Origin of the sequence: Amycolatopsis acidiphila, from assembly GCF_021391495.1 — a bacterium.
Lineage (GTDB): Bacteria > Actinomycetota > Actinomycetes > Mycobacteriales > Pseudonocardiaceae > Amycolatopsis_E > Amycolatopsis_E acidiphila.
Genome location: NZ_CP090063.1, coordinates 2371631 through 2602316 on the forward strand (window position 1 = coordinate 2371631; position 230686 = coordinate 2602316).

Below are 230686 nucleotides of genomic sequence, written 5' to 3' on the forward strand. Positions count from 1 at the left end.
CCACCAGCACCACGTCCGACTCCACGGCGATCGACTTCAGTGCGTCCTGCCGGTTCGTGGTGGCGTAACAGATGTCGTCCGAGGCCGGGCCGCGCAGGGCGGGGAACCGGGCGCGCAGCTCGGCGACCACCGCCGCCGTCTCGTCGGCGCTCAGCGTGGTCTGGGTCAGGTAGCTCACCCGTGCCGGATCGGCGACCTCGACCCGTCGCGCCTCCTCGACCGACTGCACCAGCACCGTCCGGTCCGGCGCCTCGCCGAGGGTGCCCTCGACCTCCTCGTGCCCCGCGTGCCCGATCAGCAGCACCGTGTTCTCCTGCGCGGCGAACCGCCGGGCCTCGGTGTGCACCTTGGTCACCAGCGGGCAGCTCGCGTCGATCACCTCGAGCCGCCGTCGTTTCGCCTCCGCGCGGACGGCGGGGGAGACCCCGTGCGCGGAGAACACCGTGACCGAGCCGCGCGGCACCTCGTCCAGCTCCTGGACGAACACCGCGCCCCGCGCTTCGAGCCCGGCGACGACGTGCCGTTGTGCACGATCTCCTTGCGCACGTAGATCGGCCCGCCGCGCTGGGCGAGCAGCCGCTCCACGATCTCGATCGCCCGCTCGACCCCCGCGCAGAACGACCGCGGCGCGGCGAGCAGCACCGTGCGCGCCCGCCCGGTGGCGGCGAGCCACGCCCCGGTCGCGGCACACACCGTCTCGGTCACCTCGGGCGAGGGCCGTCCGGTCACGGCCACGCCGAGCCCGGCCTCGCCGCCGGTCACCGGGAACACCGCACGCAGCGCCGCCGCCCCTCGGTCGGCGGCGCTGACGTGCAGGTGCCCCCTGGTCACGGGAACCCGGCGCCGGCGCAGTCGCCCTCCAGCAGGACCGCCGCCGGGCACCGGACGGCGGGCCTGCTCGGCCACAGCAGGTCGTCGGCGACGAGTACCGCACCGGGTTCGGGGCGGCCGGGATCGTGCGCGGCCAGGATGCTCTGTGCTGCGGTGAAGGACATCGGTTCTCCTAGTGGTCCCGGCGGGTGATCAGCTGGGCGAGCGCTTCGAGCTCGGCTCTCGGCTTCGGCTCCAGTGCTCGTAACTGCGTGCGCGCTCTCGCCAGCAGCTCGTCTGCCGGGGCCCGGCTCCAGGCGCGACCGCCCGCGCGCTCGACCAGCTCGGCCGCGCGGGCCAGCTCCGGTGCCGACAGCGTGCCCGGTTTCCGGTACAGCGCCGCTAGTTCGCGGCCCTCCCCGGTGTCCGACGCGAGCGCGGCGACCACCGGCAGCGACTTCTTGCGGTTGCGCAGATCCGAGTACACCGGCTTGCCCGTCACCGCGGGTTCGCCCCAGATGCCCAGCAGGTCGTCGGCGAACTGGAACGCGAGCCCGACCTCCTTCCCGAACGCGCGCAGCCGCGCGACCTGCGCGGGACTGCCGCCGCCCGCGAGCGCGCCGAGCGCGCACGCGCAGCCCAGCAGCGCCCCGGTCTTGCCGGCGGCCATCGCCCGGCACTCGTCCGCGCCGACGGTCTCCCGTCGCTCGAACGCGAGGTCCGCGCTCTGCCCCTCGATCAGGTCGAGCACCGCGGTCAGCAGTGCGCGCAGCTCGTCCGGCCGCTCGGCGAGCAGCCGGGTGGCGAGTGCGAGCAGCGCGTCACCGGCCAGGATCGCGGTGCTCGTGCCGAACTCCTTCCACACCGTCGCCCGGTGCCGTCTCGTCGCGTCACCGTCCATCACGTCGTCGTGCACCAGCGAGAAGTCGTGCACCAGCTCGACGGCGGCCGCGGCGGGCAGCGCCCGTTCGGCGGGCGCGCCCACCGCCTGCGCGGCGAGCAGGACCAGCGCCGGCCGCATCGCCTTGCCGCTGCCGCCACCGTCGGTCCAGCCGAAGTGGTGTGCCGCGACGGGCCGCATCGACGGCGGCAGCTGCGCGACGGCCGCCCGCAGCCCGGGTTCGACCAGTTCCCGTGCCCACGTCAGGGTTTCCTGTGCCGTCCGGGTACCGGAAATCAGCTCCGCCGTCATCGTCCGAGCTCCACGTTCTCCAGGATGCCGAGCGCATCGGGCACCAGCACCGCGACCGAGTAGTACACACTGACCAAATAGGACAGCATCGCCTTTTCGCTGAGCCCCATGTACCGCACGTTGAGGCTCGGTTCGATCTCGTCGGGCAGCCCGCTCTGCCGCAGCCCGATCACGCCCTGCTTCTGCTCGCCGACCCGCATCGCGAGGATCGACGTCGTGTTCCCCGCCGACACCGGGAACTTCGGCGACGGCAGGATCGGCACACCCCGCCACGACGTCAGTTGTGTCCCGTCCACGCCGACGCTCTGCTGCAGCACGCCGCGGCGGCTGCACTCCCGGCCGAACGCGGCGATCGCGCGGGGATGGGCGAGGAAGAACGCCGTGTTCCGGCGCCGGGACAGCAGCTCGTCCAGGTCGTCGGGGGTCGGTGGCCCGCCCCGGTTCTGGATCCGCTGGCGGTGCTCGGCGTTGTGCAGCAGGCCGAACTCCGGGTTGGTCAGCAGTTCCTGCTCCTGCCGTTCCCGCAGCGCCTCGACCGTGAGGCGCAGCTGCTGCTCGACCTGGTTCATGGGCTTGTTGAACAGGTCCGCGACGCGGGAGTGCACGCGCAGCACGGTCTGCGCGACGCTCAGCTCGTACTCCCGCGGCGCCAGGTCGTAGTCGACGAAGGTGCCCGGCAGCTCCGGCTCCCCGCGGTGCCCCGACGCGAGCGTGATCTCGGCTTCCCCGTGCTTGTTCTGCGGCAGCGCGGCCCGGGCGCGCAGCCGCGTCACGTGCTCGCGCAGGGAGTGCGAGGTCTCCAGCAGCTGCCGGAGATCGTCGCGCCGGAGCACCAGCACCGTCACCGGCGTGAGCGCCCGCGCCGAATGCCGCCAGGACCCGGCTGTCCCGGCGAGCAGCTCCTGCCCGAGGAACTCGCCGTCGGCGAGTACGCCGAGGGAGGTGGTGTCGCCGTACTGCCCGGTGCCGTTCCTGGCGACCTTGCCGTGCGCGATCAGGAACCCTTCCTCGACGGGCTGTCCCGCCTCGGTGACCGGGTCACCGGGCCGGTACTCGCGTTGCACGAGCCGCCCGGCGAGCGCGGCGAGCACCTCCGGCTCGCCGAACCCGCGCAGGATCGGCAGCTCGCCGAGGCTCTGCGGGACCACCCGGACTTCGCCGCCGGTGCTGTAGCACGCCGCCCGCCCCTCGCCGACGGCATGCGTGAGCCGCCGGTTGACCCGGTATGTGCCCGCCGCGGTGTCGACCCAGGGCAGCATGCGCAGCAGCCACCGCGAGCTGATGCCACGCATCTGGGGGACGGACTTGGTCGTGGTGGCCAGCTGCCGCGCCGCCGTGGTGCCCAGCGACAGCCTGGCTTCCGCCTCGAACGTCGTCACGACTAGCGCCCGACTTCGACGTTCTCCAGGATCCCCAGGGCATCGGGGACGAGAACGGCCGCCGAGTAGTACGCCGTGACCAGGTAGGAGATGATCGCCTTCTCGTTGATGCCCATGAACCGCACCGAAAGGCCCGGCTCGAACTCGTCCGGCAGGCCCGTCTGGTGCAGGCCGACCACACCCTGGTTCTTCTCGCCGGCCCGCATCAGGATGATCGAGCTGGTGCGGGTCTCGCTGACGCCGATCTTGTTGCACGGCAGGATCGGCACACCCCGCCACGACGGTACCCTCTGCCCGAGGAAGTCCGCATTGGACGGATAGACGCCACGCGCGGAGCACTCGCGGCCGAACGCCGCGATGGCCCGGGGATGGGCGAGGAACACCGTCGGCTCCTTCCACACCGTCGCCAGCAGCTCGTCCAGGTCGTCCGGCGTGGGCGGCCCGGTGCGGGTGTGGATGCGCTGCTGCACATCGGCGTTGTTGAGCAGTCCGAAGCCGGTGTTGTTGACCAGCTCGTACTCCTGGCGCTCGCGCAGCGCCTCGACGGTGAGCCGCAACTGCTGCTCGACCTGGTTCATCGGCTTGTTGTAGAGGTCCGCGACGCGGGAGTGCACGCGCAGCACGGTCTGCGCGACGCTCAGCTCGTACTCCCGCGGCGAGAGCTCGTAGTCGACGAAGGTGCCGGGCAGGTCGGGCTCGCCGTCGTGGCCCGAAGACAGGTCGATGTTCGCCTCGCCGTGTTCGTTCTGCGAAGCGAGCCGGCCGGCGCGGAACTTCGCGACCTGCTCCTGCAGCGCCTCCGAGGAGTTGTACGCCTCGTCGAACGCGCGCTGGGGGAGCACGAGCACGGTGCACGGCGTGACCGCCTTGACCGTGTACTCCCAGATGTCCTCGGGATCGGCGAGCGTCTTGTCGCCGAAGTGGTCGCCGTTCGCGAGCACGCCGAGGGTCGTCTCCTCGCCGTACTGCCCGGGGCCGATCTTGCTGACCTTGCCGTGCGCGATCAGGAAAGCCTGGTCCGACGTGTGCCCGAACTCGACGATCACGTCGCCCGTTTCGTAGCTGCGCTGCTCGAACCGCTCGGCCAGCGCCGCGAGCACGCCCTGGTCGTCGAAGCCGCGCAGCAGCGGCAGTTCGGCGAGCTCGGCCGGGATCACGCGGACCTCGGTGCCGGTGCTGATGAAGGTGACGCGGCCGTCGCCGACGGTGTAGCTCATGCGGCGGTTGACCCGGTACGTGCCGCCGTCGGCCTGGACCCACGGCAGCACGCGCAGCAGCCACCGTGAGGTGATGGACTGCATCTGGGGGACGGACTTGGTCGTGGTCGCCAGTTGCCGCGCCGCCGCGGGGCTCAGGCTCTGGCGCCCGGCGCCGTCCTCGACGCTCGGCTCGGCGGAATCGGTCACAGTCACGGCAAATACCACCTATCGTCATGCATTGGGGAATCAGTGATTTCGTGTTTCCGCGAGAAATTCAGACTGCCCAATTCAGCGGGCGAAATCGACGTTAGCACCAGCCGCCGGGGTCGTACAGTCACTCGACAGCGTGCCCCTGCCGGAATCGGGCTCCCCGGGCTTCGTGAATTTCGGCATCCGGGTGAGCGGGCCGACCGACAGTAGTTTCCGGATAAAACACTCACCTGGACCGAGCAGCCGTGTCGGGCACGAAGGAGTGAGCCCGGCGGGATCCGCTGCCGCTGTTGGGCCGAACGGTGGTAAACCGGCCGCAGCACGCGGCCAAGTGTCCCCCGTTTCGGCCAATGATCGACTGTTTTTCCCTGCGGTGCAACGACTTTTCGCTGGACATGCCGGGTGTTGGGGGTCTCGTGACAGTTCGTGACCGTGCGGACACGGTTGTACCAATGCGGCCGCCGGTGCGGGTCATCGACGGCGCCGTTGTCCCGGAAAAAAAGTGCTCTCTCCGTTTTCGCCTGCTCCGGTCAAGCGAGTTCGGCACTTGCGCGTGCTGCCGCTCGAATGAAAACAATTGATCGATCTTGCCGGAGCATCCCGGCCGTGATTACGTGAACTCCGGTGAAATTGTCTCCGCTTCGGAACGGGAACCCGCATGAACGTGTACGTGACCGGTCTGCTCTGGGTGGCCGGCTCGATGATCGTCGGCGCCCTGATCGCCTATCTCGTGCGCCGCTACGGTCTCGACGAGGGCCGTCCGGACAACAACGACGCGGCGGGCCAGGCGTTCACGATCGTCGGCGGGCTGCACGCGGTCGTGGTCGCGTTCGTGCTGATCTCGTTGTTCGACGCGGCGAGCACGGTGCGGGACGGGTCGTACCAGGAGACGCAGGCACTGGTGTCCGCGACCTGGGCCGCGGACGCACTGCCCGAGCCGGCGCACACGCAGGTGCCCGAGCTCGCGCGGCAGTACGCCCGGACCGTGGTGCAGCAGGAGTGGCCGCGGCTGCAGAACGGGGGGATGCCGGGGGAGGAGGGCTGGACGCTGGTCAACCGCATGCGCGCGTCGCTCGACGCGACCGACCTGCCCGACGACGACTGGCTGGTCGACCAGAAGACCGATGCGGCGAGTGACCTGACGGACGTCTACGAGCAGCGCCAGGCACGGTTGAACGCGGTGCGGGACAACGGCGTCGGCGTCGTGCTGTGGTTCGTGCTGGTCGTCGGGAGCGTGATCTTCGTGCTGCTGCCGAACCTGTTCGGCGGGACGAGACAGGCCACCCACATCATCATCGTGTCGACACTGGCCGCGACGACGACATTGCTGCTGTACGCGATCTTCCAGATGCAGAACCCGTTCGCGGGCGGGGCGAAGGTCGGTCCCGAAGCGTTCAGCCAGGCGATCGCACGGCTGAGCTGATGCGCTGGTTCGGGGTGCTCGCGGTGGCGGCCCTGATCGCGCTGACGGCCGGTGTCCCGCGGGCCGTGGCGGCGAGTGCGAGCTGCGTCGCGATCCGGGTGCGGGACACCGGCCGGCTGTCCACGGTGTCCCGCACCGAGTACCCGGCGCTGGCGACGACGACGCTGGGCCAGATCCCGTACCGGCTGAACGCGCTCGGGTACCTGCGGTCGCGGGACCTGGCGTACGGGCTGACCGACGGGGGCCGGGTGGTGACACTGGACCGGCGCGGGCGGACGTCGGACCTGGGGTTCCCGGCGGGGAAGCGGCTCGACGACATGACGTCCGGAGCGATCAACGGGAACACCTGGTACGTCAAGGGAAAAGGTTTTCTGTACAAAGTGGACGTCCAATCGGGACTGGTGTCCGTGCGCGGCTCGGTGCTGCTGTACCCGTGGCTGCTGGCAGCGGAGGTCGACGACTTCGCGTTCGACCCGGCGGACGGGCTGCTCTACGGGGTCGCGTCGACCGGTGTCGTGGTGAGCATCGACCCGAGTTCCGGGCTCGCCCAGCCACTGCCCGGCGAGCCCCTGCCGAAGGCGACGGCGTACGGCTCGGTGGTGCTCGCCCCGGACGGCACCCTGTACGTGACGGCCAACGTCGCGGGAGGGCGGAGCCGGGAGTACCGGGTGACCCGGCGCGGCGGGTGGGCCGAGCTGGGCACCGGCCCGGTGGCGTCCGCCACCGACGCGGCGGGCTGTCTCGCGCCGCTGCCTCCCGCGTCGCCGCCGCCCAGTCCTTCGCCGACCCCGACTCCGCCCCCTCCGCCGCCCTCACCGCCGCCCTCACCGGTGCCGCCGCCCCCGGCCGTTCCCGCTCCACCGGCTCCACCGGCGCCGCCGGCCCCGGCCGTGGTCCCGGCCCCGCGCCCGCTGCCGCCACGCCCGACGGTCCGGCCCGCGCCGCGCCGCACGCCCCCGCCGACGAAGAAAGCCCGCGCCGCCCGCTGCGGACCCCTTGGCAGCGACGAAGGTCAAACGCGACTGGGCGCTGACCGCGCTGATCCTCATCCTGGGCGGCAGCATCGTGGCGCGGCGCATCACCCGCTGACGCGGGGCACACCGCCCGCTGACCGTCGACCTCGGCGTGCTCACCCGCCAAGCGCGCCCGCTGGGTTCGAGTCCGGATCGAGGTACGTGTCGTGCCCTTCGACGACCAGCGGCCCCTCGAAGGTCAGCACCTCGTTCACCAAGCCGCCCTTCTGGTTCCGGTAGTGGATCACCACTGTCCGCACCCCGGCGTACACGCCCACCACCTCGAACCGCAGGTCCGGAATCCACCGCAGGCCCTCGGTCCAGTACGCGCGCAGCGCGGCCCTGCCGCGGATCACCCCGTCCGACCCGTCGAGCAGCTGCGCGGCGACCGGCGAGGTGAAGACGACGTCCTCGCCGAAATGCGCCAGCAGCGCGTCCAGGTCGTGCGCGTTCCACGCCTTGACCCAGCCCTCGGCGAACTCCCGCACGAACTCCCTGTCCATCACCGCAACCCCACACAATCCAGATCCCAAAACGGCGCCGAGTACGCCGGCGTCCCCGTCATCCATGGTTCGTACGACGGCAGGACGGCGACCTGGAACGCCGGCTCCGGGACACGCACCGAAGTCGCACGGAAACCGAGCGCGACAGCGCCATCGAACCCGCGCCGACCCTAGTACGCCGGCGCGCCTTCGAGGAACACCAATGGTGCCTGCCCCACGAGCCGGCGTCCAGCTCCGCCGCGAGCGAGACCGACCGCAGCGCGGCGGGCGCGGTCCGTAGTGCCGACGCGAGCACCGGGATGCGCGAGTCGGCGAATGCCCTTTCCTGCAGCAGCAGCACAACCTCGTGGTCTGCGGCGGTTTCCGGCCGGATCTTCACCCCATCGAAGGTAGGCGCCCGACCGCCGTGGCGCGAGCGATTTGCCCGTCGTGCACACTGAAGGCATGATCTTGCATCCGATCGGCTACGTCCGGTCCCCGAGGTCAACGCCGGTCGGCGACGACTGGGACTCCGTGACCTCGCTCGTCGAGCTGGACGGGGCCCGCTTCGGCGCCACCGCGTTGCGCGGGCTCGAGGAGTTCTCGCACGTCGAGATCGTGTACGTGTTCGAACCCCCCGCCGTCCCGCGCACCGCCTCCCAGGTCGGGATCTTCGCCCAGCGCGCGGGAAACCGGCCCAACCGCCTCGGCGTCACCCGCTGCCGGCTGCTCGGCATCGGTGACCTGACGATCAAGGTGCGCGGGCTGGACGCCGTGGACGGCAGCCCCGTTCTCGACATCAAGCCCTGCCTCGCCGACCGGCGCTACGAGCCCGTCCCGAGCGCGAAGACCGTCGTCGTCCGGTAGGTCTGCCCCGGGCGGAGCACGGTGCTCGGGAACGACGGGTGGTTGGGGGAGTCGGGGAAGTGCTGGGTCTCCAGCGCGAACCCGTAGCTCTGCCGGTAGGTCTTGCCGCTCGTGCCGACCAACGTGCCGTCGAGGAAGTTGCCCGAGTAGAACTGCAGGCCCGGCTGGCCGGTCAGCACCGTCAGCTGCCGTCCGCTCGCCGGGTCGGTGGCGTGCGCCGCGACCGACAGCGAACCGGAGTGGTTGAGCACCCAGTTGTGGTCGTAGCCCTGACCGGTGAGCAGCTGCGGGTCGTCGTCGTTCACCCGCGCTCCGATCGCCGTCGCCTTGCGGAAGTCGAACGCCGTACCCTGCACCGACGCGAGCTGCCCGGTCGGGATCTGCGTGCTGTCGGTCGGGGTGTACCGGTCGGCGTCGATCTGCAGCTTCTGGTCATAGACGTCGCCGGACGCCTCGCCCGCGAGGTTCCAGTACGTGTGGTTGGTCAGGTTCACCACCGTCGGCTTGTCGGTGGTCGCCGTGTAGCCGATGCTCAGCCGGTTCTGACTGTCCAAAGTGTACGTCACGGTGGCGTGCAGGGTGCCGGGGTAGCCCTGGTCGCCGTCCGGGCTGGTGACACTCAGCCGCAGGCCGCCGGGGATCTCCGTGACGTCCCAGACCTTCTTGTCGAAGCCGGCGAGCCCGCCGTGCAGGCTGTTGCCGTTGTTGTTCACCGGCACGTGGTAGGTGTGACCGTCCAGGGTGAACGTGCCCTTGGCGATCCGGTTGGCGTAGCGGCCGACCAGGGCGCCGAAGTAGACTCCGCCCCCGGCTTCCGGGCTGTTCTTCGCGACGTAGTCCGCCAGCGTCGGGAAGCCGAGCACGACGTTAGCGGTGTGGCCGTGGCGGTCCGGGGCCTCGACGGTCTGGATGATCCCGCCGTAGCTGAGGATCCGGACCCGCATCCCGCGGCCGCTGTCGAGGGTGTAGCGGTAGACGGACGTGCCGCCCGCCTTGCCGAAGTACTCTTTGGTCACCGAAGGCGGCTTGGCGGCGGCGGCAGCAGCGGGGTTCACACCCGCGAAGCCTACCGCCGCCACGCCCGCCGCACCGGCAGCGAGCGCGGTGCGGCGCGAGAACCTGGTCCCCATTGACCCTCCCAGTGTCTTCAGGTGTTCACCCGGTATTCGGCGTGGACGAGCTCGAGCAGCTCGGCCACGGAGGTCTCCTTCGAAGCCTTGTCGAACGTGATCTCGCCGTGCTGCAACAGGTTCACCCGGTCGCAGACGTCGACCACCTGGCTGTAGTTGTGCGCGATGAGGATGATCGCGATGTCGCCGCGCTGCTTGAGCTGGGCCAGCAGCCGCAGGATCAGCCCGCCCTCCTTGGCGCCCATCGCCGCGAGCGGCTCGTCGAGCAGCAGCAGCTTCGCGTTGTTCGAGTACACCGAGCGGGCCACGGCGATCGCCTGCCGCTGCCCACCCGAGAGCTGGCCGACCTCGGCGGTGACCGACGGGATGTTGATGCCGATCGCGTCGAGCGCCTCCCTGGCGCGCCGCTTCATCTCGCGGCGGCGCAGGAACGGCAGCGGCTTGTGCACCAGCTCCTTGTTCAGGTGCAGGTTCAGGTACACCGGCAGGTCGTTGACCATCGCGAGGTCCTGGAACACCGTCTCGATGCCCAGGCTCCGCGCGTGCGTCACCGACTTGAGCTGCACCGGCTGCCCGTCGAACACCAGCCGGCCACCGTCGGGCTGGTGGTAGCCGGTCAGGATCTTGATCAGCGTGGACTTGCCGGCGCCGTTGTCGCCGATGAGCCCGAGGATCTCGCCCTTGCCGACCGACAGGTTGATGTCGGTCAGCGCCCGTACCGGCCCGAACCCCTTGCTGACGTGCTCGACGCGCATCACCTCGCTCATGACACCCTCCGTGTTCCGCGGGACACCCGCACCCGGTCGGCTGTCATGAGCGGGGCTTCGCCATCGTCGCTCATGACACCCTCCGTGAACCGAGCCGTTTCCGGACGACCGTCACGTAAACGTTCAGCAGTGCCGCGACGAGGATTGCGACGCCGAGCACCACGTAGAACGCGTTCGCGCTGATCCCGGTGAGGTTGAACCCGTCGTAGACCAGGCCGAGCAGCAGCGCGCCCAGGAACGCGCCGATGACCGTGCCGGACCCGCCCAGCAGCGCGGTCCCGCCGATGACCGCGGCGGCCACCGCGTAGAACATCGTGTTGAAGCCGCCGTTGGTCGGGTCGTAGGAGCCGACCCGGGTGCCCTGCAGGATCCCGGCGAACCCGGCGAGCGCGCCGGTGATCGAGAAGCAGATCACCTTGACCCGGTTCGTCCGGATGCCCGACTCGGCCGCGCCGATCGGGTTGCCGCCGGTCGCCTGGGTCGCGATGCCGAACCGGGTGGTGGACAGCACGACCTGCATGATCGCCACGATCACCAGCGCCCACAGGAACTCCGACCAGCCCCAGCCGCCGAAGACCGACACCACCCAGCTGTCCGTCGGCGCGCTCACCGGGGAGCCGCCGGAGATGATCAGCGAGAGCCCCCACAACAGGAACGCCATGCCCAGCGTGGTGATGAACGCGGAGAGGTTGAACAGCGTGTGCACCAGACCGTTGACCATGCCGATGAGCGCGCTCACCACGACCGCCCCGATGAGCGCGAGGAACAGTGGGAAACCATTGTTGTAGAACAACATCAGCACGAACGGCGACAGGGTGAACACGAACCCGGCCGACAGGTCGATCTGCCCGCAGATCAGCACCATCACCTCGCCCGCGCCGACGATCGCCCACGGCGCCACGTACTGGGCGATGGTGTGGTAGTTGTCCGAGGTCGCGAAGCCGGGCCCGCTGGTGAGGCTGAAGTAGATCGCCGCGGCGATCGTCACCAGCAGGATGCTCAGCTCCTTGACCCGGATCAGCCCGAGCAGGAACCCGACCCGCCCGGGCGGTCCACCGGGCTCCGTGCGGCCGGGGCGCTTGTCGGTGAGCGCGTCGGTCATGTAGGCGCTCCTCCTAGTGGGTCGAGGCGGTGGCCGCGGGCAGCGGGATCGACGCGGGCATCGGCACGAGGTCGGCCTTCGGGCCGCCCTCGAACTTGCTGTTGGCGGAGATGTAGGGCGCCACGTTGTCCTTGGTGACGAACGTCAGGCCGGTGTCGGTGACCGGCGGCGAGACGAGCGTGCCCGAGAGCCGGAACATGTACATGTACAGCACCGGCAGGAAGCCCTGCAGGTAGGCGGACTGGTCGATGGTGAAGTCCAGCGCCCCGGACTGCACGCCCTTGAGCGTGTCCGCCAGCGTGTCGTACCCGCCGGCGTGCACCTTGCCCTGGATCCCGCGGTTGCTGATCAGCTGCGCGATGGACGCCGTACTACCCGCGTCGACCGCGTAGACGCCCTTCGCGTCGGCGTGCCCGTCGTAGGCGGCGGTGATGGCGTTGAGCTCGTTCGCCTGCTCCGCGCCGGTGTTGATGGACAACACGGTCACCCCCGGCGCGGCCTGCTTGAGCGCGTCGGTGATGCCGTCCAGGCGGGGCTGGACGTTGTTGCCGCCGGGCTGGGAGATGCCGACCAGGATCGTCCCGGAGGTGACGTCGCGCGCGATCCGCTGTCCCATCAGGAAGCCGGACTGGTAGAGGTCCTGGCCCACGTAGGTGAGCGGGTAGTTGCCGGGCGCGGTCGCGTTGTAGGCGACGACCGGGATGCCCTTGGCCAGCGCGCGCTTGGTGGGCTCGACGAACGCGTTGTTGTCGGTCAGCGCGATCGCGATGCCGGCCACGTTGGCGTTGATCGCGGTGGAGAAGGCGTTCGCCATCTCCGAAACATTTCCCTCGGTGGACCCGGTCCACTGCGGATCCGGCAGGCCCAGCAGCTTGGCCGCGTCGGTCATCCCGGTCTTCGTGGGCACGAAGAAGGAGTTCGTGGTCACGTGGTTGATGAACGCGAACTGCCAGGGCGGGGTGCCGGGGAACGCGCCGGCGCCGCCGGAGGCGGAGTTGCCCTGCACCCCGTTGCAGGCGGTCAGCAGGGCGCTCGCAGCGACCGCGCCACCACCTGCCCCGAGGAACTTCAGTGCGGCTCTGCGCGAGGTCGCGGAGTGCGCATCGCTCATGATCAACCACCCATCCACGTCGGCGGGGAACTCGGGGCTCTGCAAGCGTGCCTGAATCATTGGATGATTCGTCGAATCCGTCAAGGCTCGGCCGGAAGGAAGTCCGGGAGAAGGTAACGATTCGGACAAGCGTGTCGTTTGACTTTATGGATATATGATTTGAGGATTACTCCGTGAGGATGACCAAGGAGGGGCCGCTCGGCAGGCACCGCACGATCCATGGCCGCGTGGTGGAGTGGCTCGGCCGCCGGATCATTTCCGGTGAGCTGCCCGCCGGTAGCAGGCTGCCGAACGAGGCCGAGCTGGCCGCGCAGCTCGACGTGAGTCGCGGCGGGGTGCGCGAAGCCGTGAAGGCGTTGGCCGCCAAGGGTTTGGTGGAGGCGAGGCCGCGGCTGGGCACCCGGGTCCTGCCGCGCGAGCAGTGGAACCTGATGGACCGCGAGGTCATCAACTGGCACGGCAGGCTCGCCAAGGCCGACTTCCTGCAGGACCTGCTCGAACTGCGACTCATGGTCGAGCCCGATGCCGCCCGGTTGGCCGCCGAGCGGGCCTCCGAGGAGCAGGTCGCGATCCTGGAGGACGCGTACGCGCGGATGGAGGCGCACGCGCCGAACCTGCCCGCGGAGGAGGACGCGTTCGTCGAGGCGGACCTCGTCTTCCACCTGACCCTGTTGCGGGCCAGCGGCAACCAGCTCATCGAGCAGCTCGGCCGCCTGCTGGAAACCGGGCTCTACCACGGGCTGGAGGCCAGCTCGCACGCGCCGGGCGGGGTCGCCGCGACGCTTCCGCTGCACCAGACCGTGCTCGTCGCCGTGCGCGCCCGCAGGCCCGTCGCCGCCGCGCGGGCGATGCGTAAGCTGATCGAGACGACGACCGACGCCGTGCGGCAGATGGTGGGGCGGTAGCGATGTCCACAGTGGACCAGGTGAGCGGACCCGTTGCGGCACACGGGGAAGGACCGGTGTGGCACGCGGGGTGGCCCGGGCTGCGCTGGGTGGACATGCTCGCCGGGGACGTGCTCGAGCTCGACGACGGGCAGGTGCGCCGCCACCACGTCGGCGATGTCGCCGCGGCGCTGCGCCCGCGCGCCGACGGGGGAGCCGTGATCGCCGTCGAGCGCGGCTTCGCGCTCGCGGACGCGTCGCTGACGAAGGTCGAGCCGCTGCCCGAGCTGTGGGCGGACCGGCGGGTCCGGATGAACGACGGCGGTTGCGACCCCGACGGCCGGTTCTACTGTGGATCGATGGCCTACGACGAGACGCCGGGCGCGGGCGGCCTCTACCGGCTGGACCCGGACGGCGCCGTCACTACGGTGCTCACCGGCATCACCATCTCCAACGGGCTGGCCTGGAGCCCGGACGGCGGCACCGCCTACTACATCGACACGCCCACGCACCGCGTCGACGCCTTCGACTACGACCCCGGGCGGGGCCTCACCGGCCGCCGCCCGGTGGTCGAGATCCCGCCGGACGCGGGGTCCCCGGACGGCATGACCCTCGACGCCGACGGCAGGCTCTGGGTCGCGTTGTGGGGTGGCGGCGCCCTTCGCTGCTACCGGCCGGACGGCGGCCTCGAGGAGCACGTGCCGCTGCCGGTCACGCAGGTCACGGCCTGCACGTTCGGCGGCCCCGGGCTGGACGAGCTGTACATCACCACCTCGCGCCAGGGCGTGCCGGAGGGTGCGCAGCCGGACGCGGGCGCGCTGTTCCGGTACCGGCCCGGTGTGCGCGGGCTGCCGGTGCTCGCCTACCGAGGCCGGTGACTTCCCGGCCGGCGCCGGATATCCTCGTCCATCTCGTCGAGCCGACCCCGCGGAAATGCTCGGGAATTCTTCCGCAATTTCGCCCGCACGAAGAAAACGATGTGCTCGGGGTGGCCCGCCTTGTGACGGACATTGCCCCCGCCGGGTAAATCGGCGGCGGTCAATGCCCAACTGAGCGCACTGGTAGGGAGTTTCGGTCGCCGGCGCAGTACCCGACCGAAACGGTCGCACCGAAAAAACGGCATACACTTTCGTTGTGTCCGATCCGCCGAGGAATTCCGGGAACCTGCCCGCCGAGCTGACCAGTTTCGTCGGCCGGCGCACCGAGCTGTCCGAGGCGAAGCGGCTGCTCACCGGCTCCCGGCTGGTCACCCTCACCGGAATGGGCGGGGTCGGCAAGACGAGGCTCGCGCTGCGCACGGGTGCGGGGTTGCGGCGCGCGTTTTCCGACGGCGTCTGGTTCGTGCGCCTGGCGGAGCTCACCGATCCGGCGTTGCTGCCCAGCGCGATCGCCGCGGAGCTCGGCCTCCGCGACGGGATACCGGCTCTCGCCCAGTACGTCGAGGACAAACGGCTGCTGCTGATACTGGACAACTGCGAACACCTGGTGGACGCGTGCGCCGTGCTCGTGGACAAGCTGCTCTCGTCGACGCCTGGCGTGCGGATCCTCGTCACCAGCAGGCAGATCCTGCGCGCGGACGGCGAGCAGGTGCTCGTCGTGCCACCGTTGCCGCTGCCGGCCGGCCCGCACGAGCCGAGGCACGGGGAGGCCGTCACGTTGTTCGCCGACCGTGCCGCGGGGGTGTTGCCGGGGTTCGCGATCGACGCGGGCAACCGGGAGCTGGTCACCCACATCTGCCGTCGCCTGGACGGGGTCCCGCTCGCGATCGAGCTGGCCGCCGTCCGGCTGCGGGTGCTGTCGCTGGAACAGATCCTGCACCGCCTCGACGACCGGTTCCGCTTGCTCACCACGGGAAACCGGACCGCCCCGGCACGCCAGCAGACGCTGGAGGCGGCGATCGCGTGGAGCTTCGAGCTGTGCACCCCGCAGGAGAAGGCGGTCTGGGCGGCGACCTCGGTGCTGGCCGGTGGCTTCGACCTGGAGGCGGCGGAGGCCGTCTGCGGCGGGGAGGCGCTCGATCTCGTCGCCGCGCTGGTGGACAAGTCGATCCTCATCCGCCGCGACGGCACGTACGACCGCAGTGCGTGGTACCGGATGCTGGAGACCGTGCGCGAGTACGGCGGCCTCAAGCTCGGCGAGTCCGGGCAGGCCGGGACGGTGCACGCGCGGCACGTCGGCTACGTCGCGGGGCTGGCCCGGCGGTACGAAAAGGAATCCTTCGGCCCGCAGCAGCTGGAGTGGATCGAGCGGCTCCGGCGCGAGCGGGTGAACGTGCGCGTGGCACTGGAACACTGCCTGACCCCGGCCGGAAACGTCGACCAGGCAAGGGAAATCGCGGCGGATCTGCGGGGATTCTGGTACGCGTCCGGGTTCGCGGCCGAGGGGCGCCGCTGGCTTGACGCCGTGCTGGCGCTGGACGGCGAACCCACGCGCGGGCGCGCACGGGCGCTCGAAGCCTGCGCCTACATGGCTTTGCAGAGCGGTGAGCACGTGGTCGCGCACGAGATGCTGATGGAGCTGCGCGCGCTCGCGGAACGGTTCGAGGACGAGCTGCTGCGCGCCGGATACGCGCAGTGCAGCGGGCTGGCCCGGTTCTTCGAGGGTGATCTCGTGGGTGGCCGGGCGAGGCTGGAACGGGCGCTGGAGGGCTACCGCCGGCTCGGGCAGCAGCGCCAGGTGTTCGCCACGCTGATCCTGCTCTCGGCCGTCACGTTCTTCCTCGAGGACCCGGCCGGCGCGCGGCTGGCCGGGGAGGCGCTCGAGATGTGCGAGACGCGGCAGGCGAGCTGGTCGAAGATGTACGCGCTGTGGGCGGTCGCGATCCACGAGTGGCGCCGCGGTGCACACGGCAGGGCGGCCTCGCTGCTGCGCGAGGTCGTCGTGATGCGGCTGGACGACCGCACGCAGCTCGCCTGCGCGGTCGGTGGGCTCGCGTGGTGCGCGGGCGCACTGGGACAGCACGAGCGGGCGGCGGGACTGCTCGGTGCCGCACAGTCGGCGTGGGTCCTCAGCGGCGGGACGGGCGCCGGCCCGTACCGCGCGCTCGACGAGCAGTGCGCCGAACGCGCCCGCCAGGTGATCGGCGCCGAGGCCTTCGCCGCCGCCTTCGACGCGACCGCCCGGGCCGGGCTGGACGAAGTGATCTCGTACGCGCTGGCGGAGAAGGCGAGCAAGCCGGCCCGGCCCGTGCGGCGCCACGCCGGCCCGCCGGGCGGGCTCACCCCGCGCGAGCGCGAGATCGCCGAGCTCATCGCGGAAGGGCTGAGCAACCGGGAAATCGCAGCGCGGTTGGTGATTGCCCAACGAACGGCGGAGACCCACGTGGAGAACATCCTCGCCAAGCTCGGGTTCACGTCGCGGGCGCAGATCGCCGCCTGGCTCGCCGAGCACCGCGCCCCGCAGGGGCAGCCGCGATCTACGTAGCGAACTCGGTAGGACTCCCGGTTCGCCCCGCCGGTCCCCGGCGCATGCTGGTTCCTGCCATCACAGGCCAGCCGGCCGGCGTCCGACCTCCCCCACGGAAGTCGACCGGTCGCGAGCGCGGCGGGTCCGCCCAGCCTGCCCGTGACGGCGTCCCGCCGCGCTCTTCCACGTCGTTGACGTGAAGTTCACAACGGTGCGACGCCGAATTCACAGGAAACTGTCAGAAATACTCTGGATGATGGTGTCACCGGATCAGGTGAACCAGGGGGTGGCCAGAGGTGCGGTGGAGGCCTGTCGCGTACACGGCCGTCGGGCTGGCTTCCGTCCTCGTGCTCGGGGTGAGCGGGTACGCGTGGACGCAGGTCAGCAAGCTCACCGACGGGCTGGCCACGGCCGACGTCATCGAGCCGGCCGCCCAGCTGCCCAGCACCCCCGACGTCCCGGTGCCGGAGCAGAACATCTTGCTCGTCGGCATCGACTCGCGCACCGACGCCCAGGGCGACCCGCTTTCGCAGAACGTCCTCGACCAGCTGCACGCCGGTGACGGCAGCGACGGCGGCGACACCACCGACACCATGATCGTGGTGCACATCCCCGCGGGCGGCGGCGAGGCGACGGCCATCTCCATCCCGCGCGACTCCTACGTCCAGATCGCGGGCGGCTACGGCAAGCACAAGATCAACGCCGCGTACAGCTACGGGAAACAGGCCGCGCGCACCGAGCTCGCCAAGCAGGGCGTCACCGGCGCGGCCAGGGAGCGCCAAGCCGACCAGGCCGGGGCGCGCACCGCGATCCAGACCGTCGAGAGCTTCACGGGCCTGACCATCAACCACTACGCCGCGGTCAACCTGCTGGGCTTCTACACGCTGAGCATGGCCGTCGGCGGCGTGCCGGTGTGCCTGAAGGAGCCGGTGCACGACAGCTACTCGGGGGCGAGCTTCCCGGCCGGGCAGCAGACCCTCTCGGGCGCGCAGGCGCTGGCCTTCGTGCGGCAGCGGCACGGGCTGGCCGACGGCGACCTCGACCGCATCGCCCGCCAGCAGGCGTTCCTCTCGAGCGCGGCCAAGGTGGTGCTCGCCGCCGGCACGCTGGCCAACCCGGTCAAGCTCGGCAACCTGATCGCGGCCGTCCAGCAGTCGGTGCTCATCGACTCCGGGTGGGACATCCTCACGTTCGCCCAGCAGATGCGCGGGCTCAGCTCGGACGGGCTGACGTTCGCGACGATCCCGGTGCAGTCGCTGAGCCTGCAGACCCCGGGCGACGGGGACGCCGTCAAGGTCGACCCGGTCCAGGTGCGCTCGTTCATCCAGGAGCTGCTGGGGAAGACGACGACCTCGTCGTCGCCGGGCGTCGACGCGCAGGCGGCCGAGAGCAGCGCGCCGCCGACCACCGTGACCTCGCTCGTGCCCAGCGCGAACACCACCGAGCTGAGCGGCTGCGTCGACTGACGGTTGGGTGACGGATATTCACCAACCTACTTTCGCGGGGTTTCGGCACCTCCACGATCGGGTGAGACTCGGACGCAGTGGTCGCGCGACCCGGTCCCTGCAGTCGAAGCGAAAGAGCGAGCGAATGAAGCGAACGAGCCTGATGAAGTCGGTGGGGGTGGCAGGCCTGGTGGCGGGCGCCGCGGTGGCGGTGTGCCTCGCGCCGTCCGCCGCCGCCCAGCCCGTGGCCGATGCGATGCAGCGTGACCTCGGGCTGACCGCCGAGCAGGTGCAGACGCGGCTGGCGCAGGAGGCGATGGCGATGAACCTCGCCCCGGCCGCGCAGTCCGCGGCCGGCCAGGCCTTCGGCGGATCCTGGTACGACGCGGCAGCCGGCAGGCTCGTCGTCGGTGTCACCGACACCGCCCGCGCGGACGCGGTGCGGGCGACCGGCGCGGACGCCGTCACCGTCGCGCACACGCAGGCTGCCCTCGACGCCGCGAAGTCCGCGCTCGACGGGTACGCCGGGCAGACCGCACCGAAGGAGGTCACCGGCTGGTACGTCGACGAGCAGGCGAACTCGCTGGTCGTGACGGTCGAGCAGGGGGTGGCGAACCCGGCCGTGCAGCAGTTCCTCGACTTCGCCCGGTCCGCGGGCCCCGTGCGCGTCGACTCGGTGACCCAGGCGCCACACCTGTTCGGCGGCAACGTCGTCGGCGGCGATGCCTACTACATCAACAACGCCGCCCGCTGCTCCGTCGGGTTCTCGGTCAGCGGCGGGTTCGTCTCGGCGGGCCACTGCGGCAGCGCGGGCGACTCGGTGACCGGCCCGGACGGCTCGGCGATGGGCACCTTCCAGGCCTCGTCGTTCCCGGGCAACGACTACTCCTACGTGCGAACCGACTCCAGCTGGACGCCGACATCCACCGTGGACGGTTACGGCAACGGGGACGTGCGGGTCGCGGGCTCGACCGCGGCCGGCGTCGGCTCCTCGGTCTGCCGTTCCGGCTCCACCTCCGGCTGGCACTGCGGCACGATCCAGGCGACCAACCAGACGGTGAACTACTCAGAGGGCACTGTCTCGGGGCTGACCAAGACCAACGCGTGCGCCGAGCCCGGTGACTCGGGCGGTTCGTGGGTCAGCGGCAGCCAGGCGCAGGGCGTCACGTCGGGTGGTTCGGGTGACTGCACCAGCGGGGGCACGACCTACTTCCAGCCGGTGAACGAGATCCTCTCGGCCTACGGCCTGTCGCTGGTCACGGGCTGACCGCGAAAGGCAGGGCGTCTCCGCCGTGGCGGAGGCGCCCTGCCGCTCAGGTCGTGGCGGGGATCCAGGCGCGCTCGCGCGCGGCCAGGCTGGCGTGCCGGCGCAGGCCCGCGAGGCTGTGCTTGGCCGGGACGAGCAGGGCGGTCAGCCAGGTACGGCGGTAGTCCTCCAGGGCGAGCGCGACGGTCCGGTACTCGAGGCAGTGCACGAGCCCCGCCGTACCGAGCCGGTGCCTGCCGGCGTGCTTCCCTGGCATCGTTCCTCCGTGTGGGTGCCCCTTCCGTCGCGGACGGTACGCAACGGAGGTGCCAAAGCGTAATACCTGGTCGGCGTGTCACCCGTATCGGTTCGATCACGGGGCGCGAGGGGTGGGAAATTGCCCACTTGTGTCAGGACGCGCCGGAGGCACCTGATTGAATGCGGCCATGTTGCGCGTGGGGCTCACCGGAGGTATCGGGGCGGGGAAGTCGACGGTCGCGGCGCGGCTCGCCGAGCACGGCGCCGTAGTGATCGACGCGGACAAGATCGCCCGCGAGGTCGTCGAGCCCGGCACCGAGGGGCTCGCGGCGCTGGCCGGGGCCTTCGGCACGGACGTCCTGACCGCCGAGGGAGCGCTCGACCGGCCCGCGCTCGCGGCGAAGGCGTTCGCCGACGAGGCCTCCCGGCAACGGCTCAACGGCATCCTGCACCCGCTGATCGGGGTGCGCACCGTCGAGCTGATGGCGGCCGCGGCGCCTGAGGCGATCGTGGTGCACGACGTCCCGCTGCTGGTCGAGGGCGGGATGAGCGCCAACTACCACCTGGTGCTGGTGGTGGACGCCCCCGTCGAGGTCCGGGTCCGGCGGCTGGTCGAGACACGCGGCATGCCCGAGGCCGACGCGCGGGCCCGCATCGCCGCGCAGGCCACCGAGGAGCAGCGGCGCACGGCGGCCGACGTGTGGCTCGACAACGGGGGCACGCCGGACCTGGTGCAGGCCGAGGTCGACCGGCTGTGGGCGGACCGGCTCGTGCCCTACGAGGCGAACATCCGGCTGCGGCGGCCGCGGGCGCCGATGTCCCCGAAGCTCTCACCCTATGACGAGGAGTGGCCGGCGCAGGCCGAGCGAGTGCTCGCCCGGATCCGTGCCGCGGTGGGGGAGCGGGTGCTGCGGGCCGACCACATCGGCTCGACGTCGGTACCGGGGCTGCCGGCGAAGGACATCGTCGACCTGCAGCTCACGGTGTCCACTTTGGACGAGGCCGACGCGTTCGCGGACACCTTGTCGGACGCGGGTTTCCCGCGCGCGGAGGGCGAGTGGTGGGACGAGCCGCAGGACGGCTCGGCCGGGCACTGGCCGAAGCGCTTCCACTTCGGCGGCGACCCGGGGCGGATGGTCAACCTGCACGTGCGGTCGCGGGAGACCCCGGCGTGGCGCCTGGCGCTGCTGTTCGCCGCGTGGCTGCGGGCGAACCCGGCCGAGCGCGACGCCTACGCCGAGGTGAAGCGCAAGCTCGCCGAGGACCACGCGGCGGACGGCACGGTCGAGGCCTACGCGCAGGAGAAGCAGGACTGGGTCGACGCCGCCTTCCGCCGCGCGGAGGCCTGGGCCGCCGCGACCGGCTGGACGCCCTGAGGCAGCGCCGCCCAGCGCCCGGCGGTCACGGCGTGCAGAGGATCTCGCCGTGCAGGATGGCGAACCAGCCGTCCGGGGCGGCGCCCCATTCGCGCCAGCCGGCGGACATGCGCTCCAGGTCCGCCCGAGTCGCGTACCCGTAGGAGACCGCCTGCCCGGCGATCGCCGACTCCAGGATCCTGTCCGCCCACAGCCCGCTCCACCACGCCCGGTCCTCCGGCGAGGCATAGCACCACACCGAAGCCGACGCGGTGACCTGCGTGAACCCCGCCTCCCGCGCCCACGACAACAGCCGCCGGCCCGCGTCGGGCTCACCGCCGTTGTGACGTGCCGTGCGCCGGTACAGCGACAGCCACTCGTCCAGGGCCGGGACCTGCGGAAACCACGTCATCGCCGCGTAGTCGGAGTCGCGCGCCGCGACCACGCCGTCCGGCCGGCACACCCGGCCCATCTCCCGCAACGCGAGCACCGGGTCGTGCACGTGCTGCAGCACCTGATGGGCGTGCACGACGTCGAAGCTGTCGTCGGCGAACTCCAGCGCGTGCACGTCCGCCGTCCGGAAGCGGATGTTCGCGACGTTCCGCTCCGCCGCCGTCCGCGTGCCCAGCGCGAGCGCCTCCTCCGTCGGCTCGACCGCGGTCACCTCGCCCGGCGCCACCAGACCGGCCAGGTCCGCGGTGATGGTGCCGGGACCGCATCCGACGTCGAGCAGCGAGAGCCCCGCCCGCAACCGGGGCAGCAGGTAGCCGGCGGAGTTCTCCGCGGTGCGCACACTGTGCGAGCGCAGCACCGCCTCGTGGTGTCCGTGCGTGTAGAGCGGCATGTCCGCACGTTACTAGAGCAGCCCCGCCGGAACGCCGTCGCGACCGCGGCGGCGCGGTCCTTCACCCCGAGCTCGCGTAGGCGTGCAGCAGATGTGTCTTCACCGTGGCCTCGCTGATGAACAGCCGCCGCGCGCCTCCTTGTTCGTGCACCCCCGCGCGATCAGGCCGAGCACCTCGAGCTCCCGCCGGCTCGGCTCCTCGCGCGCCGGCGCCCGCATCTGGCCCATGAGCCGGCTCGCGACGGCGGGCGAGAGCACGGCCTCGCCGCGCCCCCGTCCGGCGTGCGCAGTCCCTCGACGCATTCGACCGTGGTGGTCTTCCCGGCGCCGTTCGGCCCCAGGATCCCGAAGATCTCCCCCTGGTCCACCGTGAAGGACACGTCCTCCACGGCGACCTTCTCCCCGTAGCGCTTGTGCAGCTGCGCCACCTCGACGACCGCCATGGCCGTTCCCCTTCCTCGAACCTGTGTGCTTCGAGGATTTCGCGGCGCGAGGCCCGGCGAATCGACTTCGCGGTCAGATCGCGGTCCACCGATCGGTGGATGTCAGTGCCGCCGCCAGGACAACTCGATGTCCAAAGTGGACAGCCAGTCGCGGACCTTGTACCCGTGGGCGGCCAGGCCGGCCACCGTGTCGTAGGCGACCTCGAGCGCCCGGCGGGCGTCGGCGGGGCTGAGCAGCCCGGCGGTGGAGGCGGCGAGCAGCTCGTCGGTGTCGAGCACCTCCAGCCCGCGCCCGTCCCGCACCACGAGGTCGAGGTACCAGTCGGTGGAGCGCCAGACGTCGCCGTCGCGGTCCACGGTCACCACGTCGAGGTAGAAGTCCTGGTCGCGCTCGTGTCCCGCGCTGAACCAGAAGTCGGTCAGCCGCAGGCCGAGCCCGGGCAGGAGCCACGATTCGAGGTAGTGGAACTGCGCGCGACCCGGGGTGGGGCGGGCGACGTAGAGGCCGAACGGCTCGACGCGGTACTCCTCCACCTGCCGCACCGTGCCCTTCGGGTCGGTGTTCGTGCCCGCGGCGACGTCGAAGGTCTCGATCTTCGGCGGGTGGACGGTGCCCGCGTGCTCTGCCATGCGGCCTATCTTGGCGGGTTTACAGCCCGAAAACGAGTGTCACGCCGGTAGGGTGATCGCGTGGTGGACGAGGCGGACGTGAACGAGTTCCTCGCCCGTATCGCGGGCGACCTCAGCAACCAGGTCGGTGAACTGACGACCGACCTGGTGGAGCTCTACGCGCGTGAGCTCCCGCATCTCGTGCACGACGACGAGAGCGTGGTCAGCCTGCTTTCGGCGAGCCTGTTCCAGAACATCGACACCGCGCTGCGGATCTTCGTGCACGGCATCGACCCGACGCGGGTCGAGGCGCCCGCCGCGGCGATGGAGTACGCGCGCCGGCTCGCCCAGCGCGGCACCCCGGTGATCGATCTGATTCGCGCGTACTACCTGGGGCAGACCGCGATCCTCAACCACGCGCTCACCCAGGCGACCCGCCTGGCGGACGACCCGGTGCTGCTCGGCGGGATGATGAGCAAGGCGCTAACCGGCACGTTCGCCTTCATCGACCGGGTCACCAGGCAGGTCGTGTCGGCGTACCAGGAGGAACGCGACCGCTGGTTGCTCAACCGCAGCGCGCTGCGCGCGGCGCGGGTCCGCGAGCTGCTGGAGGGCGACGGGCAGGAGCTGGACGCCGTCGAGACCGCGTTGAGCTACCGGCTGCGCGGGACGCATCTGGCGATGATCGTGTGGCACGCCGTCGAGCCCGCACAGGGCAACGCGCTGGGTTCGCTCGAGTCGGTCACCGCGGCGCTCGGCGAGGGGTTGCCGACCACCGGGCTGCCGCTGCTGGTGCCCGCGGACGAGCGGTGCGCGTGGGTGTGGTTCCCGCTGGAGAAGGCGGTGCTGCCGCAGGAGGAGGACGTGCAGCGCGTGCTGGAGAAGGCGGAGCCGACGGTCCGGCTCGTGCTCGGGGATCCGGGCGAGGGGATCGAGGGGTTCCGGCGCAGCCACCGTCAGGCCGGGCGGGTGCACGCGTTGTCCACGGCGGCGGGGGAGCAGTGCGAGCGTGCCCTGACCTTCCGCGACGTGGGGGCGCTCGCGTTGATGGCCTCGGACGTCGCCGCGACCCGCAGCTGGGTGGGGGACATCCTGGGCGAGCTGGCGACGGACGACGAGCAGCACGAGCGGCTGCGGGAGACGCTGCTGGTGTTCCTCGCGACGGGCGGCAGCTACACCGCGGCGGCGGCGAAGCTGACGATGCACAAGAACTCGGTGCAGTACCGGGTGCGCAAGGCGGAGGAGACGCTGGGGCGGGCGGTCACCGATAATCGCCTGGACGTGGAACTCGCGCTCAAGTTGTGCCAGCGGCTCGGGTCGGCCGTGCTGCTCGCGCCCTGACCGACATCGGTGTTTAGCCGCTTGAATAATCAAAGACCCGATATTTTCGGTCTTTGACACCAGTCCTTCGGGTGATCATTGGGCCGTTGACACGAAGCGTTCGCGATTATTCCGGTTTACGCTCAGCGTATGGGGAACGTCATCCACGCCGAGCCGACCGATCTGATCGCGGTCATCCGCCTGCGGCGCGGCGTGGTCGGCGAGTGCAAACGGGTCAGCCATCTCGTGCCGCTGCCCGCCGACGGCCCCATCCCGGACCGGCTGCTCGCAGTCTGCGGCGAGGTCATCCTCCCCGCCCAGGCCGAGGTGCTGGACGGCATCGCCGGCATGCCGTGCGAAGCCTGCCTGGCGCGGCAGGCCCGGCGCGCCTGCCGCGCCCTGCGCTGAAGCTGGGCGTCGGGCAGTAGGTGTCCTTGGCGGGGCGGTTGTTCGCCGGGTGATTAATTCGCGGTGATTGTTCGCGGGTGATTGAGCGGGTGATTGTTCGGGTGCGGCCACGGGGTTCCGGTTGGTGTGCGCTCGACTGGCGCCCCTGAGACGGCGCTCGGCTGCATCCCGCGCCTGAGTCGGGCCGCTCGCCTTGCCACACGCTCCCTGTCGCCTGCCTCGCGCTCAGGCCGCGGCGGGTCGGGCTGCCTGTTTGGCTGCGCCGTCACCGTCACCGCGCCGGGTTGGGTCGCCGCCGCCTCGCCGCCTGCCTGGCTCCGCCGCCGCCACCGCCGTGCCCGGCCCGCCGCCTGCCTTGCGCCGCGCCGCTACCGCGCCCGCCTGGGCCACCGCCGCCGCGCCGGGTTGGGTCGCCCGTCTGGCTCCGCCGCGCCGCCTGCCTGACCGCGCCGTCACCGCGCCCGGCCACCCGACCCGCTCCCGGGCTCCCCTCCCCTCCGCCGTTCCCCAGACCCCCCAACCGCTTACTTGATGCCCGCCGCGTCCATGCCGCGCAGTTCCTTCTTCAGGTCGGCGATCTCGTCGCGGAGCCGGGCCGCCAGTTCGAACTGCAGGTCGCGGGCGGCTTGCATCATCTGGTCCGTCATCGACTGGATCAGGTCCGCCAGCTCCGCCCGCGGCATGGTCGACACGTCCCTGTCCACCAGCACCCCCGACGACCGGCCGCCGCCGCCCTGGACGGGCTTCTTGCCGCGGGACGCGTTCCGGCCCGAGCCCCCCACCTCGACCTCGCGCTCGGAGTCCTCGGCCTCGGTGTACACCCGGTCGAGGATGTCGGCGATCTTCTTCCGCAGCGGCTGCGGGTCGAGCCCACGCTCCTCGTTGTACGCGATCTGCTTCGCCCGGCGGCGGTTCGTCTCCTCGATCGCGTAGCTCATCGAGTCGGTCACCTTGTCCGCGTACATGTGCACCTCGCCGGAGACGTTCCGCGCCGCGCGCCCGATCGTCTGGATCAGCGAGGTCCCGCTGCGCAGGAAGCCCTCCTTGTCCGCGTCGAGGATCGCCACCAGCGACACCTCCGGCAGGTCGAGACCCTCCCGCAGCAGGTTGATGCCGACCAGCACGTCGAAGTCGCCCGAGCGCAGCTGCCGCAGCAGCTCCACCCGCCGCAGGGTGTCCACCTCCGAGTGCAGGTACCGCACCCGGATGCCCAGCTCCAGCAGGTAGTCGGTGAGGTCCTCGGACATCTTCTTGGTCAGCGTGGTGACCAGCACCCGCTCGTCCTTGTCGGCCCGCTCGCGGATCTCGTGCACCAGGTCGTCGATCTGGCCCTCGGTCGGCTTCACCACGACCTGCGGGTCGACCAGGCCCGTCGGGCGGATGACCTGCTCGACGAACTCGCCGCCGGCCTGGCCCATCTCGTACGGGCCCGGCGTCGCCGACAGGTACACCGTCTGCCCGATCCGCTCGGAGAACTCCTCCCACGTCAGCGGCCGGTTGTCCGTCGCGCTCGGCAGCCGGAAGCCGTACTCCACCAGGTTCCGCTTGCGCGACATGTCGCCCTCGTACATACCGCCGATCTGCGGCACCGTCTGGTGCGACTCGTCGATGACCAGCAGGAAGTCGTCCGGGAAGTAGTCGATCAGGGTGGCGGGCGCGGACCCGGCGGGACGGCCGTCGATGTGCCGCGAGTAGTTCTCGATGCCCGAGCAGAACCCGACCTGGCGCATCATCTCGATGTCGTAGCTGGTGCGCATGCGCAGCCGCTGCGCCTCCAGCAGCTTGCCCTGCTTCTCGAGCCTGGCCAGCTGCTCCTCCAGCTCCGCCTCGATGCCCTTGATGGCCTTCTCCATCCGCTCCGGGCCCGCGACGTAGTGGGTGGCCGGGAAGATCCGGACCTCGTCCACCTCGCGCACGATGTCCCCGGTGAGCGGGTGCAGGTAGTACAGCTTGTCGATCTCGTCGCCGAAGAACTCGACCCGGATCGCCAGCTCCTCGTACGCCGGGATGATCTCCACCGTGTCCCCGCGCACCCGGAAGGTGCCGCGCGCGAACGCGATGTCGTTGCGCGTGTACTGCACGTCGACGAGCGCGCGCAGGAACACGTCCCGGTCGACCTGGCCGCCGACCTCGAGCTTGCTCGAGCGGTCCAGGTAGGACTGCGGCGTGCCGAGGCCGTAGATGCACGACACCGACGCGACCACGATGACGTCCCGCCGCGAGAGCAGGTTCATCGTCGCGGAGTGGCGCAGCCGCTCCACGTCGTCGTTGATCGAGGAGTCCTTCTCGATGTAGGTGTCGGTCTGCGCGATGTACGCCTCGGGCTGGTAGTAGTCGTAGTAGCTGACGAAGTACTCGACCGCGTTGTGCGGGAACAGTTCGCGCAGCTCGTTGGCCAGCTGGGCGGCCAGTGTCTTGTTCGGCGCCATGACCAGTGTCGGACGCTGGACCCGCTCGATCAGCCAGGCCGTGGTGGCCGACTTGCCGGTACCGGTGGCGCCCAGCAGCACGACGTCCTTCTCGCCCGCCCTGATCCGGCGCTCGAGCTCGTCGATGGCCGCCGGCTGGTCGCCGGCGGGCTTGTAGTCGCTGACGACCTCGAACCGGCCACCGCTCCGGGGGATGTCGGAGACCGGGCGGAACTCGGACTGCGCCAGCACGGGGTGTTCGGTTGCGAAAGCCACGGGAACCAGGGTAGGCCCACCCACCGACAGTTTGTGTTCGCCCTGGTCAGCGGCGCCTCGGCCGCCCTCACTCCGCGCTCGGGTCGTTCTCCAGCAGGCCGAAGATGTTGCCCTCGGTGTCCTTGCAGTAGCCGAGCCAGCCCACCCCGGGCACCGCCGTCTTCGGCACGATGACCGCCCCGCCCGCCTGCTGCACGCGCCGCAGCGCGAGGTCGAGCTCCGAGACCTCCATCGTGTTGGGGTAGGCGTTCACCGGGGCGTTGTCCATGGGCGCCGGGCCCTGGCGCGGTACGAGCCCGCCGTCGATGCCGGGACCGTCACCCGTGCTGATCAGCCAGTACGGGTTGCTGCCCCAGCGCTCGAACGACCAGTCGAAGACCGTCGTGTAGAACGTGATCGCGCGCTCCGGGTCCGTCGCGTGGATCTCGAAGTGGACGGGACGAGGCATACGGTGCCTCCTCGCGTGGCGGGAAGGGAGAAGCTGGAGTTTACGCTTCCCCCGCCGTGCGCGGCTTGAGCCAGATGATCGACAGCCGTTCCCGTTCGACGGCGGCGACCAGCTCCTCCGTCGTCGGCACGCGCGGCACGTTGATCCTGATCCCGAGCTGCCGCTGGGCCTGCCGCACGCCCAGCTCCTCGATCCGCCGCGCGTAGGTCTCGGCCACCGTCCGCGCGTACTCCACCAGCACCCCGCGCATCGGCGTCGTCCGGCCCTCGAAGGTGACGTCGACGTCGCGCCCGCCGCGGAAGTTGACCCGCCACGGCGCGCTCGTCAGCACCATCAGGGAGCCCTCGTTCCGGTGCGCGGTGACCGGCACGTCGTAGCGGCGGCCGGTACGGCGCCCGGTGAACCGCAGCACCAGCACCGCCCGGTTCACCGGCTTGCCGAGCGGGGTGCGCAGGGCGGCCAGCAGCACCCGGTTGAGCACCTGTACCACCGCGGCGGGCGGATGGCTGACCTCGACGGCGTTCATGGCCCGGAGTATGTCAGCTCGTGATGTCCTTCGTGGCGAACCGGCGGGCGGCGATCAGCGACAGCACCGTCGCGTAGGCGACCGCCGAGAGCGCGCCCGCGGCCATGTTGGTCCAGTCGATGTCGTTCGCGATCAGGTCCATCCAGGCGTAGGAGTAGTGCGTCGGCAGGTAGTTGCGCAGGCTGCCCAGCGCGGTGATCTGGTCCAGGATCTGGGACAGGATCGCCGCCAGCACCGCGCCGCCGACCGCGCCCAGCGGCGCGTCGGTGGACACGCTCAGCAGCAGCGCGAGCCCCGCGACCCAGGCCAGCTGCACCACGATGTACACCGTGGCCAGTGCGATCACCGCCAGGCTGCGGCCGAACGGGATCGCGTCCCCGGTCGGGCTGATCGCATCGCCGGCGCCGTACCAGATCAGGCCCACCACGAGCGAGACCACCGGCAACAGCACCAGCGCGAGCACCGACAGCAGTCCCGACGCGATCGCCTTCTGCCGCAGCACCCGGTGCCGCGGCACCGGGATCGCGAGCAGGTACTTCAGGCTGGACCACGAAGCCTCGCTCGCGATGGTGTCCCCGAAGAACAGTGCGACGATCGTGGGCAGCAGGAAGCCGCCCGCGACGAACAGCGCCAGCACCACGAAGTTCGGCGCGCTCGCCGTGGCCAGGTCGACGAAGCCGCCGGAGCGCCGGTTCGGGCTGGACTGGCCCACCTCGAACGCGACCACCAGGATGAACGGCAGCAGCACGACGAACCCGAGCACGAGCTGGGTGCGCCGGCGGTGCAGCTGACGGCGCAGCTCCACCCCGAGCCGGAGCGTGCGCCCCGCCCGGTAGCCCGCGACCCCGCCGTCCGCGCCGACCTCGGTCTGCTCGCGCCGGGCCGCCTCGGTCAGCTCGTCGAGCGCGGCGGGGTCGGTGTGGACTCCGTGGTCGAGCTCCGCGTTCGCGGTCTCGTGCTTGCTCATTCCCCGTCACCCACCAATCTCAGGAACGCGTCCTCCAGCCGGCGCCGCGGCCCGGCCTGCTCGACCGCGACCCCGGCGCGCACCAGCGCGGCCACGGCCTCGGCTCGCGGCAGCCCGTCCAGGTCGGCGTGCACGAGGTCGCCCTCGATGTCCACTTCGGACACTCCGCCGACCGAGCGCAGCGCGCTCGCCGCCGCCTCCGGGTCGTCGACGCGGAACGTCGCCTCCCCGCCGGCCGCGGCGATGTCGCCGACCTCGCCCGAGGCGACCAGCGCGCCGCGGTGCATGACCACCACGTGCGTGCAGGTCTGCTCGACCTCGGCCAGCAGGTGGCTCGACACCACCACGGTGCGCCCGGTCGCCGCGTACCGCTGCAGCACCTCACGCATCTGGTGGATCTGGGGCGGGTCGAGCCCGTTGGTCGGTTCGTCGAGCACGAGCAGCTCCGGCAGCCCGAGCATCGCCTGCGCGATCGCCAGCCGCTGCCGCATGCCCTGGCTGTAGGTGCGCACCTTCCGGTGCACCGCGTCGCCGAGGCCCGCGATCTCCAGCGCCTCGGCGAAGTGCGCCCGCTCCGCGGGCCGCCCGGTCGCGTCCCAGTACAGCCGCAGGTTCAGCTCGCCGGACAGGTGTGGCAGGAAGCCCGAACCCTCCACGAAGGACCCGATCCGCGACAGCACGGGCGCGCCCGCGCTCACCTGGTAGCCGAACACCCTGATCTGCCCCGTGGTGGGCGTGATCAGGCCCATCAGCATGCGCAGCGTGGTCGTCTTGCCCGCGCCGTTCGGCCCGAGCAGGCCGAGCACCTGGCCGGGTTCGACCCGGAACGACAGGTCCCGTACCGCGGTGACCCCACCGCGGTAGGCCTTCGTCAGCCCTTCGATCACCAGCGGCACGTCCGCGAGCGCCGGGTCCGCGCGGTGCGAGCGCCGCCGGCGCAGTGCGGCGAGGATCGCGACGACGAGCGCGGCGAGGAGGATGCCCGCGATCCCCAGGAGGCTGCCGACCGGCCAGCCGGAGCCGACCGCGGTCCCGGGGATGACCGGCACGGACACCCCGCCGTCGATCGAGACCTGGTAGGCGGCCGGGGCGATCGGTGTCGTGTACGCCTGGTCGGTCGTGGTGACCACGACCTGCAGCGAGTGCCCGGACTCGATCGGCCGCACGATGCCGGCGAGGGTCACGGTCACCTCGGCCGGGCCGCCGGTGAGCGGGACCCGCACCGGCGCGACGGCGTTCGCCGGCAGGGTGCGGGTGCCGTCAGGGCTGACGTCGTACAGCTTGACGAACAGCACCGCGTCCGGCGTACTTCCGGCGACGCGCAGCCGGATCGTCGGGGACCCGGCGACCAGCAGCTGCGAGTCGACCGGCGCGGTGGTGAACCGGGCGGACTCGCCCGGCGGGTCGATCCCGAACAGGCCGGAGAGCCGGGCGGACCCGGCGAGCCCGTTCAGGCCGGGGATCCCGCTGACCGCGGCCGGCGCGCCGCCCGGCGGGTTGATGATCGTCTGCTGACCGCCGCGCAGCGCCACGGAGCTCCGCTGCGTCGCGTCGCCGGTGATTCCCGGGTAGTCCGGAGCGTTCTGGATCCGCACCGACGGCGCCCCCGATGCCCGCAATGAACCCTGGACGTCGTAGGAGAAGCCGGTGACCGGGTTGGCTCCTTCGCCGGTGAGCTGGAACCACAGCCAGTCCGCGACCTTGGCGCGCAGCTGCGGTCCCGGCTGCCCGCCGTCGTGCCCGCCCGCGTACCAGATCTGCTGGACCTTGCCGCCCGCCGCGGCGATCTGGCGGGCGGTCGCGTCGGACTGGTCGAGCCCGAACAGCGTGTCGGTCTCGCCCTGCACGAGCAGTGTCGGCGCGGTGATCCGGCTCGTCACCGACGCGGGGGACAGGCGGCGCAGCAGGTCGACGGTCGCCGGGGTGGCCCGGCCCGTCGTGGCGAGCTCGGTGTAGGCCTGGCAGATCTGCGCCGTGAACCGGCCGCACACACTGTCCGCCGACGGCAGCTGCGCCGGCGCGCCCGCCGCCGCGCCGCCACCGCTGCCGCTCTGGCTGCTGCTGTCGTCGGTCTCCTGCCCGGGCTCGGGCGCCTCCGTGCCCAGGCCGCCCGAGCCGCCGGCGCTCGACGAGCCCGCGGAGAACAGGATGCCGGCCCAGGACCGCTTGAACACCCCGTCCGGGGCGAACGCGCCGGCCGCCGGAGTGGTGGCCGCCGGGGCGGTGGCGCTCGCGGCGTTGGGCACGAGGCCCTGCGCGAGGTCGTTGTAGGTGATCTCGGGCGAGATCGCGTCGATCCGCTTGTCCTGCCCCGCGAGCAGCAGCGCCAGCGCGCCGCCGTAGGACGCGCCGACGACGCCGATGCGCGGGTCGTCGGGGCCGTCGAGGCGGACCTCGGGCCGCTTCGCGAGGTAGTCGACGAGATGGGACGCGTCGGCCACCTCGAGGTCGGGGTCGTTGAGCCCGATCTGCCCGGTGCTGTGCCCGAAGCCGCGCGCCGACCAGGTGAGCACGACGAACCCGCGCCGCGCCAGCTCCTGCGCCTCGCTCGCGACGCTGGTCTTGTCGGCGCCGAACCCGTGGGGCAGCAGCAGCGCCGGCGCCGGGGTGCGCGCGGGCAGGAAGAGAGTGGTGTCCAGGTGCACCTGCTGGGCCGAGCCGGGGGCCGCGGGCACGTCGAGCACGCCGTCCTGGCTCGCGACCGGCGCGGCGCCACGGCCGGCGCCGGCCCACACGACACCGACGGCGGCGAGGATCACCACGACCACACCGAGCGTCAGCAGACGGGCACGGCGGGTGTGCGGAAGCGGAATTCGGGGCACCCCGAAACCGTATGGGAAGTTTCCTGAGAACGAACGAGAGCGGTCGCCTTCCGCGGTGATAAGGGCAACCTAAGCTGGCATCCTGGCCTCACATCGGACATGATGGACAGGACGTGGAGGGGAGTATTCCTTCGCGGCGGTGTCGTCAGCACGGCGATCCTTCGGGGTCCCCGGCACCGTCGGCCGGTTTCCGAACCGGCGGAAGAGACCTCCGGCTAGCAGCTGTGCGCGCTAACCGGAGGTTTTGCGTAAATGACCGTCCCTGTGTGGCTCTGGCTCGCGACCGTTGCGGGCCTGCTCATCCTGATCGCGATCGATCTGGTGATCGTCGACCACAAGCCCCACGAGGTGACCACCGGTGAAGCGGCCAAATGGGTCGTGTTCTACGTGTCGTGCGCGGTGCTCTTCGGCGCCGGGGTGTGGATCTTCGCGGGGCACGACCCCGGCATCCAGTTCTTCACCGGCTACATCACCGAGTACTCGCTGTCGGTCGACAACCTGTTCATCTTCATGGTGATCATGGCGTCGTTCAAGGTGCCCGCGATCCACCAGCACCGGGTGCTGCTCATCGGCATCCTGCTGGCGCTGGCCATGCGCAGCGTCTTCATCGCGGTCGGCGCGGCGCTGATCGCGCAGTTCGTGTGGGTGTTCTTCCTCTTCGGCGCGGTCCTGCTTTGGACGGCCGCCAGCATGTTGCGCGGCAACGAGGACAAGGACGAGTACCACGAGAACGCGGTGACCCGCTGGGTGCGCAAGATCTACCCGGTCAGTGACTCCTACGACGGGCACCGGATGTTCGTCAAGCGCGAGGGCAGGCGGCTGATGACGCCGATGTTCCTCGTGATCATCGCGATCGGCAGCGCCGACCTGCTCTTCGCCGTCGACTCGATCCCGGCCATCTTCGGCATCACCCAGGAGGCCTTCCTGGTCTTCACCGCCAACGCGTTCGCCCTGATGGGCCTGCGGCAGCTGTTCTTCCTGCTCGGCGGGCTGGTGAACAAGCTCGTGTACCTCTCCTACGGGCTGGCGGTGATCCTCGCGTTCATCGGCGCGAAGCTGGTGCTGCACGCGTTGCACGAGTACCACCTGGCGCCGGACTGGCTCGACATCAACAACTGGATCTCGCTCGGGGTGATCGTCGTCGTGCTGACCATCACGACCGTCGCGAGCCTGGCCAAGAGCAGGCGCAACGCCGCCAGGGAAGCCGCGTCGGCGCAGGCGGGCGACCGGTAGGTTCGACGGTATGCGCCCCTCCGACATCGAACTGCTGTCCACTCCGAGCACGCCGGCCCTGCACGGGGATCTGCTGCTCACCGGAGTCTCCACCCCCGACCCCGAAGGCAACGTCTACCGCGGTGCCCTGTGGCGGGTCGGCCTCGACGGGACCGTCCGGCCGTGGACCCACGGCGAGCGCGACTCCGCGCCCGTCATCTCGCCCGACGGGCGCTGGGCCGCCTTCCTGCGCGCGGCCGAGGCGAAGTCGTCGCCGCAGCTGTACGTCATGCCGTCCGACGGCGGCGACGCGCGGCGGCTGACCGACCTGCCGCTGGGCGCGGGCCACCCCGTGTGGGCGCCGGACTCGCGGCGGATCGCCTTCACCGCACGGGTTCCGGAGCCGGGGCGCTACGGCGTGCCGACGGCGACGGGCGAGAAGCCCGAGCCGGGCGAGGAGGCGCCGAGGCACATCAAGCGGTTCGACTACCGCATCGACAACATCGGTTTCCTGCGCGACCGGCCGGAGCGGTTGTTCGTCGTGGACGCGCTCGAGCCCGCGGACGAGCCGACGCCGCTCACCGATGAGCAGGTGGACGTGTCCGAACCGGTGTGGACCCCCGACGGCCAGACGATCCTCGTCGTCGCGCCCCGCGACTGGGGTGCCGCGCAGACCGAGGAGAGCGACCTCTACGCCGTGCCCCTCGCCGGGGGAGAGCCGCGGCTCGCGGTCCGCAGCGCGGGTGGCGTCGAGAAGGCGACCGTTGGCGAGGACGGCACGGTCTGGTTCATCGGCGCCGAGTTCACCTGGCCCTACGCCGAGGCGCGCAACCCCGGGCTCTGGGCCGCGCGGTTGTCCGGCGAGGCCGCGACCCCGCGGCGGCTGACCGACGCCGAGACGGTGCACTGCTTCGCCGGCGCGGGCGCGCCCGCGGTCTTCGGCGACGAGCTGCTGGTGGCTGTGCTGAACCGGGGCGCGGTCGAGCTGCGGGCGGTGCCGCGCGACGCCGAGGAGGCTCCGCTGGACAAGCTCGCCGTGCTCGCCGGGGAGCGCGCGGCGGTGCGGTCCTTCGCCGTGGACGGCGACCGGATCGCCGCCGTGGTGGCCCGCCCGGACAGCACCGGTGACGTCGTGCTCATCTCCGGCGGCGCCCAGCAGGTGCTCACCGACTGGTCGAAGCCGTTGCGGGACAAGGGGATCCGGCCGCTGGAGGAGCTGACGGCCAGCACGCCCGACGGCTACCCGGTGCACGGCTGGCTCGTCGAGCCCGAGGGCGACGGCCCGCACCCGGTGCTCCTGGTCGTGCACGGCGGCCCGTTCGCCGCCTACGACTGGGGCCTGTTCGACGAGGCGCAGGTGTACGCGTCGGCGGGGTACGCGGTCGTGCTGGCGAACCCGCGGGGTTCGGCGGGCTACGGGCAGAGCCACGGCCGCGCGATCGTGCGCGCCTTCGGCACCGTCGACGTCGACGACCTGCTGGCGCTGCTGGACTCCGCGCTGGAACGGCCCGGGCTCGACGCGTCGCGGGTCGGCGTGATGGGCGGTTCCTACGGCGGGTTCATGACCAGCTGGCTCGCGTCGCACCACGGCGAGCGGTTCCGCGCCGCGTGGAGCGAGCGGGCCGTCAACGCCTGGGACTCGATGGTCGGCAGCTCCGACATCGGCTGGTCCTTCGTCGACGCCTACATCGGCGGCGACCTGGCCACGCAGCTCGACCGCAGCCCGCTGACCTACGCCGACCGCATCGGCATCCCGTTCATGGTGGTGCACTCCGAGCACGACTGGCGCTGCCCGGTCGAGCAGGCGCAGCGGCTGTACGTGGCGCTCAAGCGCAACGGCGCGGACGTGGAGATGCTGCTGTTCCCGGGAGAGGGGCACGAACTGAGCCGCTCGGGCAAGCCACGGCATCGGGTCCAGCGGCTCGAGGCGGTCCTCGAGTGGTGGTCGCGGCACCTGTAGAAACCGGCTGGCGGACTCTGGGACGATCCGGGGTATGGGCTGGACGGTACGGCGCGCGGTCCCGGCGGACGCCGCGCGGATCGCGGAGATCAACATCGACGGCTGGCGCGCCGCCTACCGGGGCCTGATCCCGGACTCCTACCTCGACGCGATGCGTCACGAGACCGTCCGCGAGCGGTGGGCCACCGGGCTGCGCAGCTACGCCGAGCCCGCGGCGATGTTCGTCGCGGCGGGCGCGGACTCCGTGGTCGGGTCCTACGCGTTCGTCCAGGCCGTGCGCGAGGAGACGGACCGGCATCCGGTGCACGCCACGGCCGAGCTGTGCGCGATCTACGCGGACCCGCGCCGGCGTGGCACCGGCGCGGGGCACGCGGTGCACCAGGCCGCCCTCGGGCACCTCGCCGCGTTCGGCTTCCGGCACGCCGTGCTGTGGGTACTGACCGGCAACGCGCCGGCGCGGCGGTTCTACGAGGCACACGGGTGGAAGTGCGACGAGGTCGAGAAGGACCTCGAGATCCACGGTGAGCGGACCCAGGAGATCCGGTACTCGCGCCCGCTTCAGGAGAGCAGGACGTAGTTCAGCTGCTCGCAGACCCGGCCCAGCGGGATGTCGAGGCCGGGATGGTCCAGCGGCAGCAGCACGTCCGGCTCGGCGGGCAGCGCCTCGGCCGCCGGCGGGTCCCACAGGCACACCGCGGGCCCGCCGCCGTCCATCGACGAGCGGTACCAGAGCCCGTCGAGGTCGTCGAACGCCTCGCGGATCGCGCGTGCCCACGCCTGCGTGATCTTCTTGGGGCCGCTGGAGATCTCCTGGGACGCGCCGACCCGGGTCGGCCACAGCCCGGACAGGTCGAGCAGCCGCAGCGTCCGCGTCGGGCGCACCACGACCAGCTGCGGCCCCCGGGTGCGACGGTCCACGATGGACGTCGTCTGGAACACCTCGGCGACGCTCGTGCGCACCGAGAGGCCGAAGTACACGACGCCGTTGTCCGGGTCGTGCACCGGAGCCCCGCGATGTCCCGGCTGCTGCTGGTCGAACCGCCCGTGCGGCAGCGGACCGGTGTGCCGGAAGGAGTTCCAGCGCTGCGGGTGCGAGGAGTGCGCGCTGAAGATGCGGACCAGCCGGGTCGCGGGGTGCACGGCGACGACGTCCTCGTCGTGCAGCTGGGCGACCAGCACCGAACGCCGGGGCGGCAGGGGAAGCCGGGCCATGTCGTGCGGTTACCGCCTAACGTCTGTTTCGGAGTGGTTCGAGTGGCGGCGGGGGTAGCGGAACCTCAGGCGCCCCGTCGCCGTGCGATCGCTCATGAATGCCGGCTCACTACCTCAGCGCTGTCCCGGGTGCTTCGCCGCTGAAGAACCCCAACTCAGAACGCCGTGCCGAGCGTGCCGGCGAGTGCGGCCACGGGGCGCGGGTCGCCGCCGGCGAGCAGCCACTGCCGGGGCGTGACGGCCTCGCCCGCGATCTCCAGGTCGTCCTGCTTCGTGGTCATGAAGGCCGCGACCACGAGCGCGGGCTCGTCCCCGGGCACGGCGGCGAGCACCGCGTCGAGGCTCGGCAGCACGCCGTCCTCGGTGAACTGCCAGGCGGGCAGCCGCCAGCCGCCCTGGTCCTTCCAGCCGGTCAGCCGCCGCGCGGCCAGCCGGTGCCGGACCCGGCTCGGGTCGATGCCGAGCCGGCCCGCCGCGGCCGAGACGGTGAGCGCCGACTCGGCCAGCACGGCCTGCGCGGCGACCGCGCGGGCCCGGTAGTCGGGCTCGTCCTCGTGGTACGGCGAGAGGTCGAGGCCGGCTTCGGCGAGCGCCTGCCGCTGGCCGGGGGCGAAGAAGTGCGCGGGATCGGGGTTCGGCGGGACCAGCCGACGCGCCGCGTCCTCGACCAGGGTCAGGAACTCCGCGGCCGCGATCCGGAGTCCCGCCTTGGCGAGCACGTCCTCCAACGCGATTGTCACAGCACCCAGACTAGCCCAGCTGTGCGCCTTCGTGCGCTTTACAGTGTGAATTCACCGAGAACGAACACGAGCAGCACATAGTCAAACACGACGCGTAGGCGGATCCGGTTCAGTGTCGCAACTGGACGGCCGAGTGTCCACCCCGGAGGCGGCTTGACATGTGTGCTGGGTCACTCTAGCTTCGCCTGGTAATCGATTTCTCGCGAGGCGGCGGAGGTGGGAATGGGCGACGAGGCCGCGCCGCTGGTCGAGCTGATCGGGGTCAGCAAGTCCTTCGGCGGGGTGCACGCCGTCCGCGACGTCGACCTCGCCATCCGCGCGGGCGAGGTGCACGCGCTGCTCGGGGAGAACGGCGCCGGGAAGTCGAGCCTGATGAAGGTGCTCTCCGGCGAGCTCGCCGCCGACCACGGCGAGATCCGGATCGACGGAAGACCGGTGCGCCTGCACGGTCCCGCGGATGCGCAGCGCGCGGGCGTGGCGATGATCCACCAGGAGCTGGACCTGGTGCCCGCGCTGTCGGTCGCGGAGAACGTCTTCCTCGGCCGCGAGCCCAGGACCCGGCTCGGCACCCTCGACCGGCGGCGGATGCTGGCCGACACCGCGCGGCTGCTGGATCGCGCGGGGGTCGCGTTCGACCCGCGGCGGCCGGTCGAGGAGCTGCGCACCGGTGAGCAGCAGCTGGTCGTCATCGTCAAGGCGCTCTCGCTGGACGCCCGGATCCTGATCATGGACGAGCCGACCTCCGCGCTCTCCGCCCGGGAGGTCGAGCGGCTGTTCGAGGTGATCGGCGAGCTGCGGCGCTCGGGCGCCGGGATCGTCTACATCTCGCACCGGATGGAGGAGATCGGCCGGATCGCCGACCGGGCCACCGTGCTGCGCAACGGCGGCGTGGTGGCCGAGTTCGACGCGCGGTCGATGACCGCGGCACAGGCGTCCGAGGCGATGGTCGGACGCCCGGTGCACCTGATGTTCCGCGCCGCCGGGGAAAGCGCGCCGGCACAAGGGGAGGAGCTGCTGCGCGTGGAGGGGCTGGCGGTGCGGGTACGGCGGCCCCGGCCGGGCAGGAGGGAGCCGGCCGGGGTCGCGCTCAGCGTGGCGAAGGGCGAGATCGTCGGGCTGGCCGGGCTGCTCGGCGCCGGCCGCACCGAACTGCTCGAGACCCTGTACGGAGCCGGCCCGAAGGGCGCCTGGATCGGGCGGGTGCTGTTACGGGGCAAGGAGATCAGGCCACGCAGTCCGCGGCACGCGCTGAAGCTGGGCATCGCGTTCGTGCCCGAGGACCGCCGCATCTCGGGGCTCGCACTGGAGCACTCGGTACTCGCGAACACCGTGTTGTCCATTATGGACCGCATCGCGCGGCTGGGCTGGGTGCCGCGAGGCCGTGAACAGGGCGTGGCACGAGCTTCCACACAGGAGCTGGGGGTGAAGCTCGCGTCGCTGCGGCATCCGGTCGGCGCGCTCTCGGGCGGCAACCAGCAGAAGGTCGTGCTCGGGCGCAGCCTGCTCACCGAACCCGCGCTGCTGTTGCTCGACGAGCCGACGCGCGGCGTGGACGTCGGCGCCAAGGCCGAGATCTACCGGCTGCTGGGCGAGGCCGCGAGCCGCGGGGTGGGCGTGCTGCTCGCCTCGTCCGAGCCTGCCGAGCTGGTCGGGGTCTGTCATCGCGTCGTGGTGCTGCGCGGCGGGCGCAGCGTGCGGGAGCTGGACACCGCGGAGGTGTCCGAGGCCGATCTGCTCGCCGCCGCGATGGGGCAGGGCAGCCTGGAGGACCTGGTCGCGGGAGGGGCGCGATGACCGCCGAGCTCACCGAGGCACCACCGAAGCGGCGCGACATCCTCGCGGCCGTGTTCAGGTTCCAGAGCCTGTTCGGGCTCGTGCTGGTGTTCCTGGCGGCCGTCGTGTACTCGCCGAGCAAGAACGGGGAGCTGCTGTTCCTCGACTCGGGGAACCTGTTCAACGTCGTGCGGTCCATCTCCGAGATCGGCATTCTCGCCGTGGGGATGACGCTGGTGATCCTCATCGGCGGGATCGACCTGTCGGTCGGCTCGGTGCTGGGGCTCGCGAGCGTCGGCTCGGCGGTCCTGCTGGTGAACAACGACCTCGGCGTCGTGCCGGTGGTGCTCGCCGTGCTGGCGATCGGGCTCGGCTTCGGCCTGCTGCAGGGCGTCGCGGTCGCCCGGTTCCGCATCCAGGCGTTCATCGTGACCCTGGCCGGGATGCAGATCGCCCGCGGGCTGGCCCGGATCTGGTCCGGCGGGCAGGGCATCACGATCACCTACGGCGACGCGCCCGGCCAGGCGCCCGCGGTGTTCTCGCTGCTGGGCGAGCGCACCTTCGACGGGCTCGTGCCGATCCCGGCGCTGATCTTCATCGTGGTCGCCGCGCTGGCGGTCCTGCTGCTGCGGGTCAGCTCCTTCTCCCGGCACGTCTACGCGATCGGCGGCAACGAGAAGGCCGCGCGCCTGTCGGGTGTGCCGGTGAACCGGGTGAAGGTCCTGGTATTCGGGATCTGCGGCCTGCTCGCGGCACTGGCGGGGATCGTGCACGCCGGGCAGCTCAACTTCGGCGGGCCCAACGACGGCGCGATGTACGAGCTCGACGCGATCGCCGCGGTCGTCATCGGCGGCACAAGCCTGTCCGGCGGGCGCGGGTCGGTCGTCGGCACGGTCGCCGGGGCGCTGCTGGTCGGCGTGCTGCGCAACATCCTGGCGCTCAACAACGTGGACTCGAACGTGCAGCTGTTGATCATCGGCCTGGTCATCGTGCTGGCCGCGGGCCTGCAGCGGCTGCGGCCCGCTTCGGTTTCCTGACAACGAGATGGGGTTGGTATGACAAGGAAGTCGGCCATCGTCCTGGGCGCCTGCGTGCTGCTGGCCGCGTGCGGGACGACGCACGAGAACACCGGTGCCGCCGGGCCCAGCTCGGCGGCGAAATGCGGCGGCCCGTCCGGCTCGTACACGATCGGCATGAGCCAGGCCAACGTCGCCGAACCCTACCGGCAGCGGATGGACGACGACATCCGCGCGGCGGCCGCCGCGGTGCCCCAGTTCAAGGTGAACTTCGCCGACGCCGCGCAGGACAACTCCAAGCAGGTCGAGCAGGTCGACAACTTCCTCACCCAGCAGATCGACCTGCTGATCATCAGCCCGAACGAGGCGACGCCGCTCACCGCGCCGGTCAAACGCGCCTTCGACAAGGGCATCCCGGTGCTGGTGCTCGACCGCAAGGTCGACGGCGACGCCTACACCGAGTTCATCGGCGCGGACAACGTCGACATCGGCAGGCAGGCCGGGCAGTACTTCGCGAACGTGCTGCTGCCCCAGGGCGGGAAGATCGCCGAGATCCGCGGGCTCGCCGGTTCCACGCCCGCGAAGGAGCGCGGCGACGGCTTCGCACAGGGCATCCAGGGGCACAACGTCCAGATCGTCGCCACCCAGGACGGTGACTGGTTGCGCGACAAGGGCCAGCAGCAGGCAGACGCGATCCTGAAGGCGCACCCGGACATCCAGGCGATCTACTCCCAGAACGACCCGATGGCCGAAGGGGCCCGGATCGCGGCGCAGAACGCCGGCCGCGCCGACCTGCCGATCACCGGGATCGACGGGCTGCCCATCGAGGCGGGCGGGATCAAGGCCGTCGAGGCTGGCCGGCTCTCGGCGACGTTCGTCTATCCCACGGGCGGCAAGGAGGCGATCGACGCGGCGAAGAAGATCCTGCTCGACTGCCAGCCGGTGCCCAAGACCCAGACCCTGGGCACGCAGTTGGTCACCAAGGCCAACGCCGCCCAGGTCTACGCAACCCTCAACGAGGGCAAGTAGTCACCCGCGCCGGGTGCTGCCGCGCTCGATGAGGTGGGCGGCCAGGGTGGTGGCGACGGGCGGCGTGGCGGGCTCGCCGATGCGGGCGAGCAGCAGGCGGGCCGCCTCCGCGCCGATCTCGCGCGCCGGCTGCGCGACGACGGTGAGCGGCGGGTCGATCAGGGTCGCCCACGGGACGTCGTCGAACGCGACCACGCCGACGTCCCGGCCCAGCCGCAGGCCCGCCTCACCGAGGGCCTCCAGAACGCCGATCGCCATCGCGCTGTTCGCCACGAGCAACGCGTCCGGCGCGTCCCCGAGCAGGTCCTCGGTCGCCTGCCTGCCGCCGGAGGCGCGGTACTCGGCCCGCCGCTCCAGCCGCGGCCCGCGCCCGGCGGCGTCGAGCGCGTCGCGGTACCCGGCGAGCCGGTCGTCGGCCGTGCGCACCCCGGCGGGGCCGGTGACGCAACCGATCCGGGTGTACCCGGAGGAGATGAGGTGCTCGGTGGCCTCCCGCGCGGCCAGCCTGCTGTCCACGAGGACCTGGTCGCATTCGACCAGCGGCCGGTCGACCGCGACCACGGGGGTGCCGCGTTGACGGAGCCGCTCGACACTGGAGGAGACGTCGGTCGGGGACAGCACCACGCCGGCCACCCGCTCCTGCAGCGCGACGTCGATGTAGCGCTGCTCCTTCTCCGGGTTCTCGTCGGAGTTGCACAGCACGACCGAGTACCCGGCCGTCTGCGCGGTGTCCTCGACGCCGCGCGCGATCGCGGTGAAGAACGGGTTCTCCACGTCGGAGATGATCAGCGCGAGCACCGCGGTCTCCTGGCGGCGCAGGTTCCGGGCGAGGCCGTTGGGGTGGTAGCCCAGCTCGTCGGCCGCCGCCCGCACCCGCGCGACCAGGACGGGGTCCACTGTGGACTTGCCGTTGAGCGCCCTGGACACGGTCGCCGTGGAGACGCCGGCCCGTCTGGCCACGTCGCTGATGGTCGCCACGGCGACCTCCTTCCCGCAGGCGGCCTTGACGCCGCCCCCAGCCGAGAATAGCGTCCCAGGTAATCGATTACCCGCACTAGGAGGCATTGTGGCCCGCATCGGCGTCATCAGCATTTCCGATGGGCGTGACCATGTGCACGCCCGCAACGCCGGGTTCATCCAGTCCAAACAGGACGCGCTGGTCAGGTCACTGCGCGCGGCGGGGCACGAGGTGGTCGCGGGCAGTGACCTCGTCGCCACCAACACCCTGGCCACCTCGGTCGCGCGCGGGGTCGCGGCCGCCGACGTCGATGTCACCGTCTTCTACTACGCGGTGTGGAGCTTCCCGCACTTCACGATGCTGGCCGCCGACGCCACGCGCAGCCCGCTGATCCTCGTGGCCAGCACCGACCCGACCGAGCCCGGGCTGGTCGGCATGCTCGCCGCCGGCGGGGCGCTCGACCAGATCGGCCGCACGCACACGCGGCTGTGGGGCGCGCCCGACGACGCGGAGCTGGCCGCGAACGTCGGCGTGCAGGCGCGTGCGGCCAGCGCGGTCGCGTCGCTGCGTGGCTCGACCTTCGGCCGCTTCGGCGGCCGTCCGATGGGGATGAACACGGCCGTCGCGAACACCGACCAGTGGATGCGTCAGTTCGGCATCGACGTCGAGGAGATCGACCAGTACGAGCTGGTCCTGCGCGCCGAGCGGGCCGACGCCGGCGAGGCGGCGAAGGCCAGGGAGTGGATCGAGGCGAACGCGGCGGGCGTGCACTACGACGGCAAGAAGCTCACCCCGGAGCTGCTGGAGCGCCAGATCCGCTCGTACCTGGCGATCCGCGACATCATCGCCGAGCGCGACCTGGACTTCTCCGGGATCAAAGGTCAGCCGGAGCTGACCGAGCACTTCGCGACCATGGACGTCACCGAGGCCGTCCTCAACGACCCGTACGACTGGAACGGGCCCAAGGACGTGCACGTCACCGCCACCGAGGCGGACATGGACGGCGCGCTCACCATGCAGCTGTTCCACAAGATCACCGGCACCCCGGTGCTGTTCGCCGACGTGCGGCACTACCACGCCGACCGCGACATCTGGGACCTGTGCAACTCCGGGCAGCACGCCACCTGGTTCGCCGCCCGCAGCGACGACCCGGCCGAGAACCTCGCCAAGGTCAACTTCTACCCGGAGGTGTTCTTCTTCCCGGCCGGTGGCGCCTCGGTGCAGCACATCGCCGCGCCCGGGCAGATGACGCTGGGACGGCTGACGCGCCAGGCGGGGGAGTACCGGCTGCAGCTCATGCTGGGCGAGTTCGAAAGCTACGACGACGCCACGAACGACCGGCTGATGCGGCAGTCCACCCCGGAGTGGCCGCACGCGTTCGCCCGGCTGGACGCGCCCGGCGAGGTGTTCCTGTCGAACTTCGGCGCCAACCACATCCACGCCGTGCCGGGCGATGTCCGTGCCGAGATGCGTGCGGCCGCGCAGCTGCTGGGCGTCCGGGTCGATGAGTGGACTCGTGGCTGACCCGGCGGGCCTGCTCGTCGGCATCGACATCGGCACGTCGAGCTCGAAGGGCGTTCTCGTCACCCCGGCCGGCGAGATCGTCGCGCGGGCCTCGCGGGCGCACGAGACGTCGTACCCGCACCCGGGCTGGGTCGAGCACGACGCGGAAAAGGTGTGGTGGCAGGACTTCCTGGCGCTGAGCCGGGAGCTGGCCGACGCCGCCGCCGGGCGGCCGCTGGGCGGCCTGGCGGTCAGCGGCATCGGCCCGGTCCTGCTGCCCGCGGACGCCGCCGGGCGCCCGCTGCGCCCGGCGATCCTCTACGGCGTCGACACCCGCGCCGACCGGGAGATCGTCGAGCTGACCGAAGAACTGGGTGCGGACGCGATCCTGGAACGAGCGGGCACGGCGTTGTCGTCGCAGGCCGTCGGTCCGAAGTGGCGCTGGCTCGCGCGGCACGAGCCGGAGGTGTTCGAGCGGACGAGCCTGTTCCTGATGGCCAGCTCCTACCTCGTGCACCGGCTCACCGGCGAGTACGTGCTGGACCACCACTCGGCCAGCCAGTGCGACCCGATGTACGACCTGCGGGCGGGGGAGTGGGCCGCGGACTGGGCCGCCCGCGTCGCCCCCGGCGTCGAGCTGCCGCGGCTGGTCTGGCCGACCGAGGTCGCGGGCACGATCTCCGCCGCCGCGGCGGCGGAAACCGGTCTGCCGCAAGGGCTTCCGGTCGCCGGCGGCACGGTCGACGCGTGGGCCGAGGCGGCCAGCGTCGGCGTGTCCGAGCCGGGGGACACGATGGTCATGTACGGCACCACGATGTTCCTCATCCAGGTGCTGGCCGACCCGCGCCCGCACACCGGGCTGTGGACGACGTGCGGCGCCTTCCCCGGCACGTACTCGCTCGCCGCGGGCATGGCGACCTCGGGAGCCATCACCGACTGGCTGCGCAAGCTGGTCGGCGGCGACTTCGCGGACCTGGTGCGGCAGGCGGCCGACGTGCCCGCGGGCAGCCGCGGGCTGTTGCTGCTGCCGTACTTCGCCGGGGAGCGCACGCCGCTGTTCGACCCGGACGCGCGCGGGATGATCGCCGGGCTGACCACCGCGCACGGGCTGGGCGAGCTCTACCGCGCGGCGCTGGAAGGAATCGCCTACGGCGTGCGGCACAACCTCGAAGCCATGCACGCCTCCGGCGGCAGGGCGCAGCGGCTCGTCGCCGTGGGCGGCGGCACCCAGGGCGGGCTGTGGACGCAGATCGTCAGCGACGTGACCGGTGCGCAGCAGCAGGTCCCGGCCGAGACGATCGGCGCGGCCTTCGGTGACGCCCTGCTCGCGGCGGTGGCCGTCGGCACGGAGCCCCGGGAATGGAACCCGGTCGCCGGCACGGTCCGCCCCGATCCCGCCCGGGCCGCGGTGTACGAGGAGTTCTACGCGCACTACCGCTCGCTCTACCCGTCCACAGTGGACACGGCGCACTTCCTCGCGGCCCAGCAGCGGGCCGCCGACCGCGCGCGGGCATGATGGGGGCCTTCCGACGCGGAGAGGTGGTTGAGCGATGCCCCACACGCTGGCGTTCAGCATCGGCGAGCCGACCGGCCAGAGTTGGACCCAGATCTGGGAGCTGCTGCTCGCGCTGCTGCTGTGCTCGCTGATCGGGCTGGAGCGCGAGCTCAAGCAGAAGAGCGCCGGGCTGCGCACGCACACCCTGGTCGGCGTGGGCGCCGCGCTGTTCCTGCTGGTCAGCAAGTACGGCTTCACCGATGTGCTGGCCCAGGGCCAGATCGTGCTCGACCCCTCGCGCGTCGCGGCGCAGATCGTGTCCGGCGTCGGCTTCATCGGCGGCGGGCTGATCTTCGTCCGGCGTGACGTGGTGCGCGGCCTCACCACCGCGGCGGTCGTGTGGATGAGCGTCGCGGTGGGCTGCGCGTGCGCGGCCGGGCTACCGCTGCTCGCGGTGGTGGTGACGGCGGCGCACTTCCTCGTGGTCTACGGCTACCCGCCGCTGATCCGCCTCGCGACCCGCACCCGCCCGGCGACATCGGCCGTGCGGGTGACCTATCGCGACGGTGAGGGTGTGTTGCGGACCGTGCTCGAACTGGCCACGCGCTCGGGCTATTCGGTGGAGCACGCGGTCACCGAGCGCCAGCCCCTCGACCGCGAGGAGGAGGACGAGCACGGCCGCACCCTGGTGCAGGCGCGCGGGCTCATCGACCTGCGGCTGCGCCTGGTCGGGCCACGGAACGTGAACGAGCTGCTGACCGCGCTCGCCGACCAGCCGGGAGTCGTCGCGGTCGAGACCGGGGACGTCGACGATCGGACCGAGTGACCGTCGGCGTCCCCCGTCCGAGTGAAATGGATCGCACAGGGCTCATCCTCGTAACGATTCGTGCTCGCCTGCCGAGTAGTAGTTGACGCGCTCGGTGGAAGCGCGGTGAGTCGAGAGAAGACCCTGCCATGGGTGTTGTCCCCGCGGTGAGGCCCGCCGGACGGCGGCTCCGCTCCGGAACGGTCGTGCTGCTGGCCGGCCTGGGCGTGCTGCTGGTCGTCGGGGTGGTTTCGGCGGTCGTCGCCGGGCAGCGTTCGGCCGACCCCTCGCCGGCGACGCTCAACGAGATCAACGTGCCGGCCGCGCCGGTGCCGGTGCCGGTCGTCGTGCACCTGGTGACCTACGAGCTCACCGGCGGCGGCAGCGCGCTCAACATCACCTACGTGGGCCAGGGCGCGGACATCGAGCAGGTCTCCCAGGCGGCCACCCCCTGGTCGGCGACCGTCGACCACACCAGCACCACGGGCGGCAGCGAGTACTTCAGCCTGACCGCGCGCAATGCCGGGCCGGGCAGCCTCGGCTGCCGGATCAGCGTCGACGGCACCACGGTGAGCGAGTCCACCACCGGCCCGCAGGGCGTGGTGCGCTGCTCGAAGTCCCTGAGCTGACGGAGCTGCCCACCGGCCCTGGGATCATCAACCCGTGACGGGTGCGACGATCGTCTTCGGTCCGATGCTCGCGATCGTGCTGGCCGCGCTGGTCGCGCTCGGCGCGGTGGTGCTGTGGCTCGGCGGGCTGGGCAGAGCCCGCGCGGTCGTCACGGCCGCGCTGCGGGCCGTCGCGCAGCTGGCCGCCGTCTCGTTCGTCATCACGGCGATCCTGAGGTCCGGCTGGCTCACAGTGCTGTTCGTGCTGGCGATGTTCGGCGTCGCGGCGGTCACCTCCGCGCGCCGGGTCGGCGTGCCCCGGCAGGTGGCGTTCATCGCCACCGCAATCGGCGCGGGCGTTCTCCCGGTGCTGGTGCTCGTGCTGGGGACCGGTGTCGTGCCGTGGAAGCCGATCGCGGTCGTGCCGGTGGCAGGCATCGTGATCGGCGGCGTCATGTCCGCGACCTCGCAGGCCGCGCGGCGCGCGCTCGACGAGCTCAGGATCCGCCACGGCGAGTACGAGGCGGCGCTCGCCCTGGGGTTCCTGCCCCGGGCCGCGGCGCTGGAGATCTGCCGCCCCTCGGCGTCGCAGGCCCTGATCCCGGCGCTCGACCAGACCCGCACGGTCGGCCTGGTGACGCTGCCCGGCGCGTACGTCGGGGTGCTGCTGGGCGGCGCCGGCCCGCTGCAGGCGGGCATCACCCAGGTGCTCGTGCTCATCGGGCTGCTCGCCGCGGAGGCCGTCGCCGTGCTCGTGGCCGTCCAGTTCGTCGCGGCGGGACGGATCGCGAGGCCCTAAGTTGGGCGTATGAGTGTTGCGGATCTTGTGATCGACGGCTTCGACCGCATTCAGCAGGTCGTGCGAGGCGCCGTCAAGGGACTGAACGAGGACCAGCTGGCCACGCGGCTCGCGGACGAGGCGAACACCGTCGCCTGGCTCGTCTGGCATCTCACCCGCGTGCAGGACGGGCACCTCGCCGACCTCGAGGACGCCCCGCAGGTGTGGACCGAGCAGGGCTGGCACGAGCGGTTCGCGCTGCCGTTCGGCCCGGAAGCCACGGGCTACGGCCAGAGTGCGGACGAGGTCGCCGCGGTGCGGGTGTCGGCGAAGCTGCTGACCGGCTACCACGACGCGGTGCACGACCGGAGCGTCGCCTGGCTCGGCGGGCTGAAGGAGTCCCAGCTCGACAAGGTCGTCGACGACGCGTGGGACCCGCCGGTCACCCTCGGCGTCCGGCTGGTCAGCGTCCTGTCCGACGACCTGCAGCACGCCGGGCAGGCCGCCTACATCAGGGGCATCCTGCTGAAGCGATGAGTTTCCGCGGCCGCGGGGGTCTGTCCTGGCATGGCTGACTACGCGACCGTGAACGGCTTGAAGATGTACTACGAGGTGCATGGCGAGGGCAGACCCGTCGTGCTGTTGCACGGCGGCGTGCTCACCCTCGAGCTGAGCTTCGGGCCGATGCTGCCCCAGCTCGCCACCGGCCGTCAGGTCATCGGTGTGGAGCTGCAGGGGCACGGCCACACGGCTGACATCGACCGCGAGGTCACGCTCGGCGGCCTCGCCGGGGACGTCGTCGCCCTGCTCGACGAGCTGGGCCTGGAGCGGGCCGACCTGTTCGGGTTCAGCCTCGGCGGCCTCGTCGCGCTGGAGCTCGCGACCGCGCACCCGGGACGGGTGGACCGGCTGGTGCTCGCCTCGACCCACTACCGGCCCGACGGATACCACGCCGACATCCACGACCCGGCGTTGCAGGCGGCGTCCACCCGGATGCCCACCGAGGCCGACTTCGCCGAGATGTTCCAGGCGTACCAGCGAGTCGCGCCGGAACCGGAGCGGTTCGACAGCTTCAAGGCGAAGGTGTCCGAGGCGGTCGCGCGGCTCGAGGGCTGGTCCGCCGACCAGTTGCGCGCCGTCACCGCGCCGACCCTGCTGATCGTCGGCGACAACGACTTCGTGCGGCTCGAGCACGCCATCGAGATGGCCGGGCTGATCCCGGACGCGCAGCTGGCGGTCCTGCCCGGGACGACGCATTCGAACGTCCTGCGCCGCACCGGGCTCGTGCTGCCGATGGTCGAGTCGTTCCTGCGCTGAGCCGAACGGGGCAGCTCCGGCCGACCGGGTGAGTTCCGCTGGTCGTACCGGCGTTTCCCCCGGCGTTCGTCGCGGTCCCCGGCGGGGTGCGCGCCGGGGAAGCGGCGCGTGACCTACCGAGCGTGGTCCCGGGTTCATTCGGACAGGTAGGCCATCCCGCCGGAATGGCCCTCGCCGCCGCCGGTGCCCGGCTGGAACTGTCAGGGGCATGCAGGCTTTCACGTTGCCCGACTTCTACCTGCCGTATCCGGCGCGGATCAACCCCAATCTGGAACGCACCCGCGCGCACAGTGACGAGTGGGCGCGGCGGATGGGCATGCTGGACTCGCCGACGCCGGACGGGGGACTGGTCTGGGACGCCGACCGCATGTCGAAAATGGACTACGCGCTGATGTGCGCGTACACCCACCCCGACTGCGACGGGCCGGCGCTCGATCTGGTCACCGACTGGTACGTCTGGGTGTTCTTCTTCGACGACCACTTCCTCGAGCAGTTCAAGTACTCGCGCGACCTCGCAGGCGCCAAGGCCTACCTCGACCGGCTGGAGCTGTTCATGACGGACGAGCCGCCGGAGGTGACCAACCCCGCGGAGGCGGGCCTGAAGGACCTGTGGGAGCGGACGGTGCCCTCGATGTCGGAGGGCTGGCGGCGGCGGTTCGTCACCAGCACGCACAACCTGATGGTCGAGTCCATGTGGGAGCTGGACAACATCGACCGCGGCCGGATCGCCAACCCGATCGAGTACATGCAGATGCGGCGGAAGGTCGGTGGCGCGCCGTGGTCGGCGAACCTCGTCGAGTACGCCGTCGGCGCGGAGGTGCCGGACGGCCTGGCCGCGACGCGCCCGGTCCAGGTGCTGACCGACACCTTCGCCGACGCCGTGCACCTGCGCAACGACCTGTTCTCCTACCAGCGGGAGGTGCAGGAGGAGGGGGAGAACTCGAACGCGGTGCTGGTGTTCGAGCGGTTCCTGGACGTGCCGACGCAGGAGGCGGCGGACCTGGTCAACGAGCTGCTGACCTCGCGACTGCAGCAGTTCGAGAACACCGCGCTGACCGAGATCCCCGCATTGCTGGCCGATCGCGCTGTCCCGCCGCACGAGCAGGCCGGTGTCGGCGCGTACGTGAAGGGACTGCAGGACTGGCAGGCGGGCGGCCACGAATGGCATGCGCGGTCGAGCCGGTACATGAACGAGGGTGCCGCGTCGGGCGGGCTCGCCGGTCCGACGGGGCTGGGCACCTCGGCCGGCCGGTTGTCGTTTTCCCCGGGTGTCAAGGCGAAAGCGCGCCAGCACGCGCACGCGCTGTTCCGGCCGGTCGGCTCGCAGTCCGAGCCGGAGATCGCGATGCCGTTCCCGGTGCGGACGAGTCCGCACATCGACGCCGCCCGCGAGTACTCGGTGGGCTGGGCGCGCGAGATGGGGATGCTGGACGCCGGGGTGTGGGACGAGCGCCGCTACACCGGGCTGGACCTGGCGCACTGCGCGTCGATGATCCACGCCGACGCGAGCCCGGAGCAGCTGAACCTGTCGACGGACTGGCTCACCTGGGGCACCTTCGGCGACGACTACTATCCCATCGCCTTCGGCGCGACGCGCAACCTCGCGGCGGCGAAGCACCTGACCGACCGCCTGCCGCGGTTCATGCCGTTGGACGCGGGCGAGACCCCGCCGCCGACGAACCCGATCGAGGGTGGTCTCGCGGACCTGTGGCAGCGCACGGCGGGCCCGATGACGGAGTCCTCGCGGGCGACGTTCCGCAAGGCGGTGCGGGACATGACCGAGAGCTGGTTGTGGGAGCTGTGGAACCAGGCGCAGCACCGCATCCCGGACCCGATCGACTACGTCGAGATGCGGCGCAGGACCTTCGGGTCGGACATGACGATGAGCCTCGCGCGGCTTGCGCACGCCGACGTCGTGCCCCCGGAGATCTACCGGAACGGGGTGCTGCACGAGCTGGACACGGCGGCGCAGGACTACGCATGCTTCACGAACGACCTGTTCTCGTACCAGAAGGAGATCGAGTTCGAGGGCGAGCTGCACAACATGGTGCTGGTGGTGGAGAACTTCCTCGGTGTGGACGTGGCGGGCGCGCGGGATCTCGTGGCACGCCTGATGAACGCGCGGATGGCACAGTTCGAGCACATCGTCGCGAACGACCTGCCAGCCCTGTTCGAGGACCTGTCCCTCGGCGAGGAGACGCGCACGGCCCTGACCCGCCACGCGGAAGATCTGAAGGAGTGGATGTCGGGAATCCTCGAGTGGCACCGGAAATGCGTCCGGTACACGGAGCCGGAGCTGGAGCGCAACCGCGTGCCTGGTTTGGAATTTTCTTTTCCGCCGACCGGATTGGGAACGGCTTCGCTCCACCTCGCTCCGGCGCCGTGATCGGCTACCGGAGCTTGGGGCGCTCGCCGCCGCTCAGCCTCGGTGCCGCCGTATCCAGTCGACCGTGCAGCAGGCCTGGCACGGTTCGAGGCGGCCGGGCTCGACCTCGGTCCACGCGACCGGCACCTTCTCGCCCGGGTTGCGGCCCCGCCGCGCTGGCCTTTCCGGAGCCGCTTTCGGCGCAACCGATGTCTCAGACCGCAGAGACGGGACTGTGGCCAACTCTTCCGCCCGCGGCGGGGCGAGCTGCTTCTGCCCGACCGGCGAGGACGCGGCCGCCATCGTCGGCAGCGCGACCTGCTCCTGCTCGACCGGCGTCAGCGGGGCGGGACCGCCTGCTCCATCGGTGCGGGCGCCATCGTCGGCAGCGCGAGCTGGTCCTGCTCGACCGGAAGCGGCACCGGGGCGGCCACCGGCGGGCGCGGCATCTTCGCCGCCTCCTTCGCGCCCCGCACCGCCAGCCGGTCGGCGCGTTCGTTGTCCGGGTGCCCGGCGTGCCCCTTGACCCAGTGCCACTCGACCTCGTGCCGGTTCGTCGCCGCCTCCAGCCGGACCCACAGGTCGGCGTTCTTCACCGGCTCCTTGGCGCTCGTCAGCCAGCCGTTGCGCTTCCACTTCGCGATCCAGCTCAGCACGCCGTTCCGCACATAGGCGCTGTCGGTGTACAGCTGCACCGTCGACGGCCGCGTCAGGGTCTCCAGCGCCTGGATCGCGGCCATCAGCTCCATGCGGTTGTTGGTCGTCGGCCCGGGGTCGGGGCCGTACAGGTCCCGCTCGTGGGAGCCGTAGCGCAGCACGACACCCCAGCCGCCCGGCCCGGGATTGGGACTGCAGGCGCCATCGGTGTAGATCTCCACGGCAGCTTCCCCCACACCAGGAACATAACGTAACGACCGGCCACCCGATGACGACATTCCGGAACGGAGTGATCAACACCTGAAGAGAGCCGTGATGACCTACCAACCGCCGCCGCCCCACTGGACGCCGCCGCCCCGCAAGCCGAAGCTCGGTGCGGCACTGTTCCTGGGCATCGTGGGCGCGCTGGCCATCGCCGGCGCGGCGGTGGGCATCACGCTCGCCGTGACCCAGTACGACGACAAGACCCCTGTCGCCGCACGGCCGATCCCGTCGCGCAGTGCTGCTTCCCAGGTGCCGTCGAGCCCCAGGCACATCCCCCGCACCATCGAGACGAAGGTCGGCGAACAGGTCTCCTTCGTCCCACAGGACGGCGCCGGGGCCGAGGTCGTGTTCGCCATAACCAAGATCACCGTCGACGGCAGGTGCACCGCCGAGTACGCACAGAAGTCCGAGAACGGGCACTTCCTGTTCCTGGAGGTTTCGGTCGGCACCTCGCCGACGATGGCGTCGATTTTCTCGGCCGACCTGCTGAACGCGGGGAACCTCGCGATCGTCGGCACGGACGGCGTCACCGAAACCGGGAACACGCTCTCGTCCTCGCCGAGCTACGGCTGCGTGCCCCGGTCCCGGATGCTGCCGCTGACGCTCGGCCCGGGCCAGAAGTACACCGGCACGATCGTCCTCGACTCCAGCAACACCCGCGGCAAGCTCCGGCTCACCCCGGTCGGAAGCCGCTCCGACGGTGACAGCTGGCAGTGGCAGCTCGGAGAAGTCGCGTAGCTTCCCGAACGGGACTCAGCGCTCGCCGGCGCCGACCGCCCCGCCGGGAATGTCCCAGCGCGCCTTGTAGGACGCCGACACGCCAGCGGTGATCTTGGTGGACTTCATCCCGACGTCCCGAAGCCCGCCGACGTGGGCCGTCCTCAGCTCACCAGCCCCGCTCGCGCCACTCGCCCAGCTTCGGCCGCTCCGCACCGAGTGTCGAGTCGTCCCCGTGGCCCGGGTAGAACCACGTCTCGTCCGGCAGGACGTCGAAGACCCGGGCGGAGACGTCGTCGAGCAGGGACCTGAAGTCCTCCGGCGATGTCGTGCGCCCCACTCCGCCGGGGAACAGCGAGTCACCCGTGAACAGGTGCGGCACACCCTCCGGGTCGCGGTACAGCAACGCGATCGATCCCGGCGTATGCCCCTTCAGGTGAATCACCTCGAGGGTGCAGTCACCGACCGTGAGCGTGTCGCCGTGCTCGACGAGGAAGTCCGGCGGCACCGGCAGCGGCCCCGCGTCGAGCGGGTGCGCCGCGGTGTTGGACCCGTTCGCCCCGGCGACGGCGCCCAGCGCCTGCCAGTGGTCCCCGTGCTGGTGCGTCGTCACGATCGTGCGCAGCGCGGGCCGCTCGGGCCCGGACCCGATCAGGTCCGAGATGCGGTCCGGGTCGGCGGCCGCGTCGATGAGCAGGGCCTCGTTCTGTGCCCGGCACACCAGCAGGTACGCGTTGTTGTCCATCGGCCCGACGGACAGCTTGGTGATGGTCAGCGCCCCGAGCGTGCGCCGCGCGGCGTCGCCGCCCGGCTCGACGTGCCCGGTGTAGTCCTCCACGACGTTCACCCGCCACACGGTAGTCGTCCCGCTCCGGGCGGTTCCACCCGTTCAGCTTGGTCTCAGATTCGTAACGTAGCCTCGGTCGCCGTTGTCGTAGTCGATCTCCAGGAAGACCGTGTCCCGCCCCAACTCGCGCAAGATCAGCTGGGATGTCGTCCGCGTGGTCGCCGTGGTCTCGGTGATGCTGGGACACATCACCCACCAGGGCCCGCTCGCGCATCCCGAGCTCGCCGACTACCCGTTCCGGGTCACCGCCCAGTTCGGCGCCGCGGCACTGATGGTGATCTCCGGCTTCTTCGTCTGCCAGACGATCCGCCGCGGCGGCACCGGCCGCTGGCTGTGGCGGAAGATCGCCCGCCTGCTGCCGCCGTACGTCGTCGCCGTCGTGCTCACCTATGTCGTGATGCGCCTGGCGGGTGCGGCGTTCAACGGCCAGAGCTTCGGCAGCGGCTGGTTCGACACGCTCTTCGGCCCCACCACCGACGGCCTCGCCTGGAAGACCACCTGGTACGTCCCGGTGGGCCACGACCTGCTGATCAACCTGTTGATGATGCAGGGCTGGAACCAGTACTTCATCTGGCTCGACGGCTCCTACTGGACGCTGCCGGTACAGCTGCTGGTCTTCACCGGCGCCGCGCTGCTGTGGTCGCGTTCATCGTGGTTCCGCGGCGACCGGCGGATCCAGCTGCTGGCCTGGGCGCTGGTCGTCGTCCCGCTGTTCGTGCGGTTCGTGCTGATCGGCGTGGACAACCCCGCCCCGTGGGCCTACAGCGTGGTCTTCGGCCTCGGCCTGCACCGGATGCACGCGTTCGCCGCAGGGGCGGCGATCTGGCTCTGGTCGCGCGGGCGGATGGGCGGCGGGCACCTCGCGCTGCTGCTCGCCGCGGTCGTCTGCGCGCAGGACCTGCACCTGTACCCCTTCCACGTCGCACTGCCGAGCGACCCGGCACGCCTGCCGTCCGACCTCGGGTTCGCCGTGATGCTCGTCGCCATCTGCGCCGCGGCGAAGGGCCGTGACTGGACCTTCCTGCGGCCACTGGCCCCGGCCTTCAGCTGGCTCGCCGGCATCTCCTACGGGGTGTACCTGCTGCACCAGGAGCTGGGCTACGTGCTGGCCAGGGTGCTGCTCGACGCCGGCCTGCCCGGCTGGGCCCGGCTGCCGATCCTGCTCGCCGCGGCGATCGTCGCCGGCTGGGCGCTCACTACACTGGTGGAGCGGCCGGCGCACAGCCGGCTGACCCGCCCGCGCCGAACGGCCCCACCGCCCCGATCCGCGCCGGACGACCTGCTCCCGGCCCAGGCCGCGGCCGGCGGGAAAGGTCCGGCTCCCGTTTCTGTCGGTGGTCCGTCCTAGCATGGGCGCGGCCGGTCTCACCGGTCGACATTTTCCAGCGAAGGGACCTTGGCGTGGCTGATCGCCTCGTTGTTCGCGGCGCGCGCGAGCACAATCTCCGTGGCGTCGATATCGACCTGCCCAGGGACAGCCTGATCGTCTTCACCGGCCTGTCCGGCTCGGGCAAGTCGAGCCTGGCCTTCGACACGATCTTCGCCGAGGGGCAGCGCCGCTACGTCGAGTCGCTGTCGGCGTACGCCCGGCAGTTCCTGGGGCAGATGGACAAGCCCGACGTCGACTTCATCGAAGGCCTCTCGCCCGCGGTCTCCATCGACCAGAAGTCCACCTCGCGCAACCCGCGGTCCACCGTGGGCACGATCACCGAGGTCTACGACTACCTGCGGCTGCTCTACGCCCGCGCGGGCAAGGCGCACTGCCCGCAGTGCGGTGAGCTGATCAGCAAGCAGACCCCGCAGCAGATCGTCGACCAGGTGCTCGAGATGGAGCCCGGCACCCGGTTCCAGGTGCTCGCGCCGGTGGTGCGCGGCCGCAAGGGGGAGTACCTCGACCTGTTCGCGAACCTGCAGCAGCAGGGCTACTCGCGGGCCCGCGTCGACGGGGAGGTATACCAGCTGACCGACCCCCCGAAGCTCAAGAAGCAGGAGAAGCACCACATCGGCGTCGTGGTGGACCGGCTCTCCGTCAAGTCCTCGTCCAAGCAGCGGCTCACCGACTCGGTCGAGACCGCGCTGCGGCTGGCCGACGGCCTGGTCGAGCTGGAGTTCGTGGACCTGCCGGAGCACGACGCCCACCGCATTCGCGGCTTCTCCGAGAACCTGGCCTGCCCGAACGGCCACCCGCTCGCGATCGAGGATCTCGAGCCCCGCTCGTTCTCGTTCAACTCGCCCTACGGCGCCTGCCCCGAGTGCACCGGCATCGGCATCCGCAAGGAGGTCGACCCGGAGCTGGTGGTGCCGGACGACGAGCTGTCCCTCGGCGAGGGCGCGATCGCGCCGTGGGCGGGCGGGCAGAGCGCCGATTACTTCCTGCGGCTGCTGGAGTCGTTGTCGGAGACCATCGGGTTCCGGATGGACACGCCGTGGCGCAAGCTGCCCGCGAAGGTGCAGAAGGCGGTGCTGCACGGCGTCAACGAGCAGGTGCACGTCCGCTACCGCAACCGGTACGGCCGCCAGCGCTCGTACTACGCGAACTTCGAGGGCGTGATCCCGTTCCTCGAGCGCCGGCTCGACCAGACCGAGTCGGAGTACATGCGCGAGCGCTACGAGGGCTACATGCGCGAGGTGCCGTGCCCTGCGTGCCAGGGCACCCGGCTCAAGCCGGAGATCCTCGCGGTCACCCTCGAGCACGTCGACTACGGCGACCGTTCGATCGCCGAGGTGTGCGCGCTCTCGATCGAGGAGGCTTCGGCGTTCCTCGACGGGCTGAAGCTGGGCCAGCGGCAGAAGATGATCGCGGGCGCGGTCCTCAAGGAGATCCAGGCCCGGCTGCGCTTCCTGCTCGACGTCGGGCTCAACTACCTCTCGCTCGACCGGGCGGCGGGCACGCTGTCCGGTGGCGAGGCACAGCGCATCCGGCTCGCCACGCAGATCGGCTCCGGTCTGGTGGGCGTGCTCTACGTGCTCGACGAGCCGTCGATCGGGCTACACCAGCGTGACAACCACCGCCTGATCGAGACCCTGACCCGGCTGCGGGACCTCGGCAACACGCTCATCGTGGTCGAGCACGACGAGGACACCATCCGGTCGAGTGACTGGGTCGTCGACATCGGCCCCGGCGCGGGCGAGCACGGTGGCGAGGTCGTCCACAGTGGACCGTACAAGAAGCTGTTGCGCAGCAAGGAGTCGCTGACCGGGCAGTACCTGTCCGGGCGGCGGGTCATCCCGGTGCCGGAGATCCGGCGGCCGGTGGACCGCAAACGGCAGCTGACGGTCGTGGGCGCGCGCGAGCACAACCTGCGCGGTGTCGACGTGTCGTTCCCGCTGGGCTGCCTGGTGTCGGTCACGGGCGTGTCCGGCTCGGGCAAGTCGACGCTGGTGAACGACATCCTCGCGACGGTGCTGGCGAACAAGCTCAACGGCGCCCGCCAGGTGCCGGGGCGGCACACCCGGGTGCGCGGGCTGGACCTGGTGGACAAGCTCGTGCGGGTGGACCAGTCCCCGATCGGCCGCACCCCGCGCTCCAACGCGGCGACGTACACCGGGGTGTGGGACCACATCCGCAAGCTGTTCGCGGCCACCACCGAGGCGAAGGTCCGCGGCTACCAGCCCGGCCGGTTCTCGTTCAACGTCAAGGGCGGGCGCTGCGAGGCGTGCGCGGGCGACGGCACGATCAAGATCGAGATGAACTTCCTGCCGGACGTCTACGTCCCGTGCGAGGTGTGCAAGGGCGCCCGGTACAACCGCGAGACGCTCGAGGTGCACTACAAGGGCAAGACGGTGTCGGACGTGCTCGACATGCCGATCGAGGAGGCCGCGGAGTTCTTCGAGCCGATCAAGGCGATCCACCGGCACCTGCAGACGCTGGTGGACGTCGGTCTCGGCTACGTCCGCCTCGGCCAGCCCGCGCCGACACTCTCCGGTGGTGAGGCGCAGCGGGTGAAGCTCGCCAGCGAGCTGCAGAAGCGGTCCACGGGCAAGACGGTGTACGTCCTCGACGAGCCGACGACCGGTCTGCACTTCGAGGACATCAGGAAGCTGCTCGGGGTGATCAACGGCCTGGTCGACAAGGGCAACACGGTGATCGTGATCGAGCACAACCTCGATGTCATCAAGACCTCGGACTGGATCGTCGACATGGGCCCGGAGGGCGGTTCCGGCGGCGGTGTCATCGTGGCCGAAGGCAGCCCGGAGCAGGTGGCCGAGATCGAGGAGAGCCACACGGGCCAGTTCCTCCGGTCGGTCCTGACCCCGGCCTGACAGGCCCGGGCGGGTACCCCGGCTCGCCTACCCCGGCGAGCCGGGGCGGACTCCGGCTCCGCGCCCTTCGCGACCCGGCGCACCGCCACCGACCGACCCCGCTCACTCCGGCCACTCGGGAGCACCCCGAACTCACCTGAACCGGAACCGCCGCACACACGTGGTTCCGGGCGAAGGCAGGAGGTGCCCATGGTCCGCCGTCCGGTCGCGGTGCTGTTCGGGCTGCTCCTCCTGGCCGGTACCGCCTGCGGCACCGGCACGCAACCCGCGCCGCAGCCCGGCGACCTCAACGCGGCGGCCACCCCGAACCTAGGCACCATCGTCACCGACGCCGGCGGGCACACGCTCTACCGCTTCGACGAGGACACCGCCCGTCCGCCGGTCTCGCACTGCTATGACCAGTGCGCCGCCGACTGGTCGCCCGTCCTGGCCACCACCGGCACGATCACCATCCAGGGCCTCGACCAGCACCTCATCGCCACGACCACCCGCGCGGACGGCAGCCAGCAGATCACCCTCGGTGGCTGGCCCCTCTACCACTGCCGCAAGGACACCATCCCGGGTGTGACCGCCGGCCAGGGCGACGGTGGCTCCTGGTTCGCAGTCCGGCCCGACGGTGGCAAGGCCACCACGACCGCACCGTCCTCTTCGGACAGCGGAGGCTACTGACGGCCATGATCACGCATACTGGCCCCGTGCGCCTCAACGACTACCTCTTCCGGGACACCTGGTTCATCCCCGCGCCGGGGCGCGTGGTCTTCGACACCGTCGTCGACCTGGAGAACTACCCGCGCTGGTGGCCGGACGTCCGCTCGGTGCGCAAGATCGACGACGACACCGCCGAGCTCGTCTGTCGCGCGAGCCTGCCCTACCGGCTGATCGTCCGGATGCGGCGCGCGGAGCAGGACGAGTCGAGGGGCCTGCTGAAGGTGTGCCTCGAAGGCGACCTCGAAGGCTCACTCGCCGCCGCCGTCACCCCGCACCAGGCGGGCACCACCCTCGAGATCACCCAGCAGGTCGTTGCCACCAAACCGCTCCTGCGCCGCCTCGCGCCGGTGGCGCGCCCGCTGTTCCTGGTCAACCACGCGCTCATGATGCGCCGTGGCCACACCGGGTTGCGGGCGCGCCTGGCATGAGCCTCAGACGAGCGCCTCGGTCTTGGGGCTCGAAATGTCCGAAGGGGTCTGCTCGTCGTCCAGCAGCGTCGTCTCGTTGAACGGCTCGCGCCCGGACAGCACCTCCGCCGCCCGTCCCCGGTCGAACTCCTTCATCCACGACCCGATCAGGACGGTCGCGACCGCGTTCCCCGCGAAGTTGGTCACCGCACGGGCCTCGGACATGAACCGGTCGATGCCGAGGATGAACCCGACGCCGCCGACCAGGTCCGGCCGGTGCGACTGCAGTCCGCCTGCCAGGGTCGCGATACCGGCGCCGCTGACCCCGGCCGCGCCCTTCGACGCGATGATCATGAACACCAGCAGCGAGATCTGCTCGCCGACCGAGAGCGGGCTGCCCTGCGCCGAGGCGATGAACAGTGTCGCCATGGTCAGGTAGATCGCGGTGCCGTCGAGGTTGAACGAGTACCCGGTCGGCACCGTGATGCCCGCGACCGAGCGGCTCACGCCGAGGTGCTGCATCTTCGCGATCAGCCGGGGCAGCGCTGACTCCGACGACGAGGTCGAGACGATCAGCAGGAACTCCCGGGCCAGGTACCGCAGCAGGCTGAACACGCTGATCCGTGCGCCGAACCACAGGATCGCGCCGAGCACGACGAACACGAACACCAGGCAGGTCACGTAGAACCCGACCATCACCACGAGCAGGCTGCGCAGTGCCGCCCAGCCGGTGCTGCCGACCACGGCCGCGATCGCGCCGAACGCGCCGATCGGCGCCGCCCACATGATCACCGACAGGATCCGGAACACGAGCTTCTGGACGTACTCGATCCCGCGCAGGATCGGCTGCCCCGCGGGCCCCAGCTTCTGCAGCGCGAACCCGGTCAGCAGCGCGACCAGCAGCGTCTGCAGCACCGAGCCCTCGGTGAACGCCGAGACCAGCGACGTCGGGATGATCCCGAGCAGGAAGTCCGTGCTGCCCTCACCGCCGGTGGCCTGCTGATGGGCCTTGACGGCGTCGGCCGGGTTGAGGTGCAGCCCGGAGCCCGGGTGCAGCAGGTTGCCCACGACGAGCCCGATGATCAGCGCGACCGTGGACATGACCAGGAAGTACCCGATGGCCATCAGGCCGACCTTGCCGACCTTGGCGGCCTTCGCGACCGACCCGATGCCGAGCACGATGGTGCAGAAGATGATGGGGGAGATCATCATCTTGATGAGGTTGACGAACCCGGTGCCCAGCGGCGCGAGGCCCTTGGCGAACCCCGGGGCGACGAACCCGACGATGATGCCGGCCGCCACCGCGGCCACGACCGCGAGATACAGGTAGTGCATCCGGTCGCGCCGCTGTGGTGCGGCGTCGTCGGAGCGCGTTGTCGGCACCCTTGCCTCCAATGGGGACGGGCGCGCCTTCCCGGCGCGGCTCAGCAGGTGACTATGCGGCTCACCCCGGCAGCGGTCACCGTTGTGTTCATTGAGTTCGCGAAAGCCTTGCCCAGCGGCACGCGTGGCCGGGTGCGCCGGGGAAGCCCGGCGCGGGCGCGCGAGCGCGGTCCTCTTATCGTCGGAGGATGAGAAACCGGCGCTGGAGCCTGGCCCGGCAGCTGCTGCTGGTGCAGGTGGCGGGGTTCGCCGCACTGGTCGCCGCGGGCACCGGGCTGTCATGGCTCGACGCCTCGAACGCGGCCGACGACCGGGCCGCGGAGGAGGTGGTCGCGGTCTCCCGCACCATCGCCGACACACCCACGGTGCTCAATGCACTGTCCACACCGGACCCGAGCGGGCAGTTGCAGCCCTACGCGGACCGGGTTCTGGCGGACACCGGCGTCGACTTCGTCACGATCATGAACCCCGAGGGCATCCGTTTCAGCCACCCGAACCCGGCGCTGATCGGGCAGAAGTTCCTCGGCAACATCGACCAGGCCCGCGCCGGGCACGTCTTCACCGAGACCTACACCGGCACGCTCGGCCCGTCGATGCGCGCCGTCGTCCCGGTCTTCGACGGTACCCGGGTGGCCGCGCTCGTCGCCGTGGGCATCAAGGTCGACGCGATCTCGGTCGAACTGACCCAGCGGATCGTGCGGCTGCTGGCCGTCGCGGCCGCCGTGCTCGTCGTCGGGGTCGCGGGCAGCGTGGTGGTCGGTGCCCGGCTCAACCGCCAGACACGCGGCCTCGCGCCCGCCGAGCTCAGCAGCGTCTTCGCCTACTACGAGGCGACGCTGCACGCGGTCCGCGAAGGGCTGGTGCTGCTCGACGCGGACAGCAGAGTCGTGCTGTGCAACGACGGGGCCCGCGAACTGCTCGGCCTCGCCGCCGACGCCGCCGGCCAGGCCGTCGGCGAGCTGGGCCTGCCGTTCGCGCTGGTCACCACGTTCCAAGCCGGTGAGCCGCGAACCGACGAGATCCACGTGACCGAGTCCCGGGTGCTGGTGGTCAGTACCGCCCCGGTCCGCGAGGGACAGCGGGCGCGCGGTGCCGTCGTGACCCTGCGCGACCACACCGATCTTCAGCTGCTGACCGGCGAGCTGAACACCACGCGCGGGCTCGCCGAGTCCCTGCGCTCGCAGGCGCACGAGGCCGCCAACCGCCTGCACACCGTGGTGTCGCTCGTCGAGCTGGGCCGCGCGGCCGAAGCGGTCGAGTTCGCGACGGCCGAGCTGGAGATCGCCCAGCGGCTGACCGACCGGGTCGTCGGGGCGGTGACCGAACCGGTCCTGGCCGCGCTGCTGCTCGGCAAGGCCGCGGAGGCGAACGAACGGGGCGTGGAACTGGTGCTCACCGACGACACCGCGCTGGACGAGCTCGACCTCGAACCGCGGGACCTGGTGACCGTGCTGGGCAACCTGATCGACAACGCCATCGACGCGGCCATCGACAACGCCGCCTGCGCGCGGCCTCGGGTCACCGTGACCGCGCGCGCCGACGGCGAGCACCTCCTGCTGCGCGTCGCGGACAGCGGCAAGGGGGTCGCCGACGCGGCGAGGAGCGCGGTGTTCCAGCGTGGCTGGTCGACCAAACCGCAGGACGGCCCGGCGGGCCACGGCCTCGGGCTGGCGCTGGTCGGGCAGGTCGTCCGCCGTCACCACGGTGAGGTCGCGCTCGTCAACGACGGCGGCGCGGTGTTCACCGTCCGGCTGCCGCTGCGACGGGGTGCCGGCCGATGATCATGGTGCTGGTCGTCGAGGACGACCCGGTCGCGGCGGAGGCACACCGGCAGTACGTCGAGCGGGTCACCGGGTTCACCGTCGCCGGGGTCGTCCACTCCGGCGCCGACGCGCTGCGGTTCTGTGAACGCCACCGCGTCGACCTCGTGCTGCTCGACTTCTACCTGCCCGACACGCATGGCCTCGCGGTCTGCCGTGCCTTGCGTGCGAGCGGCAGTGCGGCCGACGTCATCGCCGTGACGTCCGCGCGGGACCTGGCCGTGGTGAAAGCGGCGGTGTCCGTCGGCGTCGTGCAGTACCTGTTGAAGCCGTTCACCTTCGCGTCGCTGCGCGAGAAACTCGAGACCTACGCACGCTTCCGCGAAAGCGCGGGCGAGGCGGCCGACCAGACCGACGTCGATCGCGCGCTGGCGACGTTGCGCTCGCCGGGTCGCAGCCCGCTGCCGAAGGGGATGAGCGCCGAAACACTGGAGGCCGTCGTCGCGGCGTTGCGTGCCGCGCCCCAGGGCATCCCCGCGGGCGCCGCCGCGGAGGCGACCGGCGTCTCGCGGGTGACCGCGCGCCGGTACCTGGAGTACCTGGCCGACAGCGGGCTGGCGAGACGGGAACCACACTACGGTGAGGTGGGCAGACCCGAGATTTGGTACCTGGCGCTCGCCTCTCACAGCTAAGCTCCGCGCATGACCCAGGGATATCCGCAGCAGCAGTTCCCCATCATGCTGTCCACAATGAACGATTTGCCAGGCTACAAGGTGGTCCGCGTGTTCGGGGAGGTCTTCGGCCTCACGGTGCGCAGCCGGAACATGTTCTCCACCATGGGTGCCGGCTTCAAGGCGATGGCGGGCGGTGAGCTCAAGGGTCTGTCCAAACTGCTCTCCGACTCCCGGTACGAGGCGCTGGGCAGGCTGGCGCAGGAGGCCATGGGGCACGGCGCGAACGCGGTCCTCGCCCTGCGCTTCGACTGCAACGAGATCGCCCAGACCGCGAGCGAGATCGCCGCGTACGGCACCGCCGTGTACGTCGTGCCCGAGGGCGCCGAGCACGCCCAGCCGCAGCAGGTCGCGGCCCCGCAGTACCAGCAGCAGGCGCCGCAGCAGCAGTACCAGCAGCCGCCGCAGGGGTACCCGCAACAGTGACCCGTCCGTGCACGCGGCCGGGACCGGGCCGGCCGCGTTGCCCTGCAACAACCCCTACAACAACACAGTGGCGACAGAGGGAACGGCGAGTGACCCCGCGACGGCGCCGAGGCGTCCGGTCGCGGGATCACGGGGCAGCCAGTTCACCGTGCCGGACCGCTGGTTCGACACGTACATCCAGCGCTGCGCTGCGTCGAGCGTGAAATGCCGCGGCCACACGCCGCTGGGCACGTTTCCGCCCAACCGCACCAGTCCCGGCCGCGGACCGCGAACGTCGCGATGGTGTAGGTGGCGCCCGGCAGGTAGGGGTAGCTGTCGAGCGTGATGTCCGCGCCCCTCCAGCGCTTCGTCGAGCAGACGCAGCAGGTCGGGCGCTTTCCCTTTGTTCACCGAGAAGTTCATCGTCGCATGCGCGAGGTGCAACGGGCAGTCCGCGCGCCTGGACACGTCGACCATCTCCGCGAACGCCGCCAGCGCGCCCTTGCCGTAGCTGCGGTGGTGCGGGCTGTAGTAGCCGCCGAGCGCGCCGACGACCTCGCACAACGCGACCAGTTCGTCGGTGTCGGCGTACATGCCCGGCGTGTAGGTGAGCCCGGACGACATCCCGGCCGCGCCCTCGCGCAGACCCGTGGCGACGAGCTCGCGTATCCGGTCCAGCTCGGCTTCCGTGGCGGGCCGGTCGTCGTTCCAGCCCGCGAGCTGCTGGCGCAGCGCCGCGAGCGTCGCGTCGTCGACGGGCGCGTAGGACAGGCCGTCCTGGCCGAGGACCTCCGTCGTGACGCCCTGGGAGACCTTCGCGAAATGATCAGGCCGGGCCAGGATCTGCAGGTCCGAATGCGAGTGCATGCCGATGAAGCCGAGGGCGAGCACGAGACCGTCGGCATCGACGACGCGGCGGCCGGTGAGTGAACCACCGATCGCGCCGACGCGCCCCTCGCGGATCCCCACGTCGGCGCGGACCAGCGGGGCGCCCGTGCCGTAGGCGATCCGGGCCCCGCGGATGACAGTGTCCACTTCGATCCCTAGAAGTAGGTGCGGACGAGGTCGACGACGGTCTCGCCGTCGACGACCGGGATGAGCTGCCACTTGTCGAACACCGTGCACGGATGCGACAGCCCGAGCCCCACCCAGTCGCCCACCCGCAGTGGCGAACCCGGTGGCAGGGAAAGGAAGGAGTGCTGGTCGTTCATGGCGGTGACCTCGTGCCCGGCGAGCTGCCCTGTCACCCCGTCCCGCCGGAACAGCTGCGGCTCGGGCAGTCCTTCGTCGAACGACGCGTCGCGCTTGCCCATCGTGAGCAGCGCCAGCTCGTCGGCCGGCTTCGAGGTGACCTGTGCCCACGCTCGCAGCGCCGGGCGGAACCGGTGCCCGAGCGGCGAGATGGACCGGTAGAAGCCGTCGTCGTGCGTGACGTAGGCGCCGCTGCGCAGGACCGGCAGCACGTCGAGCCCGTCGGGCCACCCGCCGGCCAGCTCGGCGGCGACGAGGTCGAAGTACGCGCTGCCACCCGCGGTGACGACGATCTGCCCGCCGAGGAAACCCCGCTGCGCCAAGGTGATCGTCAACTCCCGCAGCCGCCGCAGGTACCCGCTGACGATCTCCTTCGAGTGCGGGGAGCTGTCGTGCGCGAGCGCGCCCTCGTAGCCGCCGACCCCGGTCAGCCGCAGCGCCGGACTGCTCTGGACCGTTTCGGCGATCGCGAGCGCGGTGGCCTCGTCCCGGGCGCCGGTGCGCCCGCCCTCGCCGCCCAGTTCGACGAGCACGTCCACCTGCCGCCGCGTGCCCTGCAGCGCTTCCGTCATCAGCTCGGCCGAGCGGACCGAGTCGACCCAGCAGCTGAACTCAAAGCCGTCGTCACCGTCCAGTTCGGCCGCCAGCCACCGCAGCGCGGCCGGGTCCACGAGCTGGTTCGCCAGCAGCACCCGGGAGACGCCGAACGCCCGGTAGACCCGCAGCTGACCGGCGTTGGCGGCGGTCATGCCCCACGCGCCGTGCTCGATCTGCCGTGCGAACAGTTGCGGTGCCATCGTCGTCTTGCCGTGTGGCGCGAGCCGGACGCCGTGTTCGGCGCACCAGGCGGCCATCGTGCGGAGGTTGTGCTCCAGCGCGTCCGCGTCGAGCACGACGAGCGGCGCGAGGAACCCGTCGTCGAAGAGGCTGAGCCGCTGAGCCGCGGCGTCGGCGAGGGAGAGGCCCCACAGCGCGGAGGGGATCGACTTGAACCGCCAGTCGAGCGGTTCCTCTCGAAGAGCCGCCAGCGCACCCGGGTTCACCGAGCAGTCGGAGGAGGTCATCGGTTCTCCATTGCATGATGTGCAATATCCATTGCACATGTTGAGTGCAGCAGATGTAGCATCGCCCCTCGTGCGGGTCAACGGGAGTGTTCGTGAGCCAGAGTCTTGATCGCGGGCTGAGCGTGCTCGGCGCGCTCGCCGAGGGTGCCGACACGCTCGACGCGCTGGCCGAGGAGCTCGGCGTGCACAAGTCGACAGTGCTGCGGCTGCTACGCACCCTGGAGGCCCAGCACTTCGTGCGGCGCGAGGGGCCGCGGCACTACCGGCTGGGCAGTGCGCTGTTCGACCTGGCCAGCCGCGCCCTGGAGGACAGGGACGTCCGCCGCAGCGCCGCACCCGCGCTGGCGGAGCTGAACGCCCGGACCGGGCACACCGTGCACCTGGCGACGTACGAGGAGGGCGAGGTCGTCTACGTCGACAAGTACGAGGGCCGGCACAGCGTGCGGATGTACTCGCGGATCGGCAAACGCGCCCCGCTGCACTGCACCGCCGTCGGGAAGGTGCTGGTGTCCGCGCTCGACCCGGCCCGCCGGGCCGAGGTCGCCCACGCGCTCGAGTACCCCGCGCTGACGGAGAACACGATCACCAGCGCGCAGGCGTACCTGGCCGAGCTGGAGCGGGTCGCCGAGCAGGGGTATGCCGTGGACAACGCCGAGCACGAGGACTTCATCCACTGCGTCGCCGCGCCGGTCCGCGGCGCCGGGGGAGAGGTGCTCGCCGCGGTGTCGCTGTCGGTACCGAGGGTGCTGCTCGACTACGACGGCCTGCTGGCGCTGCTGCCGGACCTCAAGGCGGCGGCAGGGAAAGCCTCCGTCCACAGTGGATGGGCGGGACCGTGAGAGAGGGAGTATCGATGGCGAAGGTCGCGATCAGCACCGAGAACGCGCCGAAACCCGTGGCGGCGTATTCGCCGGGGTCGCGCAAGGGGAACATCCTGCAGGTCGCCGGGCAGGTCGGGATCGACCCGAAGACGGGCAAGGAGGCGGGCGCCACCGTCGGCGAGCAGGCGCGGCAGGCGTTCGCGAACGTCTCGGCGGTGCTCGAGGCAGCGGGTTCGAGCTTCGACGACGTCGTGATGGTGCGGGTCTACCTGACCGACACGGACCACTTCGCGGAGTTCAACGAGGTCTACAACCAGTTGGCGCAGGAGCCCTACCCCGCGCGCACCACGGTCTACGTCGGCCTGCCGGCCGGACACCTGGTGGAGATCGACGCGCTGGCGGTGCTGGACTGATCCGGGAGAGGGGCGCCCGCAGGTGCCCCTCACGCCGGTTCTGCACGCACGGGGCACTTCTCGCCGGGCAGGCCGGGGCCGGCGGGAGCTCAGGCGACCGGGCCGGTGTACTTCTCGCCGGGGCCCTGACCAGGGGCGTCGGGCACGGCGGAGGCCTCGCGGAAGGCCTTCTGCAGCGACTGCAGGCCGTCGCGCAGGGGCGCGGCGTGCAGGCCGAGGTACTCTGCCGACGAGGTGATCAGGCCGGCGAGCGCGGTGATCAGGCGCCGCGCCTCGTCGAGGTCACGGTGCGGGCTCGAGTCCGGGTCGGGGTCGGCGAGCCCGAGCCGCTCGGCGGCCGCCGACATCAGCATGACCGCCGCCCGGCTGATGACCTCTACGCTGGGGATGTCCTCCAGTTCGCGCACGCCCGGGGAATTCTCGGGCTGGGAGGAAGCGTTGTAAGACACGTCTGTTACCCTTCCACGTGCGACCAGCCTCCGAGCGATCGGGGGCGGCAAGTGGAGCCCCGCTCCCACCCGCGTTGCCCTACCAGGCGGCCGGGTCCGGTCTCGTCACTTCGGTGGCGAAGCGTCCGCATCGGCGGACGCGATCGGAACAGGGCCCCGCATTGCCGGCGAACGAGCCGGTGACGGGGCCCGTGGTATGTGGGCACCAGGTCGAGCAGGCTAGGTAATTATCCTCGGACCAAGGAGGCCACATCAGCTCCGAGACACGCATCAACGACCGCATCCGCGTTCCCGAGGTCCGGCTCGTCGGACCCAACGGTGAGCAGGTCGGTATCGTCCGGATCGAGGATGCGCTCAGGCTCGCCCAGGAGGCGGATCTCGACCTCGTCGAGGTCGCGCCACAGGCGCGCCCGCCCGTATGCAAGCTCATGGACTTCGGCAAGTTCAAGTACGAGAGTGCGCAGAAGGCCCGCGACTCGCGCCGCAACCAGCATCTGACCGTCATCAAAGAGCAGAAGCTGCGTCCCAAGATCGACCAGCACGACTACGAGACGAAGAAGGGGCACGTGTCCCGCTTCCTCTCCGCCGGGAACAAGGTGAAGGTCACCATCATGTTCCGCGGGCGTGAGCAGTCGCGGCCCGAACTCGGCTTCCGGCTGCTGCAGAAGCTCGCCGACGACGTGTCCGAGCTCGGTTACGTGGAGTCGTCGCCGAAGCAGGACGGCCGCAACATGATCATGGTGCTGGCGCCGCACAAGAACGCGAAGGCGAAGGCCAAGGCGGTCAAGGAACCGGTCGAGTCCTGACGGTCCCTTCGCCGAAGACGCAGTCCGCAGCACACCGGTTTCCGGTGTGCTGCACTCTGAAGGAGAACAACGAATGCCCAAGATGAAGACGCACAGCGGGACCTCCAAGCGAGTCCGCGTGACCGGCAGCGGCAAGCTGCGCCGTCAGAAGGCCGGCCGCCGTCACCTGATGGAGAAGAAGGCCAGCAAGGTCACCCGCCGCCTGGAGGGCACGACCGAGATCGCCAAGAACGACGCGGGCCGGATCAAGCGGCTCCTCGGCCGCTGAGCTTTTTGCCGGACTTCGCTGTAAACCCGGGGTGCTCCCGCGCCCCCTGAGATCGACAGGATGGACCCGTGGCACGCGTCAAGCGGGCGGTCAACGCCCAGAAGAAGCGTCGCGCAACTCTCGAACTGGCCAGCGGCTACCGCGGTCAGCGTTCGCGGCTGTACCGCAAGGCCAAGGAGCAGACGCTCCACTCGCTCAACTACGCCTACCGGGACCGCCGCGCCCGCAAGGGTGACTTCCGCCAGCTGTGGATCACCCGCATCAACGCGGCCGCCCGGCAGAACGGCGTGACCTACAACCGGTTCATCCAGGGCCTCAAGGCCGCCGGTGTCGAGGTCGACCGCAAGGTGCTGGCCGACCTGGCCGTCAACGACGCCACCGCGTTCGCGGCGCTCGCCGAGGTCGCCAAGCAGAACGTGACGACGGGCCCGGACTCCGAGAAGAAGTCGGCCTGAGCGCGAACACCACCCGGCCCGGGGCGGATCCGTTCACCGAGCGGACCCCCCGGGTCGTTGCTGCGCGCCGCCTGACGCGGCGTGCGGAGCGGGAGAAGGCGGGCCGTTTTCTCGCGGAGGGTGCGAACGCCGTAGGCGCCGCGCTCTCCCGCGGCCGCGGCTTCGTGCACGAGCTGTTCGTGACCGGCCGCGCCGAGCAGGCGTACCCCGAGCTGGTCGCCGCCGCGCGTGAGGCGGGCGTCCGGGTCTCCCCGGTCACCGACCGCGCCGCGGTCGCCCTCTCGGAAACCGTGACCCCGCAAGGCATCGTCGCGGTCTGCGACCTGGTCGACCGCCCCCTCGACGGGCTGCTCCCCACGGCGGCCGCAGCGGGCCCGGCGGCTGCTGGGGCCCCGGCCGCCGAGGCGGCATCACCAGCTCCCGTTGCCCCAGCCCCCGCGGCGGCCCCATCCCCCGGGGCCCCATCCCCCGGGGCGCCGTCACCGGACCCGGCGGAGCCGGCCGCCGAGGCAGCATCGCCGGCTCCCGCCGACCCCGCCCCCGCGGCAGCCGCCGCCGGCGCCGCTGCCCCAGCCCCCGGGGCGGCAGTAGCGGGCCCGGCGGCCCCGGCCCCCGCGGCGCGCCTGGTCGCCGTCCTCGTGGACGTGGCCGACCCCGGCAACGCGGGCACCGTGATCCGTGTCGCGGACGCGGCCGGAGCGGACGCGGTGATCCTCGCCGGCGACAGCGTCGACCCCCACAACGGCAAGTGCGTCCGCGCCTCGGCCGGCAGCCTGTTCCACCTGCCCCTCGCCCGCGCGCGCGACGTGCACGCCGCACTCGAGGCCTGCCGCGCGGCCGGGCTGCGCCTGCTGGGCGCACACGGCCACGCCGAGACCGAACTGGACTCCCTGCCCCTGGACGTGCCCGTGGCCTGGGTTTTCGGCAACGAGGCGCACGGCCTGTCCGCCGAGGTGATCGCCTCGGTCGACGAGGGCGTCCGCATCCCGATCTACGGCCGGGCCGAGAGCCTCAACCTCGCCACGGCCGCCGCCGTCTGCCTCTATGGCAGCGCGATGGCCCTGCGCAGGTCGAGCGGAGGGTGACCAATCGTCACCGAACGCCAGTCGCCTAGAATCTCCCGGTAATCGCTTACGTGTGCTCGCGCCGAGCCGCAGACCCGTCCAGCGGACGCTGAGGAGCTATGTCCGGAGCCAACGACAAGCAGGACCCGCAGCCGGCCGACGAGCTGAAGCCGGAGACCCTGCAGGCCGCGATCAAGAACGCCGAGGCCGAGTTCGCCCAGGCGGCGGACCTCGACGCGCTGGCCGCCGTCAAGCCCGCGCACCTCGGCGACCATTCGCCGCTCCTGCTGGCCCGGCGCGCGATCGGCGGGCTGCCCAAAAACGAGAAGGCCGAGGCGGGCAAGCGGGTCAACGAGGCACGCCAGGCCATCCAGGGCGCGTTCGACAGGCGCCGCACGGTTCTGCAGGCCGAGCGCGACGAGCACGTGCTGCGCGAGGAAGCGGTCGACGTGACCCTTCCGTGGGACCGCGTGCCCCGCGGCGCCCGCCACCCCATCACGACCATCAGCGAGCGCGTGGCCGACGTCTTCATCGGGATGGGCTGGGAGGTCGCCGAAGGCCCCGAGCTCGAGGCCGAGTGGTTCAACTTCGACGCGCTGAACTTCGGCAAGGACCACCCCGCCCGCCAGATGCAGGACACCTTCTACGTCGGCGAGCCCGGCTCCGGCCTCGTCCTGCGTACCCACACCTCACCGGTGCAGGCCCGCACGCTGCTGCACCGCGACCTGCCCGTGTACGTCGTCTGCCCGGGCCGCACCTACCGCACCGACGAGCTGGACTCCACCCACACCCCCGTCTTCTCCCAGGTCGAGGGCCTCGCGGTGGACAAGGGCATCACGATGGCCCACCTCAAGGGCACCCTCGACGCCTTCGCGCGCGCGATGTTCGGCGAGCGGTCCAAGACCCGCCTGCGCCCGCACTTCTTCCCCTTCACCGAGCCCTCGGCCGAGGTCGACGTGTGGTTCGAGGAGAAGAAGGGCGGCCCCGGCTGGGTCGAGTGGGGTGGCTGCGGCATGGTCAACCCCAACGTGCTGCGGGCCTGCGGAGTCGACCCGCAGGTGTACTCCGGCTTCGCGTTCGGCATGGGCCTGGAGCGCACCCTGCAGTTCCGCAACGGCATCCCCGACATGCGCGACATGGTCGAGGGCGATGTCCGCTTCACCCTTCCCTTCGGAACGGAGGCATAGTGCGAGTCCCCGTGAGCTGGCTCCTCGAGCATCTCGACGCCGGCGAGGTCGGACCGCAGGAGCTGGCCGACGCCTTCGTCCGGATCGGCATCGAGGTCGACGACGTGCAGCCGCTCGGCGAGGTCACCGGGCCCGTCGTGGTCGGTCGCGTCGCCGAGATCGAGGAGCTGACCGAGTTCAAGAAGCCCATCCGATACTGCCGCGTCGAGACCGGCGAGGAAGCGCCCGAGGGTGAGGACGCCGACGAGGAGAACGCGGGCCCGCACGGCATCCGGACCCGCGGCATCGTCTGTGGCGCCACCAACTTCGTCGAGGGCGACCTGGTCGTCGTGGCGCTGCCCGGCAGCGTGCTGCCTGGCGGGTTCGCCATCGCGCAGCGCAAGACCTACGGCCACGTCAGCGACGGCATGATCTGCTCGGCCCGCGAGCTGGGCCTGGGCGAGGACCACAACGGCATCCTGGTGCTGCCCACGTCCACCGCCTCGCCCGGCGACGACGCCCGCGAGGTGCTCGGCCTCGACGACACCGTGCTCGATGTCGTGCCGACCCCGGACCGCGGCTACGCGCTGTCGATCCGCGGCCTCGCACGTGAGCTGGCCTGCGCGCTCGACGTGCCCTTCGGCGACCCGGCCTCCCTGGAGCTGCCGGAGCCCGAGGGCGAGGCGTGGCCGGTCCGGATCGAGGACGAGGACGGCTGCAAGCGCTTCGTGCTGCGCCGCGTCACCGGACTCGACGCCACCGCGCCGACGCCGTGGTGGATGCGCCGCCGCCTGCTGCTGGCCGGGATGCGGTCCATCTCGCTGGCAGTGGACGTCACCAACTACGTGATGCTCGAGCTGGGCCACCCGCTGCACGCCTTCGACTCCGCGTCGGTGAAGGGCGACCTGGTGGTCCGCCGCGCCCAGCCGGGCGAGAAGCTGACCACCCTCGACGACGCCGAGCGCACGCTCGACCCGGACGACATGGTGATCGCCGACGACAGCGGGGTGATCTCGCTGGCGGGCACCATGGGTGGTGCGACCACCGAGATCAGCCCGGACAGCACCGACGTCCTGCTCGAGGCCGCCCACTGGGACCCGGCGTCGATCAGCCGCACCGCCCGACGGCACAAGCTGTTCTCGGAGGCGGCCAAGCGGTTCGAGCGGTTCACCGACCCGATGCTGTGTCCCGCTGCCGTCGAGCTCGCGGCGCGCCTGCTGCGCCGCTACGGCGAGGGAAGCATCCAGCCCGGCCGCACCGACGTCGGTCACGTCGAGCCGATGGCCCCGGTGACCATGCCGATCGACCTGCCCGACCGAGTCGCGGGAGTGCGCTACGAGCGTGGCGTGACCGTCCGCCGGCTTGGCCAGATCGGCTGCAAGGTCCAGGTCGGCACGTCCGACGAGGGCACCGCGCTGGTCACCGCCGTGCCGCCGAGCTGGCGTGGCGACCTGCTGCAGCCGGCCGACCTCGTCGAAGAGGTGCTGCGGCTCGAGGGCTACGACAGCATTCCCTCCACGCTGCCTCCGGCGCCTGCCGGTGCGGGGCTCACCGAGACCCAGCGCCGCCGCCGTACCGTCTCGCGCGCGCTCGCCGAGGCCGGCTACGTCGAGGTGTTGCCCTTCCCGTTCATGTCCGCCTCGACGTGGGACGCGTTCGGCCTGGCCGAGGACGACGTGCGCCGGCGCACCATCAAGGTGCGAAACCCACTCGAGGCCGACAAGGACCAGATGGCCAGCTCGCTGCTGCCCGGCCTGCTGGAAACCTTGCAGCGCAACGTGTCCCGTGGTTTCCGGGATCTCGCCCTGTTCCACATCGGACAGGTCGTGCTGCCCAGCGCCACCTCCGTCCCGATGCCCGGCCTCGGTGTGGAGCACCGGCCGAGCGACGAGGAGCTGGCGCAGCTCGAGGCCGCGGTGCCCGAACAGCCGCTGCACGTCGCGGTCGTCCTGGCCGGCCAGCGCGCCCGCTCGGGCTGGTGGGGCGACGGCGAGCAGGCGATCTGGGCCGACGCCGTCCAGGCCGCCCGCACCGTCGGCGCGGCCGCCGGGATCCCGCTGCGGGTCCGCGCGGCCGACCTCGCGCCGTGGCACCCGGGCCGCTGCGCCCAGCTGCTCGTCGGCGACTGGCCGGTGGGCCACGCGGGCGAACTGCACCCGAAGGTCGTCGAGGCGCTGGGGCTGCCCAAGCGGACCGTGGCCATGGAGCTCGACCTGGACGCGATCCCACTGCCCGAGGGCAGGCCCGCCCCGGCTGTCTCGCCGTACCCGCCGGTGCTGCTCGACATCGCGCTCGTGGTGGACGCCAAGGTCCCGGCCGCGGATCTCGCCGAGGCGATCATCGCCGGCGGCGGCGAGCTGCTCGAGGACGTCACGCTGTTCGACGCGTTCACCGGTGACCAGGTGGGCGAGGGCAAGCGCTCGCTGGCGTACAAGCTGCGTTTCCGCGCCCCCGATCGCACGCTGACCATCGAAGAGGCGACCAAGGCCCGCGACGCGGCGGTCGACGAGGCGGCCTCTCGGTTCGGCGCGATCCTGCGCGGCTGATTCCTGCCGAGCGGTGGGGCTGCCGGCGGCGAACCGGAGCCGGAGGCCCCACCGGCTCAGCGCGGCAGGTGCTTGAGCGCCTCGCGCACGGACAGCGGGGAAAGCCCGGGATGCTCGTCGACGAAGCGACGCACCCAGGCCGGATCCAGGCGTGCGTGCTGGCGAAGCGCCCAGCCGATGCCCTTGCGCAGGAAGAAATCGCCTTCCACGATGCTCGCCTCGATCGCGAAGGTCAGCAGGCCGAGGTCTATTCCGTCCTTCGCGCCGAGCTGACAGATGATCGCCGTCCGCCGCCGCCAGTGATCCGCATCGACCGCCCAGCTCCGCAACACAGGGTCGACGACCGCCGGCTCGCCCCGCAGGATCGGACCCACCCGCCGTACCGCGATCTCGTCGACGTAGTCCCACCAGGCGCCAGTCACGATCATCTCTTCGTGTAGCGGGAGCAGGCTGCTGTCCTGCCATTGCGCGTACCCCCGATGGCCGGTCAGGTCGATCGCGACGTAGCGCTCCTCGCGAAATTCCGCTTCCTGCCACAGCTTCCGTGCGGCACCGACGAAAGAATCCCGGTCCGGCAAGGGGTATTGGGCGAACAGTCGTCGCGTCACGGCCTGGCGCTCCGGTTTCGGCACTCCGTGGAACGGCATCTCCGACTTCATGTACCGGCGCATCTCGGGTGCTTTCACCGGGTCTCCCGCCGCCGCCAGCGCGGCACGGACCGCGGCCACGAAACCGTCCACTTTGTCCATCCGGGCACCTCACTGGAAACATCCGACCAAAGTCGGGTGGCGGAAACCGGGGAAATCCGGGACGTTGTGGCGAAACGTTGCTGGCTTTCGCTGTGTGGCAGCGGAGATGTCGACGAAAAGGACCAAAGTGAACAAACTTCTCTCCGCGCTCGCGGCGGCCGGCATCCTCGCCGGCACCGTGGTCGCGGCCCCTTCGGCGACCGCGGCTCCCGCCGCGCCCGAGTTCGACCCGGCGCCGATCGCCTGGGGCGCGTGCTCCTCGCCGAGCCTGCAGAAGGCCGGCGCCCAGTGCGGTTTCCTCGAGGTCCCGCTGGACTACGGCAAGCCCGCGGGCACCAAGATCTCCCTGGCCGTCTCGCGCGTGCGGCACACCACCGCCCAGTCCCAGGGCGTCATGCTGGTGAACCCGGGCGGCCCGGGCGGTTCCGGCCTCGGCCTTTCGGTCCTGGGCAAGTACGTGCCCAACCACGCCGGGGACTCCTACGACTGGATCGGCTTCGACCCCCGCGGTGTCGGTTCGAGCAAGCCCGCGCTGTCCTGCGACCCGGACTACTTCGGCTACAACCGGCCGAACTACGTGCCGACCACCCCGCAGCTGGAGCAGACCTGGCTCGCGTCCGCGAAGTCCTACGCGACGGCGTGCGCGAAGAACGGGCCGCTGCTGGAGCACATGAAGACCACCGACTCCGCGCAGGACATGGAGTCGCTGCGCAAGGCGCTCGGCCAGCAGCAGATCAACTACTACGGCTTCTCCTACGGCACCTACCTCGGGCAGGTCTACTCGACGCTGTACCCGCAGCGGGTCCGCCGGATGGTGCTCGACAGCAACGTCGACCCGCGCAAGGTCTGGTACAAGGCGAACCTGGACCAGGACGTCGCCTTCGACCGCAACATCAAGATCTACTTCGACTGGATCGCGAAGTACGACAGCGTCTACCACCTGGGCGGCTCGGGCGACGCCGTCGAGCAGCTGTGGTACTCCGAGCAGAAGAAGCTCGCGCAGAACCCCGCGGGCGGCGTGATCGGGCCGGACGAGTGGAGCGACATCTTCCTGCAGGCCGGGTACTACCGGTTCGGCTGGGAGGACATGGCCAAGGCGTTCAGCGGCTGGGTGCACAACGGTGACTGGCAGACGCTCAAGTCGCTCTACGACGACACCGACACCCCGGGCGACGACAACGGCTTCGCCGTCTACGACGCCGTGCAGTGCAGCGACGTGCGGTGGCCGACCAGCTGGACCAAGTGGCGGACCGACAACTGGGCCACCTACCACCGCGCGCCGTTCGAGACGTGGGGCAACGCCTGGTACAACGCACCCTGCCTGTCCTGGCCGGCGAAGCCGGGCAAGCCGGTCACGATCAACGGCACGAAGGTCGCGAGCGCACTGCTGATCGACGAGGAGCTCGACGCGGCGACCCCGTTCGAGGGCAGCTTGCAGGTGCGCAAGCTCTACCCGAACTCCAGCCTGATCGGCGAGCCCGGCGGCGCGACGCACGCCGACTCCCTCTCCGGCGACGCGTGCGTCGACGACCAGGTGGCGGACTACCTGGCGACCGGCAAGCTGCCCGCGCGCAAGAAGGGCAACGGCCCGGACACCACCTGCGCCCCGCTGCCGGACCCGGTGCCGTCCGGTGCGACGGCGGCCAAGTCCGACACGGCGGCCGGTCAGCAGCCGGCCGAGCTGCAGAAGGCGCTCGCCGGCGCCCAGTACTGATCGCGCGGCCTTCGCCGCCCCGGTGTTCTCGCCGGGGCGGCGTCGTCTTTCCTGCCCTCGCATCAGGCCCCCAGTCGGCTCTCCAGTGATGTTGCGAGCACCGTACGTCGGGGGTCCGACAATTTCGGAGCGCGACCGGTCGCGAGCCCTCGGTGACGAAAATTGTCGGAGGGTGCCGCTAGCGTCCGCGGCATGAACATCATCGAAGAACACCGGAGCAAGGTCCGGGCAGGCGAAAACACCTATTCCATCGAGGTCACCTCGCTGCCGGGCGGTGACCAGTCCGACCGGCTGATCGTGAGCATCGGCGGAGCGGGCCCGCAGGGCCAGCTCGTCGCGGACGGGCAGCTCGAGGTCGCCTCGGCTGCCGCCGCCGCGCTGGGCTCCGTCCTGTCGGAGACGCTGCGACATCACGTCGCGATCAGTGAGCCGGGCGCGCGAAGAACACGTGCCCGCCCCGCCGGCCAAGGTCGGCCGTGGAGCCCCGAGCTCGACAGGGAGCTCGAGCGCCGCTGGATCGAGGGCGAGTCGGTCCAGGAGATCGCGGTCCACTTCGAGCGCACGCCGGGCGGCATCCGCGCGCGCTTGCCGAGAGCCCGAGCGACCGGGGGAGTACCTGCCCGAGCCGCCCAGCCGGCGCGCGGACGGGGGCGAGCCCGAGGAGACGTGACAGGCTGGTGGGACGGCTGTGTTCGCGCGGCTGCCCCACCGGGGTGCCGCCAGGCTGCCACGTCGAGGAGGGCCTGCCGCGTGCCGGATACCCGCAGGATGAGGAGGGGTGAAGTGCTGCGCGGGTTGTCGTGGCCGGGACACCGAACCCCGAATTGATTGAACTTGCGCCGGAATGCATAATCATACGTATGACGGTGAAGGTCGCGGTGGCGGGTGCGAGCGGGTACGCAGGTGGAGAGCTCCTGCGCCTGCTCCTCGCGCACCCGGAAGTGGAGATCGGCGTTCTGACCGCTGCCAGCAGTGCGGGCACCCCGCTCGGGCAGCACCAGCCACACCTGGCTCCGCTGGCAGGCCGAGTGCTGCGCGAGACCACGCCCGACACCCTCGCCGGGCACGACGTCGTGTTCCTCGCGCTTCCGCACGGTCATTCGGGGGCGATCGCGGCCCAGCTCGGCCCGGACGTGCTCGTCGTCGACCTCGGCGCGGACCACCGGCTCGCCGAGGCCGCCGACTGGCAGCGCTGGTACACCGGCGACCATGCGGGCACCTGGCCGTACGGCCTGCCGGAGCTGCCGGGTGCGCGGGCGAAGCTCGCCGGCACCAAGCGGATCGCCGTCCCGGGCTGCTTCCCGACCGGCGGGTCGCTGGCGCTCGCGCCGGCGCTGGCGGCCGGGCTGGTCAAGCCCGAGGTGTCGGTCGTGTCGGTCACCGGCACGTCCGGCGCGGGCAAGAGCCTGAAGCCGCACCTGCTCGGCTCGGAGGTCATGGGCTCGGCGAGTGCGTACGGAGTGGGTGGCGCGCACCGGCACACGCCGGAGTTCGCGCAGAACCTCGGCGCGGTCGCGGGCGAGCGGGTCACCGTGTCGTTCACGCCCGTCCTCGCGCCGATGCCCCGCGGCATCCTGACCACCGCGAGCGCGTCGCTGGCGTCCGAAGTGGACACCACGGCCGCCCGCGCGGTGTACGAGAAGGCCTACGCCGACGAGCCGTTCGTGCAGCTGTTGCCCGAGGGCTCGTGGCCGACGACCGCCGCGACGCTCGGCTCGAACAACGCGCAGCTGCAGGTCACCGTGGACGCCGACGCCGGACGGCTGATCGTGGTGTCCTCGATCGACAACCTGACCAAGGGGACCGCGGGCGGCGCCATCCAGTCCATGAACATCGCCCTCGGTCTCCCCGAGACCACCGGACTTTCGACCGTAGGAGTCGCACCGTGACCGTCACCGGACCGAAGGGATTCCGGGCCGCGGGCGTGGCGGCCGGGATCAAGGATTCCGGCGCACCCGACCTCGCCCTGATCGTCAACGACGGGCCCGAGCAGGCCGCGGCGGGGGTGTTCACCCGCAACGTGATCAAGGCCGCGCCCGTGCTGTGGTCGCAGGAGGTGCTGCGCCACCAGCGGCTGCGCGCGGTCGTGCTGAACTCCGGCGGTGCCAACGCGGCCACCGGTCCCGCCGGGTTCCAGGACACCCACGCCACCGCCGAGAAGGTCGCGAAGGCGCTCGACACCGGGGCGATCGAGGTCGCGGTGTGCTCCACCGGCCTCATCGGCGAGCGGCTGCCGATGGACGCGGTCCTGTCCGGAGTGGACAGTGCGACCGAAGCGCTGGACAGCACACCCGAGGCCGGTCTCGCGGCCGCGACCGCGATCATGACCACGGACAGCAAGCCCAAGCAGACCTTCAAGTCGCACATCGACGGGTGGGGGATCGGTGGCATCGCGAAGGGCGCCGGCATGCTCGCGCCCAACCTCGCGACCATGCTGTCGGTCCTCACGACCGACGCGGTGCTCGAACCGGACGCGCTCGACGCCGCCCTGCGCGCCGCCACCCGGGTGACCTTCGACCGGCTCGACGTCGACGGCGGCACCTCGACCAACGACACCGTGATCCTGCTGTCCTCCGGTGCCAGTGGCGTCACGCCCGGCCTGGACGACTTCACCGAGCTGCTCACCGCGGCCGCCCTGGACCTGGTGTACCAGCTGCGCGCCGACGCCGAGGGGGCGACCAAGGACGTCGACATCGTCGTCCGCGGCGCCGCCAGCGAGCAGGACGCGATCAACGTCGGCCGCACCGTCGCCGAGGACAACCTGGTCAAGACCGCGCTGTTCGGCTCCGACCCGAACTGGGGCCGGATCGCGATGGCGCTCGGCCGGGCCCAGGCCGAGATCGACCCGGAGACGCTGTCGATCGCCATCAACGGCGTGACCCTCTTCGCGAACGGCACCACTGCGGCCGACCGTTCCGCGGCCGACCTGTCCGGCCGGGCCGTCGAGATCGTGATCGACCTCGGCGTCGGCACCAGCGCCGCCACGGTCTACTCCACGGATCTGTCGCACGGCTACGTCGAAGAGAACAGCGCCTACTCCTCATGACGCCTTCCGAAGCCCTCATCCCGGCCGACGACCGCCTCGCCACCGCGGCGGAGAAGGCCGGCGTGCTCATCGAGGCACTGCCCTGGCTGCAGCGCTTCCACGGTGCGACCGTCGTGGTCAAGTACGGCGGCAACGCCATGGTCGACGACGAGCTCAAGCACGCCTTCGCCCAGGACATGGTGTTCCTGCGGCTCGCGGGCCTGCGCCCGGTCGTGGTGCACGGCGGCGGCCCGCAGATCACCAGCATGCTCGACAGGCTGGGGCTCGTCGGTGAATTCGTCGGCGGCCTGCGGGTCACCACGCCCGAGACGATGGACGTCGTGCGCATGGTGCTGGTCGGTCAGGTCAGCCGCGAGCTGGTCGGCCTGATCAACGCCCACGGCCCGTACGCCGTCGGCATCTCCGGCGAGGACGCCCAGCTGTTCATCGCCGAGCGCAAGCACGCCACGGTCGACGGCGAGGCGGTCGACGTCGGCCTCGTCGGCGAGGTCGCGTCGGTCAACCCCGACGCCGTCCTGGACATCGTCAACGCCGGGCGCATCCCGGTCGTCTCGACCGTCGCCCCGGACGTCGACGGCGTGGTGCACAACGTCAACGCCGACACCGCGGCGGGCGCGCTCGCGGCCGCGCTGGGCGCCGAGAAGCTCGTCGTGCTGACCGACGTCGAAGGCCTCTACGCCAGCTGGCCGGACCGCTCGTCGCTGATCGACCGCATCCAGGTCGACCGCCTCGAACAGCTGCTGCCGACCCTGGCCAGCGGCATGATCCCGAAGATGGAGGCCTGCGCCAAGGCCGTGCGTGGTGGCGTCCGGGGCGCCCACGTGATCGACGGCCGCATCGCGCACTCCGTCCTGCTCGAAGTCTTCACCTCCCGCGGAATCGGCACCATGGTCCTTCCCGAACAGGAGCCCGTATGAACCAGATCACGTCCAATGTGGACGGCCAGGGGCACTGGCGGTCCGCGCTCATGGACAACTACGGCACCCCGCAGCTGACCCTGGTCCGAGGCGAGGGCGCACGAGTGTGGGACGCCGAGGACAACGAGTACGTCGACCTGCTCGGCGGGATCGCGGTGAACGCGCTCGGGCACGCGCATCCGGAGATCGTGCGGGCCGTCACCGAGCAGATCACCCGGCTCGGGCACACCTCGAACCTCTACGTGAACCCGGTCGCGGTCGAGCTGGCCGAGGCGCTGCTGGACGTCGCCGGGCTCACGGGCAACGCCAAGGTGCTGTTCGTCAACTCCGGCGCGGAGGCCAACGAGGCGGCGATCAAGATCAGCCGGCTCACCGGGCGCACGAAGATCGTCGCCTGTGAGGGCGCCTTCCACGGTCGCACGATGGGCTCGCTCGCGCTCACCGGCCAGCCGCCCAAGCGGCAGCCGTTCGAGCCGTTGATGCCGGGCGTCGTGCACATCCCGTTCGGCGACGTGGACGCGCTGCGGGCCGCGGTGGACACCGAGACCGCCGCCGTCGTGCTCGAACCGATCCTCGGCGAGGGCGGCGTCGTCCCCGCGCCTGACGGGTACCTTCAGGCCGCGCGCGAGATCACCAAGGACACCGGCGCCCTGCTGATCCTCGACGAGGTGCAGACCGGCATGGCCCGCACCGGCACCTGGTTCGCCTTCCAGCAGGCCGGGATCGTGCCGGACGTCTTCACCCTGGCCAAGGGCCTCGGCGGGGGGCTGCCGCTGGGCGCGACGATCGGCGTCGGGGCGGCGGCCGACCTGCTCAAGCCGGGCCAGCACGGCACCACCTTCGGTGGCAACCCGGTGTGCTGCGCCGCCGGGCTCGCGGTGCTGCGGACCATCGCGCGCGACAACCTCAACGACCACGTCTCGAAGCTGGGCAAGGACATCGCCGCCGGCGTCGAGGAGCTCGGACACCCGCTGGTGGGCGGTGTCCGCGGCGCGGGCCTGCTCATCGGCATCGCCCTGCGCGCGCCGGTCGCGCCCGCGGTCGCGAAGGCCGCGCAGGACGCCGGGTACCTGGTGAACCCCGTCGCGCCGGACACGATCCGCCTCGCGCCCCCGCTCGTCCTCAGCGACGAGCAGGCCCAGGGCTTCCTCTCCGCGCTTCCCGAAGCGCTCGACATCGCCACCCCGAAGGACTGACATGCCACGCCACTTCCTGCGCGACGACGACCTGACTCCCGCCGAGCAGCTCGCCGTCCTCGACCTCGCCGCCGAGCTGAAGAAGGATCCGCTGGGCAACACCGCCCTCGCCGGGCCGAAGTCGGTCGCCGTGCTGTTCGAGAAGAACTCCACCCGCACCCGGCTGTCCTTCGAGGTCGGCATCGCCCAGCTGGGCGGCCATCCGATCATCGTGGACGGTCGGTCGATGCAGCTCGGCCGCGAGGAGACGATCGAGGACACCGCGCGCGTGCTGTCCCGGTACGTCGACGCGGTCGTCTGGCGGACCTTCGCCCAGCAGCGGCTCAACGCGATGGCCTCCGCCGCCACGGTGCCGGTGGTCAACGCGCTGACCGACGAGTTCCACCCCTGCCAGGTGCTCGCGGACCTGCAGACGATCCGTGAGCGCAAGGGCAGGCTGGCCGGGCTCACGCTGACCTACCTCGGTGACGGCGCGAACAACATGGCCCACTCGCTGATGCTCGGCGGCACGACCGCGGGCATGCACGTGCGCGTCGTCACCCCCGAGGGCTTTCAGCCGCTGCCCGACGTCGTCCTCGCGGCGAAGGAGCGGGCCGAAGAGACCGATGGCAGCGCGACGGTCTTCACCGACCCGAAGGCCGCCGTCGAGGGCTCGGACGTACTGGTGACCGACACCTGGACCTCGATGGGACAGGAGAACGACGGCCTGGACAGGGTGACGCCGTTCCGGAAGCTGCAGGTAAACACCGAGCTGCTCGCCCTGGCCGCGCAGGACGCGATCGTCCTGCACTGCCTGCCCGCGCACCGCGGCTGGGAGATCACCGACGAGGTGATCGACGGCCCGGCGAGCGCGGTGTGGGACGAGGCCGAGAACCGGCTGCACGCACAGAAGGCGTTGTTGGTGTGGTTGCTCAGCGACCGACGATGATGAGCAGGGCCGCCCGGCAGGCCAGGATCACCGAGCTGGTGTCCACGATGGCCATCCGCAGCCAGACCGAGCTGGCCAAGCTGCTGGCGGCCGAGGGCGTCGAGGTCACGCAGGCTACGTTGTCGCGAGACCTGGACGAGCTGGGCGCGGTGAAGCTGCGCGGTGCGGATTCCGGGGCACCGGTCTACGTCATCCCGGAGGACGGCAGTCCGGTGCGCGGGGTGCAGGGTGGCACCTCCCGGCTCTCGCGCCTGCTGGCCGAGCTGATGGTCTCGGCGGACTGCTCGGGCAACCTCACGGTGCTGCGCACGCCGCCCGGGGCGGCGCAGTTCCTCGCCAGCGCGATCGACAGGGCGGCGCTGGAGGAGGTCGTCGGCTCGATCGCGGGAGACGACACGGTAGCGGTGATCGCCAGGGAACCGCTCTCCGGCCGGGACCTGGCCGACCGCTTCACCGCACTGGCGCGGCGGTCGTCTACTTTGGACACAGACGTGAAGGAGAACGGGAATGACTGAGCGGGTAGTGCTCGCCTACTCGGGCGGGCTGGACACCTCGGTGGGAATCGGCTGGATCGCCGAGGAGACCGGGGCCGAAGTGGTCGCCGTGGCCGTGGACCTGGGCCAGGGCGGCGAAGACCTGGACACGATCCGGCAGCGCGCGCTCGACTGCGGCGCCGTGGAGGCCGTCGTCGCCGACGCGCGGGACGAGTTCGCCGAGCAGTACTGCCTGCCGGCGCTGCAGGCCAACGCGCTCTACATGGACCGTTACCCGCTGGTGTCCGCGCTGTCCCGGCCGGTCATCGTCAAGCACCTCGCGGAGGCGGCCAAGTACCACGGTGCCGGCACCGTCGCGCACGGCTGCACCGGCAAGGGCAACGACCAGGTGCGCTTCGAGGTCGGCCTCGGCGCACTGGTGCCGGACCTGAAGGTGATCGCCCCGGTGCGCGACTTCGCGTGGACCCGGGAGAAGGCGATCGCCTACGCCGAGGAGCGCAACCTGCCGATCGACGTCACCAAGAAGTCCCCGTTCTCGATCGACCAGAACGTGTGGGGCCGCGCGGTGGAGACCGGCTTCCTCGAGGACCTGTGGAACTCCCCGACCAAGGACGTCTACTCCTACACCGAGGACCCGGCCCTGAACTTCGGCGCGCCGGACGAGCTCGTGCTCACCTTCGAGAAGGGTGTCCCGGTCGCGATCGACGGCAAGCCCGTCACCGTGCTGGAGGCGATCCAGCAGCTGAACCAGCGCGCCGGTGCGCACGGCATCGGACGGCTGGACATGGTCGAGGACCGGCTGGTCGGCATCAAGAGCCGGGAGGTCTACGAGGCCCCGGGCGCGATCGCGCTGATCACCGCACACCAGGAGCTGGAGAACGTCACGGTGGAACGCGACCTGGCCCGCTTCAAGCGGCAGGTCGAGCAGCGCTGGGGCGAGCTGGTCTACGACGGCCTGTGGTTCTCGCCGCTCAAGGACGCCCTGGACCAGTTCATCGCGAAGAGCCAGGAGCACGTGACCGGTGAGATCCGGCTGCGCCTGCACGGCGGCTCCGCGGTGGTCACCGGTCGTCGCAGCGAGCAGTCGCTATACGACTTCAACCTGGCCACCTACGACGAGGGCGACACCTTCGACCAGAGCCTGGCCAAGGGCTTCGTCCAGTTGTGGGGCCTGCCGAGCAAGATCGCCGCGAAGCGCAACCAGAAGAGCTGAGGTTCATGGCTGAGGGACAACAGCCCGTCCAGTTGTGGGGCGGCCGGTTCGCGGGCGGACCGGCCGAGGCGATGGCGAAGCTGTCCGCTTCGACCCATTTCGACTGGCGCCTGGCCCCCTACGACATCGCGGGCTCGAAGGCGCACGCCCGGGTGCTGCGCAGCGCCGGCCTGCTGACCGAGGACGAGTTGGCCGCCATGCTGGCGGCGCTCGACCAGCTCGCCGAGGACGTCGCCTCCGGCGCGTTCACGCCGACGATCGCGGACGAGGACGTACACACGGCCCTCGAACGCGGACTGCTGGAACGGGCGGGCACCGAGCTGGGCGGCAAGCTCCGCGCGGGCCGGTCCCGCAACGACCAGGTCGCGACGCTGTTCCGGATGTGGCTGCGGGACGCGGCGCGGCGGGTGGCCACTGGCACTCTCGACGTGGTCGACGCGCTGGTGTCGCAGGCGAAGCAGCACCCGGGTGCGGTCCTGCCCGGCCGCACGCACCTGCAGCACGCCCAGCCGGTCCTGCTGGCACACCACCTGCTGGCGCACGCGCACGCGCTGCTGCGCGACGTCAGCCGGCTGCGCGACTGGGACAGCCGCACGGCCGAGTCGCCCTACGGCTCGGGCGCGCTGGCCGGATCCTCGCTGGGCCTAGACCCGGAGGCCGTCGCGAAGGAGCTGGGCTTCGACGCCAGCGTCGAGAACTCCATCGACGGCACCGCTTCGCGGGACTTCGCCGCGGAGTTCGCCTTCGCGCTCGCGATGCTCGGGGTGAACCTGTCGCGGATCGCCGAAGAGGTGATCATCTGGAACACCGCCGAGTTCGGCTACGTCACCCTCGACGACGCCTGGGCGACCGGCAGCTCGATCATGCCGCAGAAGAAGAACCCCGACGTAGCGGAGCTGACGCGTGGCAAGTCCGGGCGGCTGATCGGCAACCTGACCGGCCTGCTCGCGACGCTCAAGGCGATGCCACTGGCCTACAACCGGGACCTGCAGGAGGACAAGGAACCGGTCTTCGACTCCGTCGAGCAGCTGGAGCTGCTGTTCCCCGCGATCGCGGGCATGCTCGGCACGCTCACCTTCCACACCGACCGCCTCGCCGAGCTGGCCCCGGCCGGGTTCACCCTCGCCACCGACATCGCGGAATGGCTCGTGCGCCAAGGAGTTCCGTTCCGTGTCGCGCACGAGGCGGCGGGGGAGTGCGTCCGGGCCGCCGAGTCGCGCGGCGTGGGCCTGGAGGACCTGACCGACGAGGAGCTGGAGAAGATCTCCCCGGCGCTCACCCCGCGGGTGCGCGAGGTGCTGACGGTCGAGGGGTCGGTCGCGTCGCGGGACGCGCGGGGTGGCACGGCCCCGGCCCGCGTGGCCGAACAGCTCGGCCGGCTGGAGGACCGGGTCGCCCGGTTCCGCGAATGGATCGACTGACGGTCCGCGACGTCGAACGCGGCGAGCTCGCGGAGCTGGCCGACCTGTGCCGCGAGCACGCCGAGTTCGACCGCGGTCTCGACGAGCCGGTCCAGCCGCTGCCCGACGACCTCGCCGAGCGGCTGGAGGAGCAGATCTTCGGCCCCCGGCCGGGGATCTGGTGCCTGGTTGCCGTGGCCGGCGGCGCGCTCGCGGGCTACGCCTCGTACTGCTGGCATCCCTCGACGTGGCGCGGCGACAGTTACGTCCTGCTCGACTGCCTCTTCGTGCGCGACGGCGTCCGCGGGCAGGCCGTCGGCCGGCGCCTGTTCGACGCCGGCGTGCGGCGGGCGCGGGAGCTGGGCGCCACCAGGCTCCAGTGGCAGACACCCCGGCAGAACCACGCCGGGCAGCGGTTCTACGAGCGGACCGGGGCCCACGGCGTGGACAAGCTCAGGTACACATTGAGCCTGTGAGCATCGACCACCTCGTCTACGCGACGCCGGACCTGCCCGGCACCGTGTCCGCGCTCGCCGGGCAGGGGATCGAGCTCACCCCGGGTGGGCCGCACGTCGGACGCGGCACCAGGAACTTCCTCGCCGGGCTCGGCGGCGGCACGTACCTCGAGGTGATCGGCCCGGACACCGAGCAGCCCGAGCCCGGCGAGCCGAGGTCCTTCGGCATCGACGAACTCCAGGCGCCCCGGCTGGTCACCTGGGCGGCCCGCGTCCCCAGGCTGGCCGACGCCCTCGAAGCCGCCGCCGACTACCCGGTTCTCGGCCCGGTACCCATGTCACGCCGCCGTCCCGACGGTGTCCTGCTCGAGTGGGAGCTGGCGTTTCCACCGGACGGCGACGGGCTCGTGCCCTTCCTCATCGACTGGTACGACTCGCCGCACCCCGCCGACGACCTGGCGGGCAGCTCCCGTCTGGTCTCGCTCGTCGGAGTGCACCCGGAGCCCGACGCGATCACCCGTCATGTCGGTGTGCTCGGGCAGGCGCTCGAGGTCGGCTTCGGGGAGCAGCCCGCGCTGGAGGCGGTGCTGTGGACCTCACAGGGCAGCGTGGTGCTGCGGTGAGGCTGTTCAAGCGCGAGGAGCTCGCCGTCGACCCTGTGGACCTGGCGCACGTGCTGCTCGGCGCGGTGATCGAGACCACCGGGCCGGAGGGCACGGTTGCCGCGCGCCTCGTCGAGGTCGAGGCGTACCGCGGACAGGACGATCCGGCCTCGCACTGCTACCGCGGCCAGACCCCGCGCAACGAGGTGATGTGGGGGCCGGCCGGGCATCTCTACGTCTACTTCGTCTACGGCATGCACTTCTGCGCGAACATCGTCGGCCGCGAAGAGGGCGAGGCCGGCGCGGTCCTGCTCCGTGCCGCCGAAGTCGTCGAGGGCGTGGACCTGGCCCGGGCGCGCAGGAAGGCCGCGAGGCGGGACGACGAGCTCGCACAGGGGCCTGCCCGGCTGACCTCCGCGCTGCGCATCGGGCCGGAGCACAACGGTGCCGACCTGGTGAATCCCGATTCCCCGGTGCGCCTGTTCACCGGGGACGAGGTCCCGGCCGCGGACGTCCGCGCCGGGCCGCGCGTCGGGGTGGCGGCCGCGATGGACGTCCCATGGCGGTTCTGGGTCGACTCGCCCGCGGTGTCGGTCTACCGGCGCGGCGGCCGGGCACGACCCCGTAAGTAGTCGATTGACCTGGTACGGGAGTATCAAGGCGTGAGCGAACACATTCTCGACGAACTGTCCTGGCGCGGGCTCGTCGCCCAGTCCACCGACCTCGACGCCCTCCGGACGGACCTCGACGCCGGCCCGCTCACGCTCTACGGCGGCTTCGACCCGACCGCGGACAGCCTGCACGCCGGCAACCTCGTCCAGCTGCTGACGCTGGCGCGCTTCCAGCGCGCGGGACACCGGCCGATCGTGCTCGCCGGCGGCGCGACCGGTCAGATCGGCGACCCGCGGGACGTGGGGGAGCGGACGCTGGTGGGGCTCGACGTCATCCAGGAGCGGCTGCAGCGCATCGGCGTGCAGCTGGAGAAGTTCGTGACCTTCGACGACTCGCCCACCGGTGCGGTCATCGAGAACAACCTGAACTGGTTCGCCGAGGTCAGCGCGCTGGACTTCCTGCGCGACGTCGGCAAGCACTTCTCGGTCAACGTGATGCTCGCGCGGGAGACGGTCAAGCGCCGCCTCGCCTCGGACGGGATGTCCTACACCGAGTTCAGCTACCTGCTCCTGCAGTCCTACGACTACCTGCGACTGCACCGGAAGTACGGCACGAAGCTGCAGATCGGCGGCTCCGACCAGTGGGGCAACATCATCGGCGGGGTGGACTACATCCGCAAGGTCGACGGCGCCACGGTGCACGCGCTCACGACGCCGCTGGTCACCGACTCCGAGGGGCGGAAGTTCGGGAAGTCCACCGGCGGCGGGAACCTGTGGCTGGACCCGTCGATGACGTCCCCGTACGCCTGGTTCCAGTACTTCGTGAACGTCGGCGACGCCGAGGCCGTCCCGTACCTGAAGATGTTCACCTTCCTCGGCCGCGAGGAGATTGCCGAGCTGGAACAGCTCACAGCCGACAAGCCGCAGCTACGCGCGGCGCAGCGGAAGCTCGCCGAGGAGCTGACGACGCTCGTGCACGGCGCGGAGCAGACGCGTCAGGTGGCGCTGGCGAGCCAGGCGCTGTTCGGGCGCGGCGAGCTGAGCGAGCTCGACGAGTCGACCCTTGACGCCGTCATGGCCGAGGTCCCGACGGCCGAGGTCCGGCTGTCCGACGAGCCGGCGATCATCGACCTGCTGCTCGCGCCCGGACTCGTGGACAGCAAGGGCGCCGCGCGCCGTGCCGTCAAGGAGGGCGGTGCGTACGTGAACAACGTGAAGGTCGCCGATGAGGAGTGGCGGCCGTCCGCCGCCGACGCGCTGCACGGCAAGTGGCTCGTGGTGCGCCGCGGCAAGCGGACCACCGGTGGCGTCCGATTGCTGCGCTGACCTGCGGTTTTGTCGTTAGGGGACCCCCCTGTCGGCGGGGCTTTTGGGGCATGTAATCTTCTCTTTGTCGCCAGGGAGACCGGGCGGCGCGGGGATCACGAACCAAGCTCCCACGGGTTGTGGTAGAGTGGGTGGTCCTGGCCTGGACGGATGTATATCCCCCGAGTTTATCTCCGGATTTCCGGTGGGGTAGTGTTCGCCCGGCAAACAAAAAGCGTGAATGCGGTTTCGGTTGTGTGTTGTTTGAGAACTCAACAGTGTGCTAGTGAACTAAGCCAGTAGAGCTTTGTTTTTGAACCCGTTTTGGGTTCCTTTGAGATTGACTATTTTTGGTGAGTCGATCGGATTTTCTGACATTGTTGGAGAGTTTGATCCTGGCTCAGGACGAACGCTGGCGGCGTGCTTAACACATGCAAGTCGAACGCTGAAGCCACTTCGGTGGTGGATGAGTGGCGAACGGGTGAGTAACACGTGGGTAATCTGTCCTGTACTTTGGGATAAGCCCTGGAAACGGGGTCTAATACCGGATACGACCATCTCAGGCATCTGGGGTGGTGGAAAGTTCTGGCGGTACAGGGTGAGCCCGCGGCCTATCAGCTTGTTGGTGGGGTGATGGCCTACCAAGGCGACGACGGGTAGCCGGCCTGAGAGGGTGACCGGCCACACTGGGACTGAGACACGGCCCAGACTCCTACGGGAGGCAGCAGTGGGGAATATTGCACAATGGGCGCAAGCCTGATGCAGCGACGCCGCGTGAGGGATGACGGCCTTCGGGTTGTAAACCTCTTTCGCCAGGGACGAAGCGCGAGTGACGGTACCTGGAGAAGAAGCACCGGCTAACTACGTGCCAGCAGCCGCGGTAATACGTAGGGTGCGAGCGTTGTCCGGAATTATTGGGCGTAAAGAGCTCGTAGGCGGTTTGTTGCGTCGGCCGTGAAAACTGGAGGCTTAACCTTCAGCTTGCGGTCGATACGGGCAGACTTGAGTTCGGTAGGGGAGACTGGAATTCCTGGTGTAGCGGTGAAATGCGCAGATATCAGGAGGAACACCGGTGGCGAAGGCGGGTCTCTGGGCCGATACTGACGCTGAGGAGCGAAAGCGTGGGGAGCGAACAGGATTAGATACCCTGGTAGTCCACGCTGTAAACGTTGGGCGCTAGGTGTGGGCGACATCCACGTTGTCCGTGCCGTAGCTAACGCATTAAGCGCCCCGCCTGGGGAGTACGGCCGCAAGGCTAAAACTCAAAGGAATTGACGGGGGCCCGCACAAGCGGCGGAGCATGTGGATTAATTCGATGCAACGCGAAGAACCTTACCTGGGCTTGACATGCACTGGAAACCGGCAGAGATGTCGGCCCCCTTGTGGCCGGTGTGCAGGTGGTGCATGGCTGTCGTCAGCTCGTGTCGTGAGATGTTGGGTTAAGTCCCGCAACGAGCGCAACCCTTATCCTGTGTTGCCAGCGCGTAATGGCGGGGACTCGCGGGAGACTGCCGGGGTCAACTCGGAGGAAGGTGGGGATGACGTCAAGTCATCATGCCCCTTATGTCCAGGGCTTCACACATGCTACAATGGCTGGTACAGAGGGTTGCGATACCGCGAGGTGGAGCGAATCCCTTAAAGCCGGTCTCAGTTCGGATCGTAGTCTGCAACTCGACTGCGTGAAGTCGGAGTCGCTAGTAATCGCAGATCAGCAACGCTGCGGTGAATACGTTCCCGGGCCTTGTACACACCGCCCGTCACGTCATGAAAGTCGGTAACACCCGAAGCCCACGGCCCAACCCCGTAAGGGGAGGGAGTGGTCGAAGGTGGGACTGGCGATTGGGACGAAGTCGTAACAAGGTAGCCGTACCGGAAGGTGCGGCTGGATCACCTCCTTTCTAAGGAGCACAACACATCCGGCATTCTCGTGTCCCCTCTTTTGGGGTCGCGGTGGTGGCGGGGTGGCCAGGCTGAACATCCGTTCGTGGTGTTGTCTGGACGCTCAAGGAATTGTGGAGCTACTGGTTGAGGTTCGTCTGCTGGCTTGCTGGCGGCTTCTAGTACTGCTCTCTTCGGGGGGTGTGGAACGGGGTGCGTTGGGGTTGGTGGGGGAATGTTCCTGGCACGCTGTTGGGTCCTGAGGCAACACGCCTCTGGGTGTGGTGTTTGAGAACTGTAGAGTGGATGCGAGCATCTTTGTGGTCAAGTTGTTATGGGCGCATGGTGGATGTCTTGGCATCAGGAGCCGATGAAGGACGTGGGAGGCTGCGATAAGCCTCGGGGAGCTGTCAACCGAGCTGTGATCCGAGGGTGTCCGAATGGGGAAACCCAGCACCTGTGATGAGGTGTTACCCGCCGTTGAATGTATAGACGGTGTGGAGGGAACGCGGGGAAGTGAAACATCTCAGTACCCGTAGGAAGAGAAAACAAAAGTGATTCCGTGAGTAGTGGCGAGCGAAAGCGGAGGAGGCTAAACCGCGTGCATGTGATACCTGTCAGGGGTTGTGTGCGTGGGGTTGTGGGACCCATCTTCCAGAGACTGACATCTCTGGCATGATGCTGCATGGTTAGTGGAACCGCCTGGGATGGTGGACCGGAGTGGGTGAGAGTCCCGTACGCGAAAACTGTGTGGGTGTTGTGTGGTGGTGTTCCCGAGTAGCAGCGAGCTCGTGGAATTTGCTGTGAATCTGCCGGGACCACCCGGTAAGCCTAAATACTTCCTGGTGACCGATAGCGGACTAGTACCGTGAGGGAAAGATGAAAAGTACCCCGGGAGGGGAGTGAAAGAGTACCTGAAACCGTGTGCCTACAAGCCGTCAGAGCCTGGCAGTCGTTTCGACGACAGGGTGATGGCGTGCCTTTTGAAGAATGAGCCTGCGAGTTAGTGCTGCGTGGCGAGGTTAACCCGGGTGGGGTAGCCGTAGCGAAAGCGAGTCCGAATAGGGCGATTGAGTCGCGTGGTCTAGACCCGAAGCGGAGTGATCTACCCATGGCCAGGGTGAAGCGCCGGTAAGACGGTGTGGAGGCCCGAACCCACCAGGGTTGAAAACCTGGGGGATGAGTTGTGGGTAGGGGTGAAAGGCCAATCAAACTCCGTGATAGCTGGTTCTCCCCGAAATGCATTTAGGTGCAGCGTCGTATGTTTCATGGTGGGGGTAGAGCTACTGGATGGCCTAGGGGCCTTACCGGGTTACCGAAGTCAACCAAACTCCGAATACCATCATGTGAGAGTACGGCAGTGAGACGGCGGGGGATAAGCTTCGTCGTCGAGAGGGAAACAGCCCAGAACACCGGCTAAGGCCCCGAAGTGTGTGCTCAGTGGGAAAGGATGTGGGATTGCCCAGACAACCAGGAGGTTGGCTTAGAAGCAGCCACCCTTGAAAGAGTGCGTAATAGCTCACTGGTCAAGTGGTCCTGCGCCGACAATGTAGCGGGGCTTAAGCACACCGCCGAAGCCGTGTCATTGACACATATAGATCGATGATCGCTCATGCAGTGATCATCCAGTCGTGTTGATGGGTAGGGGAGCGTCCTGCATCCGGGGAAGCCGTGGCGGAAGCTAGCGGTGGAGGGTGTGGGAGTGAGAATGCAGGCATGAGTAGCGAATGCAGAGTGAGAACCTCTGCCGCCGGATGACCAAGGGTTCCTGGGTCAAGTTAATCTGCCCAGGGTGAGTCGGGACCTAAGGCGAGGCCGACAGGCGTAGTCGATGGACAACGGGTTGATATTCCCGTACCCGCGTATGTTCGCCCATAGCGAGGCTGGTGATACTAACCACCCGAACTTGCCGAGACCTTCGGGTTGAGGTGAGGGAGCGTGGAGCCTGAGCCAGTAGTAGTTAAGCGATGGGGTGACGCAGGAAGGTAGCTCCGCCAGTGAGTGGTTGTACTGGTGTAAGCGTGTAGGCCGAGTGGTAGGTAAATCCGCCGCTCATGAAGGTTGAGACGTGATGCGTAGCCGTTGAGGCGAAGTAGAGTGATCCTATGCTGCCGAGAAAAGCCTCTAGCGAGAACATGTGCGGCCCGTACCCCAAACCGACACAGGTGGTCAGGTAGAGAATACCAAGGCGATCGGGTGAACTGTGGTTAAGGAACTCGGCAAAATGCCCCCGTAACTTCGGGAGAAGGGGGGCCAAAGCACTTGAAGCCCTTCGCGGGCTAGGGTGAGTTGGCCGCAGAGACCAGCGGAAAGCGACTGTTTACTAAAAACACAGGTCCATGCGAAGTCGTAAGACGATGTATATGGACTGACGCCTGCCCGGTGCTGGAACGTTAAGAGGACCGGTTAATCCCTTCGGGGGTGAAGCTGAGAATTTAAGCGCCAGTAAACGGCGGTGGTAACTATAACCATCCTAAGGTAGCGAAATTCCTTGTCGGGTAAGTTCCGACCTGCACGAATGGCGTAACGACTTTCCGGCTGTCTCAACCACAGGCCCGGCGAAATTGCATTACGAGTAAAGATGCTCGTTACGCGCGGCAGGACGGAAAGACCCCGGGACCTTTACTATAGCTTGGTATTGGTTTTCGGTTCGGTTTGTGTAGGATAGGTGGGAGACTGTGAAGCCCTCACGCTAGTGGGGGTGGAGTCGTTGTTGAAATACCACTCTGACCGGATTGGGAATCTGAACCTCGGACCGTGATCCGGTTCAGGGACAGTGCCTGGTGGGTAGTTTAACTGGGGCGGTTGCCTCCCAAAGAGTAACGGAGGCGCCCAAAGGTTCCCTCAGCCTGGTTGGCAATCAGGTGGTGAGTGTAAGTGCACAAGGGAGCTTGACTGTGAGACTGACAGGTCGAGCAGGGACGAAAGTCGGGACTAGTGATCCGGCACCTCCTGGTGGAAGGGGTGTCGCTCAACGGATAAAAGGTACCCCGGGGATAACAGGCTGATCTTGCCCAAGAGTCCATATCGACGGCATGGTTTGGCACCTCGATGTCGGCTCGTCGCATCCTGGGGCCGGAGTAGGTCCCAAGGGTTGGGCTGTTCGCCCATTAAAGCGGCACGCGAGCTGGGTTTAGAACGTCGTGAGACAGTTCGGTCCCTATCCGCCGCGCGCGTAGGAGACTTGCGGAAGGCTGTCCCTAGTACGAGAGGACCGGGACGGACGAACCTCTGGTATGCCAGTTGTCACGCCAGTGGCATGGCTGGTTAGCTACGTTCGGAAGGGATAACCGCTGAAGGCATCTAAGCGGGAAGCCTGTTCCAAGATGAGGTCTCCCACCCTTCATGGGTTAAGGCCCCCTAGAGACGATGGGGTTGATAGGCCAGAAATGGACGCACAGTAATGTGTTTTCGAGTTGACTGGTACTAATAGGCCGAGGACTTGCCCACGAAGACGCTACGCATCCACTCTACAGCTCTGAAACACCACACACCCACACCACCGATTCGGTGGGTGTGGGGCCGTGTGTGATCGCAGTGTTTCGGTGGTCATGGCGGTGGGGAAACGCCCGGTCCCATTCCGAACCCGGAAGCTAAGCCCACCAGCGCCGATGGTACTGCACCCGCCAGGGTGTGGGAGAGTAGGACACCGCCGAACTACTTTTCCGAAGGGCCCGCTAGGATAGCCAGTTGGCTGCTCCTAGCGGGCCCTTTGTGTCTGCCCAAGATCAGATTTTCTTTCCCAACAGTACCAACAGTAGGAGGAACAGGTGTCGGAGTTCGGACGGCGCGACTCAGAGGGCGACGCCGCGTCCGATCGCCCGCGACGCCGTGACTCGGGTCCCGACAAGCGCCAGTCGGGCGCTCCGCGTGGTGACAAGCGGGGGTTCGGCAGCGGCAGCTCGGGACAGTACGACCGCGACCGCGGAAATACTGGTCGCTCACGCGACAGCGGCCGGGACAACCGTTCCGGCGGCTACGACCGGCAGGACCGCCGGCGCGGCGATGACGACCGCAAGTCGGCTCCGCGCGGTGACAACCGGTCGGGCGGCTACGACAACCGGCGAGGCGACCGTCCCAGCTGGAACGACCGGGACCGGGGCGACCGCTCGGGCAGGCCCAACGACCGGGGCGACCGCCCTACCTGGAACAAGGATCGCGGCGACCGGCCGTCCTGGAACAAGGACCGCTCCGCCCGCCCGAACGATCGCGGTGACCGCCCTGCGTGGAACAAGGACCGCGGCGACGACCGCCGCGGTGGCTTCCGCGACGACAACCGGCGCTCCAACGACCGCGGCGGCGACAACCGTGGCGGTGACCGAAAGTTTGACGACAACCGCCGCTTCAACGGCCCTCGCGACAACGACCGCCGATTCAGCGGTCCGCGGGATGGTGACCGGAAGTTCGGTGGTCCCCGGGACAATGACCGGCGTTCGAGTGGTCCGCGTGATGGCGATCGCAAGTTCGGTGGCCCTCGCGACAATGATCGACGATTCAGCGGTCCGCGGGACGACGATCGGCGTTCGAGCGGTCCCCGGGACAGCGATCGCAAGTTCGGTGGTCCCCGGGACAATGACCGTCGCTTCGGTGGTTCACGGGATAGCGACCGGCGTTCGAGCAGTCCGCGTGATGGTGACCGCAAGTTCAGTGGCCCTCGCGACAACGACCGCCGATTCAGCGGTCCGCGGGCTGACGACCGCCGTTCGAGCGGTCCCCGCGACAACGACCGACGCTTCAGTGGGCCGCGCGACAGCGATCGCCGTTCGAGTGGTCCGCGTGATGGTGACCGCAAGTTCAGTGGCTCGCGCGGCGACGATCGCCGTTCGAGCGGTCCTCGTGATGATGATCGCCGATCGAGCGCTCCTCGGGACAACGATCGGCGCTTCGACCGTTCGCGCGATGACGACCGTCGTTCGGCCGGGCCTCGCGACAACGAGCGGCGGTTCGACCGGCCCCGCAGTGACGACCGCCGCGGACCGCGCGACGGTGACCGGAAGTTCGACCGCGACGACCGTCGTTCGAGCGGACCCCGCGAAAACCAAGGCGCCTCCAATCGCGACGACCGCCGTGGCAGCGCGCCTCGTCGCGACGACCGGCACTCCTACCCCAAGCCGCAGGCGCAGCTCGACGACACCGCGCTGGCGAAGGAACTCCTCGAAGCTCCTGAGCTGCCGGAGGACATCGACTTCGCCGACCTGGACGAGGAAGCCCGCCGCGAACTGCGCACCCTGCCGAAGGGGCTCGCGGAGACCGTGGGCAAGCACCTCGTCGCCGCCGGTGGGCTGATCGACACCGACCCCGAGGCCGCTCTCGTGCACGCGCGTTACGCGAAGGCCAAGGCCTCCCGCGTGCCGATCGTGCGAGAGGCGCTGGGGCTGGTGTCCTACCACGCCGGCAACTGGGCCGAAGCGCTGTCGGAGTTGCGGGCGGTCCGCCGGATGACCCGGACGGACACGCACATCGCCGTCATCGCCGACGCCGAGCGCGCGCTGGGCCGCCCCGAGCGGGCGCTCGACCTCGCCAAGGAGGCCGCGGGCACCCACCTGCCGCGGGAGGTGGAGGTCGAGCTGCGCATCGTCGCGGCCGGGGCCCGGCGGGACATGGGCCAGCTCGACGCGGCAGTCGTCTCGCTGCAGGGCCCGGACCTCAACGCCACCAAACGGGACCCGTGGAGTGCGCGGCTGTTCTACGCGTACGCGGACAATCTCGCGGCGGCGGGCCGTCGTGACGAGGCGATCGAATGGTTCCTCAACGCGGCGCAGGCTGACGAAGAGGACGAGACCGACGCCGCCGACCGCGCGGCCGATCTCTCGAATGACGACCTCCCTGCCGACGAGGGTGCCTACGACTCGGCGCAAACCGACGACGTGGTGGCCGATCGCGACCCCGAGGTCCTGAACGAGGCACTCGCGGAGGACCTCGAGGACGAGGAGGTCGACGCCCCGGACGACGGCGGTGACGAAGCCGCGGGCGACGCCGGCGACGAGGGCGAGCCCGCCAATGGTGCCGACGACGCGACCGTGAATGGCGCGGACGCCGGAGCCACCGACCCCGGCGACGAGGGCGCCGTGACGGGTGACTCGGCCGCGGCGGATGAAGCCACCGCTCCCGGTAGCGAGGCCTCCGGCGCCGATGGCACGGCCACCGCCAGTGGCGCCGAGGCGACCGCTGGTGCCGACGACGACGCCACCGGCGGCACGGCTGGGGCTGCCGAGACGGCCAGCGCTATCGGTGCGGCCGACGGCACGGCGACCGGCAGCACGGACAACGACGCCTCTGCCAGTGGCGCGGCCACGGCTAGCGCCGACGCCACCGCGAGTGGCACCGAGGCGGCTGGTGGTGCCGAGGAGGAAGCCACCGGCGGCACGGCCACCCACAGCACGGAGGCCGAGGGCGCCGCCACCGACGCCGCCGCCAGCGCCGATGCCACCGGCGGCGCCGCCGCGACCACAACCGCGGCCACCGACGCCACCGGCGTCGCTGCCGGGAAGTCCCACGTGGAGCGGCCGGATGGCGACTGACGGGGACGCGCTCTCCGCCGTCTACGACGCGCTGTTGTTCGACCTCGACGGGACCGTCTACCACGGGCCTCGCCCCATCCCCGGGGTCGCCGAGGTGATCCGGGCGGTGCGGGAGGCCGGGACGGCCGTCCGGTTCGTCACCAACAACGCCTCCAAGACGCCCGGGGACGTCGCCGCCACGCTGCGCGGCATGGACATCCACGCCGACACCACCGAGGTCAGCACGAGCGCCCAGGCCGCGGCCAGGGTCCTCGCCGACCGGCTGCCCGCCGGCGCCGAGGTCGTGGTCGTCGGTGCCCCGGCGCTCGCGGCCGAGGTCGAGGGCGCCGGGCTGCGCCCGGTCCGCGAGATGGGCGACGGCGTCGCCGCGGTCGTGCAGGGGCACTGGACCGAGACCGGCTGGAAGCACCTCGCCGAGGGGTGCCTCGCCATCCGCGCCGGTGCCCTGTGGGTCGCCTGCAACGTCGACACCACGCTGCCCACCGAACGCGGGCAGCTCCCCGGCAACGGCGCGATGGTGGCCGCGCTCAAGGCAGCCACCGGTGCCGAGCCCGTCGTCGCCGGCAAGCCCGCCGCTCCGCTCTTCCACACCGCCGCGGAGTCCGCGAACGCGACGAAACCACTGGCCGTCGGCGACCGGCTCGACACCGACATCGCCGGTGCCGTCACCGCTGGACTCGACTCGCTGCTCGTGCTCACCGGCGTCGCGACCCCCGCGACCCTGCTGGCCGCTGTGCCCGAGGAGCGCCCGACGTACGTCGCCGCGACGCTCGAAGCCCTCACCCAGCCCGCGGCGGACCTGCAGCCCGGCCCCCAGAAGGGCTGGCAGGTGGACGTCGACAACCACGCGCTCGTCGTTTCGGCCAAGGGATCCTCGGACGCCTACGAGCTGCTGAGGGCCCTGTGCCACGAAGCCTGGCAGTCCGGCGTCACCGACGTGCGGCCCCAGGACGACGAGGCCGCCGCGGCGCTGGCCGAGCTGGGGCTCACGCGGTCGCGATGACTGATCGGTTAGCGTGGTAGCCGTGCAGCAACAACCCAGCCCGCGCCCCGTTCCCGGGCCGCCGCCGGGCCCGGCGCCGCAGGCGGACCCGCGTGCCGGGATCGACGAGGTCATGGCCGGCCTCGACGACCTCGACCGGGTTCCGCTCGCGGAACACGTCGAGCGCTTCGACGCGGTCCACTCCGAGCTCACCCACGCCCTGTCCAGCATCGACAAGGTTTGACCGATGCCCCGTAGGGCTCGCCTCGACGCCGAACTGGTCCGCCGGGGTCTGGCTCGCTCCCGTGAGCACGCCAGCACGCTGATCGGCGAGGGCAAGGTGACCGTGCGCGGCATGGTCGCGAGCAAGCCCGCCACCGGCGTGGAATCCGACGCCGCCATCGTCGTGCGCGCGGGCGACGACCCGGGCTGGGCATCGCGCGGTGCGCACAAGCTGCTCGGCGCGCTCGACGCCTTCGCGCCCGGTGGCCTGTCCGTCGAGGGCAAGCGCTGCCTCGACGCGGGCGCGTCCACCGGCGGCTTCACCGACGTCCTCCTGCGCCGCGGCGCGGCCCACGTCGTCGCGGCGGATGTCGGGCGCGGGCTGCTCGACTGGCGCCTGCAGACAGACGACCGGGTGCTCGTGCTGGACCGGACGAACGTGCGCAACCTGACCCCCGACCAGATCGGCGGCCCGGTGGACCTCGTCGTCGGCGACCTGTCGTTCATCTCGCTGCGGCTCGTCCTGCCCGCGCTCGCCGCGTGCGCGCTCCCCGGTGCCGACCTGGTGCCGATGGTCAAACCGCAGTTCGAGGTCGGCAAGGAACGGCTGGGCAGCGGCGGTGTCGTGCGCGACCCCGAGCTGCGCGCCCAGGCCGTGCTCGGGGTGCTGGCGGCGGCGGAGGAGCTGGGCCTGCACGCACACGGCGTTGTGGCCAGCCCCTTGCCCGGCCCCTCGGGCAACGTCGAGTACTTCGCCTGGCTCCGCCGCGAAGCGTCCACTGTGGACAGCGTGGAACAACTGGTGCGCACGGCGGTCGGAGAGGGTCCCCAGTGAACGAAAAGCGCGAGGTGCTGCTCGTCGTGCACCCCGACCGCAACGCCACCCGCGACGCCGCCCGCAAGGTGGCCGCGAAGTTCGCGGCCGCGGGCATCGGGCTGCGGGTGACCGAGGAAGAGGTGCGGGACCTCATCGAGCACGGCGGAGACGAGCGGCTGTGCACGTTGGTCGCCCCGCACGACCATCCCGCCCAGGGCGCTGAGCTGGTGCTCGTGCTCGGCGGCGACGGGACCCTGCTGCGCGCCGCCGAGATCGCGCGCCCGGCCGGCGTGCCCGTCCTGGGCGTCAACCTCGGCCGTGTCGGCTTCCTCACCGAGGCCGACTCGGACGCGCTCGAGGACACCGTGCACCGGGTCGTCGACCGCGCCTACACCGTCGAGGAGCGGATGACCATCGACGTCGCCGTGACCCTCGACGGCCAGCCTGTGGCCGAGACCTGGGCGCTCAACGAGGCGAGCGTGGAGAAGAGCTCGCGCGAGCGGGTCCTGGACGCGCTGATCGAGGTCGACGGGCGCCCGGTGTCCTCGTTCGGCTGCGACGGCGTCCTGTGCGCGACCCCGACCGGCTCCACCGCCTACGCCTTCTCCGCGGGCGGCCCCATCATCTGGCCCGACGTCGAGGCGCTGCTGGTGGTGCCGAGCAACGCGCACGCGATGTTCGCCCGGCCGCTGGTCGTCTCCCGGGACTCGGTGATCACCGTCGGCATCGACCCCGACGGCTCCCCGGCCGTGCTGACCTGCGACGGGCTGCGGCACATCGCGCTGCCCAGGGGCGCCAGGGTCCGGGTCGTGTCCGGGCGGGTGCCGGTGCGCCTGGCCCGGCTGTGGTCCGGGCCGTTCACCGACCGGCTGGTGCACAAGTTCGCGCTGCCGGTGAAGAGCTGGCGCGAACGACACGCGGGCTGATCGAACATATATTCGCAAAATGTCGGCCCCTGCCACTACGGTGGTCCCCGTGCTGGCCGAGATGCGCATCCAGGGCCTCGGAGTGATCGAGGACGCCCTGCTCGAACTGCACCCGGGCTTCACCGTGGTCACCGGGGAGACGGGTGCTGGCAAGACCATGGTCGTCACCGGGCTGCACCTGCTCTCGGGCGGGCGGGCCGAGGCCTCCAAGGTGCGGAACGGGTCCGGGCGGGCCGTCGTCGAGGGCCGGTTCGACGGCGTCCTCGCCGGGCACGTCGCCCGGATCGTGACCGACGCGGGTGGTGAGACCGACGAGGACGGCAGCCTGATCGCGATGCGCTCGGTGAGCGCCGACGGGCGCTCCCGCGCCCACCTGGGCGGGCGGTCGGTGCCGGTGAGCGTGCTGTCCGACCTGGCCGACCGGCTGCTGGCCGTGCACGGCCAGAACGACCAGCTGCGCCTGCTGCGCCCCGCCGAGCAGCGGGACGTGCTCGACAGGTTCGCCGGGGAGGCCGTGGCCGGGCCGCTGGCGCGCTACCGCGAGGTCCGCGAGCAGTGGCAGTCGGTGGTCGCCGAGCTGACCGAGCGGCAGACCCGCTCGCGCGAGCTGGCGCAGCAGGCCGACCTGCTGCGGCACGGCCTCGGCGAGATCGAGTCGGTCGACCCGCAGGCCGGGGAGGATGCCGAGCTCTCCGAGCAGATCAAACGGCTCGCCGCGGTCGACGAGCTGCGGGCGGCGGCCACAGCCGCGCACGAGGCGGTCTCGGGCGCCTCGGACGGCGACCCGGACGCGCCGGGTGCGCTGGGCCTGGTGGGCGAGGCGCGACGGCGGCTCGCCGGCGCCGAGGACTCGGTGCTGCGCGACCTCGAGCCGCGGCTGGCCGAGGCCGCCGTGCTGCTCACCGACGTGGGCGCCGAGCTGGGCGGCTACCTCGACGAGCTGGAGGCCGACCCACAGCGGCTGGAGCAGGTGCTCGCGCGGCAGGCCGACATCAAGAAGCTGACCCGCAAGTACGCCGCGGACGTCGACGGCGTGCTCGCCTGGGCCGAGGACGCCCGCGCCCGGCTGTCCACAATGGACACCTCCGAGGAGGCGCTGGCCGAGCTGGCGGCGCGCCGTGACGAGCTCGCGGCGCAGCTCGCCGAGCACGCGCAGGCGCTGTCGAAGGCGCGCGGCGAGGCGGCGGCGGAACTGTCCGGGGAGGTCACCGCGGAGCTGGCCGGCCTCGCGATGGGCCAGGCCCAGATCGACGTGACCGTGCAGCGCCGGGTCGCCGAGGCCGGTGACCAGTACGCCTTGCGGGTGGACGGTGAGCTGGTGCACGCGGGGAACAGCGGCGTCGACGAGGTCGAGCTGCTGCTGCGGGCGCACTCCGCCGCGCCGCCGTTGCCGGTGCACAAGGCCGCGTCGGGCGGTGAGCTGTCGCGGGTGATGCTGGCGATCGAGGTCGTGCTCGCGAACGCCGACACGGTGCAGACGCTGGTGTTCGACGAGGTGGACGCCGGGGTCGGCGGCCGGGCGGCGGTAGAGATCGGCAGGCGGCTGGCGCGGCTCGCGCGCAGCCACCAGGTGCTCGTCGTGACGCACCTGCCGCAGGTGGCCGCGTTCGCGGACCGGCACCTGGTGGTGGACAAGGGCACCGCGGAGGGCATCACGCGCAGCGGCGTGCAGACGCTGGAGCAGTCCGAGCGGGTGCAGGAGCTGGCGCGGATGCTGGCCGGGATGGAAGGCACCGAGACCGGGCGGGCACACGCCGAGGAGCTGCTCGCGGTGGCCGAGGCCGACAAGGCGGCCGCGTCCGGCCCGCGTAAGAAGGGCGGCTCGCGCAAGCCCAGGAAGTAGCCGGCGCGCAGGTCGAAGCGTCCTTTGTGGTCGTTTCGACTGTCCGGCCGGAAGTCCGGATAGCACAAGATCACGCTCGGAAACAACCGCCGCTACGGCGTGTTGTCCCCGCCATGCCGCCTGTGTTTGTCACTATCGGTGGCATGAAGCTGACCGGACTGCTCACTCGGCACACCGAGAACCTCCCCGGCATCACCGGCGTGGCCCGTGTGGACCGGCGCACCCGGGAGCTTCTCCGCCGGATCAGTCCGGGCGACGTGGTCGTCCTCGACCAGCTCGATCTCGACCGCACGACGGCCGACGCGCTGGTGGAGGCCGAGGTCGCCGCGGTGGTCAACGCCTCGCCGTCGATCTCCGGCCGCTTTCCCAACCTGGGGCCCGAGGTCGTGGTGGGCGCGGGCATCCCGCTGGTCGACGGCGTCGGCGGCGAGGTCCTGCGGCGGCTCAAGGACGGCACCAGGGTCCGCCTGCACGAGGGCATCGTCTACGTCGGCGAGCGGCGGGTCGCCTCGGGCGTCGAGCAGACCCGCGAGAGCATCGCCGACCAGATGATCGAGGCGAAGGCCGGGATGTCCACCCAGCTGGAAGCCTTCTCCGCCAACACGATCGAGTTCCTGCGCCGCGAGCGCACGCTGATCCTCGACGGCGTCGGCGTGCCCGAGGTGCGGGTCCCGTTGCGGGACAGGCACGTCCTGGTCGTCGCGCCCGGCAAGGGGCACGCGGCGGACCTCAAGGCGCTCAAGAAGTACATCGGCGAGCACCGCCCCGTCCTCTTCGGCGTCGACGCCGGCGCGGACACGCTGCGCGAGCAGGGCTACCAGCCGGACATCATCGTGGGCGACCCGAGCGGTATCGGTGCCGAGACGCTCAAGTCGGGCGCCGAGGTCGTGGTGCCCGCGCAGCCCGACGGGCACGCGCCGGGCGTCACCCGGATCCAGGACCTCGGCATCGGCGCGGTCACCTTCCCGGCGTCGGGCAACTCCGAGGACCTCGCGCTCCTGATCGCCGACGCGCACCAGGCGAGCCTGGTGGTGACCGTCGGGTTCCAGGCGACGCTCGCGGAGTTCCTCGACCACGGCCGGTCCGGCTCCAACCCGTCCACCTTCCTCACCCGGCTCAAGCTGGGCACGAAGCTGGTGGACGGCAAGGCTGTCGCCGCGCTGCACCGCAGCCGCGTCTCGCTCGGCGCGGTGGTGCTGCTCGTGCTCGCCGCGCTCGTGGTGGTCGTCGTCGCGCTGCTGATGTCCGACGTCGGCAGCGTCTACCTCGACTGGATCCGCGCCACCTGGAATTCGTTCACCAGCTGGGTCAAGGGGCTTTTCGCGTGATTTCTCTGCGGTACCACATCGTCTCGATCGCCTCGGTGTTCCTGGCGCTGGCGGTAGGGGTGGTGCTCGGCTCGACGGCGCTGAGCGGCTCGCTGCTGTCCGGGCTCTCGGACGAGAAGGGGCAGCTGGCGAGTCAGGTCGCCGACCTGCAGGCACAGCGCAACCAGCTCAACGCCCGGCTCACCGATGCCGACGCGTTCGCCGGTGCGATGGGCCCGAAGGTCGTCGCCGGGGCGCTCGCGCAGCGGTCGGTCATCCTGATCACGACCGAGGACGCGAAGCCGGCCGACCGCGACGCGCTCAAGCAGCTCATCGGCCAGTCGGGCGCGACGGTGACCGGCGAGCTGCAGCTGACCTCGTCGTTCGTCGACCCGGCGAAGGCCGACCAGCTGCGGCAGGTGGTGACGCGCCTGCAGCCCGCCGGCTCGACGTTCCCGACCGCGGGCGACCCCGGCACCCTCGCCGGTGCGCTTGTCGGCTCGGTGCTGCTGCTGAACAAGGACACCGCGAAGCCGCAGTCCACCCCCGACGAGCTGGCCGCGGCGATCGGCGGGCTCACCGACGGCGGGTTCGTCAGGGCCAGCCCGAGCATCGGGCCAGGGCAGCTCGCCGTGGTGCTGACCAGCGGGCAGGCGACCGGTGACGGGGCGGGGGACAAGGCCGCGACGCTGGCCCGGTTCGCCACGCAGCTCGACCGGTCCGGTGCGGGCAGCGTGCTCGCCGGCGACCCGGCCTCGGCGGAGGGCACCGGGGCGCTCGGGGTGGTCCGTGCCGACACCTCCGCGACCTCGATCCTGTCCACCGTGGACAACGTCAACACGGCGGCGGGCCGGATCGCGACGGTGCTGGCACTGCGCGAGCAGCTCGACGGCGCCGTCGGCCGGTACGGGATCGCGGGCAACGCGCAGGCGCCCGCGCCCGGGGTGAACGCCAGCGGTAGCTAGGCGCGCCGGGGAGCGGTGCACCGCCGCTGCTGCGGTGCGCCCGGGACGGTGGTCGGTACCGTCGCGGAGCGTGAGTCCCTACCTCACCGTGCAGGACCGCCGTCAGCGTGCCCACGGGGCCGTCGACCGGCTCCACGAGCGGCTGCTGGCCAACGACGTGCACGGGTTCGCCGCCGTCTTCGCCGTCAACGGGGTGCTGGAGCTCCCGTTCGGGCCGGCCGCATTGCGCGGCCGCGAGCAGGTGCGTGAGTACGTGCGGGACGACATCACCGCGATCGTGTCGCAGACCAGGTACGACACGACCGATCCGGACGTGCTCGTCGTCGAGTGGGAAGCCGGTGGCAGCAGGCACCTCACCGTGGTCAGGGTCGGCGGCGGCGGGGTGGAGTTGTTCCGCGACTACTCCGGCCCGGCGGCCGCCGGGGAAGAACCACGTTCTGGTTAGATGCCGCGGTGCGCTTTGTAGCCGACCTGCACATCCACTCGAAATACTCCCGTGCGTGCAGCAAGGACTGCGACCTCGAACATTTGACCTGGTGGGCGCGCCGCAAGGGCGTCACCCTCGTCGGCACCGGGGACTTCACGCATCCCGCGTGGTTCGAGCACCTGCGCGAGAACCTGGTTCCGGCCGAGCCCGGCCTGTTCCGGCTGCGCGAGGACCTCGACACCGCGATCCGGCGCCGCCTGCCGCCGGCGTGCTCGGCCTCGGACGTGCGGTTCATGCTCTCGGTCGAGATCTCCACGATCTACAAGCGGGCCGAGCGCACCCGCAAGGTGCACCACCTGGTCTACGTGCCGGACTTCGAGGCGGCCGAGAAGTTCAACCAGCGGCTCGGCCGGATCGGCAACCTCGGCTCCGACGGCCGTCCCATCCTCGGGCTGGACTCCCGGGACCTGCTGGAGATCACGTTGGAGAGCGGCGCCGGGTCGTACCTCGTGCCCGCCCACGTGTGGACGCCGTGGTTCGCCGTGCTCGGCTCGAAGTCCGGGTTCGACGCGATCGAGGACTGCTACGCCGATCTCGCCGAGCACGTGTTCGCGCTGGAAACCGGGTTGTCCAGCGATCCCGAGATGAACTGGAAGATCAGCGGGCTCGACAGGTACCGGCTGGTCAGCAACTCCGACGCGCACTCGCCGCCGATGCTCGGGCGCGAGGCGACGGTGTTCGACACCGACCTGGACTACTTCGCGCTCAAGCGCGCGCTGGAGACCGGGCGCGGGCACGCGGGGTCGATCGAGTTCTTCCCGGAGGAGGGCAAGTACCACGTGGACGGGCACCGCAAGTGCGGTGTCCGGATGGAGCCGGGGGAGACCCGCGCGCACGGCGGGCTGTGCCCGGAGTGCGGGAAGCCCCTGACCGTGGGCGTGCTCAGCCGCGTGGCGGAGCTGGCCGACCGGGCGGAGGCCGTGCGCCCGGCCGGTGCCGCGCCGTTCCGCAGCCTCGTGCCGCTGCCGGAGGTGATGAGCGAGATCCTCGGCGTGGGACCGAAGAGCAAGAAGGTGCTCCGCGAGATCGACCAGCTCACCGCGACCTTCGGGCCCGAGCTGTCGATCCTGCAGGACGTGCCGCCCGAGGACCTCGAAGCGCGCTCGCCGCTGCTGGGGGAGGCCGTCCGGCGGCTGCGGCGCGGCGAGGTGATCCGCGATCCCGGCTACGACGGCGAGTACGGGGTGATCCGGCTGTTCGAGCCCGCGGAGCTGAGGCAGTCCGCCACGATCGGCCTGTTCGACGACGGCCTGTTCGCCACTGCCGAAAAACCGGTGAAGCAGCGGAGCATACCGGAAAGCGCGCCGCCGGTCGCCGGGAAACCCGTTGCGGCACAACCGAAAACGAAGACCGGTACGCTGCTCGGCGGCCTCGACCCCGACCAGCGCGAGGCGGCCGGGAGCGGCGACGGCCCGCTGCTGATCATCGCGGGACCGGGCACCGGCAAGACCCGGACGCTGACCCATCGCCTCGCGCATCTGGTGTCCGACCGCGACGTGCCGCCCGAGCAGTGCCTCGCGATCACCTTCACCCGTCGTGCCGCCGAGGAGATGGCGGAACGGCTGGCCGCGCTCGTGCCCGCACAAGCGGCGAAGCTGACGGTCGCGACGTTCCACTCGCTCGGCGTGCGGATCCTGCGTGCGCTGCACGATCGCGCCGGGCTCAGCGCGGACTTCGGGATCGCCGACCAGGCCCGGCAGCTCGCGATCCTCGCTGAGGTCACCGGCGAGGAGGGCGACGCCCGGCGGATGCTCGGGGAGCTGTCCCGCCACCGCCGCACCGGCAGCACGGACGAGCTGGCGGAGCGGTACACGAAAGCCTTGCGGCACCAGGATCTCGTCGACTTCGACGACCTCGTCGCGCTGCCGGCAGCCCTGCTGGAAGCCGACCCGGCGCTGGCCGCCGCCTACCGGGAGCGCTACCGCTGGATCTCCGTCGACGAGTACCAGGACGTCGACGAGCAGCAGTACCGGCTGCTGCGGCTGCTCGCCCCCGCCGACGGCAACCTGACCGCCATCGGCGACCCGGACCAGGCCATCTACCGCTTCCGCGGCGCGGACGTCGGGTTCTTCCTGCGCTTCCAGCAGGACTTCGCCCCGGCGCGGACCGTCCAGCTGACGCGGAACTACCGGTCGAACCCGCGAATCGTCGACGCCGCCCTGCGGGTCATCGAGCCCGGCACGCTCGTGCCCGGGCGCGAGCTGCGGCCGATGGGCGCGCACGGCGACGCGCCGGTCGGGGTGCACCACGCGGCCGACGAGCGGGCCGAGGCCGCGTTCGTCGTCCGGACCATCGACCAGTTGCTCGGTGGCGCGTCGTTCCACTCGCTCGACAGCGGGCGGGTGGCCGCCGACGGCACGCAAGGACTCGGCTTCGCGGACTTCGCCGTGCTGTACCGGACCGACCGGCAGGCCCGCGGTCCCACGACCGGCTGGCCGAACGGCCCGGCGTGGCGGAGATCGTCGCCGAGTTCGCGTTCCCGGGGGAGGGGACCACGGTGGCCGAGCGCGTCCGGCGCGCGGGCGACGTCGTGCTCGCGCGCGGCGGTGCTGCGGCCGAGATCCACACGGCGGTGGACCTGCTGAAGCCGCTGGCGTCGCGGTGCGGCGACGACCTGGCGCGGTTCCGCACGGAGCTGTCGCTGGGGGTCGAGGTGGACACCTGGGATCCGCGGGCCGACCGCGTTTCGCTGCTGACGCTGCACGCGGCGAAGGGGCTGGAGTTTCCCGTCGTGTTCGTCGTCGGCTGCGAGGACGGCCTGTTGCCGCTGCGCTGGCCCGGCACCGAGCCGGCCGAGGAGGAGCTGGCCGAGGAGCGTCGGCTGCTGTTCGTCGGCATCACCCGCGCGCAGCGGCACCTGTACCTGAGCCACGCCGCCGAACGCGGCGGGCGCACGAGCGGCCGTTCCCGGTTCCTCGCCGATCTCGGCGACGCCGTGGAGGTGCTCGGCTCACCGCGAAACCGGCCGCGGGAGCAGCAGCTGCGGCTGCTCTAGGTGCCGGCCAGCGCCGCCACCACGGGAATCGCCTGCTCCAGTGCCATCACGTTGATCGTGACGTAGGAGACGCCGAGCTCGTCGCGGCGGCGCTTGAGGGTGTCGATCGCCGTCGCCGTGTCGCCGGTCAGCACGGACACGTTCTGGTTGTCCGCCGTGCGCTCGGGGTCGATGCCGAACATCCGTACCCACGGCGAGACCTCGCCGTCGCCGATGTGGAAGACGTTGACGCTCAGCTCCAGCTCGTCGAACCGGTCGCCGGCCACCTCCCGCACCAGCCGCAGCTTCTCGCCGAGGCCGCGCTCGGAGCCGTCGGCGGCCACCGCGACGATGTCGGCCTGGCGGGCCGCGATCGTGAGCAGCTTGTCGCCGCCGCCCGCGACCATGATCGGTGGGCGCGGGGTCTGCGCGGGCCTGAACGCTTCCTGCGCGAACATCCGGTCCGCCGTCTCGATGGCCTCGCCGACCTGGCGCACCCGCTCGCCGGGGCTGCCGTAGGGCACCTCCATCAGCTCGGCGTCGCCCGCCGCGTCCGGCCTGCCCGCCCCGAGGCCCAGCTCGAACCGGCCCTCCGAGAGCCGGTCGAGTGCGGCGGCCTCCCACGCGATCGACTGCGGGGTGTACAGCGGGACGGGCAGCACGAAGTTGCCCAGCCGCAGCCGCTCGGTCACGGACGCTGCGGCGGCCAGCCCGAGGAACGAGGGATTCGCCCGGACACCGTCGGGCACCAGCAGCGTCGAGAAGCCGAGCTCCTCGGCGCGGCGGGCGAGCGCCGCCCATTCGCCGACCGTCCCCCGCGACGCCGCCACGAGCCCGAAACGAAAAATCCGGTCCGACAAGTCCTGCTCCCTTTGCTATCGTGGCACCGACTCCAGAAGATCATGCTCCCAGAACCACGCCGCAGCACAGGAGCATTTCCGTGGAACGCGGAACAAGGAGGGGCGGCACGCCAACCGACCCTGCCTTGAGAGGAGCTCATCATGTCCGTAGGCCTGGGCCTGCCCATCGCCCGCCCCGAAGCGCTGCCCGACTGGGGACGCCGCGCCGACGACGGCCCGTTCACCACCCTCGGCCTGCTCGACAGGCTGACCTGGCACAACCCCGAACCCCTGGTCACCCTCGCCGCGCTCGCCGGCGCCACCACCCGCATCCGGCTGCAGACCGAGGTCCTGCTCGCGCCGCTGCGCGAGCCCACACTGCTGGCGAAGCAGGCCGCCACGCTCGACCGGTTGTCCGGCGGGCGGTTCACCCTCGGCCTCGGTGTCGGCGGTCGCGCGGACGAGTTCGAGCTCGTCGGCGCCGACCTGCGCGCCCGCGGCCGTCGGCTCGACGAGCAGATGAAGATCATGCGCGACATCTGGGCCGGGAGTTCTGTGGGCCCGGCGCCCGCCCGCGAAGGCGGGCCCGAAGTGGTCTTCGGCGCCTTCGCCGAACCGGCGCTCGAACGCGTCGCCCGCTGGGGCGACGGGTTCCTGTGCGCCGCACCGCTGAGCTTCGCCGGGCGGCTCTTCGCGTCCGTCGAGGCCTCCTGGTCGCGTGCCGGGCGCGTGGGCAGGCCCCGGATGGTCGCGCAGGTCAACGTCGCGCTCGGCCCGGAGTCCACTGTGGACGAAGCGAGGGCGGCGCTGCTGGCCTACTACGGGTTCGCCGGGGACCTGGCCACGCAGAACGCCGAGCGTATGCTCACCACGCCCTCGGCCGTGCGGGAGGCTGTCGAGGCGTTCACCGCCCTCGGCGCCGACGAGGTCATCCTCTACTGCTGGTCGCCCGACGCCGACCAGGTCGACCGCCTCGCCGATGCCGTGGGCTGATCAGCCCAGCATCGCCTGCCACGCCCGCGTGAAGCCGGGGAAGGTCTTGCCGACCGTTGCCGGGTTCTCCACCTCGACGCCGGGTACGCGCAGGCCCAGCACCGCAGCGGCCATCACCAGCCGGTGGTCCTCGTAGGTGTGGAACACCCCGCCGCGCAGCGGAGCCGGGGTGATCGCCAGGCCGTCCTCGGTCTCGGTCACCCCGGCGCCCAGCGCCGACAGCTCCGTCGCGAGCGCGGCGAGCCGGTCGGTTTCGTGCCCACGCAGGTGCGCCACCCCCGAGATGACCGAGGGGCCGTCGGCGAAGCACAGCAGGGCCGCGACGACGGGAGTCAGCTCGCCCACCTCGTGCAGGTCCAGCCGTGCCCCGGAGATCTCACCGGTCCCGGTGACGGTGAGGCCGGTGTCGTCGAGCTCGGCACGCTGACCGAGCTCGGCGAGCAGGCTGCGCAGCCAGTCGCCGGGCTGCGTGGTGCGTTCGGGCCAGCCCTCGATGCGGACGCTGCCGCCGGTGACCGCCGCTGCGGCGGCGAACGGCGCGGCCGTCGACAGGTCCGGCTCGACGGCGTAGTCCGGGCAGCTCAGCCGCGTGGCCGGGACGTGGAACTCCTTGCCGGACCGTTCGGGCGCCGCGCCGAACCGGCGCAGCAGGTCCAGCGTCATCGCGATGTGCGGCTCGCTCGGCGGGGCGCCGCCGACCAGGCGCACCGTGACCCCGGAGGTGAACGACGGGCCCGCGAGCAGCAACGCGGACAGGAACTGGCTCGACGCGCTCGAGTCCAGCTCGACCTTCCCGCCGGCGATCCCGCCGTGCCCGAGCACCGTGAACGGCGGCGCGCCACGGCCCTCGTCCTCGATGTCCAGGCCCAGCTCCGCCAGCGCACGCAGCAGCGGCGCGACCGGCCGGCGGCGGATCGCCTCGTCGCCGTCGAACAGCACCGGGCGCGAGCCCAGGCCCGCCAGCGCGGGGGTGAACCGCGCGACCGTGCCCGCGTTGCCCAGCGCCACCGAGACCGGCTCGGTGCCCTCGGGCGCGAGCGGGCGGACGAGCACGTCCTCGCCACGCGCCTCGGCGGAACCGCCCAGCGCCGACAGCGCGCCGGTCATCAGCCGCGCGTCGCGCGAGTCGAGCGGCTTGCGGACCAGCACCGGGCCGTCCGACAGCGCGGCGAGCACGAAGGCGCGGTTCGTGATCGACTTCGAACCCGGGACGCGCACACTCGCGTCCAGCGGGCCGGAAGCGGTGGGGGCGGACCAGGTGCTCGCTGTGTTTCCCGACACGACTGCCTCTTCTCCTCGGGCATTGGTGCTGGTGACATCGAACTATGTCGGCGTGGCCCGGACGCGTCCGGGTCCCCGTGCGATAAGGTGGAAGCCCGTGGGACTTCAGCCGCGGACAGCCAAGTACGTCTTTGTCACCGGAGGCGTCGCCTCCTCATTGGGTAAGGGACTCACGGCCTCGAGCCTGGGTCAGCTCCTTACCGCGCGTGGTCTCCGGGTCACGATGCAGAAGCTCGACCCGTATCTCAACGTGGACCCGGGCACCATGAACCCCTTCCAGCACGGCGAGGTCTTCGTGACCGAGGACGGAGCCGAGACCGACCTCGACATCGGGCACTACGAGCGGTTCCTCGACCGCGACCTCACCGGCTCGGCCAACGTCACCACCGGTCAGGTCTACTCCGAGGTCATCGCCAAGGAGCGGCGCGGCGAGTACCTCGGCGACACCGTCCAGGTCATCCCGCACATCACCGACGAGATCAAGCGGCGCATCATGGCCGTCGCCTCCTCCGACGGGACCGACCTGCGTCCCGACGTCGTCATCACGGAGGTCGGCGGCACGGTCGGTGACATCGAGTCCCTGCCGTTCCTCGAGGCCTGCCGCCAGGTGCGGCACGAGATCGGCCGCGACAACTGCTTCTTCCTGCACGTGTCGCTGGTGCCCTACCTCGCGCCGTCGGGCGAGCTGAAGACCAAGCCCACGCAGCACTCCGTGGCCGCCCTGCGCAACATCGGCATCCAGCCCGACGCGCTGGTGTGCCGGGCCGACCGGGACCTGCCCGACGACCTCAAGCGCAAGATCGGGCTGATGTGCGACGTGGACACCGAGGCCGTCGTCGCCTGCCCGGACGCGTCGTCGATCTACGACATCCCGAAGGTGCTGCACCGCGAAGCCCTCGACGCCTACGTCGTGCGGCGGCTGGACCTGCCCTTCCGCGACGTCGACTGGACGGTGTGGGGCGACCTGCTCGACCGCGTGCACAACCCGGCCGAGACCGTCCGGATCGCGTTGGTGGGCAAGTACATCGACCTGCCCGACGCGTACCTGTCGGTCACCGAGGCGCTGCGCGCGGGCGGGTTCGCCCACCACGCCAAGGTGGAGATCGTCTGGGTCGCCTCCGACCGCGCCACCACCCCGGCGGGCGCCGCGCAGGCACTGTCCGGTGTGGACGGTGTGCTGGTGCCCGGCGGGTTCGGCGTGCGCGGCATCGAGGGCAAGCTCGGCGCCATCACCTACGCCCGCACCCGTGGCATCCCCGTGCTCGGGCTGTGCCTGGGTCTGCAGTGCATGGTCATCGAGGCGGCGCGCAACCTGGCCGGGATCGAGGACGCCAACTCCGCGGAGTTCGACGACGCCACCAAGCACGCGGTGATCTCCACGATGGCCGACCAGAAGGACGTCATCGCCGGCGAGCGCGACATGGGCGGCACCATGCGCCTCGGCGCGTACCCGGCGAAGCTCAAGCCCGGCTCGCAGGTGGCCAAGGCCTACGGCACCACCGACGTGTCCGAGCGGCACCGGCACCGCTACGAGGTCAACAACTTCTACCGCGAGCAGCTCGCGGCCGCGGGCCTGGTGTTCTCCGGGACCTCGCCCGACGACCGGCTGGTGGAGTTCGTCGAGCTGCCCGAGGACGTGCACCCGTTCTTCGTCGGCACCCAGGCGCACCCCGAGCTCAAGAGCCGCCCCACCCGGCCGCACCCGCTGTTCGACGCGTTCGTCAAGGCCGCGGTCAAGTACCGCACCGCCGACCGGCTGCCGGTCGAGCTGCCCGAGCCCTCGGGGGTGCGCTGATGGCGCCGGGGGAGCACGAGTTCGAGGTGGTGTCGTCGAAGGACGTCCACATCGGACACGTCGTCGGCCTGCGCGTCGACGACGTCCGGATGCCCGGCGGCTCGGTCGCCAAGCGCGAGGTGGTCGAGCACCTCGGCGCGGTCGCGATCGCGGCCGTCGACGACGACGGCGCGGTCACGCTGATCCACCAGTACCGGCACCCGCTGGGCCGCCGGATCTGGGAGCTGCCTGCCGGGCTGCTCGACGAGGCCGACGAGCTGCCGGTCGACGCGGCGCGCCGGGAGCTGGTCGAGGAGGCCGGGGTCACCGCGAACCGGTGGGAGACGCTCGTCGACGTCGCGGCCTCGCCCGGGTTCACCGACGAGGTGGTGCGCGTGTTCCTCGCCCGTGAGGTGTCCGAAGTGGACCGCGAGGCGCTGGGGCACGACGACGAGGAGGCCGACCTCGTCGTGCACAAGGTCCCGCTCGCCGAGGCAGTCCGGATGGCACTCGCCGGGGAGCTGGTCAACGGCGCCACGGTCGCCGGGGTGCTCGCCGCCCACGCCGTGCTCACCGGGGCGGCCGAGACCCGGCCCGCGGACGCCGAGTGGCGCGACCGCCCGCGCACCTTCGCGAAGCGCTCTCGCTAGCGGGTTCTGCCCGGGGTTAGGGTGTCGCCCGTGGCGAACGCGGGCGGTACTCCGGTGGCGCAGGTGATCGCGGCCTATCTCGATCACCTGGCGGTCGAACGGGGAACCGCCCGCAACACCCTCGAGAGCTACTCGCGGGACCTCCGCCGCTACGCCGCCCATCTCGGACACGCGGGGGTCACCGACTTCGGGAAGATCCGCGAGGCGGACGTCACCGGCTTCGGCGCCGCGCTACGCGAAGGCGACGACGAGCATCCCCCGCTCGCCGCGTCCTCAGCCGCCCGCGCGCTGGTCGCCGTCCGCGGGCTGCACCGGTTCGCACACATTGACGGCATCACCGAGGACGACCCGGCGCGCGAGGTCCGCCCGCCCGCCGCGGCGAAGCGGCTGCCCAAGGCGTTGCCGGTGGACGACGTGCTGCGGCTGCTGGACGTGCCGGCCACCGAGGGGGAGCGGCCGCTGCGCGACCGGGCCCTGCTGGAACTGCTGTACTCCACCGGCGCCCGGATCTCCGAGGCCGTCGGGCTCGACCTCGACGACGTCGACCGCGGCGAGCGGACGGTGCTGCTCGACGGCAAGGGCGGCAAGCAGCGGCTGGTGCCGATCGGCAAACCGGCCGTGGCGGCGCTGGAGGCGTACCTGGTGCGGGCGCGGCCGGTGCTCGCGTCCCGGGGCCGGGGAACCGCGGCGGTGTTCCTCAACGCACGCGGCACCCGGCTGTCGCGGCAGAGCGCGTGGCAGGTGTTGAAGACGAGCGCCGAACGAGCCGGAATCTCCGCCAGCGTGTCACCACACACGCTGCGTCACTCCTTCGCCACCCATCTGCTTGAAGGGGGCGCCGATGTCCGGGTGGTGCAGGAGCTGTTGGGACACGCTTCGGTGACCACGACGCAGGTGTACACCCTCGTCACGGTGAACACTCTCCGTGAGATATATGCTACGGCCCATCCTCGGGCGCTGGGTTGATCCGGCCGAATACCGGCGAGCCGCTTTGGCGACAATCGCGGAGCGCAATAGGCTTCGGCAGACCCGTCGAACGAGGAGTTTTCGCGCCATGTCGACAGAGCAGCCTCCGGCCAGATCGGCCGCGGCCATGTCGGCCGCCGCGAACCTTCAGCTGACCATCGCGACAGAGGGAGAACCCGAGGCTGTGGACACGGCCGTGCAGCCCGGCAAGGTGAACGGGAAGCCCCAGTTGGGCCCCACCGGCAGGCCGTGGCGGGAGATACCGGACCCGCCCCTGCTCGACAAACACGGTCCCGCGACCGTGCTCGCGATGTGCAACCAGAAGGGCGGCGTCGGCAAGACCACCTCGACGATCAACCTGGGTGCTGCGCTGGCCGAGTACGGCCGCCGCGTGCTGCTGGTCGACTTCGACCCGCAGGGCGCGCTGTCGGTGGGCCTCGGCGTGCAGCCGCACGAACTGGACCAGACGGTCTACAACGCGATCATGGAACGGGCCGTCACGGCGGACAACGTGCTGCGCAAGACCCGGGTCGAGGGCATGGACCTGCTGCCGAGCAACATCGACCTGTCCGCCGCCGAGGTGCAGCTGGTGGCCGAGGTCGGCCGCGAGCACACGTTGCTCCGGGTACTGCAACCGGTGCTCAGCGGCTACGACTATGTTCTGGTCGACTGCCAGCCATCGCTCGGGTTGCTCACGGTGAACGCGCTCACTGCCGCGGACGGCGTGGTCATCCCGCTGGAGTGCGAGTTCTTCAGCCTGCGTGGCGTGGCTTTGTTGATCGACACGATCGAGAAGGTACGCGAGCGCTTGAACCCCAAATTGGACATCACCGGCATCCTGGCCACCATGTTCGACCCCAGGACCCTGCATTCGAGAGAGGTCATGGCACGCGTGGTCGAGGCGTTCGGTGACACCGTGTTCGACACGGTGATCAACCGCACCGTGCGGTTCCCCGAGACCACCGTGGCCGGGGAGCCGATCACCCGCTGGGCACCCAAGTCCGCCGGCGCGATGGCGTATCGCGCGCTGGCCCGTGAGGTGATCGCTCGGTGAGCAGGCGAGCCTCCCTGCCCGGGGCCTCGGAACTCTTCCGCCTGACCAGCAGTCCCGCCCTCGAGCCCGTCGCGCCGCGCCCGGTCGAGGTACCGCGCCCGTCCGGCGAGGGACAGCAGCGGGAGCAGCTGGAGCGCAGCGGCAACACCCGGCGTGGTTCCGGCAGGCAGAAGCACGACTCCAAGATCACGGTCTACGTCTCGGGCGACGAGCTGGTCGCGATGGAGCAGGCGCGCCTCGCGCTGCGCGCACAGCACGGCCTGGTCATCGACCGCGGCCGGCTGGTGCGCGAGGCGGTGGCGGTCCTGCTCGCCGACTTCGATCAGCACGGGCCGGACTCGGTGCTGGTCCAGCGGCTGCGCGAGCGCGAGTACGACGCCGAAGAAGCCACCGGGTCGTGACCGGCACTCCGGAACCGGCCCCGGCTGCCGGGCCGGGGCCCGGGGCCGAGGAGGGCCCGTCCGCGAAGTTCAAGGTGCGCCTGTCGAACTTCGAGGGCCCGTTCGACCTGTTGCTGCAGCTGATCTCCCAGCACCAGCTGGACGTCACCGAGGTCGCGCTGCACCAGGTGACCGACGACTTCATCGCCTACACGCGGGCGCTGGGGTCGGAGTGGGACCTGGACGAGACCACCGAGTTCCTGGTGGTCGCGGCGACGCTGCTCGACCTCAAGGCCGCGCGGCTGCTGCCCGCGGCGGACGTCGAGGACGAGGACGACCTCGCCTTGCTGGAGGCGCGTGACCTGCTGTTCGCCCGGGTGCTGCAGTACCGGGCGTACAAGCAGGTCGCCGAGCTGTTCTCGGAGCTGGAAGCCGGTGCGCTGCGGCGGTACCCGCGGTCGGTGGCGCTGGAGGACCGGTATCTCGGGCTGCTGCCGGAGGTGATGCTGGGGGTCAGCCCGGAGAAGTTCCGGGAGGTGGCACTGTCGGTGTTCCGGCCCAAGCCGCCGCCGACGGTGTCGCTGGACCACCTGCACATGGGCCGGGTGTCGGTCCGGGAGCACGCGGCGTTGTTGCGGGTGCGGCTGGCGGAGGCGGGCACGGCGACCTTCGGGGAGCTGGTGTCGGACTGCGAGCACACGATCGAGGTCGTGGCGCGCTTCCTGGCGCTGCTGGAGCTTTACCGGGAGGCGACCGTCCAGTTCGAACAGGCCGAGGCGCTGGGCACGCTGAACGTGCGGTGGATCGGCGGATCGCCGGAGCAGGCCGCCGAGGAGGCCGAGCAGGACCGGACCCGCGTCGAGGAAGAGGAGTACGGGTGAACCCCGAGGAGGAACGACCGGTCGTCGACCTGGACACGCTCGGCGCGGCGGAGCCGGTCGACGTCGAGCCCGAGCCGGTGGCCGAGCCGGAGCCGGAGTCGGACGCGGTTGGCGAGGTCGAGGCGGTGGCCGAGCCGGAGGCGGTGGCGGAGGCGGTGGCCGAGGTCCCGGCGGACAGCGAGCCGGCGCCCGACAGCGCGCCCGGGGCCGAAGCCCAGGGCGACCAGGGCGACGACGAGGACGACCCCGGGCTGGTGGCCATGGACCGGTCGCTGCCGGACCTCACCGAGGACGCCGCGCTGGAGTCGGCGCTCGAGGCGTTGCTGCTGGTCGTCGACTCACCGGCCAGTGAGGAGTCGCTCGCGGAGGCCGTCGACCAGCCGGCCGCACGCGTGACCGGCGCGCTGCGCACGATGGCCGAGCGGTTCACCGAGCGCGCCAGCGGCATCGACCTGCGCCGGGTCGGCGAGGGCTGGCGGTTCTTCACCCGCGACACCTACGCCCCGTTCGTCGAGAAGCTGCTGCTCGACGGCCAGCGGTCCAAGCTCACCCGCGCGGCACTCGAAACCCTGGCGGTGATCGCCTACCGCCAGCCCGTCACCCGGTCCCGCGTCGCGGCCGTGCGCGGCGTGAACGTGGACGGCGTCATCCGGACGCTGCTGGCCCGCGGCCTCATCGAGGAGGCGGGCACCGATCCGGAGACCGGTGGCACCCTGTATGTCACCACGGAGTTGTTCCTAGAGCGGCTCGGGCTCCCGTCGTTGAACGACCTGCCCCCGATCGCCCCGTTGCTACCCGAAGTGGACGCGATCGATGACATCTGATGAAGCACCCGAGGGTGTCCGCCTGCAGAAGGTGCTCGCCAAGGCGGGCATCGCGTCGCGGCGCGCGGCCGAGGAGCTGATCGCGCAGGGCCGCGTCAGCGTGGACGGCCGCACCGTGCGCGAGCAGGGCCACCGGGTCGACCCGGACAGCGCCGTCATCCACGTCGACGGCACCCGCGTGATCCTCCGCGAGGACCTGGTCTACCTGGCGCTGAACAAGCCCAAGGGCGTGCACAGCACGATGACCGACGACCAGGGTCGTCCCTGCGTCGGGGACTACGTGCGCAACCGCGCGGAGCGGCTGTTCCACGTCGGGCGCCTCGACGCGGAGACCGAGGGCCTGTTGTTGTTCACCAACGACGGCGACCTCGCGCACCGGTTGATGCACCCGTCCTACCACGTGCCCAAGACCTACCTCGCCGAGGTGGACGGGCTCGTGCCGCGCGGGCTCGGCAAGCAGCTCAAGGCCGGCATCGAGCTCGAGGACGGCCCGGTCAAGGTCGACGCGTTCCGGGTCAAGGACATGCAGGCGGGCCGGACGCTGGTCGAGATCGTGCTGCACGAAGGACGCAAGCACATCGTGCGCAGGCTGCTGGCCGAGGTCGGCTTCCCGGTGCGCAAGCTCGTCCGCACCGCGGTCGGCGACGTGCAGCTGGGCAACCCCAAGCCGGGCACCATGCGCAGGCTCACCCGCGAAGAGGTCGGCGGCCTTTACCGCGCCGTGGGTCTGTGAGGGTGGCCGCCGCTACCCTGGCCGGGTGACTTCCACCGAAACGGTCTCCGACGCACTCGGCGTGCTCCGGCGCGTCTTCGGCTACGACTCCTTCCGGGGCGAGCAGGAGGCGATCATCAGCCACGTCGTCGACGGCGGCGACGCGCTCGTGCTGATGCCCACCGGCGGTGGCAAGTCGCTGTGCTACCAGATCCCCTCGCTGGTGCGCGACGGCGTCGGCGTGGTGATCTCGCCGCTCATCGCCCTGATGCAGGACCAGGTGGACGCCCTGCGGGCGCTGGGCGTGCGGGCCGGGTTCCTCAACTCCACGCAGGACCACCACCAGCGCCGCGAGGTCGAGGCCGCCTATCTCGCGAACGAGCTGGACCTGCTCTACCTCGCGCCGGAACGGCTGCGGCTGGAGTCCACGGCCGCGCTGCTGGGCCGGGGGAAGGTCGCGTTGTTCGCGATCGACGAGGCGCACTGCGTGTCCCAGTGGGGGCACGACTTCCGGCCCGACTACCTGGGCCTGTCGGAGCTGCACGAGCGGTGGCCGGACGTCCCGCGCATCGCGCTCACCGCGACCGCGACCGCGGCGACGCACGCCGAGATCGCGACGAGGCTGAACCTGGGCGAGGCGAAGCACTTCGTCGCGAGCTTCGACCGGCCGAACATCCAGTACCGGATCGTGTCCAAGAACAGTCCGCAGAAGCAGCTGCTGGACCTGCTGCGCACCGAGCACGCCGGGGACGCGGGCATCGTCTACTGCCTGTCGCGCAACTCCGTGGAGAAGACCGCGGAGTTCCTGGTGCAGAACGGGATTCCGGCGGTGCCCTACCACGCGGGGCTGGACTCGCGCACGCGGGCGGCGAACCAGGCGCGGTTCCTGCGGGAGGACGGGCTCGTGGTGGTCGCGACGATCGCGTTCGGCATGGGCATCGACAAGCCGGACGTCCGGTTCGTCGCGCACCTGGACCTGCCGAAGTCGGTCGAGGGCTACTACCAGGAGACCGGCCGCGCGGGCCGTGACGGGCTGCCGTCGACAGCCTGGCTCGCCTACGGGCTGCAGGACGTCGTGCAGCAGCGCAAGATGATCGACACGTCCGAGGGCGACGCGGCGCACCGGCGCCGGCTCGGGACGCACCTGGACGCGATGCTGGCGTTGTGCGAGACGGTCGAGTGCCGGCGCGTGCAGCTGCTGAACTACTTCGGCCAGCAGGGCGAGCCGTGCGGCAACTGCGACACCTGCCTGACCCCGCCGGAGTCGTGGGACGGCACCATCGCCGCGCAGAAGCTCCTGTCCACTGTGTACAGACTGCAGAGCGAGCGGCGGCAGAAGTTCGGCGCGGGGCAGGTCATCGACATCCTGCTGGGCAAGCGGACGCCGAAGGTCGGCCAGCACAACCACGACGAGCTCACCGTGTTCGGCATCGGCACGGAGCTGTCCGAGAGCGAATGGCGCGGCGTCGTGCGGCAGCTGCTGGCGCAGGGGCTGCTCGCGGTCGAGGGCGACTACGGCACGCTCGTGCTGACCGAGGCGAGCGGGGAGGTGCTCGGGCGGCGGCGCGAGGTCCGCTTCCGCCGTGAGCCGAAGCGCGAGCCCCGCGCCGCGCGGGCGGGCCGGAGCGCGAAGGCCGCGGTGGAGATGCCGTCCGAGGCGGCGCCGCTGTTCGAGAAGCTGCGTGCTTGGCGCGCGGACACGGCGAAGGACCAGGGCGTCCCGGCGTACGTCATCTTCCACGACGCGACCCTGCGGCAGATCGCCACCGAACGTCCCTCGACGCTGGCCGCGCTGGGCAACGTCAGCGGGGTGGGGGAGAGCAAGCTCGCCAAGTACGGGCAGCAGATCCTGGACACGCTGGCGGGGTAGGCCGAGCCGTTCCAGCCTCGTGCGGACATTCTTGACAACATTGTGCAAGCGTTTGCACAATGTTGTCCGATGACGGGTGCCGAGGAGCGCGAGGCCATGACAGCGACGCTGGGAGCGGTGGCGAAACAGGCCGGGGTGTCGGTCTCCACGGCGTCCCGTGCCTTCAACGAACCCGGCCGGCTCTCGCCCGCGACGGTGGACCGGGTGGTCGCCGCCGCGCGGGAGCTGGGGTATCAGCCCAACCACGCGGCCCGCTCGCTCGCGACCGGGCGCAGGGGGAGCATTGCGCTCGTCGTGCCCGACGTGGCGAACCCGGTGTTCGCGTCGTTCGTCAAGGCCGCGCAGGCCCAGGGATGGCAGCAGCGCCAGGCGGTCCTGCTCGCCGACACCGACGAAAGTCCTGAGCTCGAACGCCGGCTCGTCGAACGCCTTGTGCCGCAGGTCGACGGGATCGTGCTGTGCTCCTCGCGGCTCGACCTCGCCGAGCTGGTCTCGCTCGACGCCGGCACGCGCGTGGTCCTGGTCAATCGCGAGGTCCCGCAACTGCCGTCGGTCCTGGTCGACGTCTCCACCGGCATCCGCCAGGCCGTCGAGCACCTGCACGCCCTCGGCCACCGCAGGCTCGCCTACGTGCAGGGCCATCCGCTGTCCTGGTCCAACTCCGAGCGCCTGCGCCTCATCACCGAGCACGCCGGCCGCCTGGGTCTGGCGCTGGAGGTGCTGAACCCGCAGTCCCCGACCTACGACGGCGGGATCGCCGCCGCCGCGAGCATCCGCGCCTGCGGCGCCACCGCCGTGGTCACCTACAACGACCTCGTCGCGCTCGGCGCGATGGCGCAGCTGACCGCGATGGGGGTCACGGTTCCCGGTGACGTCAGCGTGATCGGCGTCGACGACATCGCGATGGCCACGATGTCGGTGCCCCCGTGCACCACCATCTCCGTGCCGATGGACCGGGCCGGGCGTGTCAGCATCGAGGTGATGCAGGGCCTGCTCGGCGGGCACCAGGCCGAACCGCCCCTGGTCAGGCTCGAGACGCAGCTGAAGGTCCGCGGGTCCACCGGTCCCGCCTGAACCCGCGCCGGAAAGGAAACTCACCGATGAAGGTCGTGGTGGCCGACGCCGATCTCGTGCCGTTGCGGGAGCTGCTCGCGCGGACACCCGGAACCTGGGCTGGATCGTCGGCGTGCCGCTGCTGCCCGAAACCGAAGGCATGATCGGCGCGGCGGAGCTGCGCGCGATGAAGCCCTCCGCGCTGCTGGTCAACGTCGGGCGCGGGCCGCTGTGCGACGAGCAGACGCTCTACGAAGTTTGCGGGACCGCGAGATCGCGGCCGCCGCGCTCGACGTCTGGCGAAGGCCAGGCGCGCGAGAACCTGGTGGTGCGCGGATGACCGGCCGGATCGAGACGGCGGACGTGATCGTGGCGAGCCCCGGCCGCAACTTCGTCACGCTCAAGCTCGTCACCTCCGACGGCGTGGTCGGCTGGGGCGACGCGACGGTCAACGGGCGCGAACTGGCCGTCGCCGCGTACCTCTCCGAACACGTCGTTCCGCTGCTGATCGGCCGCGACGCCGACCGGATCGAGGACACCTGGCAGTACCTCTACCGCGGCGCGTACTGGCGGCGCGGCCCGATCACGATGGCCGCGATCGGCGCGGTCGACATGGCGTTGTGGGACATCAAGGGCAAGGTCGCCGGGCTGCCGGTGTACCAGCTGCTCGGCGGAGCCGTGCGCGACAAGGTGCTCGCCTACACCCACGCCACCGGCGCGGACACCCCGGCGCTGCTCGACGCCGTTCGGGAGAAGCTCGACCGCGGCTTCCGCGCGGTCCGCGTGCAGAGCGGGATCCCGGGCCTGGACACGGTGTACGGCGTCGGTGGCGGAACCGGCTACGAACCGGCGGGCCGCGGCGCGCGTCCCGCCGAGGAGCTGTGGGACACCGGCAGGTACCTGCGGCACATCCCCGGCGTGCTCGCCGAGGTGCGGGCGATGACCGGTCCCGAGGTGAAGCTGCTGCACGACGTGCACCACCGGCTCACGCCCACCGAGGCGGCCGGGCTGGGCAAGGCGCTGGAGGGGCTCGACCTGTTCTGGCTGGAGGACGTGACCCCCGCCGAGAACCAGGAGCTGCTGCGGCAGGTCCGCCGGCACACGACGGTGCCGCTCGCGATCGGCGAGGTGTTCAACACCGTGTGGGACTGCCGCGAGCTCATCACCGAGCGGCTCATCGACTACATCCGCACCTGCGTGGTGCACGCGGGCGGGATCTCCCACGTGCGCAAGATCTTCCAGCTCGCCGAGCTGTACCAGGTGGCCGCCGCGCCGCACGGGCCCTCGGACGTCTCGCCGGTGAACCTCGCCGCCTCGCTGCACGTCGGGCTGGCGACCTACAACTTCGCCGTCCAGGAGTACATGGGCTACCCGGCGCTGACCGAGGAAGCGTTTCCCCACGCGTACTCCTGTTCGGACGGCTACCTGCATCCTGGCGACGCGCCGGGGCTCGGCGTCGAGCTGGACGAGGAGTTCGCCGCACGCCACCCGTACCAGCGGGCGTACCTGCCAGTGGCCCGGCTCGCCGACGGCACCGTGAAGGACTGGTGAGGACCATGACCGGAATCGTCCACCTGGGACTGGGCAACTTCCACCGCGCGCACCAGGCGGTCTACACCGCGGCCGCGCTCGCCGAGGAGCCCGGCGACTGGGGCATCCTGGCCGCCGCGAGCACGTCGCGGACCGTCGTCTCCGCGCTGCGCGCCCAGGATCTGCGCTACCACGTCGTGGAGCTTTCGCCCGGCAGGGCGGAGATCTCGTCCCCCGCGGTGCACACCGGGGTGCTGGTCGCGGCCGAGGAGACCGAGACGCTGGTGGCGGCGATCGCGGCCGCGGACACCCGGATCGTCACCCTCACCGTGACCGAGCACGGGTACTCGTACTCGCCGGAGACCCTGGGGCTCGACCTGGACTCGGCTGCCGTCCGGCACGACCTGCGGGACGTCCCGCCACGCACGCCGATCGGGCAGCTCACCCGTGGCCTGCAACGGCGGGCCCGCACGCACGGTCATGGCGTCACGATCGTCAGCTGCGACAACCTCGCCGGAAACGGGCGGCACACCCGCCAGCTCGTGCGGGAGTTCGCCGCGGCACTGCCCGATCCCGAGCTGGTGGACTGGATCGACCGGCACGTGCGGTTCCCGAACACGATGGTCGACCGGATCGTGCCCGCCACCACCGACGAGACGCGGCGGATCGTCGCCGAGCGGCTGGGCGTCGAGGACGCGGTGCCGGTCCCGGCCGAGCCGTTCACCATGTGGGTGCTGGAGGACGACTTCGCGCGGGGCCGCCCGCGCTGGGAGGCCGGCGGCGCGATCTTCACCGGCGACGTGGGCGCGTACGAGCTGCTGAAGCTGCGGCTGCTCAACGGAACCCACTCGCTGATCGCCTACCTGGGCCTGCTCTCGGGCGCGCACTACATCTCGGACGCGGTGGCGCGGCCCTTCGTCGAGCGCGCCGCGCGAAGGGTGATCGCCGAGGACTACTTGCCCACGTTCACCCCGCCGGAGGCGATCGACGTGGACGACTACGTCGAGCAGCTGTTCGGCCGGTTCTCGAACTCGGCGCTCGCGCACCGCACCAGCCAGGTCGGCTCGGACGGTTCGCTCAAACTGCCGCAGCGGATCACCGAACCGGTGCTGTGGCACCACAAACAGGGCCGGGTCGCCGGGCACCTCGCGCTCACCGTGGCGGCCTACCTCCGCTGCGTCGAACTCGGCACGGAGATCCGCGACCCGGCGCTGGAGCGCCTGCGTCCCCTCGTGGCGCGGGCGCGGTCGGCGCGGGAGCTGGTCGGCGCGCTCTTCGACGAGGGCCAGGTCTTCGCGCCCGAGCTCGCCGACTGCGGGGACTTCCTGGACCGCACCGGCCGGCTTCTCGACATCCTGCGCGAGCACGGCCCGGCGCAGGCCGCGGCCGAGGTGTGAAGGGAGGCGCCATGCAGACCCGAGCGGCCGTCCTGCACGCGCCCGGCGACATCCGCGTCGAAACCGTGCCCGTGCGCGAGCCGGGCGAGCACGAGGTGCTCATCGAGGTCGAGGCCGTCGGCCTGTGCGGTTCCGACCTGCACTACTTCGAGTCGGGCCACAACGGCGCGAACGAGCTGCGCCGCCCGACCGTGCTGGGACACGAGATCAGCGGCACGGTGCGGGAGACCGGCCAGGGCGGGTCGCTGCGGACCGGTACGAGAGTGGCGGTGGAACCCGCCGTCCCATGTGGGAAATGCCGTACCTGCCGGGAAGGCCGGTACAACGTCTGTCCACAAGGGACCTGTCTGGGCTCGCCGCCGACCGACGGCGGGATCGCCGGGTTGCTGGTGGTGCGGGAGGAGTTCGCGCACGAGCTCCCGGCCGGGATGCCCGCGGACGCCGGCGCGGTGATCGAACCGCTCGCGGTCGCGTGCTGGGCGGTGCGCCGGGCGCGCGTCGCACTCGGCGAGCGCGTGCTGGTCCTGGGCGCGGGCCCGATCGGCGTGCTGGTCGCGCAGGCGGCGCGGGCCGCGGGCGCGGCGGAGGTCACCATCACCGACGTCAACCCGTTCCGGCTGTCGGTCGCCGCAGGGCTCGGCCTGCACGCCGTGCGCGCGCCGGAGCTGGACATCGCCCCGGTCGACGTGCTGATCGAGTGTTCCGGCGCCCGGCAGGCGTTCTGGTCCGGGCTGGAGTCGGTCCGCCACGGCGGCCGCGCCGCGTTGGTCAGCCAGGCACCGCCCACAGTGGACGGTCTGCCGCTGGCCCTGCTGCAGCGGCGGGAGATCGACCTGCTCCCGGTCTTCCGGTACGCCCACGCGTTTCCGCCCGCGATCGCGCTGGCGGCCGGTGGCGCCGTCCGCCTCGGCGAGCTCGTCACCGCCACCTTCGCTCTCGAGCACACGGCCGACGCGCTACGTGCCGCGCGGACCGACCCCGAGCAGCTGAAGATCGTGATCCACCCCGGCGACTGACCACCATCAGCACCAGGGGCAAGGTGCGTCTAGTTCGCCGTCGCCGTCTCGGTGTGGGTCGCCTTGCGCCGCAAGGCCCGGGCCACGGGCTCGACGATCCGCGCCGCCGTCGGGCCGAGGATCGCCATCAACAGTACGTACGCCGTGGCCAGCGCCGCCAGCTCGTCGGTCACCGCGCCCGCCGTCACCGCCAGGCCCGCGATCACGATGGAGAACTCTCCGCGCGCCACCAGTGCCGCGCCCGCGCGGGCCCGGCCGAGCTTGCCGACCCCCTGCCGGCGCGCCGCCCACCAGCCGGTGCCCACCTTCGTCGCCGTGGTCACCACCGCGAGCGCCACCGCCCAGCCCAGCACCGGCGGGATCGAGGCCGGGTTCGTGTTCAGCCCGAACACCACGAAGAACACCGCCGCGAACAGGTCCCGCAGCGGCTCCAGCAGATGGGTGGCGTTCTCGGCCGTCGAGCCGGAGATCGCGATGCCCAGCAGGAACGCGCCCACCGCCGCGGAGACCTGCATCGCCGAGGCGAGCCCGGCCACCAGCAGCGCCGCGCCCAGCACCTTGAGCAGGAACACCTCACGGTCGTCGGAGTCCACGATCGCCGAGACGTAGCGCCCGAACCGCAGCGCGATCACCAGCACGACGGTGATCACCGCGAGCGAGATGCCGACGGCCTCCAGGCCGCCCAGGAAGCTGATCCCGCCCAGCACGGCGGTCAGGATCGGCAGGTACAGCGCCATCGCCAGGTCCTCGAACACCAGGATCGACAGCACCACCGGCGTCTCCCGGTTACCGAGGCGGCCGAGGTCGCCGAGCACCTTCGCGATGATCCCGGAGGAGGAGATGTAGGTCACGCCGGCCAGCACCATCGCGCCGACCACGCCCCAGCCCAGCAGCAGCGCCACGGCCGCGCCGGGTGCCGCGTTGAGCACGAGGTCGAGCACGCCCGCCACCCACGAGCGTTTCAGCCCGGTGAACAGCTCCGCCGCCGAGTACTCCAGTCCCAGCAGCAACAGCAGCAGCACGACGCCGATCTCGCCGGCGAGGTGGGTGAAGCCGCCGATGTCCTGGAGCGGGATCAGCCCGCCCTGGCCGAAGGCGAGCCCGCCCAGCAGGTACAGCGGGATGGGCGACATCCCGATCCGCCCGGCGAGCCTGCCGAGCACGCCGAGGACGAAGAAGACGCCGCCGAGTTCGATGAGAGAGAGCGCGGTGTGATCCATTTACCCGTTCTTCAGAATCTTCCGGGCGTTCTCGAGGCCTTCGGAGGTGCCCACCGCGACGAGCAGGTCGCCGGCGGTGAACGTGAAATCGGGCGTGGGCGAGGGATGCACCTGGCCGGCCCGCATCACCGCGACCACCGAGACCCCGGTGCGCGTGCGCAGTGCGGTGTCGCCGAGCGTGCGGCCGTCGAACGGCGCGTTCGCCTTGACCGGCAGCTGCCGGGTGTTGATGCCGGGCACCTCGCGGTGCTCCTCGGTCAGCTGCGCGATCAGCTGCGGTGCGCCCAGCAGGTTCGCCAGCGCGCCCGCCTCGTCGGTGCTCAGCGGCAGCGACGCCAGGCAGGCGTCCGGATCGTCGGACTTGGACACGATCAGCTCGATCTGCCCGTCGCGATGGGTCACCACGCCGACCCGCCGGCCGTTGCGGATCGCGAAGTCCTTGCGCACCCCGATACCGGGCAGGGGAGTCACTTCCACGTTCACCCGTCCCACGCTACCGGTTTTGCCCGGTTCGGCCCGGTGCGGGCGCGCGGCCGCCTGCCAGGCAGAATGAGACCCGGCGGAGCAACGGAATCGGTACGGCAAGGAGAGCATCGGTGGCGGGAGCCCTACGTGGCGTGGTCGCACTGGACGGCCCCTCCGGGACCGGGAAGACCACGGTCGCGCGCAAGCTCGCCGAGCGGCTGAGCGCCGGATACCTCGACACCGGCGCGATGTACCGGGTGGTCACGCTCGCCGTGCTGCGCGCGGGCGTCGACCCGGCCGACGCGGACGCGGTGGCCGCCACCGCGCGGGACGCCGTCTTCACCGTCGGCACCACCCCCGTCCGGCCCGCCGTCACGCTGGCGGGCGCGGATGTGTCCGCCGAGATCCGCGGCCCGGAGGTCAACCACGCCGTGTCGCCGGTGTCGGCCGTGCCCGCCGTGCGGGAGCTGCTGGTCGCGCGGCAGCGGCGCATCATCGACGAGGTGCTCGCCGAGGTCGGCGGTATCGTCGTCGAGGGCCGCGACATCGGCACCGTCGTCGCGCCCGACTCCCCGCTGAAGGTCTACCTGACCGCGTCGCCGGAGATCCGGGCGGCGCGCCGCAGCGCGCAGGACAACGCCGCCGGGCGGCGGAGCACGCAGGCCGACGCGCTCGCCTCGGTGGACCGCCGCGACCGGCTGGACTCCAGCCGCGCCGCGTCCCCGCTGCGCGCCGCGCCGGACGCCGTGCACCTGGACACCTCCGAGCTGGAGATCGACCAGGTGCTCGTCGCGCTGAGCGAGCTGGCGAGCCGCCGCGGGCTCCTCGACTGCGCCGCCGAGGTCACCCGGTGAGTTCCGCCGGGCTGCCCGAAGGCGCGTCCGGCCCGCTGCACGACTTCGGGCGGCTGATCGGCAGGGTGCTGTTCCGGCCGGCGTTCCGGGTGCGGGTGCGGGGCCTGGAGCGGGTGCCGCGCAGCGGGCCGGTGGTGCTCATCGCCAACCACAGCTCGATGGTCGAACCGCAGCTCATCTTCGGAATGCTGCCGCGGCGCTCGGTGTTCCTCGTGAAGGAGGAGATGTTCGCCGGGGCGCAGGGGTGGTTCCTCCGGCGGATCGGCCAGGTGCCGGTCCGCCGGGGTGCGCCCGACCGGGCGCCGCTGCTGACCACGGCGCAGATCCTGCGCGAGGGCGGTCTCGTGGGCGTGTTCCCCGAGGGCACCCGCGGCGACGGGGACGTGGCGACGGCCGAACGCGGCGCGGCCTGGCTGCTGCGCGGCACGGATGCGCAGGTCCTGCCGGTCGCGGTCCGTGGCACGAAACGGCCGGCGGACCGCGGGCGCCGGTTCCGCCCGCGGGTGGACGTGCTGGTGGGCGAGCCCTTCCGGGTGCGGGTCGGCAAGGGACGGGCCGGCCTGGCCGAAGCCACCGAAAGACTGCGCGGCGAACTCGCCGCGCTCGTGCGCGAGCTGGACGAACAGCGCGCGCAGACAGAGAAAGCGAAGTCATGACAGAGCTAGAGGGGGCCGACGGCTCCTGGTCCGACGAGGCCGAGTTCGCCGCGCTCGACGCGCAGGTCGAAGGCCTGGCCGAGGACGCCGACGCCGCGCTGAACCAGCCGGTGCTCGCCGTCGTCGGCCGCCCGAACGTGGGCAAGTCGACCCTGGTCAACCGGATCCTCGGCCGCCGCGAGGCGGTCGTGCAGGACGTGCCGGGGGTGACCCGGGACCGCATCGCCTACGACGCGATGTGGAACGGCCGGCGGTTCACCGTGGTCGACACCGGTGGCTGGGAGCCCGGCGCCAGCGGCCTGCAGGGCGCGGTCGCGGCACAGGCCGAGATGGCGATGGCCACCGCGGACGCGGTGCTGCTCGTGGTGGACGCCTCGGTCGGGGCGACGACCACCGACGAGGCGGTCGCGCGCGTGCTGCGCCGGTCGAAGCGGCCGGTGCTGCTGGCCGCGAACAAGGTCGACGACAACCGCCTGATCGCCGACGTCGCGTCGCTGTGGTCGCTCGGGCTCGGCGAGCCGATGGCCGTCAGCGCGCTGCACGGCCGCAGCTCCGGCGACCTGCTCGACGCGATCGTCGGGGCCCTGCCCGAGGCGCCGCGCGACACCGGCGAGCGGGCCGCCGGGCCGCGCCGGGTGGCGCTGGTCGGCAAGCCCAACGTGGGCAAGTCGAGCCTGCTCAACAAGCTCACCGGCGAGGAGCGCGCGGTGGTCGACTCGGTCGCCGGCACCACGGTCGACCCGGTGGACTCGCTCGTCGAGCTGGACGGCGACACCTGGCGGTTCGTCGACACCGCGGGCCTGCGCAAGCGCGTGCAGACCGCGAGCGGCACCGAGTACTACGCGTCGCTGCGCACCAAGGCCGCGATCGACGCGTCCGAGGTGGCGATCGTGCTGCTGGACGCGAGCGAGCCGCTCTCGGAGCAGGACCTGCGGGTGCTGACGATGGTGGTCGAAGCGGGCCGCGCGTGCGTACTGGCGTTCAACAAGTGGGACCTCGTCGACGAGGACCGCCGCTACCAGCTGGACAAGGAGCTCGACCGCGGCCTGGTCCGGGTGCCGTGGGCGCAGAAGGTGAACATCTCCGCGCTCACCGGCCGCTCGGTGCGCAAGCTCGCGCCCGCGCTGCGCACGGCTCTCGAGTCGTGGGACCGGCGGGTGTCGACGGGCCAGCTCAACGGCTGGCTCTCGGAGCTCATCGCGGCGACCCCGCCGCCGGTGCGCGGCGGCAAGCAGCCGAAGGTGTTGTTCGCGACCCAGGCGGCGATCCGGCCGCCGACGCTGGTGCTGTTCACGACCGGGTTCCTCGAGGCGGGCTACCGCCGTTTCATCGAGCGCAAGTTCCGCGAGCGCTTCGGGTTCGAGGGCACCCCGGTGCGGATCAACGTGCGGGTGCGGGAGAAGAAGGTACGCAGTAAGAAGGGCAAGTGAAAACGGCCTGAGGGCTACCGGGCACCCTCAGGTAGGCTGAGCGGTCGCACCGGGCGCCTCACCGTGGGAGAGCAAGCCCGACTTGTTCCGAAAGGTGAGTGACGGGCCTTGCTGCCTGCGCTGGAAACGCCCCTGCCCGCTGTGCTCGACACCCGGCCCAGAGCGCTGTTCTGGACCGGCCTCGCCGCCAGTGAGCGCACCCTTCTCGACGTGCTCGCCGGCACCGTCGCGCGCCATCCCGGCGCCGCCGCGATCGACGACGGCGAGCAGGTGCTCAGCTACCGCAGGCTGGCCGAGGAGGTCGACGCCCTGCGTGGCCGGCTCGCCGCGTTCGGCGTCGGCGTCGGCGACCGGGTGGGCGTCCGGATCTCCTCCGGCACGGCGGAGCTGTACGTCGCGATCCTCGCCGTGCTCGCCGCCGGTGCCGCCTACGTGCCGGTCGACGCGGACGACCCCGACGAGCGCGCGGACCTGGTGTTCGGCGAGGCCGGGGTGTGCGCGGTGCTCACCGACGGCGCAGCGCTGACCGCGTACGCGGCGCCCATCGGCCAGCCCGGCGTCCCCGGTGCGGGTGACGACGCGTGGATCATCTTCACCTCCGGCTCGACCGGCAAGCCCAAGGGCGTGGCCGTCAGCCATTCCGCGGCCGCCGCCTTCGTCGACGCCGAAGCCGAGCTGTTCCTCGCCGACGAGCCGATCGGCCCCGGCGACCGCGTGCTGGCCGGGCTGTCGGTCGCGTTCGACGCCTCGTGCGAGGAGATGTGGCTGGCCTGGCGGCACGGCGCCTGCCTGGTGCCGGCGCCGCGTTCGCTCGTGCGCACCGGCGTGGACCTGGGGCCGTGGCTGGTGGCGCAGCGCATCACGATCGTCTCGACGGTGCCGACGCTGGCCGCGCTGTGGCCCGCGGACGCGCTCGAGGACGTCCGGCTGCTGATCTTCGGCGGCGAGGCCTGCCCGCCGGAGCTGGCCGAGCGCGTGGCGGTGGAGGGCCGCGAGGTGTGGAACACCTACGGCCCCACCGAAGCCACGGTCGTGGCCTGTGCCGCGCCGCTGACCGGCGAAGGGCCGGTGCGGATCGGCCTGCCGCTGCTGGGCTGGCAGCTCGCGGTCGTCGACGAGCTGGGCGAGCCGGTCGCGATGGGGGAGAGCGGGCAGCTGGTGATCGGGGGCGCGGGCCTCGCCCGGTACCTGGACCCGGTCAAGGACGCGGAGAGGTACGCGCCGCTGCCCGCGCTGGGCTGGCAGCGCGCCTATCGCAGCGGTGACCTGGTGCGTGCGGAACCGGAGGGGCTGCTGTTCCTCGGCCGGGCCGACGAGCAGGTCAAGCTCGGCGGCCGCCGGATCGAGCTGGGCGAGGTGGACGCCGCGCTGCAAGCGCTTCCCGGCGTCGCGGGCGGGGCCGCCGCGATCCGCGAGACGAAGGCGGGCAACCAGGTTCTCGTCGGCTACGTCGTGCCCGCCGGCGGCTTCGACACCGATGCCGCGGCCGCCCTGCTGCGGGACCGGTTGCCTGCCGCGCTGGTGCCCCTGCTCGCCGTGGTCGAGGACCTGCCGACCCGCACCTCCGGCAAGGTGGACCGGGCCGCGCTGCCGTGGCCGTTGTCCACTGTGGACGCCAACGAGCTGTCCCCGACCGAGCTGTGGCTGGCCGAGGGCTGGTCGGAGATCCTGGGCGTGGCGCCCGGCGACGCGGACGCGGACTTCTTCAGCCACGGCGGCGGCAGCCTCACCGCGGCCCAGCTGATCGCCCGGATCCGCACCCGCCATCCCCAGGTGTCGGTCAACGACATCTACCAGTACCCGACGCTGGGCGAGCTCGCCGCGCTGCTGGACGGGCTCGTCGCGACGGAGACCGCGCGCCGCGACATCGAGCCGACGCCGCGCCGCACCGGGTTCGTGCAAGCGCTGCTGCTGGTGCCGCTGCTGACGCTGACCGGCCTGCGCTGGACCACGGCGCTCGCCGCGCTGTCCACGGTGTTCTCGCTCGCCGGGGCGGCCTGGGCGCCGTCGGTCCCGTGGTGGGCGCTCGGCCTCGCGTGGCTGGTGCTGTTCAGCCCTGCGGGCCGGATCGCGATCGCCGCCGGTGGCGCGCGGCTGTTGCTGCGGGGTGTGCGGCCCGGCAGCTACCCGCGCGGCGGCAGTGTCCACTTGCGACTGTGGACGGCCGAGAAGCTCGCGGACGTCAGCGGTGCGGGCAACGTCTCCGGCGCCTCCTGGATGACGCACTACGCGAAGGCGCTGGGCGCCAGGGTGGCCAGGGACGTCGACCTGCACTCGCCGCCGCCGGTGACCGGCATGCTCAAGCTCGGCCGGGGTGCGGCGATCGAGCCCGAGACCGACCTGTCGGGCCACTGGGTGGACGGCGACCTCGTGCACATCGGCAAGATCCGGATCGGCGCGGATGCCAGGGTCGGCGCGCGGAGCACGTTGTTCCCCGGCGCCCGGATCGGCAAGGGTGCGGAGATCGCGGCAGGCTCGACCGTGCGCGGCGCGGTCCCCCCGGGGCAGCGCTGGGCCGGGTCGCCGGCCGGACGCGCCGGCAAGAGCGCGTTGCGCTGGCCGTCCAGCCGCCCGCCGCGGTCGCGGCGCTGGGCGTGGGCCTACGGCCTGACCTCGCTGTTGCTGGGCCTGCTGCCCGCGGTCGCCGCCGTGCCGGGGATCGTCCTCGTCGCGCAGGGCGCCCCCTCGCCCGGCGCGATGCTCGCGCTCGCGCCACCGGCGACAGTCGCGTACTTCCTGTCGTATGCGTTGCTGGTGCTGGCCGGGGTGCGGGCACTCGGCATCGGGATGGCCGAGGGCTACCACCCGGTGCACGGCCGTGCGGCGTGGCAGGTCTGGGCGACCGAGCGGCTGATGGACATGGCGCGCACCGCGTTGTTCCCGTTGTACGCCAGCCTGTTCACCCCGGTGTGGCTGCGCCTGCTCGGCGCGAAGGTCGGCCGCGGCGCGGAGATCTCGACGGTGCTGGCGCTGCCGAAGATGACGAAGGTCGACGACGGCGCGTTCCTCGCCGACGACACCATGGTCGCGACCTACGAGCTCGGCCACGGCTGGCTGCACGCCGCGCCCGCGCGCATCGGGAAGCAGGCGTTCCTGGGCAACTCCGGGATGGCCGCGCCCGGCCGCGCGGTCCCGAAGCGCGGGCTGGTGGGCGTGCTGTCCTCCGCGCCGCGCAAGGCGAAGAAGGGCTCGTCGTACCTGGGCATGCCGCCCATGCCGCTGCGGCGCGCGGTCGAGGTCGCCGACGCCGGCCGGACCTACCGGCCGCCGGCGCGGCTGAAGGTCGCGCGCGCCCTGGTCGAGCTGTGCCGGATCGTGCCGGTCATCTGCGCGGTTGAACTGGCGGTGCTGGTGCTCGCGGGCCTGGGCGCGGTCTGGACGTCGGCGGGCCTGTGGGCCGCCGCGCTGCTCTCGGGCGCGGCGCTGTTCGGCGCCGGGCTCGTGGCCGCCGGGCTCGCGACGCTGATGAAATGGCTGCTGGTGGGCCGGTTCCGCACCGTCGAGCACCCGCTGTGGAGCTCGTTCGTCTGGCGCAACGAGCTGGCCGACACCTTCGTCGAGGCGTTGGCGGTGCCGTGGCTGGTCGGCTCGATCGGCGGCACCCCGCTGCTGACGGCGTGGCTGCGGACGATGGGGGCGCGCATCGGGCGCGGGGTGTGGCTGGAGACCTACTGGCTGCCCGAGGCGGACCTGGTGCGCCTCGGCGACGGCGCGACGGTCAACCGGGGCTGTGTCGTGCAGACCCACCTGTTCCACGATCGGATCATGAGCATGAGCGAGGTGACCCTGGCCGAGGGCGCGACACTCGGCCCGCACGGCATCGTCCTGCCCGGCGCCACGATCGGCGCGCGCACCACCGTCGGCCCCGGCTCCCTGGTGACCCGCGGCGACGCGGTCCCCGCGGACTCGCGCTGGCTCGGCAACCCGATCTCGGCGTGGGGACACGGGGTTTGAGGACTGCGCTGGCCTCGCACGGGAACGAGGGGTACCGGGTCTCGTCCTACGAACTGGAGCTGGACTACCGGATCGGGCCGAACCGGCTCTCCGCGCGGGCGAAGATCACCGCCGTGGCCTCGGTCGCGCTGTCCCGGTTCACCCTGGACCTCTCGGGGTTCAAGGTCGGCGGTGTGCACGTGGACGGGCGCGCCGCGAAGTTCAGCCGGAGCGGGACCAAGCTCACCGTGCGGCCGGCGCGGCCGGTGGCCGGGAAGTTCGTCGTCGAGGTCCGGTACTCGGGCAACCCGAAGCCCATCGGCGGCCGCTGGGGCGACATCGGCTGGGACGAGCTGACCGACGGCGTGCTCGTGGCGAGCCAGCCGATCGGCGCGCCGTCGTGGTTCCCGTGCAACGACCATCCGGCCGACAAGGCGTCCTACCGGGTCACCCTGACCACCTCGTCGGCGTACGCGGTGCTGGTCACCGGTGACCTGGTCTCGAGGCAGACCGGTGCCAGCACGACGACCTGGGTGTACGAGCGCCGGGAGCCGACGGCGACCTACCTCATGAGTGTCCAGATCGGACGGTACGAGGACCTGGCGATGCCGCAGGCGCAGCGGCTGGCGGTACCACGACGGCTCGTGCCGCAGGCCCGCCACGACTTCGCGCGGCAACCGGAGATGGCCGCGCTGTTCTCGCGCCTGTTCGGGCCCTACCCGTTCGGCGAGTACATCGTGGTGGTCACCGACGACGACCTCGAGGATCCCGTGGAGGCGCAGGGCATGGCCATCTTCGGGCGCAACCACGTCGACGGGAAGCGGACCCACGAGCGGCTCGTCGCGCACGAGCTGGCGCACCAGTGGTTCGGCAACAGCCTCACGATCGCCGACTGGCCGTACATCTGGCTCAACGAGGGCTTCGCGACCTACGCGGAATGGTTGTGGTCCGAGGAGTCCGGCGGCCCCCCGGCCGCGGAGCTGGCCCGGCAGTGGCGCGCCCGGCTCTCCTCGCTGCCCGCGGACCTCGTCATCGCCGACCCCGGTGAGGCGAACCTGTTCGACGAGCGCGTGTACAAGCGCGGCGCGCTGACCCTGCACGCCCTGCGCGCCGCCGTCGGGGACGGCGTGTTCTTCCAGATCCTGCGCTCCTGGGCGGAGGCGCACCGGCACGCCACCGTCACTACGGCGCAGTTCGTCGCGCATGCGGAAGCCCGGGCGGGGCAGCCGCTGCGGGAGCTGTTCACCGCGTGGCTGGAGACTCCCGCCCTGCCGGGCTGAGCAGCCGGGCCGCGGCCAGCGCCAGCGGGTCGAAGCTCGCCGGCGCGGTCGCGGCCCGGTGCAGCAGGTCCGCGCGCATCCGCGGATCCCAGAACTGCCGGATGTGCGCGGCGATCGCTGTCGCCGCCTTGTCGGCCGGCTGGTGCCGGAACTGGACCGCGATCTCGTTCGCCATCCTGGTCTGCGGCGACTCCTCGTGCGCGCCCATCAGTCCGCCAGCACCGGGACGGCCTGCTCGGCGTGGTCCACCGCCGCGCCCGCTGTCTTCAGCCCCACCTGCACCGCGGTCACCTTGTACTCCGGGCAGTTCGTGGCCCAGTCGGAGTTCTCCGTGGTCACCACGTTCGCGCCGGTGACGGGATGGTGGAACGTCGTGTACACGACGCCGACGGGCATCCGGTCGGACAGCACGGCGTGCAGCGAGGTCTCGCCGACCCGGCTGGAGAGGGTGACCCGGTCGCCGTCGGCGATGCCGCGGACCTCGGCGTCGTGCGGATGGATCTCCAGCACGTCCTCCGGGTGCCAGGCCACGTTGCCGGTCCGGCGGGTCTGCGCGCCGACGTTGTACTGCGACAGGATGCGCCCGGTCGTCAGGATCAACGGGAAGCGGCGGGTGCTGCGCTCGCGGGTCGGCACGAACGGGGTCGGCACGAACCTGCCCTTGCCGCGGACGAAGCCGTCGACGTGCATGATCGGCGTGCCTTCGGGGGCGTTGTCGTTGCAGGGCCACTGCACGCTGCCGAGCTCGTCCAGCTTCTCGAACGACACCCCGGCGAACGTCGGGGTGAGCGCCGCGATCTCGGCCATGATCTCCCGCGGGTGCGAGTACTCCATCGGATAGCCCATCGCCTGCGCGATCTCGCAGACGATCTCCCATTCGTGCTTGCCGGTCTTCGGCGCCATCACCGGACGCACCCGGTTGATCCGTCGCTCGGCGTTGATGAAGGTGCCGTCCTTCTCCAGGAACGAGGTGCCGGGCAGGAACACGTGGGCGAACCTGGCTGTCTCGTTGATGAACAGGTCCTGCACCACGACCAGGTCCATCGCCCGCAGCGCCGCCGTCACGTGCTTGGTGTTGGGGTCGGACTGCGCGATGTCCTCGCCCTGCACGAACAGTGCGCGGAACGACCCGTCGATCGCGGCGTCGAACATGTTCGGGATCCGCAGCCCCGGCTCGGCCAGCAGCTCGCGGCCCCACACGTCCTCGAACACCGAGCGCACCGCGTCGTCGGCGATGTGCCGGTAGCCGGGCAGCTCGTGCGGGAACGAGCCCATGTCGCACGAGCCCTGCACGTTGTTCTGCCCGCGCAAGGGGTTCACGCCCACCCCGTCGCGGCCGATGTTGCCGGTGGCCATCGCGAGGTTGGCCATGCCGATCACCATCGTCGAGCCCTGGCTGTGCTCGGTGACGCCGAGACCGTAGTAGATCGCGGCGTTGCCGGCCGAGGCGTACAACCGCGCCGCCGCCCGCAGCTGCGCGGCCGGCACGCCGGAGATCTCCTCCGTCGCCTCCGGGCTGTTCTCCGGGCCGGCGATGAACGCCGCCCACTCGTCGTATTCCTCACAGCGCTCGTCCACAAAGGACCTGTCGGCGAGCCCTTCGGTGACGATCACGTGTGCGAACGCGTTGACGACGGCGACGTTCGTGCCCGGCGCCAGCCGCAGATGATGTGCCGCCTCGACGTGCGGCGAGCGCACGAGGTCGATCCGGCGGGGGTCGATCACGATCAGCTGTGCGCCCTCGCGCAGCCGCCGCTTCATCCGCGAGGCGAACACCGGGTGCGCGTCGGTCGGGTTGGCGCCGATCACCACGATCACGTCGGCCTTCGCCACGGACCGGAAGTCCTGGGTGCCGGCGGAGGTGCCGAAGGTCTGCTTGAGCCCGTAGCCGGTGGGGGAGTGGCAGACGCGGGCGCAGGTGTCGACGTTGTTGTTGCCGAACGCGGCGCGCACCATCTTCTGCACCACGTAGACCTCTTCGTCGGTGCAGCGCGACGACGTGATGCCGCCGATCGCGCCGACCCCGTGGCGTGCCTGGACCTCGCGCATCTTCTCGGCCACATAGCCGATCGCGGTGTCCCAGTCCACCTCGCGCCACTCGTCGTCGATGCTCTCGCGGACCATCGGGCTCAGCACCCGGTCGGGGTGCGTGGCGTAGCCGAACGCGAACCGGCCCTTGACGCAGGAATGCCCTTCGTTCGCGCCGCCGTCCTTGTACGGCACCATCCGCACCAGCTCGTCGCCGCGCAGCTCGGCCTTGAACGAGCAGCCGACCCCGCAGTAGGCGCACGTGGTGAGCACGCTACGGCTGGGCATCCCGAGGTCCACCACGGTCCGCTCCTCGAGCGTCGCGGTCGGGCAGGCCTGCACGCAGGCGCCGCAGGAGACGCATTCGGAGTCCATGAACAGCTCACCCGCGCCCGCGGACACCTTGGACTCGAACCCGCGGCCCTCGATCGTCAGCGCGAACGTGCCCTGGACCTCGCCGCACGCGCGGACGCAGCGGGAGCAGGCGATGCACTTCGACGGGTCGAAGTCGAAGTACGGGTTGGACGTGTCCTTGGGCTGGTCGAGGTGGTTCTCGCCCTCGTAGCCGTAGCGCACCTGCCGCAGGCCCACCGCACCGGACATGTCCTGCAGCTCGCAGTCCCCGTTCGCGGCGCAGGTCAGGCAGTCCAGCGGATGGTCGGAGATGTAGAGCTCCATCACGCCCTGGCGCAGCTTCTCCAGCCGCGAGGTCTGCGTGTGCACCTTCATCCCCTCGGCCACCGGCGTGGTGCACGAGGCGGGGGTGCCCTTGCGGCCGTCGATCTCGACCAGGCACAGCCGGCAGGACCCGAACGGCTCCAGGTTGTCGGTGGCGCACAGCTTCGGGATCTCCACCCCGCTCAGCGCCGCCGCGCGCATGACCGACGTGCCTTCGGGCACGGTGACGGGCAGGCCGTCGACCTCCAGCGACACGGTGGCGGGCCCGGCCTTCGCGGGGGTGCCGAGGTCGGGTTCCTTGAGCAAGCTCATGAGAAGTCCTCCGGGAAGTGCACCAGCGCGCTGCGCACCGGGTTGGGGGTCAGCCCGCCCATCGCACACAGCGAGCCGTCGGTCATGAGTTCACACAGGTCGCCCAGCAGGGCGAGGTTGCCGTCCCGGTCCTGGCCGGCGACGATCCGGTCGATCACCTCGACCCCGCGCACCGAGCCGACGCGGCAGGGAGTGCACTTGCCGCAGGACTCCTCGGCGCAGAACTCCATCGCGAAGCGGGCCATCTTCGCCATGTCCACGGTGTCGTCGAACACGACGATCCCGCCGTGCCCGAGCATCGCGCCCGCCGCCGCGAACGCCTCGTAGTCCATCGGCAGGTCCAGCCCGCTCGCCGGAAGGTAGGCGCCCAGCGGGCCGCCGACCTGGACGGCACGGATGGGGCGGCCCGTGCGGGTGCCGCCGCCGAAGTCGTTGACCAGCTCGCCGAGGGTGATGCCGAACGCGGTCTCGAAGACGCCGCCGCGCGCGATGTTGCCCGCCAGCTGGAAGACCTGCGTGCCGCGTGAGCGCTCGACGCCGAGGTTCCGGTACGCCTCGGCACCCTCGGCGAGGATCGCCGGGACCGACGCGAGCGTGAGCACGTTGTTGACCACGGTCGGCTTGCCGAACAGGCCGGTGATCGCCGGGATCGGCGGTTTAGCCCGTACCATCCCGCGCTTGCCCTCCAGGCTCTCCAGCATGGAGGTCTCTTCGCCGCAGATGTACGCGCCCGCCCCGACCCGCACGAACAGGTCGAACCTCGTGCCGGAGCCGAGGATGTCCTCGCCCAGCCAGTTCTCCGCACGCGCCTTCTCGATGGCCTCGCGCAGTACGCGGACGGCGTCGGGATATTCGGAGCGGATGTAGACGTAGCCCTCGGTCGCGCCGACCGCGTACGCGGCGATCGTCATGCCTTCGATGAGGCAGAACGGGTCGCCCTCCATCAGCATCCGGTCGGCGAACGTGCCGCTGTCGCCCTCGTCGGCGTTGCAGCACACGAACTTCAGCTCGTCCGGTGTGTCGGCCACGGTCTTCCACTTGATGCCCGCGGGAAAGCCCGCACCGCCGCGGCCGCGCAGGCCGGACTCGGTGACCGCGGCGACGACGTCCTGCGGATCCCGGGCCAGCGCGTTGCGCAGGCCCGCGAGGCCGCCGTGCCGCTGGTAGTCCTCTGTGGACAGTGGGTCGGTCACGCCGACCCTGGCGAAGCACAGCCGGGTCTGCGCCCGCAGCCAGGGCAGGTCATCGACCGGTCCCTGGCAGAGCGCGTGCCGCTCGCCCGCTTCGAGGATGGCGGGGACAGCGTCGGGGGTGACCGGTCCGTAGCCGACGCGGCCGCGGTCGGTCTCGAGCTCCACGAACGGTTCCAGCCACAGCATGCCGCGCGAACCGTTGCGCACCACCGTCGCGCCTTCGGCTTCGAGCGCGGCGGCCACCAGGTCCGCGCCGACGGAGCGGGCGGCCGAGTCGCCGGGGACGTAGACCTTCATGAAGCCGCCGTTTCCGTCGCGAGGACCGTGTCGAGCCGGGCCGGGTCGAGGTGCCCGTACAGCCGCCCGTTGACCTGGGCGGCCGGGCCGAGCGCGCAGTTGCCGAGGCAGAAGACCTGGTTGAGGGTGATCGAGCCGTCGGGGGTGGTCTGGCCGAGCTTGATGCCGAGGACCTGTTCGGCGTGTGCGACGAGCCGTTCCGCGCCGACGGACTGACAGGCCTCCGCCCGGCAGAGGCGGACGTCGGTGCGCCCGCCCGGCTCGGCGCGGAAGTCGGTGTAGAAGGTGACCACGCCGTGCACGTCGGCGCGGGAGATGTTGAGCTCCGCGGCCAGCAGGGGGACGACCTCCTGGTCGACGCAGCCGAACTCGGCCTGGATGGCGTGCAGGATCGGCAGCAGGGCCCCGCGCTGGTCTCGGTGCGCGGCGACGACAGCCCGCACGCGCTCGGCGACGCCGGCCGGCGGACCTGTGCTCGAGTGCCCCTGATCATCGGTGCTGCCGGTGCGCCCGCGGTCCGCGGCGCCGTGTCCGTCCACCGTCACTACCGTCCCTCCGCTCCGAGGTCGGTCCATACTGTATGCAACGACGGTAACCGGCCGGGCGCCCGAAGGGAAGGGGCCGTCCGGGTTCGGCCTCCCGGACGCCGGGTCACAAAGGGGGCGGAACAGCTGTGTTCAGGGGGTTTCCGTGCGGCATCGGGCGGCCGGGCCGGCAAGGAAAGCCGTGGTCTTCCATGGGACGGAAGGCCGCCTCCCGCGCGGGGAGGCGGCCGCCGCGTCAGTTGGGGATGCCCAGGGGAGTCGTGGTGAACGGCCCGCCGACGTACTTCGCCGCGGCACCGGTCGGGGCCGGGCCGGTGATCTCCGCCGCGAACTTCTCCGCGTCGTCCAGTGACCGGTAGCCCAGCGCCTCCGCCTCGGCGAGGGAGTAGACGCGCCGCGTGTTGTCCGAAACCCCCCAGACCACCCGGTATCCCGGCGACGGGAACGTCAGGCACGCCTCGAACAACCGGCCGGCGTCGTCGGGGGAGAGCCACGTCGCGAGCCCGCGCACGCCCGGCGGGCGCTCGAAGCACGAACCGATCCGGATGCAGACCACGTCCATCCCGAACCGCGAGTGGTACAGGCTGCCCAGCGCCTCGATCGCCGCCTTGCTTACGCCGTAGAAGGTGTCCGGCCGCGGTGTCGACTCCGCCGGCAGCTCCTCGGTGACCTCACGGAATCCCACCGCGTGGTTGCTCGACGCCAGGATCACCCGCGGCACACCGGCCTTCTGCGCGGCCTCCAGGACGGTCTGCGTACCGGTGATGTTGACCTCGACCGTCTCGGCCCACGAGTTCTCCCGGCTGTGCCCGCCGAGGTGGATCACCGCGTCCACGTCGTGGCACGCGACGGCCATCGCCTCCGGGTCGGTGACCGAACCCGTCAGCACCTCCTCCTCGGCCAGGGCCTGCGGTGCGGTGACGTCCAGCAGCCGCAGGACCCGTCCGTCGCGGCGCAGGCGGGGCCGCAGCAGGGTGGCGACCCCGCCGGCGGCACCGGTGAGCAGAACGCGCATTGTCCTCCCTCTCAACGGATTCCGGCGCGGCGCAGCTGCCCGCCCAGGTCTGCGGCGGTCTCCGCGAGCAGCTCGCCCACGTGCTTCGCCTCGGCGTCGGTGATCTCGCCGACGGGGATGGAGCAGCTCATCGCGTCGGTGCCCGGGATCCGGTACGGCACGACGGCCGCCACGCAGCGCACCCCCCGCGTCCCCTCCTCGACCTCGGCCCCGAACCCGCGCCTGCGGGTGGCCTCGCACTCGGCGAGCAGCCCCTCCAGCGACGTGATCGTGCGCGGCGTCAGCGCGGGCAGCTCCGCCGGGAGCAGGGCGGCGATCTCGTCCTGCGTCAGCTCCGCCAGCAGTGCCTTGCCCAGCGCGGTGGCGTGCGCGGGCAGCGTACGACCGACACGGGACACCAGATGCGTGGAATGCCGGGACTCGCGGGTCTCGAGGTAGACGACCTCCGCGCCGTCGCGGCGGGCGTAGTGGGCGGTGAACCCGGTCCGCTCGCGCACGGACTCCAGGGCCTCGGTGGCGAACGGGATCGCCGGGTCGCGGTCCAGATACGCCGTGCCGCAGATCAGCGCGCGGACGCCGAGGCGGTACCGGGCGGAGCCCGGGTCGGCCTCGAGCCAGCCGGCCTCGTACAGCGTGCGCAGCAGGCCGTGCAGGCTGGAGCGGGGGAAACCGGTCTTCGCGTGCAGGTCCGACAATGACAGCCAGGCGCCCTGCGCGGCGAAGGTTTCGAGGAGCTCGACGGTACGCCGAGCGGACTTGACCCCCGCGGGCTCGGCCGCCGCCCCTGCCGGTTCCGTCATGAAACGCCCTCCGTTGACTTGTGACCGCCGCCATACTAGCGTTCCCAGACGCTGTTCGCATCGACGAATATGTTCCTATATATGAACACGCGGGAGCGCTCGTGAAGGTGACCGGCTACGCCTACCCCTGGGACGTCACAGAACCCGGCTTCGTCGACCGGGTGCGGGAGCTGGGCGTGAACGAGGTCGCGGTGGCCGTCAGCTACCACTCGGCGCGAGCCGCGACGCCCTGGTCGCGCGCCCGCACGGCGGTGCACGCCCGGCACGCCGCGTACTACCGGCCCGTCCGCGACGACCGCTGGTCGCGGCTGCGGCCGCACCGCCCGGACTGGGTGGACTCACCGGACAGTGCCGGCGAAGCAGTCGCCCTGCTGAACGAGGCCGGCCTGCCCACGGCGGCCTGGCTGGTGCTGACGCACAACTCGGTGCTGGGCAACGAGTTTCCCGAGCTGACCGTGCGGAACTGTTTCGGCGAACGCTATCCCTGGGCCCTGTGCCCGTCGCGGGAAGAGGTCCGGGACTACGCCGTGACGCTGGTCGAGGAGTCCCTCGCCGGCCTGGACGTGTCCTCGGTCGTGCTCGAGGCGTGCGGGCAGCTCGGCGCGGTGCACCAGTGCGAGCACGAGAAGACCGACGCGGTGTGGTCGCCGGTGGTGGCGAAGCTGTTGTCGGTGTGCTGTTGTGACGCCTGCGGGGTCGACGACGGCTTCCGCGACGACGTGCTCCGCTTGATCGCGACCGGTGACCTCACGATCCGCGAAGACCCGGCCCTGCGCGAAGAACTGCTCACGGCGCGGCACGCCGCGGCCGATCTGCTGCGCCGGTCGGTCCTGGCGCGCGTCGACCGGCCGGTGGCGCTGCACGGCGATCTCGACCCGTGGGCCACCGGCGCGCTGCCCGGGCTGACCCCGGCGGCGGCCGAAGAGGCCGGCACCGTCGTGCTGCCCTGCTGGCAGCCAGGAGCCGACCTCGTCGCGAGCGCGCGCGCTCGGCTACCGTCGTCGGTGAAGATCGGTGCTTACGTCACGGCGCTCGGGGCCGCGTCCGGCCTGAAGGACTACGCCGGGCGGCTGCGCGAGGCCGGGGCGGACGAACTGCACCTGTACCACCTCGGGCTCGCCGGGCCGGGGCGGTGGGACGAGATGCGAGGGGCCGTGGCAGCCGCCACGGCCTGAAGGAAGGGAAGTATGGACACCGAGACGACCGAGCTGGACCGTATCCTCGCCGCCGCGGCGAAGGCCGCACCGCAGCTGGCGGGGACGACCCCCGCGCAGCGGGCCGGGTGGCTGGCCGCGGCCGCCGACGCGCTCGACGCGGCTGCCGACGAGCTGGTCCCGCTCGCGGCGAAGGAGACCCACCTGGCGGCGGCGCCGCGGCTCAAGGGCGAGCTCGCACGCACGACGTTCCAGCTGCGCCTGTTCGGCGAGGTGCTGCGGGACGGCGCGTTCCTCGGGGCCGCCGTCGACCACGCGGACCCGGAGTGGCCGATGGGCCCGCGCCCGGACATCCGCCGTGCCGTCGTGCCGATGGGCCCGGTCCTCGTGTTCGCCGCGAGCAACTTCCCGTTCGCCTTCAGCGTCGCCGGGGGCGACACCGCCTCCGCGCTCGCGGCCGGCTGCCCGGTCGTGCTCAAGGCACACCCCGGCCACCCGGAGCTGTCGGTGCGCACCGGGCAGATCGTCCGCGACGCGCTCGTCGGCGCGGGCGCCCCGGCCGGGATCTTCGAGGTGATCTTCGGTGTCGAGACCGGGGTGACCGCACTGAAGGACCCGCGGATCTCGGCGGCCGCCTTCACCGGCTCGGTCCCCGGCGGACGCGCGCTGTTCGACATCGCCGTCTCCCGGCCGTCGCCGATCCCGTTCTACGGCGAGCTCGGCAGCGTCAACCCCGTCGTCGTGACGCCGGGCGCGGTCAAGGCCCGGGGCGAGCAGGTCGCGAAGGGCTACGTCGGCTCGTTCACGCTCGGCGCCGGGCAGTTCTGCACCAAGCCGGGGCTGCTGTTCCTGCCCGAGGGGCACGGGCTCGACGCCACCCTGAGCGAGGCCGCGCAGGCCGTCGGCGCGCAGACGATGCTCAACGAGCGGATCGGCGAGGGCTTCCAGGCGGGCGCGGCGCGGCTGCGGGAACTTCCCGACGTCACGGTGCTCGCCTCCGGCGACCCGTTCACCCCGACGCTGCTTTCGGTGAGCGCGGCCGACTTCCTCAAGGCGGACGAGGTGCTGCGCTCGGAGTGCTTCGGGCCGGCGTCGATCGTCGTCACCTACCGCGGGCAGGACGAGCTGCTGGAGGTCCTCGGCGAGCTCGAGCCGGGGCTGACCGCGACCGTGCAGGCGGAGGAGACCGAGGCCGAGGACGTGCGGCCGCTGCTGCCCGCGCTGACCCGCATCGCCGGGCGGCTGCTGTGGAACGACTGGCCCACCGGCGTCACGGTCAGCTGGGCCCAGCAGCACGGCGGCCCGTACCCCGCGACCACGGCGCCCACCACCACGTCGGTCGGCACGGCGGCGATCGAGCGCTTCCTGCGCCCGGTGGCGTGGCAGGGCTTCCCCGACACGCTGCTGCCGCCGGCGCTGCAGGAAGCGAACCCGTGGGACGTGCCACGTCGCGTGGACGGGGTCCGCTGACGTAGCTTTCCGGCATGGGAATCGTGTCACCGGGCTTTCGCGGCCGCCGCCGCGACGAGGGCGCCGGGTTGCCTCCGGGGCAGTACCTGACCAAGGACTTCCCGGTGCTCTCGGCGGGCCCGACGCCGCGGGTCGCCACGAAGACCTGGGAGCTCACGATCACCACCGAGGCCGGCGTGGTGCACCAGTGGACCTGGCCGGAGCTGCTGGCGCTGCCCAGCGAAACGCCGACCGTGGACATCCACTGCGTCACCAAGTGGTCGAAGCTCGGCACGAACTGGCGCGGCGTCGCGCTCGACACCCTGTTCGAGGGGGTGGACACCGCGGCGGAGTACGTGCTCGCGCACTCCTACGACGGCTACACCACCAACCTGCCGCTGGCGGACCTGCTCGACGGCCGCGCGTGGGTCGCCTACGAGTTCGACGGTGCCGGGCTGGCACCCGAGCACGGCGGCCCGGCGCGGCTGCTCGTGCCGCACCTGTACTTCTGGAAGTCGGCGAAGTGGGTGCACGACCTGGAGCTGACGCCGACCGACGAGCCCGGCTTCTGGGAGGCGGGCGGCTACCACGACTACGGGGACCCATGGCGCGAACAGCGGTATCAGGGCGACTGAGCTGGCAGGTGGCGCGGCTGGCGGAGGTCCGGGACGAGACGCCGAGCGCGCGCACGCTGGTGCTCGACGTGCCGGGCTGGCCGGGCCACCTGGCGGGCCAGCACGCCGACGTCCGGCTCACCGCCGAGGACGGCTACACCGCCCAGCGCAGCTACTCCCTCGCCGCCCCGGCGGACGGCGAGCGCATCGAGCTGACCGTGCAGCGCGTCGAGGACGGCGAGGTCTCGTCGTACCTGACGGACGTGTTCTCGCTCGGCGACCCGGTGGAGGTGCGCGGCCCGGTCGGCGGCTGGTTCGTCTGGCGGCCCAGCGACCCGGCACCGGTGCTGCTGATCGCGGGCGGGTCGGGGATCGTGCCGCTGATGGCGATGGTCCGTGCCCGCCGCGTGGCCGGGGTGCGCACCCCGTTCCGGCTGCTCTACTCGGTGCGCTCGCCGAAGGAGCTGTACTACGCGGACGAGCTGCGCGCCGCGGCGCTCTCCGGCGTCGAAGTGTCCTATGTGTACACACGCGAGGCGCCGGCGGGCTGGGGGCGCGAGCCGGGCCGGATCGGCGTCGCCGACGTGAACACCGGCGGCTGGCCGGCATCCTTCGAACCGGCGTGCTTCGTCTGCGGCCCGACGGGGTTCGTGGAGGACGTGTCGGACATGCTGCTCGCCCTGGGCCACGACCCCCGCCGGGTCAAGACGGAGCGCTTCGGCCCCACCGGGTGAAGCTGGTGGGAACGTGCCGGACGGCGCTGTTCCCAGCCGGGCCCCGCACCGTTGTACGCTGTTCCGATGACCACTCTGCGTGAACGGATTCTCGACGCCGGGGTCGGGCTGATCTGCACCGAGGGCTGGGACCGGGTGACGATGTCCCAGCTCGCGCACCACGTCGGGGTCAGCAGGCAGATGGTCTACAAGGAGGTCGGCGCCCGGGACACGCTCGCGCGGGCGATCGTCACCCGGCACGCCGACCGGTTCCTCGCCGGGGTGACCGACCAGCTGCGTGCCCACGGTGAGGACATCGTCGCCGGCGTCTCCGCGGCCGTCGACTACGTGCTGCGTGCCGCGGCCGACGACCCGCTGCTCAAGGCCGTGCTCTCCGCGGCGCACGGCGGCACCCAGGACCTGTTGCCGCTGCTGGCGATCCAGCCGGAACCCGTGCTGGAACGAGCCGTGCACACGGTGCTGCGCGAGGCGGGGGAGCTCTACGGCGGGCTGGGCCTGCCGCGGCTGCCGGAGCTGGTCGAGGTCGTCGTGCGGCTGACGCTGAGTCACCTGATCCAGCCGTTCGGCCCGGTCGAGCAGGCGAGCGAACAGGTCGCGTGGCTCGTCCGGAACGCGCTGGCGGCGGCCGCGGGCGGCCGGTAGCCCCGGTCAGGGCCGGGGGATGTTGCGCAGGTTCGACCGTGCCAGGTCGATCATCTTGCCGACCCCGCCGGTGAGCACGACCTTGCTCGCCGCGAGCATGAACCCCTTGAGCTGGCCGCCGGTGATGTGCGGCGGGATCGACAGCGCGTTCGGGTCGGTGACCAGGTCGACCAGGACCGGGCCCGGATGCGCGAGTGCCTCGGCGAGGCTGTCGCGCACCTTCGCCGGGTCGGTGACGCGGATGCCGTGCAGCCCGGCGCCCCGGGCGATCGCCGCGTAGTCCACCGCGTCGTGGTCGGTCTCGAAGTCGGGCAGGCCGTCGACGAGCATCTCGAGCTTGACCATGCCGAGCGAGGAGTTGTTGAACACCACGATCTTCACCGGCAGCTGGTGCAGCCGCACGGTGAGCAGCTCGCCCATCAGCATGCCGAGCCCGCCGTCGCCGGACATCGAGATGACCTGGCGGCCCGGCTGCGCCAGCTGCGCGCCGATCGCGTGCGGCAGCGCGTTCGCCATGCTGCCGTGCAGGAACGAGCCGATGACCCGGCGGCGGCCGTTGGGCGTGAGGTACCGCGCCGCCCAGACGTTGCACATGCCGGTGTCGACGGTGAAGACGGCGTCGTCCGCGGCGAGGTCGTCGAGCATGTCCGCCGCGTACTCGGGGTGGATCGGGACGTGCCGCTCGACGTTGCGGGTGTAGGCGTCGACCACCGTCTCCAGCGAGCGGGCGTGGTCGCGGAGCATTTCGTCGAGGAACGCGCGGCCGGGCTTCTGCTCCAGCTTCGGCAGCACCGCGCGCAGCGTCTCGCGCAGGTCGCCATGCACCGCGAGGTCCAGCGCGGTGCGCCGGCCCAGGTGGGTCGCGTCGTGGTCGACCTGGATGGTGTGCGCCTGCGGCAGGAACCCGTCGTAGGGGAAGTCCGTGCCCAGCAACAGCAACACGTCGGCCTCGTGCATCGCGCGGTAGCACGCGCCGTAGCCGAGCAGCCCGCTCATGCCGACGTCGTACGGGTTGTCGAACTGGATCCATTCCTTGCCGCGCAACGAGTGCCCGACCGGCGAGTGCAGCCTGCCCGCCAGCTCCATGACCTCTTCGTGGGCGTTCGCGACGCCCGCCCCGCAGAACAGGGTGACCTTCTCGGCCCGGTTCAGCGCGTCCGCCAGAGCGTCCACTTGGGACGGTGGCGGGACGAGGGTGGCCTTCTCGGTGACGAACGAGGCGGTACCGGTCGCCGCCTCGGACTCCAGGTGCGCGACGTCGCCGGGCAGCACCAGCACCGACACCTCGCCGCGGGTGAGCGCGTGCTGGATCGCGATGCGCAGCACGCGCGGCATCTGGCCGGGCTGGGTGATCTGCTCGCAGTAGCCGCTGCAGTCGACGAACAGCCGCTCCGGATGGGTCTCCTGGAAGAACGACGTGCCCACCTCGGTGGCCGGGATGTGCGACGCGAGCGCCAGCACGGGCGCGCCCGAGCGGTTGGCGTCGTAGAGGCCCTGCACCAGGTGGGTGTTGCCGGGCCCGCAGCTGCCCGCGCACACCGCCAGCCGCCCGGTCAGCTGCGCCTCCGCCGCCGCGGCGAAGGCGCCGGCCTCCTCGTTGCGCACGTGCACCCAGTCGATCCCGTCGGTCCGGCGGATCGCGTCCACGATCGGGTTGAGGCTGTCGCCCACCACCCCGTAGATGCGGGACACGCCCGCCTGGACGAGCACCTGGACGAACTGCTCGGCGACAGTGGGTCGCGCCATGGGGGCCTCCCGCTTCTCGGCTGGTCGGTCGGTACCCGATTGTGCTGGCGCGAACCCGTCTGCGCAGCGTCAGTCGGTGTGCGGCAGGTGCTGCGCCGGGATCACCCCGAAACGTCCGGACTGGTAGTCCTCGAAGGCGCGGACGACCTCTTCACGGGTGTTCATCACGAACGGGCCGTACTGCACGACCGGCTCGCGGATGGGCAGGCCGCCCAGCAGCAGCACCTCCAGGTTCGGCTCCGCGACGGGCCTGCTGGTGCTCGCGGCGAAGGTCAGCGCCCCGCCGTCGCCGAAGACGGCGAGCTGTCCCTTGTGGACCGGCCGCCCGTCCGCGCCGGCCGTGCCGGTGCCGGCCAGGACGTAGCCGAGCGCGTTGAAGTCGGGCCGCCACGGCACCTCCAGCCGTGCGCCGGGGCTGACGGTGGCGTGGATCAGCGTGATCGGGGTGTAGGTCGAGCCCGGGCCGCGGTGCCCGCCGAGGTCACCGGCGATGACGCGCAGCAGCGCGCCGCCGTCGGGGGAGGACAGCAGTACCGACTCGGTCGCCCGGATGTCCTGGTAGCGCGGCGGGGCGAGCTTGCTCGACCGCGGCAGGTTCACCCACAGCTGGACGCCGTGGAACAGCCCGCCCGAGACCACCAGCTCCTCCGGCGGCTTCTCGATGTGCAGGATCCCGCTGCCCGCGGTCATCCACTGCGTGTCGCCACCTGCGATGACGCCCCCGCCGCCCTGGGAGTCGGCGTGCTCCATGACGCCGTCGAGCATGTAGGTCACGGTCTCGAAGCCGCGGTGCGGATGCCACGGCGTGCCCTTCGGCTCACCGGGCGCGTACTCCACCTCGCCCATCTGGTCCATGTGGATGAACGGGTCGAGCACGGCCGAGGACACCCCGGCGAACGCGCGGCGCACCGGGAAGCCTTCGCCCTCGTAGCCGGTCGGCGCGGTGGTCACCGTGCGGACGGGCCGTTGCACGACGGTGGCCGGGTCGGGTTTGTCGATCCGCGGCAGGGTCAGCGTGTCGGCGGTGATGGCGGGCATCGCGCTCTCCTCGAAGTAGTTCTGCGTTCAATATCTTCCACGCAAAACGCTTCGGGCTCCCCGTCGATTCCCGGTCAGGCTTGCCAGTCGGCGAGGACGGCTTGGGTGTCGGTGCCGGGGGTTGGGGGTGGTGTGGGGGTGGTGGTGGGGGTGCGGGAGAAGCGGGGGGCGGGGGCGGCTTGGGTGATGCCGTCGATGTCGATGAGGGTGTGGCGGGCGGTGAGGTGGGGGTGTTGTTGTGCTTCGGTGAAGGTGAGGATGGGGGTGACGCAGGCGTCGGTGTTGTCGAAGATGTGGGTCCATTGGTCGCGGGTTTTGGTGGCGATGACGGTGGTGAAGCGGGTGCGCAGGGTGGGCCAGCCGTTGCGGTCGTGTTGGGCGGGGAGGTTCTCGTTGTGGAGGCCGAGGCCGTGGAGGAAGGCGGTGTAGAACTGGGGTTCGAGGCAGCCGACGGCGATGTGTTTGCCGTCGGCGCAGGTGTAGGTGTCGTAGTAGGGGGCGCCGCCGTCGAGGAGGTTGGTGCCGCGGTCGTCGTTCCAGGTGCCGGCGCCGCGGAGGGCCCACATCATTTGGGTGAGGACGCTGGTGCCGTCGATGATGGCGGCGTCGATGGTCTGGCCGTGGCCGGAGGTGTGGCGTTCGTGGAGGGCGGCGAGGATGCCGGTGAGGAGGAACATGGAGCCGCCGCCGAAGTCGCCGATGAGGTTGAGGGGTGGGACGGGGCGGTGGCCGGGTCGGCCGATGGCGTGCAGGGTGCCGGTGAGGGAGATGTAGTTGATGTCGTGTCCGGCGCGGGGGGCCAGGGGGCCGGTTTGGCCCCAGCCGGTCATGCGGGCGTAGATGAGGCGGGGGTTGTGGTGTTGGCAGGGTTGGGGGCCGATGCCGAGGCGTTCGGCGACGCCGGGGCGGAATCCTTCGAGCAGGATGTCGGCTTTCGTGGCGAGGCGTAGTACGAGGGTGCGGCCTTGGTCGGTTTTGAGGTCGGCGGTGAGGGAGCGGCGGTTGCGCAGGAGGTGGTCGGGGTGTTCGCCGGTGGGGTCGAATCCTGTGGTGGGGCGTTCGACCCGGACCACGTCGGCACCCAGATCGGCGAGGATCATCGCCGCGTGCGGGACCGGCCCGATCCCCGCCAACTCCACCACCCGCAGGCCCGCCAGCGGCCCCGGCATCTCAGGACTCCCTGCGTGCGTGGATCAGGCCCTCCTGTGCGGCGGACGCGATGAGCGTGCCGTCGCGGTGGAAGATCCGGCCCTCAGCGAGCCCCCGCAGGTCGCCGACCGCGGGGCTGCTCTTGGCGTAGTAGAGCCAGTCGTCGAAGCGCACCTCGTTGTGGAACCACAGCACGTGGTCCAGCGAGGTGAGCGCCTTGATGTCGGTGCGCATCGTCGGGCGCAGGATGGACGAGACGAAGGTCAGGTCGCTGAAGTAGGTGAGCACGGCCGCCGCGCTGACCCTGTCGTCGAGCTTCCCGCTGCGCGGGCGGAACCACAGGTCGTCGATGAACCGCTGGTAGTCGCTGCGCTCGGTGGTCACGGGGCGGACGTCGAACACCTCGTGCGGGTTGACCTGCCAGCCGGGCGGATGCTGGATGCCGTAGGGCACGCAGTCCTCGGGCGTGGGCGCGTCCGGCGGGCTCACCTGGTGGTTCGCGCCGCTGCGGTCGGTGGTGAACGACGACTCCAGGCACAGGATCGGCTCGCCGTGCTGGATCGCGGTGACCCTGCGGCGGCGGAAGTTGCGGCCCTCCTGCAGCCGGTCCACCCGGAACACCACGCGGGCGCCGGTGTCCCCGGGCCGCAGGAAGTAGGCGTGCAGCGAGTGCGGCGCCATCTCCGGTGGCACGGTCCGCTCGGCGGCGACCAGGGCCTGCGCGCACACCTCGCCGCCGAACAACCGCCCACCGGGTTCCCCGGTCGAGCGGCTGCGGAAGATGTCCAGCTCGATCGTCTCCAGATCGAGGACGTCGAGCAGGTGCGCGAGACCGTCGGGTCCCGTTTCAACAGACTGTGCCATCAGCTTCCTTCACTCGCCGCGCCAGACCGGAGCGCGTTTCTCCGCGAAGGCACGGGCGCCTTCCTGGGCGTCAGCCGATTGAAACACAGGCTGGACCACAGCCTGCTGCTGAGTGAAAGCTTCGTCACTGTGCCAGTCCGCGGAGCGGGTGATAATCTCCTTGGTGGCCTGGATCGCCAGCGGCGCGTTGGCGGTAATGCGCTCGGCGAGGGCGAACGCGCCCTCGAGCGCCCCGCCGGGCTTGGTGAGGTGGTTGACCAGGCCGTAACGGTGTGCGTCGCCGGCGGGGAAGAAGTCGCCGGTCAGCGCGTACTCCATCGCCAGCTGCGGCGGGATGCGGCGCGGCAGCCGCAACAGCCCGCCCGCCGCGGCCACCAGCCCGCGCTTGACCTCGGGAATGCCGAACTTGGCCTCCTCCGACGCGACCACGAGGTCGCACGCGAGCGCCAGCTCGCACCCGCCCGCGAGCGCGTAGCCCTCGACGGCGGCGATCATCGGCTTCTTCGGCGGCCGCTCGGTCATCCCGGCGAGACCCCGGCCCGGGATCGACACGACCTCGCCCGCGAGGAACGCCTTGAGGTCCATGCCCGCGCAGAACGTGCCGTCCGCGCCGGTCAGGATTCCCAGCGACAGGTCGTGGCGCTCGTCGAGCAGGTCCAGCGCCGCGGCGACGCTCGCGGTGACCGCCGCGTTGATCGCGTTGCGCGCCTTCGGCCGGTTGATCGTGATGACCAGGATCCGGCCACGCTCCTCGACCCGCACTTCGTCCGCCATCGGCCAAGCCCTTTCGTCGTCGGAAGCCCTCTCACAACTTAACGTGCGTTCAGCGAGCGCGCGATCACGTTGCGCTGCACCTCACTCGTGCCCTCGCCGATCTCGAGGATCTTCGCGTCGGCGTAGAACCGGGAGATCGCCGACTCGCGCATGTAGCCGTAGCCGCCGTGGATCTGCAGGCTCGCGCTCGCGGCGCGGTTGGCGACCTCGGAGGCGTAGAGCTTCGCCATGGCCGCGGCCTTGCCGAACGGGCGGCCCTCGTCGCCCAGCCAGGCCGCCCGGTAGACCAGCCAGCGCGCGGCCTCCACCTCGGTGGCCATGTCGGCGAGCTTGTGCCCGACCGCCTGGAACCCCGACAGCGGCCTGCCGAACTGCTCGCGGTCCCCGGCGTGGCGCACGGCGAGGTCGAGTGCCGCCTGCGCGAGCGACAGCGAGAGCGCGGCCACGCTGATCCGTCCGGCGTCGAGGACCTCCAGGAACTGCCGCAGGCCGTTGCCCTCCTCGCCGATGAGGTGGTCCTCGGGCAGGTGGCAGCCGGTGAAGACCAGCTCGCGGGTGTCGAGCGCGTGCCAGCCGAGCTTGTGCAGCCGCCGCCCCTTCTCGTAGCCCGGGGTGCCGTCGGGCACGAAGAACGTGCCGTACCGCTTCTTCCCGTCCGCACCGGTGCCGGTGACCGCGAGGACGGTGACCCCGAGGCTGATCTCGGTACCGGCGTTGCTGATGAACATCTTCGTGCCGTCGAGCACCCAGCCGTCCTCGGTGCGCCGGGCGCGGGTGCGGATGCCGGCCGCGTCCGAGCCGGCGGTCGGCTCGGTCAGGCCGAACGCGCCGAGCTTCTCGCCGGTGGCGAGCGGCACCAGCCATCGCTTCTTCTGCTCCTCGGTGCCGAACCGGGCCAGCGGCAGGGTCGCGATGGTCGAGTGCGCGTTCCACGCCGAGGCCACCGACTGGTCGGCCTCGCCGAGCGCCTCCATGGCGGCCACATAGGACACCAGGCCGGCGTTCGCGCCGCCGTAGGCCTCGTCGACCAGCATGCCCATCAGCCCCAGCTCGCCGAGCTTGCGGAACACCTCGGCGGGGAAGTGCTCGCGTTCGGACCATTCGGCCGCGTGCGGCGCGATCTCCTTCGCCGCGAAGTCCCGGCACATCCGCTGCAGGGCGACGGTCTCCTCGGGCAGGTCGAAATCCATCTCAGCGCTCCTCGGGGGCAAGCAGGATCTTCAGGTGGTGGCGCGAGCCGAGCTCGTCGAAGGCTTCGAGCCCGCGCCGCAGCGGGTACACGCCCGTCAGCAGCGGGGACGGGTCGAGCCGGGCGGTCGCGATCAGCTCGAGCACACGCGGGATGTCGAAGTTGTAGCCGAGCGTGCCGAGCACCGTCCGCTCGAACGGGACCAGCTGGGTGAGCGGCAGCGAGGCGGCCCCGCCGCTGATCCCGGCGAGGACGGCGCGCCCACCGCGGCGCACCGCCGTCACCGCCAGTTCGACCTGCTCGGGCAGGCCGGTCGCCTCGACCACGACGTCCGGCCCGACGCGGCCGGTGCGCAGGAAGACTTCGCGCCGCACGTCCGTCTCCGCCGGGTCGAAGACCTCGGTCGCGCCCATCTCGGCCGCGCGCTTCGCCCGCTCCGGCGCGGGCTCGCTCACGTAGATCCCCGCCGCCCCGGCCAGTTTCAGCGCCATCAACGCCGCGACGCCGATCGGCCCGGCGCCCAGCAGTAGCACGTTGTCGCCCGGCTGGACGGCCCCGCGCCGCACCGCGTGCAGGCCCACCGCGAGGGGTTCGGCGAGCGCGGCCAGCTCGTCGGAGACCCCGTCGGGGATCGGCACCAGCCCTTCGGCCGGCACGGTGACCAGCGGGGCGAACGCGCCGTCGGACGCGAGTCCGACCGAGCCGCCCTTGGCGCAGATGTGGTACTCGCCGTGCCGGCACCAGCGGCAGCTCCCGCAGCGCAGGCATGGATCGACTGCGACGCGGGTGCCCACGTCGACGCCGGGCACGGGGCTGCCCAGTGCGACCACCCGGCCGCTGAACTCGTGTCCGAGGGTGACAGGCGGGGTGTGCCCGGTCAGCGGATGGGGTCCGGTCCGGATGAGGTTCGGGCCGTGCCGGTACTCGTGCAGGTCGGTGCCGCAGATACCGCTGTAGGCGACCTCGACGACCGCCTGGCCGGGTTCCGGCGCCGCCGGCTCGGGAACCTCCTCCAGCCGCACATCGCCTCTTCCGTGCCAGCGCAGCGCTTGCATGCCGACCACCTTCGCGTCAGAGTTGTTTTTTCGAACAGTCGGTACAAGAATCGTGGTTCCTCGCCCGATGTCAAGGGGGCGGGGAGAAACTCCCGGAAGGCAAGGGCAAGAACGCGATGACTTCCACTCAGGCGAGCGACACCGGCACGGGGCTCGGCGCACTTACCGAGATGTACCGGCGGATGCGGCTGATCCGCCAGTTCGAGGACCGGGCGTCGCGCCTCTACCGCACCAACGAGATCCCCGGCTTCCTGCACCTGTCGATCGGGCAGGAGGGCTCGGCGGTGGGCGCGTGCCGCCCGCTGGACGAGCGCGACGTGGTGACCTCCACCCACCGCGGGCACGGGCACTGCATCGCCAAGGGGCTCGACGTCACCGGCATGTTCGCCGAGCTGATGGGCCGCCGCACCGGGACCTGCCAGGGCCGCGGCGGTTCGATGCACATCGCGGACCCGCGCAAGGGGATCTTCGGGGCCAACGGGATCGTGGCCGCGGGGCTGCCGATCGCGGTCGGCGCGGGCACCGCCGCCCAGCTGCGTGCGCGGGGTGGCGTGGTGCTCGCGTTCTTCGGCGACGGCGCGGTCGCGCAGGGCATGTTCCACGAAGCGGTGAACCTCGCGGCGGTGTGGCGGCTGCCGGTGCTCTTCTGCTGCGAGAACAACCATTACGCCGAGTTCTCCCCGGCCACCGACCAGCACCGGGCAACACTGGCGGACCGCGCCCGCGGGTACGGAGTGGACTTCGCGCACGTGGATGGGAACGACGTCGTCGCGGTCGCCGAGACCGTCACCGATCTCGTCGCCGGGCTGCGCGAGGGTGGTGGGCCGGTGCTGCTGGAGGCCGAGACCTACCGCTGGCACGGGCACTACGAAGGCGATCCCGAGCGGTACCGCGAACCGGCCGAGCTGGCGGAATGGAAGACCCGGGATCCGTTGGTGCTGCTGGCGAAACGGCTCGACGCCGAACGGGTGGCGGAGATCGACCGCGAGGTCGACGTGCTCATCGACAAGGCCGTCGAGGAGGCGCGTGCCGCCGAGGAGCCCGCGCCCGAGACGCTCCACCACTACGTCGGCGTGCCACGGGAGCCGGTGCCCGAACCGCCCGAGCCGGCAGGCGAGATCTTCCGGACGATGGACGCCGTCCGCGAGGCCCTCGACCACGAACTGGGCGCGGACGACGACGTTTTCGTGGCGGGCATCGACGTCGGGGCCGGGGGCAACGTGTTCGGCCTGACCCGTGGCCTCGCGCAGAAGTATCCCGGGCGGGTGCGGGACACGCCGATCTCGGAGAGCGCGATCATCGGAGCCGGGGTGGGCGCGGCGATGGCGGGGCTGCGGCCGGTGGTCGAGCTGATGTACTTCGACTTCGTGGGCGTGTGCCTCGACCAGCTGATGAACCAGGCGGCGAAGCTGCGGTTCATGACCGGCGGCGCGGTGAGCCTGCCGCTGGTGGTGCGCACCCAGTTCGGCGCGGGGAAGTCCTCGGGCAGCCAGCACTCGCAGAGCCTGGAGGCGCTGCTCGCGCACATCCCGGGCCTCACCGTGGTGATGCCGTCCACCCCGGCGGACACCTACGGCCTGCTGCGTGCCGCGATCCGGGACCCCAACCCGGTGGTGTTCGTCGAGAACCGCCTGCTGTACGGCAAAAAGGGGCCGCGGCCGGAGCCGGGGCACCTCGTGCCCCTCGGCAAGGCCGCGATCCGCCGCGAGGGCACGGACGTGACGCTCGTGTCGTACTCGAAGCTGGTGCACGACTGCCTGGAGGTGGCCGAGGAGCTCGCGGCCGGCGGGATCAGCGTCGAGGTGATCGATCTGCGGACGATCGCGCCGCTGGACAAGGAGACCGTGCTGCGCTCGCTGGCCAAGACGAACCGGCTCGTCGTCGCGCACCAGGCGGTCGAGTCGTTCGGCGTGGGCGCGGAACTGGCCGCGATCGCGGCGCGGGAGGGCTTCTGGAGCCTGGACGCACCGGTCGTGCGGGTCGGCGCCGCGTCGACGCCCGCGCCGTACGCGCCGTCGCTGGAGCGGGAGTGGCTGCCGAGCCGCGAGCGCATCGCGGCGGCGGTCCGGGAGGTGGTGCTGGGCTGAGAGTGGGTGCCGGACTAACCCGCCTCCCGGTCCCGGAACTCGCGGACCCGGTCCTCCAGGTCGTCCGCGTCGTAGCCGGGGCTCGAGAAGCCGGAAACGAGCGTGGCGCAGTACTCGCGCGAGAGGAACTCCGCGTCCCAGGGGCCGTCCGGGCGGGCCCACTGGTAGGTGTGGTTGTGCATGTTGAGGAACTGCAGCATCGCCAGCCGCGGGTCCAGCTTGCGGAACGCCCCGGTGTCCATCGCGGCGATCAGGAGGTCCTGGACGATCTTCTCGAACTCCCGCCGCTGCCGCAGCAGCCGCGAGCGGTTCGCGCCGCGCAGGTGGCGGTAGTCGTGCTCGTAGACCCAGATGTGGTCCAGCCGCGCCAGGATGATCTCCAGCAGCGTCTGCGACAGCAACCGCAGCCGCAGCACCGGCTCCTCCTCCAGGGCCGCGATCCGCCGGGCGGCGCTCAGCAGCGGGTGCAGCACCCGGTCCTGGATCTCGACGAGCAGGTTCTCCTTCGAGCCGATGTAGTAGTACAGCGCGCCCTTGGCCAGGCCCGCCACCTGGCCGATCTCGGCGATGCCCGTGGCCGCGTAGCCCTGGCGGGCGAACAGCACGGCGGCCTGGTCGATGATCTCCTGGCGCTTGATCTCGTAGCCCGGCCCGTGTCCCGGTGGTCTCGGCATGGCACAGCAGCCTATTCGCACCGGGGGCCCCGCGGGGAGCCGCCTGAGGAAAGTCCACTTCGGTCCGCGCCTTTCTCACCCGGTCCGGGCTTGTCAGCTCGCCACCCCGAGTCTTACAGTGCTTCCCGTCACCGTTTCGTAGACCGACTGGTACACGAAACTCGCCACCGGCACGACACAGTGGAGTGATGGCCCGTGAGTGATCAAGAAACCGCTGTCCCGCAAGGGCTTTCCGTGCCCCGGGAGCAGGTCTCCGAGGACGAGCTGCGTGCCCTGGGCGTCGATCTCGCCCGGGATTTCCCGGGCAGCACCGCCGCGGACTTCCGCCGTTACCCGGTGCTGTCCGAGGGTGGCTGGTTCCTCGCCGTCAAACACCAGAAGTCGCTCGTTTCGGTCGCCCGCGAGCCGTGGCAGCTGCTCGGCCCGATCACGCTGGCCTCAGACGGCCTCGACGTTTACTGAGAGAGGAGAACCACCGATGATCGGAGTAGACGTCGGCGGCACGTTCACGGACGTGGTGGCGATCGAGAACGGGGAGATCAAGACCGTCAAGGTGGCCACCGACGTGCGCACCACCGAACGCGGCGTGCTCAAGGGCGCCGAGGAGATCGGGGTCGGCGCCGCCGAGGTGTTCAACCACGCGAGCACGCACGGGCTCAACGCGATCATCACCCGGCGGCTGCCGAAGATCGCGTTCCTGACCACCGACGGCCACCGCGACATCCTCGACGTCGGCCGGACCTGGCGCCCCGTCGAAGGGCTCACCAACCCGGCGTGGCGCCGCTCCTACGGCGACGCCAACCGCCCGCTCGTCCCGCGCTACCTGCGCCGCGGCATCCGCGAACGGCTCACCGCCGACGGCGGCGTGCTCATCCCGCTCGACGAGGAGCAGACCCGCGCCGAACTGGCCGTGCTGCGCCGCTGCGGGGTCGAGGGCGTCGCCATCTGCCTGCTCAACGCGTACGTGAACGACCACCACGAGGAGCGGCTGCGCCAGCTCGTGCACGAGGAGCTCGGCCAGATCCCGGTGTCGATCTCGAGCGAGGTCTCGCCGCTGGCCAAGGAGTTCGCGCGCGCCTCCACCACCGTCATCGACGTGTTCATGCGCCTGATCTACGGCGAGTACACCGAACGCCTCGACAGCGGACTGCGGGAGCTGGGCTTCGGCGGCGACCTGAACTTCGCCGACTGCGCCGCCCAGCTGGTCCGCTCCGACGTGGCGATGGAGCACCCGTTCCGCATCGTGTTCGCCGGCCCCGCCGCGGGCACGGTGTCCAGCGCGCACTTCGGCGGCGTCATCGGCGCCGGCAACCTCCTGTGCGCCGACGTCGGCGGGACCTCGTGCGACATCAGCATGGTCACCGACGGCAACCCGTTCGTGAACACCACATTCGAGCTGGAACACGACCTGATCGTCAACGCGCTGTCCAACGAGGTCTCCAGCATCGGCGCCGGCGGCGGCAGCCTGGTCACGATCAGCCCCGCCGGTGAGCTCAAGGTCGGCCCCGGCAGCGCCGGCGCGGACCCGGGTCCCGCGTGCTACGGGATCGGCGGCACCCAGCCGACCACCACCGACACCTGCCTGCTGATGGGCATCATCGACCCGGACGGGTTCGCGGGCGGGCGGATGAAGCTCGACCCGGAGCTTTCGCGGCAGGCGTTCGAACAGCTCGACACGAAGCTCTCCTTCGAGCAGCGGGTGTCCTACGCGTTCAACATCGGCATCAACAACATCGCCGAAGGCGTCGTCAACATCGCGATCCAGCACGGCGTCGACCCGCGCGACTACAGCCTTGTCGCCTACGGCGCGGCGGGCCCGATGCTGCTGCCCGCGGTGCTGGACCTGGTGCACGCCGCGGAGGTCATCGTGCCACCGCACCCCGGCCTGTTCTCCGCGCTGGGCCTGGTCAGCTCGGACCTCGTCTACGCCGACAGCCGCAGCGCGTACACCCTGTTGTCCGCCGAGGCCGCCGAGTCGATCGACAAGGTCTACGCGTCGATGGAGCAGCGGTTGTCCGAGCGGCTGAAGGAGAAGGACCGCGGCAAGGTCACCTTCGTCCGCAGCTTCGACGGCAGGCTCGCCGGGCAGACCTGGGAGACCCCGTTCATCTCCGTGCCCGACGGTGAGATCACCGCCGAAGCCGTCGAGCGGATGGTCTCGAACTTCCACGACGCGTACGCCGAGCGCTCGGGCAACAGGTTCGAGGCGCTGCCGGTGCAGGGCGTGACCTACCGGGTCCAGGCCGTGGTGCACGCCGACAAGGTGGAGTACCCGGTGCTGCCCGAGCGGCCCGCGGGCGAACGCCCCGAGCCCACCCGCACGCTGACCATCCGGCACCTGAGCGAAACCGACCTCGAAGCCGCCGAGTACCAGCGCGCGGACCTGCGTGCCGGTGACGAGATCGCCGGTCCCGCCGTCATCCGCGAGCCCCTGTCCACGACGTTCCTCGTGCCGGGCCAGACCGCGCACGTCGGGGCGCACGGCGAGCTGCGCATCCGCAAGGCGTGAAGGGAAGACCATGACTGTTTCGCTGAAAGACCTCGACGACGCCCAGTTCGCCGAGCTGTACGGCGCCGACCGGTTCACCGCATCGGTGCTGGCCAGCCGGATGCGCTACATCGTCCAGCACATGTGCACCGGGCTGCTGAACAACGCGTTCTCGCTGATCCTGCGCGACTGGTACGACTTCGCCGCGACGATCTCCGGGCCGCCGGAGCAGAACTACCCGATGTCCTCGGTGAGCAACAGCCTCGCGATGTTCCTCGGTACCATGTCCGAGGCCGTGCGCAACACCATCGAGGAGTACGGCCCGGAAAACCTGCGCCCGGGCGACGTGGTGATCTGCAACGACCCCTACCGCGCGGGCAACCACGTCAACGACATCTGCTTCATCCGCCCGGTCTTCCAGGGTGAGCGGCTGATCTCGTTCGTCACGCTGCGCGCACACCAGCTGGACATGGGCGGCGTGGTGCCCGCCGGGTTCAGCGGGACCAAGCGCAACGTGTACGAGAACGGCCTGGTCATCGCGCCGACGCTGCTCTACCGCGACGACAAGCCGGTCAAGTCGGCGTTCAACCTCATCTTCGACAACGCCCGCTACTGCGCGCTGCTGCTGCCCGACATCAAGACGATCTACGCGAACCTGCTACTGGGCGAGCAGCTGATCACCGAGAGCGTCGAGCGCTACGGCATCGAGGCCTACCTCGGCGCGATCCGCTACAGCACCGACGTCTCCGCCGAGGCGATGCGCACGGCGCTGGCGGAGCTGCCCGACGGCGTGTACGAGGCCGAAGAGGGCATCGACTGCGACGGCATCGACGACTCCATCGAGTACCGGATCAAGGTGAAGATCACCAAGGCCGGGCCGCGGATGGAGCTGGACTTCAGCGGCACCTCGCCGCAGGCGCGCACCAGCATCAACGCCGGCATCCTCGACACCAAGACCGCCGTCGGCGTGGCGCTGAAGTTCCTCATCGACCCGGCGACACCGTTCACCTCCGGCGCCTACCGCGACATCGACATCGTGCTGCCGGCGGGCACGTTCATCAGTGCGACCCCGCCGGACGGGGCGGTGTTCCTGTACTGGGAGAGCACCGGCCCGGTGCTGCTCGCGGTGTTCCGCGCGCTGGAGAAGGCGTTGGGGCGCAAGGCCGTCGGCGGCGACTACGGGTCGCTGAACATCCACAACGCCAACGGTGTGCTCGAGGACGGCACCCCGTGGGTCACCACCGCCCAGTGCGGCGGCGAGCACGGGCCGTGGGGCGCCACCGAAGCCGGGGACGCGGACAGCTACTCCGTGGTGTACCAGGCGAACAACCTCGACCCGGCGACCGAGGCGATCGAGTCCGAGCTGCCCGCGGTGGTGCTGCGCAAGGAGTACGTGCCTGACAGCGGTGGCGCGGGCACGAACCGCGGCGGCGCGGCCGTCATGAAGGACACGCTGTACCTGACCGAGGCCGAGCACTGGTCGAGCCCGCTGCACACCAAGAGCGCCAGCGGCGTGGGCGTCTACGGCGGCCGCAGCGGCGGCCTGGGCGCCACCTGGGTCTTCCACTCGGACTACCTGGACGTGGTGCGCCGCAAGGACCTCATCGCGACCTCGGCCGACGTCTACGCCGGCGCGACGCCGGTCGCCGGGATGCTCGACCCGGAGAGCAAGTGCGTGGACCCGGACGGCGAGTACTTCTACTTCGCCAGTACTCCGGTGTGGCACACCAAGCCGCACGCGGTCTTCCGCTATCTCACCAACGGCGGCGGCGGTTGGGGCAGGCCGACCGACCGCGACCCCGAGCGCGTGAAGAACGACGTCCGCGACGAGTACGTGACCGTCGAAGGCGCCTACCGCGACTACGGCGTCGTCGTCACCGGCGACCCGCGCACCGATCCCGAGGGCCTGCGGGTGGACCTCGCCGCCACCGAGAAGCGCCGCGCCGAGCTGGCCGCGCAGTAAGGAGAATCGAGTGTCCTCTGTGGAGCTGACCGAGGAGCAGCGGCAGCTGCGGGAGCGGTTCGTCGGCGAGCGCGGGTACTGGAACCAGTTCTGGGAGGGGCTGCTCAGCCTCGACCAGGAGTTCTTCGAGGCCTACCTGAACTTCTCGGCCGTGCCCTGGCGCAAGGGCGTGCTGGAGCCCAAGATCCGCGAGCTGATCTACACCGCGATCGACGCCTCCACCACCCACCTGTACGAGCCCGGCCTGCGCCAGCACATCCGCAACGCGCTGGGCTACGGGGCGACGAAGGAGGAGATCATGGAGGTGCTGGAGCTGACGAGCGTGCTCGGCATCCACACCTGCACCCTCGGCGTCCCGGTGCTGATGGAGGAGCTGGCCGCGCACGAGCAGCGCAACGGCTCGTCGGCGTGACCGGGACGCTGGACGCGGGCGGGCCCGCCGGGATGCGCGGCGAACGTGCCGTCGTCACCGGCGCCGCCCGCGGCATCGGCGCCCGCATCGCCATCGAGCTGGCGCGGGCCGGCGCCGAGGTGACCGTGGTGGACGTGCGCGACCCCGCCGAGACGGTGGCGGCGATCGAGGCCGAGGGCGGGCAGGCGTGCGGGCGCACGCTCGACGTGACCGACCGGGCGGCGGTGCACGAGGCGTTCGCCGCCCTGCCCGCGCTCGACGTCCTGGTGACCTCGGCGGCGGTCTACGGCGAGACGGTGTCCATCGACGAGCTCGAAGAGTCCGAAGTGGACCTGGTGCTCGGGGTGAACGTCAAGGGCACCCTGTGGTCGATCCGCGCCGCGCTGCCGTTGCTGCGCCGCGCCGGCGGCCGGGTCGTGTGCATCGGCTCGGTCGCCGGGAAGGTCGGCGGCGTGCTCGCCGGCCCGCACTACGTGGCCAGCAAGGGCGCCGTGCACGCGGTCGTCAAATGGCTCGCCAAGACCGAGGCGGCGCACGGCATCACGGCCAACGGCGTCGCGCCCGGCGTGGTGGACACCGAGATGGTGGCCGGGCGCGGGTACCGGCCGGACTACTGCCCGCTCGGCCGGCTCGCCCGGCCCGAGGAGATCGCGCGGGTGGCGGCGTTCCTCGCCTCGCCCGCGGCCAGCTACATGACCGGCGCCGTGGTGGACGTCAACGGCGGCTATGCGATGGGGTGAGGAGAGACCATGGACTGCGCTGTGATCACGGGCGCGGGCTCCGGCATCGGGCAGGCGTGCGCGCTGCGGCTGGCGGAGAACGGCTTCACCGTGGCGCTGCTCGACGTGCGGGACACCGCGGACACGCGGAAGCTCGTCGAGGAACGTGGCGGCTCGGCGGTGGAGTTCGCCGTGGACGTCACTGACGACCACGCGGTGGCGGACGTCGTGGGACGGCTGCCCGGTGAGCCCCGCGTGCTGGTCAACGCCGCGGGGATCATCGTCCGCAAGAAGCTGCTCGAGTCGAGCGTCGAGGAGTGGCGGCGGGTGCTCGACGTCAACCTCACCGGGTACTTCATCCTGCTGCGGCACGTGATACCGGCGATGGCCGCCGCGGGAGGCGGCTCCATCGTGCAGATCGCCTCGATCGCCGGGCACACCGGCTACGGCTTCTCCTCCTACACCGCGGCGAAGGGCGGGGTGCTCGCCCTGACCCGCCAGCTCGCGGCGGAGCTGGCCGAGCAGGGGATCCGGATCAACTCGGTCAGCCCCGGCGTTGTCCACAGTGGACTGAACCGGGACACCCTCGGCAACGAGGTGATCCGCTCGGCGACCGAGGACAACATCCCGCTCGGCCGGATCGGCGAGCCGGACGACATCGCACGCGTCGTCGCGTTCCTCGCCGGCCCGGGCGCCGGGTTCGTCACCGGCACCGACCTGGTGGCCGACGGCGGCATGATCAGCACGATCCACTGGGGCAAGGCGGGCAGCGAGCTGCACAGCTTCCACACGAGGGAGGGCTGATGCTCAACTTCGCCGGCATCCTCGACCACAACCTCGGCCGTTACCCGGACAAGACCGTGCTCGCGCAGGGGGAGCGGCGGCTGTCGAACCGCGAGCTCTTCGCCCGGGTCAACGCCCTCGCCGCCGGGTTCCGCGAGCTGGGGATCGGGCGCGGCGACATCGTCGCGCTGCTGCTGTACAACCACGTGGAGTTCGTCGAGGCGGTCTTCGCGCTCAACCGGGTCGGCGCGGCGTTCCTGCCGCTGAACTACCGGCTCTCGCCGTCGGAGTGGGAGTTCATCCTGTCCCACGCCGAGGCCACCGCGATCCTCACCGAGCCCGAGTTCGCCGGTGCCGTCGAGGGAATCCCGGTGCGCCACAAGCTTCTGCTCGGTGCCGAACGCGACGGCTGGCTCGCGTACGACGACCTGCTCTCGCGGCACCTCGGCGAAGAGGTGCCGGTCGAGCAGGTGGGCCCCGACGACCTGCAGCGGCTGATGTACACCTCCGGCACCACGTCGCGCCCGAAGGGGGTGCGGATCACCCACACCAACCTGCTCTACAAGAACCTCGGCCACCTCGTCGAGTTCGGCATCACCAGCGCCGACACGACGCTCGTGTGCGGGCCGCTCTACCACGTCGGCGGCCTGGACCTGCCCGGTCTGGGCACCCTGCACGCGGGCGGCGGGCTGGTCCTGCTGCGGAAGTTCGACGCGCGGGCGGTGCTCGACACCATCGAGCGCGAGCGCCCGACGAACGTCTGGCTCGCGCCCTCGATGATGAACGCCCTGCTGCAGCAGCCGGACGTGGTGCGGCGGGACACGTCGTCCATCCGGTTCATCATCGGCGGCGGGGAGAAGATGCCGGTCCCGCTCGTGGAACGCATCCGCTCGGCGTTCCCGTCCGCGTGGTTCGCCGATGCCTACGGGCTCACCGAAACGGTCTCCGGGGACACCTTCAACGACGCCGAGCACATGCTCGCGAAGGTCGGCTCGGTCGGCAGGCCCGTGGTGCACCTGCGGGTGCGCATCGTGGACGAGCTGGGCGCCGAGGTCCCGCCCGGACAGCTCGGCGAGATCACGCTGTCCGGGCCGAAGGTGTTCGCCGGGTACTGGCGCGACGCCGAGGCGACCGCGAAAGCCTTGCGGGACGGCTGGTTCCACACCGGCGACATCGGCCGCGTCGACGAGGACGGCTACCTGTACGTGGAGGACCGCAAGAAGGACATGATCGTCTCCGGCGGCGAGAACATCGCCACCCCCGAGGTCGAACGGGTGCTGTACGAGCATCCCGAGGTCGTCGAGGCCGCGGTGGTCGGCATGCCGCACGAACGGTGGGGCGAGGTGCCCAAGGCGTTCGTCGTGCTGCGGCCGGGTTCCGCGCTCACGGCGGAGGAGCTGACGGCGTTCTGCCGGGAGCGGCTGGCGAAGTTCAAGGTCCCGGCGGAGGTCCGGTTCCTCGGCGAGCTGCCGCGTACCCCGTCGGGCAAGGTGCTCAAACGCGACCTGCGCACGCTGCCGGTGATCGCGTGACGGGGTTCGACCTCACCGGCAGGACGGCGTGGGTCACCGGCGCAGGCAAGGGACTGGGGCGCGCCATGGCCGTCGCGCTCGCCGCCGCCGGGGCCACCGTGGCCGTCACCTCCCGCACCCGCGCGGATCTGGAGTCGCTGGCCGCCGAGCTGGGGGAGGGCACGATCGTGCTGCCCGGTTCGGTGGCCGAGCCGGGGTTCGCCGAGGCGTGCGTGGAGCGGATCGGCCGGGTGGACGTGCTGGTCAACTGTGCGGGGATCAGCCCGACGTTCAAGCGCAGCGAGACGGTGTCCGACGAGGAGTGGCAGCAGGTGCTGCGGGTGAACCTCGACGGCACCTGGTTCTGCAGCCGGGCCGCCGGACGCCGGATGCTCGAGCAGGGTGGCGGCAGCATCGTCAACGTCTCGTCGGTGCACGCCGCGACCGGCTTCGACCGGATCGCGGCCTACGCGGCCAGCAAGGGCGGGGTCGAGGCCCTGACGCGCGTGCTGGCGGTCGAATGGGCGGGGCGCGGCGTGCGCGTGAACGCGTTGGCGCCGGGGTATTTCGCCACCGACCTGTCGGACGGACTGATGCAGAGCCGCTGGGGCGAGGTCATCCGCGGGGCGATCCCGCAGGGCCGGATCGGCGAGGCGGGCGAACTGGCCGGCGCGGTGGTCTTCCTGGCCGCCGACGCGTCGTCGTACGTCACCGGAACGACGTTGTATGTGGACGGTGGGTGGACCGCGCGGTAGTCGCCCGGGCTCGTCCCTTTCACCCGGTCGGGTGGTCCTGGCGGGCAGCCGTCACGGCTCGGGCGTTCGTGCCTCTTCCTGGTCAGGCACCAGGCGCGGCGGCGACACGACGTCGGTGTGTGCCTGGGCGTGCCAGGCCGGACGCGCAGCCCCCCGAGCGACCGGCCCGGCACGCCCCGCCATTCTCGCTGGTCACCGCCTCGACGGCCAGGGTTTCTCAGCCGAACGGGCGGAACGGTTCCCCGGCGTCGGCCGGGTTCTGCAGCAGGCGCGCGAAGGTGTCGATCAGGATGAACGGCGGCTCGCTCGTCGCCGGGATCTGCCGGATCGCCGGGTACACCTCCTCGTCGAGGACCACCGGCTGGGAGGTCTGCAGCAGCGTCGGCTCCTCGTCGGCGTCGAGCGTGAGCACGACGGCCGTCCGGTCCACCAGCCGCATGATCGTCGTGCCCGTGGTGCCGCTGTTCGGCGCGCGGAACCGCGCGCCGGTACCGACGTAGAAGCCCCGCAGATCCGGGTCGACGCGCTGCCACCGGTCGTCCGCGTCGGGGACCAGCCGCGGGTCGCCCGCCGCCGCGAGCTCCTCGCGCACCTCGTCGACCACCTGCCGGACCGGGGCGGCGGCGTCCACCGGCTCGATCACCTCGTAGAGCAGGAAGCGGGACTCGCCGGGCGCGGGCGGCAGCAGGAACAGGTGCAGCAGGGTGAAGTGCTCGTCCGCCGCGCGGGTCGTCTCGATCAGCTGCCGCACGATGAGGCCACGCAGCCGGGCCGCCCGCTCCTCGTCCATTTCGGCCAGGGTCGGCGCGAGTGACCTCACGACTCGGCTCCGCGGGCCTCGGCGGGCGCCACGTGGGAGCGGTGGGATGATCGCACACCCGCACCCTACAAAGGCGCCATTGCGCACTCCCGGCGACCGGTCGCCGCTCGCGTGACGCTGGTCACACTCGGTTGAGGGATGATCGCTTCTGGGCACTCGAAGCGTGCTTTCCCGGTCGGCGCCGTCCAGCAGGGCGCGGCGCGGCCGGCTGGACCGAGGAGGAAGGATGCGCGCAGCGATGGGGGCGGCCGCGGGAGCAGCGCTGATGGCGACCGGTCTGGTCGTGGCGGCCTGTTCGAGTGGTGGAACCACCGCCCCACCTGCGGCTCAGACCGAAAATTCACCCGATCAGGTGGTAGCGGCCGCTTACTCGAAGACGACCGACGCCCACACGGCGAAGACCACGATGTCGACCCAGCTGGGCATGGGCGGCCAGTCGCTGCCGATCACCGCATCCGGCGTCGTCGACTTCACCGGGAAGGCCGCGCAGCTCACCGAGACCCTTCCGGCCAACGCGGGGACCATGGAGACCAGGTTCGTCAACGGGATGGTGTACCTGCAGCTGCCGGGGCAGCTCGGGGCACAGCTGGCCGGTGGCAAGCCCTGGGTCTCGCTCGACCTGAACAAGATCGCGCAGCAGCAGTACGGCGCGTCGCTGAGCGAGCTGCAGGGCTCGATGCCCTCGGATCCGACGGACGCGCTGGGGTACCTGCGGGGCGCGAGCGACCAGGTGCGCGAGATCGGGCCGGACACTGTGGACGGTGCCCCGACGAAGCACTACGACGTGACGATCGACCTGGACAAGGCCACGGCGGGCCGGCCGGCGCAGGCGCAGCAGGCCACCCAGAAGCTGGAGCAGCAGCTGGGCACGCACACCCTGCCGGCGCAGGTGTGGATCGACGACCAGGGGCGGCTGCGCAAGATCATGCTGGACGAGAGGGCGACCCCGCCGAGCACGGCAGGCAGCACGGCGACGCCCGGGCCTGTCTCGGTGTCGCTGACCGAGACGTTCAGCGACTTCGGCACCCCGGTGAACGTCACCGCCCCGCCCGCGGACCAGACCGCGGACATCACCGACAAGCTGGGCGCCGCCGGCCACTGAGCTGCCCCGGGGCGGGTCTCAGGCGACCGGCGGGGTGACGGCCGAGTAGCGGGTCTCCCGGGTGCCGGTCACGTGCGCCCAGTAGCGCTCACCGTAGGACCAGTGCCACCACTCCGTGGGGTAGTTCACCAGGCCCGCCCCGGTCAGCGCCGCCACCAGCAGGTCCCGGTTGCGCCGGGCTTCCGCCGGAATGCCCGTCGCGGCGGTGAAGCAGGCGCCGGCGCTGGCCTCCGGGTTCGCGTTGACCGCGGTGCCCAGGTCCAGTGCCGCGCCGTCGCCGGTGGCGAGCGTCAGGTCCACGGCGCCGCCGGTGCAGTGCGGCGCGACCTCCGGTGGCGAGACGAACTTGCTCGCCTCGACGTGCAGTCGCTCGTCCGTCCACTTCGGATACATCGCGCGCAGTTCCTCGCGGTACTCCGCGAAATACCGCTGTTGTAGCTTCGGTGGCCGGTAGCACTCGATGACCAGCAGCCGCACGCCGTCCGGTAAGGCCGCCTGAGCGGCGAGCAGCCGGTCCAGGACCCCGCTTCGCGCCAGGGCGTAGGCGCCGAGTGGATCGGCGGCGTGCGCTCCGAGGCGGAGCCCGGGGACCTCGCGGAGATCGACGAGTGGTTCCCCGTTCTCCCCGGCGGAGATGGCGGCGATCAGTGGGTCGGACAGCAGGACGGTCATGATCACATCCTGCCGGGTCCGGGATCAGCGCGGCGTGCGCCGATCCCGGCCGCGATCAGGAACCTCGACCGCTCGCGCAGCGGTCGGGCGACCCGTTGTCCAGCACCTGCTGGACCGGAACCTGGACGAGGGGGACCGTGAGGTTGCTCCGGCACAACGCCGGAGGTATGTCGAGGTGGCGCATGGCGTCCACGCCGTCCATCGTCACCGGTGTGATCCCCTGCGCCGACGCCTGGCCGCCGGAGGCGAACCCGCCGAGCACCACGCCGGCGCCCATCGCGATGAGGCCGAATCTCCTGAGCACACGAACTCCTTGCTGCAGACACTTCCCGGACGGGCAGAAAATAGTGCCCTTCGGGCGTTCGGTCCGCTTCTGTCAGTCGTCCGGGTCACCCTCCCAGGAAAACCCCAGGACGGTTTCACCCGCTCGGCTGACGGCTGACGGCTCGGCCGGGGAGGCGCGGCCTGTCTTCCGGTACGAGCTGCGGCGGGGCTAGTGTGTTAACCGGTTCAGCACAGGAAACCACCCAGGGGGGCGGATGAAACGCCCGACGATCGCCGACATCGCGAAGGCCGCGGGAGTGTCCAAGGGTGCGGTGTCCTACGCGCTCAACGGGCGCCCCGGCGTCGCGGAGACGACCCGGCGGCGCATCCTCGACATCGCCGAGGGGCTGGGCTGGGCGCCGAGCAGCGCCGCGCGGGCGCTGTCCGACGGGCGCGCGGGCGCGATCGGGCTGATCGTGGACCGGCCGGCCCGCGTGCTCGGCGTCGAGCCGTACTTCATGCAGCTGATCGCCGGGATCCAGAACGCGCTCGCCGACGGCCCGTTCGCCCTGCTGCTCCAGGTCTCCGACAACCAGGAGGCCGAGCTGGCGACCTACCGGCGGTGGTGGGCCGAGCGCCGCGTCGACGGCGTGCTCGTGGTCGACCTGCGGGTGGACGACCCGCGCACCCCGCTGCTGCAGGAGATCGGGCTGCCCGCGGTGGTGGTCGGCGGCCCCGAGGGGCGCGGCGGGCTGCCGTGCGTGTGGACCGACGACGGCACCGCCGTGACGGAGGTGCTCGAGTACCTCGCCGCGCTCGGGCACCGCAGCGTCGTGCGCGTCGCGGGGCCCGCCGAGTTCGTGCACACGCGGGTCCGCTCGGCGGCCTTCGACGCCACCGCGGAACGGCTGGGCCTGGCCGGGGCCCGCACCGTGTACACCGACTACTCCGACGAGGCGGGCGCGGTCGTCGCCCGCCGGGTGCTCGCCGCGGCCGACGCGCCGACCGCGATGGTGTTCGACAACGACGTGATGGCGGTGGCCGCGCTCGGCGTCGCGCAGGAGCTCGGCCTGCCGGTGCCCGACCGGCTTTCCCTGGTGGCGTGGGACGACTCCGCGCTCTGCCGGCTCGTCCGGCCCGCGCTGACCGCGGTCAGCAGGCCCATCCCGGCGCACGGCGAGGCCGCCGTGCGGCTCCTGCTCGACCTGCTCGCCGGTGGCGAGGTACGCGACGTACGCACAGGGCAGCCCACGCTGGTCCCCCGGGCAAGTACCGGTCGCGGACATTGACAGCTTAACCGGTTAACTGACACCTTGTGATGCACATCACCGCCACCGAACCCCACCGGGAGCGATCGTGAGGTCATCGAGGACCACGGCCGTGCTGGCCGTACTGCTGCTCGTTTTCGGGATCACCGCCTGCGGGTCGGGCTCGTCGTCGTCGGACGGCAAGACCCTGACCTACTGGGCGAGCAACCAGGCGAGCAGCCTGGACGCCGACCGGCAGATCCTGCAGCCGGAGCTGGCCAAGTTCGAGCAGCAGACCGGCATCCACGTGAACCTGGAGGTCATCTCCTGGCCCGACCTGCTCAACCGGATCCTCGCCGCCACCACGAGTGGTGAGGGCCCGGACGTGGTCAACATCGGCAACACCTGGTCCGCGTCCCTGCAGGCGACCGGCGCGCTGCAGCCGTTCGACGACGCGACGCTGGCGAAGGTCGGCGGCAAGGACAAGTTCCTGGCCAGCAGCATGGCGGCGACCGGCGCGCCCGGCCAGCCACCGGCCGCGGTCCCGCTCTACGGCCTGGCGTACGGCTTGTTCTACAACAAGAAGCTCTTCGCCGACGCCGGTGTCGCGCCGCCGAAGACGTGGCAGGACCTGGTCGCGGTCGCGCACCGGCTCACCGACCCCGGCAAAGGCCAGTGGGGCGTCGGGCTCGAGGGCGCGAGCTACACCGAGGGCGCGCACTTCGCGTTCATGTTCGGCAGGCAGCACGGCGCGCAGCTGTTCGTCAACGGCGAGCCCGGGTTCGACACACCGCAGATGGTCGCCGGGGTCAGCCAGTACGTCGACCTGCTCACCGGCGGCGTGGTCAACCCCAGCGACGCCGAGCACGAGAACGACACCGAGATGCTCCGGGACTTCGCGGCAGGCAAGTCCGCGATGATCATGGTGCAGAACTACGCGACCGCCGCGCTGAAGACGGACGGCATGGACGAGAGCCAGTACGGCGTGGTCCCGATCCCGGTGCCCGACCCGCTGCCGGCGGGTGGCGCGAAGGTGTCCAGCCACGTCGCCGGGATCGACATCGCCGCCTTCGCCAACAGCAAGAACCCCGACGGCGCGTTGAAGCTGATCGACTTCATGACCGGTGTGGACGAGCAGAAGGTGCTCAACGGCAAGCTCGGCTCGCTGCCCGTGGTCACCCAGGCCTACCAGGACCCGCAGTTCCAGACGCCACTCATCGCGACCTTCCGCGGCGTGCTGGCCGACGCCGCCGAGTCGATGCCGATGATCGCGCAGGAGTCGCAGTTCGAGACGCTCATCGGTACCTCGGTCAAGGAGCTGCTCGCGCAGGCGGCCGGTGGCACCAAGATCGACGCCGCCGCGGTGCAGGCGAAGCTGACCGCCGCGAACGAGCAGATGCGCACGGGCGGATGAGCCTGCCCGCCACCCAGCGGCGCGGCCGGGTCGGCGGTCCGCCGGACGATCCGCCGCGGCGGGCTCGCACCCGCCGGCGGCGGATCCCGGCGAAGCGCTGGTTCCCCTACGTGCTGCTCGTTCCCGCGCTGCTCGCCGAGCTGGCGGTGCACGTGATCCCGATGCTCGTCGGGGTCTGGATGAGCGTCCAGCAGGTCAACCAGTTCACGCTGCGGAACTGGACAAGGGCGCCGTTCATCGGGCTGGACAACTTCGCGCTCGCCGCACGGCTGAGCTCCCCGGCCGGGCAGCAGCTGCTGCGCTCGTTCACGACGACCGTCGTGTTCACGGTGCTGGTCGTGGTGTTGTGCTGGCTGCTCGGCCTGGCCGCCGCGGTCGCGCTGCAGAAGCCGTTCCCCGGCCGCGGGGTGCTGCGGACGCTGTTCCTGGTGCCGTTCGCGCTGCCGGTGTTCACCGCGGTGATCACCTGGCGGTTCATGCTGCAGCGCGACACCGGGCTGGTGAACCGGGTGCTGGTGGACGGGCTGGGCCTGTTCGACGACAAGCCGTTCTGGCTGGTCGGGCCGAACAGCTTCGTCAGCCTGGTGGTCGTGATGGTCTGGCGGGTGTGGCCGTACGCGTTCCTGACCATCACCGCGGGCCTGCAGAGCATCCCGGACGAGCTGTACGAAGTGGCCGAAATGGACGGTGCCGGGCCGTGGCAGCAGCTGCGCCGGGTGACCCTGCCGATGCTGCGGCCGGTGAACCGGGTGCTGTTGCTGGTGCTGTTCCTGTGGAGCTTCAACGACTTCACCGTGCCGTACACGCTGTTCGGTGCGGCGGCGCCGCCGGACGCGGACGTGCTGTCCGTGCACATCTACCAGTCCTCGTTCGTCACCTGGAACTTCGGGCTCGGCTCGGCGATGTCCGTGCTGGTGCTGGCGTTCCTGCTGGTGGCGTCGGCGATCTACATGCTGTTCTCGGGACGGAGGGCCGAGCATGCGTGACGGGGTCGGCGTGCGGGTAGCCCGGATCACCGTGATCGTGGTGCTGACGGTGTTCACCGTCGTGCCGCTGTACGTGATGCTGGTGTCGTCGGTGAAGCCGCTGCGGGACGTGCAGGGCGCGTTCACACTGCTGCCCTCGGCCGTGACGGTCCAGCCGTTCATCGACATGTGGCGGACGGTGCCGCTGGCGCAGTACTTCGTCAACAGCGTGTGGGTCTCCCTCGGCGCCAGTGTGTGCTCGGTGCTCATCGCGATCCTGGCCGCGTACGCGCTGAGCCGCTACCGGTTCCGTGGCCGGGGCGGCTTCCTGACGATGGTGCTCTCGACGCAGATGTTCCCGGGCATCCTGTTCCTGCTGCCGCTGTTCCTCATCTACGTCAACCTCGACCGCGCTGCCGGGACCTCGTTGTTCGGCAGCAGGTTCGGGCTCATCATCACGTACCTGACGTTCGCGCTGCCGTTCTCGATCTGGCTGCTGGTCGGGTACTTCGACTCGATCCCGCGCGAGCTGGACGAGGCCGCGCTCGTCGACGGCGCGAGCCCGCTGGGCGCGCTGGTGCGGGTCGTGCTCCCGGCGGCGCTGCCCGGGGTGGCGGCGGTGACGATCTACGCGTTCATGACGGCCTGGACGGAGGTGCTGTTCGCCTCGGTGCTCACCACGACCGAGACCCGCACGCTCGCGGTCGGGCTGCGCAGCTACGCCACCCAGTCCAATGTGTACTGGAACCAGGTGATGGCCGCGTCGCTGGTGGTCAGTCTACCGGTGGTCGCCGGGTTCCTGCTGTTGCAGAAGGCGCTCGTGCGCGGGCTCACCGCCGGCGCGGTCAAGGCTTGAGAGGAGCCGTGGTGCACCGCAGCTTTCGTTTCGTGCAGGCCGGGGGAGCACCGGTGAGCTGGCTGGGCGCGAACTTCTGGTCGCGCACCGGCGGACCGCGGATGTGGCATCGCTACGACCGCGCGGTCGTGCGGGAGGAGCTGCGCGTCCTCGCCGGGCACGGGCTGAACATGACCCGCTCGTTCTTCTTCTGGCCGGACTTCATGCCCGAGCCGGACCGCCTGGACGAGGACTGCGTCCAGGCCTACGCCGACTTCCTCGACGCACACGAGGAGCTGGGGCTCGGCACCATCCCCACGTTCCTCGTCGGGCACATGTCGGGCGCGAACTTCGACCCGCCGTGGCGGGCGGGGCGCGACCTGTACACCGACGTCTGGCTGGTGGCGCGGCAGGCGTGGTACATCGAGCGGCTGACCCGCCGCTTCGCCGGGCATCCGGCCGTCGTCGGCTGGCTGATCAGCAACGAGATGCCGATCTACGGCGATCCGTCCACTCAGGACCCGGTCACCAGCTGGGCGACGCTGATGGTGCAGGCGGTGCGCGCAGGCGGTGGCACGCAACCGGTTTCGGTCGGCGACGGGGCCTGGGGTGCGGAGGTCACCGGCGTGCACAACGGGTTCTCGGTGCGGGACCTGGCGGCGTTCACCGACTTCGTCGGACCGCACGTCTATCCGATGGGCGACGACCCGGTCCGCCAGCAGTACACCGCGGCGTTCAACTGCGAGCTGGCGGGCGCGTTCGGCCTGCCCGTGGTGCTCGAGGAGTTCGGGCTGTCCTCGGACTTCGCCGCACCGGAGCACGCCGCGCGGTACTACCGGCAGGTGCTGCACACGAGCCTGCTGGCCGGCGCCACTGGCTGGATCGCCTGGAACAACACCGACTTCGACGACCTCGCAGGCGAGGACCCGTACCGGCACCACCCGTTCGAACTGCACTTCGGCCTCACCACGACCGACGGCACGCCGAAGCCGCAGCTGGGTGAGCTGGCCGCGTTCGCGAAGACGGTGGCCGACCTCGATCTCCCGAGGTGTCACCGCGAGCCCGCGCAGGCCGCCCTGGTGGTGCCCGAGCACTTCGAAGGCGCGATCCCGATCAGCGACCCGGTGGACAACAAGTTCCCGTACGCGGTACTGCGCCAGGCCTACGTGAGCGCGAAGCTGGCCGACATCCCGGTGGGCCTTACGCGCGAGCGGGACGGCATCGACGAGGACTGCGCACTGTACGTCGTACCGTCCACAAAGGAGCTGACCGCGCCCACCTGGCGTCGGCTGGAGCAGCTGGCCGAGGCGGGCGCGGTGGTCTACGTGTCGTACTGCCACGGCGAAAGCGCTTTCCAGCGCGGCCCCTGGTACGCCGGGCTCAACACGGTGTTCGGGGTCGAGCACCAGCTGCGGTACGGGCTCGCCGACCGCATCGAGGACGACGAGGTGCGGCTGACGTTCGCCGAGGGGTTCGGCGAGCTCGCCGCGGGCAGCACGCTCACCTTCCCCGTGGCGGGGAACGAGCACAGCCGGTCGTACCTGCCGGTCCGGCCGGTGTCGGCGCAGGTGCTGGCGACCGACCGGCAGGGCAGGCCCGCGCTGCTGCGTAGGCGGACCGGGAGCGGCGCGATCCTGCTGTGCACGTACCCGCTCGAGCACATGACCGACCGCACGGCCGAGGTGAACCCGAACGACCTCCAGGTGCTCTACGACGCCCTGGCCGACTTCGCCGGTCTGCGGCGGCCGCTCACCGTCGCCGATCCGGCGGTGAGCGCCGAGGTCCTCGCACACGACGACGGCCGCCGGTTCGTGTTCCTGCTCGGGCACGGCGACGAGCCGGTCACCGTGAAGCCGCGGGCCGCCGGGCGGCTGGTCGAACCGGACGGCCGGGCCGAGGTGCGGGAGGTCTCCCTGGCGCCCGGCGGGGTCCGGGTCCTGCTGCTGGAGGAGTCTCAGCCGAGCGTCTCGTAGAGCCAGTTCCGGGTCTCGGCCGTGGCCGGGTCGGCGAGGTCGGCCTGGTCAGGGTGCTTGTGCAGGAACGCGGCCACCAGCGGGCACACCGCGACGACCCGCTTCCCGGCGGCACGGATGTCGGCCAGCGCCTCGGTGACCAGGACGTTGCTCAGGCCCTGTCCGCCGAACGCCTGCTCGATCTCCGTGTGGTAGAGAACCCGCTGGTCCCCGCGGTCGGCGTAGGCGGCGAGGCCCGCGAACTCGCCGTCGACGCTGATCTCGTACCGGCTCTTCTCGTCGTTGCGGCGGACCGCGGTGTCGCTCATCGATGGCCTTCCGTGGGGTTGCGGCGTGGGGTGAGGCGGGCGCGGGGGAGCGCGGGCGCGGGCAGCCTCCCCGGCGTGCCGGCATAGCCCTCGACGTCCCCGAACTGCTCGGACTCCGCCTCCCATGCCTCGCGGAACGCGGCGATCTCGTCGTGGCTGCGACCCACGAAGTTCCACCACATGACGATCTCCTCGGTGAACGGCGTACCGCCCAGCACGAGCACCCGGGTCGGACTGTCCCCGGTGTTGGCCAGCTCGACCCGGCGCGCGCCGGGTGCGAGGTAGGCCAGGTCGCCGGTCGCCAGGGCGGTGCCCGCGACCGTGATGGCGCCGATGTCCTGCAGGACGCCGTGCTCGAACGCGGGGTCGACGTCGAGCGCGAGGCGCGCGCCCGGGTCCAGCACCAGCTCGGCACCCAGCAGGGGAGTGAACGTCGGCACCGGGGAGGTCGCCCCGGCGAGGCTGCCGAGGAACACGCGGGCCGACGCGCCGGGCAGCGCGAGCCGCGGCGGGGCGTGGTGGCGGAAGTCGCGGGCGGTGTGCCGGTGCTCGTCCGGCAGCGCGATCCACAGCTGCACGCCGTGCAGCGTGGTCGTTTCCGGCGTGGAGACCTCGGAGTGCGCGATGCCGTGCCCGCCGGTCATCAGGTTGAGCTCGCCGGGGCGGACCATGGCGTGCGAGCCGAGGCTGTCGCGGTGCTCGATCTCGCCGCTGAACAACCAGCTCGCGGTCTGCAGGCCGGTGTGCGGATGCGGGCCCACGTCCATGCCGCCGGTGCCGGCGACGTCCTGCGGCCCGTAGTGGTCGGCGAAGCACCAGGCGCCGATGAGGGAGCGCTGCCGCTGGGGCAGCGTGCGGCGCACCCGCATCGCGCGGGGACCGCCCAGCGGCACGTCCCGCGGGGCGAGGACGGTGACGCCGGGCGCCGTGCCGGGCCGGTCCTGGCAGACCAGTTCCCCAGGTGCCGCTTCCAGGTTGCTCATCTCGCCGCCATTCTGCCAGCCCCGGGCTGCGGTGTGCCGGATCCGCGCGGCAGAGCCACCGGGCTGCCGAGCCTGCGCCGCGGCTCAGCCTTCGACGTCGAGGGTGGCTTTGCCGAGCCGGAGCGTCCCGTCGTCGAGGGGAACGCAGCGAACCCCGCCGTGCCCTCGCAGCGCGCGGAACGCACCCGGCGCGAGCACGGTGTCCATCCAGGCGCAGGGGTGCGCCGGGCGGCGCGCGCGGAAGCGGACCGGGCCGTCGCCGGAGTCGAGGCTGAAGACCGCGCCGTCGCGGCCCCGGCGGGCGGCCAGCTCGTCGACCGGGTAGCCGCGCAGCACGATGTTGCGGCGGACCAGGAGCGGATCGGGAACCGCGTCCAGGCCGAGCGTCGTGGCGACCTCGTCGAGGGACTCGGCGGCGAACAGCGTCACCGCCGCGTTGCGGTGGGCGGGATGGTTGAAGTACCGGTCCCCGGCCAGGCCGAGGCCGGCACGGACCACGACGTGCTCCCGCGCGACCGGCGCCGGGTCGGGCCGCGGGCCGTCGGCGGGCCTGCCCTCGAAGGCGTGCACGGACGAGACGAGCAGGGCCACGATCTCGACGGTGCGCACCCCGGGCACCATACGGCGGCGGGTCAGGTTCCGGCGAGCAGCAGCCCGCCGACCGTGACCATCGTCGCCGCGACCAGTCCGTCGAGGACCCGCCACGAGGCCGGGCGTGCGAAGAACCCCGTGAGCAGGCGTGCGCCGAAGCCGAGCGCGGCGAACCAGCACACGCTGGCCAGGACGGCGCCGAGCGCGAAGTCCCAGCGCTGCGCGCCGTGCGTCGCGGCCACCGAACCGAGCAGCAGCACGGTGTCGAGGTAGACGTGCGGGTTGAGCCAGGTGATCGTGAGGCACGTCAGTGCCGCGCTGCGCCGCGATCCCGCCGTGCCGTCTTCGACCGTGAGCGCGGCGGGCTTGCACAGCCGGCGCGCCGCGAGGACGCCGTAGCCGATCAGGAACACCCCGCCGACCAGCCCGACCACCGTCACGGCCGTCGGCCGCGCCCGCACCACCGAGCCGACGCCCGCGACGCCGAGGGCGATGAGCACCGCGTCGGAGGCGGCGCAGATCGCCACCACCAGCGGCACCGCCTCGCGCCGGATGCCTTGGCGCAGCACGAAAGCGTTCTGGGCGCCGATGGCGACGATGAGCGAGAGACCCGTGCCGAACCCGGCGGCCGCGGCGAGCGGAGCTGTTGTCACACCCTCGACGCTACGAACTTCGATGTCAACAGTCCAGCTAAGGATTCTTACGTATCATTAGCGCTTGTGATGTTCCCCCTGGATCAGCTCCGCACCTTGCTCGCCGTGGTCGACGAGGGCACGTTCGACGCGGCCGCGGCCGTCCTGCACGTGACACCGTCCGCGGTGAGCCAGCGGGTGAAGGCGCTGGAGCAGGGGACCGGGCGCGTGCTGCTGCTGCGCACGAAACCGGCGCGGCTCACCGAGTCCGGCCAGGTCGTGGTCCGGCTCGCCCGGCAGCTGGCGCAGCTGGACCGGGACGCGCGGGTGGAGCTGGGGATGGCGCACAGCGGCGAACCGGCGACGCTGCCGATCGCGGTGAACGCCGACTCCCTCGCGACGTGGTTCCTGCCCGTGCTCACCGGGGTGCCCGCCGAGCTGCGGATCTGCTTCGAGCTGCACCGCGAGGACCAGGACCACACCACCACGCTGCTGCGGGAGGGGCTGGTGATGGCGGCGGTCACCTCGTCGCCGGACCCGGTGCAGGGCTGCTCGGTCAGCCCGCTCGGCGGGATGCGGTACCTGCCCGTGGCGAGCCCGGGTTTCGTGGCGCGGTGGCTGGACAGGCCGCTGCGCAAGGCGGTCGGCGAGGTGCCGGTGGTGGTGTTCGACCGGCACGACGATCTGCAGGACCGGTTCGCCAGGGCGCTCACCCGAGGGCGGGACGCGGGCCCGCTGCGGCATCTCGTGCCGTCGTCGGAGGGGTTCGTCGACGCGGTGGTGGCCGGCCTCGGCTGGGGTCTGGTGCCCGCGGCGCAGGCCGCGCCGCGGCTGGAGTCGGGGACGCTGGTGCTGCTCGACCCCCGCCGCGCGATCGACGTGCCGCTGTACTGGCAGCAGTGGAAGCTCGACTCGCCCGCCCTGGCCGCCACGGCGGCGGCCGTCGCCGAGGCGGCGAAGGAGGCGCTGGATCGGCGCTGACCTGCGTCGGCGAGGTGGATCCGCCGGTCGGCACCTGCGTCAGCTCGTCGACCTCGGGCTGTGGTGGCCGAGACGGCCGGGCGGAGCTCGGAGCCGGCGAAGTGTGCCGTCCTGACGGACCTACGCGCGGGTCTGCGCGTACTCCGCCACGCGGGCCATGACCTCCGCGGAGACCCGGCTCGGATGGCCGGCGTCGAAGGGCGGCTGGGGGTCGTACTCGATCATGACCTGTGCGCTCTTCGCGGCGGTCTCGTCGGCCAGCAGCTCGACAAAGCGGATCGCCATGTCGATGCCCGAGGACACGCCCGCCGCGGTGATCAGCCGCCGGTCCAGGTGCTCCACGACCCGCTGCGTGACCGGCTCCGCGCCCAGTTTCGCCAGCAGGTCCGGCACGGACCAGTGCGTGGTGGCCGTGAGCCCGTCGAGCAGCCCCGCCGCGGCCAGCACCAACGAACCCGTGCACACCGACGTCGTGAACCGCGTTCCCGGGTAGGTGGCGCGCGCCCAGTCCACGACCGGCCCGCCGTCCAGGAACGCCCGCGTGCCGGCGCCGCCCGGGACCACGACGACGTCCGGCTGCGGCACCTCCTCGAACGTCGCGTCCACGGTGAGGCCGAGGAACCCGTTCTCGGTGCGGACCTCTCCGCGCCGCTCGCCCACGAACACGAGGTCCAGGAACGGCACGCGCTGCAACACCTCGTACGGGCCGATGGCGTCGAGCGCGGTCATCCGGGGAAACGCCGCGATGGCGACCTGCATGGTGGTTCCCTTCGTCGAACGGTCAGGACAGGGCGGCGAAATGCCGCCGGTAATGGTCGGGTGGCACGCCGAGCCGGCGCAGGAAGGCGCGGCGCATCGTCTCGGCGGTACCGAAGCCGCACCGTGTGGCGACGACGGGGACGGGCACCGGCTCGGACTCCAGCAGCCGCCGGGCGGCGTCGACGCGCACCCGCTCGACGTAGTCGCCCGGCGGGCAGCCGAGCGACCGGGCGAACTCCCGGCTGAAGTGCCGCTCGCTCATGCCGGCGTGCGCGGCGAGTGCGGGCACCCGAAGGTCGGCCTCCGGGCTGGCGTGGATGAGGTCCTGCGCCACGCGGATCGCGGGTTTGCGCGCCGGGTCCGTCCACACCGGACCGGCGAACTGGCTCTGTCCGCCCGGCCTGCGCAGGAACACGACCAGCTCGCGGGCGATGTGCTGGGCGACCTCGACGCCGTGGTCGGCCTCGACCAGCGCGAGGGCGAGGTCGATCCCCGCTGTGACGCCCGCCGCGGTCCACACGCGACCCTGGCGCAGGTAGATCGGATCGGCCCGCACGTCGACGTTCGGATAGCGCGCGGCGAGCCGTGGCGCGTGGCGCCAGTGCGTGGTGGCGGACAGCCCGTCGAGCAGCCCGGCCGCGGCGAGCGGGAAGGCGCCCGTGCAGACGGAGACGACGCGTGCCGACCGTGGCGCGGCCCGCCGCAGCCATTCGACGACCGGGTCGTCCGGTCTCATGTCCCGGGCGCCGAGGCCACCGGGCACGAGCAGGGTGCCGATCGCGCCGGATGCGGGCAGCGGCCCGTCCGGCACGAGCTTCAGCCCGCTCTCGGCGGTGACGAACTCCGAGCCGGCGGCGACCAGCGACACGGTGTAGGCCCGCGAGCGGCCGAGCAGCTGCGTCGCACCCATGAGCGCCTCGTACGGCCCCGTGACGTCGAGGGGCTGCACGCCGTGGAAAATCGGGATGAGGACCTGGTGTACGGGCACTTCCTCAGGCTCGCACCGGGTGGAGGTGGCCGCAATGACAGGTATCCCACCTATTCGGCCATCGTCAGGAACGCTTGGCGATCGCCACGAGGTAGCGGCAGGGCTCCGTCGTCGCGTTGCGGAACACGCAGGGCGCGGGTGAGCCGAGCTGGAGGCAGTCGCCGGTGTCCAGCTCGTGCACCTCGTCGCCCTCGTGGAAGGTCAGCCTGCCGTCGAGAACCCAGATCTGCTGGTGGATGAAGGCGTAGGTGTCGGCGGCGAGCGGGACGCGGGCACCGGGCGGCAGCTCGACCTCGATGAGTTCGAGCGGACCCCCGGCAGGCGGGGAGACGGGCCTGCGGCGGTACCCGGTGTCCGGGTCGGCCCAGACCTCCTGGTCGGCGGCGCGGGAAAGGCGGCGCGGATCGCCTTCCGCGTGGGAGATCAGCTCGGACAGGGTCAGGCCCAGCGTGCCGGAGAGCCGGGCGAGGAGTGCGGCGGTCGGCTGGACCTCGCCGCGTTCGATCTTGCCGATCATGGCGCGGGAGACGCCCGAGCTCTCGGCGAGCGCGGTCACGGACAGGCCGCGCGCGACGCGCGTGGTCCGCACCGTGTGGGCCAACCGTTCGGTGAAAAGAGCGGCCATTATGTGATCCACTCTGGCTACTATAGTGGTCATGCGGATTGTTCGTGATGCGACCGACCGGGACGGCGAAGCCTGCGCCGCGATCTATGCGCCTTACGTGACCGGCACGGCGATCAGCTTCGAGGAGGTACCGCCGACGCCGGCACAGATGTCGGGGCGGATCGCGGCCACGCGGGCCTACGGATGGCTGGTGCTCGAAGACGGCGGAGCGGTGATCGGCTACGCCTACGGGCACCCGTCCGCCGAACGCGCGGCCTACCGGTGGAGCTGCGAGACGAGCATCTACCTCGCGCCCGGCGGGTTGCGTGCCGGGGGCGGGCGGCTGCTGTACGAGGCGTTGCTCGCCCGGCTGGCCGCCCGCGGCACCGCCGGGCGATCGCGGGCATGACCCTGCCGAACGAGGCGAGCGCCGGGCTGCACCGCGCGCTCGGGTTCGAGCCCGTCGGGGTGTACCGCGGGGTGGGCTGGAAGCACGGCGCCTGGCACGACGTGGCGTGGGTGCAGAAGACGATCACACCGGAGGACGCGCCGCTCGTGGAGCCGCCGGCCGGCGGTTGAGCCATTCGTGGTCGAGCAGGGCGTAGACGAACTCGTCGGACCACTCGCCCTTGAAGATCTCGTTGTGCACCAGGTGCGCCTCGCGACGCATGCCCAGCCGCTCCAGTGCCGCCGCGGACGGCCGGTTGCGCGCGTCGCAGCGGCCGATGATCCGGTGCAGCCCCAGCTCCCGGAAGCCCAGGCGCAGCAGGACTTCGGCGGCCTCGGTCGCCAGGCCCCGGCCCTGGAACTCCGGGTTGAACACGAACCCGATCTCGCCCTGCCGGTGCGCCCGGCTCAGCCACGCCAGGTTGACCTCGCCCACCACGCGCCCGTTCTCCCGCCACACCACGGCGAGCACGATGCTCTGCCCCTCGGCGTCGAGCACCTGCTTGCCCGCGCGGTCCGCCAGCGCCTGGCGTGCCTGCGCCCGGTCGCGAGTCTCCCAGTACAGGTACCGCACCACGTCGGGCCGCGAGTGGTAGGCGTAGAGGTCGTCGAGGTCGTCCGCGGTGAACGGGCGCAGGATCAGGCGCTCGGTGTGGATCGGGTAGGCCGCGTGCAGCACCGGCCGACCCTACGGCGGTCGCGGCGCGGGCGTCCACCGGATCAGCGCCCGCGCGTGCTTTCCCGGACCTCCAGTGCGAACGGGGTCAGCACGTGCTGCGGCGGCGCGGCGGTCTCACCGGTGATGCGCCGGCACACCAGGTCGATCGCGGTCTCGGCCAGCGCGGTCTTGTCCGGGGCGACGGTGCTCAGCGCGGGCACGCTGAAAGCGCTCTCCTCGTTGTTGTCGAAGCCCACGATCGCCACGTCCTCGGGCACCCGCAGCCCCAGCTCGGCGACCGACCGCAGCGCGCCGATGGCGAGCAGGTCGTTGAAGCAGAACACCGCGTCCGGCGGCGCGGGCAGGGCCAGCAACGCCTTCATCGCCGCCGCGCCGTGTGCCCGGTGGTACTTCTCGGCCGGCGCCACCAGCTCCTCCACATAGGACAGTCCGGCCGCGGCGAGCGCCGACCGGTAACCGGCCATGCGCAGCTCGCTGGTGCCACGAGCCGGGTTGCGGCCGATCGCGGCGATGCGCCGCCTGCCGAGCCCGGCCAGATGGGTGACCGCAGTGCGCGCGGCCTTGACGTTGTCGATCGCCACCCGGTCGATCGGCACGTCGATGGCGTGCTCGCCGAGCATCACCATCGGGATTCCGCCTGCCACGCCACGGAAGTCCGACGCTTCGAGCGCCTCGGGATGCACCAGTGCGCCGTCGACCAGATGGGGCCCGAGCGACGCCAGCGTGGTGCGTTCGCGATCCCGTGTCCCTTGTGTCTGTTCGATGAGGACACTCCAGCCGCGCTTCTGCGCCGCCGTGAGCACCAGCCCGGCGAGTTCGCCGAAGTACGGGATGTTCAGCTCCGGCACCATCAGCGCCAGGAAGCCGGTGCGCCCGCGGCGCAGGTTGCGCGCGCCGACGTTGGGCCGGTAGCCGGTCGCCGCAAGCGCTTCCTCGACCCGGCGGCGGTTCTCCGGCTTGACGAAGGCGTAGCCGTTGACGACATTCGACACCGTCTTGACCGACACGCCGGCGAGCGCGGCGACGTCCTTGAGTGTCACGGCCACAGGCGGTCCCTTCACGTCGGCGCGAACACGCATTGTAGGCAGCTTCAGGCGGTTTACATCGTTGTTCCAACGATGTAAAAACACCTCAGGCTTTCGGGGTGACCCAGGTCACTCCGGTGAGCGGGCCATCGACGACGCTGCCCGAGGAGTCCCCGTGTCCCTGTTCCCCCGTCCCCGACTCGTCCTGGTCGCCACGGCCGCCGCCGTGCTCACGCTCGCCGCGTGCACCAGCCGCGAAGAGACCGCGTCCGCCCCGGCCGGTGGCGGCGGTCCGGCGGCCTCCGCCGCCTCGGCCACGCCCACGAGCGGGGGCTGCACCCTCGCGAAGACCGGCTACCCCAAGCTCGACCCGAAGACCGCGGTGATCGGCTTCTCCCAGTCGGAGAAGGAGGCCAACCCGTTCCGCATCGCCGAGACGCAGTCGATCCGGGACGAGGCGGCCAAGCTCGGCATCCCGGCCGACCACCTGCTGACCACCAACGCGCAGAGCGATCTCAACAAGCAGATCAGCGACATCAAGTCCCTGCTCGACCGCGGTGCGCAGCTGCTCGTGGTGGCGCCGCTGAACTCCGACGGCCTGCAGCCCGCGCTCGACGCGGCCAAGGCGAAGCAGGTCCCGGTCGTCACGATCGACCGCAAGGTGACCTCGCAGCCCTGCGCCGACTACCTGACGTTCATCGGCTCCGACTTCGTCCAGCAGGGCAAGCGGGCGGCGCAGGAGATGGCGCGGGTCACCGGCGGCTCCGGCAAGGTCGCCATCCTGCTCGGCTCCTCGGGCAACAACGTGACCACCGACCGCACCCAGGGCTTCAAGGACGAGCTGGCGAAGACGCCCGGGCTGTCGGTGGTCGCCGAGCAGACCGGCGAGTTCGACCGGTCCAAGGGCCAGGCCGTGATGGAGCAGCTCGTCCAGAGCCACCCCGACCTCACCGCGGTCTACGCCGAGAACGACGAGATGGGCATCGGCGCGGTCAACGCGCTGCGCACCGCGGGCAAGGCCCCCGGCGAGGACGTCAAGATCGTCTCGGTCGATGGCACCCGCAACGCCGTGCAGCTCGTCGCCGACGGCAGCTACAACGCCGTCATCGAGTCCAACCCGCGCTTCGGACAGCTCGCGTTCCAGACCCTGCAGCAGTTCGCCGACGGGCAGCCGATCCCGGCGAGCATCGTGATCAGCGACGACCAGTACGACGAGACCGACGCCGCGCAGAAGGTCGGGAACGCGTACTGATGACGGCCGCGACCGATCCCGGGTTCACGATGACGACCGCACCCGTGCTCGCGGTGACCGGGGTGACGAAGCGCTTTCCCGGCACCGTCGCGCTCGACGACGTGGCCTTCACGGTGCGGCCGGGGGAGGTGCACGCGCTGGTCGGCGAGAACGGCGCCGGGAAGTCCACCCTGATCAAGGTGCTCACCGGCGTGTACCAGGCCGACGAGGGCGAGATCCGCTACCTCGGCGAGCCGGTGGCGTTCAAGCGGCCGAGCGAGGCGCAGCGGGCCGGGATCTCCACGATCTACCAGGAGGTCAACCTCGTCCCGCTGATGAGCATCGCGGGCAACGTGTTCCTCGGCCGCGAGCCGCGCACCCGCGCGGGGCTGGTCGACTGGTCGCGGATGCACGCCGGGGCACGCGAGCTGCTCGCGGGCTACGGCATCACCGACGACGTCCGCCGCCCGCTGCACGCGCTCGGTGTCGGCGCGCAGCAGATGGTGGCGCTCGCGCGGGCGGTCTCGACCGACGCGAAGGTCGTCGTCATGGACGAGCCGACGTCCTCGCTGGAGCCGCGTGAGGTCGAGAAGCTGTTCGAGGTGCTCGCCCGGCTGCACACCCAGGGCATCGCGGTGGTGTACGTCAGCCACCGGATGGACGAGCTGTACCGGGTCTGCGACAGCGTGACCGTGCTGCGGGACGGCCGCGTCGTCCACAGTGGACCATTGGCTGCCCTGCCGCGGATCGAGCTGGTCTCGCTGATGCTGGGCCGGGAGATCCGCCAGATCCGCGAGGAAGGGGTGACCGCGTTCGGCGAGGAGCACGACGTCGAACGGGAACCGTTGCTGCGGGCGGAGAACCTGTCCGGGATGCGCAGGCTGCACGACGTCTCGGTGACCATCCGGCCCGGCGAGGTCGTCGGGCTCGCGGGCCTGCTGGGGTCCGGGCGCAGCGAGACCGCGCGGGCGATCGTGGGTGCGTTCCCCCTCGACGGCGGTACGGTGCTGGTCGCCGGGAAGCCCGTGAAGCGCGGCCGGATCGCGGCCGCCATGCGGGCGGGGATCGCGCTGCTGGCCGAGGACCGCAAGACCGACGGGATCATCCCGAACCTGTCGGTGCGGGAGAACATCGTGCTGGCCGCGCTGCCCGGGCTCTCGCCGTTCGGGCTGGTGCGACGGTCCAAACAGGACCGGATCGTGCGGACCTTCATGGAGCGGCTGCGGATCAAGGCCTCGGGCCCGGACCAGAAGGTCGCGGAGCTCTCCGGCGGCAACCAGCAGAAGGTGCTGCTCGCGCGCTGGCTCGCGACCGGCCCCAGGGTCCTCCTGCTCGACGAACCGACCCGCGGCATCGACGTCGGCGCCAAGGCGGAGGTACAGGCGCTGATCGACGAGCTCGCGCGGGAAGGCCTCGGCGTGCTGCTGATCTCGTCGGAGCTGGAGGAGCTGGTCGACGGCGCGGACCGGGTGGTCGTGCTCCGCGACGGCAGCGTCGTCGGGGAGCTCGCCGGCGACGCCATCACCGAGGAGAACGTCCTGGCGTCCATCGCCGAGGGAGGTCACGATGGCTAGCGCCGGCCTGACCGTGCCGGACCGGACGCGGGTCACCTCGTGGCTGCAGGACTACGGCGTGTACCTCGCGGTCGTCGTGCTGCTGCTGTTCAACGTGGTGTTCACCGGGAACTTCCTGTCCGCGGCGAACTTTCGCACGCAGCTGGTGCAGGCGGCCCCGGTGTGCATCGTCGCGCTGGGCATGGCGCTGGTGATCGGCACCGAGGGCATCGACCTGTCGGTCGGGTCCGTGATGTCCGTGGCGGCGGCGCTCGTCCCGCTCTACCTGGGCGCGGGACCGCTGACCGCGATCCTCGTCGCGGTCGGCGCGGGCATCGTGTCCGGGCTGTTCAGCGGCTTCCTGGTGGCGCGGCTCGGGATCCAGCCGATCATCGCCACGCTCGCGCTGCTGGTCGGCGGTCGCGGGCTGGCACTGGTGATCGCACACGGCCGGCTCGTCCAGCTGCACAACGCGGAGTTCCTCGCGCTCGGCACCGGCGACGTGCTCGGGATCCCCGTGATGGTGCTGGTCGCGGCCGTGCTCGCGGTGCTCGCCGGGCTGCTGGTGCGGCGCACCACCTTCGGCAGGCAGCTCGTCGCGATCGGCGGCAACCGCGCGGCCGGCACACTCGCCGGACTGCCGGTGAAACGCGTGCTGGTCGGCGTCTACGTGATCTCCGGGGCGCTGGCCGCGGTCGCGGGCGTGCTGGCGACGGCCCGGCTCGGCGCGAGCGACCCGAACGACCTCGGGCTGCTGATGGAGCTGTCCGCGATCACCGCCGTCGTGGTGGGCGGCACGCCGCTGACCGGCGGCCGGGTCCGGGTGCTCGGCACCGTGTTCGGGGCGTTGCTGATGCAGCTGGTGCACGCCACCCTGATCAAGCACGACCTGCCGGACTCGACCGCGCAGATGGTCCAGGCGGCCATCATCGTCGCCGCGGTCTACGTCGCGCGCGAGCGGAACAGCCGATGACCGCCACCGTTTCGGCCCGCAACGCCGCGTTCGCCGGAGTGCTGCAGCGCCAGGGCGCGGCGGTCGTCCTGGTGCTGGGTGTCGTCGTCGCGTGGTTCGCCTTCCCGCGCTTCGGGTCCGCGGACAACCTGCGGGACCTCGCGCTGCAGAGCTCGTTCCTCGCGGTGATCGCGCTCGGCATGACGTTCGTGATCATCTCCGGCGGCATCGACCTCTCGGTCGGCTCGGTGTACGCGCTGGGCGGCGTGCTCGCCGCGTACGGCAGCCGGTACGGCCTCGTCGTCGCGATCCTGCTGCCGCTGACGGTGTGCTCGCTCATCGGGCTGGTCAACGGCCTGCTCATCGCGCGCACCAGGATGGCGCCGTTCATCGTCACGCTCGCGTCGCTGCTGTTCGCGCGGGGGCTGTTGCTGGCACTCACCAGCGAGGGCGCGACCACGTACAAAGTGGACAGTGACTCGGCGTTGCTGTGGCTGGGGCAGGGCACGATCCTCGGCGTCGGCGTGCCGGTGTTCCTCGCACTGATCCTGTTCGCGCTCGGCGGCGTCCTGTTGCGGCGGACCCGGTTCGGGCAGTCGGTGTTCGCCATCGGCGGCGCCGAGCAGTCCGCGCTGCTGATGGGGCTCGCGGTGGCCCGCACGAAGATCACCCTGTACACGCTCAGCGGCGCGCTCGCCGGGCTCGCCGGCATCCTGACCGCCGCGTACCTGCGGTCCGGGGTGACGGTGATCGGGGTGGGCACCGAGCTGGACGCGATCTCGGTGGTCGTCATCGGCGGCACCCTGCTCACCGGCGGCGCCGGGACCATCGTCGGCACGCTCGTCGGCGTGCTGCTGCGCACGCTCATCCAGAACGTCATCAACCAGGTCGGCAGCCTCGACTCCAACTACCAGACCGTCGTGAGCGGCGCGTTCCTGCTCGTCGTGGTCGTCATCCAGCGTCTGCTCGCCCGTTCCCGCACGCGCAACTGAGCCCGTTCCACACGACTGGAGGAGGTCTCGACCGATGTTCCGTCCCCGCTGGGCAGCGACCGCAGCCGCGTTCGCCGCCGCACTGCTGGGGTTCGCGGTGCCCGCCGCGTCCGCGGCACCCGCACCGCAGTGGCAGCGTCTCACGCCGCCGCTGAGCACCCCCTGGACCGACCAGGTTTCCCCGACCAACGCGCTGCCCGAGTATCCCCGGCCGCAGCTGACCCGCGACAGGTGGCAGAACCTCAACGGCGTCTGGGAGTTCGCCAAGGCGAGCCCCGGTGAGGCGCCCCCGGTGGGCAAGAGCCTGGCCGAGCGCATCCTGGTGCCCTACCCGGTCGAGTCCGCGCTGTCCGGGATCATGCGTCACGAGACGCAGATGTGGTACCGCCGCACCTTCACCGTCCCGCGGGACTGGCAGGTCGGGCGCGGGCAGCGGCTGCTGCTGCACTTCCAGGCCGTCGACTACGACGCGACGATCATCGTCAACGGGAGGACCGTCGCCCGGCACACCGGTGGCTACGACGCGTTCTCCGTCGACGTCACCGATGCGCTCACCACGGCGAAGGACCAGGAGATCGTGGTCGGCGTCAGCGACCCGAACGACCAGGGTGGCCAGCCGCTGGGCAAGCAGCGCACGCCCGGCGACGGCATCTTCTACACGCCCACCTCGGGCATCTGGCAGACCGTGTGGATGGAGCCGGTGGCCTCGGCGCACATCGACCGGCTCGACGTCACGCCCGACCTCGCGAGCGGCTCGGTGTCGGTGAACGCGCTCGTCGGCGGGCCGGTGCGGCAACGGGTCGAAGTCGTGGCCTACGACCACGGCAAGGTCGTCACCCGCGCCAACGGCAATGCCAACGAGCCGGTCAAGCTCACTCTGCGCAACCCGCACCTGTGGTCCCCGGACGACCCGTTCCTCTACGACCTGCGCGTCCGGCTCAGCAGTGGCGACGAGGTCGGCTCCTACTTCGGCATGCGCTCGATCAGCGTCGGGCAGACACCGGACGGCAGACAGCGGATGCTGCTCAACGGCGAGTTCGTCATGCAGCTGGGCCCGCTGGACCAGGGCTTCTGGCCGGACGGCATCTACACCGCGCCCACCGACGCGGCCCTGAAGTCCGACCTGCAGCAGGAGAAGGCGCTCGGCTTCAACATGGTGCGCAAGCACATCAAGGTGGAACCCGACCGCTGGTACTACTACGCCGACAAGCTCGGGCTGCTGGTGTGGCAGGACATGCCGGCGATGAAGGACGACGTGGAGCCCACGCCGGCGGCGCAGGTGAACTACGAGTCCGAGCTGCACCGGATGATCGACCAGCACCGCAGCTTCCCGTCGATCGTGACCTGGGTGCCGTTCAACGAGGGCTGGGGCGACTACGACGTGGGCCGCATCGCCGACGACATCAAGGCGTGGGACCCGAGCCGGCTGGTGGACGCGGAGTCCGGCGTCAACTGCTGCCGGTCCGAACCGGACAGCGGCCGCGGGGACATCTACGACGACCACACCTACACCGGCCCCGGCACCCCCGTGCAGACCGGCACCCGCGCCGCGGTCGACGGGGAGTACGGCGGCCTCGGGCTCAAGGTGGACGGGCACCAGTTCGACCCGTCCGGCAGCTTCGCCTACGAGATGGAGCCGGACAGCGCCACGCTGACCCGCCGCTACGGCGAGCTGCAGCAACGACTCCAGCTGGTGGCCCAGCGCTGCGGCGTCTCCGCGGGCGTCTACACCCAGACCACGGACGTGGAGAAGGAGGTCAACGGCTTCCTCACCTACGACCGGCAGGTGAAGAAGATGGACTTCGCCGCGGTGCGCGCGGCCAACCTCGCCGTGATCAAGAACGTCACCGGCGCGCCGGTGGCCGGGCCGCCCGCATCCCGGGGCACGCCCGGGATCGACGGCATCGCGGCGTACCCGTTCGACGAGAACACCGGGACGCTCGCTCAGGACACCGTGGGCGACCACGACGCCACGCTGGTGGGCGGCGCGTCGTGGACGGCCGGGCACAACGGCTCGGCGCTGGCGGTCAACGGCTCCGGGCAGTACGCCGACACCGGTGCGGCGCTGCTCGACACCGAGGGCAGCTACAGCGTCGCGGCCTGGGTGAAGTTCAACGCGCTCGGCGACGGCTTCCAGACCGTGGTGAGCCAGGACGGCGGCGACCACAGCGCGTTCTACCTGCAGTACTCGGGCGCGGACCACAAGCTGGCGTTCAGCTTCGTGGGCACGCGGGCGCTGGCGCCGGTCACGCCCGAGGCGAACCGCTGGTACCACCTCGTCGGCGTGCGCGACGCGTCCTCCGGCACGCTCACGCTCTACGTCGACGGTCAGCCCGCGGCCACGCAGAGCGCGTGCCTCGGTGACGCGGCGTCCGGGCACACTGTGCTCGGACGCGGCCAGTACGGCGGCGGTCCCGTGGACTTCCTCGACGGCGCGGTCGACCAGGTGCACGTCTACGACCGGGCGCTGACCGCGGCGGAGGTGTCCACTTTGTACGGCAGCGGCAAGTAGTCCGTCGCCCCCGAGGGCCGCATCCCGCTGGGGAGCGGCCCTCGAGGGCGGCTACCCCTGGCCCCAGTTCTCGGTGCACCGGGACGACCTGCAGACGATCCTGGCGGACGCACTGGTGAGCGGGCACCGCTGCACGGGCGTCGAGCAGGACGAAAAGGGTGTCACGGTGCGAAGACTTCATCGGCACCTTCGCCGACTGGCCCTTCGACTGGCCGGCCGGCGCCTTCGCCGCGTACGAGGCGCAGCACCGTCCGGCCGGGGTGCTGGCGAACCGCACCAACCCGCCGGACGCCATCCTGCGCGAGGTCTGCGAGCGCACCGGCGACCAGCCGTTCGACGCCATCGGGGACGTCATCAGCGTGGCGGAGCCCAGGTCTACGGGCTCGTCATCGTGGTGGGCGTGGTCGCGTTCGCGATCAACACCGTGGTCTCGCTCGCGGAGGGCTTCCTGCTGCGGTACCGGCCGAAGGCCTGAGCGGGCCTCAGCGGTGGTTGTGCGTGTGCCGGCCCGCGGCGGTGAGCAGGATCGCCAGCCGCGGGTCGGAGTCCAGCCCGAGGTAGAACGAGAACGTCGCGAGCGCGCCGAGCTTGCCCTCGTCGGACAGCTGGCGCTGGAAGTGGTCCACCCGCACGTGCACCGACGCGTCGATCTTGCGCAGCACCTCGATGCCCGCGTCACTGGCGTGCACCGCGATCACCCGCCGGTCGTCCGGGATGCGCGCGCGGTGCACCAGCCCCTTCTCCTCCAGCTGGCGGACCAGCCGGGATGCGAGCGCCGGCGCGATGTCCAGGCGGTCGGCGACCTTGTTCACCGGGAGCGGGCCCTCCGCGCCGTAGATCTGCAGCAGTGCCTGGTGCTGCAGGGGCTGCAGCCCGCCGGCGATCGCCTGCTCGTCGAGCAGCCGGAGGATGCGGCGCAGCACGAAGCGGGCGTGCGCGATGGCCTTGACGTGGCTGGCGAAGTCGAGGCCGCTCGCCCTTTCGGCGCCCTTTCCCCAGAGAGCCAGCAACTGCTCGGTCGCGTCCTCCACCGGGTGCGCCCTCCTGCCATGTAGCACCATCAAGTCATTGACTTGAGATCACTATATCAGTCAGGAGTCCGAGGCGGCGCGGATCGCGGACGCGATCTCGGAGTCGGGGTCGAGTCCCACGTAGAACGCGAAGATCGACAGCGCCGACATGCGCTCGTCCTCGCGCAGCTGGTGCTGCAGGTAGGCGACGTTGTGGTGGACGTCGTCGTCGATCTCGGCCAGCTTGCGGGCGGCGGCCTCGGTGGCGACGACGATGGTGGCGCGCTTGTCCTCGGCCGAGGGCTCGCGGCGGACCAGGTCCATCTCCTCGAGGCGGCGCACCATCCGGGAGGCGAACGCGGCCGCGACGTCGAGCCGCGCGGCCAGGTTGCCCACCGTGATGCCGTTGGCCTTGTTGGCGCCGTAGACCTGCAGAAGTGCTTGGTGCAGCAGGGGTTCCAGGCCGTGCGTCTTCGCCTGCTCGTCGACGATCCGCAGCACCCGCCGCGTCACGTACCGGGCGTCGGCGATGTTCTTGACGTAGGCCTGGAACTCGCGGGTGCGCTTGGCGTCGCTGATGTCGGCCCACTTCGTGTAGGCGTGCATTGCCTCGTTCATGGCGGGCGGATTCCTCTCGGCGGGCCGGATCCGGCGATCATACGGCAGCGAGATTTTGTTGACTAAAGTACATGATTATTGTTAGTTTTCTGGTCGAGGAGGTTCGCATGGGACTGGAACCGGTGGACGCCGGACCCGGCGGGTTCAAGGCGGCGCTGGGCTCGCTGGCCGCGAGCGTCACGGTGGTGACCCTGCGGGACGGCGAAGGCAGGCCGCTGGGCATGACCGCCACCGCGTTCTCGTCGGTGTCGGTGGATCCGCTGCTGATCCTGGTGTGCGTCAACAGGTCCACCCGGACCTACGAGCACATCGCCGGCTCGGGCCGGTTCGGGGTCAACGTCCTGGGCGCGGTGGCGCGGGAGATCTCGGACCACTGCGCACGCCCGGGCGCCGACAAGGTGCTGCGGCCGGACTGGCTCGCGCGGTGGGACGACTGGCGCAGCCCCGCACTCGCGGGCGCGCTCGCGTTCCTCGACTGCGAGGTCGACCGGGACGTCCACGCGGGGACGCACGCGGTGCTCATCGGGCGGGTGCACGGCATCGGGCTGAGCTCCGCCGGCGCCCACCACGAACCACTGCTGCACTTCCGCGGCGCCTACCGGCAGCTGCGGGCCAGGCACCACCATCCGCGGCCGCGGCCGCTACCGATCACACTGGAGGAATCGGCGTGACGCGTTCAGGCAAGGAGTACGTCGAAGGGCTGCGGGACGAGCGCCGCGTGTTCATCGACGGCGAGTACGTCTCGGATGTGGCGAACCACCCGGCGTTCAAGGGTGCCGTCGAGTCGATCGCCAGGGTGTACGACATGGCGAACGACCCCGAGAACGCCGTGGTGCTGACCTATCCGTCGCCCACGACCGGTGCGCCGGTCAACCTTTCGTACCTGATCCCGCGTGACGAGGACGACCTGCGCCGCCGCCGGGTCGCCCTGCGCCGCACGGCCGAGATGACACTGGGCCTGATGGGCCGCGGGCCGGAGCACGTGGCCGGGTTCCTGGCCGGCTGGGCCGGGCGGCCGGACGTCTTCGCCGCCGGGGGCCGGCGGTTCGCCGACAACGTCACGCGCTTCTACGAGCACGTCCGCGACAACGACCTGTACTGCTCGTACGCGATCATCCCGCCACAGATCGACCGGAGCAAACCCGCGCACCAGCAGGCGGATCCGCATCTGTACGCGGGGGTGAAGGAGGAACGCGAGGACGGGATCGTCATCGCGGGCGCGCAGATGCTCGGCACCGGCGCGGCGATCTCCGACTACCTGATCCTCAGCTGCATCGTGCCGCTCCAGCCCGGCGACGAGGACCAGGCGATCTCGGTCGCGGTACCGTTGGGCGCGCGGGGGCTGAAGATCTACTCCCGCCGTGGTTACGCCGAGGCGGCGCCCAGTGTCTTCGACTACCCGCTCACCAGCCGCTTCGACGAGACCGACTCGCTGATCGTGTTCGACGACGTGTTCGTGCCGTGGGAACGGGTTTTCGTGTTCCGGGACCGGCAGATCACCAGTGACCAGTGGAACCGGACGCCGGCGCACCTGCTCGGCAACAACCAGGCGCAGATCCGGTTCTCGGTGAAGCTCGACCTGCTGGCCGGGCTCGCGATGCGGGTCGCGCAGATGAACGGCTCGGACAAGTTCCCGCCGGTGCGCGGCACGCTGGGCGAGCTGGCCGCGCACGCGTCGATGGTGCTCGGGCTGGTGTACGCGCAGGAGCAGAACTGCGAGATCGACGAGCACGGCGTCGCCTGGCCCGGGCGCGCCGAGTGCTTCGCGGCGATGACCCTGCAGTCGGACTTCTACCCCAAGCTGCTGCACCTGGTGCGTGACCTGTGCGGCGGCGGGGTGATCCAGCTGCCGTCCTCGGCGGCGGACTTCGGGAACGCGGAGGCGCGGGCGGACTTCGAGCGGTACGTGCAGTCGCCGGGCTACCCGAGCGCGGAGCGGGTCAAGCTGCTGAAGCTGGTGTGGGACATGGTCGGCTCGGAGTTCGCGAGCAGGCACCAGCAGTACGAGATGTTCTACGCGGGTGCGCCCTTCCTGGTGCGTTCGCGGATGAGCCAGGTGTACGACTTCGACCGGGCGGGGAAGCTGGTGGACCGAGCACTGGCGGGGTACGGGTTGGAGTAGACCCCCGGAGTTGGCGCGCTGTGCGCGGGTGGCGTGAGCCAGCCCTGCCAACCCAGAGTTGGGTGGTCATCCCGTCGCCTGGCACGGGACGGTCACTTTGACCCAGGCCCGTCCGGCGAGGACTCCCTTGATCTTTCCCCTGCGCGAAGCGCGGGGGGCGCGCGAAGCGCAAGGGTGCGCGCTGCGCGCGGGGTGGCTGGGGAACGCCCGTCCCACCCCGATCGCTGAAGGACGCGGCGATCGGGGTAAGGGAGCGGGCTGGGCGCGGGCATTCTTGGCTGCCGTTGCCGGGTTCGCCATGGTGGGTGGTTGGGACAAGAAAAGCGGGGGGCGACCACCCGGGCCGCCCCCGCATCTCAACTCGCTCGGTACCGGACCTCGAAGGTGGTACAGCCTTCCTCGCTCGTCCACGGGCCGTGTTCCATGCCCGGCGGGCGGCAGGCGTAGTCACCCGCCTTGAAGGTCTTGCCCAGCCTCGAATCGGTGAACGAACCGTCCAGGATGTAGACCTCCTCCCAGAAGTCGTGCACCTGAACGCCGTTCGGGGCGGTGTCCGTGCCCGGCTCGAACCGCAGGATGCGGGTCGCGACGCCGGGGCTGTCCGACGCCAGGATGCGCTCCGTGAGACTCGCGACCTTGCCCTCGCAGGGCGTGAACGGGACGGTACTGGCCGGGAAGAACTCGTGTTCCGGCTTGGCCATGCTGCTTCCTTTCGTACTGGGTCAGGACACCGTGTAGGCGTGCGTCAGCTCCACCCCGTCGGGCAGGGCGAGCGAGAGGGTCCAGCGGGCACCGGCGACGAACTCGCCGTCGAGCAGCGGCAGGGTGCCGCAGAAGATCACCAGGTCGCGCTCCGCAGGCCCCTGGTACCGGCCCAGCACGTCGGTCGGGACGCGCAGGGCGCTCAGGAAGCCGCGCTGGTAGGCGGCTCCGTCCACAGTGGATGCTGCCGCGACCGCGTCCCAGTCGATGCCGTCCGCGGGGACGACCGTCGTGCCCAGGGGTTTGACGCAGGCGGCCTTGGACTTGGCCACGCTTTCGCGCTCGACGTCGCGGTCGGTGTGGTCGGAGCCGACCGTCAGGTACAGCTTGCCCCCGGCCCGGATGAGCACCGGCTCGACCTCGCCGGAGGTGTTGGTGCCCTCGACCTCGACAGCCGCCGCCTGGGTGGCCAGCGCGGAATCCACCGGATAGAACGCCGGCACCGACTCCGGTGGCGCCACGCCGATCGCGGCCAGCTCGTCGATGTGCTTCTTCACCGACGCCTCGTCGCGTCCGGTGTAGCCGGCGATGACGAGGTCGAAGTCGGCGAGCGTGAGCTGCTCGCCCGTCCCGGCCACGGTGAACGTCAGGGTCATGCGTCTGCTCCTTGGAGATCGGTGTAGGTCGGCAACCGGTCGGCGAGGACCGGGAACTGCTTCCGCACGGTAGGCACCACGGCCGGATCCGCCTCGCACCAGGTGATGCCCTCGGTGGTGCCCGCCTCGGCGAGCACGGTGCCCCACGGGTCCACCACCCGGCTGTGCCCGGCCAGCTCCACCCCGGCCTGCGTGCCGGTGGCGTTGCACGCGATGAGCAGGACCTGTTCCTCCACGGCACGCACGGACGTGAACAGGCGCCAGTGCTCGAGCCGGGCGGCGGGCCACGCCGCGGGCACGATCACGACCTGCGCGCCGACATCGACCAGGCAGCGCCACAGCTCCGGGAACCGCAGGTCGTAGCACGTGGTCCCGGCGACGGTGCCGAACGGCGTATCGGTCGTGGCGACCCTGTTGCCGGCCTGCAGCAGCTGTGCCTCCTTCGACTCGTAGCCGAAGACGTGGATCTTGCTGTAGCTGTGCACCACCGAGCCCGACGGGTCCAGCAGCGCCGCGGTGTTGCGCAACGCGCCGTCCGGCCTTCGCTCGACGAAGCTGCCCACATGCAGGTAGGCCCCGGTCTCCCGGGCCAGTTCGGACAGTCCCGACACGGTGGCGCCGTCGGCGGGTTCGGCTTCGCGGTCGTAGTCGTCGAACGCGAAATAGCCCGCCGCCCACAGCTCGGGCAGGACGATGAGGTCGGCGCTCGCGGCCGAGCGGACCAGCCCGGCCACCCGCTCGCGCCGGTCCGCGACACTTTCGTCGCCGGGGCTGGCGACCTGGACGAGCGCGATCCTCACCAGAGGCTCCGGACGCTTCCGGCCACGACGTCGTCGTAGCCGAGGCCGAGCTCGGTCAGGCCGCTCGCGCGGGCGAACCCGGTCAGCCCGGCGACGGCTTCGCGGGTGACCGCCGGCTGGTAGAAGTCCAGGTCGCGCTCGATCAGGGCGGCGATCAGCTCGGCCTCCATCGCCGGGAACAGGGCCCGGCCGACCTGGGTCGCCAGCGCGGTGTCCGCGCGCAGTTCGCGCTGCGCGCGCATGATGCCCCGGACGGCGGCCGCGGTGGCGTCGGGCTGGTCGCGGATGGTCCGCCCCGACGCCATGAGCGCGGGGAAGGTGAACAGCGCCGCGTCACCACCGTCACGGCGGGCGTCGACGACGACCCGACCGACGCCGTTCCGCACGGCGACCTCGGTGCCCATCCCGTTGGCCCAGAAGGCGTCGATCTTCCCCTCCTGCAGGGCCTGCGCGGCCGTGACGCCGAACGAGACGTTGCCCGCGGTGCCGGGCACGGGGGCGATCGTGACGCCCGCGGTGTCGAGGTCGACGCCTTCGACGTCCAGGAGCCGCCGCAGGCCGAGGTCGGGCCCCGGGGCCGCGCCGATCCGCACGTCGTGCAGCTTCGCGAGGGTTTCCCTCGTCACATCCAGGTCCGGGCGCACGACCAGGAACCAGTACATGTTGCGCGAAAGCGACGCGAGCAGCTTCATGTCGCCCCAGTCCGGGTCGGCGTAGAGCGGCGCGTGCGCCGTGCCGGCCAGGAAGTCGATTTCGCCCTCTCGCAGGGCGACGGCGGCGTCGGTGACCGGGAACAGCAGGTCGAGTTCCACGTCGAGGCCCTCGTCCCGCAGATATCCCAGCTCGACCGCGGCGATCGCGGGGAAGTAGGAGTTGGAGACGAGATCGGGCACGGCAAGGCGCATGGTCAGCTCTCTGGTCGAGACAACAAGACGTACTCAGATAACGTACTTAGGTTAGTATTTGGGGTCAAGTTCGCGCACCTGCTCGGCGGAGCGCGCCCGGACGGCCCGCAGCACGAGCACGGTGATCGCGCACAGCACCGCCGGGAACGCGAAGACGAGGAAGTACGCCGGGAAGGGCAGCGCCAGCTTGAGCAGGTAGCCGCCGATGAGCGGGCCGAGCAGGCCGCCGAGCCTGCCGATGCCCAACGCCCAGCCGAGTCCGGTCGCCCGCGCCTCGGGGCCGTAGGTCGCCATCACGAGCGTGTGCACGACGTTCTGGCCGCCGATGATCAGCGCCCCCGCGAGCGCGTTCAGCGTGTAGAGCGCGACCAGCGAGGTGGCGAAGCCGAAGAAGACCAGGCACACGCCGCCCGCGGCGAACGCCACGGCGAGCGCGAAGTACGGGTTCACGCGGTCGAGGACCCAGCCGAGGACGAACCCGCCGACCGTCGCGGCCGCGGCCTGCTCGATCGCGTACGAGTAGCTGCTGACCAGCGACAGCCCGTGCGACACCAGCAGCGAGACCATCCAGAAGTCCAGTGCGTAGACGACGAACTGCAGGAACAGGTACAGCAGCGACAGCGAGATCGTGGAGCGCCGGTAGCGGTCTGTCCACAGTGTACGGAACTGGATCTTGCCGTCCTGGCGCTTCGGGCCGGCGAAGAAGGTCTCCGGATCGGCGGTCCGCGCGGTCGGCCAGATCGTCGGGTACAGCTTTTCGACGGTCGCGAGCGCGCGGTCGAACAGCCGCCGGGTGGCCAGGTACTGCGGGGTTTCCGGGACCAGCCAGGCGATCAGCCCGGCGACCAGTAGTGCCAGGTACGACAGGTGGAACAGCGGGCGCCAGCCGAAGCGGGGGACCAGCAGGGTGGCGGCGATCGCGGCGACCATGAAGCCGAAGGTGAAGCAGCCCGCGGACACCGCGATCATCCGCGCGCGCCGCCGGACGGGTACGTACTCGCTGAGCATGGCGATGGTGCCGGGCAGGACGCCGCCCATGCCGACGCTCGCGCAGAAGCGCAGGACCGCGAACTGCGTGTAGTTCTGCGCGAACCCGGCGGTGCCCATGAACAGGGCGAACACGATGACCCCGGCGACGAGGACGCGTTTGCGGCCCCAGCGGTCGCCGAGTGCGCCGAGGCCGACCGCGCCCAGGAACAGGCCGACGAAGGTGTAGGAGGCGAGCAGTCCCGCCTGCACGGACGAGAAGTGCCAGGTCGCGACGAGCTTCGGGAGTGCGTAGGACAGTGCCTGGAGGTCGTAGCCGTCGAAGATCACGGCCGTGCTCGCGATGGCGGCGATGCCCAGTACCCGCCGGGGAAGGGGGTTCTCGGCGAGGCATTGGTCGTAGGTGACTGCGGATTGCATCCGCGCTCCTCGGGTCCGGGAGAAATTACTGTACTTCAGTACTTGACTTGACAGCAGTAAATATTGAGGAGATGCTAGGTCGCGCCCCACCCGGTGTCAACGCGGAATTTGGCTCTACCGCAACGAAAACGGGCTGCCCCGGCGGGCGTTTGTTAACGAGCTCCGTAACAATCGAGACGGCGAGGGAGAGGGCGTGACGAGTCCTGACGAGTATCCCTACGGTGACCTGCGCGAGTACCTGGCGGAGCTGGAGAAGAAGGACCTGCTGGTCCGGGTGAGCAGGCCGGTGAACAAGGACACCGAGCTGGTTCCCCTGGTGCGGCTGCAGTTCCGCGGGCTGCCCGAGCACGAGCGGCTGGCCTTTCTGTTCGAGCACGTCGTCGACTCCAGTGGCCACCGGTACGACGGCTCGGTCGTGCTGGGCGCGTTCGCCGCGTCACCGGCCGTGTACGCCACGGCACTGGCCGCCGAACCGGACGAGGTGCCCGCCCGCTGGGCCGCCGCGCTGTCCGGGCCGGTGGCGCCGGTGGTGGTGGCGACGGGGCCGTGCAAGGAGATCGTCCTCGAAGGACAGTCGCTGCTGGACGCGGGCGGGGTCGACGGGTTCCCGCATCCCATCTCCACGCCGGGCTTCGACCCGGCGCCGTTCCTGACCGCGCCGTACTGGGTGACGAAGGACCCGGAGACCGGCGAGTACAACGTCGGGATCTACCGGGGCATGATCAAGGGGCCGGACCGGATCGGCCTGCAGATGGACACCCCCACCCAGCACATCGCGATCCACCTGGAGAAGGCGCGCCGCCTGGGCCGCAAGCTGGAGGCGGCGATCGTGCTGGGCGCGGTGCCCGCCGTCGGGTTCGCCAGTGCGCAGAAGATCCCGTTCGGGGTGAGCGAGTACGCCGTCGCGGGCGGGCTGATGGGGCGGCCGCTGGAGGTCGTGCGCTGCGAGACGGTCGACCTGGAGGTGCCGGCGCACGCCGAGATCGTCATCGAGGGCGAGATCGACCCGGAGCACCTGGAGTCCGAGGGGCCCTTCGGCGAGGCGAGCGGGTACATGGGCCCGCGCACGAGTTCGCCGGTGCTGCGGGTCCGCGCGATCACGCACCGGCGCTCGCCGGTGGTGCAGGCGTTCATCAGCGAGTTCCCGCCGAGCGAGTCGACGCTGATGCGCAAGATCGCGTTCGAGAACGTGTACCTGAGGTTCCTGCGGCAGGCGTGCAACATCGACGCGGTGCGCCGGGTGGTGACCTATGAGAGCGGCACCTGCAACATGTTCTTCGTGATCCAGCTGAAGGATCCGCGGCCGGGGCAGGCGCGGCAGGCGCTGTACGCCGCGTCCGGCTACGAGGCGTCGATGGGCAAGACGATCGTCGCCGTCGACTCCGACGTCGACCCGGAGGACCTGGACTCGGTGGTGTGGGCGATGAGCTTCCGGATGCAGCCGGCGCGGGACGTGACCGTCCTGCCCGGAAAACTGCCGCGGCTCGACCCGTCGGCGGTGCCGGGGGAGCAGTCCTCGGCGCTGCTCGTCGACGCCACCCGCAAGCGCCCGTACCCGCCGACCTCCCTGCCGGCGCAGGAGTTCATGGAGAACGCGCTCGGCATCTGGCAGGAGCTGGGGCTGCCGGAGCTGTCGCTGGCGAACCCCTGGCACGGCTACGAACTGGGCGAGTGGTCCGATGAGGACCGCCGCAACGCCGCGGCCGCGGTGGAGGGCAGGTACGCGGCGGAGAGCTGAGCTCGGGTCAGTCGGCCACGGGCTGGTAGGTGACCGTCAGCAGGGTCAGCCGCCGGGCGCTGACGGCCGCGGCGCCGACGTCGGGCAGGACGGCGGCGTCGGTGTCGCCGGGGCCGCGGTAAGAGATCGGGCCGGTGAGGGTCAGGTCGCGGTCCTGGCCGTCCTCGGACGCGCGGCTGTACGTGCGCAGCCGCCCTGTCGCATAGCTGCCGTCGTCGAGCAGGCAGCCGACGTGGATCCGCGCGCCGGGGTGCTCGGAGAACAGCAGCGTCCACGCCGACGCGTACGCCTCGTGCTCCCGTTTGCGCCGCCGCAACCGGGGGCCCGCCGCGAACGCGGCCAGCGCGGCGGCGACGACGAGCAGCCCGGCGCCCCACGCCGTCACCGAGCTCAGGTGGTCGATCCCGTAGCGCCCCGGGTCGCGCAGGAGCAGCCGCACGGTCGGGGCCCACGACGGCACGATCGCGCGCACGACGGCGAACAGCAGCAGCACGACGGCGTCGACGATGACGCTCACGAACGCCAGCTCGATCGTCTCCCGGAACACCGACACGTCCCGGCTCGACGCCACAGGAGCGCGCCGCCGACGGCTTCGAGCTATCTGGTCGAACCCACTCCGTCGCCGTTCGGTGGCCAGTTCGTGCACGATGCGGCGCCACCGCCCATCGCACCGGAAGGTGGTCCGTTCACGCCGCCGGGGGTACCGCGTGGTCCGCAGGCGTCGGCGTTGCCGCCGGTGCAGCAGCCGGGCGGTGGTCAGTTCGTGCTGGACGACGACGCACCGCCGACGGCGAGCAGCTCCAGTCACCTCTGCTCGCCGTCCGCGCTGCCCTCCGCGCTGCCGCCGGTGGCACCGCCGTTCCCGCCGGGGGCGGCACCGGAAGCGCCCCCGCCGGAGGAGAAACCCCGCCGGTTCTTCAGGCGAAAAGATCGCTCCGCGAAGCCGCCAGCTTGATCAGGCCGCCCGCCTCGAGCATCTGCAGCAGGAACGGGTCCGCGGGCTCGGCGCTGCGCGTCGCGCCCGTCGTTTCGTTGCGGAACTCGCCCGTGGCGATGTCCACCGTGATCTCGTCTCCGTCGGAGACGAGGGCCGTGGCGCCGTCCAGTGCGAGCGCGGGCAGACCGATCTCGAAGCAGTTGCGGTAGAACGTCCGCGCGAACGTGTCGGCCACGACGCAGCCGATTCCCGTCGCCCGCAACGCCTTCGTCGCGATCGCCCGGCCCGAGGACTGGCCGAAGTGCCGCCCCGCAACCACGATGTCACCCGAGCGAACCTGCCGCGGGAACTCCGGGTTGAGGTCCTCCAGCACATGCCTGACGATCTCCTCCATCGGCTCGAACACGTACTTGGACTTCACGAGCCGGTCGGTCGGGATGTTGTCGCCGAACTTCCAGCAGCGGCCGGTGAACCTCATGCCCGCACCTCCGTGGGATCGGTGATGACGCCGGTCAGCGCCGCCGCCGCGACCGAAGCCGCCGACGCCAGGTACATCCGCGCCTCCGGGCTTCCGTTGCGGCCGGGGAAGTTGCGCGAATGCGTCGAGATCATCGCCTCGCCCGCCGCCATCGCGCCCATGTTGTAGGCCTGGTTCGACCCCGTGCTCGGCGGGAACCAGGTGGCGCCCGCCTCGTGCAGCGGCAGCACCAGGCCCTCCCGCATCGCCTCGGTGAACACCTCGCGGCTCGAGGGCACGATGTTGAACCGCACCGAGGGGTGCACCGCCCGCCCCGCAAGAAGCGCGGCCGCGATCCGGATGTCCTCCAGCCGCCCGCCGCCGTGCCCGCCCAGCTCCGCCCAGCCGACCGCGTTGCCCGCCACGTCGGCGACCGGCTTCACGTTGCCCACAGTGGGCGGACAGGCCACCTGCGGGCCCACCTCGCCGACATCGAAGCGCAGCACCTGCGCGGCCTCGCCGCCGTCGCTGCGCGGGAACTCCGCGGGCAGCTCGCCGGGCAGGCCGCGCAGGAAGGCTTCGGTCGCGTCGTCCGGCTCCACGAAGCTGCACTTCGCGCCGAGATCCACGCACAGCAACGGGAACAGCCACCGGTCCCAGAACTCGAGCTGCTTGACGTACGGCCCGGCGAACTCGACCGCCGCGTAGTTCAGCTCGCCCTCGCCGATCCGCGCCACCAGCCACAGCGCGATGTCCCGCGCCGAGGTGCCCGGCTGCGGGGTGCCCGACAGTTCGATCCGTACCGTGTGCGGCACCTTGAACCACGCCTTGCCGTAGGGCAGCACGGTTCCGGCGTGGGAGTCGTTGCCCAGCGCCACGGCGAGCGCGCCGACGGTGCCGTGCACGGGCGTATGGCTGTCCGAGCCGACCACGATCATGCCCGGCTTGACCAGCCCGCGCCGCACGAGCACGTGGTGCAGGTTGCCGTTGCCGCAGTCGAACAGCCGGATGCCGTGGCGCGCCGCCCAGTCGCGGTTGGCCTGCAGCACCGTCGCCTGCTGCTCGGTCGGCGGGGAGAAGTGGTGGTCGAACACCATCACCACGCGGTCGGGATGACGCACCTTCCCGCCGACCTGCTTGTCGAACACGCCCGCGGTCAGGTAACCGGACAGGTCGTGCATGATCAGCCGGTCCACGTTCGCGATGACGATCTCCCCGGGCTCGACCGACGACCGTCCACTGGCGCGGGCGAGGATCTTCTCGACGACATTCATCCCGCCACCGCCATGATCTCCGCCGGGTGGGCGATGCTGCCGCGGATCGCGGTCGCCGCCGCGGTGGCCGGGCTGCCCAGGTAGATCTTCGAGTCGTAGCTGCCCATCCGGCCCTGGAAGTTCCGGTTGGCGGTGGAGAAGGTGGCCTCGCCGTCGGCCATCGCGCCGCCGTTGCCCGCGCACGCCCCGCAGCCGGGGTTGGTGATCATCGCGCCGGCTTCGATGAGCGTGCTGACGATTCCGTCCGCGGCCGCCTTCGCCATGACCGTGGCCGAGGCGGGCGTGACGATGAGCCGCACCCCGTCGGCCACCCGGTGCCCGGCCAGTACCCGAGCCGCGATCGCGAGGTCGTCGTACTTCGCGTTGGCGCACGAGCCGATGAACACCTGGTTCACCTTCGTGCCCGCGACCTCGTCCACCCCGACCACGTTGTCGACGGTGTGCGGCACCGCGACCTGGGGTGTCAGCGACGAGCCGTCGACGGTGAGCCGTCGCTGGTACTGCGCGCCCGGGTCGGGCAGCAGCACCTCGTAGTCCCGCGCGCCGGCCTCGTCGAGGTAGCCGACGGTGGTCTCGTCCGGGGCGACGAAGGCGTTCTTCGCGCCCATCTCCATGGCCAGGTTGCAGAACGTCATCCGCTCCGACACCGACATCGCCTCGGTGAACGAGCCGCCGAACTCGACCGAGCAGTAGGTGGCCCCGTCCGCGCCGAGGTCGCCGATGAGCCGCAGCATCACGTCCTTGGGGTAGGTGCCGGCCGGCAGCTCGCCCTCGACCTCGACCCGGATGCTCTGCGGCACCTTCATCCACAGCTTCCCGGTGACCCAGGCCGCGGTGATCTCGCTGAAGCCGACGCCGGTGCCGAACGCGCCCAGCGCGCCGTAGATCGTCGAGTGCGAGTCGGTGCCGATCACCAGCTGTCCCGGCTTGATCAGCCCGTGCTCCATCAGCACGATGTGCGCGATGCCGGCGTTGACGTCGAAGAAGTGCCGCACGCCCATCCGCTGCGCGAACTCCCGGCACAGCTGGTGGTCCGCCGCCGTCTTCGCCGTCTGCGCCGGGGAGATGTGGTCCATCACCATCGCGATGCGGCCCACGTCGTAGAGCTGCTCGACGCCCATCCGCTCCAGCGTCCGGATGCACCGCCAGCTCGCCGTGTGGCTCATGTACAGGTCGGGATAGGCGTCCACGATCTGCCCCGGGGCGAGGTCCTGCTCGCCCGAGGCGCGCTCGAGTGCCTTCTGCGCGAAGGTCTTGGGGGTCATGCGTTCCTCCGCATCAGGTAGGGGATGAGACCCCCACTGGCCAGGATGTCCTTGATGCCCTGCGGGTAGGGCGCGAAACCGAAGCGCTGCTCGCCCACCTCGACCACACCCGCGTCGTGGTCGACCCAGACCGGGGTGTCCTCGCCGACCGCCGCGACCGCCTCGGGGCACTCCACCGCGATCAGCCCGGTGTTGATGGCGTTGCGGAAGAACACCCGCGAGAACGAGACGGCCAGCACCGCCTTGATGCCCGCGCCGATCAGGCAGCTCGCCGCCTGTTCCCGGGCGCTGCCACAGCCGAAGTTGCGCCCGGCGACCAGCACGTCGCTGCGCCGCAGGTGCTCCTGGACCTCCCGCCCGAGCGGTTCGAACGCGTGCTCGCCCAGCTCCTGCGGGTCGATGCTGACCAGGTAGCGGCCGGGGATGATCACGTCGGTGTTCACGTCGTCGCCGAACAGGATCGGTGCGCCACCGGTTCTCGTGTCCGTCACGGGCTCGTCTCCTCCAGGAACCAGTCGGTGGGCACGACATGACCCAGCTCGCGCTCCTCGGCGAGCTTCAGCGCGCGGGCGCACACCGCCGCGAACTGGATGCCCATGCCCGTGTTGTTGGCGAAGACCGTCACGTCGTCATGGCCGGCGCGCGCGGGCCCGTCTTCGAGCAGGACATCGCCCAGCTCCTTGATGTCCTCCCACTTCATCCGGCCGCGCTCGACCGGGCCGAGGATGTCGAACTGCTTGTCGTGGTGGACCTGCTCGCGCGAGAGCACCACGATCCGGTCCGCCCGGTCGAACGTCGCGTCGTCCAGCTCGCGCCGGGTCGCCGTGCCGTCCGGTGAGGTGATGGCGGTGACGTGGGCGCCGGCCTCGAGCCACGCACCCTCGAAGCAGGGGTCCATCGCCGCGGTCGCGCAGGTGACGATCCCGCAGCCTTCGACGGCTTCGCGCGGGCTTTCGGCCGCGACGATCCGGCGTCCGGTGCGCTCGCTCCACGTCTTGGCGAAGGTCTTCCGGTGCTCCGGCGTCGGGCTGTGGACCCGGACCTCCTCGATCTCCGGGCGCACCATGAGCAGGCACTCCAGATGGGCCTCGGCCTGCCAGCCGGAGCCGAACATGCCCGCAACCCGGACGTCCGCATTGGACAGTTCGCGGATGCCGAGCGCGGAGGTCGCGCCCACGCGCATCTTCTGGATGAAGCTGTCGTGCAGGATCGCCAGCGGCTCCAGGGTTTCCATGCTGTAGAGCGTGACCAGCCCGACGTAGCGGCCACCCGGCGCGGCGGGGATCAGGCGCCGCCGCTTGACGCCGCTGGGCAGTGTCTCGACACCCGCGATGTCCGACGTGATGCGCAGCGCCCACACCCCGCTGGAGACGTTGCCGCCCTCCTGTGACTTGAAGCGGAACCGGAAGCCGGGATGCCGCGGGTCCTCCACCGGGAAGTAGGTGTGGTTGCGGGGGCGGTTCGCGCCCAGCCCCGAGGAGAGCTCGCGGTAGGCGGTCTCCAGCGCGTCGATGGTCTCACCGGGGGTGAGCACCTTCTCGACGTCCGCATTGGACAGGATCCTCATGCGGTCAGCACCTCCGTTCCGGAGTTCGTGACGAGTACGGTGTCGGCGGCGACCGCGCCGCCGTCCTCCACGGCGACCACGACGACCTCTCCGGCGTTGAGCACGCGGTCGCCGGACTGGCCGGCGTACTCGCCGTCGGTGGACAGGTCGGCGTGGTGCACCACGCGGGCACCGCGCACCGCGCCGGTCCGCACCCCGTCGCCGACGGTGCTCACGGCTTCGCGCAGCCGTTCGGCCAGCGAGGCGTCGCGGGCCACGCGCAGCCAGCTGTTGCGGTACTGCCCGGTGATCTCCACGGAGGTCGGCGTCGCGCGCACGAGCACATCCGTGAACCCGCCAGAGCGGACCACCCGCTCGGCGGCGGAGATCTTCTCCTGACCGGGCAGGCCGTCGGCCGCGGTCGCGGCCTCGGCGAGCACCGCGCCTGCCTGCCGCAGCAGGGACTTCTCCGGCTCGGAAGGCTGGAGGCGGAACTGCCGCACCAGTCCTTCCAGCGGGCGCACCACCCAGCCCGGGGCGGCGGCGCCCACCTCGTCGATCAGCGCGGTCGGCCACAGGCTCGCGTCGACGATGCCGAGCGTGCCCGGCCGGCGCTCGTCCAGCAGCGCGGCGACCAGCGCGCCGAACGCCTTGCCGCTGCGCAGATCCGTGAGCGTGGAGGTCCGGCGCATCCAGGTGTGCACCCGCGGCGACAGCTTCGTCAGCAGCGCGGGCTCGCCGTCGACGGGGATCGCCAGCATGCCCTCGTTCCAGTAGATGCACAGGTTGCTCAGGTAGGCGATGTCGTCGGAGCGGTACACGTCGCCGTAGACGAGCGCGACCTCGACACCCTCCGCGCCGAGCTGCTCGCGGACCCGGTCGATGCGTTGCCGCCACTCGGCTTCCGGGATCTCGGCGGGGTCGAGGACGACCAGGCCTCGCTTCATCAGGCGTTCACCTCGTTCGTTTCGAAGAGCTTGCGCTCGGTTTCGAGCAGGACCTCGCAGCCGTCGGCGGTGACCCGGACCGGGTCGCCGAGCACGTGGTAGCCCGCGATGGGGGTGTAGGTGTTGGGGTGGATGATGAACACCGCGTTCTCCGGCAGCACCGTGTGGTTGCCCTCGATGATCGGCGTCTCGTCCAGGTGCAGCCCGTGGCCGTGGCCGCGGACCCGGGTGTACTGGCTGGTGCAGTACTCGCCGTAGCCGTGGTGGCGGAAGACGTCGTTCTGCGCCACCGCCACCTCGTGCGCGGTGATGCCCGGCTTCACCACCGCCATCCCGGCCTCGACCGCCTCGTTGAACAGGTCGAAGGAGCGCTTCTGCGCGTCGCTGGCGCGCCCGACCACCGCCGAGCGGCAGATCTGCAGCCAGTACCCGTCCATCTGGGGGGTGAGCTCGGTGCGCACCATGTCGCCGGTCTCGAGCAGCCGGGCCGAGGGCGGGGTCATCCCGCGCACCTCGTCCTTGCCGGACGCGATCAGCATGAAGTTGTCCTCCGCGCCGAGCCGCTTGATCTCGGCCTCGACCGCGGCGACGATCCGGTACTCGGGCAGGCCGGGTTCGAGCACGTCGACGAACGCGCGCCAGCCCGCCGCGCACACCTTGGCGCTGCGCCGCATCCTGGCCAGCTCCCACTCGCTCTTGACCAGGCGGGCGTTGTCCAGCATCGCGGTGGCGGACACGATCTCCGCGCCCGGCAAGGCTTCCCGCACCAGGTTCAGCAACATCGACGGCAGCAGCTCGTAGTGCGCGATGCCGACCCGGCGGGCACCGCTGTCGCGCAGCCCGGTGACGAACCCGGCGGGCTCGGCGGGGTCCAGGAACCGCGCGTCGGTGACCCAGCCGCGGGCGGTGATCTCCGGGATGTCCTGGCGCCGGGTGGAGTAGGCGACCGGGTCGCCGGTCGCGGGCAGCGCGACGAACGCCGCGCTGCCGCCCACCCGCGCGTCGGCCAGGTAGCGCACGTTCTCGCGGCGCCAGCCCGGTCCGAACGCGAGCAGCAGGTCCAGTCCCGCCTCGGCCATACCCTCGCGGACCCGGCGGTGGCGCAGGTCCCGCTCTTGCAGGTCGTTCGTCATTCGTTCCCCAATTCCACAGTGGTGCGTACCAGGTTCTCGGCGTTGCTGTCCGGAGTGGACATCTCGGTGGCGATCTCCTCGACGCTCTTGCCGCGCGTCTCCAGGGTCGCGATCAGCCCGGCGGTCGCCGCGATGGCCGAGATGACGGCGAAGAGCAGGAAGAAGACGTAGGAGGAGGCGTGCCAGGACAGCACGAACCCCACCGTGACCGGCATCAGCAGCCCGCCCACCTTCTGCCAGGCCGCCGCCCAGCCCAGGCCCGTCGCGCGGTTGGCGGTCGGGTACAGCTCGCTGGCGTAGACGAACAGCGTGCTGCCCGCGACCCCGCTGCCGAAGAACGTCGCCAGCGCCCCGGTCAGCACCACGGCGGAGGTGCCGGAGACCGCGCCCCACAGCAGGCACAGCAGCCCGCTGAGCAGGAACGCCGGCGCCAGCGCCCAGCGGCGGCCCAACCGGTTGACCAGCTGGCCCGCGACCACCGCGCCGGCGACGCCCGCGGCGGTGATGATGCCGGTGTAGGCGAAGCTCGACAGCAGCCCGATGCCATGTGACTTCAGCACCGTGGGCAGCCAGGTGGACAGTCCGTAGAGGAACGCCCCGGCGCAGACCTCCATCACCCAGATCGCGATGGTGTAGCGGGAGTACCTGCCGCGCAACAGGTCCCGTACCGAGCCGGCGGCGTTGCCGTGTGCCGCCGGCGGGTCCGCCTGCCCGGAACCCGGCGCCACCGAGCCCCGGGTGAGCAGCTCGACGATCTCGGTGGCCTGCTCGCGCTTGCCGCGCCGCAACAGGTAGCGCACGGATTCGGGCAGGGTCAGCGCGACCAGCAGCGCGATCAGCACCGGGATCGTGCCGACGAAGAACATCGAGCGCCAGCCCAGTGCGGGCACGATCCCGATCGCCACGGCCGACGCGACCGGCAGCCCGATCAGCCAGGCCGCGGTCGCGAGCGTGACCAGCGGCCCGCGCCTGCGGGTCGGCACGAACTCCGCGATGTAGGGCAGCACGATCGCGATCTCCGCGCCCAGCCCGATGCCCTGCACGGTGCGCGCGGCGACGAGCACCGGGTAGTTCCACGCGGCCGCCGCCAGCAGCGAGAACCCGCCGAAGATCAGGATCGACAGCGCCAGCGGGTACCGGCGACCCAGCCGGTCGGAGACGATGCCGGCCATGGCCGCCCCGACGAGCATGCCCGCGAACAGCGCTGAGCTGAGCACCCCGGCCTCGCCGCTGGTGAGCGCGAAGGCCGCGATCACCCCGGGCAGCACGAAGCCGGTGAGGTTGATGGTGAAGCCGTCGAAAAAGTGTCCCGCCAGCGCGGTCAGGTAGAACCGCGTGTGCGTCCGCGTGAAGGGGGAGTGGTCCAGACGGTGCAGCAGCTGCCCGTCCGTGCCGCTTGTTCTGGCCATGGGTGGTGACACCTCTCTGTGCACGACCACCCCTCGACCGTCAGCGATCGTCGAGAAGGCTCTCGGTCTCGGAGTAGAGCCGGTGCATGACGGTGAGGAGATCTGCTCTGATGTGCTCGTCCAGCCCGGCGGTGAGCTCCGCGCTGAACTTCTCCAGTGCCAGGCGGCCCGCCTCTTGGGCCTCGCGCCCGGCCGCGGTCAGCGCCAGTGCCATGGTGCGCCGGTCCGCCGCTTCCGTCTCACGGGTCAGCAGTCCCTGCTTGACCAGCTTGTTGACGCTTTCGGACATGGTGGGCGGGTTGCGGTGCGCGAGGCGGCACAGCGCCATCAGCGATGTGTGCCCCGCGTCGACCCTGGAGAGGATCCGGTACTGACGGATCGTCAGCGGCACGTCGAGCCCGGCGAGGATCTCCGTCTGCAGCCGGGTCAGCCGGCCGGCGAACGACAACAGTGTCTCCCCGAAGGGCTGTGCGGCCGGGCTGCCCGGTGCCGCGGGACGTGCTTGGTCCTTGCTCACTTCGCCCACCAGAACTTTCGGTGCCCGAAACATTGACGAGCTGACCGTACCTCCGCCCCCGTATCGCTGGCAAGGGCCTTTTCGCGAGGTGGTTCGCTTGCTGTTCAACGGCTTCCGGGCGAGCGGGCGGAACCGGGCGGGGCCGCCGGAGCCCGTTGCACATCCAGGGACTCGTGTCGTACGGTTCGGGAAAGCGGTTTCCGAAACGACAGCGAAGTCGTCGTCGCGGGCTCACAGGAAGGTCGGCCAGTGGCTCGTCGAGGTCGTGCCCTGATCCTCGCCGTGGCGGTCGTGCTCGCGGCGGCGGTGACGGCGGCGTGCAGCCCGCCCAGCCTCAGCGCCGCGCCGGAGCACATCACCCCGCGAAAACCCGGGCACCCGATCACGCTCACGCTGCTCGACGGGTCCGGCGACCTGCAGGTCTACCAGAAGATCTACAACGACTTCGCCAAGGCGCACCCGGAGCTGGTCAGCGGGATCCGGTACGAGACGGCGTCCTCGCCGGACGTGCTGGGCAAGCTGCGCGCGCAGGAGCTGAGCAACCACGTCGACACCTCGCTCATCCTGGGCGGCACGGACATCGTCGGCGCGCTGCAGCAGCAGAAGCTGCTCACCCCGCTGCTGCCCGACCACCAGGACCTGCTGCCGGATCTGAGCAAGATCCAGGACCCGCCGCGCGCGAAGCTGCAGGCGCTCGTCGGCGGCGCCGGGATCATGAACCTGTGGAGCCCGAGCGGGCCCGCCTGGGAGTACGACACCAAGCACGTCCCCGCGCTGCCGGGAAACCCGCAGGAGCTGCTGGCCTGGGCCAAGGCGAACCCGGGGAAGTTCACCTACGCGCAGCCGCCGAACTCCGGACCCGGACGGCAGTTCATGATGTCGCTGCCCTACGAGCTGGGCGATGCCAACCCCGCGGACCCGGTCAACGGCTGGACCAGGACCTGGGACTACCTGCGCGAGCTGGGCCGCTACGTCGCCGCCTACCCGGCCAGCTCGACGATCATGAACAAGCAGCTCGCCGACGGCAGCGTCTGGATCGTGCCCACGTCCACCGCCTCGGACTTCAACAACCACCGGCAGAACGTGTGGGGCCCGGACGCGGACATGGGCATCCTCGCCGACCAGGCGTGGATCATGGACGGGCACTTCATGCTCGTGCCCCGCGGGGTCTCGCCCGAGACGCTGTACGTCGACCTCGCCTTCATCAGCTGGGTCCTGCAGCCGCAGCAGCAGGTCCGCACGTACGAGTCGGGCACGATCAGCCCCGCCGTCACCGACGCCCCGCTCACGCAGGCCGGCGACGCGGGCAAGGCCGCCGTCGCGAAGTTCGGGCGGCCCGACTTCCTCGCGCAGGCCTTCAGGACCGGCACCGTCAACGCCCCGCTCGATCCGCTCGTCCTCCGCACCGCGTTCGACCTGTGGCAGCGCAAGATCGGCAGCCACGTCGGCGAATGACGCCCGGTCCCCGGACAGGAAGGCACCCCATGACCAGCGTTTCCCCCCAGCCGTTCACGTCACTGCGGCTGGACCGCATCTCCCGCCGGTTCGGCCGGATCGCCGCGCTGAGCGAGCTGTCCCTCGAGGTCGCGCGAGGCGAGTTCCTGGCGCTGCTCGGCCCGTCGGGCTGCGGGAAGTCGACCACGCTCAGCTGCCTGGCCGGCCTGCAGCCGCTGTCCTCGGGCAGCATCTGGCGCGACGAGGAGCGGATCGACACCCTGCCCGCCGAGAAGCGCGGCTTCGGCATGGTGTTCCAGAACTACGCGCTCTTCCCGCACCTGTCGGTGCAGCGCAACGTCGAGTTCGGCCTCGCGATGCGCAAGGCCGGCCGCGACGAGCGCCGGGAGAAGGCGCGCGCGGCGCTGCGCACGGTGCAGCTGACCGGGCACGAGCACAAGCGGCCCGGCCAGCTCTCGGGCGGCCAGCAGCAGCGGGTCGCGATCGCGCGGGCGCTGGCGTTCCAGCCGCAGATCGTGCTGATGGACGAGCCACTGTCCAATCTCGACGCCGGGCTGCGGGTCGAGCTGCGCGCGCAGATCAAGCGGCTGCACGAGTCGCTCGGCCTGACGACGGTCTACGTGACGCACGACCAGAGCGAGGCGCTCTCGCTGGCGACCACCGTCGTGGTGATGCGCGAGGGGCGCGTCGAGCAGATCGGGCCGCCCGAACAGCTCTACAGCGCCCCGGAATCAGCGTACGTCGCGCGGTTCATGGGCTACCGCAACACGTTCACGGCCACCGTCGAGCAGGCCGACGCCTCGCACGCGCGGGTCGCCGTCGGCGGCGACACTCTGCAGGGCTCGCTGATGTCCGCCGCGCCGGTGGCCCGCGGGGACGAGGTCACCCTCGCGATCCACCCGGACGACCTGGTGCTCGCCACCCCCGGCGAGGCCGGCACGATCGGGGCCACCGTCGAGGTCGTCGAGTATCACGGCCGGGCCGTCGAGGCCGAGGTCTCCACCGCGAGCGGCGAGGTGCTGCGGCTGAGCACCGACCAGCGGGTGCGCCGCGGCGACACGCTCGCCCTGCGCGTGCGCCCCGAGCGGGTGCTGGTCTACCCGGGCGCGGAGACCTCGCAGCTGCGGGAGCTCGCGGAGCAGGTCGCGTGATGGCCACGGCCGCACCCGCCCGCCCGGCGATGGCGCCAGAGCAGGCCACCCAGTCGCTCGGCGCGCGGCTGGCGGACCGCGGCATCGACCGGGCCCTGCTGCTGCTCATCCCGGCCGTCGCGATCGTCGGCCTGCTGTTCGTCTACCCGTTCGTCTACGGCGTGCTGATCTCGTTCAGCCCGGAAAACGGGGGAGCGTGGGCGAACTACCGCGACTTCTTCACCGACCCCTACCAGAGCCAGACCATCTGGTACACCGTGCGGCTCGCGCTGCCGGTGGCGGCGGCGAGCCTGCTGATCGCGCTGCCGCTGGCCTACCGGCTGCGCCGGGACTTCCGCGGCAAACGCGTCATCACGCTGCTGTTCCTGCTGCCGGTGACGCTGGGCAGCGTGGTGCTCTCGGAGGGGCTGACCACGATCTTCTCGCCGTCGGGCTGGGTCAACCTGGTGCTGGGCGGGATCGGCCTCGGCCCGGTCTCGGTGCTCTACAGCTACTGGGGCACGTTCGTCGCCGGGGTGCTGGGCATCGTGCCGCTGATGTTGCTGCTGCTCATCGGGTTCTTCGGCGGGATCGACCCCGCGCTGGAGGACGCGGCGGCGACCCTGGGCGCCGGGCGCACCGTGCGGTTCTGGCGGGTGACCTTCCCGCTGGTGCTGCCCGGGCTGGTCACCACGCTGAGCCTCGCGCTCGTCGAGGCGTTCGCGATCTTCCCCTCGGCGGTGCTGGTCGGCGAGCCCAACGCCTCGACCCACGTGCTGTCGATCCCCATCTACGAAGCCGCCCAGCAGCGGTTCGACTACTCGGCCGCCTCGGCCGACGCCACCATCATGGTGCTCGTCGAACTGCTCGTGCTGGGCCTGCTGACCGCACTCCGGACGCGCCTGTACCGGGGCGCCGCCAGCGGTGGAAAGGGCTGAGACCATGACAACCACGCTCACCGCCCCGCCGGTCGTCGCCGGCCCGGCCGGAACCCGCCGCCGGGATCCCCGCAGGTTCACCCTCACCGGCGTGCTCACCTACACCGCCGCCGGCTGCTTCGTGCTCGTCCTGCTGGGCCTGTTCGCCGCCCTGATCCTGGAGTCGTTCGCCACGGCGTGGCGCGGCGGCTGGCTGCCTGCCGGGTTCACCGGCTCGTGGTTCGCGCAGGCCTGGAACGACCCCGCGTACGGGGTCTCGAGCCACCTGCTCACCACGTTCGAGATCGGCGTGAGCGTCATCGTGATCTCGGTGCTGGCCGGCGTGCCCGCCGCGTACGTGCTGGCCCGGCGCAGCTTCCCCGGCAAGTCGCTGGTCATGGTGCTGCTGGCGCTGCCGATCCTGCTGCCGCCGCTGACGTACGCCACCCAGCTGTCCTCGCTGATCTACACGATCGGGCTGGGCAGCACGCTGCCCGGCGTGATCCTGTCGAACCTGGTGCCCGCGCTGCCGTTCGTGATCCTGGTGATGACCCCGTTCGTCGAGCAGGTGCGGCCCGACGTCGAACAGGCCGCGCGGATGTGCGGGGCGAACACCTGGCACCTGTTCGGCCGGATCATCGGCCCGTTGCTGTTGCCCGGGGTGCTCGCCGCGAGCATCCTGACGCTGGTCCGGGTCTTCGGTGCGTTCGAGCTGACGTTCTTCGTGGCGGGCCCGCAGAGCCAGTCGCTGATCGTCGCCGTGTTCGGCGCGGCGGCCAACCCGGCGGGCTCGGCGCCACCGCTCGTGGCGGCGATGGCCGTGTGCTACATGGCCACGTCACTGGTGGTGTTCGCGCTCGCACTGTCCTTTGTGAACCCGACGCAGATCGTCTCGCGCGAGAGGAAGTCATGACCGAGCAACCGCTGCTGCCCGGGGGAGTGGGCCTGTCCCGGCTGCGGGTGTACCCGTGGGACACCGCCGACGGCCTGCACGGCGGCTCGCCGCACCTGCACCTGACCTGCACCGAGTGCTACTGCGTGCTCGGCGGCACCGGCGAGCTGCACACCCTGACGGCCGAAGGCCTGCGGAAGGTCTCGCTCGCCGCGGGGGACGCGGTGTGGTTCACCCCGGGCACCATCCACCGCGCGGTGAACACCGGCGATCTGCGGGTGCAGGTCGTGATGCAGAACGACGGGCTGCCCGAGGCCGGGGACGCGGTGCTGACCTTCCCGCCGGAGTACCTGGCGAGTCCGCAAACGTATGCGTCGGTCGCGTCGCTGGGCAACGGCGGGGCCGCGGAGCGGGAGGAGCGTGCCCGCCGCAGGCGGGACCTCGCGATCGCCGGGTTCGGCGAACTCGTCGCCGGCGGCCCGCGAGCACTGGAGGAGTTCCACGCCGCCGCCGTCGCCCTCGTGCGGGACAGGCTCGACGAGTGGGAGAAGGCCTGGCGGGAGAAGGCGCTGGCGGCGGCGAAACGGACCGGCGCGCAGATCGAAGCGTTGCGCCGCGGCGACGGCAGCCATCTGCGGGAGGCCACCGTCGCCCGGCTCGCCGCCCCGCCGGAAAGCGCCTTCGGCATGTGCGGCTACCTCGCGCCCTATCCCCGCGAAGGCGCGACCACCCCGCCTGCCGGGACCTGATGCCTGGCAGGATCGGGCCCATGGACACCGGCTCCGGGCAGACCGGCCGCCGGGCCCGCCCCGCGCGGCCCCGGTCGTCGGTGACGCTGCTCGACGTCGCCCGCGCCGCCGGGGTGTCCCTCGCGACGGCCTCGCGCGTGGTCAACGGCAGCGTGAGCCGCCGTCCCGCGCCCGAGCTGATCAAGAAGGTCACCGAGGCGGCCGAACGGCTCGGCTACAGCGCGAACGCGTCCGCGCAGGCGATCGCGCGCGGCGTGAACTCCGTGGTGGGGCTGATCGTCTCCGACATCGCCGACCCGTACTTCTCCTCGATCGCGGCCGGGGTGACCGCCGAGGCCGAGGAGCAGGGCCTGCTGGTGACCCTGGCCAGCACCAAGGGCCGGCCGATGCGCGAGGTCGAGTACCTCGGCGCGCTGCGCCGCCAGCGGCCGATGGCGATCCTGCTGGTCGGCAGCCGCCGGGCCGACCCCGCGGCGGAGCAGCGGCTGATCCAGGAGCTGCGGGCGTTCCGCGAGGACGGCGGGCGGGCCGCGGCGGTCAGCCAGCCGACGCTGCAGATCGACACCGTCGCGGTGCGCAACGCCGAGGGCGCCGCCGACCTGGCCCGCGCACTGGTCGCGCAGGGCCACACCCGGTTCGGCGTGCTCAGCGGGCCCGCGGACCTGCAGACGGCGGCGGAGCGGGTGACCGGTTTCCGCGGCGGCCTGCGCGGCACCGGGGCGCGGCTGGCGGCGCGCAACCTGCAGCACGGCGAGTTCACCAGGGACGGCGGCCAGCAGGCCGCGCGGGAGCTGCTGGAGCGGTCCCCGGACATCGGCTGCCTGTTCGCGGTCAACGACGTCATGGCCATCGGCGCGATGGCCGGCGCCAGGGAGTTGGGCTACCGCGTGCCCGAGGACCTGGCGATCGCCGGGTTCGACGACATCCCGTCCGCGGCGGACACGTTTCCCCCGCTCAGCACGGTGCGGATCGACCTGGAGGCGGTCGGGCGGGACGCCATGCGGTTCGTGCTGGAGCAGTCCGGTGCCGCCGCGCCGCGGGTGAAGTACGTGACCGGCGACGTCATCCTCCGCGCCAGCACCGATCCGTCGCCCCCGGGCTGACACCCGGTTTTGCCCCTTGCTCCGGGCGGGGCCCGGACTCTATGTTGGGGAAAGCGCTTTCCACGATTTGGAGGCTGGAAGTTCATGGACACCATCACCGTCGCGCTCAACGGGGTCACCGGGCGGATGGGCTACCGTCAGCACCTGGTGCGTTCGATCCTCGCGATCCGCGACCAGGGCGGGCTCGACCTCGGCGAGGGCCGGAAGGTGCAGGTCGAGCCGGTGCTGGTCGGCCGCAACGAGGCGAAGTTGCGCGACATCGCCCAGCGGCACGACGTCAAGCGCTGGAGCACCGACCTGGCCGCCGTGCTCGCCGACGACGAGGTGCAGGTGTACTTCGACGCCCAGCTGACCTCGGCCCGCGGCGGCGCGCTCGCCGCCGCCATCGCCGCGGGCAAGCACATCTACACCGAGAAGCCCGTCTCGACGACCGTCGAGGAGGCGGTCGCCCTGGCCCGCCAGGCCGCCGAGGCCGGGGTCACCGCGGGCGTCGTGCACGACAAGCTGTTCCTGCCCGGCCTGCTCAAACTCCGGCGCCTGGTCGAGGGCGGCTTCTTCGGCCGCATCCTGTCCGTGCGCGGCGAGTTCGGCTACTGGGTGTTCGAGGGCGACTGGCAGGAGGCGCAGCGACCCAGCTGGAACTACCGCATCGAGGACGGCGGCGGGATCGCCGTCGACATGCTCTGCCACTGGAACTACGTGCTGGAGAACCTGTTCGGCCGGGTTCGCAGTGTCTCCGCGGCCGCGGTGACGCACGTGCCGACGCGCTGGGACGAGAGCGGGAACGCCTACGACGCGACGGCGGACGACGCCGCGTACGCCATCTTCCAGCTCGACGGCGGTGTCATCGCCCAGATCAACTCCTCCTGGTGCGTCCGCGTGCACCGCGACGAGCTGGTCGAGTTCCAGGTGGACGGGACCGAGGGCAGCGCCGTCGCCGGCCTGCGCGACTGCGTGGTCCAACACCGGGCGCAAACCCCGAAGCCGGTCTGGAACCCCGACCTGCCCGCGGCCTTCGACTTCCGCGCCGGCTGGTCCCAGGTGCCCGACAACGACGAGTTCGACAACGGGTTCAAGGCGCAGTGGGAGCTGTTCCTGCGCGACGCGCTCGCCGGGCGGCCACACGTCTACGACCTGATGTCCGGCGCGCGCGGGATCAACCTGGCCCAGGCCGGGCTCGCCGCCTCGGAGCAACGGCGGTGGGTCGACCTGCCGGAGCTGTCGCTGTGAGCGCCGTGACGATCCCGGTGGACGGCGGCGTCCGCCGGATCACCCTGGGCGAACCGGGGGACTGGCCGAAACCGGCCGCCCCCGCGCAGAGCCGGGTGGCCTACGCGGCGGCGCACGTCGTCGCGGATCCCCGTGGCGACAACGGGTTCGGCGCCCCGGCGGTGCTCGACTGGGAGTCCACACTCGCGTTCCGGCGGCACCTGTTCTCCTACGGCCTCGGCGTCGCCGAGGCGATGGACACCGCGCAGCGCAACATGGGCCTGGACTGGGCGGTGACGCAGGAGCTGATCCGCCGCAGCGCGCGGCAGGCCCTCGACAGCGGTGCGCGGATCTGCGCGGGGGCCGGGACCGACCACCTGCCCGCCGATGTGCGGTCCCTCGGCGACGTGGCCGCCGGGTACGAGGAGCAGCTGGCGGTCGTCGAGGGTGCGGGCGCGCGGCCGGTGCTGATGGCGAGCCGGCAGCTCGCCCGCCTCGCGCGCACGCCGGAGGACTACCTGACGGTGTACGACCGGGTGCTGCGGCAGGTGCGCGGGCCGGTGATCCTGCACTGGCTGGGGGAGATGTTCGACCCACAGCTGGCCGGTTACTGGGGCTCGAGCGATCTGGCGAAGGCGACCCAGACCGTGCTGGGGCTGGTGCGCGAGCACGCCGACGTGATCGACGGGATCAAGACCTCGCTGCTGGACATCGAGCACGAGGTCGGCCTGCGGCGCGCGCTGCCGCCGGAAGTCCGGCTCTACACCGGCGACGACTTCCACTACGACGAGCTCATCGAAGGCGACGAACACGGGCACAGCGACGCGTTGCTCGGCGCGTTCGCGGCGATCACCCCCGCCGCCTCCGCCGCGCTGGCGGCGCTCGACCGGGACGACCACCAGGCCTACGCGGCCGCGCTGAAGCCGACGGTCGCCTTGTCCCGGCACGTGTTCGGCGCGCCGACCCAGTACTACAAGACGGGCATCGCCTTCCTGGCCTGGCTTTCCGGGCACCAGCCGGGGTTCGTCATGGTCGGCGGGCTGCAGAGCGCGCGTGGCCTGGTGCACCTGGGCGAGGTGTTCCGGCTGGCCGACGAGGCCGGGTTGTTCCCCGACCCGGAGCTGGCGGCGCGCCGGATGCGCGGGCTGCTCGAGGTGAGCGGGGTGGCGCAATGAGGTTGTCGGTCAACCAGATCACCGTGGCCGGTCGCGACACCCGCGAGCTGGTCGAAGGCTGTGTGCGGCATGGCATCCCGGCGGTCGGGCTGTGGCGGGAGCCGGTGGCCGAGGCCGGGATCGAGGAGGTCGCGAAGCTCGTCGCGGACGCCGGGATCCGGGTGTCCTCCTTGTGCCGTGGCGGTTTCTTCACCGGCGGGGACCGGGCGGCGCTGGAGGACAACCTGCGTGCCCTCGACGAGGCGGCCGCTCTCGGCGCCCCGTGCCTGGTGCTCGTCGCCGGCGGCTTGCCCGCCGGATCCAAGGACCTGCCGGGCGCGCGCGCCAAGGTGATGGCGGCGCTGGAGTTCCTCGCGCCCGAGGCCGGGGCGCGCGGGGTCCGGCTCGCGGTGGAGGCGCTGCACCCGATGTTCTGCGCCGACCGCGCCGTCGTCTCCACCCTCGGCCAGGCGCTCGCGCTGGCCGAGCCGTTTCCCGCGGAGCAGGTCGGCGTCGTCGTCGACACCTACCACCTGTGGTGGGACCCGCGGCTGGCCGAGGACCTGCCGCGCACGGCCGGGCGCATCGCGAGCTACCAGGTGTCCGACTGGTGCCTGCCGCTCGCCGCCGACACCCTGCGCTCGCGTGGGCTGCCTGGCGACGGTCACATCGACCTGCCGGCCTTCACCCGCGACGTGAGCCGGCTCGGCTACACCGGCGACGTCGAGGTCGAGGTCATGAACGCCGAGGTCGCCGCAAGGCCGCTCGACGATGTGCTCGCCGACCTCGTCCGCCGGCACCGCGAGCTGATCGCCCCGCACCTCCAGGAGCAGCGATGAAGCCCTTCCGCGCCGCCATCGTCGGCACCGGCAACATCGCCCGCCGGCACGCCGAGTCGCTGCGCCGGATCGCCGAGGAGACCGGCGAGGTCGCGCTCGTCGCCGCTGCCGACACCGACCCGGACCGGCTGGCCGCCTTCACCGCCGAGTTCGGCATCGAGGCCGGCTACGCCGACGCCGAAGCCCTGTTCGCCGGCACCGAGGCCGACCTGGTGCACATCTGCACCCCGCCGGGCGCGCACGTGCCGGTGGCGCTGGCCGCGCTGGAGGCGGGCAGCCACGTCGTCGTCGAGAAGCCGGCCACGCTCACCCTCGCCGAGTTCGACCGGCTCATCGAGGCCGAGAAGCAGACCGGCAGGTACGTCGCGACCGTGTCGCAGCACCGCTTCGGCTCCGGCGCGCTGCGCATCCGCGAGCTGCTCCGCTCGGGCATCGCGGGCAGGCCGCTGCTCGCGCTGTGCAACACCACCTGGTTCCGCGACCAGGCCTACTTCGACGTCGAGTGGCGTGGCCGCTGGGACACCGAGGGCGGCGGCCCGACGATGGGCCACGGCATCCACCAGATCGACCTGATGCTCTCGATCCTGGGGGAGTGGACGTCGGTGAGCGCGCTGGCCCGGCAGCAGGCCAGGGTGATGGAGACCGAGGACCTGTCGCTGGCCCACGTCGAGTTCGCCGGTGGCGCCGTCGCCTCGGTGGTCAACAGCATCCTGTCCCCGCGCGAGGAGAGCTACCTGCGCTTCGACTTCGAGCACGCGACCGTCGAGCTGACCCACCTCTACGGCTACACCGACGCGGACTGGCGGGTGACCCCGGCGCCCGGGCACGAGGAGGAGGTGACCGCGGCCTGGGCAGCGGGACCGTCCCAGGTGCGCAGCGAGCACCTGGCGCAGTTCCGCGAGGTCGTCCGGGCGCTGCGGGACGGCACCGCCCCTCCGGTGTCCACTTCGGACGCCCGCCCGACTCTGCAGCTGATCGCCGGGATCTACGCCTCGGCGTTCACCAGGTCCGCCGTGCGGCCCGGCGACCTCGGCCCCGAGTCGCCGTTCTACCGGTTCATGCAGGGCGCCGGGCCGGTGTGGTGAGCGGGCTCGCCCTGCACCACGACGAGGACGCCGCGGTCTCGGTCGCCTGGCGCGGCACGGAGCTGTTCCGCTACGTGCACGTGCCGGGCGAGCCCGCGCTGGAGTCGCCGAAGCCGTTCCTGCACCCGATGCGCAGCCTCGCCGGGGACGTGGTGAGCCTCTACCGGCCGCACGACCACATCTGGCACAAGGGCCTGTACCTGGGCGTGGCGAACTACGGCGAGCACAACGTGTGGGGCGGGCACACGTGGGTCCCCGGCGAGGGCTACCGGACCTGGGACGACCACGGCCGGATCCGGCACGAGTCCTTCGACCGGCTCCAGCTGTCCGGCGGCGTGGTCCGGATCGTCGAACGGCTGTGCTGGGAAGGCGCGGACTCACCCGACTTCCCTCCCGCGCAGGAGGTCCGCTCGTTGTCGGTGCACGTCGACGGGGACGCGTGGGTGCTCGACTTCGCCGGCGAGCTGACCAACGTCGCGGACCGTCCCGTCGTGCTGGGCAGCCCGACCACGAAGGGGCGCCCGCAGGCCGGCTACGGCGGCCTGTTCTGGCGCGGGCAGCCGCGGGTCGGCGCCCAGATCCGCGAAGACCAGCGTGCTGCGGCGGTCGCTCTCGTCGTGCCGGCCGCGCATCGCCATCCACCGCCCGTCCGCGCCCATCAGCTCGTCGCCGCCGACGCCACCGGGCACCACGACCTCGGCGCTGCCGGCGAACGAGCGCGGATCGCGCCGCTGGTTCGTGCGCGTGAACCCGTACGCGTGCCTGGGCTCGGCGCCGTTCTTCGACACCGAGTACACGTTCGAGCCGGGGGACACCCTCCGGCTGCACTACCGGGTGGCCGTCGCGAACGGCCTGCTCGACCCCGCCACGTGCGCCGCACTGGCTGGGAAAGCGCTTTCCGGAACCGCCGAGGAGAAGGGACAGCCGTGACTGCTGGGTTGGAACTGGGCCGGGTCGCCGGCCCCGGTGGCGAGGAGCCCGCCGAGCCGGGCCTGAGCCTGGTGCACGAGCAGAACAAGGCGCTGACCGCCCGCTGGCGCGGAGCGGAGCTGTTCCGCTACGTCTACCAGCCGTGGGAGCCGCAGCTGGAGGCGCCGAAGCCGTACTTCCATCCCCTGCGCACCCTGGGCGGGGACCTGGTGAGCCTCTACCGGCCGCACGACCACGTGTGGCACAAGGGGATCTCCTGGTCGCTGTGCAACGTGGGGGCGGAGAACTTCTGGGGCGGCCCGACCTACCTGCGCGGGGAGGGCTACCGCCAGCTGGACAACGACGGGACCCAGAAGCACGTGGGCTTCTCGCGGCTGGACGCGCGCCCGGAGCAGATCGACGTCGCCCAGGACCTGGAGTGGGTCACCCAAGCCGGGAAGCTGATGTTCACCGAGGTCCGGCGGTTCTCCGTGCGGGCGCATCCCGACCTCGGCGCCTGGCAGCTGTGCTACGCCTCGCAGATGCGCAACACCAGCGGCGAGACGGTGTCCTTCGGCAGCCCGACGACCAAGGGCCGGGAGGCGGCCGGGTACAGCGGGCTGTTCTGGCGCGGCCCGCGCTCGTTCTCCGGTGGCGTCGTCGTCACGCCCGAGGGAACCGGTGGGGACGAGCTGATGGGCTGCACCGCGCCCTGGCTCGGCTTCGTCGGCAGGCACGACGGCGCGGGAGTCGGGTCCACAGTGGTCTTCACCGACCACCCGTCGAACTACTGCCACCCGACGAAGTGGTTCGTGCGCGCCGGGATGTACGCCGTGGTGTGCCCGGCGCCGTTCTACGACACCGAGCACGACGTGGCCGCCGGCGACACCCTGACCCTGCGCTACGACGTGCTGATCGCCGACGACGTGCGCGATGTCGAAGGCTGCGGCCTGCTGGCCGAACGGGCGTCGGCCACCGACCTGTTCGGTTCGTGACCGGGTTCCTGCGCACGGACGGCGTCCGGCTCGTCGACGAGGCCGGGACGCCGGTCCGGCTGCTGGGCGTGGGTCTCGGTGGCTGGCTGAACATGGAGAACTTCATCACCGGCTATCCCGCGAACGAGTCCATGATGCGCGCCGCGGTCGGCGCGGTGCTCGGGCCGGAGCGGGCGGAGCTGTTCTTCGACCGGCTGCTGGAGGTGTTCTTCACCGAGGCGGACGCCCGGTTCCTCGCCGGGGCGGGGGTGAACTCCGTGCGCATTCCCGTCAACTACCGGCACTTCGAGGACGACGCCGCGCCCTTCACCTTGCTGGACAAGGGTTTCCAGCGGCTCGACCGCGTCGACGAGCTGTGTGCGGCGCAGGGGTTCTACAGCATCATCGACCTGCACGCGCTGCCCGGATCCCAGAACCACCACTGGCATTCGGACAACCCCACGCACATTCCCCTGCTGTGGCGGCATCCGCACTTCCAGGACCGCGCGGTGCACCTGTGGGAGGCGCTGGCCGACCGCTACCGTGACAACCCGTGGGTCGCGGGCTACAACCCGGTGAACGAGCCGGCCGACGAGTCCCGGCAGGTGCTGGGCCCGTTCTACCGGCGGCTGCTCGGCGCGATCCGCGCGGTCGACCCCCGGCACGTGCTGTTCCTCGACGGCAACACCTACGCCACCGAGTTCGACGTGTTCGCCGAGCCGTGGGACAACGTGGTGTACACCTGCCACGACTACGCCGCGGCCGGGCTCGGCAAGGACGCGCCGTCCGACCCGGCGTTCCTCGAGGAGAAGTTCCGGCAGCGCACCGAGTACAGCCGCCGCACCGGAACGCCGATCTCGAGCAACGCCGCCAGCACTGGACCCCTCCCGAGAACCCCTACACCAGCGGCTACACCTGGCTCTACACCCAGCACGTCCAACAAGCCGACACCGGCGCCGACTTCGACTTCCTCCACGGCACCCGCGGCCACACCATCCCCCGCGACTCCCACTAGCGCCCGGCCGTGCGTCGGACTTCAGCCCCGGAGCGCCGCCTGCACGTGCCGGTCGACGACGACACCGAGGTGTGGGCCGCCGGGGTGACCTACGAGGTCTCCCGCGAGGCGCGGATGCAGGAGAGCACCGACGCGGAGATCTACGCGCGGGTCTACCAGGCGAAACGCCCCGAGCTGTTCTTCAAGAGCATCGGCTCGCGCGCTACCTGCCGCAGGCGAAGATCTTCCGCGGCGCCTGCGCCGCCGGGCCCTGGATCGTGCCCGCGACCGAGGTGGCCGCCGACCCGTACTCCCTGGGGATCGCGGTGCGCATCCGCCGCGACGGCGCGCCGCTGTGGCCGGGCGAGACCAGCACGGGCCTGCACGGGGTGAGCTCCTTCCAGCGGCCTGTCGATTCCGTCGCCGCTCGTTCGACGCCGAGGTATGCGGAAACTGACGATCACCACCTTCCTGTCCCTCGACGGCGTCATGCAGGCTCCGGGCGGGCCCGACGAGGACCGCGACGGCGGCTTCGTGCACGGCGGCTGGGTCGTGCCGTACGTGGACGAGCGGCTCATCCAGCTGATGACCGACGTGACGGCGCGGGCGGGAGCTCTCCTGCTAGGCCGCCGCACCTACGACATCTTCGCCGCGACCTGGCCGCTGGCCGACGCCGACGACCCCATCGGGGCGCGGATGAACGGCCTGCCCAAGTACGTCGCCTCGACCACGCTCGGGGCCGTGACCTGGCGGAACTCCACGCTGCTCACCGGCGACGTCGCGGAGGCGGTGGCGAAGCTGAAGAAGGAGGACGGCGGCGAGATCCAGGTCCACGGTAGCGGCCGGCTGGCCCAGACCCTGCTGCGTCACGACCTGGTAGACGAGTTCCACCTGCTCGTGTTCCCCGTGCTCCTCGGGTCCGGCACCCGCCTGTTCGCCGCGGGCACCGTCCCGTCCGCCCTGCTGCCCGTCGCCGTCACCACGATGCCCAGCGGGGTCGTGATCTGCACCTACACCCGCGCGGGCGGGGTCGAGCACGGCGCCATGGGGCCGGAGACCGGCAACTGGCGGTGACCGCGTTCGGAGTCCTTTGTGGACCCGCACTGATCCGTCAGGCGGAAAGTTGTCTTCCAACCCTGGACACCGCCGGTCACCGATGTGACACTTTCGGCTGTCGCGATTCCCGGCAAAGGAGCCGAGTGTGGACCAGGCGCAACTTCGTGCCCTCAGCGACCATGCGGCCAGGCATGTGCTGAACAAGGAGGGCACCGGCGGCGGCCGCCGCGCGGGCTGGCTGATGATCTCCACGATCCTCATCGAGGCCTGGGACCTGTACGCCATCTCGTTCCTGCTGCTGTTCATCAAGGACGAGCTGCACCCCAGTCCCGCGATGCTGGGGCTGGCCTCCGGTGCGGTGCAGGCCGGTGCGCTGTTCGGCGCCGTGTTCGGCGGGTGGATCGCCGACCGGCTCGGCCGGCGGCGGGTGTTCCTGGGCACGATGATCCTGTTCATCGTGCTGGCGCTGGCGCAGGCGTTCGCGGTGAACATGTGGCAGCTGGTGATCATCCGGCTGCTGCTCGGCTTCCCGCTGGGCAGCGACATCTCCACCGGCTACGCCTACATCATGGAGAGCATGCCCAAGGGCAAGCGGGAGGTCATGGGCAACCGCTGGCAGTTCATGTTCGGGCTCGGCGAGATCGTCGCGATCGTCGTCATCACGATCATGTACCTCAGCGGCGTCGACCACGAGCTGCTCTGGCGGATCGGCCTCGGGCTCGGCGCGGTGCCCGCGCTGGCGTTGCTGGTGTTCCGGCTCGACGTGCCCGACACCGCGCTGGCGCTCGTCCAGCGCGGGAAGTTCGCGCAGGCCAAGAAGGTCGCCCGGCAGATGTTCGACGACAACCTGGACATGCTGCCCGACGAGGACCACCACATCGAACGGCCACGGACCCGGGACTTCCTGGCGAGCATCTGGGCCGACCGGACCCGCAGGCGGGCGAGCATCTTCGCGTGGATCTCCAACGCCATGCAGGGCGCCGAGTTCGCCGCCTTCGGCTTCTACCTGCCGACGATCCTCGTGCTCACCGGCGTCTCCGGGATCGCCGCGACCAACTTCCTCACCGCGGGCGTGTACGTCATCGCGACCATCGGCGGGTTCACCGCGCCACTGGTCACCCCGAGGATCGGGCACCGGGGAGTGGCGCGCGTCGGCTACGGGATGGCGTTCGTCTCGTTGCTGCTGGCGGCGCTGTTCCTGCAGATCGACTGGAAGCCGCTGGTGCCGCTCGCCGCCGCGGGGCTGATGTTCGGCCACTACTGGGACGCGTCCAACGGCATGACGATCGCGTCGATGGTCGCGCCCTCGCGATATCGCGCCACCGCGTCGGGCTTCGGCTACATCTTCGTGAAGCTGGCGTCCTTCGTGTCGATCTTCTTCTTCCCCATCCTGTTCTCCGGCCTCGGCGTGCCGGCGGCGACGGTCCTGGTCTCGGTGCTGTCGCTGACGGGTTACCTCGCGGCGACCTACATCCTGCCGGAGGTCTACGGCTACGTCGAGCAGGAGACCGCGACCGCCGAGGAGAAGGCCGCCCGTGACGCTCCCTGACACCGCTCCCGACGCCCCGCCGGCCGTCGCCCGGCGGCTGCCGCGCCTCTCGGAGGTCCGCGAGCTGGTCCGGTTCCGGGCGTTCACGCTGAACCCGGTGGACAGGCGTCTCGCGCGCGCGTTGACGATCGAGGACCTGCGCCGGATCGGCAGGCGCACCACCCCGCGCGCGGTCTTCGACTACGTGGACGGCGCGGCGGACGCGGAGGTGACCGTGCGGCGCAACGCTGCGGCGTTCGAGAACACGGTCTTCCTGCCCGAGGCGCTGCACCCGGTGCGGGATCCCGACCTGTCGACCACGTTGCTGGGCAGGCGGATCTCGTTGCCGCTGGTGTTCGCCCCGACCGGTTACACCCGGATGATGCACCACGAGGGCGAAGCCGCCGTCGCCCGAGTGGCGGCGCGCAACGGCATTCCGTACGCCCTGTCGACGGTCGGCACCGCGACGGCGGAGGACGTGCGGGATGCCGCGCCGGCGGGCGACAACTGGTTCCAGCTCTACGTGACGAACAACGAGCGGCTCAACCGCGAGCTGGTGGACCGCGCGCGGGACGCTGGGTTCAGCACGCTCGTGCTCACCATCGACACGGCGGTGGCCGGGCGCAGGCTCAAGGATGTCCGAAATGGACTGACAATCCCGCCGGAGCTCACCCTGCGGACGTTCCTGGGCATGGCACGCTTTCCGTACTGGTGGTTCAACAAGCTGACCACGCCGCCGGTCGGGTTCGCCTCGATCCGGGACTTCCCCGGCTCCTCGGCCGACGTGGCGCGGTTGCTGTTCGACCCCGGGCTCAGTCACGAGGACCTGGTCTGGCTGCGGCAGGCGTGGCCGGGGAAGCTGCTGGTGAAGGGCGTGCTGTGGCCCGCCGACGCGAAACGCGCGATGGACCTCGGTGCGGACGGCGTCGTGGTCTCCAACCACGGCGGGCGTCAGCTCGACCGCACCCCGGCGACGCTGGACATGCTGCCGGCCGTGCGGGAGGCGGTGGGGGAGCGGGCGACGGTGCTGCTGGACGGCGGAGTCCGGTACGGGCAGGACATCGCGGCCGCGGTCGCACTCGGCGCGGATGCCGTGATGGCCGGCCGGGCCTACCTGTACGGCCTGATGGCCGGCGGCGAGCGCGGAGTGACGCGGGCACTGGAAATCCTGCGCACCGAGTACCAGCGGACCCTGCAACTGCTGGGCCTCGACGCGACGGGAAAGCTTTCCGGGCGGCATGTGTGCTCCCGGTCCGATGAGTGAACCGGTCCCTTTTGTGTGGCGCCCTCCGGCCGGAGACTGAGGCGGACGGACCGCCGTTCCGTGCGGGTCCGACCGGTATCGGAGCGGGATCCGACAATGAGTGGCTGGCCGCAGGGTGTTCCGAGCGAGGGCGCTGTTCCGGTGGCGCCGGGGACGTCGCCGACGTCGTGGTACACGACGCCGGAGAATGTGCAGCACGTCGGCTAAGAGCGTGTCTCGTATGGATCTTGCGGCTGGTGGTGCATGATCATGTGTTGTGGTTGATGCGTTGTCCCGGCGGCTGGTGCCGGATGAGTTGTGGGCTCTGGTGGAGCCTTTGCTTCCGTCGTTTTCCGTACGCCCGCAGGGTGGTGGCCGTGCGCCGGTTGATGACCGGATGGTGTTCACGGCGGTGGTGTACGTGCTGACCAGCGGATGTGCGTGGCGGTATCTGCCGCCTTCGTTCGGTGTCACCGTGCCGACCGCGCATCGGCGGTTCACCGAGTGGACCAAGGCTGGTTTGTGGCCACGGCTGCACCGCGCGGTCCTGGATGAACTGGGCAGTAAGGGCGAGATCGACTGGTCGCGCGCGGTCCTCGATGGAGCATCCGTCAGGGCCAAAAAAGGGGATCCATGACTGGCCCAAATCCGGTCGACCGGGGCAAGGCCGGTTCGAAGATCCATGTTTTGTCCGACCGCGCCGGCCTGCCGTTGTCGGTGGCAGTGTCCGCGGCCAACACCAACGACTCTTATGCCCTCAAGCCTCTGGTCATGGCCATTCCCGCGGTCACGTCCCGGCGCGGACCGCGCCGCCGTAAGCCCGGCAAGTTGCACGCCGACAAAGCCTACGATCAGGCCGAATTGCGCGACTGGGTCCGCGACCGCGGCATCGTCGTCCGCATCGCCCGCAAAGGCATCGAGTCGAGCAAGAAACTCGGCAAACACCGCTGGGTCATTGAGCGATCCATCGCCTGGTTCTTCGGCTACCACCGGCTGAGCCTCCGTTACGACCGCTACGCCAACCACTTCTGCGCCTTCCTCACCCTCGCCGCCACCCTCACCTGCTATAAGAAACTCACCAAATGAGACACACTCTAAGTGGGTACGGATCAGAAGGTGCACGAGTGTTTCTACCGGATTGGTGGGGACAACCGGTGGTTCTTCAACACGCCGAGTGAGGGCGCGGTTCCGGTCGCGCCGGGAGCCTCATTGACGTCGTGGTACACCACGCCGGAAAACGTGCAGCACATCGCTTACGTGGGTACGGATCAGAAGGTGCACGAGTGCTTTTACCGGATCGGCGGGGAGAACTGCTGGTTCTTCAACACGCCGAGTGAGGGCGGTGTTCCGGTGGCGCCGGGGACGTCGCCGACGTCCTGGTACACCACCCCGGAGAACGTGGAGCACGTCGCCTACGCCGGGACGGACCAGAAGGTCCACGAATGCTTCTTCTTCATCCGGCGCCCCTTCCCGCACGGCTCCAGTTCCGGCTCCTCTACTTCTACGAGCACGAGTCCACCGACTCGGGCCTGCAGGGGGCGAGCGACGAGGTGTGGGTCAGTGGCACCGGGATGGATTCGGCCGCCGTCACCGTCGGGCCGGACCGGCGGCCGGTGGCGGAGACGATCACGTCGCAGATCGTCGGGGACGTGTCCGACGACCGCGTGCGCGACGGCTGGCGCGAGAACCCGCACGTCCTGCTCGAGTTCGACCTGCGCCGGCAGAGCGACTGGCCGCGGACCTTCACAACGACGCTCATGCTGATCGAAGAGGACAGCGGGGACGTCAAGGAGTCCTTCGACAAGCTCGAGGCCGCGGTGGGCAAGGAGGTCAAGCTGGCCGCGGTGACGGCGGCGGGAGTCGCCGGGGGCGCGCTCGCGGGTGCCGCGCTGGGCAGCGTGGTCCCAGGCATCGGCACCGCGGTGGGAGCGGCCGTCGGCGCGATCGCGGTCGGCGTGTACGACGACGTGGTCAAGGCGATCAAGGAAGGGCTCGACAACGAGGCGTTCACGCCCGTGCCCCTGACACTGACCGTCGCAGACCCGGCCGCCATCACGCGCCAGCCCGGTATCGGTACGCCGCAGAAGGTGCAGATCCAGGAGCACGGCGCCCGCTACGAGGTCGAGTACGACTGGCACCTGGTCGGCTAGCGACGATAGTGCCCTGCTGAGCGCAGGGGAAGTCTGGTTTGGACGGTGCGCGGGACGGAGAAGGCGCTTCCACGCCCCTGCTGCGGCAGGGGCGTGGACGTTCGGGGTTCGCCTCAGACCTTCGGGAACAGCCCGGCGAGGAAGATGACGAGCGGCGCCCTCGGGAGCCCTGCCGCTACGTCGTGGCCGGGCAGTCGAGAAGGCGCTTTCACGCCTTCGCCGCGCACGGGCGTGGGGGTTCGCCCCAGTCCTTCAGGGTCAGATCCGGGGAGGAAGAGGACGAGTGGCGCCCTCGGGAGCCTGCCGCTACGTCCGTGGCCAGGCAAGGGAGAAAGCGCTTTCACACCCCCCGCCGCGCCCACGGCGGGGGGTGGGCGCCTCAGTCCTTCAGGGACAGGTCGGGGAGGTCGGCCATCTGCTCCGCCGCGTTGTAGTTCGGGTGGTTGAAGGTGTGGAGGATGAACATGTGGCGGGGCCAGGGGGCGATGCGGGCGCTGCCGCCGAGGGTTTTTTCGAGGTTTTCGAGTTGGCCGATGCGGCGGGTGTCGTGTTTGGTGTTGAAGGCGGTGATGGCGGCGCGTTCGCCGGTTTCGGTGGTGTAGGGGTAGCCGGTGAGGTCGTCGAAGTACATGGGGACGCGGGGGAGTGCGCGGTCGGGGGCGAGTGCGGTGATGGCGTCGAGGGCGGCGTGGGTGCCGGTGTAGACGTCGAGGTCGTGGGAGATGAACCCGAGTGGTGGTAGGTCGCCGGAGTCGATGCGGGCCATGAGGGGTGCGGTGGTTTCGGTGACGTCGCCGAGGATGAGTTGCGCGGTGCGCAGTTTCGGGGCCAGCGCTTGCTGGTTCATGGGGAAGGCGCCGGCGTGCAGGGCGTGGCCGCAGTCGCGGGGGTCGGTGGGCGGCAGGAGTCCGGTGCCGGAGTCGAGGCCGACGACGGCGACGCGGATGTCGTACCAGCGGGAGATCAACTCGGCGTAGTCCTCGAGTGCGCGTAGTCCGTTGCCGCCGGCGACGCCGAATTCCAGGGCGGTGAACGCGTCGGCGCCGATCGCGCGGGCGGTGCGGGCGGCGGTGATCAGCCCGTAGATGTACGGCGGGTAGGGCAGTGGTCCGCGGCCGCGTTTTTCCAGCTGGTGCAGGCGGACGGCGGCTTCGTCCCAGGGCCAGGGCTGCGGCGCCACGACCTCCCGTACCCGGATCGCCAGCTGCACCAGACCGGCCGGAGCCAGCCCCGCGGCACGACGAGAAGCACGATCAAGGAACGAACCAGCCATAACGGACTCCCACGATCAGGTGACGATGCCCGTGTATCGCGGCTCACGTCCTCGCGTTACGGCGTGGGCGATCCCGGCGTCAGTCGGCTTCGCCGAGCACGAGCGCCAGCAGCCCCGGGAAACACACGTCGAACTCCTCGCGCCGGAGCCTGTTGTACCGCCGGGTGCCGCGGTCGACCTGCTCGAGCAGCCCGGCCGCGCGAAGCACGGCGAAGTGGTGGCTCGCGGTCGCCTTCGAAACCGGGAGGTCGAAGGTGCCGCAGGCGCGGGTGAAGTCCGGTTCGGCCGCCACCTCCCGCAGGATCGAGCGGCGCACCGGATCGGCCACCGCGCTGAGCGCGTCCTGCAACGTCACGTCGGCCGGGTCGGTGTGCGTCAGGCTCCTGCCGCGCTGGGTGGCCGGCTCGGGCACGAGAACCTCCTCGACTCGTGTTCGACCAACATCGTACGGCCGACAGCAGTGATCGCCGCACTGCACGCACGGGCAGACCTGATGTCCTTCCCGGGCCGGTGCGTATCTCGGCGTCACCGATATCGACCGCAGCGCACCGCTTTCCCGCCGGTACGAGCTGGGCGGCCCACCGCCACATCACACGCTCTGCTGATCGGCACTCCGGCCCGCGCGTCTGGACGTCCCGCGAGCGCCCTGGTGTCCACGGCAGCCATCCGGTCGCCGATCCCCTCGCGTCCGCCCATTGACGCAACTCGTCAGTTGCCATACTGTGGCAACCGAAGGGTTGCTACTCGAAGGAGGAGGGTCATGGGATTCCCCGATCGGATCGAGCGGGTGGTCGAGCTCGCGCACCCGCCCACGAAGGTGTGGGCCGCGCTCACCACGGCCGAGGGGCTCGGCACGTGGTTCGGCAACGAGGCGACGATCGACCTGCGCCCGGGCGGCTCGGCCCGGATGACCTGGACCGACGGCCACGAGCAGGACATGCGCGTCGAACGGGTGGAGGAGCCCTCGGTGTTCGGCTTCACGTGGCGGATCTACGGCCTGCCCGACGACGACCCGCGCCGCACGTACGTGGAGTTCACCCTCGAACCGGCAGGCGAGGGCACCCGGCTGACGGTCGTCGAGACCGGGTTCGCCCAGTTGCCGGGCGACGAGCACAACGCGGCGTTCAAGGGCAACGTCGGCGGCTGGGCGCGCGAACTGGGCGAGCTCGCCGAATACCTCGATGCGGCCTGACGTCGAGGCGATCGCCGAG

General features: G+C 71.2%; 209 protein-coding genes, 3 rRNA genes and 11 pseudogenes (2 of these 223 cut by a window edge). 140 read left to right on the plus strand and 83 right to left on the minus strand.

The annotated features are described in order from the left end of the window. The 5 genes and pseudogenes from ispH to LWP59_RS11580 form a co-directional block, all read right to left on the minus strand. A pseudogene (ispH, locus tag LWP59_RS40940) lies at positions 1–693 on the minus strand (4-hydroxy-3-methylbut-2-enyl diphosphate reductase) (it extends 275 nt beyond the left edge of the window). Between the two features lie 134 nt (positions 694–827). Beyond that, positions 828–995: a hypothetical protein gene (locus LWP59_RS11565; RefSeq protein WP_186383511.1), complete on the minus strand. Its 168-nt coding sequence runs from the start codon at positions 993–995 to the stop codon at positions 828–830. An 8-nt stretch (positions 996–1003) separates the two neighbouring features. Beyond that, complete coding sequence (locus tag LWP59_RS11570) at positions 1004–2002, minus strand: polyprenyl synthetase family protein (protein ID WP_144643550.1); 999 nt, start codon at positions 2000–2002, stop codon at positions 1004–1006. Further along, positions 1999–3381, minus strand: coding sequence for a family 2B encapsulin nanocompartment shell protein (locus tag LWP59_RS11575; protein ID WP_229858336.1), 1383 nt, complete (start codon positions 3379–3381; stop codon positions 1999–2001). Before LWP59_RS11575 ends, LWP59_RS11570 begins: the two co-directional genes overlap by 4 nt. 2 nt (positions 3382–3383) lie before the next feature. Further along, positions 3384–4793 carry a family 2B encapsulin nanocompartment shell protein gene (locus tag LWP59_RS11580; protein ID WP_144643551.1) on the minus strand — a complete coding sequence of 470 codons (1410 nt, stop codon included), beginning with the start codon at positions 4791–4793 and terminating at the stop codon, positions 3384–3386. A 655-nt stretch (positions 4794–5448) separates the two neighbouring features. Between LWP59_RS11580 and LWP59_RS11585 the strand changes: the two genes are divergently transcribed. Then, a complete protein-coding gene (locus LWP59_RS11585) occupies positions 5449–6213 on the plus strand; it encodes a bestrophin-like domain (protein WP_144643552.1) in 765 nt (254 codons plus the stop codon). Beyond that, positions 6213–6851, plus strand: a pseudogene (locus LWP59_RS40945) (DUF6923 family protein); the annotation flags it as partial. The gene LWP59_RS11585 and the pseudogene LWP59_RS40945, both read left to right, overlap by 1 nt. Positions 6852–7342: 491 nt before the next feature. On the opposite strand, the gene LWP59_RS11590 reads toward LWP59_RS40945, so the two are convergent. After that, complete coding sequence (locus LWP59_RS11590; RefSeq protein ID WP_144645243.1) at positions 7343–7729, minus strand: nuclear transport factor 2 family protein; 387 nt, start codon at positions 7727–7729, stop codon at positions 7343–7345. A gap of 444 nt (positions 7730–8173) precedes the next feature. Between LWP59_RS11590 and LWP59_RS11595 the strand changes: the two genes are divergently transcribed. Continuing rightward, a complete protein-coding gene (locus LWP59_RS11595) occupies positions 8174–8575 on the plus strand; it encodes a TrmO family methyltransferase domain-containing protein (RefSeq protein WP_144645241.1) in 402 nt (133 codons plus the stop codon). Here the strand turns inward: LWP59_RS11595 and LWP59_RS11600 are convergent. The 4 genes from LWP59_RS11600 to LWP59_RS11615 form a co-directional block, all read right to left on the minus strand. Next, positions 8533–9705 carry an aldose epimerase family protein gene (locus LWP59_RS11600; protein ID WP_144645239.1) on the minus strand — a complete coding sequence of 391 codons (1173 nt, stop codon included), beginning with the start codon at positions 9703–9705 and terminating at the stop codon, positions 8533–8535. The genes LWP59_RS11595 and LWP59_RS11600 overlap by 43 nt on opposite strands. 17 nt (positions 9706–9722) lie before the next feature. After that, positions 9723–10472 carry an ATP-binding cassette domain-containing protein gene (locus LWP59_RS11605; RefSeq protein WP_144645236.1) on the minus strand — a complete coding sequence of 250 codons (750 nt, stop codon included), beginning with the start codon at positions 10470–10472 and terminating at the stop codon, positions 9723–9725. Between the two features lie 70 nt (positions 10473–10542). Then, entirely contained in the window at positions 10543–11574 is a 1032-nt protein-coding gene (locus tag LWP59_RS11610) for an ABC transporter permease (RefSeq protein WP_144645234.1), read from the minus strand. A gap of 13 nt (positions 11575–11587) precedes the next feature. Beyond that, positions 11588–12685, minus strand: a complete 1098-nt coding sequence (locus tag LWP59_RS11615; protein ID WP_144645232.1) for a substrate-binding domain-containing protein — start codon at positions 12683–12685, stop codon at positions 11588–11590. Positions 12686–12864: 179 nt separating this feature from the next. Between LWP59_RS11615 and LWP59_RS11620 the strand changes: the two genes are divergently transcribed. From LWP59_RS11620 to LWP59_RS11640, 5 genes are all read left to right on the plus strand, one after another. Then, positions 12865–13590 carry a FadR/GntR family transcriptional regulator gene (locus LWP59_RS11620; RefSeq protein ID WP_229858352.1) on the plus strand — a complete coding sequence of 242 codons (726 nt, stop codon included), beginning with the start codon at positions 12865–12867 and terminating at the stop codon, positions 13588–13590. Between the two features lie 11 nt (positions 13591–13601). Continuing rightward, on the plus strand, positions 13602–14447 hold the full coding sequence (locus LWP59_RS11625) for an SMP-30/gluconolactonase/LRE family protein (RefSeq protein WP_144645245.1): 846 nt from the start codon (positions 13602–13604) through the stop codon (positions 14445–14447). A 256-nt stretch (positions 14448–14703) separates the two neighbouring features. Next, positions 14704–16992 carry an ATP-binding protein gene (locus LWP59_RS11630; protein WP_144645228.1) on the plus strand — a complete coding sequence of 763 codons (2289 nt, stop codon included), beginning with the start codon at positions 14704–14706 and terminating at the stop codon, positions 16990–16992. A gap of 278 nt (positions 16993–17270) precedes the next feature. Beyond that, a complete protein-coding gene (locus LWP59_RS11635) occupies positions 17271–18440 on the plus strand; it encodes an LCP family protein (protein WP_144645226.1) in 1170 nt (389 codons plus the stop codon). 124 nt (positions 18441–18564) lie between these two features. Further along, a complete protein-coding gene (locus LWP59_RS11640) occupies positions 18565–19686 on the plus strand; it encodes a S1 family peptidase (protein ID WP_144645224.1) in 1122 nt (373 codons plus the stop codon). Positions 19687–19732: 46 nt separating this feature from the next. Here LWP59_RS11640 and LWP59_RS11645 read toward each other — a convergent pair whose 3' ends face one another. After that, complete coding sequence (locus LWP59_RS11645) at positions 19733–19942, minus strand: hypothetical protein (protein WP_144645222.1); 210 nt, start codon at positions 19940–19942, stop codon at positions 19733–19735. A 169-nt stretch (positions 19943–20111) separates the two neighbouring features. Here LWP59_RS11645 and coaE point away from each other — a divergent pair, with 169 nt between their 5' ends. Continuing rightward, positions 20112–21299, plus strand: a complete 1188-nt coding sequence (gene coaE / locus LWP59_RS11650) for a dephospho-CoA kinase (protein WP_144645220.1) — start codon at positions 20112–20114, stop codon at positions 21297–21299. Positions 21300–21324: 25 nt separating this feature from the next. On the opposite strand, the gene LWP59_RS11655 is transcribed toward coaE, so the two are convergent. From LWP59_RS11655 to LWP59_RS11670, 4 genes and pseudogenes are all read right to left on the minus strand, one after another. Beyond that, on the minus strand, positions 21325–22122 hold the full coding sequence (locus tag LWP59_RS11655; protein ID WP_144645218.1) for a methyltransferase domain-containing protein: 798 nt from the start codon (positions 22120–22122) through the stop codon (positions 21325–21327). A 20-nt stretch (positions 22123–22142) separates the two neighbouring features. Next, positions 22143–22392 (minus strand): annotated as a pseudogene (locus LWP59_RS11660) (helix-turn-helix domain-containing protein); the annotation flags it as partial. Continuing rightward, a pseudogene (locus tag LWP59_RS11665) lies at positions 22383–22565 on the minus strand (ATP-binding cassette domain-containing protein); the annotation flags it as partial. The pseudogenes LWP59_RS11665 and LWP59_RS11660, both read right to left, overlap by 10 nt. Positions 22566–22667: 102 nt before the next feature. Continuing rightward, positions 22668–23195 carry a DUF402 domain-containing protein gene (locus LWP59_RS11670; RefSeq protein WP_144645216.1) on the minus strand — a complete coding sequence of 176 codons (528 nt, stop codon included), beginning with the start codon at positions 23193–23195 and terminating at the stop codon, positions 22668–22670. A gap of 60 nt (positions 23196–23255) precedes the next feature. Between LWP59_RS11670 and LWP59_RS11675 the strand changes: the two genes are divergently transcribed. After that, a complete protein-coding gene (locus tag LWP59_RS11675; protein WP_144645214.1) occupies positions 23256–24515 on the plus strand; it encodes a PucR family transcriptional regulator in 1260 nt (419 codons plus the stop codon). A 129-nt stretch (positions 24516–24644) separates the two neighbouring features. Beyond that, positions 24645–24902: a hypothetical protein gene (locus LWP59_RS11680; protein WP_144645212.1), complete on the plus strand. Its 258-nt coding sequence runs from the start codon at positions 24645–24647 to the stop codon at positions 24900–24902. 524 nt (positions 24903–25426) lie between these two features. On the opposite strand, the gene uvrB is transcribed toward LWP59_RS11680, so the two are convergent. The 5 genes from uvrB to LWP59_RS11705 form a co-directional block, all read right to left on the minus strand. Continuing rightward, on the minus strand, positions 25427–27586 hold the full coding sequence (gene uvrB / locus LWP59_RS11685) for an excinuclease ABC subunit UvrB (RefSeq protein ID WP_186383467.1): 2160 nt from the start codon (positions 27584–27586) through the stop codon (positions 25427–25429). A 67-nt stretch (positions 27587–27653) separates the two neighbouring features. Beyond that, a complete protein-coding gene (locus LWP59_RS11690; RefSeq protein ID WP_144643273.1) occupies positions 27654–28034 on the minus strand; it encodes a VOC family protein in 381 nt (126 codons plus the stop codon). Between the two features lie 40 nt (positions 28035–28074). After that, a complete protein-coding gene (locus LWP59_RS11695; RefSeq protein WP_186383468.1) occupies positions 28075–28560 on the minus strand; it encodes a hypothetical protein in 486 nt (161 codons plus the stop codon). Between the two features lie 13 nt (positions 28561–28573). Continuing rightward, a complete protein-coding gene (locus LWP59_RS11700) occupies positions 28574–29527 on the minus strand; it encodes an ABC transporter permease (protein ID WP_144643274.1) in 954 nt (317 codons plus the stop codon). After that, positions 29524–32349, minus strand: coding sequence for an alpha/beta fold hydrolase (locus LWP59_RS11705; protein ID WP_144643275.1), 2826 nt, complete (start codon positions 32347–32349; stop codon positions 29524–29526). Before LWP59_RS11705 ends, LWP59_RS11700 begins: the two co-directional genes overlap by 4 nt. Before the next feature lie 252 nt (positions 32350–32601). Here LWP59_RS11705 and LWP59_RS11710 point away from each other — a divergent pair, with 252 nt between their 5' ends. From LWP59_RS11710 to LWP59_RS11720, 3 genes are read left to right on the plus strand one after another with little or no spacing between them, the layout of a single operon-like run. Continuing rightward, complete coding sequence (locus LWP59_RS11710) at positions 32602–33582, plus strand: TerC family protein (RefSeq protein WP_144643276.1); 981 nt, start codon at positions 32602–32604, stop codon at positions 33580–33582. Between the two features lie 10 nt (positions 33583–33592). Beyond that, a complete protein-coding gene (locus tag LWP59_RS11715) occupies positions 33593–35521 on the plus strand; it encodes a S9 family peptidase (protein WP_144643277.1) in 1929 nt (642 codons plus the stop codon). 34 nt (positions 35522–35555) lie between these two features. Continuing rightward, entirely contained in the window at positions 35556–36098 is a 543-nt protein-coding gene (locus LWP59_RS11720) for a GNAT family N-acetyltransferase (protein ID WP_144643278.1), read from the plus strand. Here LWP59_RS11720 and LWP59_RS11725 read toward each other — a convergent pair. Together LWP59_RS11725 and LWP59_RS11730 are read right to left on the minus strand one after the other, a co-directional pair. Then, on the minus strand, positions 36080–36733 hold the full coding sequence (locus LWP59_RS11725) for an RES family NAD+ phosphorylase (RefSeq protein ID WP_144643279.1): 654 nt from the start codon (positions 36731–36733) through the stop codon (positions 36080–36082). The two genes, LWP59_RS11720 and LWP59_RS11725, sit on opposite strands and share 19 nt — an antisense overlap. A 155-nt stretch (positions 36734–36888) precedes the next feature. Then, positions 36889–37473, minus strand: coding sequence for a DNA-binding protein (locus LWP59_RS11730; protein WP_144643280.1), 585 nt, complete (start codon positions 37471–37473; stop codon positions 36889–36891). Between the two features lie 222 nt (positions 37474–37695). Between LWP59_RS11730 and LWP59_RS11735 the strand changes: the two genes are divergently transcribed. From LWP59_RS11735 to LWP59_RS11745, 3 genes are read left to right on the plus strand one after another with little or no spacing between them, the layout of a single operon-like run. After that, a complete protein-coding gene (locus tag LWP59_RS11735) occupies positions 37696–39267 on the plus strand; it encodes a sugar ABC transporter ATP-binding protein (protein WP_144643281.1) in 1572 nt (523 codons plus the stop codon). Then, entirely contained in the window at positions 39264–40283 is a 1020-nt protein-coding gene (locus LWP59_RS11740) for an ABC transporter permease (RefSeq protein WP_144643282.1), read from the plus strand. Before LWP59_RS11735 ends, LWP59_RS11740 begins: the two co-directional genes overlap by 4 nt. 18 nt (positions 40284–40301) lie before the next feature. Next, positions 40302–41291, plus strand: a complete 990-nt coding sequence (locus LWP59_RS11745) for a substrate-binding domain-containing protein (protein WP_144643283.1) — start codon at positions 40302–40304, stop codon at positions 41289–41291. Here LWP59_RS11745 and LWP59_RS11750 read toward each other — a convergent pair whose 3' ends face one another. Continuing rightward, a complete protein-coding gene (locus LWP59_RS11750) occupies positions 41292–42269 on the minus strand; it encodes a LacI family DNA-binding transcriptional regulator (protein WP_144643284.1) in 978 nt (325 codons plus the stop codon). Positions 42270–42357: 88 nt separating this feature from the next. Here LWP59_RS11750 and LWP59_RS11755 point away from each other — a divergent pair, with 88 nt between their 5' ends. From LWP59_RS11755 to LWP59_RS11790, 8 genes are all read left to right on the plus strand, one after another. Then, the gene (locus tag LWP59_RS11755; RefSeq protein ID WP_144643285.1) at positions 42358–43773 is read left to right on the plus strand and encodes an L-fucose/L-arabinose isomerase family protein; all 1416 of its coding nucleotides are present in this window, start codon (positions 42358–42360) and stop codon (positions 43771–43773) included. Next, positions 43766–45268: an FGGY-family carbohydrate kinase gene (locus tag LWP59_RS11760; RefSeq protein WP_373299948.1), complete on the plus strand. Its 1503-nt coding sequence runs from the start codon at positions 43766–43768 to the stop codon at positions 45266–45268. Before LWP59_RS11755 ends, LWP59_RS11760 begins: the two co-directional genes overlap by 8 nt. Positions 45269–45302: 34 nt before the next feature. Continuing rightward, positions 45303–46073: an MgtC/SapB family protein gene (locus tag LWP59_RS11765; protein WP_144643287.1), complete on the plus strand. Its 771-nt coding sequence runs from the start codon at positions 45303–45305 to the stop codon at positions 46071–46073. Positions 46074–46201: 128 nt separating this feature from the next. Beyond that, on the plus strand, positions 46202–46681 hold the full coding sequence (locus tag LWP59_RS11770; RefSeq protein WP_144643288.1) for an MmpS family transport accessory protein: 480 nt from the start codon (positions 46202–46204) through the stop codon (positions 46679–46681). A 64-nt stretch (positions 46682–46745) separates the two neighbouring features. Then, positions 46746–47459, plus strand: coding sequence for an ABC transporter permease (locus LWP59_RS11775; protein ID WP_144643301.1), 714 nt, complete (start codon positions 46746–46748; stop codon positions 47457–47459). Between the two features lie 9 nt (positions 47460–47468). Continuing rightward, the gene (locus LWP59_RS11780) at positions 47469–47975 is read left to right on the plus strand and encodes a mycothiol transferase (RefSeq protein ID WP_144643289.1); all 507 of its coding nucleotides are present in this window, start codon (positions 47469–47471) and stop codon (positions 47973–47975) included. Between the two features lie 30 nt (positions 47976–48005). Continuing rightward, on the plus strand, positions 48006–48755 hold the full coding sequence (locus tag LWP59_RS11785; RefSeq protein ID WP_144643290.1) for an alpha/beta fold hydrolase: 750 nt from the start codon (positions 48006–48008) through the stop codon (positions 48753–48755). 208 nt (positions 48756–48963) lie between these two features. Continuing rightward, positions 48964–51141, plus strand: coding sequence for a terpene synthase family protein (locus LWP59_RS11790; RefSeq protein WP_144643291.1), 2178 nt, complete (start codon positions 48964–48966; stop codon positions 51139–51141). Between the two features lie 422 nt (positions 51142–51563). On the opposite strand, the pseudogene rnhA reads toward LWP59_RS11790, so the two are convergent. Beyond that, a pseudogene (gene rnhA / locus LWP59_RS11795) lies at positions 51564–52055 on the minus strand (ribonuclease HI); the annotation flags it as partial. Between the two features lie 37 nt (positions 52056–52092). Between rnhA and LWP59_RS11800 the strand changes: the two are divergent. Further along, positions 52093–52779: a hypothetical protein gene (locus LWP59_RS11800; RefSeq protein WP_144643293.1), complete on the plus strand. Its 687-nt coding sequence runs from the start codon at positions 52093–52095 to the stop codon at positions 52777–52779. 148 nt (positions 52780–52927) lie between these two features. On the opposite strand, the gene LWP59_RS11805 is transcribed toward LWP59_RS11800, so the two are convergent. Further along, on the minus strand, positions 52928–53605 hold the full coding sequence (locus LWP59_RS11805; protein ID WP_144643294.1) for an MBL fold metallo-hydrolase: 678 nt from the start codon (positions 53603–53605) through the stop codon (positions 52928–52930). A 109-nt stretch (positions 53606–53714) separates the two neighbouring features. Here LWP59_RS11805 and LWP59_RS11810 point away from each other — a divergent pair, with 109 nt between their 5' ends. The 4 genes from LWP59_RS11810 (at position 53715) to LWP59_RS11825 (ending at position 59004) form a co-directional block, all read left to right on the plus strand. Continuing rightward, positions 53715–54953, plus strand: coding sequence for an acyltransferase family protein (locus tag LWP59_RS11810; protein ID WP_229858339.1), 1239 nt, complete (start codon positions 53715–53717; stop codon positions 54951–54953). Between the two features lie 53 nt (positions 54954–55006). Next, on the plus strand, positions 55007–57868 hold the full coding sequence (gene uvrA, locus LWP59_RS11815) for an excinuclease ABC subunit UvrA (RefSeq protein ID WP_144643295.1): 2862 nt from the start codon (positions 55007–55009) through the stop codon (positions 57866–57868). Positions 57869–58057: 189 nt separating this feature from the next. Beyond that, complete coding sequence (locus LWP59_RS11820; protein ID WP_144643296.1) at positions 58058–58537, plus strand: hypothetical protein; 480 nt, start codon at positions 58058–58060, stop codon at positions 58535–58537. Positions 58538–58563: 26 nt separating this feature from the next. After that, positions 58564–59004 (plus strand): SRPBCC family protein, encoded by a 441-nt coding sequence (locus tag LWP59_RS11825; RefSeq protein WP_229858342.1) that lies wholly within the window; start codon positions 58564–58566, stop codon positions 59002–59004. A gap of 3 nt (positions 59005–59007) precedes the next feature. On the opposite strand, the gene LWP59_RS11830 is transcribed toward LWP59_RS11825, so the two are convergent. Further along, positions 59008–60318 carry a cation:dicarboxylate symporter family transporter gene (locus tag LWP59_RS11830; protein ID WP_144643303.1) on the minus strand — a complete coding sequence of 437 codons (1311 nt, stop codon included), beginning with the start codon at positions 60316–60318 and terminating at the stop codon, positions 59008–59010. 236 nt (positions 60319–60554) lie between these two features. Between LWP59_RS11830 and LWP59_RS11835 the strand changes: the two genes are divergently transcribed. The 3 genes from LWP59_RS11835 to LWP59_RS11845 are packed head-to-tail and all read left to right on the plus strand — an operon-like array spanning position 60555 to position 63283. After that, on the plus strand, positions 60555–62147 hold the full coding sequence (locus LWP59_RS11835; protein WP_144643298.1) for a sensor histidine kinase: 1593 nt from the start codon (positions 60555–60557) through the stop codon (positions 62145–62147). Beyond that, positions 62144–62818, plus strand: a complete 675-nt coding sequence (locus tag LWP59_RS11840; protein ID WP_144643299.1) for a response regulator — start codon at positions 62144–62146, stop codon at positions 62816–62818. The genes LWP59_RS11835 and LWP59_RS11840 overlap by 4 nt, the downstream gene beginning before the upstream one ends. Positions 62819–62827: 9 nt before the next feature. Next, positions 62828–63283 carry a YbjQ family protein gene (locus LWP59_RS11845; RefSeq protein WP_144643300.1) on the plus strand — a complete coding sequence of 152 codons (456 nt, stop codon included), beginning with the start codon at positions 62828–62830 and terminating at the stop codon, positions 63281–63283. Positions 63284–63337: 54 nt separating this feature from the next. Here LWP59_RS11845 and LWP59_RS11850 read toward each other — a convergent pair whose 3' ends face one another. The 3 genes and pseudogenes from LWP59_RS11850 to LWP59_RS11860 form a co-directional block, all read right to left on the minus strand. Then, a complete protein-coding gene (locus tag LWP59_RS11850; RefSeq protein WP_229858345.1) occupies positions 63338–63532 on the minus strand; it encodes a beta-propeller fold lactonase family protein in 195 nt (64 codons plus the stop codon). A 26-nt stretch (positions 63533–63558) separates the two neighbouring features. Further along, positions 63559–64297: pseudogene (locus LWP59_RS11855) on the minus strand (amidohydrolase family protein); the annotation flags it as partial. A gap of 8 nt (positions 64298–64305) precedes the next feature. Beyond that, on the minus strand, positions 64306–65577 hold the full coding sequence (locus LWP59_RS11860) for an amino acid deaminase (RefSeq protein ID WP_191334874.1): 1272 nt from the start codon (positions 65575–65577) through the stop codon (positions 64306–64308). Positions 65578–65669: 92 nt separating this feature from the next. On the opposite strand from LWP59_RS11860, the gene LWP59_RS11865 reads away from it, so the two are divergent. Further along, positions 65670–66416 carry an IclR family transcriptional regulator gene (locus LWP59_RS11865; protein WP_144646252.1) on the plus strand — a complete coding sequence of 249 codons (747 nt, stop codon included), beginning with the start codon at positions 65670–65672 and terminating at the stop codon, positions 66414–66416. Between the two features lie 14 nt (positions 66417–66430). After that, positions 66431–66811 carry a RidA family protein gene (locus LWP59_RS11870; protein ID WP_144646254.1) on the plus strand — a complete coding sequence of 127 codons (381 nt, stop codon included), beginning with the start codon at positions 66431–66433 and terminating at the stop codon, positions 66809–66811. Between the two features lie 89 nt (positions 66812–66900). Here the strand turns inward: LWP59_RS11870 and LWP59_RS11875 are convergent, their stop codons facing one another. Then, a complete protein-coding gene (locus LWP59_RS11875) occupies positions 66901–67260 on the minus strand; it encodes a DUF1844 domain-containing protein (protein ID WP_144646256.1) in 360 nt (119 codons plus the stop codon). Positions 67261–67511: 251 nt separating this feature from the next. On the opposite strand from LWP59_RS11875, the gene infC reads away from it, so the two are divergent. The 6 genes from infC to pheT all read left to right on the plus strand — a co-directional run bounded on the left by infC (position 67512) and on the right by pheT (position 73565). Continuing rightward, positions 67512–68066: a translation initiation factor IF-3 gene (gene infC / locus LWP59_RS11880; RefSeq protein ID WP_144646258.1), complete on the plus strand. Its 555-nt coding sequence runs from the start codon at positions 67512–67514 to the stop codon at positions 68064–68066. Between the two features lie 73 nt (positions 68067–68139). Beyond that, positions 68140–68334 carry a 50S ribosomal protein L35 gene (gene rpmI, locus LWP59_RS11885; protein WP_144646260.1) on the plus strand — a complete coding sequence of 65 codons (195 nt, stop codon included), beginning with the start codon at positions 68140–68142 and terminating at the stop codon, positions 68332–68334. Positions 68335–68402: 68 nt separating this feature from the next. Continuing rightward, complete coding sequence (rplT, locus tag LWP59_RS11890) at positions 68403–68789, plus strand: 50S ribosomal protein L20 (RefSeq protein ID WP_144646262.1); 387 nt, start codon at positions 68403–68405, stop codon at positions 68787–68789. After that, complete coding sequence (locus LWP59_RS11895) at positions 68786–69874, plus strand: TrmH family RNA methyltransferase (RefSeq protein WP_191334875.1); 1089 nt, start codon at positions 68786–68788, stop codon at positions 69872–69874. Before rplT ends, LWP59_RS11895 begins: the two co-directional genes overlap by 4 nt. A 98-nt stretch (positions 69875–69972) precedes the next feature. Next, entirely contained in the window at positions 69973–71040 is a 1068-nt protein-coding gene (gene pheS, locus LWP59_RS11900; protein WP_144644842.1) for a phenylalanine--tRNA ligase subunit alpha, read from the plus strand. After that, the gene (pheT, locus tag LWP59_RS11905; protein WP_144644845.1) at positions 71040–73565 is read left to right on the plus strand and encodes a phenylalanine--tRNA ligase subunit beta; all 2526 of its coding nucleotides are present in this window, start codon (positions 71040–71042) and stop codon (positions 73563–73565) included. The genes pheS and pheT overlap by 1 nt, the downstream gene beginning before the upstream one ends. 56 nt (positions 73566–73621) lie before the next feature. On the opposite strand, the gene LWP59_RS11910 is transcribed toward pheT, so the two are convergent. Beyond that, positions 73622–74314 (minus strand): DNA alkylation repair protein, encoded by a 693-nt coding sequence (locus tag LWP59_RS11910; protein ID WP_144644848.1) that lies wholly within the window; start codon positions 74312–74314, stop codon positions 73622–73624. Positions 74315–74441: 127 nt separating this feature from the next. On the opposite strand from LWP59_RS11910, the gene LWP59_RS11915 reads away from it, so the two are divergent. The 17 genes and pseudogenes from LWP59_RS11915 to rrf all read left to right on the plus strand — a co-directional run bounded on the left by LWP59_RS11915 (position 74442) and on the right by rrf (position 93731). Beyond that, the gene (locus LWP59_RS11915; protein WP_144644851.1) at positions 74442–76028 is read left to right on the plus strand and encodes an alpha/beta hydrolase; all 1587 of its coding nucleotides are present in this window, start codon (positions 74442–74444) and stop codon (positions 76026–76028) included. 192 nt (positions 76029–76220) lie between these two features. After that, positions 76221–76698, plus strand: a pseudogene (locus LWP59_RS11920) (helix-turn-helix domain containing protein). Between the two features lie 190 nt (positions 76699–76888). Then, on the plus strand, positions 76889–77917 hold the full coding sequence (argC, locus tag LWP59_RS11925) for an N-acetyl-gamma-glutamyl-phosphate reductase (protein WP_144644854.1): 1029 nt from the start codon (positions 76889–76891) through the stop codon (positions 77915–77917). Next, entirely contained in the window at positions 77914–79074 is a 1161-nt protein-coding gene (argJ, locus tag LWP59_RS11930; protein ID WP_144644857.1) for a bifunctional glutamate N-acetyltransferase/amino-acid acetyltransferase ArgJ, read from the plus strand. Before argC ends, argJ begins: the two co-directional genes overlap by 4 nt. Then, positions 79071–79991, plus strand: a complete 921-nt coding sequence (argB, locus tag LWP59_RS11935) for an acetylglutamate kinase (protein ID WP_144644859.1) — start codon at positions 79071–79073, stop codon at positions 79989–79991. The genes argJ and argB overlap by 4 nt, the downstream gene beginning before the upstream one ends. Then, complete coding sequence (locus LWP59_RS11940; protein WP_144644862.1) at positions 79988–81187, plus strand: acetylornithine transaminase; 1200 nt, start codon at positions 79988–79990, stop codon at positions 81185–81187. The genes argB and LWP59_RS11940 overlap by 4 nt, the downstream gene beginning before the upstream one ends. Before the next feature lies 1 nt (position 81188). Continuing rightward, positions 81189–82115, plus strand: coding sequence for an ornithine carbamoyltransferase (gene argF / locus LWP59_RS11945; protein ID WP_144644864.1), 927 nt, complete (start codon positions 81189–81191; stop codon positions 82113–82115). Continuing rightward, complete coding sequence (locus LWP59_RS11950; protein ID WP_144644866.1) at positions 82115–82630, plus strand: arginine repressor; 516 nt, start codon at positions 82115–82117, stop codon at positions 82628–82630. The genes argF and LWP59_RS11950 overlap by 1 nt, the downstream gene beginning before the upstream one ends. Further along, the gene (locus tag LWP59_RS11955) at positions 82623–83822 is read left to right on the plus strand and encodes an argininosuccinate synthase (RefSeq protein WP_144644868.1); all 1200 of its coding nucleotides are present in this window, start codon (positions 82623–82625) and stop codon (positions 83820–83822) included. The genes LWP59_RS11950 and LWP59_RS11955 overlap by 8 nt, the downstream gene beginning before the upstream one ends. A 5-nt stretch (positions 83823–83827) precedes the next feature. Next, a complete protein-coding gene (gene argH / locus LWP59_RS11960; RefSeq protein WP_144644870.1) occupies positions 83828–85243 on the plus strand; it encodes an argininosuccinate lyase in 1416 nt (471 codons plus the stop codon). Then, a complete protein-coding gene (locus LWP59_RS11965; RefSeq protein WP_144644872.1) occupies positions 85231–85698 on the plus strand; it encodes a GNAT family N-acetyltransferase in 468 nt (155 codons plus the stop codon). The genes argH and LWP59_RS11965 overlap by 13 nt, the downstream gene beginning before the upstream one ends. After that, a complete protein-coding gene (locus LWP59_RS11970) occupies positions 85695–86300 on the plus strand; it encodes a VOC family protein (RefSeq protein ID WP_144644874.1) in 606 nt (201 codons plus the stop codon). The genes LWP59_RS11965 and LWP59_RS11970 overlap by 4 nt, the downstream gene beginning before the upstream one ends. Then, the gene (locus LWP59_RS11975) at positions 86297–86911 is read left to right on the plus strand and encodes a DNA-3-methyladenine glycosylase (RefSeq protein ID WP_144644876.1); all 615 of its coding nucleotides are present in this window, start codon (positions 86297–86299) and stop codon (positions 86909–86911) included. Before LWP59_RS11970 ends, LWP59_RS11975 begins: the two co-directional genes overlap by 4 nt. A gap of 30 nt (positions 86912–86941) precedes the next feature. Continuing rightward, positions 86942–88216, plus strand: coding sequence for a tyrosine--tRNA ligase (gene tyrS, locus LWP59_RS11980; RefSeq protein ID WP_144644878.1), 1275 nt, complete (start codon positions 86942–86944; stop codon positions 88214–88216). A 356-nt stretch (positions 88217–88572) separates the two neighbouring features. Further along, positions 88573–90093, plus strand: a 16S ribosomal RNA gene (locus LWP59_RS11985). Positions 90094–90395: 302 nt separating this feature from the next. Then, positions 90396–93523: ribosomal RNA gene (locus LWP59_RS11990) — 23S ribosomal RNA — on the plus strand. Positions 93524–93614: 91 nt separating this feature from the next. Continuing rightward, positions 93615–93731 (plus strand): 5S ribosomal RNA (gene rrf, locus LWP59_RS11995). Together the 16S, 23S and 5S rRNA genes form the textbook arrangement of a ribosomal RNA operon. Positions 93732–94665: 934 nt before the next feature. Here the strand turns inward: rrf and LWP59_RS12000 are convergent. Next, positions 94666–95391, minus strand: a complete 726-nt coding sequence (locus tag LWP59_RS12000) for a hypothetical protein (protein WP_229858522.1) — start codon at positions 95389–95391, stop codon at positions 94666–94668. Between LWP59_RS12000 and LWP59_RS12005 the strand changes: the two genes are divergently transcribed. The 11 genes from LWP59_RS12005 (at position 95326) to LWP59_RS40680 (ending at position 107138) form a co-directional block, all read left to right on the plus strand. Beyond that, positions 95326–96594, plus strand: a complete 1269-nt coding sequence (locus LWP59_RS12005; protein ID WP_229858525.1) for a hypothetical protein — start codon at positions 95326–95328, stop codon at positions 96592–96594. The two genes, LWP59_RS12000 and LWP59_RS12005, sit on opposite strands and share 66 nt — an antisense overlap. Continuing rightward, positions 96584–97597 carry an HAD-IIA family hydrolase gene (locus LWP59_RS12010; protein ID WP_144642327.1) on the plus strand — a complete coding sequence of 338 codons (1014 nt, stop codon included), beginning with the start codon at positions 96584–96586 and terminating at the stop codon, positions 97595–97597. Before LWP59_RS12005 ends, LWP59_RS12010 begins: the two co-directional genes overlap by 11 nt. A 13-nt stretch (positions 97598–97610) precedes the next feature. Continuing rightward, positions 97611–97820, plus strand: coding sequence for a hypothetical protein (locus tag LWP59_RS12015; protein ID WP_144642326.1), 210 nt, complete (start codon positions 97611–97613; stop codon positions 97818–97820). A 3-nt stretch (positions 97821–97823) separates the two neighbouring features. Beyond that, positions 97824–98633: a TlyA family RNA methyltransferase gene (locus LWP59_RS12020; protein ID WP_144642325.1), complete on the plus strand. Its 810-nt coding sequence runs from the start codon at positions 97824–97826 to the stop codon at positions 98631–98633. Next, positions 98630–99541: an NAD kinase gene (locus tag LWP59_RS12025; protein WP_144642324.1), complete on the plus strand. Its 912-nt coding sequence runs from the start codon at positions 98630–98632 to the stop codon at positions 99539–99541. Before LWP59_RS12020 ends, LWP59_RS12025 begins: the two co-directional genes overlap by 4 nt. Positions 99542–99560: 19 nt before the next feature. Beyond that, positions 99561–101384 (plus strand): DNA repair protein RecN, encoded by a 1824-nt coding sequence (gene recN / locus LWP59_RS12030; protein ID WP_144642323.1) that lies wholly within the window; start codon positions 99561–99563, stop codon positions 101382–101384. Between the two features lie 143 nt (positions 101385–101527). Beyond that, the gene (gene steA / locus LWP59_RS12035) at positions 101528–102712 is read left to right on the plus strand and encodes a putative cytokinetic ring protein SteA (protein WP_144642322.1); all 1185 of its coding nucleotides are present in this window, start codon (positions 101528–101530) and stop codon (positions 102710–102712) included. Then, positions 102709–103656, plus strand: a complete 948-nt coding sequence (locus LWP59_RS12040) for a copper transporter (protein ID WP_144642321.1) — start codon at positions 102709–102711, stop codon at positions 103654–103656. Before steA ends, LWP59_RS12040 begins: the two co-directional genes overlap by 4 nt. A gap of 70 nt (positions 103657–103726) precedes the next feature. Beyond that, positions 103727–104101: a nuclear transport factor 2 family protein gene (locus LWP59_RS12045; RefSeq protein ID WP_229858528.1), complete on the plus strand. Its 375-nt coding sequence runs from the start codon at positions 103727–103729 to the stop codon at positions 104099–104101. Positions 104102–104109: 8 nt separating this feature from the next. Continuing rightward, positions 104110–106728 carry a UvrD-helicase domain-containing protein gene (locus tag LWP59_RS12050; RefSeq protein WP_308431794.1) on the plus strand — a complete coding sequence of 873 codons (2619 nt, stop codon included), beginning with the start codon at positions 104110–104112 and terminating at the stop codon, positions 106726–106728. After that, positions 106641–107138: a 3'-5' exonuclease gene (locus tag LWP59_RS40680; RefSeq protein WP_308431795.1), complete on the plus strand. Its 498-nt coding sequence runs from the start codon at positions 106641–106643 to the stop codon at positions 107136–107138. Before LWP59_RS12050 ends, LWP59_RS40680 begins: the two co-directional genes overlap by 88 nt. On the opposite strand, the gene LWP59_RS12055 is transcribed toward LWP59_RS40680, so the two are convergent. Further along, a complete protein-coding gene (locus LWP59_RS12055) occupies positions 107135–107977 on the minus strand; it encodes an LLM class flavin-dependent oxidoreductase (RefSeq protein ID WP_144642320.1) in 843 nt (280 codons plus the stop codon). The two genes, LWP59_RS40680 and LWP59_RS12055, sit on opposite strands and share 4 nt — an antisense overlap. A 141-nt stretch (positions 107978–108118) precedes the next feature. Here LWP59_RS12055 and LWP59_RS12060 point away from each other — a divergent pair, with 141 nt between their 5' ends. Beyond that, positions 108119–108949, plus strand: coding sequence for an LLM class flavin-dependent oxidoreductase (locus LWP59_RS12060; protein WP_144642319.1), 831 nt, complete (start codon positions 108119–108121; stop codon positions 108947–108949). Here LWP59_RS12060 and aroA read toward each other — a convergent pair whose 3' ends face one another. Then, positions 108950–110230 carry a 3-phosphoshikimate 1-carboxyvinyltransferase gene (gene aroA, locus LWP59_RS12065; protein WP_144642318.1) on the minus strand — a complete coding sequence of 427 codons (1281 nt, stop codon included), beginning with the start codon at positions 110228–110230 and terminating at the stop codon, positions 108950–108952. It abuts the gene before it with no gap. Positions 110231–110327: 97 nt separating this feature from the next. Here aroA and LWP59_RS12070 point away from each other — a divergent pair, with 97 nt between their 5' ends. From LWP59_RS12070 to LWP59_RS12135, 14 genes are all read left to right on the plus strand, one after another. Then, on the plus strand, positions 110328–112025 hold the full coding sequence (locus LWP59_RS12070) for a CTP synthase (RefSeq protein WP_144642317.1): 1698 nt from the start codon (positions 110328–110330) through the stop codon (positions 112023–112025). Next, entirely contained in the window at positions 112022–112654 is a 633-nt protein-coding gene (locus tag LWP59_RS12075) for an NUDIX domain-containing protein (protein ID WP_144642333.1), read from the plus strand. Before LWP59_RS12070 ends, LWP59_RS12075 begins: the two co-directional genes overlap by 4 nt. A gap of 63 nt (positions 112655–112717) precedes the next feature. Next, complete coding sequence (gene xerD / locus LWP59_RS12080) at positions 112718–113620, plus strand: site-specific tyrosine recombinase XerD (protein WP_144642332.1); 903 nt, start codon at positions 112718–112720, stop codon at positions 113618–113620. An 88-nt stretch (positions 113621–113708) separates the two neighbouring features. Next, entirely contained in the window at positions 113709–114674 is a 966-nt protein-coding gene (locus LWP59_RS12085) for a ParA family protein (RefSeq protein WP_144642316.1), read from the plus strand. Continuing rightward, positions 114671–115075 (plus strand): cobyrinic acid a,c-diamide synthase, encoded by a 405-nt coding sequence (locus tag LWP59_RS12090; RefSeq protein ID WP_144642315.1) that lies wholly within the window; start codon positions 114671–114673, stop codon positions 115073–115075. The genes LWP59_RS12085 and LWP59_RS12090 overlap by 4 nt, the downstream gene beginning before the upstream one ends. Continuing rightward, positions 115072–115935 (plus strand): segregation and condensation protein A, encoded by an 864-nt coding sequence (locus LWP59_RS12095; RefSeq protein WP_144642314.1) that lies wholly within the window; start codon positions 115072–115074, stop codon positions 115933–115935. The genes LWP59_RS12090 and LWP59_RS12095 overlap by 4 nt, the downstream gene beginning before the upstream one ends. Continuing rightward, positions 115932–116759, plus strand: a complete 828-nt coding sequence (scpB, locus tag LWP59_RS12100; RefSeq protein WP_144642313.1) for an SMC-Scp complex subunit ScpB — start codon at positions 115932–115934, stop codon at positions 116757–116759. Before LWP59_RS12095 ends, scpB begins: the two co-directional genes overlap by 4 nt. Next, complete coding sequence (locus tag LWP59_RS12105; RefSeq protein ID WP_144642312.1) at positions 116749–117492, plus strand: pseudouridine synthase; 744 nt, start codon at positions 116749–116751, stop codon at positions 117490–117492. The genes scpB and LWP59_RS12105 overlap by 11 nt, the downstream gene beginning before the upstream one ends. Before the next feature lie 25 nt (positions 117493–117517). Beyond that, complete coding sequence (recQ, locus tag LWP59_RS12110; protein WP_144642311.1) at positions 117518–119341, plus strand: DNA helicase RecQ; 1824 nt, start codon at positions 117518–117520, stop codon at positions 119339–119341. 69 nt (positions 119342–119410) lie between these two features. Then, positions 119411–120415: a LacI family DNA-binding transcriptional regulator gene (locus LWP59_RS12115; protein ID WP_229858531.1), complete on the plus strand. Its 1005-nt coding sequence runs from the start codon at positions 119411–119413 to the stop codon at positions 120413–120415. Between the two features lie 112 nt (positions 120416–120527). Beyond that, on the plus strand, positions 120528–120734 hold the full coding sequence (locus tag LWP59_RS12120; RefSeq protein WP_373300056.1) for an NAD(P)-dependent oxidoreductase: 207 nt from the start codon (positions 120528–120530) through the stop codon (positions 120732–120734). Continuing rightward, on the plus strand, positions 120731–121945 hold the full coding sequence (gene manD, locus LWP59_RS12125) for a D-mannonate dehydratase ManD (protein WP_144642310.1): 1215 nt from the start codon (positions 120731–120733) through the stop codon (positions 121943–121945). Before LWP59_RS12120 ends, manD begins: the two co-directional genes overlap by 4 nt. A 5-nt stretch (positions 121946–121950) precedes the next feature. Further along, positions 121951–123321: a mannitol dehydrogenase family protein gene (locus LWP59_RS12130; RefSeq protein ID WP_144642309.1), complete on the plus strand. Its 1371-nt coding sequence runs from the start codon at positions 121951–121953 to the stop codon at positions 123319–123321. An 11-nt stretch (positions 123322–123332) separates the two neighbouring features. Next, positions 123333–124337, plus strand: a complete 1005-nt coding sequence (locus LWP59_RS12135) for an alcohol dehydrogenase catalytic domain-containing protein (RefSeq protein ID WP_144642308.1) — start codon at positions 123333–123335, stop codon at positions 124335–124337. Positions 124338–124366: 29 nt separating this feature from the next. On the opposite strand, the gene LWP59_RS12140 is transcribed toward LWP59_RS12135, so the two are convergent. Together LWP59_RS12140 and LWP59_RS12145 are read right to left on the minus strand one after the other, a co-directional pair. After that, entirely contained in the window at positions 124367–125557 is a 1191-nt protein-coding gene (locus tag LWP59_RS12140) for a cation:proton antiporter (protein WP_144642307.1), read from the minus strand. After that, positions 125558–126040, minus strand: coding sequence for a cation:proton antiporter regulatory subunit (locus LWP59_RS12145; protein WP_144642306.1), 483 nt, complete (start codon positions 126038–126040; stop codon positions 125558–125560). 134 nt (positions 126041–126174) lie between these two features. Here LWP59_RS12145 and cmk point away from each other — a divergent pair, with 134 nt between their 5' ends. The 5 genes from cmk to LWP59_RS12170 all read left to right on the plus strand — a co-directional run bounded on the left by cmk (position 126175) and on the right by LWP59_RS12170 (position 134175). Then, the gene (gene cmk, locus LWP59_RS12150) at positions 126175–126876 is read left to right on the plus strand and encodes a (d)CMP kinase (protein WP_144642329.1); all 702 of its coding nucleotides are present in this window, start codon (positions 126175–126177) and stop codon (positions 126874–126876) included. After that, positions 126873–127532 (plus strand): lysophospholipid acyltransferase family protein, encoded by a 660-nt coding sequence (locus tag LWP59_RS12155; RefSeq protein WP_144642305.1) that lies wholly within the window; start codon positions 126873–126875, stop codon positions 127530–127532. The genes cmk and LWP59_RS12155 overlap by 4 nt, the downstream gene beginning before the upstream one ends. Continuing rightward, the gene (gene der / locus LWP59_RS12160) at positions 127529–128962 is read left to right on the plus strand and encodes a ribosome biogenesis GTPase Der (protein WP_144642304.1); all 1434 of its coding nucleotides are present in this window, start codon (positions 127529–127531) and stop codon (positions 128960–128962) included. The genes LWP59_RS12155 and der overlap by 4 nt, the downstream gene beginning before the upstream one ends. Positions 128963–129070: 108 nt before the next feature. Further along, positions 129071–132916, plus strand: coding sequence for a Pls/PosA family non-ribosomal peptide synthetase (locus LWP59_RS12165; protein WP_144642303.1), 3846 nt, complete (start codon positions 129071–129073; stop codon positions 132914–132916). After that, positions 132913–134175: a M1 family metallopeptidase gene (locus tag LWP59_RS12170; protein ID WP_229858532.1), complete on the plus strand. Its 1263-nt coding sequence runs from the start codon at positions 132913–132915 to the stop codon at positions 134173–134175. Before LWP59_RS12165 ends, LWP59_RS12170 begins: the two co-directional genes overlap by 4 nt. On the opposite strand, the gene LWP59_RS12175 is transcribed toward LWP59_RS12170, so the two are convergent. The 6 genes from LWP59_RS12175 to LWP59_RS12200 all read right to left on the minus strand — a co-directional run bounded on the left by LWP59_RS12175 (position 134138) and on the right by LWP59_RS12200 (position 141043). Continuing rightward, a complete protein-coding gene (locus LWP59_RS12175) occupies positions 134138–134383 on the minus strand; it encodes a formate dehydrogenase subunit delta (RefSeq protein WP_144642302.1) in 246 nt (81 codons plus the stop codon). The two genes, LWP59_RS12170 and LWP59_RS12175, sit on opposite strands and share 38 nt — an antisense overlap. Next, positions 134383–137193: a formate dehydrogenase subunit alpha gene (gene fdhF, locus LWP59_RS12180; protein ID WP_144642301.1), complete on the minus strand. Its 2811-nt coding sequence runs from the start codon at positions 137191–137193 to the stop codon at positions 134383–134385. Before fdhF ends, LWP59_RS12175 begins: the two co-directional genes overlap by 1 nt. Further along, positions 137190–138683, minus strand: coding sequence for a formate dehydrogenase beta subunit (locus LWP59_RS12185; protein WP_144642300.1), 1494 nt, complete (start codon positions 138681–138683; stop codon positions 137190–137192). Before LWP59_RS12185 ends, fdhF begins: the two co-directional genes overlap by 4 nt. Then, positions 138680–139228, minus strand: coding sequence for a formate dehydrogenase subunit gamma (locus LWP59_RS12190; RefSeq protein ID WP_233459061.1), 549 nt, complete (start codon positions 139226–139228; stop codon positions 138680–138682). Before LWP59_RS12190 ends, LWP59_RS12185 begins: the two co-directional genes overlap by 4 nt. A gap of 235 nt (positions 139229–139463) precedes the next feature. Then, entirely contained in the window at positions 139464–140243 is a 780-nt protein-coding gene (locus LWP59_RS12195) for an NAD-dependent epimerase/dehydratase family protein (RefSeq protein WP_144642298.1), read from the minus strand. Between the two features lie 11 nt (positions 140244–140254). Continuing rightward, positions 140255–141043 (minus strand): IclR family transcriptional regulator, encoded by a 789-nt coding sequence (locus LWP59_RS12200; protein ID WP_144642297.1) that lies wholly within the window; start codon positions 141041–141043, stop codon positions 140255–140257. 101 nt (positions 141044–141144) lie between these two features. Between LWP59_RS12200 and LWP59_RS12205 the strand changes: the two genes are divergently transcribed. The 5 genes from LWP59_RS12205 to LWP59_RS12225 all read left to right on the plus strand — a co-directional run bounded on the left by LWP59_RS12205 (position 141145) and on the right by LWP59_RS12225 (position 145636). Next, positions 141145–142218: a hypothetical protein gene (locus tag LWP59_RS12205; RefSeq protein WP_144642296.1), complete on the plus strand. Its 1074-nt coding sequence runs from the start codon at positions 141145–141147 to the stop codon at positions 142216–142218. A gap of 12 nt (positions 142219–142230) precedes the next feature. Further along, positions 142231–143667: an aldehyde dehydrogenase (NADP(+)) gene (locus tag LWP59_RS12210; protein ID WP_144642295.1), complete on the plus strand. Its 1437-nt coding sequence runs from the start codon at positions 142231–142233 to the stop codon at positions 143665–143667. 14 nt (positions 143668–143681) lie between these two features. Continuing rightward, positions 143682–144281, plus strand: a complete 600-nt coding sequence (locus tag LWP59_RS12215; RefSeq protein ID WP_144642294.1) for a sulfite oxidase-like oxidoreductase — start codon at positions 143682–143684, stop codon at positions 144279–144281. After that, positions 144251–144994 carry a ferredoxin reductase gene (locus LWP59_RS12220; protein ID WP_144642293.1) on the plus strand — a complete coding sequence of 248 codons (744 nt, stop codon included), beginning with the start codon at positions 144251–144253 and terminating at the stop codon, positions 144992–144994. The genes LWP59_RS12215 and LWP59_RS12220 overlap by 31 nt, the downstream gene beginning before the upstream one ends. Positions 144995–145060: 66 nt before the next feature. After that, positions 145061–145636, plus strand: a complete 576-nt coding sequence (locus tag LWP59_RS12225; protein WP_144642292.1) for a TetR/AcrR family transcriptional regulator — start codon at positions 145061–145063, stop codon at positions 145634–145636. A gap of 6 nt (positions 145637–145642) precedes the next feature. On the opposite strand, the gene LWP59_RS12230 is transcribed toward LWP59_RS12225, so the two are convergent. The 7 genes from LWP59_RS12230 to LWP59_RS12260 form a co-directional block, all read right to left on the minus strand. Continuing rightward, on the minus strand, positions 145643–147382 hold the full coding sequence (locus LWP59_RS12230; RefSeq protein ID WP_144642291.1) for a pyruvate dehydrogenase: 1740 nt from the start codon (positions 147380–147382) through the stop codon (positions 145643–145645). A 69-nt stretch (positions 147383–147451) separates the two neighbouring features. After that, a complete protein-coding gene (locus LWP59_RS12235; RefSeq protein ID WP_144642290.1) occupies positions 147452–148420 on the minus strand; it encodes a pirin family protein in 969 nt (322 codons plus the stop codon). A gap of 74 nt (positions 148421–148494) precedes the next feature. Next, on the minus strand, positions 148495–149589 hold the full coding sequence (locus LWP59_RS12240; protein WP_233921991.1) for a CaiB/BaiF CoA transferase family protein: 1095 nt from the start codon (positions 149587–149589) through the stop codon (positions 148495–148497). A gap of 1 nt (position 149590) precedes the next feature. After that, the gene (locus tag LWP59_RS12245; RefSeq protein ID WP_144633074.1) at positions 149591–150433 is read right to left on the minus strand and encodes an acyl-CoA thioesterase; all 843 of its coding nucleotides are present in this window, start codon (positions 150431–150433) and stop codon (positions 149591–149593) included. A 9-nt stretch (positions 150434–150442) separates the two neighbouring features. After that, a complete protein-coding gene (locus LWP59_RS12250; RefSeq protein WP_144633076.1) occupies positions 150443–151207 on the minus strand; it encodes a crotonase/enoyl-CoA hydratase family protein in 765 nt (254 codons plus the stop codon). A 38-nt stretch (positions 151208–151245) separates the two neighbouring features. Beyond that, entirely contained in the window at positions 151246–152397 is a 1152-nt protein-coding gene (locus LWP59_RS12255) for an acyl-CoA dehydrogenase family protein (RefSeq protein WP_144633079.1), read from the minus strand. A gap of 1 nt (position 152398) precedes the next feature. Continuing rightward, positions 152399–153451 (minus strand): 2,3-butanediol dehydrogenase, encoded by a 1053-nt coding sequence (locus LWP59_RS12260; RefSeq protein ID WP_144633081.1) that lies wholly within the window; start codon positions 153449–153451, stop codon positions 152399–152401. A 116-nt stretch (positions 153452–153567) separates the two neighbouring features. Between LWP59_RS12260 and LWP59_RS12265 the strand changes: the two genes are divergently transcribed. Further along, positions 153568–155538, plus strand: a complete 1971-nt coding sequence (locus tag LWP59_RS12265) for an alpha-ketoacid dehydrogenase subunit alpha/beta (protein ID WP_144633083.1) — start codon at positions 153568–153570, stop codon at positions 155536–155538. 14 nt (positions 155539–155552) lie between these two features. On the opposite strand, the gene LWP59_RS12270 is transcribed toward LWP59_RS12265, so the two are convergent. Then, positions 155553–156212, minus strand: a complete 660-nt coding sequence (locus tag LWP59_RS12270; protein ID WP_144633085.1) for a TetR/AcrR family transcriptional regulator — start codon at positions 156210–156212, stop codon at positions 155553–155555. Between the two features lie 195 nt (positions 156213–156407). On the opposite strand from LWP59_RS12270, the gene LWP59_RS12275 reads away from it, so the two are divergent. Genes LWP59_RS12275 through LWP59_RS12310 form a run of 8 tightly spaced genes read left to right on the plus strand, consistent with a single transcriptional unit; the run spans position 156408 to position 164843 of the window. After that, positions 156408–156674, plus strand: coding sequence for a hypothetical protein (locus LWP59_RS12275; protein WP_229857985.1), 267 nt, complete (start codon positions 156408–156410; stop codon positions 156672–156674). 16 nt (positions 156675–156690) lie between these two features. Next, positions 156691–158721 carry a hydantoinase/oxoprolinase family protein gene (locus LWP59_RS12280; protein WP_144633088.1) on the plus strand — a complete coding sequence of 677 codons (2031 nt, stop codon included), beginning with the start codon at positions 156691–156693 and terminating at the stop codon, positions 158719–158721. Between the two features lie 10 nt (positions 158722–158731). Then, positions 158732–160663, plus strand: a complete 1932-nt coding sequence (locus LWP59_RS12285; RefSeq protein ID WP_144633089.1) for a hydantoinase B/oxoprolinase family protein — start codon at positions 158732–158734, stop codon at positions 160661–160663. A 10-nt stretch (positions 160664–160673) separates the two neighbouring features. Further along, positions 160674–161075 (plus strand): carboxymuconolactone decarboxylase family protein, encoded by a 402-nt coding sequence (locus LWP59_RS12290; protein ID WP_144633091.1) that lies wholly within the window; start codon positions 160674–160676, stop codon positions 161073–161075. Beyond that, positions 161072–161815, plus strand: a complete 744-nt coding sequence (locus LWP59_RS12295) for an SDR family NAD(P)-dependent oxidoreductase (RefSeq protein ID WP_229857989.1) — start codon at positions 161072–161074, stop codon at positions 161813–161815. Before LWP59_RS12290 ends, LWP59_RS12295 begins: the two co-directional genes overlap by 4 nt. Before the next feature lie 9 nt (positions 161816–161824). Further along, on the plus strand, positions 161825–162598 hold the full coding sequence (locus LWP59_RS12300) for an SDR family NAD(P)-dependent oxidoreductase (RefSeq protein ID WP_144633093.1): 774 nt from the start codon (positions 161825–161827) through the stop codon (positions 162596–162598). Further along, the gene (locus LWP59_RS12305; RefSeq protein ID WP_144633095.1) at positions 162598–164109 is read left to right on the plus strand and encodes an acyl-CoA synthetase; all 1512 of its coding nucleotides are present in this window, start codon (positions 162598–162600) and stop codon (positions 164107–164109) included. The genes LWP59_RS12300 and LWP59_RS12305 overlap by 1 nt, the downstream gene beginning before the upstream one ends. Beyond that, positions 164106–164843: an SDR family NAD(P)-dependent oxidoreductase gene (locus LWP59_RS12310; protein ID WP_144633097.1), complete on the plus strand. Its 738-nt coding sequence runs from the start codon at positions 164106–164108 to the stop codon at positions 164841–164843. The genes LWP59_RS12305 and LWP59_RS12310 overlap by 4 nt, the downstream gene beginning before the upstream one ends. Positions 164844–165060: 217 nt before the next feature. On the opposite strand, the gene LWP59_RS12315 is transcribed toward LWP59_RS12310, so the two are convergent. Then, positions 165061–165663 (minus strand): hypothetical protein, encoded by a 603-nt coding sequence (locus LWP59_RS12315; protein ID WP_144633099.1) that lies wholly within the window; start codon positions 165661–165663, stop codon positions 165061–165063. Positions 165664–166015: 352 nt separating this feature from the next. On the opposite strand from LWP59_RS12315, the gene LWP59_RS12320 reads away from it, so the two are divergent. Then, positions 166016–166765 carry a hypothetical protein gene (locus tag LWP59_RS12320; RefSeq protein ID WP_144633101.1) on the plus strand — a complete coding sequence of 250 codons (750 nt, stop codon included), beginning with the start codon at positions 166016–166018 and terminating at the stop codon, positions 166763–166765. Positions 166766–166783: 18 nt separating this feature from the next. Here the strand turns inward: LWP59_RS12320 and LWP59_RS12325 are convergent, their stop codons facing one another. Continuing rightward, positions 166784–167437: a M15 family metallopeptidase gene (locus LWP59_RS12325; protein ID WP_144633103.1), complete on the minus strand. Its 654-nt coding sequence runs from the start codon at positions 167435–167437 to the stop codon at positions 166784–166786. A 55-nt stretch (positions 167438–167492) separates the two neighbouring features. Further along, positions 167493–167741, minus strand: a complete 249-nt coding sequence (locus LWP59_RS12330) for a hypothetical protein (protein WP_144633105.1) — start codon at positions 167739–167741, stop codon at positions 167493–167495. A gap of 235 nt (positions 167742–167976) precedes the next feature. Here LWP59_RS12330 and LWP59_RS12335 point away from each other — a divergent pair, with 235 nt between their 5' ends. The 5 genes from LWP59_RS12335 to LWP59_RS12355 all read left to right on the plus strand — a co-directional run bounded on the left by LWP59_RS12335 (position 167977) and on the right by LWP59_RS12355 (position 174135). Further along, a complete protein-coding gene (locus tag LWP59_RS12335) occupies positions 167977–168990 on the plus strand; it encodes a LacI family DNA-binding transcriptional regulator (RefSeq protein WP_144633107.1) in 1014 nt (337 codons plus the stop codon). 67 nt (positions 168991–169057) lie between these two features. Further along, positions 169058–170362: an ABC transporter substrate-binding protein gene (locus LWP59_RS12340; protein ID WP_144633109.1), complete on the plus strand. Its 1305-nt coding sequence runs from the start codon at positions 169058–169060 to the stop codon at positions 170360–170362. Continuing rightward, positions 170359–171348, plus strand: a complete 990-nt coding sequence (locus tag LWP59_RS12345) for a carbohydrate ABC transporter permease (protein WP_144633111.1) — start codon at positions 170359–170361, stop codon at positions 171346–171348. Before LWP59_RS12340 ends, LWP59_RS12345 begins: the two co-directional genes overlap by 4 nt. Beyond that, on the plus strand, positions 171341–172183 hold the full coding sequence (locus LWP59_RS12350; RefSeq protein WP_144633113.1) for a carbohydrate ABC transporter permease: 843 nt from the start codon (positions 171341–171343) through the stop codon (positions 172181–172183). Before LWP59_RS12345 ends, LWP59_RS12350 begins: the two co-directional genes overlap by 8 nt. 32 nt (positions 172184–172215) lie before the next feature. Next, positions 172216–174135: a cellulase family glycosylhydrolase gene (locus LWP59_RS12355; RefSeq protein ID WP_267967025.1), complete on the plus strand. Its 1920-nt coding sequence runs from the start codon at positions 172216–172218 to the stop codon at positions 174133–174135. Here LWP59_RS12355 and LWP59_RS12360 read toward each other — a convergent pair. The 4 genes from LWP59_RS12360 to LWP59_RS12375 form a co-directional block, all read right to left on the minus strand. Continuing rightward, entirely contained in the window at positions 174117–174443 is a 327-nt protein-coding gene (locus LWP59_RS12360; protein ID WP_144633117.1) for a GNAT family N-acetyltransferase, read from the minus strand. The genes LWP59_RS12355 and LWP59_RS12360 overlap by 19 nt on opposite strands. Beyond that, positions 174440–175426: a pirin family protein gene (locus tag LWP59_RS12365; RefSeq protein WP_144633119.1), complete on the minus strand. Its 987-nt coding sequence runs from the start codon at positions 175424–175426 to the stop codon at positions 174440–174442. The genes LWP59_RS12360 and LWP59_RS12365 overlap by 4 nt, the downstream gene beginning before the upstream one ends. 84 nt (positions 175427–175510) lie before the next feature. After that, a complete protein-coding gene (locus LWP59_RS12370; RefSeq protein WP_229857992.1) occupies positions 175511–176035 on the minus strand; it encodes an MOSC domain-containing protein in 525 nt (174 codons plus the stop codon). 23 nt (positions 176036–176058) lie between these two features. Continuing rightward, positions 176059–176670, minus strand: a complete 612-nt coding sequence (locus tag LWP59_RS12375) for a LysE/ArgO family amino acid transporter (protein WP_144633123.1) — start codon at positions 176668–176670, stop codon at positions 176059–176061. A 69-nt stretch (positions 176671–176739) separates the two neighbouring features. Between LWP59_RS12375 and LWP59_RS12380 the strand changes: the two genes are divergently transcribed. Continuing rightward, positions 176740–177630, plus strand: a complete 891-nt coding sequence (locus LWP59_RS12380) for a LysR family transcriptional regulator ArgP (RefSeq protein ID WP_144633520.1) — start codon at positions 176740–176742, stop codon at positions 177628–177630. Between the two features lie 120 nt (positions 177631–177750). Here the strand turns inward: LWP59_RS12380 and LWP59_RS12385 are convergent, their stop codons facing one another. From LWP59_RS12385 to LWP59_RS12395, 3 genes are all read right to left on the minus strand, one after another. Further along, entirely contained in the window at positions 177751–178389 is a 639-nt protein-coding gene (locus tag LWP59_RS12385) for a DJ-1/PfpI family protein (protein ID WP_144633125.1), read from the minus strand. Positions 178390–178411: 22 nt separating this feature from the next. After that, positions 178412–179377, minus strand: a complete 966-nt coding sequence (locus tag LWP59_RS12390) for a GlxA family transcriptional regulator (RefSeq protein WP_144633127.1) — start codon at positions 179375–179377, stop codon at positions 178412–178414. Between the two features lie 64 nt (positions 179378–179441). Beyond that, positions 179442–180002, minus strand: a complete 561-nt coding sequence (locus LWP59_RS12395) for a helix-turn-helix domain-containing protein (protein ID WP_144633129.1) — start codon at positions 180000–180002, stop codon at positions 179442–179444. 31 nt (positions 180003–180033) lie between these two features. Between LWP59_RS12395 and LWP59_RS12400 the strand changes: the two are divergent. Further along, positions 180034–180560, plus strand: a pseudogene (locus tag LWP59_RS12400) (N-acetyltransferase family protein). Here the strand turns inward: LWP59_RS12400 and LWP59_RS12405 are convergent. Both LWP59_RS12405 and LWP59_RS12410 read right to left on the minus strand, forming a co-directional pair. Beyond that, entirely contained in the window at positions 180514–181107 is a 594-nt protein-coding gene (locus LWP59_RS12405) for a GNAT family N-acetyltransferase (protein WP_144633131.1), read from the minus strand. The pseudogene LWP59_RS12400 and the gene LWP59_RS12405 sit on opposite strands and share 47 nt — an antisense overlap. A gap of 41 nt (positions 181108–181148) precedes the next feature. Beyond that, positions 181149–182153, minus strand: a complete 1005-nt coding sequence (locus LWP59_RS12410) for a LacI family DNA-binding transcriptional regulator (protein WP_144633133.1) — start codon at positions 182151–182153, stop codon at positions 181149–181151. Positions 182154–182307: 154 nt separating this feature from the next. Between LWP59_RS12410 and LWP59_RS12415 the strand changes: the two genes are divergently transcribed. Genes LWP59_RS12415 through LWP59_RS12435 form a run of 5 tightly spaced genes read left to right on the plus strand, consistent with a single transcriptional unit; the run spans position 182308 to position 189372 of the window. Then, entirely contained in the window at positions 182308–183384 is a 1077-nt protein-coding gene (locus tag LWP59_RS12415; protein WP_144633135.1) for an ABC transporter substrate-binding protein, read from the plus strand. Continuing rightward, the gene (locus tag LWP59_RS12420) at positions 183384–184937 is read left to right on the plus strand and encodes a sugar ABC transporter ATP-binding protein (RefSeq protein ID WP_144633137.1); all 1554 of its coding nucleotides are present in this window, start codon (positions 183384–183386) and stop codon (positions 184935–184937) included. The genes LWP59_RS12415 and LWP59_RS12420 overlap by 1 nt, the downstream gene beginning before the upstream one ends. Further along, positions 184930–185889: an ABC transporter permease gene (locus LWP59_RS12425; protein WP_144633139.1), complete on the plus strand. Its 960-nt coding sequence runs from the start codon at positions 184930–184932 to the stop codon at positions 185887–185889. Before LWP59_RS12420 ends, LWP59_RS12425 begins: the two co-directional genes overlap by 8 nt. Further along, positions 185886–186860: an ABC transporter permease gene (locus LWP59_RS12430; protein ID WP_144633141.1), complete on the plus strand. Its 975-nt coding sequence runs from the start codon at positions 185886–185888 to the stop codon at positions 186858–186860. Before LWP59_RS12425 ends, LWP59_RS12430 begins: the two co-directional genes overlap by 4 nt. A gap of 34 nt (positions 186861–186894) precedes the next feature. Further along, a complete protein-coding gene (locus LWP59_RS12435) occupies positions 186895–189372 on the plus strand; it encodes a LamG-like jellyroll fold domain-containing protein (protein ID WP_144633143.1) in 2478 nt (825 codons plus the stop codon). A gap of 482 nt (positions 189373–189854) precedes the next feature. Here LWP59_RS12435 and LWP59_RS12440 read toward each other — a convergent pair whose 3' ends face one another. Together LWP59_RS12440 and LWP59_RS12445 are read right to left on the minus strand one after the other, a co-directional pair. Continuing rightward, entirely contained in the window at positions 189855–190403 is a 549-nt protein-coding gene (locus LWP59_RS12440; RefSeq protein ID WP_186383034.1) for a MarR family winged helix-turn-helix transcriptional regulator, read from the minus strand. A gap of 60 nt (positions 190404–190463) precedes the next feature. Then, a complete protein-coding gene (locus LWP59_RS12445) occupies positions 190464–191000 on the minus strand; it encodes a MarR family winged helix-turn-helix transcriptional regulator (RefSeq protein ID WP_144633147.1) in 537 nt (178 codons plus the stop codon). 107 nt (positions 191001–191107) lie between these two features. On the opposite strand from LWP59_RS12445, the gene LWP59_RS12450 reads away from it, so the two are divergent. Both LWP59_RS12450 and LWP59_RS12455 read left to right on the plus strand, forming a co-directional pair. Beyond that, positions 191108–191671, plus strand: a complete 564-nt coding sequence (locus LWP59_RS12450; RefSeq protein ID WP_186383035.1) for a flavin reductase family protein — start codon at positions 191108–191110, stop codon at positions 191669–191671. Then, on the plus strand, positions 191668–193122 hold the full coding sequence (locus LWP59_RS12455) for a 4-hydroxyphenylacetate 3-hydroxylase family protein (protein ID WP_144633151.1): 1455 nt from the start codon (positions 191668–191670) through the stop codon (positions 193120–193122). The genes LWP59_RS12450 and LWP59_RS12455 overlap by 4 nt, the downstream gene beginning before the upstream one ends. A 356-nt stretch (positions 193123–193478) precedes the next feature. Here LWP59_RS12455 and LWP59_RS12460 read toward each other — a convergent pair whose 3' ends face one another. The 5 genes from LWP59_RS12460 to LWP59_RS12480 are packed head-to-tail and all read right to left on the minus strand — an operon-like array spanning position 193479 to position 197592. Beyond that, on the minus strand, positions 193479–193823 hold the full coding sequence (locus LWP59_RS12460; RefSeq protein WP_144633153.1) for a cupin domain-containing protein: 345 nt from the start codon (positions 193821–193823) through the stop codon (positions 193479–193481). A gap of 21 nt (positions 193824–193844) precedes the next feature. Next, the gene (locus tag LWP59_RS12465) at positions 193845–194480 is read right to left on the minus strand and encodes a DUF2848 family protein (protein ID WP_144633155.1); all 636 of its coding nucleotides are present in this window, start codon (positions 194478–194480) and stop codon (positions 193845–193847) included. Then, complete coding sequence (locus LWP59_RS12470) at positions 194477–195280, minus strand: carbon-nitrogen family hydrolase (RefSeq protein WP_144633157.1); 804 nt, start codon at positions 195278–195280, stop codon at positions 194477–194479. The genes LWP59_RS12465 and LWP59_RS12470 overlap by 4 nt, the downstream gene beginning before the upstream one ends. Further along, positions 195277–196185 carry an ABC transporter substrate-binding protein gene (locus LWP59_RS12475; protein ID WP_144633159.1) on the minus strand — a complete coding sequence of 303 codons (909 nt, stop codon included), beginning with the start codon at positions 196183–196185 and terminating at the stop codon, positions 195277–195279. Before LWP59_RS12475 ends, LWP59_RS12470 begins: the two co-directional genes overlap by 4 nt. A 51-nt stretch (positions 196186–196236) precedes the next feature. Beyond that, the gene (locus LWP59_RS12480; RefSeq protein WP_144633161.1) at positions 196237–197592 is read right to left on the minus strand and encodes an MFS transporter; all 1356 of its coding nucleotides are present in this window, start codon (positions 197590–197592) and stop codon (positions 196237–196239) included. Between the two features lie 193 nt (positions 197593–197785). Here LWP59_RS12480 and LWP59_RS12485 point away from each other — a divergent pair, with 193 nt between their 5' ends. Continuing rightward, positions 197786–199330 (plus strand): UbiD family decarboxylase, encoded by a 1545-nt coding sequence (locus LWP59_RS12485; protein ID WP_186383036.1) that lies wholly within the window; start codon positions 197786–197788, stop codon positions 199328–199330. A gap of 7 nt (positions 199331–199337) precedes the next feature. Here the strand turns inward: LWP59_RS12485 and LWP59_RS12490 are convergent, their stop codons facing one another. The 10 genes from LWP59_RS12490 to LWP59_RS12535 form a co-directional block, all read right to left on the minus strand. Continuing rightward, positions 199338–200138, minus strand: a complete 801-nt coding sequence (locus tag LWP59_RS12490; protein ID WP_308431759.1) for a DUF6338 family protein — start codon at positions 200136–200138, stop codon at positions 199338–199340. A 109-nt stretch (positions 200139–200247) separates the two neighbouring features. Continuing rightward, the gene (locus LWP59_RS12495) at positions 200248–200745 is read right to left on the minus strand and encodes a LeuD/DmdB family oxidoreductase small subunit (protein ID WP_144633167.1); all 498 of its coding nucleotides are present in this window, start codon (positions 200743–200745) and stop codon (positions 200248–200250) included. Then, positions 200742–201998: a 3-isopropylmalate dehydratase large subunit gene (locus LWP59_RS12500; protein ID WP_144633169.1), complete on the minus strand. Its 1257-nt coding sequence runs from the start codon at positions 201996–201998 to the stop codon at positions 200742–200744. The genes LWP59_RS12495 and LWP59_RS12500 overlap by 4 nt, the downstream gene beginning before the upstream one ends. Further along, the gene (locus LWP59_RS12505) at positions 201995–203263 is read right to left on the minus strand and encodes an aconitase/3-isopropylmalate dehydratase large subunit family protein (protein ID WP_144633171.1); all 1269 of its coding nucleotides are present in this window, start codon (positions 203261–203263) and stop codon (positions 201995–201997) included. The genes LWP59_RS12500 and LWP59_RS12505 overlap by 4 nt, the downstream gene beginning before the upstream one ends. Next, the gene (locus LWP59_RS12510) at positions 203260–203754 is read right to left on the minus strand and encodes a LeuD/DmdB family oxidoreductase small subunit (RefSeq protein WP_144633173.1); all 495 of its coding nucleotides are present in this window, start codon (positions 203752–203754) and stop codon (positions 203260–203262) included. The genes LWP59_RS12505 and LWP59_RS12510 overlap by 4 nt, the downstream gene beginning before the upstream one ends. Continuing rightward, positions 203751–204830: an ornithine cyclodeaminase family protein gene (locus LWP59_RS12515; RefSeq protein WP_144633175.1), complete on the minus strand. Its 1080-nt coding sequence runs from the start codon at positions 204828–204830 to the stop codon at positions 203751–203753. The genes LWP59_RS12510 and LWP59_RS12515 overlap by 4 nt, the downstream gene beginning before the upstream one ends. Then, a complete protein-coding gene (locus tag LWP59_RS12520) occupies positions 204827–205756 on the minus strand; it encodes an aminopeptidase P family N-terminal domain-containing protein (RefSeq protein ID WP_144633177.1) in 930 nt (309 codons plus the stop codon). Before LWP59_RS12520 ends, LWP59_RS12515 begins: the two co-directional genes overlap by 4 nt. Beyond that, complete coding sequence (locus LWP59_RS12525; protein ID WP_144633179.1) at positions 205756–206889, minus strand: M24 family metallopeptidase; 1134 nt, start codon at positions 206887–206889, stop codon at positions 205756–205758. Before LWP59_RS12525 ends, LWP59_RS12520 begins: the two co-directional genes overlap by 1 nt. After that, positions 206886–208298 (minus strand): MFS transporter, encoded by a 1413-nt coding sequence (locus LWP59_RS12530; RefSeq protein ID WP_144633181.1) that lies wholly within the window; start codon positions 208296–208298, stop codon positions 206886–206888. Before LWP59_RS12530 ends, LWP59_RS12525 begins: the two co-directional genes overlap by 4 nt. Before the next feature lie 40 nt (positions 208299–208338). Beyond that, positions 208339–208815 carry a MarR family winged helix-turn-helix transcriptional regulator gene (locus LWP59_RS12535; protein ID WP_186383037.1) on the minus strand — a complete coding sequence of 159 codons (477 nt, stop codon included), beginning with the start codon at positions 208813–208815 and terminating at the stop codon, positions 208339–208341. Positions 208816–209064: 249 nt separating this feature from the next. Here LWP59_RS12535 and LWP59_RS12540 point away from each other — a divergent pair, with 249 nt between their 5' ends. The 11 genes and pseudogenes from LWP59_RS12540 to LWP59_RS40950 form a co-directional block, all read left to right on the plus strand. Next, on the plus strand, positions 209065–210270 hold the full coding sequence (locus LWP59_RS12540; RefSeq protein WP_186383038.1) for an extracellular solute-binding protein: 1206 nt from the start codon (positions 209065–209067) through the stop codon (positions 210268–210270). 29 nt (positions 210271–210299) lie between these two features. Then, positions 210300–211421: an ABC transporter ATP-binding protein gene (locus LWP59_RS12545; protein ID WP_144633187.1), complete on the plus strand. Its 1122-nt coding sequence runs from the start codon at positions 210300–210302 to the stop codon at positions 211419–211421. Beyond that, positions 211421–212338, plus strand: a complete 918-nt coding sequence (locus tag LWP59_RS12550; RefSeq protein WP_222425403.1) for an ABC transporter permease — start codon at positions 211421–211423, stop codon at positions 212336–212338. The genes LWP59_RS12545 and LWP59_RS12550 overlap by 1 nt, the downstream gene beginning before the upstream one ends. Before the next feature lie 4 nt (positions 212339–212342). Then, positions 212343–213230, plus strand: coding sequence for an ABC transporter permease (locus LWP59_RS12555; RefSeq protein ID WP_144633189.1), 888 nt, complete (start codon positions 212343–212345; stop codon positions 213228–213230). Further along, positions 213227–213958 (plus strand): cupin domain-containing protein, encoded by a 732-nt coding sequence (locus LWP59_RS12560; protein ID WP_144633191.1) that lies wholly within the window; start codon positions 213227–213229, stop codon positions 213956–213958. Before LWP59_RS12555 ends, LWP59_RS12560 begins: the two co-directional genes overlap by 4 nt. A gap of 20 nt (positions 213959–213978) precedes the next feature. Next, positions 213979–215061: a LacI family DNA-binding transcriptional regulator gene (locus LWP59_RS12565; protein WP_144633193.1), complete on the plus strand. Its 1083-nt coding sequence runs from the start codon at positions 213979–213981 to the stop codon at positions 215059–215061. An 84-nt stretch (positions 215062–215145) separates the two neighbouring features. After that, entirely contained in the window at positions 215146–216291 is a 1146-nt protein-coding gene (locus LWP59_RS12570; RefSeq protein ID WP_144633195.1) for a Gfo/Idh/MocA family protein, read from the plus strand. Next, positions 216288–217445 carry a dihydrodipicolinate synthase family protein gene (locus LWP59_RS12575; protein WP_144633197.1) on the plus strand — a complete coding sequence of 386 codons (1158 nt, stop codon included), beginning with the start codon at positions 216288–216290 and terminating at the stop codon, positions 217443–217445. The genes LWP59_RS12570 and LWP59_RS12575 overlap by 4 nt, the downstream gene beginning before the upstream one ends. Beyond that, the gene (locus LWP59_RS12580) at positions 217442–218263 is read left to right on the plus strand and encodes a sugar phosphate isomerase/epimerase family protein (protein ID WP_144633199.1); all 822 of its coding nucleotides are present in this window, start codon (positions 217442–217444) and stop codon (positions 218261–218263) included. Before LWP59_RS12575 ends, LWP59_RS12580 begins: the two co-directional genes overlap by 4 nt. Further along, on the plus strand, positions 218260–219348 hold the full coding sequence (locus tag LWP59_RS12585) for a Gfo/Idh/MocA family protein (RefSeq protein ID WP_144633201.1): 1089 nt from the start codon (positions 218260–218262) through the stop codon (positions 219346–219348). The genes LWP59_RS12580 and LWP59_RS12585 overlap by 4 nt, the downstream gene beginning before the upstream one ends. After that, positions 219345–219911 (plus strand): annotated as a pseudogene (locus LWP59_RS40950) (DUF6807 family protein); the annotation flags it as partial. The gene LWP59_RS12585 and the pseudogene LWP59_RS40950, both read left to right, overlap by 4 nt. 6 nt (positions 219912–219917) lie before the next feature. On the opposite strand, the pseudogene LWP59_RS40955 reads toward LWP59_RS40950, so the two are convergent. Continuing rightward, positions 219918–220163, minus strand: a pseudogene (locus tag LWP59_RS40955) (hypothetical protein); the annotation flags it as partial. On the opposite strand from LWP59_RS40955, the gene LWP59_RS40960 reads away from it, so the two are divergent. From LWP59_RS40960 to LWP59_RS12595, 3 genes and pseudogenes are all read left to right on the plus strand, one after another. Continuing rightward, positions 220093–220278 (plus strand): DUF6807 family protein, encoded by a 186-nt coding sequence (locus LWP59_RS40960; protein WP_373299728.1) that lies wholly within the window; start codon positions 220093–220095, stop codon positions 220276–220278. The pseudogene LWP59_RS40955 and the gene LWP59_RS40960 overlap by 71 nt on opposite strands. A 113-nt stretch (positions 220279–220391) precedes the next feature. Further along, a pseudogene (locus tag LWP59_RS40965) lies at positions 220392–221252 on the plus strand (DUF6807 domain-containing protein); the annotation flags it as partial. After that, a complete protein-coding gene (locus LWP59_RS12595) occupies positions 221249–222334 on the plus strand; it encodes a cellulase family glycosylhydrolase (RefSeq protein WP_222425404.1) in 1086 nt (361 codons plus the stop codon). The pseudogene LWP59_RS40965 and the gene LWP59_RS12595, both read left to right, overlap by 4 nt. Positions 222335–222448: 114 nt before the next feature. On the opposite strand, the gene LWP59_RS12600 is transcribed toward LWP59_RS12595, so the two are convergent. Continuing rightward, entirely contained in the window at positions 222449–222601 is a 153-nt protein-coding gene (locus tag LWP59_RS12600) for a hypothetical protein (protein ID WP_186383040.1), read from the minus strand. A gap of 68 nt (positions 222602–222669) precedes the next feature. Between LWP59_RS12600 and LWP59_RS12605 the strand changes: the two genes are divergently transcribed. The 5 genes from LWP59_RS12605 (at position 222670) to LWP59_RS12625 (ending at position 228202) form a co-directional block, all read left to right on the plus strand. After that, complete coding sequence (locus LWP59_RS12605; protein WP_144633207.1) at positions 222670–223299, plus strand: dihydrofolate reductase family protein; 630 nt, start codon at positions 222670–222672, stop codon at positions 223297–223299. Positions 223300–223426: 127 nt separating this feature from the next. Beyond that, positions 223427–224830, plus strand: a complete 1404-nt coding sequence (locus LWP59_RS12610; protein WP_222425405.1) for an MFS transporter — start codon at positions 223427–223429, stop codon at positions 224828–224830. Beyond that, positions 224817–226073: an alpha-hydroxy acid oxidase gene (locus tag LWP59_RS12615; RefSeq protein ID WP_144633211.1), complete on the plus strand. Its 1257-nt coding sequence runs from the start codon at positions 224817–224819 to the stop codon at positions 226071–226073. The genes LWP59_RS12610 and LWP59_RS12615 overlap by 14 nt, the downstream gene beginning before the upstream one ends. A 256-nt stretch (positions 226074–226329) precedes the next feature. Next, positions 226330–227138, plus strand: a protein-coding gene (locus LWP59_RS12620; RefSeq protein WP_186383041.1) for an IS5 family transposase whose coding sequence is annotated in 2 segments (ribosomal slippage) — positions 226330–226678 and positions 226678–227138 — 810 coding nt in all. Because the reading frame shifts where the segments join, the coding sequence is not laid out codon by codon here. A 356-nt stretch (positions 227139–227494) separates the two neighbouring features. Continuing rightward, positions 227495–228202, plus strand: coding sequence for a hypothetical protein (locus LWP59_RS12625; RefSeq protein WP_222425406.1), 708 nt, complete (start codon positions 227495–227497; stop codon positions 228200–228202). A 379-nt stretch (positions 228203–228581) separates the two neighbouring features. Here the strand turns inward: LWP59_RS12625 and LWP59_RS12630 are convergent, their stop codons facing one another. Further along, positions 228582–229475, minus strand: coding sequence for a hypothetical protein (locus LWP59_RS12630; protein WP_186383042.1), 894 nt, complete (start codon positions 229473–229475; stop codon positions 228582–228584). Between the two features lie 79 nt (positions 229476–229554). Beyond that, positions 229555–229887 (minus strand): ArsR/SmtB family transcription factor, encoded by a 333-nt coding sequence (locus LWP59_RS12635; protein ID WP_144633214.1) that lies wholly within the window; start codon positions 229885–229887, stop codon positions 229555–229557. A gap of 348 nt (positions 229888–230235) precedes the next feature. Between LWP59_RS12635 and LWP59_RS12640 the strand changes: the two genes are divergently transcribed. Together LWP59_RS12640 and LWP59_RS12645 are read left to right on the plus strand one after the other, a co-directional pair. Further along, positions 230236–230667 (plus strand): SRPBCC domain-containing protein, encoded by a 432-nt coding sequence (locus LWP59_RS12640; RefSeq protein ID WP_144633216.1) that lies wholly within the window; start codon positions 230236–230238, stop codon positions 230665–230667. Beyond that, a protein-coding gene (locus LWP59_RS12645; protein WP_144633219.1) for an ArsR/SmtB family transcription factor crosses the window boundary here: on the plus strand, positions 230657–230686 show its 5' end (the start). It continues 300 nt past the right edge of the window; 30 of the gene's 330 nt are visible here — the first part of the coding sequence; the start codon lies at positions 230657–230659; its stop codon lies beyond the right edge, outside the window. Before LWP59_RS12640 ends, LWP59_RS12645 begins: the two co-directional genes overlap by 11 nt.

Bases quoted from the DNA above. Each gene is read 5' to 3' on its own strand.
- LWP59_RS11605 (WP_144645236.1), bottom strand. From the start codon at position 10,472: ATGAGCGAGGTGATGCGCGTCGAGCACGTCAGCAAGGGGTTCGGGCCG.
- LWP59_RS12515 (WP_144633175.1), bottom strand. From the start codon at position 204,830: ATGAGGATCCTGTCCAATGCGGACGTCGAGAAGGTGCTCACCCCCGGT.
- LWP59_RS11870 (WP_144646254.1), top strand. From the start codon at position 66,431: ATGGCGAAGGTCGCGATCAGCACCGAGAACGCGCCGAAACCCGTGGCG.
- LWP59_RS12500 (WP_144633169.1), bottom strand. From the start codon at position 201,998: ATGAATGTCGTCGAGAAGATCCTCGCCCGCGCCAGTGGACGGTCGTCG.
- coaE (WP_144645220.1), top strand. From the start codon at position 20,112: ATGTTGCGCGTGGGGCTCACCGGAGGTATCGGGGCGGGGAAGTCGACG.
- LWP59_RS11590 (WP_144645243.1), bottom strand. From the start codon at position 7,729: ATGGACAGGGAGTTCGTGCGGGAGTTCGCCGAGGGCTGGGTCAAGGCG.
- LWP59_RS11690 (WP_144643273.1), bottom strand. From the start codon at position 28,034: ATGCCTCGTCCCGTCCACTTCGAGATCCACGCGACGGACCCGGAGCGC.
- LWP59_RS12020 (WP_144642325.1), top strand. From the start codon at position 97,824: ATGCCCCGTAGGGCTCGCCTCGACGCCGAACTGGTCCGCCGGGGTCTG.
- LWP59_RS12445 (WP_144633147.1), bottom strand. From the start codon at position 191,000: ATGAACGAGGCAATGCACGCCTACACGAAGTGGGCCGACATCAGCGAC.
- pheS (WP_144644842.1), top strand. From the start codon at position 69,973: ATGTCCGGAGCCAACGACAAGCAGGACCCGCAGCCGGCCGACGAGCTG.
- LWP59_RS12345 (WP_144633111.1), top strand. From the start codon at position 170,359: ATGAGCCTGCCCGCCACCCAGCGGCGCGGCCGGGTCGGCGGTCCGCCG.
- LWP59_RS12365 (WP_144633119.1), bottom strand. From the start codon at position 175,426: ATGAGCAACCTGGAAGCGGCACCTGGGGAACTGGTCTGCCAGGACCGG.
- LWP59_RS11615 (WP_144645232.1), bottom strand. From the start codon at position 12,685: ATGAGCGATGCGCACTCCGCGACCTCGCGCAGAGCCGCACTGAAGTTC.
- LWP59_RS12200 (WP_144642297.1), bottom strand. From the start codon at position 141,043: ATGACGGAACCGGCAGGGGCGGCGGCCGAGCCCGCGGGGGTCAAGTCC.
- LWP59_RS12185 (WP_144642300.1), bottom strand. From the start codon at position 138,683: ATGAAGGTCTACGTCCCCGGCGACTCGGCCGCCCGCTCCGTCGGCGCG.
- LWP59_RS11570 (WP_144643550.1), bottom strand. From the start codon at position 2,002: ATGACGGCGGAGCTGATTTCCGGTACCCGGACGGCACAGGAAACCCTG.
- LWP59_RS12525 (WP_144633179.1), bottom strand. From the start codon at position 206,889: ATGACGAACGACCTGCAAGAGCGGGACCTGCGCCACCGCCGGGTCCGC.
- LWP59_RS12220 (WP_144642293.1), top strand. From the start codon at position 144,251: ATGGCGCGAACAGCGGTATCAGGGCGACTGAGCTGGCAGGTGGCGCGG.
- LWP59_RS12625 (WP_222425406.1), top strand. From the start codon at position 227,495: ATGCTTCTTCTTCATCCGGCGCCCCTTCCCGCACGGCTCCAGTTCCGG.
- LWP59_RS12230 (WP_144642291.1), bottom strand. From the start codon at position 147,382: ATGGCGCGACCCACTGTCGCCGAGCAGTTCGTCCAGGTGCTCGTCCAG.
- LWP59_RS12395 (WP_144633129.1), bottom strand. From the start codon at position 180,002: ATGGCCGCTCTTTTCACCGAACGGTTGGCCCACACGGTGCGGACCACG.
- LWP59_RS11620 (WP_229858352.1), top strand. From the start codon at position 12,865: ATGACCAAGGAGGGGCCGCTCGGCAGGCACCGCACGATCCATGGCCGC.
- LWP59_RS12175 (WP_144642302.1), bottom strand. From the start codon at position 134,383: ATGGGCGCGCACGAGGAGTCGCCGCAGACCAGGATGGCGAACGAGATC.
- LWP59_RS11595 (WP_144645241.1), top strand. From the start codon at position 8,174: ATGATCTTGCATCCGATCGGCTACGTCCGGTCCCCGAGGTCAACGCCG.
- LWP59_RS11655 (WP_144645218.1), bottom strand. From the start codon at position 22,122: ATGCCGCTCTACACGCACGGACACCACGAGGCGGTGCTGCGCTCGCAC.
- LWP59_RS12380 (WP_144633520.1), top strand. From the start codon at position 176,740: ATGTTCCCCCTGGATCAGCTCCGCACCTTGCTCGCCGTGGTCGACGAG.
- LWP59_RS12085 (WP_144642316.1), top strand. From the start codon at position 113,709: ATGTCGACAGAGCAGCCTCCGGCCAGATCGGCCGCGGCCATGTCGGCC.
- LWP59_RS11910 (WP_144644848.1), bottom strand. From the start codon at position 74,314: ATGGACAAAGTGGACGGTTTCGTGGCCGCGGTCCGTGCCGCGCTGGCG.
- LWP59_RS11740 (WP_144643282.1), top strand. From the start codon at position 39,264: ATGACCGCCGAGCTCACCGAGGCACCACCGAAGCGGCGCGACATCCTC.
- LWP59_RS12450 (WP_186383035.1), top strand. From the start codon at position 191,108: ATGGGACTGGAACCGGTGGACGCCGGACCCGGCGGGTTCAAGGCGGCG.
- LWP59_RS12210 (WP_144642295.1), top strand. From the start codon at position 142,231: ATGGACACCGAGACGACCGAGCTGGACCGTATCCTCGCCGCCGCGGCG.
- recN (WP_144642323.1), top strand. From the start codon at position 99,561: ATGTCGGCCCCTGCCACTACGGTGGTCCCCGTGCTGGCCGAGATGCGC.
- LWP59_RS11820 (WP_144643296.1), top strand. From the start codon at position 58,058: ATGGTCCGCCGTCCGGTCGCGGTGCTGTTCGGGCTGCTCCTCCTGGCC.
- LWP59_RS11800 (WP_144643293.1), top strand. From the start codon at position 52,093: ATGACCTACCAACCGCCGCCGCCCCACTGGACGCCGCCGCCCCGCAAG.
- LWP59_RS12630 (WP_186383042.1), bottom strand. From the start codon at position 229,475: ATGGCTGGTTCGTTCCTTGATCGTGCTTCTCGTCGTGCCGCGGGGCTG.
- LWP59_RS11585 (WP_144643552.1), top strand. From the start codon at position 5,449: ATGAACGTGTACGTGACCGGTCTGCTCTGGGTGGCCGGCTCGATGATC.
- LWP59_RS11640 (WP_144645224.1), top strand. From the start codon at position 18,565: ATGAAGCGAACGAGCCTGATGAAGTCGGTGGGGGTGGCAGGCCTGGTG.
- LWP59_RS11710 (WP_144643276.1), top strand. From the start codon at position 32,602: ATGACCGTCCCTGTGTGGCTCTGGCTCGCGACCGTTGCGGGCCTGCTC.
- argF (WP_144644864.1), top strand. From the start codon at position 81,189: ATGCCACGCCACTTCCTGCGCGACGACGACCTGACTCCCGCCGAGCAG.
- LWP59_RS12130 (WP_144642309.1), top strand. From the start codon at position 121,951: ATGACCGGAATCGTCCACCTGGGACTGGGCAACTTCCACCGCGCGCAC.
- LWP59_RS12605 (WP_144633207.1), top strand. From the start codon at position 222,670: ATGCGGAAACTGACGATCACCACCTTCCTGTCCCTCGACGGCGTCATG.
- LWP59_RS12060 (WP_144642319.1), top strand. From the start codon at position 108,119: ATGTCCGTAGGCCTGGGCCTGCCCATCGCCCGCCCCGAAGCGCTGCCC.
- LWP59_RS12475 (WP_144633159.1), bottom strand. From the start codon at position 196,185: ATGCGCCTTGCCGTGCCCGATCTCGTCTCCAACTCCTACTTCCCCGCG.
- LWP59_RS12325 (WP_144633103.1), bottom strand. From the start codon at position 167,437: ATGACCGTCCTGCTGTCCGACCCACTGATCGCCGCCATCTCCGCCGGG.
- LWP59_RS11770 (WP_144643288.1), top strand. From the start codon at position 46,202: ATGGGTGTTGTCCCCGCGGTGAGGCCCGCCGGACGGCGGCTCCGCTCC.
- manD (WP_144642310.1), top strand. From the start codon at position 120,731: ATGACCGGCCGGATCGAGACGGCGGACGTGATCGTGGCGAGCCCCGGC.
- LWP59_RS12285 (WP_144633089.1), top strand. From the start codon at position 158,732: ATGACTGTTTCGCTGAAAGACCTCGACGACGCCCAGTTCGCCGAGCTG.
- LWP59_RS12495 (WP_144633167.1), bottom strand. From the start codon at position 200,745: ATGAGGTTCACCGGCCGCTGCTGGAAGTTCGGCGACAACATCCCGACC.
- LWP59_RS12195 (WP_144642298.1), bottom strand. From the start codon at position 140,243: ATGCGCGTTCTGCTCACCGGTGCCGCCGGCGGGGTCGCCACCCTGCTG.
- LWP59_RS12255 (WP_144633079.1), bottom strand. From the start codon at position 152,397: ATGGATTTCGACCTGCCCGAGGAGACCGTCGCCCTGCAGCGGATGTGC.
- LWP59_RS11860 (WP_191334874.1), bottom strand. From the start codon at position 65,577: ATGACCTCCTCCGACTGCTCGGTGAACCCGGGTGCGCTGGCGGCTCTT.
- LWP59_RS12135 (WP_144642308.1), top strand. From the start codon at position 123,333: ATGCAGACCCGAGCGGCCGTCCTGCACGCGCCCGGCGACATCCGCGTC.
- argH (WP_144644870.1), top strand. From the start codon at position 83,828: ATGGCTGAGGGACAACAGCCCGTCCAGTTGTGGGGCGGCCGGTTCGCG.
- LWP59_RS12215 (WP_144642294.1), top strand. From the start codon at position 143,682: ATGGGAATCGTGTCACCGGGCTTTCGCGGCCGCCGCCGCGACGAGGGC.
- LWP59_RS11745 (WP_144643283.1), top strand. From the start codon at position 40,302: ATGACAAGGAAGTCGGCCATCGTCCTGGGCGCCTGCGTGCTGCTGGCC.
- LWP59_RS11845 (WP_144643300.1), top strand. From the start codon at position 62,828: ATGACCCAGGGATATCCGCAGCAGCAGTTCCCCATCATGCTGTCCACA.
- LWP59_RS12430 (WP_144633141.1), top strand. From the start codon at position 185,886: ATGACCGCCACCGTTTCGGCCCGCAACGCCGCGTTCGCCGGAGTGCTG.
- LWP59_RS11830 (WP_144643303.1), bottom strand. From the start codon at position 60,318: ATGCACTACCTGTATCTCGCGGTCGTGGCCGCGGTGGCGGCCGGCATC.
- argC (WP_144644854.1), top strand. From the start codon at position 76,889: ATGACGGTGAAGGTCGCGGTGGCGGGTGCGAGCGGGTACGCAGGTGGA.
- argB (WP_144644859.1), top strand. From the start codon at position 79,071: ATGACGCCTTCCGAAGCCCTCATCCCGGCCGACGACCGCCTCGCCACC.
- LWP59_RS12115 (WP_229858531.1), top strand. From the start codon at position 119,411: ATGACGGGTGCCGAGGAGCGCGAGGCCATGACAGCGACGCTGGGAGCG.
- LWP59_RS11700 (WP_144643274.1), bottom strand. From the start codon at position 29,527: ATGAGCAAGCACGAGACCGCGAACGCGGAGCTCGACCACGGAGTCCAC.
- LWP59_RS11720 (WP_144643278.1), top strand. From the start codon at position 35,556: ATGGGCTGGACGGTACGGCGCGCGGTCCCGGCGGACGCCGCGCGGATC.
- LWP59_RS12640 (WP_144633216.1), top strand. From the start codon at position 230,236: ATGGGATTCCCCGATCGGATCGAGCGGGTGGTCGAGCTCGCGCACCCG.
- LWP59_RS11565 (WP_186383511.1), bottom strand. From the start codon at position 995: ATGTCCTTCACCGCAGCACAGAGCATCCTGGCCGCGCACGATCCCGGC.
- LWP59_RS12385 (WP_144633125.1), bottom strand. From the start codon at position 178,389: ATGCAGGTCGCCATCGCGGCGTTTCCCCGGATGACCGCGCTCGACGCC.
- LWP59_RS12250 (WP_144633076.1), bottom strand. From the start codon at position 151,207: ATGGCGGACGAAGTGCGGGTCGAGGAGCGTGGCCGGATCCTGGTCATC.
- LWP59_RS12420 (WP_144633137.1), top strand. From the start codon at position 183,384: ATGACGGCCGCGACCGATCCCGGGTTCACGATGACGACCGCACCCGTG.
- LWP59_RS12300 (WP_144633093.1), top strand. From the start codon at position 161,825: ATGGACTGCGCTGTGATCACGGGCGCGGGCTCCGGCATCGGGCAGGCG.
- LWP59_RS12465 (WP_144633155.1), bottom strand. From the start codon at position 194,480: ATGACCCTGACGTTCACCGTGGCCGGGACGGGCGAGCAGCTCACGCTC.
- LWP59_RS11670 (WP_144645216.1), bottom strand. From the start codon at position 23,195: ATGGCAGAGCACGCGGGCACCGTCCACCCGCCGAAGATCGAGACCTTC.
- LWP59_RS11780 (WP_144643289.1), top strand. From the start codon at position 47,469: ATGAGTGTTGCGGATCTTGTGATCGACGGCTTCGACCGCATTCAGCAG.
- LWP59_RS12505 (WP_144633171.1), bottom strand. From the start codon at position 203,263: ATGACCCCCAAGACCTTCGCGCAGAAGGCACTCGAGCGCGCCTCGGGC.
- LWP59_RS12140 (WP_144642307.1), bottom strand. From the start codon at position 125,557: ATGGATCACACCGCGCTCTCTCTCATCGAACTCGGCGGCGTCTTCTTC.
- LWP59_RS12565 (WP_144633193.1), top strand. From the start codon at position 213,979: ATGGACACCGGCTCCGGGCAGACCGGCCGCCGGGCCCGCCCCGCGCGG.
- LWP59_RS12245 (WP_144633074.1), bottom strand. From the start codon at position 150,433: ATGGCACAGTCTGTTGAAACGGGACCCGACGGTCTCGCGCACCTGCTC.
- fdhF (WP_144642301.1), bottom strand. From the start codon at position 137,193: ATGAGCTTGCTCAAGGAACCCGACCTCGGCACCCCCGCGAAGGCCGGG.
- LWP59_RS12270 (WP_144633085.1), bottom strand. From the start codon at position 156,212: ATGCCGAGACCACCGGGACACGGGCCGGGCTACGAGATCAAGCGCCAG.
- LWP59_RS11950 (WP_144644866.1), top strand. From the start codon at position 82,115: ATGAGCAGGGCCGCCCGGCAGGCCAGGATCACCGAGCTGGTGTCCACG.
- LWP59_RS12530 (WP_144633181.1), bottom strand. From the start codon at position 208,298: ATGGCCAGAACAAGCGGCACGGACGGGCAGCTGCTGCACCGTCTGGAC.
- LWP59_RS11955 (WP_144644868.1), top strand. From the start codon at position 82,623: ATGACTGAGCGGGTAGTGCTCGCCTACTCGGGCGGGCTGGACACCTCG.
- LWP59_RS12010 (WP_144642327.1), top strand. From the start codon at position 96,584: ATGGCGACTGACGGGGACGCGCTCTCCGCCGTCTACGACGCGCTGTTG.
- LWP59_RS11790 (WP_144643291.1), top strand. From the start codon at position 48,964: ATGCAGGCTTTCACGTTGCCCGACTTCTACCTGCCGTATCCGGCGCGG.
- LWP59_RS12280 (WP_144633088.1), top strand. From the start codon at position 156,691: ATGATCGGAGTAGACGTCGGCGGCACGTTCACGGACGTGGTGGCGATC.
- LWP59_RS12435 (WP_144633143.1), top strand. From the start codon at position 186,895: ATGTTCCGTCCCCGCTGGGCAGCGACCGCAGCCGCGTTCGCCGCCGCA.
- der (WP_144642304.1), top strand. From the start codon at position 127,529: ATGACAGAGCTAGAGGGGGCCGACGGCTCCTGGTCCGACGAGGCCGAG.
- LWP59_RS12550 (WP_222425403.1), top strand. From the start codon at position 211,421: ATGGCCACGGCCGCACCCGCCCGCCCGGCGATGGCGCCAGAGCAGGCC.
- rpmI (WP_144646260.1), top strand. From the start codon at position 68,140: ATGCCCAAGATGAAGACGCACAGCGGGACCTCCAAGCGAGTCCGCGTG.
- steA (WP_144642322.1), top strand. From the start codon at position 101,528: ATGAAGCTGACCGGACTGCTCACTCGGCACACCGAGAACCTCCCCGGC.
- LWP59_RS12570 (WP_144633195.1), top strand. From the start codon at position 215,146: ATGGACACCATCACCGTCGCGCTCAACGGGGTCACCGGGCGGATGGGC.
- LWP59_RS12545 (WP_144633187.1), top strand. From the start codon at position 210,300: ATGACCAGCGTTTCCCCCCAGCCGTTCACGTCACTGCGGCTGGACCGC.
- LWP59_RS12240 (WP_233921991.1), bottom strand. From the start codon at position 149,589: ATGCCGGGGCCGCTGGCGGGCCTGCGGGTGGTGGAGTTGGCGGGGATC.
- LWP59_RS11840 (WP_144643299.1), top strand. From the start codon at position 62,144: ATGATCATGGTGCTGGTCGTCGAGGACGACCCGGTCGCGGCGGAGGCA.
- LWP59_RS12105 (WP_144642312.1), top strand. From the start codon at position 116,749: ATGACATCTGATGAAGCACCCGAGGGTGTCCGCCTGCAGAAGGTGCTC.
- LWP59_RS12555 (WP_144633189.1), top strand. From the start codon at position 212,343: ATGACAACCACGCTCACCGCCCCGCCGGTCGTCGCCGGCCCGGCCGGA.
- LWP59_RS11835 (WP_144643298.1), top strand. From the start codon at position 60,555: ATGAGAAACCGGCGCTGGAGCCTGGCCCGGCAGCTGCTGCTGGTGCAG.
- LWP59_RS11965 (WP_144644872.1), top strand. From the start codon at position 85,231: ATGGATCGACTGACGGTCCGCGACGTCGAACGCGGCGAGCTCGCGGAG.
- LWP59_RS12265 (WP_144633083.1), top strand. From the start codon at position 153,568: ATGACTTCCACTCAGGCGAGCGACACCGGCACGGGGCTCGGCGCACTT.
- LWP59_RS11775 (WP_144643301.1), top strand. From the start codon at position 46,746: ATGCTCGCGATCGTGCTGGCCGCGCTGGTCGCGCTCGGCGCGGTGGTG.
- LWP59_RS12425 (WP_144633139.1), top strand. From the start codon at position 184,930: ATGGCTAGCGCCGGCCTGACCGTGCCGGACCGGACGCGGGTCACCTCG.
- LWP59_RS12560 (WP_144633191.1), top strand. From the start codon at position 213,227: ATGACCGAGCAACCGCTGCTGCCCGGGGGAGTGGGCCTGTCCCGGCTG.
- LWP59_RS12335 (WP_144633107.1), top strand. From the start codon at position 167,977: ATGAAACGCCCGACGATCGCCGACATCGCGAAGGCCGCGGGAGTGTCC.
- LWP59_RS12235 (WP_144642290.1), bottom strand. From the start codon at position 148,420: ATGCCCGCCATCACCGCCGACACGCTGACCCTGCCGCGGATCGACAAA.
- LWP59_RS12460 (WP_144633153.1), bottom strand. From the start codon at position 193,823: ATGGCCAAGCCGGAACACGAGTTCTTCCCGGCCAGTACCGTCCCGTTC.
- LWP59_RS12350 (WP_144633113.1), top strand. From the start codon at position 171,341: ATGCGTGACGGGGTCGGCGTGCGGGTAGCCCGGATCACCGTGATCGTG.
- LWP59_RS12225 (WP_144642292.1), top strand. From the start codon at position 145,061: ATGACCACTCTGCGTGAACGGATTCTCGACGCCGGGGTCGGGCTGATC.
- LWP59_RS12360 (WP_144633117.1), bottom strand. From the start codon at position 174,443: ATGAGCGACACCGCGGTCCGCCGCAACGACGAGAAGAGCCGGTACGAG.
- LWP59_RS12260 (WP_144633081.1), bottom strand. From the start codon at position 153,451: ATGCAAGCGCTGCGCTGGCACGGAAGAGGCGATGTGCGGCTGGAGGAG.
- LWP59_RS12480 (WP_144633161.1), bottom strand. From the start codon at position 197,592: ATGCAATCCGCAGTCACCTACGACCAATGCCTCGCCGAGAACCCCCTT.
- LWP59_RS12305 (WP_144633095.1), top strand. From the start codon at position 162,598: ATGCTCAACTTCGCCGGCATCCTCGACCACAACCTCGGCCGTTACCCG.
- LWP59_RS11645 (WP_144645222.1), bottom strand. From the start codon at position 19,942: ATGCCAGGGAAGCACGCCGGCAGGCACCGGCTCGGTACGGCGGGGCTC.
- LWP59_RS11715 (WP_144643277.1), top strand. From the start codon at position 33,593: ATGCGCCCCTCCGACATCGAACTGCTGTCCACTCCGAGCACGCCGGCC.
- LWP59_RS11735 (WP_144643281.1), top strand. From the start codon at position 37,696: ATGGGCGACGAGGCCGCGCCGCTGGTCGAGCTGATCGGGGTCAGCAAG.
- LWP59_RS12580 (WP_144633199.1), top strand. From the start codon at position 217,442: ATGAGGTTGTCGGTCAACCAGATCACCGTGGCCGGTCGCGACACCCGC.
- LWP59_RS11680 (WP_144645212.1), top strand. From the start codon at position 24,645: ATGGGGAACGTCATCCACGCCGAGCCGACCGATCTGATCGCGGTCATC.
- LWP59_RS12520 (WP_144633177.1), bottom strand. From the start codon at position 205,756: ATGAAGCGAGGCCTGGTCGTCCTCGACCCCGCCGAGATCCCGGAAGCC.
- LWP59_RS11785 (WP_144643290.1), top strand. From the start codon at position 48,006: ATGGCTGACTACGCGACCGTGAACGGCTTGAAGATGTACTACGAGGTG.
- LWP59_RS11940 (WP_144644862.1), top strand. From the start codon at position 79,988: ATGAACCAGATCACGTCCAATGTGGACGGCCAGGGGCACTGGCGGTCC.
- LWP59_RS11600 (WP_144645239.1), bottom strand. From the start codon at position 9,705: ATGGGGACCAGGTTCTCGCGCCGCACCGCGCTCGCTGCCGGTGCGGCG.
- LWP59_RS12585 (WP_144633201.1), top strand. From the start codon at position 218,260: ATGAAGCCCTTCCGCGCCGCCATCGTCGGCACCGGCAACATCGCCCGC.
- LWP59_RS11695 (WP_186383468.1), bottom strand. From the start codon at position 28,560: ATGAACGCCGTCGAGGTCAGCCATCCGCCCGCCGCGGTGGTACAGGTG.
- LWP59_RS11765 (WP_144643287.1), top strand. From the start codon at position 45,303: ATGCCCCACACGCTGGCGTTCAGCATCGGCGAGCCGACCGGCCAGAGT.
- LWP59_RS11725 (WP_144643279.1), bottom strand. From the start codon at position 36,733: ATGGCCCGGCTTCCCCTGCCGCCCCGGCGTTCGGTGCTGGTCGCCCAG.
- LWP59_RS11610 (WP_144645234.1), bottom strand. From the start codon at position 11,574: ATGACCGACGCGCTCACCGACAAGCGCCCCGGCCGCACGGAGCCCGGT.